General features: G+C 72.2%; 219 protein-coding genes, 1 tRNA gene and 3 pseudogenes (1 of these 223 only partly in view). 97 read left to right on the top strand and 126 right to left on the bottom strand.

Annotated features, from left to right (window positions below):
• Together ACWEOZ_RS05030 and ACWEOZ_RS05025 are read right to left on the bottom strand one after the other, a co-directional pair.
• Positions 1-816, bottom strand: partial view of an ankyrin repeat domain-containing protein gene (locus tag ACWEOZ_RS05030; RefSeq protein ID WP_451909464.1) — the 5' portion only. It extends 714 nt beyond the left edge of the window; the window shows 816 of its 1,530 coding nt (coding positions 1-816); its start codon is at positions 814-816; the stop codon falls past the left edge of the window.
• 37 nt (positions 817-853) lie between these two features.
• Positions 854-927, bottom strand: a tRNA-Cys gene (locus ACWEOZ_RS05025).
• Positions 928-1,176: 249 nt separating this feature from the next.
• Between ACWEOZ_RS05025 and ACWEOZ_RS05020 the strand changes: the two genes are divergently transcribed.
• Complete coding sequence (locus ACWEOZ_RS05020) at positions 1,177-1,398, top strand: hypothetical protein (protein ID WP_451909463.1); 222 nt, start codon at positions 1,177-1,179, stop codon at positions 1,396-1,398.
• On the opposite strand, the gene zwf is transcribed toward ACWEOZ_RS05020, so the two are convergent.
• Positions 1,387-2,781, bottom strand: coding sequence for a glucose-6-phosphate dehydrogenase (gene zwf, locus ACWEOZ_RS05015; protein WP_451909462.1), 1,395 nt, complete (start codon positions 2,779-2,781; stop codon positions 1,387-1,389). The genes ACWEOZ_RS05020 and zwf overlap by 12 nt on opposite strands.
• A 57-nt stretch (positions 2,782-2,838) precedes the next feature.
• On the opposite strand from zwf, the gene ACWEOZ_RS05010 reads away from it, so the two are divergent.
• Positions 2,839-3,759, top strand: coding sequence for a hypothetical protein (locus ACWEOZ_RS05010; protein ID WP_451909461.1), 921 nt, complete (start codon positions 2,839-2,841; stop codon positions 3,757-3,759).
• Between the two features lie 75 nt (positions 3,760-3,834).
• Here the strand turns inward: ACWEOZ_RS05010 and ACWEOZ_RS05005 are convergent, their stop codons facing one another.
• On the bottom strand, positions 3,835-3,966 hold the full coding sequence (locus tag ACWEOZ_RS05005; RefSeq protein WP_451909460.1) for a hypothetical protein: 132 nt from the start codon (positions 3,964-3,966) through the stop codon (positions 3,835-3,837).
• 145 nt (positions 3,967-4,111) lie between these two features.
• On the opposite strand from ACWEOZ_RS05005, the gene ACWEOZ_RS05000 reads away from it, so the two are divergent.
• The 6 genes from ACWEOZ_RS05000 to ACWEOZ_RS04975 all read left to right on the top strand — a co-directional run bounded on the left by ACWEOZ_RS05000 (position 4,112) and on the right by ACWEOZ_RS04975 (position 10,086).
• The gene (locus ACWEOZ_RS05000; protein ID WP_451909459.1) at positions 4,112-5,065 is read left to right on the top strand and encodes a GlxA family transcriptional regulator; all 954 of its coding nucleotides are present in this window, start codon (positions 4,112-4,114) and stop codon (positions 5,063-5,065) included.
• A gap of 78 nt (positions 5,066-5,143) precedes the next feature.
• Positions 5,144-5,449 carry a hypothetical protein gene (locus ACWEOZ_RS04995; protein WP_451909458.1) on the top strand — a complete coding sequence of 102 codons (306 nt, stop codon included), beginning with the start codon at positions 5,144-5,146 and terminating at the stop codon, positions 5,447-5,449.
• Positions 5,446-6,432: a phosphotransferase gene (locus ACWEOZ_RS04990; protein WP_451909457.1), complete on the top strand. Its 987-nt coding sequence runs from the start codon at positions 5,446-5,448 to the stop codon at positions 6,430-6,432. Before ACWEOZ_RS04995 ends, ACWEOZ_RS04990 begins: the two co-directional genes overlap by 4 nt.
• Positions 6,433-6,515: 83 nt before the next feature.
• Positions 6,516-7,196, top strand: a complete 681-nt coding sequence (locus tag ACWEOZ_RS04985) for an RNA polymerase sigma factor (RefSeq protein ID WP_451909456.1) — start codon at positions 6,516-6,518, stop codon at positions 7,194-7,196.
• Positions 7,193-9,265, top strand: a complete 2,073-nt coding sequence (locus ACWEOZ_RS04980; protein WP_451909455.1) for an EAL domain-containing protein — start codon at positions 7,193-7,195, stop codon at positions 9,263-9,265. The genes ACWEOZ_RS04985 and ACWEOZ_RS04980 overlap by 4 nt, the downstream gene beginning before the upstream one ends.
• Positions 9,266-9,294: 29 nt before the next feature.
• Positions 9,295-10,086, top strand: a complete 792-nt coding sequence (locus ACWEOZ_RS04975; RefSeq protein WP_451909454.1) for an SAM-dependent methyltransferase — start codon at positions 9,295-9,297, stop codon at positions 10,084-10,086.
• Positions 10,087-10,105: 19 nt separating this feature from the next.
• On the opposite strand, the gene ACWEOZ_RS04970 is transcribed toward ACWEOZ_RS04975, so the two are convergent.
• From ACWEOZ_RS04970 to ACWEOZ_RS04960, 3 genes are all read right to left on the bottom strand, one after another.
• Positions 10,106-11,143: an LLM class flavin-dependent oxidoreductase gene (locus tag ACWEOZ_RS04970; protein WP_451909453.1), complete on the bottom strand. Its 1,038-nt coding sequence runs from the start codon at positions 11,141-11,143 to the stop codon at positions 10,106-10,108.
• A gap of 46 nt (positions 11,144-11,189) precedes the next feature.
• The gene (locus tag ACWEOZ_RS04965; RefSeq protein WP_451909452.1) at positions 11,190-13,421 is read right to left on the bottom strand and encodes a putative bifunctional diguanylate cyclase/phosphodiesterase; all 2,232 of its coding nucleotides are present in this window, start codon (positions 13,419-13,421) and stop codon (positions 11,190-11,192) included.
• 272 nt (positions 13,422-13,693) lie between these two features.
• The gene (locus ACWEOZ_RS04960; RefSeq protein ID WP_451909451.1) at positions 13,694-15,808 is read right to left on the bottom strand and encodes an MMPL family transporter; all 2,115 of its coding nucleotides are present in this window, start codon (positions 15,806-15,808) and stop codon (positions 13,694-13,696) included.
• 294 nt (positions 15,809-16,102) lie between these two features.
• Here ACWEOZ_RS04960 and ACWEOZ_RS04955 point away from each other — a divergent pair, with 294 nt between their 5' ends.
• Complete coding sequence (locus tag ACWEOZ_RS04955) at positions 16,103-17,323, top strand: sensor histidine kinase (protein ID WP_451909450.1); 1,221 nt, start codon at positions 16,103-16,105, stop codon at positions 17,321-17,323.
• Positions 17,317-17,979, top strand: coding sequence for a response regulator (locus ACWEOZ_RS04950; protein ID WP_451909449.1), 663 nt, complete (start codon positions 17,317-17,319; stop codon positions 17,977-17,979). Before ACWEOZ_RS04955 ends, ACWEOZ_RS04950 begins: the two co-directional genes overlap by 7 nt.
• Positions 17,980-18,000: 21 nt before the next feature.
• Here ACWEOZ_RS04950 and ACWEOZ_RS04945 read toward each other — a convergent pair whose 3' ends face one another.
• Positions 18,001-18,678: a TetR/AcrR family transcriptional regulator gene (locus ACWEOZ_RS04945; RefSeq protein WP_451909448.1), complete on the bottom strand. Its 678-nt coding sequence runs from the start codon at positions 18,676-18,678 to the stop codon at positions 18,001-18,003.
• Between the two features lie 113 nt (positions 18,679-18,791).
• Here ACWEOZ_RS04945 and ACWEOZ_RS04940 point away from each other — a divergent pair, with 113 nt between their 5' ends.
• Both ACWEOZ_RS04940 and ACWEOZ_RS04935 read left to right on the top strand, forming a co-directional pair.
• A complete protein-coding gene (locus ACWEOZ_RS04940) occupies positions 18,792-19,784 on the top strand; it encodes an ATP-binding cassette domain-containing protein (RefSeq protein WP_451909447.1) in 993 nt (330 codons plus the stop codon).
• Entirely contained in the window at positions 19,781-20,623 is an 843-nt protein-coding gene (locus ACWEOZ_RS04935; protein WP_451909446.1) for an ABC transporter permease, read from the top strand. The genes ACWEOZ_RS04940 and ACWEOZ_RS04935 overlap by 4 nt, the downstream gene beginning before the upstream one ends.
• 57 nt (positions 20,624-20,680) lie before the next feature.
• Here ACWEOZ_RS04935 and ACWEOZ_RS04930 read toward each other — a convergent pair whose 3' ends face one another.
• The 10 genes from ACWEOZ_RS04930 to ACWEOZ_RS04885 form a co-directional block, all read right to left on the bottom strand.
• Positions 20,681-21,448, bottom strand: a complete 768-nt coding sequence (locus ACWEOZ_RS04930; RefSeq protein ID WP_451909445.1) for an SRPBCC family protein — start codon at positions 21,446-21,448, stop codon at positions 20,681-20,683.
• Positions 21,441-21,896: a PPOX class F420-dependent oxidoreductase gene (locus ACWEOZ_RS04925; protein ID WP_451909444.1), complete on the bottom strand. Its 456-nt coding sequence runs from the start codon at positions 21,894-21,896 to the stop codon at positions 21,441-21,443. Before ACWEOZ_RS04925 ends, ACWEOZ_RS04930 begins: the two co-directional genes overlap by 8 nt.
• Positions 21,893-22,921, bottom strand: coding sequence for an aldo/keto reductase family protein (locus tag ACWEOZ_RS04920; protein ID WP_451909443.1), 1,029 nt, complete (start codon positions 22,919-22,921; stop codon positions 21,893-21,895). Before ACWEOZ_RS04920 ends, ACWEOZ_RS04925 begins: the two co-directional genes overlap by 4 nt.
• Complete coding sequence (locus ACWEOZ_RS04915; RefSeq protein ID WP_451909442.1) at positions 22,918-23,982, bottom strand: methyltransferase family protein; 1,065 nt, start codon at positions 23,980-23,982, stop codon at positions 22,918-22,920. Before ACWEOZ_RS04915 ends, ACWEOZ_RS04920 begins: the two co-directional genes overlap by 4 nt.
• Positions 23,969-25,000, bottom strand: a complete 1,032-nt coding sequence (locus ACWEOZ_RS04910; RefSeq protein WP_451909441.1) for a methyltransferase — start codon at positions 24,998-25,000, stop codon at positions 23,969-23,971. The genes ACWEOZ_RS04915 and ACWEOZ_RS04910 overlap by 14 nt, the downstream gene beginning before the upstream one ends.
• Before the next feature lie 13 nt (positions 25,001-25,013).
• A complete protein-coding gene (locus ACWEOZ_RS04905; RefSeq protein WP_451909440.1) occupies positions 25,014-26,066 on the bottom strand; it encodes an acyltransferase domain-containing protein in 1,053 nt (350 codons plus the stop codon).
• Positions 26,063-27,046, bottom strand: coding sequence for a methyltransferase (locus tag ACWEOZ_RS04900; protein ID WP_451909439.1), 984 nt, complete (start codon positions 27,044-27,046; stop codon positions 26,063-26,065). The genes ACWEOZ_RS04905 and ACWEOZ_RS04900 overlap by 4 nt, the downstream gene beginning before the upstream one ends.
• 62 nt (positions 27,047-27,108) lie before the next feature.
• Positions 27,109-28,992, bottom strand: a complete 1,884-nt coding sequence (locus ACWEOZ_RS04895) for an AMP-binding protein (protein WP_451909438.1) — start codon at positions 28,990-28,992, stop codon at positions 27,109-27,111.
• Entirely contained in the window at positions 28,989-29,432 is a 444-nt protein-coding gene (locus ACWEOZ_RS04890) for a nuclear transport factor 2 family protein (protein WP_451909437.1), read from the bottom strand. Before ACWEOZ_RS04890 ends, ACWEOZ_RS04895 begins: the two co-directional genes overlap by 4 nt.
• 104 nt (positions 29,433-29,536) lie before the next feature.
• On the bottom strand, positions 29,537-30,322 hold the full coding sequence (locus ACWEOZ_RS04885; protein ID WP_451909436.1) for an AfsR/SARP family transcriptional regulator: 786 nt from the start codon (positions 30,320-30,322) through the stop codon (positions 29,537-29,539).
• Positions 30,323-30,909: 587 nt separating this feature from the next.
• Between ACWEOZ_RS04885 and ACWEOZ_RS04880 the strand changes: the two genes are divergently transcribed.
• From ACWEOZ_RS04880 to ACWEOZ_RS04870, 3 genes are read left to right on the top strand one after another with little or no spacing between them, the layout of a single operon-like run.
• Positions 30,910-31,989, top strand: coding sequence for a sensor histidine kinase (locus ACWEOZ_RS04880; RefSeq protein WP_451909435.1), 1,080 nt, complete (start codon positions 30,910-30,912; stop codon positions 31,987-31,989).
• 2 nt (positions 31,990-31,991) lie between these two features.
• Positions 31,992-32,675 carry a response regulator gene (locus ACWEOZ_RS04875; protein ID WP_451909434.1) on the top strand — a complete coding sequence of 228 codons (684 nt, stop codon included), beginning with the start codon at positions 31,992-31,994 and terminating at the stop codon, positions 32,673-32,675.
• Complete coding sequence (locus ACWEOZ_RS04870; RefSeq protein WP_451909433.1) at positions 32,672-33,634, top strand: UbiA family prenyltransferase; 963 nt, start codon at positions 32,672-32,674, stop codon at positions 33,632-33,634. The genes ACWEOZ_RS04875 and ACWEOZ_RS04870 overlap by 4 nt, the downstream gene beginning before the upstream one ends.
• Here ACWEOZ_RS04870 and ACWEOZ_RS04865 read toward each other — a convergent pair whose 3' ends face one another.
• The 9 genes from ACWEOZ_RS04865 to ACWEOZ_RS04825 form a co-directional block, all read right to left on the bottom strand.
• Positions 33,635-34,870 (bottom strand): FAD-dependent monooxygenase, encoded by a 1,236-nt coding sequence (locus ACWEOZ_RS04865; protein ID WP_451909432.1) that lies wholly within the window; start codon positions 34,868-34,870, stop codon positions 33,635-33,637. It abuts the gene before it with no gap.
• Between the two features lie 42 nt (positions 34,871-34,912).
• Positions 34,913-35,359 (bottom strand): PPOX class F420-dependent oxidoreductase, encoded by a 447-nt coding sequence (locus ACWEOZ_RS04860; RefSeq protein WP_451909431.1) that lies wholly within the window; start codon positions 35,357-35,359, stop codon positions 34,913-34,915.
• A 102-nt stretch (positions 35,360-35,461) separates the two neighbouring features.
• Positions 35,462-36,811, bottom strand: a complete 1,350-nt coding sequence (locus tag ACWEOZ_RS04855; protein WP_451909430.1) for an acetyl-CoA carboxylase biotin carboxylase subunit — start codon at positions 36,809-36,811, stop codon at positions 35,462-35,464.
• A 5-nt stretch (positions 36,812-36,816) separates the two neighbouring features.
• Positions 36,817-37,293 (bottom strand): acetyl-CoA carboxylase biotin carboxyl carrier protein, encoded by a 477-nt coding sequence (locus ACWEOZ_RS04850; RefSeq protein WP_451909429.1) that lies wholly within the window; start codon positions 37,291-37,293, stop codon positions 36,817-36,819.
• The gene (gene accA / locus ACWEOZ_RS04845) at positions 37,286-38,977 is read right to left on the bottom strand and encodes an acetyl-CoA carboxylase carboxyl transferase subunit alpha (RefSeq protein WP_451909428.1); all 1,692 of its coding nucleotides are present in this window, start codon (positions 38,975-38,977) and stop codon (positions 37,286-37,288) included. The genes ACWEOZ_RS04850 and accA overlap by 8 nt, the downstream gene beginning before the upstream one ends.
• Before the next feature lie 44 nt (positions 38,978-39,021).
• Entirely contained in the window at positions 39,022-40,872 is a 1,851-nt protein-coding gene (gene asnB, locus ACWEOZ_RS04840) for an asparagine synthase (glutamine-hydrolyzing) (RefSeq protein ID WP_451909427.1), read from the bottom strand.
• 30 nt (positions 40,873-40,902) lie between these two features.
• On the bottom strand, positions 40,903-41,160 hold the full coding sequence (locus ACWEOZ_RS04835; RefSeq protein ID WP_451909426.1) for an acyl carrier protein: 258 nt from the start codon (positions 41,158-41,160) through the stop codon (positions 40,903-40,905).
• A 34-nt stretch (positions 41,161-41,194) separates the two neighbouring features.
• Positions 41,195-42,430, bottom strand: a complete 1,236-nt coding sequence (locus tag ACWEOZ_RS04830) for a ketosynthase chain-length factor (protein WP_451909425.1) — start codon at positions 42,428-42,430, stop codon at positions 41,195-41,197.
• Positions 42,427-43,707, bottom strand: coding sequence for a beta-ketoacyl-[acyl-carrier-protein] synthase family protein (locus ACWEOZ_RS04825; protein WP_451909424.1), 1,281 nt, complete (start codon positions 43,705-43,707; stop codon positions 42,427-42,429). Before ACWEOZ_RS04825 ends, ACWEOZ_RS04830 begins: the two co-directional genes overlap by 4 nt.
• A 226-nt stretch (positions 43,708-43,933) precedes the next feature.
• Here ACWEOZ_RS04825 and ACWEOZ_RS04820 point away from each other — a divergent pair, with 226 nt between their 5' ends.
• Genes ACWEOZ_RS04820 through ACWEOZ_RS04785 form a run of 8 tightly spaced genes read left to right on the top strand, consistent with a single transcriptional unit; the run spans position 43,934 to position 52,981 of the window.
• Entirely contained in the window at positions 43,934-45,145 is a 1,212-nt protein-coding gene (locus tag ACWEOZ_RS04820) for a cytochrome P450 (protein ID WP_451909423.1), read from the top strand.
• Positions 45,145-45,723, top strand: a complete 579-nt coding sequence (locus ACWEOZ_RS04815; protein ID WP_451909422.1) for a flavin reductase family protein — start codon at positions 45,145-45,147, stop codon at positions 45,721-45,723. The genes ACWEOZ_RS04820 and ACWEOZ_RS04815 overlap by 1 nt, the downstream gene beginning before the upstream one ends.
• 22 nt (positions 45,724-45,745) lie before the next feature.
• On the top strand, positions 45,746-47,074 hold the full coding sequence (locus ACWEOZ_RS04810) for a cation:proton antiporter (RefSeq protein ID WP_451909421.1): 1,329 nt from the start codon (positions 45,746-45,748) through the stop codon (positions 47,072-47,074).
• A 58-nt stretch (positions 47,075-47,132) separates the two neighbouring features.
• Positions 47,133-48,782 (top strand): NAD(P)/FAD-dependent oxidoreductase, encoded by a 1,650-nt coding sequence (locus ACWEOZ_RS04805; protein ID WP_451909420.1) that lies wholly within the window; start codon positions 47,133-47,135, stop codon positions 48,780-48,782.
• Positions 48,779-49,564 carry an SDR family NAD(P)-dependent oxidoreductase gene (locus ACWEOZ_RS04800; protein WP_451909419.1) on the top strand — a complete coding sequence of 262 codons (786 nt, stop codon included), beginning with the start codon at positions 48,779-48,781 and terminating at the stop codon, positions 49,562-49,564. The genes ACWEOZ_RS04805 and ACWEOZ_RS04800 overlap by 4 nt, the downstream gene beginning before the upstream one ends.
• A 52-nt stretch (positions 49,565-49,616) precedes the next feature.
• Positions 49,617-50,567, top strand: coding sequence for an aromatase/cyclase (locus ACWEOZ_RS04795; RefSeq protein WP_451909418.1), 951 nt, complete (start codon positions 49,617-49,619; stop codon positions 50,565-50,567).
• Entirely contained in the window at positions 50,560-52,188 is a 1,629-nt protein-coding gene (locus ACWEOZ_RS04790; protein ID WP_451909417.1) for an FAD-dependent oxidoreductase, read from the top strand. The genes ACWEOZ_RS04795 and ACWEOZ_RS04790 overlap by 8 nt, the downstream gene beginning before the upstream one ends.
• Positions 52,189-52,207: 19 nt before the next feature.
• On the top strand, positions 52,208-52,981 hold the full coding sequence (locus ACWEOZ_RS04785; protein ID WP_451909416.1) for a cyclase family protein: 774 nt from the start codon (positions 52,208-52,210) through the stop codon (positions 52,979-52,981).
• A 53-nt stretch (positions 52,982-53,034) separates the two neighbouring features.
• On the opposite strand, the gene ACWEOZ_RS04780 is transcribed toward ACWEOZ_RS04785, so the two are convergent.
• From ACWEOZ_RS04780 to ACWEOZ_RS04760, 5 genes are read right to left on the bottom strand one after another with little or no spacing between them, the layout of a single operon-like run.
• The gene (locus ACWEOZ_RS04780) at positions 53,035-54,108 is read right to left on the bottom strand and encodes a glucose-1-phosphate thymidylyltransferase (protein WP_451909415.1); all 1,074 of its coding nucleotides are present in this window, start codon (positions 54,106-54,108) and stop codon (positions 53,035-53,037) included.
• Entirely contained in the window at positions 54,105-54,392 is a 288-nt protein-coding gene (locus ACWEOZ_RS04775) for a hypothetical protein (protein WP_451909414.1), read from the bottom strand. Before ACWEOZ_RS04775 ends, ACWEOZ_RS04780 begins: the two co-directional genes overlap by 4 nt.
• Positions 54,389-55,897 carry an amino acid adenylation domain-containing protein gene (locus tag ACWEOZ_RS04770; protein WP_451909413.1) on the bottom strand — a complete coding sequence of 503 codons (1,509 nt, stop codon included), beginning with the start codon at positions 55,895-55,897 and terminating at the stop codon, positions 54,389-54,391. The genes ACWEOZ_RS04775 and ACWEOZ_RS04770 overlap by 4 nt, the downstream gene beginning before the upstream one ends.
• The gene (locus tag ACWEOZ_RS04765; RefSeq protein ID WP_451909412.1) at positions 55,894-57,036 is read right to left on the bottom strand and encodes an acyl-CoA dehydrogenase family protein; all 1,143 of its coding nucleotides are present in this window, start codon (positions 57,034-57,036) and stop codon (positions 55,894-55,896) included. The genes ACWEOZ_RS04770 and ACWEOZ_RS04765 overlap by 4 nt, the downstream gene beginning before the upstream one ends.
• The gene (locus ACWEOZ_RS04760; protein ID WP_451909411.1) at positions 57,026-58,099 is read right to left on the bottom strand and encodes a ketoacyl-ACP synthase III family protein; all 1,074 of its coding nucleotides are present in this window, start codon (positions 58,097-58,099) and stop codon (positions 57,026-57,028) included. The genes ACWEOZ_RS04765 and ACWEOZ_RS04760 overlap by 11 nt, the downstream gene beginning before the upstream one ends.
• 205 nt (positions 58,100-58,304) lie before the next feature.
• On the opposite strand from ACWEOZ_RS04760, the gene ACWEOZ_RS04755 reads away from it, so the two are divergent.
• The 7 genes from ACWEOZ_RS04755 (at position 58,305) to ACWEOZ_RS04725 (ending at position 68,067) form a co-directional block, all read left to right on the top strand.
• The gene (locus tag ACWEOZ_RS04755) at positions 58,305-59,525 is read left to right on the top strand and encodes a nucleotide disphospho-sugar-binding domain-containing protein (RefSeq protein WP_451909410.1); all 1,221 of its coding nucleotides are present in this window, start codon (positions 58,305-58,307) and stop codon (positions 59,523-59,525) included.
• Positions 59,522-60,502, top strand: coding sequence for a dTDP-glucose 4,6-dehydratase (rfbB, locus tag ACWEOZ_RS04750; protein ID WP_451909409.1), 981 nt, complete (start codon positions 59,522-59,524; stop codon positions 60,500-60,502). Before ACWEOZ_RS04755 ends, rfbB begins: the two co-directional genes overlap by 4 nt.
• Positions 60,499-61,461: an NAD-dependent epimerase/dehydratase family protein gene (locus ACWEOZ_RS04745; protein WP_451909408.1), complete on the top strand. Its 963-nt coding sequence runs from the start codon at positions 60,499-60,501 to the stop codon at positions 61,459-61,461. The genes rfbB and ACWEOZ_RS04745 overlap by 4 nt, the downstream gene beginning before the upstream one ends.
• Positions 61,458-62,762, top strand: a complete 1,305-nt coding sequence (gene rfbH, locus ACWEOZ_RS04740; protein WP_451909407.1) for a lipopolysaccharide biosynthesis protein RfbH — start codon at positions 61,458-61,460, stop codon at positions 62,760-62,762. Before ACWEOZ_RS04745 ends, rfbH begins: the two co-directional genes overlap by 4 nt.
• Before the next feature lie 17 nt (positions 62,763-62,779).
• A complete protein-coding gene (locus ACWEOZ_RS04735; RefSeq protein WP_451909406.1) occupies positions 62,780-64,132 on the top strand; it encodes an NDP-hexose 2,3-dehydratase family protein in 1,353 nt (450 codons plus the stop codon).
• Positions 64,132-65,133 carry a Gfo/Idh/MocA family protein gene (locus ACWEOZ_RS04730; protein WP_451909405.1) on the top strand — a complete coding sequence of 334 codons (1,002 nt, stop codon included), beginning with the start codon at positions 64,132-64,134 and terminating at the stop codon, positions 65,131-65,133. The genes ACWEOZ_RS04735 and ACWEOZ_RS04730 overlap by 1 nt, the downstream gene beginning before the upstream one ends.
• 189 nt (positions 65,134-65,322) lie before the next feature.
• Positions 65,323-68,067 carry a hypothetical protein gene (locus ACWEOZ_RS04725; RefSeq protein WP_451909404.1) on the top strand — a complete coding sequence of 915 codons (2,745 nt, stop codon included), beginning with the start codon at positions 65,323-65,325 and terminating at the stop codon, positions 68,065-68,067.
• A gap of 14 nt (positions 68,068-68,081) precedes the next feature.
• Here ACWEOZ_RS04725 and ACWEOZ_RS04720 read toward each other — a convergent pair whose 3' ends face one another.
• The gene (locus tag ACWEOZ_RS04720) at positions 68,082-69,038 is read right to left on the bottom strand and encodes a SemiSWEET transporter (RefSeq protein ID WP_451909403.1); all 957 of its coding nucleotides are present in this window, start codon (positions 69,036-69,038) and stop codon (positions 68,082-68,084) included.
• A gap of 159 nt (positions 69,039-69,197) precedes the next feature.
• Between ACWEOZ_RS04720 and add the strand changes: the two genes are divergently transcribed.
• Both add and fliQ read left to right on the top strand, forming a co-directional pair.
• Positions 69,198-70,163 (top strand): adenosine deaminase, encoded by a 966-nt coding sequence (gene add / locus ACWEOZ_RS04715; RefSeq protein ID WP_451909402.1) that lies wholly within the window; start codon positions 69,198-69,200, stop codon positions 70,161-70,163.
• Positions 70,164-70,231: 68 nt separating this feature from the next.
• Complete coding sequence (fliQ, locus tag ACWEOZ_RS04710; RefSeq protein ID WP_212990639.1) at positions 70,232-70,501, top strand: flagellar biosynthesis protein FliQ; 270 nt, start codon at positions 70,232-70,234, stop codon at positions 70,499-70,501.
• Between the two features lie 55 nt (positions 70,502-70,556).
• On the opposite strand, the gene ACWEOZ_RS04705 is transcribed toward fliQ, so the two are convergent.
• From ACWEOZ_RS04705 to ACWEOZ_RS04695, 3 genes are read right to left on the bottom strand one after another with little or no spacing between them, the layout of a single operon-like run.
• The gene (locus ACWEOZ_RS04705) at positions 70,557-71,837 is read right to left on the bottom strand and encodes a hypothetical protein (RefSeq protein WP_451909401.1); all 1,281 of its coding nucleotides are present in this window, start codon (positions 71,835-71,837) and stop codon (positions 70,557-70,559) included.
• A gap of 37 nt (positions 71,838-71,874) precedes the next feature.
• Positions 71,875-72,552: a B3/B4 domain-containing protein gene (locus ACWEOZ_RS04700; RefSeq protein WP_451909400.1), complete on the bottom strand. Its 678-nt coding sequence runs from the start codon at positions 72,550-72,552 to the stop codon at positions 71,875-71,877.
• Entirely contained in the window at positions 72,549-73,484 is a 936-nt protein-coding gene (locus ACWEOZ_RS04695) for a DMT family transporter (RefSeq protein WP_451909399.1), read from the bottom strand. Before ACWEOZ_RS04695 ends, ACWEOZ_RS04700 begins: the two co-directional genes overlap by 4 nt.
• Before the next feature lie 50 nt (positions 73,485-73,534).
• Here ACWEOZ_RS04695 and pdxR point away from each other — a divergent pair, with 50 nt between their 5' ends.
• The gene (gene pdxR, locus ACWEOZ_RS04690) at positions 73,535-74,941 is read left to right on the top strand and encodes a MocR-like pyridoxine biosynthesis transcription factor PdxR (protein ID WP_451909398.1); all 1,407 of its coding nucleotides are present in this window, start codon (positions 73,535-73,537) and stop codon (positions 74,939-74,941) included.
• Here the strand turns inward: pdxR and ACWEOZ_RS04685 are convergent.
• From ACWEOZ_RS04685 to ACWEOZ_RS04670, 4 genes are read right to left on the bottom strand one after another with little or no spacing between them, the layout of a single operon-like run.
• Positions 74,926-75,309 carry a hypothetical protein gene (locus ACWEOZ_RS04685; protein ID WP_451909397.1) on the bottom strand — a complete coding sequence of 128 codons (384 nt, stop codon included), beginning with the start codon at positions 75,307-75,309 and terminating at the stop codon, positions 74,926-74,928. The genes pdxR and ACWEOZ_RS04685 overlap by 16 nt on opposite strands.
• Positions 75,310-75,320: 11 nt before the next feature.
• Complete coding sequence (locus tag ACWEOZ_RS04680; RefSeq protein WP_451909396.1) at positions 75,321-75,875, bottom strand: GerMN domain-containing protein; 555 nt, start codon at positions 75,873-75,875, stop codon at positions 75,321-75,323.
• On the bottom strand, positions 75,872-77,224 hold the full coding sequence (locus ACWEOZ_RS04675; RefSeq protein WP_451909395.1) for a sensor histidine kinase: 1,353 nt from the start codon (positions 77,222-77,224) through the stop codon (positions 75,872-75,874). Before ACWEOZ_RS04675 ends, ACWEOZ_RS04680 begins: the two co-directional genes overlap by 4 nt.
• A complete protein-coding gene (locus ACWEOZ_RS04670) occupies positions 77,221-77,898 on the bottom strand; it encodes a response regulator transcription factor (protein ID WP_451909394.1) in 678 nt (225 codons plus the stop codon). Before ACWEOZ_RS04670 ends, ACWEOZ_RS04675 begins: the two co-directional genes overlap by 4 nt.
• 123 nt (positions 77,899-78,021) lie before the next feature.
• Between ACWEOZ_RS04670 and ACWEOZ_RS04665 the strand changes: the two genes are divergently transcribed.
• From ACWEOZ_RS04665 to ACWEOZ_RS04650, 4 genes are all read left to right on the top strand, one after another.
• Positions 78,022-78,327 (top strand): STAS domain-containing protein, encoded by a 306-nt coding sequence (locus ACWEOZ_RS04665; protein ID WP_451909393.1) that lies wholly within the window; start codon positions 78,022-78,024, stop codon positions 78,325-78,327.
• On the top strand, positions 78,324-78,680 hold the full coding sequence (locus tag ACWEOZ_RS04660) for an STAS domain-containing protein (protein WP_451909392.1): 357 nt from the start codon (positions 78,324-78,326) through the stop codon (positions 78,678-78,680). The genes ACWEOZ_RS04665 and ACWEOZ_RS04660 overlap by 4 nt, the downstream gene beginning before the upstream one ends.
• Positions 78,681-78,845: 165 nt before the next feature.
• Entirely contained in the window at positions 78,846-79,331 is a 486-nt protein-coding gene (locus ACWEOZ_RS04655) for a nucleoside 2-deoxyribosyltransferase domain-containing protein (protein WP_451909391.1), read from the top strand.
• Between the two features lie 48 nt (positions 79,332-79,379).
• Complete coding sequence (locus tag ACWEOZ_RS04650) at positions 79,380-80,435, top strand: diguanylate cyclase domain-containing protein (protein ID WP_451909390.1); 1,056 nt, start codon at positions 79,380-79,382, stop codon at positions 80,433-80,435.
• Between the two features lie 6 nt (positions 80,436-80,441).
• Here ACWEOZ_RS04650 and ACWEOZ_RS04645 read toward each other — a convergent pair whose 3' ends face one another.
• Together ACWEOZ_RS04645 and ACWEOZ_RS04640 are read right to left on the bottom strand one after the other, a co-directional pair.
• Positions 80,442-81,644, bottom strand: coding sequence for a metallophosphoesterase (locus ACWEOZ_RS04645; RefSeq protein ID WP_451909389.1), 1,203 nt, complete (start codon positions 81,642-81,644; stop codon positions 80,442-80,444).
• A 291-nt stretch (positions 81,645-81,935) separates the two neighbouring features.
• On the bottom strand, positions 81,936-82,814 hold the full coding sequence (locus ACWEOZ_RS04640; protein WP_451909388.1) for a quinone oxidoreductase family protein: 879 nt from the start codon (positions 82,812-82,814) through the stop codon (positions 81,936-81,938).
• Positions 82,815-82,951: 137 nt separating this feature from the next.
• On the opposite strand from ACWEOZ_RS04640, the gene ACWEOZ_RS04635 reads away from it, so the two are divergent.
• Complete coding sequence (locus tag ACWEOZ_RS04635; RefSeq protein WP_451909387.1) at positions 82,952-83,407, top strand: MarR family winged helix-turn-helix transcriptional regulator; 456 nt, start codon at positions 82,952-82,954, stop codon at positions 83,405-83,407.
• Between the two features lie 104 nt (positions 83,408-83,511).
• Here ACWEOZ_RS04635 and ACWEOZ_RS04630 read toward each other — a convergent pair whose 3' ends face one another.
• From ACWEOZ_RS04630 to ACWEOZ_RS04590, 9 genes are read right to left on the bottom strand one after another with little or no spacing between them, the layout of a single operon-like run.
• On the bottom strand, positions 83,512-84,297 hold the full coding sequence (locus ACWEOZ_RS04630) for an IclR family transcriptional regulator domain-containing protein (protein ID WP_451909386.1): 786 nt from the start codon (positions 84,295-84,297) through the stop codon (positions 83,512-83,514).
• A 16-nt stretch (positions 84,298-84,313) separates the two neighbouring features.
• Complete coding sequence (gene pcaC / locus ACWEOZ_RS04625) at positions 84,314-84,694, bottom strand: 4-carboxymuconolactone decarboxylase (RefSeq protein WP_451909385.1); 381 nt, start codon at positions 84,692-84,694, stop codon at positions 84,314-84,316.
• Positions 84,687-85,454: a 3-oxoadipate enol-lactonase gene (gene pcaD, locus ACWEOZ_RS04620; protein WP_451909384.1), complete on the bottom strand. Its 768-nt coding sequence runs from the start codon at positions 85,452-85,454 to the stop codon at positions 84,687-84,689. The genes pcaC and pcaD overlap by 8 nt, the downstream gene beginning before the upstream one ends.
• The gene (locus tag ACWEOZ_RS04615; protein WP_451909383.1) at positions 85,451-86,887 is read right to left on the bottom strand and encodes a lyase family protein; all 1,437 of its coding nucleotides are present in this window, start codon (positions 86,885-86,887) and stop codon (positions 85,451-85,453) included. The genes pcaD and ACWEOZ_RS04615 overlap by 4 nt, the downstream gene beginning before the upstream one ends.
• Entirely contained in the window at positions 86,862-87,377 is a 516-nt protein-coding gene (gene pcaG / locus ACWEOZ_RS04610; RefSeq protein WP_451909382.1) for a protocatechuate 3,4-dioxygenase subunit alpha, read from the bottom strand. The genes ACWEOZ_RS04615 and pcaG overlap by 26 nt, the downstream gene beginning before the upstream one ends.
• Positions 87,374-88,045, bottom strand: coding sequence for a protocatechuate 3,4-dioxygenase subunit beta (gene pcaH, locus ACWEOZ_RS04605; protein ID WP_451909381.1), 672 nt, complete (start codon positions 88,043-88,045; stop codon positions 87,374-87,376). Before pcaH ends, pcaG begins: the two co-directional genes overlap by 4 nt.
• Positions 88,042-88,800: a CoA-transferase subunit beta gene (locus ACWEOZ_RS04600; RefSeq protein WP_451909380.1), complete on the bottom strand. Its 759-nt coding sequence runs from the start codon at positions 88,798-88,800 to the stop codon at positions 88,042-88,044. Before ACWEOZ_RS04600 ends, pcaH begins: the two co-directional genes overlap by 4 nt.
• Entirely contained in the window at positions 88,797-89,600 is an 804-nt protein-coding gene (locus ACWEOZ_RS04595) for a CoA transferase subunit A (RefSeq protein WP_451909379.1), read from the bottom strand. Before ACWEOZ_RS04595 ends, ACWEOZ_RS04600 begins: the two co-directional genes overlap by 4 nt.
• A complete protein-coding gene (locus ACWEOZ_RS04590; RefSeq protein WP_451909378.1) occupies positions 89,597-90,739 on the bottom strand; it encodes a 4-hydroxybenzoate 3-monooxygenase in 1,143 nt (380 codons plus the stop codon). The genes ACWEOZ_RS04595 and ACWEOZ_RS04590 overlap by 4 nt, the downstream gene beginning before the upstream one ends.
• 115 nt (positions 90,740-90,854) lie before the next feature.
• On the opposite strand from ACWEOZ_RS04590, the gene ACWEOZ_RS04585 reads away from it, so the two are divergent.
• Genes ACWEOZ_RS04585 through ACWEOZ_RS04570 form a run of 4 tightly spaced genes read left to right on the top strand, consistent with a single transcriptional unit; the run spans position 90,855 to position 94,193 of the window.
• Positions 90,855-91,820, top strand: coding sequence for an ABC transporter substrate-binding protein (locus ACWEOZ_RS04585; RefSeq protein ID WP_451909377.1), 966 nt, complete (start codon positions 90,855-90,857; stop codon positions 91,818-91,820).
• Entirely contained in the window at positions 91,817-92,623 is an 807-nt protein-coding gene (locus ACWEOZ_RS04580) for an ABC transporter permease (RefSeq protein ID WP_451909376.1), read from the top strand. Before ACWEOZ_RS04585 ends, ACWEOZ_RS04580 begins: the two co-directional genes overlap by 4 nt.
• On the top strand, positions 92,620-93,387 hold the full coding sequence (locus ACWEOZ_RS04575) for an ABC transporter permease (RefSeq protein WP_451909375.1): 768 nt from the start codon (positions 92,620-92,622) through the stop codon (positions 93,385-93,387). Before ACWEOZ_RS04580 ends, ACWEOZ_RS04575 begins: the two co-directional genes overlap by 4 nt.
• Before the next feature lie 14 nt (positions 93,388-93,401).
• Positions 93,402-94,193, top strand: a complete 792-nt coding sequence (locus ACWEOZ_RS04570) for an ABC transporter ATP-binding protein (protein WP_451909374.1) — start codon at positions 93,402-93,404, stop codon at positions 94,191-94,193.
• Here ACWEOZ_RS04570 and ACWEOZ_RS04565 read toward each other — a convergent pair.
• Positions 94,138-95,598 carry an aldehyde dehydrogenase family protein gene (locus tag ACWEOZ_RS04565; protein WP_451909373.1) on the bottom strand — a complete coding sequence of 487 codons (1,461 nt, stop codon included), beginning with the start codon at positions 95,596-95,598 and terminating at the stop codon, positions 94,138-94,140. The genes ACWEOZ_RS04570 and ACWEOZ_RS04565 overlap by 56 nt on opposite strands.
• Positions 95,599-95,705: 107 nt before the next feature.
• On the bottom strand, positions 95,706-95,921 hold the full coding sequence (locus ACWEOZ_RS04560) for a hypothetical protein (RefSeq protein WP_451909372.1): 216 nt from the start codon (positions 95,919-95,921) through the stop codon (positions 95,706-95,708).
• 156 nt (positions 95,922-96,077) lie between these two features.
• On the opposite strand from ACWEOZ_RS04560, the gene ACWEOZ_RS04555 reads away from it, so the two are divergent.
• Complete coding sequence (locus ACWEOZ_RS04555; RefSeq protein WP_451909371.1) at positions 96,078-97,259, top strand: hypothetical protein; 1,182 nt, start codon at positions 96,078-96,080, stop codon at positions 97,257-97,259.
• Positions 97,260-97,996: 737 nt separating this feature from the next.
• Here ACWEOZ_RS04555 and ACWEOZ_RS04550 read toward each other — a convergent pair.
• The 3 genes and pseudogenes from ACWEOZ_RS04550 to ACWEOZ_RS04540 all read right to left on the bottom strand — a co-directional run.
• A complete protein-coding gene (locus tag ACWEOZ_RS04550; RefSeq protein WP_451909370.1) occupies positions 97,997-98,551 on the bottom strand; it encodes a hypothetical protein in 555 nt (184 codons plus the stop codon).
• Positions 98,552-98,772: 221 nt separating this feature from the next.
• Positions 98,773-99,555 carry an Ltp family lipoprotein gene (locus ACWEOZ_RS04545; RefSeq protein WP_451909369.1) on the bottom strand — a complete coding sequence of 261 codons (783 nt, stop codon included), beginning with the start codon at positions 99,553-99,555 and terminating at the stop codon, positions 98,773-98,775.
• Positions 99,556-99,665: 110 nt separating this feature from the next.
• Positions 99,666-100,287 (bottom strand): annotated as a pseudogene (locus ACWEOZ_RS04540) (integrase core domain-containing protein); the annotation flags it as partial.
• A gap of 377 nt (positions 100,288-100,664) precedes the next feature.
• Between ACWEOZ_RS04540 and ACWEOZ_RS04535 the strand changes: the two are divergent.
• The 3 genes from ACWEOZ_RS04535 (at position 100,665) to ACWEOZ_RS04525 (ending at position 102,732) form a co-directional block, all read left to right on the top strand.
• Positions 100,665-101,096: a SigE family RNA polymerase sigma factor gene (locus ACWEOZ_RS04535; RefSeq protein ID WP_451909368.1), complete on the top strand. Its 432-nt coding sequence runs from the start codon at positions 100,665-100,667 to the stop codon at positions 101,094-101,096.
• Positions 101,093-102,025, top strand: coding sequence for a hypothetical protein (locus ACWEOZ_RS04530; protein WP_451909367.1), 933 nt, complete (start codon positions 101,093-101,095; stop codon positions 102,023-102,025). Before ACWEOZ_RS04535 ends, ACWEOZ_RS04530 begins: the two co-directional genes overlap by 4 nt.
• A 287-nt stretch (positions 102,026-102,312) precedes the next feature.
• Positions 102,313-102,732: an Ltp family lipoprotein gene (locus ACWEOZ_RS04525; protein WP_451909366.1), complete on the top strand. Its 420-nt coding sequence runs from the start codon at positions 102,313-102,315 to the stop codon at positions 102,730-102,732.
• Between the two features lie 299 nt (positions 102,733-103,031).
• Here ACWEOZ_RS04525 and ACWEOZ_RS04520 read toward each other — a convergent pair whose 3' ends face one another.
• Positions 103,032-103,787, bottom strand: a complete 756-nt coding sequence (locus ACWEOZ_RS04520; RefSeq protein WP_451909365.1) for a hypothetical protein — start codon at positions 103,785-103,787, stop codon at positions 103,032-103,034.
• An 831-nt stretch (positions 103,788-104,618) separates the two neighbouring features.
• Here ACWEOZ_RS04520 and ACWEOZ_RS04515 point away from each other — a divergent pair.
• Complete coding sequence (locus tag ACWEOZ_RS04515) at positions 104,619-105,005, top strand: response regulator (protein ID WP_451909364.1); 387 nt, start codon at positions 104,619-104,621, stop codon at positions 105,003-105,005.
• Between the two features lie 59 nt (positions 105,006-105,064).
• On the top strand, positions 105,065-105,511 hold the full coding sequence (locus tag ACWEOZ_RS04510; protein WP_451909363.1) for a DUF2716 domain-containing protein: 447 nt from the start codon (positions 105,065-105,067) through the stop codon (positions 105,509-105,511).
• A gap of 79 nt (positions 105,512-105,590) precedes the next feature.
• On the opposite strand, the gene ACWEOZ_RS04505 is transcribed toward ACWEOZ_RS04510, so the two are convergent.
• The 4 genes and pseudogenes from ACWEOZ_RS04505 to ACWEOZ_RS04490 form a co-directional block, all read right to left on the bottom strand.
• Positions 105,591-105,941: a hypothetical protein gene (locus tag ACWEOZ_RS04505; RefSeq protein WP_451909362.1), complete on the bottom strand. Its 351-nt coding sequence runs from the start codon at positions 105,939-105,941 to the stop codon at positions 105,591-105,593.
• A 48-nt stretch (positions 105,942-105,989) separates the two neighbouring features.
• On the bottom strand, positions 105,990-106,361 hold the full coding sequence (locus tag ACWEOZ_RS04500) for a DUF7586 domain-containing protein (protein ID WP_451909514.1): 372 nt from the start codon (positions 106,359-106,361) through the stop codon (positions 105,990-105,992).
• Positions 106,362-106,403: 42 nt separating this feature from the next.
• Positions 106,404-107,366, bottom strand: a pseudogene (locus tag ACWEOZ_RS04495) (serine hydrolase domain-containing protein); the annotation flags it as partial.
• A 130-nt stretch (positions 107,367-107,496) separates the two neighbouring features.
• Positions 107,497-107,970 (bottom strand): hypothetical protein, encoded by a 474-nt coding sequence (locus tag ACWEOZ_RS04490; RefSeq protein ID WP_451909361.1) that lies wholly within the window; start codon positions 107,968-107,970, stop codon positions 107,497-107,499.
• 96 nt (positions 107,971-108,066) lie between these two features.
• On the opposite strand from ACWEOZ_RS04490, the gene ACWEOZ_RS04485 reads away from it, so the two are divergent.
• Entirely contained in the window at positions 108,067-108,771 is a 705-nt protein-coding gene (locus tag ACWEOZ_RS04485) for an alpha/beta hydrolase (RefSeq protein ID WP_451909360.1), read from the top strand.
• Position 108,772: 1 nt separating this feature from the next.
• Here the strand turns inward: ACWEOZ_RS04485 and ACWEOZ_RS04480 are convergent, their stop codons facing one another.
• From ACWEOZ_RS04480 to ACWEOZ_RS04465, 4 genes are read right to left on the bottom strand one after another with little or no spacing between them, the layout of a single operon-like run.
• Entirely contained in the window at positions 108,773-109,630 is an 858-nt protein-coding gene (locus ACWEOZ_RS04480) for a carbohydrate ABC transporter permease (RefSeq protein WP_451909359.1), read from the bottom strand.
• Positions 109,627-110,490 carry a carbohydrate ABC transporter permease gene (locus tag ACWEOZ_RS04475; protein ID WP_451909358.1) on the bottom strand — a complete coding sequence of 288 codons (864 nt, stop codon included), beginning with the start codon at positions 110,488-110,490 and terminating at the stop codon, positions 109,627-109,629. Before ACWEOZ_RS04475 ends, ACWEOZ_RS04480 begins: the two co-directional genes overlap by 4 nt.
• 2 nt (positions 110,491-110,492) lie before the next feature.
• Positions 110,493-111,803: an ABC transporter substrate-binding protein gene (locus ACWEOZ_RS04470; RefSeq protein ID WP_451909357.1), complete on the bottom strand. Its 1,311-nt coding sequence runs from the start codon at positions 111,801-111,803 to the stop codon at positions 110,493-110,495.
• A 26-nt stretch (positions 111,804-111,829) separates the two neighbouring features.
• Positions 111,830-114,613, bottom strand: coding sequence for a family 78 glycoside hydrolase catalytic domain (locus tag ACWEOZ_RS04465; RefSeq protein ID WP_451909356.1), 2,784 nt, complete (start codon positions 114,611-114,613; stop codon positions 111,830-111,832).
• A 212-nt stretch (positions 114,614-114,825) separates the two neighbouring features.
• On the opposite strand from ACWEOZ_RS04465, the gene ACWEOZ_RS04460 reads away from it, so the two are divergent.
• The gene (locus ACWEOZ_RS04460) at positions 114,826-115,731 is read left to right on the top strand and encodes a helix-turn-helix domain-containing protein (protein WP_451909355.1); all 906 of its coding nucleotides are present in this window, start codon (positions 114,826-114,828) and stop codon (positions 115,729-115,731) included.
• 6 nt (positions 115,732-115,737) lie between these two features.
• Here the strand turns inward: ACWEOZ_RS04460 and ACWEOZ_RS04455 are convergent, their stop codons facing one another.
• Positions 115,738-116,109 (bottom strand): hypothetical protein, encoded by a 372-nt coding sequence (locus ACWEOZ_RS04455; RefSeq protein WP_451909354.1) that lies wholly within the window; start codon positions 116,107-116,109, stop codon positions 115,738-115,740.
• 180 nt (positions 116,110-116,289) lie between these two features.
• Between ACWEOZ_RS04455 and ACWEOZ_RS04450 the strand changes: the two genes are divergently transcribed.
• From ACWEOZ_RS04450 to ACWEOZ_RS04425, 6 genes are all read left to right on the top strand, one after another.
• Positions 116,290-116,808: an RNA polymerase sigma factor gene (locus ACWEOZ_RS04450; protein WP_451909353.1), complete on the top strand. Its 519-nt coding sequence runs from the start codon at positions 116,290-116,292 to the stop codon at positions 116,806-116,808.
• Positions 116,805-118,235, top strand: a complete 1,431-nt coding sequence (locus ACWEOZ_RS04445) for an extracellular solute-binding protein (protein WP_451909352.1) — start codon at positions 116,805-116,807, stop codon at positions 118,233-118,235. The genes ACWEOZ_RS04450 and ACWEOZ_RS04445 overlap by 4 nt, the downstream gene beginning before the upstream one ends.
• Before the next feature lie 40 nt (positions 118,236-118,275).
• Complete coding sequence (locus ACWEOZ_RS04440; protein WP_451909351.1) at positions 118,276-119,883, top strand: hypothetical protein; 1,608 nt, start codon at positions 118,276-118,278, stop codon at positions 119,881-119,883.
• A 172-nt stretch (positions 119,884-120,055) separates the two neighbouring features.
• On the top strand, positions 120,056-121,399 hold the full coding sequence (locus ACWEOZ_RS04435) for a hypothetical protein (protein ID WP_451909350.1): 1,344 nt from the start codon (positions 120,056-120,058) through the stop codon (positions 121,397-121,399).
• On the top strand, positions 121,396-121,716 hold the full coding sequence (locus ACWEOZ_RS04430; RefSeq protein ID WP_451909349.1) for a hypothetical protein: 321 nt from the start codon (positions 121,396-121,398) through the stop codon (positions 121,714-121,716). The genes ACWEOZ_RS04435 and ACWEOZ_RS04430 overlap by 4 nt, the downstream gene beginning before the upstream one ends.
• The gene (locus ACWEOZ_RS04425; protein ID WP_451909348.1) at positions 121,713-122,627 is read left to right on the top strand and encodes a 2-hydroxyacid dehydrogenase; all 915 of its coding nucleotides are present in this window, start codon (positions 121,713-121,715) and stop codon (positions 122,625-122,627) included. Before ACWEOZ_RS04430 ends, ACWEOZ_RS04425 begins: the two co-directional genes overlap by 4 nt.
• A gap of 48 nt (positions 122,628-122,675) precedes the next feature.
• Here the strand turns inward: ACWEOZ_RS04425 and ACWEOZ_RS04420 are convergent, their stop codons facing one another.
• Positions 122,676-124,472, bottom strand: coding sequence for a carbohydrate-binding module family 20 domain-containing protein (locus ACWEOZ_RS04420; protein ID WP_451909347.1), 1,797 nt, complete (start codon positions 124,470-124,472; stop codon positions 122,676-122,678).
• A 264-nt stretch (positions 124,473-124,736) separates the two neighbouring features.
• On the bottom strand, positions 124,737-125,789 hold the full coding sequence (locus tag ACWEOZ_RS04415; RefSeq protein WP_451909346.1) for a LacI family DNA-binding transcriptional regulator: 1,053 nt from the start codon (positions 125,787-125,789) through the stop codon (positions 124,737-124,739).
• Between the two features lie 214 nt (positions 125,790-126,003).
• On the opposite strand from ACWEOZ_RS04415, the gene ACWEOZ_RS04410 reads away from it, so the two are divergent.
• The 3 genes from ACWEOZ_RS04410 (at position 126,004) to ACWEOZ_RS04400 (ending at position 129,777) form a co-directional block, all read left to right on the top strand.
• Positions 126,004-127,260 carry a sugar ABC transporter substrate-binding protein gene (locus ACWEOZ_RS04410; RefSeq protein ID WP_451909345.1) on the top strand — a complete coding sequence of 419 codons (1,257 nt, stop codon included), beginning with the start codon at positions 126,004-126,006 and terminating at the stop codon, positions 127,258-127,260.
• A gap of 85 nt (positions 127,261-127,345) precedes the next feature.
• Positions 127,346-128,935 carry an ABC transporter permease subunit gene (locus tag ACWEOZ_RS04405; RefSeq protein WP_451909344.1) on the top strand — a complete coding sequence of 530 codons (1,590 nt, stop codon included), beginning with the start codon at positions 127,346-127,348 and terminating at the stop codon, positions 128,933-128,935.
• Entirely contained in the window at positions 128,932-129,777 is an 846-nt protein-coding gene (locus tag ACWEOZ_RS04400) for a sugar ABC transporter permease (protein WP_451909343.1), read from the top strand. The genes ACWEOZ_RS04405 and ACWEOZ_RS04400 overlap by 4 nt, the downstream gene beginning before the upstream one ends.
• Here the strand turns inward: ACWEOZ_RS04400 and ACWEOZ_RS04395 are convergent.
• Together ACWEOZ_RS04395 and ACWEOZ_RS04390 are read right to left on the bottom strand one after the other, a co-directional pair.
• The gene (locus tag ACWEOZ_RS04395; protein ID WP_451909342.1) at positions 129,767-130,195 is read right to left on the bottom strand and encodes a nuclear transport factor 2 family protein; all 429 of its coding nucleotides are present in this window, start codon (positions 130,193-130,195) and stop codon (positions 129,767-129,769) included. The genes ACWEOZ_RS04400 and ACWEOZ_RS04395 overlap by 11 nt on opposite strands.
• Positions 130,196-130,242: 47 nt before the next feature.
• Positions 130,243-131,697, bottom strand: coding sequence for a peptide MFS transporter (locus tag ACWEOZ_RS04390; protein WP_451909341.1), 1,455 nt, complete (start codon positions 131,695-131,697; stop codon positions 130,243-130,245).
• A gap of 110 nt (positions 131,698-131,807) precedes the next feature.
• Between ACWEOZ_RS04390 and nhaA the strand changes: the two genes are divergently transcribed.
• On the top strand, positions 131,808-133,697 hold the full coding sequence (nhaA, locus tag ACWEOZ_RS04385; RefSeq protein ID WP_451909513.1) for a Na+/H+ antiporter NhaA: 1,890 nt from the start codon (positions 131,808-131,810) through the stop codon (positions 133,695-133,697).
• A gap of 121 nt (positions 133,698-133,818) precedes the next feature.
• On the opposite strand, the gene ACWEOZ_RS04380 is transcribed toward nhaA, so the two are convergent.
• On the bottom strand, positions 133,819-134,379 hold the full coding sequence (locus tag ACWEOZ_RS04380) for a TetR/AcrR family transcriptional regulator (RefSeq protein WP_451909340.1): 561 nt from the start codon (positions 134,377-134,379) through the stop codon (positions 133,819-133,821).
• 83 nt (positions 134,380-134,462) lie between these two features.
• On the opposite strand from ACWEOZ_RS04380, the gene ACWEOZ_RS04375 reads away from it, so the two are divergent.
• The gene (locus tag ACWEOZ_RS04375) at positions 134,463-135,647 is read left to right on the top strand and encodes a thiolase family protein (protein ID WP_451909339.1); all 1,185 of its coding nucleotides are present in this window, start codon (positions 134,463-134,465) and stop codon (positions 135,645-135,647) included.
• A 6-nt stretch (positions 135,648-135,653) separates the two neighbouring features.
• Here the strand turns inward: ACWEOZ_RS04375 and ACWEOZ_RS04370 are convergent, their stop codons facing one another.
• The 6 genes from ACWEOZ_RS04370 to ACWEOZ_RS04345 form a co-directional block, all read right to left on the bottom strand.
• Positions 135,654-136,394: an energy-coupling factor ABC transporter ATP-binding protein gene (locus ACWEOZ_RS04370; RefSeq protein ID WP_451909338.1), complete on the bottom strand. Its 741-nt coding sequence runs from the start codon at positions 136,392-136,394 to the stop codon at positions 135,654-135,656.
• Entirely contained in the window at positions 136,391-137,152 is a 762-nt protein-coding gene (gene cbiQ, locus ACWEOZ_RS04365; RefSeq protein WP_451909337.1) for a cobalt ECF transporter T component CbiQ, read from the bottom strand. The genes ACWEOZ_RS04370 and cbiQ overlap by 4 nt, the downstream gene beginning before the upstream one ends.
• On the bottom strand, positions 137,152-137,499 hold the full coding sequence (locus ACWEOZ_RS04360; RefSeq protein WP_451909336.1) for a PDGLE domain-containing protein: 348 nt from the start codon (positions 137,497-137,499) through the stop codon (positions 137,152-137,154). The genes cbiQ and ACWEOZ_RS04360 overlap by 1 nt, the downstream gene beginning before the upstream one ends.
• Positions 137,496-138,227: an energy-coupling factor ABC transporter permease gene (locus tag ACWEOZ_RS04355; RefSeq protein WP_451909335.1), complete on the bottom strand. Its 732-nt coding sequence runs from the start codon at positions 138,225-138,227 to the stop codon at positions 137,496-137,498. Before ACWEOZ_RS04355 ends, ACWEOZ_RS04360 begins: the two co-directional genes overlap by 4 nt.
• Positions 138,228-138,325: 98 nt before the next feature.
• The gene (locus tag ACWEOZ_RS04350) at positions 138,326-139,180 is read right to left on the bottom strand and encodes an SCO6745 family protein (protein WP_451909334.1); all 855 of its coding nucleotides are present in this window, start codon (positions 139,178-139,180) and stop codon (positions 138,326-138,328) included.
• 23 nt (positions 139,181-139,203) lie between these two features.
• Positions 139,204-140,535: a hypothetical protein gene (locus tag ACWEOZ_RS04345; protein ID WP_451909333.1), complete on the bottom strand. Its 1,332-nt coding sequence runs from the start codon at positions 140,533-140,535 to the stop codon at positions 139,204-139,206.
• Positions 140,536-140,660: 125 nt separating this feature from the next.
• Between ACWEOZ_RS04345 and ACWEOZ_RS04340 the strand changes: the two genes are divergently transcribed.
• From ACWEOZ_RS04340 to ACWEOZ_RS04325, 4 genes are all read left to right on the top strand, one after another.
• On the top strand, positions 140,661-141,269 hold the full coding sequence (locus ACWEOZ_RS04340; RefSeq protein WP_451909332.1) for an acyl-CoA-like ligand-binding transcription factor: 609 nt from the start codon (positions 140,661-140,663) through the stop codon (positions 141,267-141,269).
• An 82-nt stretch (positions 141,270-141,351) separates the two neighbouring features.
• Positions 141,352-142,818, top strand: a complete 1,467-nt coding sequence (locus ACWEOZ_RS04335) for an FAD-dependent monooxygenase (protein WP_451909331.1) — start codon at positions 141,352-141,354, stop codon at positions 142,816-142,818.
• A gap of 43 nt (positions 142,819-142,861) precedes the next feature.
• Positions 142,862-143,362: a hypothetical protein gene (locus ACWEOZ_RS04330; protein WP_451909330.1), complete on the top strand. Its 501-nt coding sequence runs from the start codon at positions 142,862-142,864 to the stop codon at positions 143,360-143,362.
• A gap of 57 nt (positions 143,363-143,419) precedes the next feature.
• On the top strand, positions 143,420-143,731 hold the full coding sequence (locus ACWEOZ_RS04325; RefSeq protein ID WP_451909329.1) for a hypothetical protein: 312 nt from the start codon (positions 143,420-143,422) through the stop codon (positions 143,729-143,731).
• A 10-nt stretch (positions 143,732-143,741) separates the two neighbouring features.
• Here the strand turns inward: ACWEOZ_RS04325 and smpB are convergent.
• Together smpB and ACWEOZ_RS04315 are read right to left on the bottom strand one after the other, a co-directional pair.
• A pseudogene (smpB, locus tag ACWEOZ_RS04320) lies at positions 143,742-144,227 on the bottom strand (SsrA-binding protein SmpB); the annotation flags it as partial.
• Between the two features lie 88 nt (positions 144,228-144,315).
• Positions 144,316-144,756, bottom strand: a complete 441-nt coding sequence (locus ACWEOZ_RS04315) for a helix-turn-helix domain-containing protein (protein WP_451909328.1) — start codon at positions 144,754-144,756, stop codon at positions 144,316-144,318.
• Positions 144,757-144,957: 201 nt separating this feature from the next.
• Between ACWEOZ_RS04315 and ACWEOZ_RS04310 the strand changes: the two genes are divergently transcribed.
• Positions 144,958-145,287 carry a putative quinol monooxygenase gene (locus ACWEOZ_RS04310; protein WP_451909327.1) on the top strand — a complete coding sequence of 110 codons (330 nt, stop codon included), beginning with the start codon at positions 144,958-144,960 and terminating at the stop codon, positions 145,285-145,287.
• Positions 145,288-145,376: 89 nt separating this feature from the next.
• Here ACWEOZ_RS04310 and ACWEOZ_RS04305 read toward each other — a convergent pair whose 3' ends face one another.
• On the bottom strand, positions 145,377-146,492 hold the full coding sequence (locus ACWEOZ_RS04305) for a cellulose binding domain-containing protein (RefSeq protein WP_451909326.1): 1,116 nt from the start codon (positions 146,490-146,492) through the stop codon (positions 145,377-145,379).
• A gap of 5 nt (positions 146,493-146,497) precedes the next feature.
• Entirely contained in the window at positions 146,498-147,055 is a 558-nt protein-coding gene (locus ACWEOZ_RS04300; RefSeq protein ID WP_451909325.1) for a cellulose binding domain-containing protein, read from the bottom strand.
• Between the two features lie 197 nt (positions 147,056-147,252).
• On the opposite strand from ACWEOZ_RS04300, the gene ACWEOZ_RS04295 reads away from it, so the two are divergent.
• The gene (locus ACWEOZ_RS04295; RefSeq protein WP_451909324.1) at positions 147,253-149,478 is read left to right on the top strand and encodes a rhamnogalacturonan lyase family protein; all 2,226 of its coding nucleotides are present in this window, start codon (positions 147,253-147,255) and stop codon (positions 149,476-149,478) included.
• Positions 149,479-149,481: 3 nt separating this feature from the next.
• On the opposite strand, the gene ACWEOZ_RS04290 is transcribed toward ACWEOZ_RS04295, so the two are convergent.
• Positions 149,482-150,006 carry a hypothetical protein gene (locus tag ACWEOZ_RS04290; protein ID WP_451909323.1) on the bottom strand — a complete coding sequence of 175 codons (525 nt, stop codon included), beginning with the start codon at positions 150,004-150,006 and terminating at the stop codon, positions 149,482-149,484.
• Between the two features lie 67 nt (positions 150,007-150,073).
• On the opposite strand from ACWEOZ_RS04290, the gene ACWEOZ_RS04285 reads away from it, so the two are divergent.
• Positions 150,074-150,637, top strand: a complete 564-nt coding sequence (locus ACWEOZ_RS04285) for a TetR/AcrR family transcriptional regulator (RefSeq protein WP_451909322.1) — start codon at positions 150,074-150,076, stop codon at positions 150,635-150,637.
• Here the strand turns inward: ACWEOZ_RS04285 and ACWEOZ_RS04280 are convergent.
• From ACWEOZ_RS04280 to ACWEOZ_RS04270, 3 genes are read right to left on the bottom strand one after another with little or no spacing between them, the layout of a single operon-like run.
• Positions 150,613-151,989, bottom strand: a complete 1,377-nt coding sequence (locus ACWEOZ_RS04280; protein ID WP_451909321.1) for a (Fe-S)-binding protein — start codon at positions 151,987-151,989, stop codon at positions 150,613-150,615. The two genes, ACWEOZ_RS04285 and ACWEOZ_RS04280, sit on opposite strands and share 25 nt — an antisense overlap.
• Positions 151,989-153,128, bottom strand: a complete 1,140-nt coding sequence (locus ACWEOZ_RS04275) for an FAD-binding oxidoreductase (RefSeq protein ID WP_451909320.1) — start codon at positions 153,126-153,128, stop codon at positions 151,989-151,991. Before ACWEOZ_RS04275 ends, ACWEOZ_RS04280 begins: the two co-directional genes overlap by 1 nt.
• Positions 153,128-154,576 (bottom strand): FAD-linked oxidase C-terminal domain-containing protein, encoded by a 1,449-nt coding sequence (locus ACWEOZ_RS04270; protein ID WP_451909319.1) that lies wholly within the window; start codon positions 154,574-154,576, stop codon positions 153,128-153,130. The genes ACWEOZ_RS04275 and ACWEOZ_RS04270 overlap by 1 nt, the downstream gene beginning before the upstream one ends.
• Before the next feature lie 153 nt (positions 154,577-154,729).
• Here ACWEOZ_RS04270 and ACWEOZ_RS04265 point away from each other — a divergent pair, with 153 nt between their 5' ends.
• The gene (locus ACWEOZ_RS04265; protein WP_451909318.1) at positions 154,730-157,603 is read left to right on the top strand and encodes a M36 family metallopeptidase; all 2,874 of its coding nucleotides are present in this window, start codon (positions 154,730-154,732) and stop codon (positions 157,601-157,603) included.
• Between the two features lie 85 nt (positions 157,604-157,688).
• Entirely contained in the window at positions 157,689-158,147 is a 459-nt protein-coding gene (locus ACWEOZ_RS04260) for a hypothetical protein (RefSeq protein WP_451909317.1), read from the top strand.
• Positions 158,148-158,149: 2 nt separating this feature from the next.
• On the opposite strand, the gene ACWEOZ_RS04255 is transcribed toward ACWEOZ_RS04260, so the two are convergent.
• A complete protein-coding gene (locus tag ACWEOZ_RS04255; RefSeq protein WP_239130450.1) occupies positions 158,150-158,419 on the bottom strand; it encodes a hypothetical protein in 270 nt (89 codons plus the stop codon).
• A gap of 110 nt (positions 158,420-158,529) precedes the next feature.
• Here ACWEOZ_RS04255 and ACWEOZ_RS04250 point away from each other — a divergent pair, with 110 nt between their 5' ends.
• Positions 158,530-159,531: a 3-oxoacyl-ACP synthase III family protein gene (locus tag ACWEOZ_RS04250; RefSeq protein WP_451909316.1), complete on the top strand. Its 1,002-nt coding sequence runs from the start codon at positions 158,530-158,532 to the stop codon at positions 159,529-159,531.
• On the opposite strand, the gene ACWEOZ_RS04245 is transcribed toward ACWEOZ_RS04250, so the two are convergent.
• Entirely contained in the window at positions 159,528-160,670 is a 1,143-nt protein-coding gene (locus ACWEOZ_RS04245; RefSeq protein WP_451909315.1) for a hypothetical protein, read from the bottom strand. The two genes, ACWEOZ_RS04250 and ACWEOZ_RS04245, sit on opposite strands and share 4 nt — an antisense overlap.
• A gap of 123 nt (positions 160,671-160,793) precedes the next feature.
• Between ACWEOZ_RS04245 and ACWEOZ_RS04240 the strand changes: the two genes are divergently transcribed.
• A complete protein-coding gene (locus ACWEOZ_RS04240; protein ID WP_451909314.1) occupies positions 160,794-161,150 on the top strand; it encodes a YciI family protein in 357 nt (118 codons plus the stop codon).
• Between the two features lie 56 nt (positions 161,151-161,206).
• Positions 161,207-162,364, top strand: a complete 1,158-nt coding sequence (locus tag ACWEOZ_RS04235) for an RNA polymerase sigma factor (RefSeq protein WP_451909313.1) — start codon at positions 161,207-161,209, stop codon at positions 162,362-162,364.
• Here ACWEOZ_RS04235 and ACWEOZ_RS04230 read toward each other — a convergent pair.
• From ACWEOZ_RS04230 to ACWEOZ_RS04220, 3 genes are all read right to left on the bottom strand, one after another.
• Entirely contained in the window at positions 162,361-163,245 is an 885-nt protein-coding gene (locus tag ACWEOZ_RS04230; protein ID WP_451909312.1) for a glutathione S-transferase C-terminal domain-containing protein, read from the bottom strand. The genes ACWEOZ_RS04235 and ACWEOZ_RS04230 overlap by 4 nt on opposite strands.
• An 81-nt stretch (positions 163,246-163,326) precedes the next feature.
• Positions 163,327-164,556 carry an EAL and HDOD domain-containing protein gene (locus tag ACWEOZ_RS04225; protein ID WP_451909311.1) on the bottom strand — a complete coding sequence of 410 codons (1,230 nt, stop codon included), beginning with the start codon at positions 164,554-164,556 and terminating at the stop codon, positions 163,327-163,329.
• Between the two features lie 61 nt (positions 164,557-164,617).
• A complete protein-coding gene (locus tag ACWEOZ_RS04220; protein WP_451909310.1) occupies positions 164,618-164,980 on the bottom strand; it encodes a YybH family protein in 363 nt (120 codons plus the stop codon).
• A 66-nt stretch (positions 164,981-165,046) separates the two neighbouring features.
• Here ACWEOZ_RS04220 and ACWEOZ_RS04215 point away from each other — a divergent pair, with 66 nt between their 5' ends.
• Positions 165,047-165,910 (top strand): hypothetical protein, encoded by an 864-nt coding sequence (locus tag ACWEOZ_RS04215; RefSeq protein WP_451909309.1) that lies wholly within the window; start codon positions 165,047-165,049, stop codon positions 165,908-165,910.
• A 187-nt stretch (positions 165,911-166,097) separates the two neighbouring features.
• On the opposite strand, the gene ACWEOZ_RS04210 is transcribed toward ACWEOZ_RS04215, so the two are convergent.
• From ACWEOZ_RS04210 to ACWEOZ_RS04170, 9 genes are all read right to left on the bottom strand, one after another.
• A complete protein-coding gene (locus tag ACWEOZ_RS04210) occupies positions 166,098-166,955 on the bottom strand; it encodes an NAD-dependent epimerase/dehydratase family protein (RefSeq protein ID WP_451909308.1) in 858 nt (285 codons plus the stop codon).
• A gap of 75 nt (positions 166,956-167,030) precedes the next feature.
• Positions 167,031-168,869: a DNA helicase RecQ gene (gene recQ, locus ACWEOZ_RS04205; protein WP_451909307.1), complete on the bottom strand. Its 1,839-nt coding sequence runs from the start codon at positions 168,867-168,869 to the stop codon at positions 167,031-167,033.
• A gap of 62 nt (positions 168,870-168,931) precedes the next feature.
• Positions 168,932-169,594: a GTP cyclohydrolase II gene (locus tag ACWEOZ_RS04200; protein ID WP_451909306.1), complete on the bottom strand. Its 663-nt coding sequence runs from the start codon at positions 169,592-169,594 to the stop codon at positions 168,932-168,934.
• Positions 169,595-169,643: 49 nt separating this feature from the next.
• Entirely contained in the window at positions 169,644-170,333 is a 690-nt protein-coding gene (locus ACWEOZ_RS04195) for a RibD family protein (RefSeq protein WP_451909305.1), read from the bottom strand.
• A 73-nt stretch (positions 170,334-170,406) separates the two neighbouring features.
• Positions 170,407-171,447, bottom strand: coding sequence for a lysylphosphatidylglycerol synthase transmembrane domain-containing protein (locus tag ACWEOZ_RS04190; RefSeq protein ID WP_451909304.1), 1,041 nt, complete (start codon positions 171,445-171,447; stop codon positions 170,407-170,409).
• A 61-nt stretch (positions 171,448-171,508) separates the two neighbouring features.
• A complete protein-coding gene (locus ACWEOZ_RS04185) occupies positions 171,509-172,312 on the bottom strand; it encodes a methyltransferase domain-containing protein (RefSeq protein ID WP_451909303.1) in 804 nt (267 codons plus the stop codon).
• Positions 172,309-173,367 (bottom strand): glycosyltransferase family 4 protein, encoded by a 1,059-nt coding sequence (locus ACWEOZ_RS04180; protein WP_451909302.1) that lies wholly within the window; start codon positions 173,365-173,367, stop codon positions 172,309-172,311. Before ACWEOZ_RS04180 ends, ACWEOZ_RS04185 begins: the two co-directional genes overlap by 4 nt.
• Positions 173,364-173,762, bottom strand: a complete 399-nt coding sequence (locus ACWEOZ_RS04175; RefSeq protein ID WP_433717764.1) for a 6-carboxytetrahydropterin synthase — start codon at positions 173,760-173,762, stop codon at positions 173,364-173,366. Before ACWEOZ_RS04175 ends, ACWEOZ_RS04180 begins: the two co-directional genes overlap by 4 nt.
• Positions 173,763-174,746, bottom strand: a complete 984-nt coding sequence (locus ACWEOZ_RS04170; RefSeq protein ID WP_451909301.1) for a zinc-dependent alcohol dehydrogenase — start codon at positions 174,744-174,746, stop codon at positions 173,763-173,765.
• Between the two features lie 126 nt (positions 174,747-174,872).
• Here ACWEOZ_RS04170 and ACWEOZ_RS04165 point away from each other — a divergent pair, with 126 nt between their 5' ends.
• Positions 174,873-175,658, top strand: a complete 786-nt coding sequence (locus ACWEOZ_RS04165) for a CDP-alcohol phosphatidyltransferase family protein (protein ID WP_451909300.1) — start codon at positions 174,873-174,875, stop codon at positions 175,656-175,658.
• A 9-nt stretch (positions 175,659-175,667) separates the two neighbouring features.
• On the opposite strand, the gene ACWEOZ_RS04160 is transcribed toward ACWEOZ_RS04165, so the two are convergent.
• From ACWEOZ_RS04160 to ACWEOZ_RS04145, 4 genes are all read right to left on the bottom strand, one after another.
• Positions 175,668-176,426, bottom strand: a complete 759-nt coding sequence (locus tag ACWEOZ_RS04160; protein WP_451909299.1) for an ABC transporter substrate-binding protein — start codon at positions 176,424-176,426, stop codon at positions 175,668-175,670.
• 129 nt (positions 176,427-176,555) lie between these two features.
• Complete coding sequence (locus tag ACWEOZ_RS04155) at positions 176,556-177,380, bottom strand: alpha/beta fold hydrolase (RefSeq protein ID WP_451909298.1); 825 nt, start codon at positions 177,378-177,380, stop codon at positions 176,556-176,558.
• 86 nt (positions 177,381-177,466) lie between these two features.
• Positions 177,467-178,234, bottom strand: coding sequence for an alpha/beta hydrolase (locus tag ACWEOZ_RS04150; protein WP_451909297.1), 768 nt, complete (start codon positions 178,232-178,234; stop codon positions 177,467-177,469).
• Between the two features lie 51 nt (positions 178,235-178,285).
• A complete protein-coding gene (locus tag ACWEOZ_RS04145) occupies positions 178,286-179,281 on the bottom strand; it encodes an NAD(P)H-dependent flavin oxidoreductase (protein WP_451909296.1) in 996 nt (331 codons plus the stop codon).
• A gap of 87 nt (positions 179,282-179,368) precedes the next feature.
• Here ACWEOZ_RS04145 and ACWEOZ_RS04140 point away from each other — a divergent pair, with 87 nt between their 5' ends.
• Together ACWEOZ_RS04140 and ACWEOZ_RS04135 are read left to right on the top strand one after the other, a co-directional pair.
• Positions 179,369-179,722, top strand: coding sequence for a winged helix-turn-helix transcriptional regulator (locus ACWEOZ_RS04140; RefSeq protein WP_451909295.1), 354 nt, complete (start codon positions 179,369-179,371; stop codon positions 179,720-179,722).
• Complete coding sequence (locus ACWEOZ_RS04135) at positions 179,719-180,285, top strand: carboxymuconolactone decarboxylase family protein (RefSeq protein ID WP_451909294.1); 567 nt, start codon at positions 179,719-179,721, stop codon at positions 180,283-180,285. The genes ACWEOZ_RS04140 and ACWEOZ_RS04135 overlap by 4 nt, the downstream gene beginning before the upstream one ends.
• Positions 180,286-180,288: 3 nt before the next feature.
• Here ACWEOZ_RS04135 and ACWEOZ_RS04130 read toward each other — a convergent pair whose 3' ends face one another.
• Positions 180,289-181,407: an FAD-dependent oxidoreductase gene (locus ACWEOZ_RS04130; RefSeq protein WP_451909293.1), complete on the bottom strand. Its 1,119-nt coding sequence runs from the start codon at positions 181,405-181,407 to the stop codon at positions 180,289-180,291.
• A 45-nt stretch (positions 181,408-181,452) separates the two neighbouring features.
• On the opposite strand from ACWEOZ_RS04130, the gene ACWEOZ_RS04125 reads away from it, so the two are divergent.
• From ACWEOZ_RS04125 to ACWEOZ_RS04110, 4 genes are all read left to right on the top strand, one after another.
• A complete protein-coding gene (locus tag ACWEOZ_RS04125) occupies positions 181,453-182,067 on the top strand; it encodes a TetR/AcrR family transcriptional regulator (RefSeq protein WP_451909292.1) in 615 nt (204 codons plus the stop codon).
• Positions 182,068-182,305: 238 nt separating this feature from the next.
• Entirely contained in the window at positions 182,306-182,443 is a 138-nt protein-coding gene (locus tag ACWEOZ_RS04120) for a hypothetical protein (protein WP_451909291.1), read from the top strand.
• Between the two features lie 72 nt (positions 182,444-182,515).
• Positions 182,516-182,947 (top strand): ASCH domain-containing protein, encoded by a 432-nt coding sequence (locus tag ACWEOZ_RS04115; RefSeq protein WP_451909290.1) that lies wholly within the window; start codon positions 182,516-182,518, stop codon positions 182,945-182,947.
• Between the two features lie 136 nt (positions 182,948-183,083).
• A complete protein-coding gene (locus tag ACWEOZ_RS04110; protein ID WP_451909289.1) occupies positions 183,084-183,557 on the top strand; it encodes an excalibur calcium-binding domain-containing protein in 474 nt (157 codons plus the stop codon).
• On the opposite strand, the gene ACWEOZ_RS04105 is transcribed toward ACWEOZ_RS04110, so the two are convergent.
• Positions 183,558-184,904 carry a ferredoxin reductase family protein gene (locus tag ACWEOZ_RS04105; RefSeq protein ID WP_451909288.1) on the bottom strand — a complete coding sequence of 449 codons (1,347 nt, stop codon included), beginning with the start codon at positions 184,902-184,904 and terminating at the stop codon, positions 183,558-183,560. It abuts the gene before it with no gap.
• A gap of 116 nt (positions 184,905-185,020) precedes the next feature.
• On the opposite strand from ACWEOZ_RS04105, the gene htpG reads away from it, so the two are divergent.
• Complete coding sequence (htpG, locus tag ACWEOZ_RS04100) at positions 185,021-186,853, top strand: molecular chaperone HtpG (RefSeq protein WP_451909287.1); 1,833 nt, start codon at positions 185,021-185,023, stop codon at positions 186,851-186,853.
• 42 nt (positions 186,854-186,895) lie between these two features.
• Here htpG and ACWEOZ_RS04095 read toward each other — a convergent pair whose 3' ends face one another.
• Entirely contained in the window at positions 186,896-187,777 is an 882-nt protein-coding gene (locus ACWEOZ_RS04095) for an aminoglycoside phosphotransferase family protein (RefSeq protein WP_451909512.1), read from the bottom strand.
• Between the two features lie 30 nt (positions 187,778-187,807).
• Positions 187,808-188,332 carry a TetR/AcrR family transcriptional regulator gene (locus tag ACWEOZ_RS04090; protein WP_451909286.1) on the bottom strand — a complete coding sequence of 175 codons (525 nt, stop codon included), beginning with the start codon at positions 188,330-188,332 and terminating at the stop codon, positions 187,808-187,810.
• A 59-nt stretch (positions 188,333-188,391) separates the two neighbouring features.
• Between ACWEOZ_RS04090 and ACWEOZ_RS04085 the strand changes: the two genes are divergently transcribed.
• Positions 188,392-189,399, top strand: a complete 1,008-nt coding sequence (locus ACWEOZ_RS04085) for an NADP-dependent oxidoreductase (RefSeq protein WP_451909285.1) — start codon at positions 188,392-188,394, stop codon at positions 189,397-189,399.
• Between the two features lie 55 nt (positions 189,400-189,454).
• Here ACWEOZ_RS04085 and ACWEOZ_RS04080 read toward each other — a convergent pair whose 3' ends face one another.
• Together ACWEOZ_RS04080 and ACWEOZ_RS04075 are read right to left on the bottom strand one after the other, a co-directional pair.
• Entirely contained in the window at positions 189,455-190,369 is a 915-nt protein-coding gene (locus ACWEOZ_RS04080) for a poly(ethylene terephthalate) hydrolase family protein (protein WP_451909284.1), read from the bottom strand.
• Between the two features lie 184 nt (positions 190,370-190,553).
• Positions 190,554-190,790 carry a hypothetical protein gene (locus ACWEOZ_RS04075; RefSeq protein ID WP_451909283.1) on the bottom strand — a complete coding sequence of 79 codons (237 nt, stop codon included), beginning with the start codon at positions 190,788-190,790 and terminating at the stop codon, positions 190,554-190,556.
• Positions 190,791-190,894: 104 nt separating this feature from the next.
• Between ACWEOZ_RS04075 and ACWEOZ_RS04070 the strand changes: the two genes are divergently transcribed.
• The gene (locus tag ACWEOZ_RS04070; RefSeq protein ID WP_451909282.1) at positions 190,895-191,359 is read left to right on the top strand and encodes a MarR family winged helix-turn-helix transcriptional regulator; all 465 of its coding nucleotides are present in this window, start codon (positions 190,895-190,897) and stop codon (positions 191,357-191,359) included.
• Between the two features lie 165 nt (positions 191,360-191,524).
• On the opposite strand, the gene ACWEOZ_RS04065 is transcribed toward ACWEOZ_RS04070, so the two are convergent.
• From ACWEOZ_RS04065 to ACWEOZ_RS04035, 7 genes are all read right to left on the bottom strand, one after another.
• Positions 191,525-191,686 carry a hypothetical protein gene (locus ACWEOZ_RS04065; protein ID WP_451909281.1) on the bottom strand — a complete coding sequence of 54 codons (162 nt, stop codon included), beginning with the start codon at positions 191,684-191,686 and terminating at the stop codon, positions 191,525-191,527.
• 17 nt (positions 191,687-191,703) lie between these two features.
• The gene (locus tag ACWEOZ_RS04060) at positions 191,704-192,936 is read right to left on the bottom strand and encodes a glycosyltransferase family 2 protein (protein WP_451909280.1); all 1,233 of its coding nucleotides are present in this window, start codon (positions 192,934-192,936) and stop codon (positions 191,704-191,706) included.
• Between the two features lie 258 nt (positions 192,937-193,194).
• Positions 193,195-193,527, bottom strand: a complete 333-nt coding sequence (locus ACWEOZ_RS04055; RefSeq protein ID WP_451909279.1) for a hypothetical protein — start codon at positions 193,525-193,527, stop codon at positions 193,195-193,197.
• A 112-nt stretch (positions 193,528-193,639) separates the two neighbouring features.
• The gene (locus tag ACWEOZ_RS04050; RefSeq protein WP_451909278.1) at positions 193,640-193,897 is read right to left on the bottom strand and encodes a hypothetical protein; all 258 of its coding nucleotides are present in this window, start codon (positions 193,895-193,897) and stop codon (positions 193,640-193,642) included.
• Between the two features lie 50 nt (positions 193,898-193,947).
• Positions 193,948-195,198 carry a VWA domain-containing protein gene (locus ACWEOZ_RS04045; protein ID WP_451909277.1) on the bottom strand — a complete coding sequence of 417 codons (1,251 nt, stop codon included), beginning with the start codon at positions 195,196-195,198 and terminating at the stop codon, positions 193,948-193,950.
• Complete coding sequence (locus ACWEOZ_RS04040; protein WP_451909276.1) at positions 195,170-195,769, bottom strand: class F sortase; 600 nt, start codon at positions 195,767-195,769, stop codon at positions 195,170-195,172. Before ACWEOZ_RS04040 ends, ACWEOZ_RS04045 begins: the two co-directional genes overlap by 29 nt.
• A 22-nt stretch (positions 195,770-195,791) precedes the next feature.
• Positions 195,792-197,087 carry a hypothetical protein gene (locus ACWEOZ_RS04035; protein WP_451909275.1) on the bottom strand — a complete coding sequence of 432 codons (1,296 nt, stop codon included), beginning with the start codon at positions 197,085-197,087 and terminating at the stop codon, positions 195,792-195,794.
• A 311-nt stretch (positions 197,088-197,398) separates the two neighbouring features.
• On the opposite strand from ACWEOZ_RS04035, the gene ACWEOZ_RS04030 reads away from it, so the two are divergent.
• On the top strand, positions 197,399-198,799 hold the full coding sequence (locus tag ACWEOZ_RS04030; RefSeq protein ID WP_451909274.1) for a serine/threonine-protein kinase: 1,401 nt from the start codon (positions 197,399-197,401) through the stop codon (positions 198,797-198,799).
• Between the two features lie 4 nt (positions 198,800-198,803).
• Here the strand turns inward: ACWEOZ_RS04030 and ACWEOZ_RS04025 are convergent, their stop codons facing one another.
• The 3 genes from ACWEOZ_RS04025 to ACWEOZ_RS04015 all read right to left on the bottom strand — a co-directional run bounded on the left by ACWEOZ_RS04025 (position 198,804) and on the right by ACWEOZ_RS04015 (position 200,771).
• On the bottom strand, positions 198,804-199,649 hold the full coding sequence (locus ACWEOZ_RS04025) for a PfkB family carbohydrate kinase (RefSeq protein ID WP_451909273.1): 846 nt from the start codon (positions 199,647-199,649) through the stop codon (positions 198,804-198,806).
• A gap of 29 nt (positions 199,650-199,678) precedes the next feature.
• Positions 199,679-199,834, bottom strand: coding sequence for a hypothetical protein (locus tag ACWEOZ_RS04020; protein WP_451909272.1), 156 nt, complete (start codon positions 199,832-199,834; stop codon positions 199,679-199,681).
• Between the two features lie 67 nt (positions 199,835-199,901).
• Complete coding sequence (locus tag ACWEOZ_RS04015; RefSeq protein WP_451909271.1) at positions 199,902-200,771, bottom strand: amidohydrolase family protein; 870 nt, start codon at positions 200,769-200,771, stop codon at positions 199,902-199,904.
• A gap of 63 nt (positions 200,772-200,834) precedes the next feature.
• On the opposite strand from ACWEOZ_RS04015, the gene ACWEOZ_RS04010 reads away from it, so the two are divergent.
• Positions 200,835-202,379: a DHA2 family efflux MFS transporter permease subunit gene (locus tag ACWEOZ_RS04010; RefSeq protein ID WP_451909270.1), complete on the top strand. Its 1,545-nt coding sequence runs from the start codon at positions 200,835-200,837 to the stop codon at positions 202,377-202,379.
• Positions 202,376-202,987, top strand: coding sequence for an acyl-CoA-like ligand-binding transcription factor (locus ACWEOZ_RS04005; RefSeq protein ID WP_451909269.1), 612 nt, complete (start codon positions 202,376-202,378; stop codon positions 202,985-202,987). The genes ACWEOZ_RS04010 and ACWEOZ_RS04005 overlap by 4 nt, the downstream gene beginning before the upstream one ends.
• Here ACWEOZ_RS04005 and ACWEOZ_RS04000 read toward each other — a convergent pair.
• Complete coding sequence (locus ACWEOZ_RS04000) at positions 202,984-203,571, bottom strand: TetR/AcrR family transcriptional regulator (protein WP_451909268.1); 588 nt, start codon at positions 203,569-203,571, stop codon at positions 202,984-202,986. The genes ACWEOZ_RS04005 and ACWEOZ_RS04000 overlap by 4 nt on opposite strands.
• 104 nt (positions 203,572-203,675) lie before the next feature.
• Between ACWEOZ_RS04000 and ACWEOZ_RS03995 the strand changes: the two genes are divergently transcribed.
• The gene (locus ACWEOZ_RS03995; RefSeq protein WP_451909267.1) at positions 203,676-204,359 is read left to right on the top strand and encodes an SDR family oxidoreductase; all 684 of its coding nucleotides are present in this window, start codon (positions 203,676-203,678) and stop codon (positions 204,357-204,359) included.
• 46 nt (positions 204,360-204,405) lie between these two features.
• On the opposite strand, the gene ACWEOZ_RS03990 is transcribed toward ACWEOZ_RS03995, so the two are convergent.
• Positions 204,406-205,035: an FMN-dependent NADH-azoreductase gene (locus ACWEOZ_RS03990; RefSeq protein WP_451909266.1), complete on the bottom strand. Its 630-nt coding sequence runs from the start codon at positions 205,033-205,035 to the stop codon at positions 204,406-204,408.
• Positions 205,036-205,125: 90 nt separating this feature from the next.
• Between ACWEOZ_RS03990 and ACWEOZ_RS03985 the strand changes: the two genes are divergently transcribed.
• Entirely contained in the window at positions 205,126-205,566 is a 441-nt protein-coding gene (locus ACWEOZ_RS03985) for a MarR family winged helix-turn-helix transcriptional regulator (RefSeq protein ID WP_451909265.1), read from the top strand.
• Between the two features lie 42 nt (positions 205,567-205,608).
• Positions 205,609-207,102 carry a GntP family permease gene (locus ACWEOZ_RS03980; RefSeq protein ID WP_451909264.1) on the top strand — a complete coding sequence of 498 codons (1,494 nt, stop codon included), beginning with the start codon at positions 205,609-205,611 and terminating at the stop codon, positions 207,100-207,102.
• Between the two features lie 46 nt (positions 207,103-207,148).
• Here ACWEOZ_RS03980 and ACWEOZ_RS03975 read toward each other — a convergent pair whose 3' ends face one another.
• Complete coding sequence (locus ACWEOZ_RS03975) at positions 207,149-207,343, bottom strand: hypothetical protein (protein ID WP_451909263.1); 195 nt, start codon at positions 207,341-207,343, stop codon at positions 207,149-207,151.
• Between the two features lie 169 nt (positions 207,344-207,512).
• Here ACWEOZ_RS03975 and ACWEOZ_RS03970 point away from each other — a divergent pair, with 169 nt between their 5' ends.
• Both ACWEOZ_RS03970 and ACWEOZ_RS03965 read left to right on the top strand, forming a co-directional pair.
• Positions 207,513-208,757 (top strand): sensor histidine kinase, encoded by a 1,245-nt coding sequence (locus ACWEOZ_RS03970; RefSeq protein WP_451909262.1) that lies wholly within the window; start codon positions 207,513-207,515, stop codon positions 208,755-208,757.
• Complete coding sequence (locus tag ACWEOZ_RS03965; protein ID WP_451909261.1) at positions 208,745-209,404, top strand: response regulator; 660 nt, start codon at positions 208,745-208,747, stop codon at positions 209,402-209,404. Before ACWEOZ_RS03970 ends, ACWEOZ_RS03965 begins: the two co-directional genes overlap by 13 nt.
• Positions 209,405-209,440: 36 nt before the next feature.
• Here the strand turns inward: ACWEOZ_RS03965 and ACWEOZ_RS03960 are convergent, their stop codons facing one another.
• A complete protein-coding gene (locus tag ACWEOZ_RS03960; protein WP_451909260.1) occupies positions 209,441-210,223 on the bottom strand; it encodes an LLM class F420-dependent oxidoreductase in 783 nt (260 codons plus the stop codon).
• An 87-nt stretch (positions 210,224-210,310) separates the two neighbouring features.
• Between ACWEOZ_RS03960 and ACWEOZ_RS03955 the strand changes: the two genes are divergently transcribed.
• Both ACWEOZ_RS03955 and ACWEOZ_RS03950 read left to right on the top strand, forming a co-directional pair.
• Complete coding sequence (locus tag ACWEOZ_RS03955; RefSeq protein WP_451909259.1) at positions 210,311-211,342, top strand: alpha/beta hydrolase family protein; 1,032 nt, start codon at positions 210,311-210,313, stop codon at positions 211,340-211,342.
• Positions 211,343-211,361: 19 nt separating this feature from the next.
• The gene (locus tag ACWEOZ_RS03950; protein WP_451909258.1) at positions 211,362-213,521 is read left to right on the top strand and encodes a transglycosylase domain-containing protein; all 2,160 of its coding nucleotides are present in this window, start codon (positions 211,362-211,364) and stop codon (positions 213,519-213,521) included.
• Here the strand turns inward: ACWEOZ_RS03950 and ACWEOZ_RS03945 are convergent.
• From ACWEOZ_RS03945 to ACWEOZ_RS03935, 3 genes are read right to left on the bottom strand one after another with little or no spacing between them, the layout of a single operon-like run.
• Entirely contained in the window at positions 213,505-214,221 is a 717-nt protein-coding gene (locus ACWEOZ_RS03945) for a response regulator (protein WP_451909257.1), read from the bottom strand. The genes ACWEOZ_RS03950 and ACWEOZ_RS03945 overlap by 17 nt on opposite strands.
• Positions 214,218-215,168 carry a sensor histidine kinase gene (locus ACWEOZ_RS03940; RefSeq protein ID WP_451909256.1) on the bottom strand — a complete coding sequence of 317 codons (951 nt, stop codon included), beginning with the start codon at positions 215,166-215,168 and terminating at the stop codon, positions 214,218-214,220. The genes ACWEOZ_RS03945 and ACWEOZ_RS03940 overlap by 4 nt, the downstream gene beginning before the upstream one ends.
• 33 nt (positions 215,169-215,201) lie before the next feature.
• A complete protein-coding gene (locus tag ACWEOZ_RS03935; RefSeq protein WP_451909255.1) occupies positions 215,202-215,792 on the bottom strand; it encodes a hypothetical protein in 591 nt (196 codons plus the stop codon).
• Positions 215,793-215,901: 109 nt separating this feature from the next.
• Between ACWEOZ_RS03935 and ACWEOZ_RS03930 the strand changes: the two genes are divergently transcribed.
• The 3 genes from ACWEOZ_RS03930 to ACWEOZ_RS03920 all read left to right on the top strand — a co-directional run bounded on the left by ACWEOZ_RS03930 (position 215,902) and on the right by ACWEOZ_RS03920 (position 219,126).
• Positions 215,902-217,317 carry a cation:dicarboxylate symporter family transporter gene (locus ACWEOZ_RS03930; protein ID WP_451909254.1) on the top strand — a complete coding sequence of 472 codons (1,416 nt, stop codon included), beginning with the start codon at positions 215,902-215,904 and terminating at the stop codon, positions 217,315-217,317.
• A 284-nt stretch (positions 217,318-217,601) separates the two neighbouring features.
• Positions 217,602-218,642 (top strand): hypothetical protein, encoded by a 1,041-nt coding sequence (locus ACWEOZ_RS03925; protein ID WP_451909253.1) that lies wholly within the window; start codon positions 217,602-217,604, stop codon positions 218,640-218,642.
• 79 nt (positions 218,643-218,721) lie between these two features.
• Positions 218,722-219,126 (top strand): ester cyclase, encoded by a 405-nt coding sequence (locus tag ACWEOZ_RS03920; protein ID WP_451909252.1) that lies wholly within the window; start codon positions 218,722-218,724, stop codon positions 219,124-219,126.
• Positions 219,127-219,315 lie beyond the last annotated feature (189 nt).

Genomic DNA, 219,315 nt, shown 5'->3' with positions numbered 1-219,315 from the left:
GTCGACCAGGCCGTACTGCGCCCGGAAGTGCTCCTGCTCGTACCGGCGGGCGAGCCGGAGCAGCTCGGCGCGGGCCACCGGCAGGGCCCGGCCCATCCGGGCCAGCAGCTGGGGGAGTGCGGGGCCGTAGGGCCGGGCCGGGGCCCGGTCGACGTCGAAGCCCGCCACCTCGAAGGCCTCGACCGGTCGCCGGGCGGCCAGCGCCGCGGCGATCCGCTCGAGCTCACCGGTGCGGTCCGCCGCCTGCTCCGGGGGCGTCACGGTGCCCTGGGGGTACGGGGACCCGTCGGTGAAATGCCACGGCAGCCGGTCCGGGCCGGCGCCGTACACCCAGCGCCGGTCGGCCACGGCATCGGCGCGCCACGTCCATTCCGGCAGGTCGTGGAAGTGGGCGGGCAACTTGTGCACCACCCGCAGCGTGACGGCCTGCCGGACGACCTCCCAGCTGCGCGGATGGGTGGCGACCAGCACCGGGCCGTGCTTGCGGTTGCCTTCCCGGGCCCCGCGGCACGGCTCGTCGGAGCGGGACAGCACCACCGTGGCCCGGGGCACCAGCCGGCCCTCCGAGCGGGGCAGGAACCGGCGCAGCAGGTCGGGCGCGAAACCGGTCAGCTCGGCCTCGATCCGCTCGGCGTGCGCGGCGCCGTAGGACGACGCCACCGCCCGCAGGTCGAGATCCACCTCGACGAGCGCGGCCGCGCAGGCTCCCCGCCAGTCGCCGGCGAGCCGCCGCTCGGTGGCCGCGGCGATCATCGCGGGCGGCGCGCACAGGTTCAGCTCACGCCGGTACCGCAGGCGTTCCCGTCGCCGCTCCACCCCGACCCCTCCCGTCACCGGACACCCCCGCCGGAGGTGGCGGACCGGCCGGAATCGAACCGGCGTCCTCCGCATGTGCAGTGCGGCGCGACGACCTCTGCGCTACGGCCCGCCGCCGCAGGACTCTAGCGGCACCCCGGCCACACTGTCCGCCCGCATCTGATCACCTCCCGGGAAGCGGCGGCGCGAGGACGAGTACCGGCTCGCCGCCGAGCTGTTCGCCTCGCCCCTGCCGGTGTTGGTCTGCCCCGGCAACCATGACGTGCGCGACGCGTACCGCAAGGGTCTGCTGGGGATCGCCGAGGGCGGCACCGCCCCGATCAACAGCCGGCACGACGTGGCCGGAGCGGCCTTTCTGCTGTGCGACTGCAGCATTCCGGGCGGCCGACGAGGGCCGGCTCGACCACGATAGCCTGGCTCGCCGGGCAGCTCGCTACCTCGCCGCGGTGCTCGGCTTTCTCGCCGTGGTCGCTCCGATCAGCCCGCCTGCTGCGCACCGACCGGGACCGGCGGGTGATCAACCGGGTCGGCGGCGTGATCCTCGTGGCGCTCGGCATCCGCTCGGCGGCCTCACTGGCCTGACAGCCACCGGTACGGCGCCGCCAGCTTCTTGGCCGCCGCCGGGCCCCACGAGCCCTGCGGGTACTTCGCCAGCCGGGGTGGCGCGTCCAGGATCGGCTGCACCGCGCGCCACGCCGCCGACAGTCCGTCCGGGCGGGTGAACAGCGACCGGTCCCCGAGCAGCACGTCGTGGATCAGCCGCACGTACGGCGGCAGCGGCTCGGCGTCCGGCAGCTCGGCCAGCGGCAGCTTGATCGTCGCCGACTCGACCTGCAGCTCGACGCCCGGCTTCTTGGCCAGCAGCCGCAGCTCGATCTGCCCGTCGCCGGACAGCGAGAAGGTCAGCGCGTTCGCCTGGGCCGGCAGCCCCGCGAGCGGCCGGTCCGGGGTCCGCAGCACGATGGTGACGCGCTGCTCGCTGGCGGCCATCCGCTTGCCGGTGCGCAGCAGGAACGGCACGCCCTTCCAGCGTGCGTTGTCGATCCACAGCTTCGCGGCGACGAAGGTGTCCGTCTTCGACTTGGGGTCGATGCCCTTGACGGCGCGGTAGCCGTCGAACTGGCCCAGCACCACCTCTGCCGGGTCCAGCGGCCGGAACGAGCGGATCACCCGTTCCCGGGCGGACTGCAGGTCGGCCGGGCCGAGACTGGCCGGCGGCTCCATGGCAACCTCGGCGGCGACCTGGAACAGATGGGTGACGAGCATGTCGAGCACCGCGCCGGTCGCGTCGTAGAAGCCGGCCCGGTCGTCGATCCCGAGATCCTCGGGCACGTCGATCTGCACGCTCTCGATGTGCTCGCGGTTCCACATCGCCGCGAACAGCTCGTTGGCGAAGCGCAGCACGTGCAGGTTCTGCGTGGCTTCCTTGCCCAGGAAGTGATCGATCCGGTAGACCTGCGACTCGTCCAGCACGCTGTGCACGATCCGGTTGAGCGACCGGAAATTGCGGGGTGACGTGCCGAACGGCTTCTCGAAGACCACCCGCGCCCCCTTGGCCAGGCCGTGCCGGCCGAGCGCCCGGGTCAGCTCGGCAAAGGTCTGCGGCGGCACGGCCAGGTAGTGCACGAGCTCCGCCTGGGGGCCCAGCTTCTTGCGGGCGCCGTCGATCACGTCGAGCAGGCTGCCGGGGGAGTCGGTGCTGAAGCCGCCGCCGGCGAACAGCAGCCGCTGCTCGAACTCGCGCCACGGGCCCTTGTCCGGGTGCGGTCCGAACTCGGCCAGCACGTCGTGCACGTGCTTGCGGAAGTCCTCGTGGGCGACGTCGCCGCGCCCGTTGCCCACCAGCACCCAGTCGGCGGGCAGCAGACCCTCGATGGCCAGGGTGTAGAAGGCGGGCAGCACCATCCGCTTCGCCAGGTCACCGGTGGCCCCGAACAGTACGAACACGGTCTTCTTCGTCGCCATGCCCCCAGCATTCACCGTTCGCGGGGCCGGTTAACCGCGGATGGGCGTACCGCGGGTGTGACGCCGGACGCGCGCGCACGATGTGCCGAAAAAAGTCACCGATATTTTGAACCGGTTGAATTCGCCGAAGATCTGAACCCGATCGCTGTTCGGTCGCGTACTTGCTGCCGGAACGACATTGATGTCCGACGACGAGGAGTGGTGATGAGACTGCGACAGCGACGACGCATCGGGACCGGCCGGACCGGGGTCAACCGTAAGGCGATCGGCGGCGCGGTCATCGCTGGTGTGCTGGTGGTGGGCGGTGTCTCCGGTCTGCAGCTCGCCTCGGCGGGTGAGCAGGCGCAGGCGTCGGAGATCGTGGTGGTCGACGGCCAGAACTTCGACATCGCGGGCTGCGAGAAATTGGAAATCAACGCGGGCGCCGTTGTCTGTGACGGTGAACCATTGGCGCCGGAGCAGGAGATCGGTGCCGCCGAGGCGGCCGCCGCATCGGCGCAGGCGCTCGAGGCCGCATGCGATCAGTTCGCGATCGATCAGGCCGCCGCGGATTCCGAAGCCGCCGGCGCCGCCGAGGAAGGCGCGGAAGAGGGCGCCGCCGGTGACGAGGCCGCTCCCGCGAAGATGTCCAAGAAGGCCAAGAAGGCCGTGGCCAAGAAGTACGCCAAGCGCATGGGCGCCGACAAGGCCGCGGGCAAGAAGGCCGCGGGCAAGAAGAAGGGTGCCGCTGCCGAGGAAGGCGCCGCTGAAGAGGGCGCTGCCGGTGCCGAGGAGCTCGACGCCGCTGTCACGGACGCGCGCGCCGGCCTGCTGGTCGCCTGCCTGGACCTCTCCGCCGCCAAGGCCGCCGCGGGCGAGGCCGCCGGTGACGCCGGCGCCGGCGAGGAAGCCGGTGCCGGGGACGAGGCCGGTGCCGGGGACGAGGCCGCGGACGAGGCCGGCGCTGCCGACGAGCAGGGCGCAGTCAAGAAGAAGTAGTCGCCGAGCACCAGAACGGCACCGGCCTGTCCCGCACTCATCCGCGGGACGGGCCGGTGCCGTGCTCACCCGAGGTCAAAATCTGTCCGGCGTACGCACGCCGTCGGCGGTGGGCTTCCAGTCGCCGCTGTCCCGGCTGTCGAAGGTCAGCCCGGCACCCGAGGCGATGGCGATGGCGATGAAGAAGAGGAGGACGGCGATTCCCATGATGTTCACACCCTTATTCCGGCGGTTCGTCTGCCGGTGCGCACCGGGTTGCTTGTTACCAGCATGGACCGGCGCCGAAGCCCCGGACAGTGGCAGAGATGCCATACATCTTCAAAATCCTGCCAGTGCGCCGTAGGCTGTCCGCATGTTGCGCAGTGTCGCCGTGATCGCCCTTCCCGACGTGGCCGTCTTCGAGCTCGGCGTGCTCTGTGAGCTCTTCGGCTACGACCGCACCGCCGAGGGACTGCCGAGCTACGAGTTCGCCGTCTGCAGTGTCGACGGCGCTCCGGTCCGTACCCATGCCGGCTTCTCCATCTCGCCCGCCCACGACCTCGGCCCGACCGACCGGGCCGACCTGGTCGCGGTCGTGCCCGGCAACGGCGTCACGGAACCGCCGGCGGCCGTCCTAGACGCCCTGCGCCGCGCCCACGCCCGCGGCGCCTGGGTGATGAGCGTCTGCACCGGCGCGTTCGCGCTCGGTGCGGCCGGGCTGCTCGACGACCGCCGCTGCACCACCCACTGGCGCCACGCCGACGCCCTGGCCGCCCGCTTCCCGCGGGCCAAGGTCGACCCGGACGTGCTCTACGTGGCCGACGGCAACGTGATCACCAGCGCCGGCACGGCCTCGGCGGTCGACTGCGGACTGCACCTGATCCGCGAGGAGCAGGGCTCGGCGGTGGCCACCCAGCTCGCCCGCCGGATGGTCGTGCCGCCGCACCGCGACGGCGGCCAGGCCCAGTTCATCGAGACGCCGGTGCAGCCGATCGAGTGCGAGACGCTGCAGCCGCTGCTCACCCACGTGCTGGAGACCCTGGACCAACCGCACACGGTGGACACCCTGGCCGCGCTGGCGCACATGGCGCCGCGCACCTTCGCCCGCAAGTTCCGGGCCGAGACCGGCGCGACCCCCCACGACTGGCTCACCGGCCAGCGCGTGCTGCTGGCCCGCCGCCTGCTGGAGGAGTCCGACCTGGGCATCGACACGATCGCCGTGCGGGCCGGCTTCGGCAGCGCCGCGACGCTGCGGCACCACTTCGGACACCGGCTGGACACGACCCCGCAGGCCTACCGGTCGATGTTCCGCACCCGCACCCACTGACCCGCCGCCGGCGCCGGCCGTGGTGGCGGCCGGGACGATGATCGGCACTCGATACCATGAGCCCCGCATCGGAGGTGCATGGTGACGGACGCGACGCGGTCGCTGCGGTGGTACGGCGGGCTGGCCGTGCTCTTCTTCGGCATCGGGCCGGCGGTGATGCTCACGCTGCTCGTCGTGCAGGGCCGGACCCCCGGCTCGGTCGGCGTGCTGCTGATCTTCGGCATTCCGCTGGTGCTGCTCGCCCTGGTCATCGCCGGGCTCGGGCTGACCGGCGCCGACCCCGAGCTGACCAGCCGCCGGATGCACCTGGCCATGGCCCTGGTGGCCGGCGCCGACGTGCTCATGCTCGGGGGCAACGCGATCATCCGGATGATCGCCGAGTGATCTTCCGGCGGGCCCTGCCGCTCGGGCCCGCGCTGCGGGACCGGCTGGGCCGGCCGCGCCGGGTGCGGACCATCGCCAGCAGCCCGCGGTCGCGGGTCTGGCGCGCTGAGTTCGCCGGTACGCCCGCAGTGGTCAAGCAGATCGTCGGAGGCGCCGACGCGGCCCGCCGCTTCGACCGGGAGCTGACCGCCCTGCGCCTGGCCGGGGCCGCCCGCCCGGCCGTCGTGCCCGAGGTGCTCGCCGCCGACCCGCAGCGGCGGGTGCTGGTGCTCGAGCAGCTCACCGAAGTGCCCGACGGCGAGCCCTGGGCGATCCGGTACGCCACCGCACTGGCCCGCCTGCACGCCCTCAGCCCCGGTGAGCTGCCCGCCGACACCGGGCCCGCCCCGCGCGACGTCCGGGCGTTCCTCGACCTGGCCCGCGCGCTGGGCGTGACCGTCCCGGCGGGCGCCGACGACGAGCTGGATGCCCTGCTCGAGCGCCTGCGGGCGGCCGGAACCGCGGCGCTGCTGCACGGCGATCCCTGCCCCGGCAACGAGATCACGACCGCCGGCGGCATCCGCTTCATCGACCTCGAGGGCGCTGCCGCCGGAGCCGGGATCAACGAGCTCGCGTACCTGCGGATCGGCTTCCCGACCTGCTGGTGCGTGCGCTCCATACCGGCACCGCTGCTGCTGGCCGCCGAGCAGGCGTACCTGGAGACCTGGCGGTCGCTGTGCGGCGGTGACCCGCCCGGCGACCTCGCCGACGCCTGCCTGGGCTGGGTCGTGCAGGGTGACGCGCTGGTCGAACGGGCCGAGCGGCGCGGCACCGACCACTTCGCCCGGATGCTGCGCGCGGACTGGCGGTGGGGAACCATGACCGCGCGCGAACGGGTCACGTACCGGCTCGGGGTGGTGGCCGCCGCGGCCGACGGGCGGGCCGACCTGGCCGGCACCGTACGGCTCTGCCTCGCGATGCGGGAGGCCCTCGCCCGCCGCTGAAAAGAATCTTGATCGTCGATGTCACGCCGACCGGCTCCCACGGACCTAACTAGGTGGGAGTTCAACGGCGAACGGAGACATCGGTGCCCGACGCGCACGGCACGCACGACACACCCGACGTGGAGCGTGCGAAGGCGCCACCGCCTGTTCCCCATGCGCCACCCGCCGAGGAGATCGAGGAGTTCTTCCGGCGCTACTGGGCGGGCCTCGTGCGCAGCCTGCTGCGGGAGGGCGCTGACCGCTGGGAGGCCCAGGACGCCGTTGCCGAGGCGATCCGGGAGGCGCTGCGTCGCTGGTCGGAGCTGACCCACCCGGTCGCCTGGGTGCGCACCGCGGCCCGGTCACACTGGCTCCGACAGCGACGCAGCGCCGGGCGGGGCGACGTCGAGGTGCTGGTCGCCGACGTCGGCGAGCTGGGCACCGGCCGGGCCGACCCCGAGCTGGTGGCCTACGAGCTGCAGGAGTGGTTCGAGGGGGTGCTGGCCCAGCTGCCGCCGGCCCGGCGCGAGGCGTTGGAGCTGTCGGCCGAGGGGCTGACGCCGACCGAGATCGCCCGGCAGGTGGGCAAGACGCCGGAGGCGGTCCGCACGGCGCTGAAACTGGGTCGTAAGCAGGCGGTGGCCATGTGGCAGGCGGCACCATCGCAGCGCGGGCGGACGGCTGAGCCCGGCGCCGAGCCGCAGGCCGGCTCCTCGCCCGAGCCCGTGTCCGAGCCCGAGCCCGAGCCCGTGTCCAAGCCTGAGTCCGAGGGAGGCCGGTCATGACGCCGCACGACGATCCGTTCCCGCCGGACGAGGGTGGCCTGACCCACGCGATGATGATCGCCGCGCTCAACCAGATCCTCACCGAGTGCGGCTACGACCCGGTGCCCGAGGAGGACGAGCCCACCGCGGCTGACGCGCCCGCTGACCGGCTGATCGAGGACGCCCGCCACCGCGCCGACGGCATTGTCGCGGCCGCGCTCGAGACCGCGGTGCAGTACACGGATGCCGCCCTCGATCAGGCCGCGCGCACTGTGCTCAGCGCTCGCCGTACCCTCGCTCCGCTGCCGGCCGCCGCCGGACCGCTGGAGCCGGCGCGGCAGCCGGTCCCCGGCACCCGCGGCCAGAGCCTGGGCGACATGTGGTTCGCCGCGGCGGCGGCCGCGGGGGTCTACCTGCCGATCGCCGAGGACGCCGCGACGCGCACGCTCGAGGCGTACGCGGATTGTCTGCGGGCCGCCACCCAGGCGAGCCCGCCGGATCTCGACGCGGCCTACCAGGTCGGCGTGGAGGTCGTCGCCCTCGGGGTCAGCCGGCCCGAGGCGCTGCCGGCCAGCATGACCCTGCTGCTCGACCACCTCAGCGACGGCGACACCGTGCGGGCCCCGGCCCGCCAGGTCGCCGGTACGTTCGCCGCCGGATTCGCCGCCGCGCTGCAGGCCCGCACGCTGGCCCAGCAGGAGTCGCTGCACCGGGCCACCCAGCGCGCCGCCCGCGAGTTCCAGTCGGCCCTGCAGCACAGCGAGGCCCGCTACCACCGGCTCGCCTACTACGACCCGGTGACCGGCCTGGCCAACAAGGCGTGTCTCGTGCAGCGCCTGCGGCAGTCCGCCAACGGTGACGACCCCGACCGGCACGTCGGCCTCTGCCTCATCGACCTGGGCGGGCTGGCCGCGGTCGGCGAGCAGTTCGGGGCCGACGCCGGCGATCACGTGCTCACCGAGGTGGCCCGCCGCCTGCAGCGCGTCGCCCGGCACCCGGACTATCTACTGGCCCGGCACAGTGCGCACACGTTCGTGCTGCTGGTCCACGACAGCGGCGGCCTCGCCCATCTCGCCGAGCTGGCCGAGCGGCTGACCCGGGAGCTGGCCGGGCCGGCCTCGCTGCCCGGCACCGGGCTGACCGCCCCCCTGCACGCCGCGGTCGGGGTCGTCGACGTGCCGACCGCGGGGCTCGACGTCACCCGAGTCCTGGTCGACGCCGAGATCGCCCTGCGCCAGGCCCGGGCCGGCACCACCGGCTGGGCCGCGTACGACCCGCAGCCCGCCGGTCCGGGCCCGGCCCGCGCCGACACCGGGGTCTCCGGGCTCGTCACCGGGCCGCCGTCGTACCAGCCGATGGTGCAGCTGGGCAGCGGGCGCGTCGCCGGGCTGCACGCGCGGATGACCTGGCGGCACCCGCACCTGGGCATCCTCGATCTGACCCGGATCGGGCAGCTCACCGGCGACCGCGACACCACGACCCGGCTCGCCCGCAGCTTCCTCGCGCAGGCCTGCCGGCAGGCGATGAGCTGGGACGGGGGCCGCCAGGGCCCGTTCATCGGCCTGGAGCTGCCGGTGCACCAGATCGGCTACCCGGACATCGTTGACCTGGTGCGGGAGGCGCTGGCCGGCAGCGGCCTGCCACCCCGGCGGCTGCACCTGCACCTGTCGGGGCTCGACGCCGTACCGGCCGGCGAGCACAGCCACACCGTGCTGACCGCGCTGGCGGCGCTCGGTGTCCGGCTTCAGCTGGACGACTTCGGCACCGGGTCCAGCAGCCTGCCGTACCTGCGGGAGCTTCCGCTGCACGGCCTGCGGTCGCCGGCGAGCGTGCTGCGGTCCCCGGCCACCGGCCCCGACGCCGACCGTGACCTGCTGTCCGGGATGGCCCGGGTCGCGCACGCGCTCGGTCTCACCCTGACCGTGTACGGCGTGGACGACGAGGGCGTCCAGGCCCGCCTGGCCGGGACAGGTGTGGACGGCGCCCAGGGGCTGCGTTTCGGCCCGCCCACGACCCCGCACCAGGTGCCCGCACTGCTGCGCGGGCCCGCCCGGCTGGTGACCGTCGCGGACCGGCGCGTGGCCTCGTGACCGACCACAGTGGAGTAGGGTTCCTCGGCATGGGGAACGCGGACGCGGACTATTCCAGCCGGCCCAGCAGCGCCCGGATCTACGACGCCCTGCTCGGCGGCAGCCACAACTTCGCCGCCGACCGTGAGGCGGCCAAGCGGCTGCTGGCGATGATCCCCGCGGCGGGCGAGATGGCCCGGGCCAACCGCGCGTTCCTCAACCGGGCCGTGCAGTTCATGCTCGACGCCGGCGTGCGGCAGTTCCTCGACATCGGCAGCGGCATCCCGACGGTCGGCAACGTGCACGAGATCGCCCAGCGCCGCGTCGAGGACGCCCGGGTGGTCTACATCGACATCGACCCGGTCGCGGTCGCGCACGCGGGCGAGATCCTGCGCGACAACCGGTTCGCCGCCGCGGTGCAGGCCGACATGCGGTTCCCCGAGGCGATCCTCGACCACCCGAGCGTGCGCCGGCTGCTCGACCTGGAGCAGCCGATCGGGCTGCTGCTGGTCGCCATGCTGCACTTCGTGCCGGACGACGACGCTTATCCGGCGGTCGAGCGGCTGCTCGCCGGCCTGCCACCGGGGTCGTACGTGGCCATCTCGCACGGAGTCTCGGAGACCCCGGCCGACGCGGCAGTGGACGGGGTCGCCGACCTGTACCGCCGGACGGACGTGTCGACGGCGACGGGCCGCAGCCGGTCGCAGATCATGCGGTTCTTCGGTGACACGGAGCTGGTGCCGCCCGGACTGGTCTGGGTGCACGAATGGCCGGCCGGGCCGCAGGGCGACGGCGACCCGGGCGACATGGCGGTGGTCGCCGCGATCGGCCGGAAGCCCTGAACGGACCCGGGCACCCCGGTCAGACCTCGTTCTCCAGCAGCTCCCGCACCCGGGGAATGACCTCGGTCCCGTAGAGGTGGATCGCCGTCATCATGTCCTCGTGCGGCAGCGTCCCGGCCGAGTACTTCAGGTCGAACCGCTGCACCTCCAGCACACCCACCGTCCGGGCGATCTTGCGCGCCACGGTCTCCGGTGAGCCGACGTGCCAGGCCCCCTCGGCGATGTCCGCCTCGAAGCGTTCCCGGGTCAGCGGCGGCCACCCCCGCTCGGCCCCGATCCGGGTGATCGACGCCCGGGCGTGCGGCCACAGCGTCTCGACCGCCTCCTCGTCGGTGGCCGCGATGAAGCCCGGCGCGTGCACGGCGATCGGCAGCGGCTCGCGTTCGTACTGGTCGAGCGCCCGGTGGTACAGCTCGACGTACGGTGCGAAGCGGGCCGGGTCGCCGCCGATGATGGCCAGGACCAGCGGGAAGCCGTACCGGGCGGCGCGGACCACCGATTCCGGGCTGCCGCCGACGCCGACCCAGGTGGGGATCCGCCCGGCTGCTGTCTTCGGGTAGACCTGCTGGCCGTCCAGCGGCGGGCGGACCGTGCCGGCCCAGGTCACCGGTTCCTCGCGGAGCAGTTCGGCCATCAGGCCGGCCTTCTCGGCGAAGAGCCGGTCGTAGTCGTTCAGGTCGTAGCCGAACAGCGGGAACGACTCGGTGAACGAGCCGCGGCCCAGGGTGATCTCGGCCCGGCCGTTCGACACCGCGTCGAGGGTGGCGAACCGTTCGTAGACACGGACCGGGTCGTCGGAGCTGAGCACCGTGACCGCGGTGCCGAGGCGGATGCGCCGGGTGCGGGCGGCGATGGCCGCCAGCACGATCTCCGGGGCCGACACCGCGAAGTCGTCACGGTGGTGTTCGCCGAGCCCGAACGCGTCCACCCCGACCTCGTCGGCCAGCACCGCCTGCTCGACGACGTTGCGGATGACCTGCGCATACGGCAGCGGTTCGCCGTCCGGGCCGACGGTGACGTCGCCGAACGTGTCCAGTCCGAACTCCACGGGCAGCATGTGTCGATCATGCCTCACCGCTGCCGGCGGGCAGCGTGACCCTCGGCTACGCCGCCTCGAGACTGAGCGCGCGGGGCCGGACCAGCATGGCGTGCATGTCGTCCGGGGTGAGCGGCCGGCTGAAGTAGTAGCCCTGGATCGCCGGGCAGTCGGCCGTGCGCAGCGCGTCCCAGTCCGCGAGGTCCTCCACGCCCTCGGCGACCACGGACATGCCCAGCGACCGGGCCAGCCACAGCACGGCCGAGATGATCGACGCCTTGCGCGGGTCGCCGGCCAGTCCGGCCACGAATGAGCGGTCCAGCTTGACGATGTCCGCCGGCACGGACTGCAGCCAGGTCAGTGAGCTGTAGCCGGTGCCGAAGTCGTCCAGGGCGATCCGTACGCCCAGCGCCTTGAGCGCGTGCAGCCGGTCCTGCAGGTCCACGGAGTTGGACAGCAGGGCCGTCTCGGTGATCTCCAGTACCAGCCGCGCCGGGTCGTCCAGGCCGCTCGCGGCGAGCAGGCCGGCCAGCATCGGCACGAAGCCGGGCTCGGACAGCTGCCGCGGGCTCACGTTGACCGACACGTAGCCCAGGTCGTCGCCCCACCGGTGCAGGTGGCGCAGGGCCTGGGCCAGCACGTGCTCGCCGAGCGGGATGACCAGTCCGGTCTCCTCGGCGGCGGCGATGAAGTGCCCGGGGGCGAGCAGCTCACCCTCGGTGGTCCACATCCGCACCAGCGCCTCGGCGCCGACGATCAGCCCGGTGGAGGGCGACACGATCGGCTGGAACCACACCGGTAGAGTCGCCTCGCGCCGGCCGTCCAGAGCCTGCCGCAGGCGGGACTCGGCGGTGATGCGCTGCTGCACCGCCACCCGCATGTCGTCGTTGAACAGCTCGAGGCGGTTGCCGCCGGCCCGCTTGGCCGCGTACATCGCGGTGTCGGCGGCCAGCTCGGCCTGCTCGGCCTGGCGCGGCCCGTGCGCGACGGCCAGGCCGATGCTCAGCGCGATCTGCAGCCGGGCGCCGGCGACCGGGAGCGGCTCGGCCAGTGCGGCCAGTACGGCCCGGCCCACGCGTACGCCGGTCTCCTGCGGACCGGGCAGCGCCACCACGAACTCGTCACCGCCCAGCCGGGCCACCAGGGAGCCGGCCGGCACCGTCCGCGTCACCCGGTCGGCCAGGGCGCGCAGCACGTCGTCGCCGGCCGAGTGCCCGGACCCGTCGTTGATCGTCTTGAAGCGGTCCACGTCGAGGTAGAGCACCGAGGCGGGGGCGGCGTCGGCGCTGAGCATGGCCAGCAGGTCGACCTCGAAGGCGGCCCGGGACAGCAGCCCGGTCAGGGAGTCCTGGCGTACCTGGCGGCGCAGCGCGGCCTCGTGCTCCTGCTGCCGGGTGACGTCCATGCAGTGCACGAAGATCAGCCGGAGCTTGCCGTGGCGGTCGCGCAGCCCGTTGCTGTGCACCTCCACGTGCATGACGGAACCGTCGTCGTGCCGCCGGTACGCCGTCGTGAACGTCACGGGATCCGTCGCCCGCACCAGCGCCTCGAAGACCCCGGCCTCGGCGGGATCCACCGCGGTCATCGGCAGATCCGCCACCCCGAAGCCCGGCGGCAGCTCCGCCGGCAGCCCCAGCCAGGACCGGTACGCCGAGTTGGTGCGCAGCAGCCGCCCGTCGGGCGCGAGCATCGCCATCGGTACCGGCGTCTCGTCGAAGGCGACGCTGAGCTGTGCCCGGCTCTCGGCCAGGTTGTCCTCGGCCCGCCGCTCCTCGGCCTCGGTCAGGCCCCAGGCGACCACCTGGAACGCCGCCGCCAGCAGCACCGCGAGCCCGTGCAGCAGCGCCCAGGCGAACGGGTGCAACTCGGCGCTGCGGTGGTCGTACGTGTGCTCGCTGACAATCGTGCCGAAGACGGCGTGGTGCAGGGTGGTGCCGACCAAAAAGGCGCCGAACGGCGCCCAGTCGCGGTACAACGCCAGCGCGGCCACGGCGATGAAGAAGCTGAAGTGCGACTCGGTGAGCCCGTCGGACATGGCGACGAAACCGGCGCAGGCGACGGTGAAGCCGGTCGCGACCGAGATCGAGGGCAGCCGGCGCGCGGGCAGCAGGACCGCGCCGACGACGCACGGCAGGATCAGCAGGACGGACACCAGCCAGTCCGCGTCCAGCCCGCCCCGGGCCGCGCCGAACACGGTCAGGCCGGGCACGGTCGAGGCGAGCAGCATGGTCAACAGCCGGTGGCGACGAGCCCAGTCCTCGTCGCGCAAGCCGCCGCCGGTCGGCAGCCAACCGCGCATGGTCGAACTCCTGTCTCGTCAACCGTCCGGGTCCTGATCGGCGGTCTGCGAGCGGGCATGAGTGATCGGCCGTGCGGGCGGCGTATCCGGTGAACGCGGAGGCGATCATGATCGGCGCGGGAGTCGCCCTTCCGGCGGTATCAGGACGAAACCGGGGCATCGTGTGCTTCCCGCCCCGGCCATCAGCGGCGCGAGGCGGACGGGGCCGCCCCGCTCTGTCGTCGGGGGAGGACAAAGCGGGGCGGGGCATCACCGGCGCGACAGGAGTTTGTTCACACCTGTCTTTCCCGGGCCAGTTCCGGTGGCGGGGCCGGCGAGCGGCGGTCGTCGCCGTCCTCCGGGAGAGCCGGCCCTCGGGGCTTGACTCCTCGTGGCCACCAGGCGGCTCGGCCGGCGAGCGCTGTGATGGCCGGGGTGAAGAACATGGCCATCACGAAGGCGGACAGGAACATGCCGAATGCCAGCGCGAATCCGATGCCCGCCAGGATGTCGTTGCCGGCCAGCATGAGCACCGCGAACGAGCCGCCCAGGATGATGCCGGCAGCCGCGATGGTGGGCCCGCTGCGGCGTAGTGCCTCGGCTGCCGCCGCCCGGGGGGAGAGGCCGTTTTCGGTCTCCTCCCGAAGCCGGGAGATCATCAGGATGTTGTAGTCCGTGCCGACGGCCACGACGAACATGTACATGATCATGGGCACGATGAAGAACAACCCCTGGTCGCTGCGTACCTGCTGGAAGACCAGGACGGTGGCACCCAGCGTCGCGCCGAATCCCAGCGCCACCGACACCATCAGGAACCAGGGGGCCACCAGGCTGCGCAGGAGCAGTCCCAGGATGAGCATGATGATCAGCGCCGCGACGGGGAAGACGATGCGGTAATCCCGTTTCATCGCCGTGTCGAGGTCGGCGTAGATCGCGGTGGCCCCGCCGACCAGGACCTCCGTGCCCGGTGGCGCGGCCGCGTGCACGGCCCGGCGCAGCGGACCCTGGACCGCCTCGACCGCCTTCTGGGACGACGGATCCCAGCCGAGGGTGACCGAGAAGTGGGCCGCGGACTTGTCGGCGTTGAGCTCCGCCGGCTCCACCTCGCCGACGCCGTCGATGCTCGCGAGCTTCTCCTGGAAGCCGGTGAGCTGGGCCTCGGTCAGCGGGGTGCCGGAACCGCTGTGCACGTAGACGTCGGTGGGGCTGGTCGCACCTGGTGGCAGATCGCTCTCCAGGCGTTCGAGTCCCTGCCTCGACTCGGTGTCGGCGGGCAGCGAACCGGTTGCCAGGTCGAACGCCGGCCGGTAATTGACCGCGGGGATGGCCAGAGCGACCAGTGCCAGCCCGGCGACGGCAGCGAACACTGCGGGACGCCGGCCCAGGGCCGCACCGAGGCGGCTGAAGGTGCGTCCCTTCGGCTCGTGCTGCCAGGCCCGGCTCGGCCAGAAGATCTTGGTACCCAGAAGGCCGATGATCGCCGGCACCAGAGTCAGGCTGGCCAGGAGCGTGACTGTGACCGCGATGGCGAGCGACGGCCCCATGGCCCGGAACAGGGTGAGGGAGGACAGGGAGAGCGCGAGGAGGGCGAACAACACCACGGCAGCGGCGGAGGCCACGGCTTCGCCTGCCCGGCCGACCGCATGGATCGCGGCCTCTCGGGGATCGAGGCCGTTGCGCAACCCCTCGCGATGCCGGAACAACAGGAACAGGATGTAGTCGGTACCGATGCCGAACAGCACGATGATGCGTAACTGACTCAACGTCGGGTCGGTGGTCAGGTCCAGGGCGCGTACTGCCCAGTTGATCAGACCGTCGGCCACCGTCGAGACGAGCAGAATGAGGACGACGGGGAGGAACGCGACGATCGGGCTCCGGAAGACGAGCAGCAGGAAGATCAGGATCAGGCCGATGGTGGTCAGCGTGACGATCGCGTCCGCCGTGCTCGACGAGTCCTCCTGATCGGAGGCGGACGGGATCGACCCGGTGAACCGGACGTCGAGCCCCGCCGGTCGCAGCAGGTCCCGCGTCTGGGTTCGGAGCTTCTTGTACGCGTCGTTCAGCGCATCTGTGTTGGACCCGTTGTCGTCGGGCATCTGCACCAGGATGGTCTGCACCCGTTGATGAGGCGACGGCGGCGCTCCGACGACCTGCTCGACCTGCGGCAGCTTCAACTGTTGCAACCGGGTCGCCACCCCGGAGACTGCGGTCGAATCGGCCTCGGTGAGCGGCGCGCCGTCGGAGCGCTGCACCACCGCGATCGCCGACGGGTTGAAGACGTCGGGAAACGCCCGGTCCTGCAGCTCGATCGCCTTGACGGATTCGTAGTGGCGCGGCAGGAAGTCGGCGTTGCTGCTGGTGGTCGTCAGTTTCGGGGCCCATGCGACGATCGCGATGGTCGCGAGCACCCAGCAGATCATCACGCGCCACGGATGGTGGACGACCATCCGACCGATTCGGGTGAACATCGCAGATCTCGCTTTCCGGGTTCGGTACCGGGGGAGGTTCCGCACGGGAGTGCTGGAGTCATCCCACCGGAGCGCGCCGGGGCGTCGACAGCCGAGAAAGTGGTCAGCGGAGCCTACGAAAGTAGGTACCTCGCCGTGGCCGGGGCGACTTTCGTCGTGGTTCCGGGTCGGCGGCCCCGCCGGCGCCCCGGACGGCTGGTCGCCCTGCGGCGGAGCCCCTAGGGTGGAGCTGTGATGGACGCGATCGGTGCGTCGCGGCGGAAGACGATCTCCGATGTGCTGAGTGTGCTGGCGTCGATCGTCATCGGGTCGGTGATGATGTCCCTTCCCGAGCCGATCCTGCGGCCGTACGGCGGGCTGACCGTCGTGATGCTCTCGGCGCTCTCCCTCTCCCTGCTGCTGCGCCGACGTGTACCGGTGGCGCTGGCCTGGCTCAACGTCGCGGTGGTCGCGGCGGTGCTCGTCGCGGAGCTGGTCTCGCCGGGCGTGCTCATCCCGCCGAACCTCAGCCCGAGCTTCCTGCCGTGGGTGCCGCCGTTCACCCCGTTCGTCGTGTACGCGCTGGTGGTCTACGCCGGGCGCCGGATGGCAGCCTGGCCGCCCGCGATCCTCCTGCTTCTCCTCGCGACCCGGCCGTGGGCGGGGCCGTCCGAGCACATCACCCAGGGCCTGGTGCTGATCGCCGGGCCGGCGTTGCTGGGTATGTACGTCAGTGCCCGGCGGCGGCTCATCCAGAGTTTGGTCGAGCGGGCCGAACGCGTGGAGCGCGAGCAGGTGCTGCGCGAGCGGCAGGCCCGCGCCGACGAGCGCACCCGGTTGGCGGCCGAGATGCACAACGTGGTCACACACCGGGTCAGCCTGATGGTTCTGCAAGCCGGGACGCTGAGTCTCACGGCGCGGGAGGAACACGTGCGCGCCGGGGCGGAGGATCTGCGGGAGACCGGTTGCCTGGCGCTGGCCGAGTTGCGGGATCTCGTCGGCCTCCTGCGCATGGCGTCGCCGTCCGCGGGCGAGCCGGTCGCCGCACAACCCGAGCAGGCGCCCGCGCCGCCGTTGGAGCCGCTGCTCGCCGAGTCCGAATCGGTGGGTGTGCCGATCGAGCTCATCCAGGAGGGGGATCCGACGCGGGCGTCCCCGGTCGTGGGGCGGGCTGTCTACCGTGTGGTGCAGGAGGCGCTGACCAATGTCCGCAAACACGCGCCCGGTGCCCCGGTTCAGGTCCGACTGTCCTACACCACCCAGGATGTGCACGTGAGCGTGTCCAATGCCGAGCCGAGCCATTCCTGCGACAGCGCCCTGGTCGAGGCGGGTTCGGGCACCGGGCTGCTGGGTCTGCGCCAGCGCGTCGAGCTGCTCGGCGGCACGTTCAGCGCGGGCCCGAGGGACCGCGGTTTCCACGTGGATGCGCTGCTCCCGGCCCATCTGCTGACCGGTGAGACCGCACCGACGTGGTGAGCCGGCAGTCCACCCGCGTCCTCGTGGTCGACGACGACCCGATGGTCTGTGCCCACCTTCGCATGCTTCTCGAGGCGCAGGACGACATCGAGGTGGTGGATCAGGTCTACGACGGCGCCGCGGCGGTCGAGGCGGTGATCCGCCACCGGCCGGACATCGTGCTGATGGACCTGCGCATGCCCGGCATGGACGGGCTCGCCGCGATCGAGCGGATCAGTGCCATGCGCGAGCCGCCGGTGGTCGTCGTCCTCACGACGTTCGACGCCGACCACTATGTGATCCAGGCGTTGCGTGCCGGTGCGGCCGGCTTCCTGCTGAAGACGACACCACCGCAGGACCTGGTCCACCTGGTCAGGATCGCGGTGCGCGGTCACACCGTGCTGTCGCCGGTGGCGACCCAGGGCCTGCTGTCCTCGGCGCAGGCCCGGCAGACGGCCGACGCCGACCGGACGGCCCTGGTCCGCGGGCTGACCGAGCGGGAGGAGCAGGTGCTGACTCTGCTGGGCGACGGGTTGCCGAATGCCGCCATCGCCGCGCGGTTGTTCCTCACCGAGGCGACGGTGAAGGGCTATGTCTCCCGGATCCTGGTCAAGCTGGGCTGTGACAATCGCGCCCAGGCCGCGATCGTGGCCAGGGACGCCGGGATGGGCTCCTAGAACGCACCCGGCGGTGCCGGCCTAGCCGGCGAGGGGCGCTTCGGACCGTGGGCGCACCGGCCGGTGCGCCCGCACGATCAGGTCGGCTGCTTCGTGTGCGATGGTCTTGCACTCCGCGGCCGACAGCGTGCGCGTCCCGTGCAGGGAGCGCACCCGCCCCTCGGTGGCGACCAGGTGGACGAACTGGCGGGCGGCGCGCTCGGGGGAGGGCACGACCAGCTCCTGCCGGCGGTCCAGATCGGCCAGGAAGGCCGCGATGGTGGCGACGGTCTCCTGGGAGCCCTCACCGTCGCGCCATCCCTGTTGCAGCTCGGGGTGGTGGGCGATCTCGGCGATCGTCAGGCGGTGCAGCGCCGCGACGTTGGGCTCCAGGACCGCACGCAGCAGGTGCTCGGCGACCGTGGTGAGGGCGCTGAGCGCGTCCTGGTCGGCGCTGACGAGGTCGGGACGGTCGGCCGCCGGTTGGGGCCGGCCGGAGCGGCGGGCAGCCTCGACCGCCTGGAGGAAGAGCTGTTCCTTGTTGCCGAAGTGACCGTAGACGGTCTGCTTCCCGACGCCTGCCGCGGCGGCGATCGTGTCCACACTGGTCCGCGAGTAGCCGTCGCGCAGGAACACGGCGATCGCCGCCGAGAGGATCGCCTGGTGTTTCGCCGGCGAGCGGCGTGAGGCTGTGTCCGTGCTGGGGTCTTTCCCGTCCATGGGTTCACGATACCCAGTCGGGCGGGTTGCTAGACGGAACTGGTCGGTCTAGTCTAGGGCGAGACTAGACGGACTAGTTCCGGTGCGAACGGCCGGCGGCAGAAGGAGCAACGATGGATCTCCGAGCCGACGATCCGATGATCGTCGCCGAGGGACTGCACAAGTGGTACGGGGAGACCCATGCCCTCAGCGGCCTGGATCTGACCATCCCCGCCGGCTCCGTGTACGGGCTGCTCGGCCCGAACGGCGCCGGCAAGACCACTCTCGTGCGCATCCTCACGACACTGGCGAAGCCCGACCGCGGTCACGCCCGGGTCGCGGGTCTCGACGTGGCCACCGAAGCCGCCCAGGTGCGCTACAAGATCGGCCTGGCCGGCCAGTACGCGGCGCTCGACGAGCGCCTGACCGGCCGGGACAACCTGCGGATGTTCGGCCGGCTCTACCACCTGAGCGCCAAGGCGGCCCGGGCGCGCGCCGACGACCTGCTCGAACGCTACGAACTCCAGCACGCCGCCAATCGTCTGGTGGCGACGTACTCCGGTGGTATGCGCCGCCGGCTGGACCTGATCACCAGCCTCATCGTGGTCCCTCCGGTGCTCTTCCTCGACGAGCCCACCACCGGCCTCGACCCGCGCAGCCGGGCCGACATCTGGCAGGCGGTGCGGGAGGTGGCCGGTCTGGGGGCGACCGTCCTGCTCACCACGCAGTACCTGGAGGAGGCGGATCGGCTGGCCGCCCGCATCGCCGTGGTGGACACCGGAAGGGTGATCGCCTCCGGGACACCCACCGAGCTCAAGGCGCTGATCGGCAACCGGCTCGACGTCGTCGTCACCGACCCGGCCGCGCTGAGCCGGACGGCGAGTCTGCTGTCCGCCATGATCGGCACCGAGGCGGCCATCGACGAGGCCGCTCGCAAGGTCACCCTGCCGATCGGCTCGGGAACGCTGACGCTGACGGAGATCGTGCGCGCGCTGGACCAGGCCGACGTGGAGGCCGAGGACGTCTCGCTCGGCCGCCCGAGCCTGGATGACGTCTTCCTGCGCCTCACCGACCGTTCCGCCCAGGCCGGTCCGGCCGACGCCCGTGACATGGAGGTAGTCCCATGACCATGACCATGACCGTGACGCCACCGGCGCCGCCGACCACCCGGCTGGGCAAGGCCCGCTGGGCCCTGGCGGACGGCTTCACGGTGGTCGGCCGGCACCTCATGCGGCTGTGGCGTACGCCGAGCGAGCTCATCGGTGAGCTGATCTTCCCGGCGGCGATGGTGCTGCTGTTCGGGTACGTCTTCGGCAGCGCCATCTCCGTGCCCGGCAGCGACTACCGCGAGTTCCTCATGCCGGGCCTGTACGTGATGACCACCCTGGCGGGCGTCATGACCACGTCCGTGGCCGTCGCCGGGGACGCCGCCAAGGGGGTCACCGACAGGTTCCGGTCGATGCCGATGGCGCGCCTCGCCGTGCCGTTCGGCCAGACCGGCGCGGACATCTTCACCGGCCTGATCACGATGAGCATGATGGTCCTGTGCGGGCTCGCCGTCGGCTGGCGGTCGCACCTGGGCCTCACACGCACCCTGGCCGCCTTCGGGCTGCTGGTGTTCCTGCGCTACGCGATCAGCTGGGGCGGTGTCCTGCTCGGCCTGTCGGTGCGCGAGGAGACGGCCGACAAGCTGGTGCCGCTGATGTTCCCCATCACGATGATCTCGAACGCGTTCGTGCCCACCGAGCGGATGACACCGTGGCTGCGGGCGGTCGCCGAGTGGAACCCGGTCAGCGCCGCCGTGACCGCCTCCCGGCATCTGTTCGGCAACGCGCAGGATCCGGTGCACGGCGAGCTCTCCTGGCCGATCGCGCACCCCATCACCGCCACGCTGTTGTGGTCGGTGCTCCTGCTGATCGTCTTCGTCCCGCTCGCGGTACGCCGGTACGGCACCATCAAGCGTTGACGCGAACGCGACGGCCCGGTGCCGGAAGTCGGCACCGGGCCGTGCGGCCGTACGGTGTCAGTCCTCGAGCTCGGCCAGCGCGGAGGTGAGCTCCGACGCCAGGCGGACGGCGGAATACGGCTCGGCGCCAGGTGCGGTTGTCACCGTCTGCCGGGCCGTGACCCGCACGCCGTCAGCGGTCTCGGAGATGACGAAGTCCCCGGTCAGCGAATGGACGCCGGGCATGGTGCCCAGCCGCTTGAAGACCACCTTGCGGGGCGGCACCAGGGCGCGCGCCCATGCGCCGGCATCGTTCGTCTCGCCCGCGAGGACCCGGCGGTAGACGTCATCCCGGCTGCCGCGCACCAGGGCCGTCCGGGTGTCGGTGACGGTCCGTTCACGCAGCTCGCCGAGACTCTGGCCCAGCCGGCTCAGATCCGCGAGCTGATGCGGGATCTTCCGGTCGAGGCCCTCGGCCATGCGCTTGGCGTCGGCCGGATCGCCGGAGACCAGCTCGAAGGAATGGCTCACCCGCATCAGGGTCGCGTCGCCCTGCGGCAGAAAGGTCCAGTCGCCCCGCATCCGGCTCAATGGCGGCCTGGGCTCATGGTGTTCGAAGACGATACGCAGCGGGCCGTCGCCGCGCTGCCGCCAGAACTGCCAGCTGCGTACCTTGCCGTCGTCGATCACCCAGCGCTCGACCAGGTCACGTTCCCCGTCGGTGTCGAGGATCTCGGCGTGCAGGTGGGTGGGGAAGTACCGCGGCGCGGACTCGACATCACCCACCAGATCGAAGAGGACCCGGGCACCCACCGGTGCGGTGATCTCGTGGATCAGTTCAGCCATCATTCTCGTCCTTTCCGTGTGCGGTCGCGCCGACGTGCGCCGTCACGTCGCGCGCGTGGAAACCGGCCGACCAGTGGTCCTCGATGCCCCACGAGATGATCCGGAGCGGAGACACCCTGATCAGCTCGTCCCCGGGGAAGTGCAGCCGCCGACCACCTCCGCACACCGACGCGCGCCCGCGGATCTCGATGCCGCGGGCCTCCCACGGATCGGTCGACACGACGTCGTCCACCACGAACGACACCCGCTCGTTGACCAGGACGTCCCGGTACTTGCGGCTGGCGGGCAGGTTCATGCCACCGATGTCGATGGTGTCCAGCTCGGCGTTGTAGTGCACCCCGACCGGTACGTTGTGCGGTTGCCCGTGCGCCCCGACCGTCGCCAGCCGCCCGATCGGCTGGGTCGTGAGGTAGGCGATCTCCCGTACGGTGAAGGCGGTGGCCGTCACGGCCGAGGCCCCGCGCCGAGCCGCTGGGCCGGACCGAGCGGATCGGCGGTCAGTGCCGGGTCGTCGCGCACCACCGGGGCCACCACCTCGTCGACCCGCTTCCGCAGTTCCGGATCGAGGGTGATGTCGACGGCGGCCAGGTTCTCGGCGAGCTGCGCGGGCCGGGACGCACCCAGTACCGCGGCGCCGACGGACGGATTGTCGAGAACCCAGGCCAGTGCGAGCTGGGCCAGGGTCAGCCCCGCCTCCTCGGCCAGCGGCAGCAGCCCGGCGACAGCGGTGAGCACCGCGTCATCGAGGTAGAGCCACCGGCCGATGGACCGGGCACCGGATCCGGTCGCCGCCCGGCTGTCCGGCGGCACCGGGACGCCGGGCCGGTACTTGCCGGTCAGCACCCCACCGGCCAGCGGCGACCAGACGATCTGACCGATGCCCAGGTCGTCACACGCCGGGACGACCTCCGCCTCGATGACGCGCCAGAGCAACGAGTACTGCGGCTGATTGGCGATCAGCGGCAGGCGCAGCTCGGCGGCCAGGGCGGCGGCCTGCCGGATCTGCGGGGCCGACCACTCCGACACTCCCAGGTAGCGGATCTTCCCCGCCCGGATGAGGTCGGCGAAGGAGGTCATGGTCTCTTCGAGCGGGGTGGCCTCGTCCCAGCGGTGTGCCTGGTACAGGTCGACGTAGTCGGTGCCGAGGCGGCGCAGCGACCCGTCGATGGAGTCCATGATGTGTTTGCGGGACAGGCGCCCGGCGTTCGGATCCGGCCGTTTCGACCGGCCCACCTTGGTGCAGATCACCACCTCGTCGCGGCGGTGCGCGGCCAGGAAACCTCCGAGCAGTTCCTCGGCGTGCCCGTCCGCGTACAGGTCGGCGGTGTCGAAGGTGGTGATCCCGTGATCGAGGGCGAGCTCCACACACGCCCGGGCGCTGTCGTCATCGACCTGTTCGCCGTGGGTGAGTGCGTTGCCGAAAGCCACTCGGCTGACCATGAGCCCGCTTCTGCCGACGGCAGCGTATTTCACTGGTCGTCTCCTTTGCGATGGTGAGCGGAGATGAGGACGTGCAGGGGTAGTGCGCCGACGGGGTGCACTTCAGGGGGCCCGAATCCGGCCGCGGTGAGCATCTCCCGGTACGTGTGCACCGCGTGGGTCTCGCCGCCCGCGGTCCACGCGAGCATCAGCAGGGACAACATGTGCGCGCCGTGCTCCTCGGCCGGTTGCCGGTCGCCCACGGTGAACCCGACGACGGCCAGGCGACCCTCCGGCCGCAGGAGGGGTGCCAGCCGGCGCAGCAGCTCGACGCCACGAGCCGCGGAGAACAACGGGAGCAGGTTTGCCAGCAGCACGATGTCGTACGGCCCGTGCCGGGCGAGGTCGCCGGCGGGCGTGGTGAAGGCGTCACCGGCGAGGTAGTGGACCCGGCCGGCGACGCCCAGCCGGTCGGCGTTCGCGCGGGCGTGAGCCAGCACCGGCGGGCTGTCGAGCAGACAGACCTCGGCACCCGGCAGGGTCTGCGCCAGCAGCAGGCTGGGCAGCGCGTGTCCGCAACCGACGTCGAGGATCCGCAGGTCGGTCCGCGCACCCGCCCACGGCTTGACGGCGGCGATGAACGTCTGCGCCGCCGCCCGGGCCACGAACGTGGTCTCCTGGGCGAAGTCGGTCCAGTAGGGGAACGCCGGTACGTCCGCGCCGTCCGCAAGCAGCGTGCCGTCGTGCCGCACGATGCTCGCCAGGTCGCGCATGGTGTCCCATTCCAGGTCGCCGGCGAGCAGCCGGACCGCGCCGCCACGGTACTGGTCGCTGGTGCTGACCAGGAGGCGTTCCGCGCCGGCCGGGAGCACGAACTTCACTCCGTCGGAGTCCAGCAGACCCGTGGCGGCCAGCGCACCGAGCAGGATCCTGGTGGCGCGCTGCGGGGTTCCGAGTTCCGTCGCCAGCTGCTCGGCACTGCGTGGTCCGCCGGCCAGCGCGTCGAAGAGCTTGAGCTCGATCGCCGCCTTCAGCAGGCTGGTGCGCTTGTACGCCTGAAGCGTCTCCAGCAGTTCCTGGGCGGTGATCCCGCTGCCTGCCTCAGCCATCGTCATCGCCGCCCTCCCGCCGGGCGACCAGAACGGTGTCGTTGCCGTGCGGCAGCTTGGTGACCTGCGTCGTCCGCAGGCCCGCCTTCTCCGCCCAGGCCCGGCAGTCCGCCGCGGTGTACTCGGATCCGCCCGGGGTCATCAGGGCGACGTTGAGGCTGCCGAGCAGGCTCGCGAGGTCGGGCACCTCGTCGTCGAGCATCTGGTCGTAGACGACCACCGCGCCGCCGGGCCGCAACGCGTCGTAGGCGCGGCGCAGCAGCTCCTGCCGTTCCTCGACGGCCCAGTCGTGCAGGACATGGCCGAAGATCAGCACGTCGGTCGCCGGCAATGGATCGGCGAAGAAATCACCGGCGTGGAACGTGACCGTGCCGGTGGTGCCGAGCTCCGCCATCAGCTCGTCGAAGAGTGGCTCGACCTGCGGCAGCTCGAAGACCCCGGCCCGCAGATGCGGGTGGGCCCCGGCCAGCTGCGCCGCCACGTTGCCCCGGGCTCCGCCCACGTCGATGAAGCTCGTGTACCCGGACCAGTCCACGTACTCGGCGAGTTGCGGAGCGACCAGTGCGTTGTTCGCGTCCATGTGGGCCAGGAACCCGCGCGCCCGGTCCCGGTCGGCGTACAAGCGCGCGAAGACCCCGTCTGGTTTGCCGAGCCCGCCGTCGCGGAGCGCCTGGGTGAGGCCGCCCCAGGCCGCGTAGTGCCGGGCACTGTTCGTCCGCACCCGGTCGCCGAGGTACAACGCGCCGCCGGGCACGAGGAACTCGCTCGCGGCGGCCGAGTTGCCGTACCGCTCGCCGTCGCGTTCCAGCAGTCCCGACGCCACCAGCGCGTTGAGGAAATCGGTGCTCATCCGGTCGTGCAGCCCCAGCCGTCCGCGGATCTCCACCAGGTCCGCCGGGGCCTGCTCGAGCAGCTCGAAAACACCCAGTTCGACCGCGCTGTGCAACACCTTCGCCCGCGCGTAGGCGGTGCTCAGCCGCCTGATCGTGGCGGCGTCGGATACCTTGTCGTCGGCTACGTCCATCTCGCCTTCCCCTCTACTGGTCCGGTCTGCGGCATGCTCCGCCGGTCGGCTCGAGACGCGTCGGAAGAACACCGGTGCCCGGCGGCCCGGTCGCCGGCCCGGGACCGGTCAGCCGGTCGAGGGCGGCCCGCCAAGTGCTCCGGTCGTCGCCCGCGCGGGCCGGCAGTGACGGCACGACCTCGCTCAGGCCCCGGCGTACGGCGGGGTGGCGCCGCGCGAGGGTGGACAGGGTCTGGCCGGGACCAGCCTCCACGACGGTGAACTCGCCGTCGCGCAGGAGGCGGTCCAGGGCCGGCCAGAAGAGCACCGGATGATCCAGCTGCCGGCCCCAGAACGACGGGTCGGTGGCCTCGCGTGGGCTCACCGGCATCGCCGTCCTGGTCGAGAGGATCGGCGTGGCCGGCGGCTTGAGTCGCACGCCGGCGAAACCAGCGGTGAAGAGTTCGGCCGCCGGCGTGACCGCGGGGCAGTGGTAGGGCTGCAACGCCGGCACCGGGCGGTGCGCGATGCCGGCGCCGCGCAGGGCGTCCACGGTACGCGCCAGCGCCGGGGCCGGGCCGGCCAGCACGGTGTTGCGGGGCGCGTTCACTGCGGCGACCGCGACGTCACCGCCCACATAGGGCGCCAGTTCCTCCGGGGTGGCGCCCACGGCGATCATCCCGCCGGGTGGCGCTTCGGCCAGGGCGCGGGTGCGGGCCGTCATGATCTGGGCCGCATCGGCCAGGTCGAAGACGCCGGCCAGAGCCGCCGCCGCGAGCTCGCCGACGCTGTGCCCCAGCAGCACCACAGGTTGAGCGCCGTGGGCGGTCAGGGCCCGGCCCAGGGCGTATCCGAGCGCGAACAAAAGCGGCTGCGCGCGGGATGCGTCATCGATCGGAACCCGCGGTGAGCCGGCCAGCCAGTCGTCGCGCAGCAGCCCGCCCTCGGTCCCCAGGTGATCGAAGAACTCGTCCACGGCCGCGGTGAACGTCCGATCGGCGTGGTACAGGCCGACGCCCATGCCGCGGTGCTGCGCGCCCTGACCGGGCAGCAGCACCGCGACAGGGCGCCGTCGGCTGAGGTTCACACCGTGCTCTCGATGAGATGCAGGTAGGAGTTGACCGGACGGACGTCGCGGACCGTGAGGCCGGCCCGTTCGACCAGTCCCACCAGCCCGTCCCTCGTGTGTTTGCGCCCGCCCACGTTGAGCATGAGGAGCAGGTCCATCGCGGTCGTGAACGGCAGCTCAGGGCTGGCGTCCACCAGGTTCTCCACGATCAGGACCCGAGCGCCGGGCGCCGCGGCCGCGACCACGTTGCGCAAGGTGCTGAGCGTGCTCTCGTCGTCCCATTCGAGGATGTTCTTGAGCAGGTACACGTCCGCCCGGACCCCGATGTCCACGCGGCAGTCGCCGGGCAGCAGCCGGGCCCGGCCGGCCAGCGAGCCACCCTCGCGCAGGCGGCTGTCGGCGTCGGCGACCACCTCCGGAAGGTCGAACAGGACCCCCCGCAACGCTGGATGACGTTCCAGCAGCGTGGCCAGGACGAGCCCCTGGCCACCGGCGATGTCGATCACCGTGGCGGCGCCGCCGAGATCGATCTCGTTGGCGAGCGACCCGGCCGAGAGCCGGCTCGACTGGGTCATCGCCCGGTCGAAGACCTCGGCGGACTCGGGCGCTTCGGCGTGCAGGTACGCGAAGAAGTCCTTCCCGTGCGTCTCGGCGAAGACGTTGCGCCCGGTCCGCACGGCCTCGTCAAGCTTCGGCCAGAGCTCCCAGGTCCACGGCTCGGTACTCCACAGCACGTTGTATTTGATGGTTCGCGGGGCGTCCGTCCGGAGCAGCCGGGAGGTCGCGGTGTGCCCGTAGCGTCCGTGCTCGTCCACGGTGAAGACGCCGTTCGCGGCGAGCGCGCGGAGCAGCCGCTCGAGGGCGTCCTGGTCGACCCGCAGGGTGCCGGCAAGCCGGCCGACGTCGACGGGGACGTCGCCGATCGCGTCGGCGATGTCAAGTTTGGCGGCAGCACGCACGGCCGCGGCGAAGGCGGCGCTGAGCATGATTCTCCTCATGCTCACCACAGCCTCGGGTACGGACAGATCGGCGATTGTCATTGGCACAGCCCTCGATTCGCCTACTTGGCGTGCTCGGACACCAGCGTGAACGGGCCGGGTTCGGCGTTGGCGATCTTCATGACCTGCTTGACCGGTCCCTGGAAGCCCTCGCCGCCGATGGCCTTGCGCTGCGCGTCCGCGTCGTCCCATTCGGCCGTCTCGACGTAGACCTTCGGGTCCACGCCGGAGCGGTAGAGCCGGTGGGACCGGAAGCCGGGCTGCTCGACCATGTAGTTGGTGATCGTGCCCAGCAGGCTCTCGAACTCCTCGGTGTCGCCGTTGACGGTGAAGCGGTTGATGAAGGTGTGCACGGTGGTCTCCTGTCGCTCGGATCTCTCGGATGGATGGCCGGCATGTCGGGCGACGGCCTGCTCCCGCAAGTGGCGGCGCTGCACCTTGCCGTTCGGCAGGCGGGGAATTCGCTCGACGACGTCGATGACGTGCAGGTGCTCGTAATAGGGCAGTTGATCCGCGAGGTACCGGTCGATCGCGGCCACATCCGCGTCCGCCCGCGCCGGCACCACCAGGGCGGCTGCGACGGCGCCGCGGATCTCGTCGGGGTAGTCGAAGACCACGCAGTCCTCGACGTCGGGATGGCGCAGCAGCACCCGTTCGATCTGGGTCGGCGACACCAGCCAGTTGTCACACTTGAAGACGTCCTTGATCCGGTCGACCACGAAGAGGTAGCCGTCGTCGTCCTGGTAGCCCACGTCCCCGGTGGAGAACCAGCCCTGCTCGTCCACCCCTTCGAGCGGGTTCCGGCCCAGGTAGCCCTTCATCAGCTGCGGGCCGCGTACCTGGATCTCGCCCTTGGCGCCCGGGCCGAGCACCGCCCGCGTGTCCACGTGCACGATCCGGCATTCGGTTCCCGGGACGGGCGGTCCGGACGACCCGGCCTTCGGCCGGTCGAGGTCGTCGAAGTGCGTCGACGGTGACGTCTCCTGCAGTCCGTAGCCCTGCAGGACCGGGACCCCGAACTGCTCGGCGAGCGCCAGCCGCGTCGATTGCGGCAGGGTCGATCCGCCGGAGAGGAACAGCCGCAGCGCCGGCAGCCGCGCCGCGCCTCGGTCCCGGGAGCCGGCGATCCGGGACAGCCGCACCGGCAGGCTGTAGAAATGCGTGGCGTGGTGACGCCGGGCCGCCTGCAGGGCCGGGCCCACCGCCTCGTCCGGCCACAGCACGTGGGTGGCACCGGCCGCCAAGCCGACGGTCAGGTGCATCAGGTGGAAGGTCGGCAGGTTGTTGAACATCACCGACGTCGCGGACACCCGGTGGGTGAACGCGCTCTGCGCCGCGTTCACCGTGAGGTTCCGATGGGTCAGCAGAACAGCCTTGGGCGGACCGGTACTGCCGCTGGTGAACTGGATGCAGGCGATGTCGGCCGGGTCGGCGCCGACCGGCCCGGGGTCGCCGGTAACGGGCGGCGCCAGCAGGTCCGCCGGCGCGAGGACGTGCCGGAGGTCCGGCAGCCCGCCACGATCGAGGCGCAGGCGTACGGCCGGCGGCAGGATCGCGGCGACCGCCCGCGACGTGCGGAGCACGTGGCCGAGGCCTTCCTCGCGCAGCAGGGGATTGACCAGCACGGGGACGTTCCCGGAGCGCGAGACGGCGAAGAAGGCGACGGCGAACCACGGTGCCAGCTCGGCGGCGAGCGCCACCGGCGTGGCGGGCCCGGCCACTGCCTGCCGGATGGTGGACGCGCACCGGTCGGCCTGCGCGTCGAGCTCGGCGAACGTGAGGCGGTCCGTGGCCGTGCACAGGGCAAGTTGTTCCGGCGCCCGCTCAGCCGCCCGCCGCAGCAGATCGCCGACGTGCGGGCCACCGACCAGGTCACCGAGGACGGCCAGGGGAGCGCCGGCCACCACACCGGACGCGGCGGGCTCACGGTCGCGGCCCGTCGTCATGCGGCCGGGAGATCGTCGCGGCGTACCTGGCGGTGCCGGACCTTCAGTTCGTCGTCCACGCGCACCAGCGTGTCGTCACAGGTGCAGCTGAGCCGCAGCTCGGACGATCCGCCGCGGGTGGTCTCGACGACCAGCGCGTAGGTGTGCGCCAGCAGGGAACCGTCCGGCCGCTCACCGACCGACAACATCCCCAGCCAATGCCGGCGCTGCACCCCGCGCTCGGCCATCTGCCGGGCGGCAGCCGCGGCTCCCTCCTTGATGGCGGCGCGTCCCTGCTGTGGATGCGGGTGCGCGTTGGCCGTGAAGACGCCGTCCTCGGTGAACGTACCCGCCCACCGGTCGACCTCGCCCTCGTCGAGCAGCCGCATCTGCCGCGCGTAGAACTGCTGTACTTCCTGATACACCAGGGGGTCCGCCGAGACCTGCGGCGACGTCGTCATGCCGTGCCTCCTCCATGGAGTGTGCTGACAGGTCGTCACGCTGACAGGCCGCGCTCGCATCCGGCTCGAGATCGGCTGATCGGCCGGAATGAGCGCGCCGGTGTTCAGGCGGCGGCCATCGGGTGGGGCAGGTACAGCTGCCGGTTCTGCAGCAGGTCGTCCTGCATGCGCTGCAGCTCAGGGCCGGGCAGCAGTCCGAGCTCGTCGGCGAGCACCCGACGGGTACGGGCGTAGGCGGACAGAGCATCGTTGCGCCGCCCGATCTGCGCGAGGGCGAAGACCAGCAACCCGTGGTACCACTCGTTGTACGGATGCTGGACGGCCAGCCTCTGCAGCTCCGGGATCAGCTCGTGCAACCGGCCCAGTCGCAGGTCCGCCTCGATGCGGACGTTGAGGGCATGGATTCGTTCCTCCTCCATCGCGGCCACGTATCCGTCGAGCGCCGGCCCGTTCCGCACGTTGGCCAGCGGGGAACCGGTCCACATGGCCAGCGCGCGCCGCAGCGTCGCGGCGGCCTGGTCGAAGCGTCCGGCGGTGAACTGCTCCTGGCCCTCGGCCGTGAGGCGCCGGAACCGCCAGAGGTCGATGTTGTCCGGATCGACTCGCAACACGTACCCCGGTGCCTTGGTCAGCAGAACCTGCTTGCTGTTGTCCCGGCCGTCCTCATCGATCATCCGGCGCAACTGGTAGATGTACGTCTGCGCGGTGGTGGACGCCGACCGGGGCGGCTCGGCACCCCACAGTTCCTCGATGATCGACGACATGGGCACGACGTAGTTCGCCCGCACCACCAGCAGGGCCAGGGTGCTCAGCGTGCGTGGCGCGGTCGGCCCGCAGATCCGGTGTCCGTCGGTGACCTCGAGCGATCCCAGAATCTTGACTGTCAGCACTTCAATGCCTCCCCCGATTTGTTTCACCGCGGCGACAGTAGGCGGCCCGTCGCCTTCCGTGTTCGTTCCGGCACGAAGAGATCGCGTGGCGGTCAATGAGGGGCGGTTGTCATGGGTGGGGCGAGTCCGCCGCGTGCCTCCTTCGGGGTATTGAGATACCGGGGAGTAGGCCCGTCGCCGCCGATCCGGCCGCCGCGGCGGCACGCCGGCCCGGTGTGCGGGCCGCCACGGGCCGCACATGTTCCGGTTCTGTCATCGTCCTCCGGGCGAGGGAAACCCGTAGGTCAGCACCGACATGTCCCGGTTGGTGCCGTGGCCGCGTCCCGGCGGGTCGACCACAGTGGAGTGTCGGCGGCGCTGGGAGCCATCGATGGCTTGAGCAGGGCCGACGCCGCGAGTGCCGGGGCTGCGGACGGGGCCCGGCACTCGCCGGGAAATCGGCACGCCCGTGCAAAGCGCCCACTTACGGGCAAAGCCCGTCGTCTATTACCTGTGAAGTCGGAAACCCGCTTCGAAGACTGCTGGGTCTTGTTCTGAAGGGCCGCCCCGAGGACACTGGATCAGACGCACGGGGAGGGTGTCGACACATGTCCGAAAATGACATGCGGTTGCGCAGGCGGATCTCGAAATGCATCGAAGCACGAAGATCCGAAATCATCGAGACGTATCGGCGGCAGCTGGTCGACATCGATAGTGCTCTCGTCGCCGAGGAGAAAATTCTTGATCAGGTGTTGGGCCAGGCCCAGGCGGTAATCACCGATGTGGTCGGCAGCGTCTCGGAGAATCAGCCCTGGGTCAACAACACGGCGAAGGAGGTTGCCTCGCGAATAGGTTGGTCGCGCGCCGCCTACGGGGTGAGCCCGGCCGAATCGCTGCGTGCCGCCGGTGCCTTGTTCGAGATCGTCGCGGGGGCGATCGCGAGGGCGAGATCCGACGATCCGGCCGACGGGCGTGTTGTCCGCGACGCCATGGTGACCCTGAACCGCAGCATCATGGCCAGAATAGAGTGGGCGTCCGAGGGGTATCTCAGCTTCCTGCTCACCGAGGTGGGGGACGCCTCGCTCGCCGACCGCCGCCGGACGGCACGGGACCTGCACGACCGGGTCGGCAGCCAGGCCAGCCTGGCATTGCGGGCGCTGGATCTCGTGGCCTCGTACCAGCAGTCCGATCCGGTGGCCTCCGGCCGGCATCTGGAACAGGCGCGCACCGCCGTCATCCAGACGATCGACGCGGTGCGGGAAGTGGCGGGCGGGCTGCAGGACAACGTCCGCATCGAAAGCCTCAGCAAGGCCCTGACCGCCTTCACCAGCGCCATGTCCGATTCCGAGGTGATAGTCAGCACCGAGGTGAACGGAGACGAGAGCTGGGTGCCGGTAGCCATTCTGGAAGAGCTTTTCTATGTGCTTCAGGAAGCTCTGCGCAATTCCTTTCAGCATGCCCGTGCCGGTGCCGTGATATGCGTGGTGGACATCACGCCGTCCGGCGTCAGTGGTGTTGTCGTCGACGACGGCGCTGGATTCGACACCAGGTCGGCCGACCGCGCCGGCATCGGTCTCACCTCGATGCGCGAACGCGTGAAACTGATCGGCGGATATCTGACGATAACCAGCGGCCCGGGGAGCGGCACACGGGTGCGGGTCTCCATTCCCCTGAAAAGCCGGGAATAGCCATGGCGGTGGTGGAGACAGCCGAGGTGACGAAGATCCTGCTGATCGACGACCACGCGTTGTTCCGCGCCGGGGTGCGGCAGATCCTCGACCTGGCGGTCGACCTGCGCGTCGTGGGGGAGGCGGCCAACTGCAGCGAGGCGCTGGCCCTGGTGCGTGAGACGAAGCCGGACGTGGTCGTGCTCGACGTCGGAATTCCCGGTGACCGGGCGACCACCACCACACGACGGATCCTCGCGCAGGCCCCCGGAACCCGGATCGTGATCGTGTCCATGTTCGACGACGCGGGGACCGTCCGTGACCTGCTCGACGCGGGCGCGTCGGCCTATCTGCTCAAGAGCGTGACCCAGGAGGAGCTGATCTCCACCCTGCGCGGTGTCCGGATCGACGGCCGCCTGGTGCTCGCCATCTCCCGCCGCAGTTTCGACCAGGTCAGCGGCGCGCGGGCCCAGCCGCTGTCCAAGCGGGAGGTCGAGGTTCTGGAGCTCGTCGCGCAGGCGTTCAGCAACGTGCAGATCGCGCACCGCCTGAACATCGCCGAGGGCACCGTCAAGCGGCATCTCCGCACCATCTTCGGCAAGCTCGACGCGACGTCACGTCTCGACGCGGTCAACAAGGCGATGGCGACGGATCTCATCGCTCCGTATCGGCTCAGTCGTCAGCACCAAGAACCGTGGAGCCCATGAGGATCCCGGCGAGAACCCGGCTCCCGTCGCCGGCGGAGCGCCGATCGGTGGTCGGGGTTCCCCGGCCGGCCGGGGCCCGGTGCCCGTGGCGCGCCGCGGCCACCACGTTCGCCCTGTGCTGGCGCGAATCCCGTCCCGTGGTGCAGATCATCTTCGCTCTGCGGTTCCTCACCGGCTTCGTCCTGGCCGGCGCGGCCGGGGGAGCGGCCCCGCTGCGGAGCCTCGTGGCGCTGCCGTTGTGGACGAGCGCGACGATGGCGATCTACGTGGTGAACGGCTGCAGCGATGTCATCGAGGATCGCATCAACGGATCGCGGCGCCCGGTCGCCCGTGGGCTGCTGCCGGTCCGCCATGCGTTGATCACGGCCGGGGCGCTGGCGACGACGGCCGTTGTCGGCACCTGTCTGCTGTCTCCGACGCTGGCTCTGCTGTGCGTCGCGCTGCTGATCCTCGGCGTCGTCTACTCCGTGCCGCCGATCGCCGCGAAGCGATGGACCCCCGCAGCAGTGGTCGTCATCGCACTCGCCGGCTTCTGCACGTACCTCGGAGGCGGTGTCACGGCCGGCCGGCCCGGTCCGGCCGTCCCGGTCGCCATCCTGCTCACGACGTGGATGGCGGTGATCGGCGGGCTCGTCAAGGACCTGTCCGACGCACCGGGCGACACGGCGGCGGGCCGGCACACGGTCGTCGGCCGGCGCGGGGAGCGATCGGCGCGCCGGGTCGCGGCGGTCGCCGCGGCGGGCATCGGTGCGTCGGCGACGCTGGCCGCGGCGCTGGGCCCCCGCACGCTGCTGCCACCGGCTGTCGTCATCGCCGTGGGCTCCGTCGTGGTGTCGCTGCTGGCTCTCTCCGGTGACGCCGGGAGCTCGCGGTCCGCCCGCCGTCGGCCGTACCGCGGCTTCATGGTCGTGCAGTACCTCGCGCACGCGGCCGTGCTGGTGTTCGCCGTCCCGTGGTGATCACTCGAGGTGCGGCACGGCGCGCCGGGCGTCGGTCCCGATCCGGATGTCGTCGTTGCCGAAGGCGATCTCTCGGAACACCTTCCGGTACAACGGGGTGCGCGACACCACCCGCGCGACCCGGGGCCGGACGAAGGAGGCCACCCGGCCGGTCGACAGCATGGCCTTGCTCTGCATGACCTGGATGCGCATCATCCGATCGATGTCGCGGCCGCGCCGGGACGCGAACTCGGCGAGACGCGCCCGGCCGGCGTCGTTGTCGTGCCAGGACCCGATCAGGACCGGGTGCAGCGCCACGGCGTCCTGGATCGCCAGGTTGATTCCCTGGGCGCCGATCGGGCTCTGCGTGTGTGCGCTGTCACCGATGAGTACCAGCCCGTCGCGTACCCACTCCTCCGCCCTCGCGGCGAAGACATCAAGAAGGGTCAGGTCGCGCAAGCTCCTGATTCCCGCGGCGACGCGGTCGGCATACGGCGGCGCAGCCAGTTTGATCTGGTCCTTGACGTACTCGATGCCCCGGTCGGCGATGGCCCGGTAGGCCCGGTGCGGAAGCGTCCAGCCGAGCTGGATGGCGTCCGGTACGCACGCGTAGGTCAGCACCGGGTTCCCGCCGGCGCGGAAGATGCGCACCGACCGCGTCTGCTCGCCGTCGGCCGGCACCCGGAGCCAGAGCACGTCGTGCGCGAAGACGTCGAGGCGCCGATTGCGGATGCCGGCGAGCTGGCGGGTCTTGGAGTACCGGCCGTCGGCGGCCACGACGCAGTGGGCCCGAATCGCGAGACTGCCGCCGTCCCCGCGGACGACCGCGCCCGTGACGCGGTCGTCGTCGCGGATGAGGTCGACGATCTTCGTACCCGGTAGGTAACTGAACCCCGGGTACCGGCGGCACTGCGCCAGCAGCTCTTCCAGGACGTGCTGTTGCGGGATGCTGAGCAGGAAGTTGAAGGGGCCGGGCAGACCGCGGTAGTCGCCGTCGACGATCACCCGGTCGCGGTCGACGAGCTGGAAACGATCGTGCTCGTGGCTGCCCCGCTCGCGGGCCGGCCCCAGCACGCCGAGGTCGTCGAGCAGCCTCATCCCGCCCGGTTGCAGGATCTCACCCCGGTACGCCCGGACCAGCGAGCGGGACTTCTCGACCAGTGTGACCCGGCAACCGGACCTGAGCAGCAACAGGCTCAGCGTGCAGCCCGCCGGCCCGGCGCCCACGATGCAGAAGTCCGTCTCCGTGTCCGTCATGCCTCGTCCCCCCGTCCTGTCGGTGTGGCGTGGACGGCGCGGTCAGAAGGAGGGCATGGCGAACCCGTACGAGCGGGCGACGTGCAACCGGACGACCATGCGGCGGTCCGCGACCTTCGTCCTGCGGAACTCCTCCCAGTCCGGGTGCTCGCCCTGGGTGGCGCGGTACATCTGCACCAGCTCGTCGACGGTCGCGTCATCCGGGTCCGCGGCGACCGGCGAGAGCTCCGCGGTGCACTCGCAGACGATGTACGTACCGAGGTCCTCCGTGCTCACGTAGAAGTTGGCCCGCGGATCCCGAGCCAGATTGCGGGTCTTCGCGCGTTCCTCGGTGACCGCGATCCGGATGATGCCGGCATCCTCGTCGTAGCTGTATCCGACGTTGGACATCTGCGGCCGGCCGTCGCGCTTGATGGTGACCAGGACGCCACGGCTACCGCTGCGAGCGCGCAGCAAGTCGATCAGGGGGTTCTTCTCTTCCGTCTGCATGACGAGATCCGTCCGTTCAGCGTGGTGTTCGGCGCGATCGCCGGACAATGGTCAGGAGCTGTGCTGTGCGGCGCGGGCGGGCCGCCGGGCCCGTCCCGCGCCTCAGGGCCCGGTCATGCGCGCCACCAGGCCGGTGTTGTGCCGGGCCGCGCGGAAATCCGGGTGATCGAGGACGTCGTGCAAGAACGACCGGGTCGTCGCGATGCCGGAGCCGGCGATCCGGAACTCCTCCAGTGCCCGGTGCATCCGGGCGATGGCGAGGTCCCGGTCGGCGCCCCAGGTGCAGACCTTCGCGATCATGGAGTCGTAGAACGGCGAGATGGCCAGCCCGGGCCGGCCGTGGGTGTCGACCCGGACGAATGGCCCGGCCGGTGGCCAGAACTCGGTCAGCGTCCCGGGCGCCGGCGCGAAGTCGCGGTCCGGGTTCTCGGCGTTGACCCGGCACTCGATCACGGCGCCACGGGGGACGATGTCCTGCTGGGTGTAGCCGAGCCGGCCACCGGCCGCGGTGAGCAGTTGCTCGCGGACCAGGTCGATGCCGGTGGCCAGCTCGGTCACCGGATGTTCCACCTGGATGCGGCAGTTGACCTCCATGAAGTAGAAGTGCTCGTGCTCATCCACGAGGAACTCGAACGTCCCCGCGCCCGCGTAGCCGGCAGCGAGGGCCCCCCGGACGGCGGCGGACCGGATCCGGTCGAGCAGTGCCTCGCTCAGACCCGGTGCCGGCGTCTCCTCGATCATCTTCTGATATCGCCGCTGGACGGTGCAGTCGCGCTCACCGAGATGCACGCCGTGGCCGTAGACGTCGCACAGCACCTGCACCTCGACGTGCCGCGCCCGATCCAGGAACCGCTCGAGGTAGACCCGGTTGTCGCCGAAGAACGCCTGCGCGGTGACCCGGCCCTGGTTGTACGCCTCGGCCAGTTCGTTCTCCCCGCGGGCCACCTGCATGCCGCGCCCGCCGCCACCGGCCACCGCCTTCACGATGACCGGGTAGCCGATCTCCTTCGCTTCCCGAACCGCTTGTTCGTAATCGGAAACCGGTTCCAGAGTGCCGGGCAGGACGGGCAGTCCGGCGTCCGTCATCAGCCGGCGGGCGATGGACTTGTCGCCCAGCCGCGCCAGCACGTCGGCGGGTGGGCCGATGAAGCACAGGCCCTCCTTCTCGCAGGCCTCGGCGAAGTCGGGATCCTCGGACAGGAAGCCGTACCCGGGGTGAACGGCATCCGCCCCGCTCTGCCGCGCCGCCTCCAGGATCGCCGACATGTTGAGGTAGCTCTGCTTGGCCGGGCCCGGTCCGATCTGGATGCTCTGGTCGGCGAGGTCGCCCACCGCCGAGCCGCGGTCGTCGCTGGAATGGACCGCGACGACGGCGATACCCATCTCCCGGCAGGTCCGGGCCACGCGCAGCGCGATCTCGCCACGATTGGCGATCAGCACCCTGCGGAACATGCCGCTCACGACGCCGTGATCGCGAGCAGGGGAGTGCCGTACTCGACACCGTCGCCGTCCGGCACGAGGACTGCCTCGACCCGCCCGGGCCGGTCCGCCTCGACCGGGGTCATCAGCTTCATCGCCTCGATGATGGCCACCTGCTGACCCGCCTGCACCAGGTCGCCCTCGCGGACGAACGGCGCGGATCCGGGCTGGGGACCGTGATAGAACGTGCCCACCATGGGAGAGGCGAGCACATGGGTCGCCTGCTGGCCGGCGGCGGCCGGCTCTGGTTCCGCCGGCCGTGCGGTTGCCGGTCCGGGGTGCCCGTCGGGGCCCGCCGGCGACCATTGCAGCTCCACGGCGACGGTGCCGATGCGTACCGAGACGTGTTGCAGGGACTGCGGTGCGGTGGCCATCAGCTCCAACGCATTGCGGCAGGCCGCGCCGAGCAGATGGACGTCGGGCGCAATCGCCGCTTCCTCGGGCGCGTCACTCACCTTCGTAGCCTTTCGATGCTCTGACCGGGAACGCGCGGAAGCGCCGGCGCCGCTCGTCGACGAGCCGGGCCCCGTCGCGGGGGGCCAGCTCCCGCAGGGCCGCGACGATGGCGGCGCGCAGTGACCGGGCGGCGACGGCGGGGGCCGCGCCGGTACCGTCCGCGGGTTCAGGGATGACCGCGTCGACGATCCCGTGCCGCAGCAGGTCGCGCGCACCGACGCGCAGAGCCCGGGCGGCCCGGGGTGCCTCGGCCGCGTCCTTCCAGAGGATCGACGCACAGCCCTCCGGGCTGATCACCGAGTAGACCGCGTTGCTGAAGGCGAGCACCTGGTTGGCCACGGCCAGGGCGAGGGCGCCCCCGCTGCCGCCCTCGCCGATGACGACCGAGACGATCGGCGTCGGCAGGCTGCCCATCAGCCGCAGGTTCTCGGCGATGGCATTGGCCTGCCCGCTCTCCTCCGCCTGGCGTCCCGGGTGAGCACCGGGCGTGTCCACCAGGGTGACGACGGGCAGGCCGAGCTTGGCGGCCATCCGCATCAGCCGGGCCGACTTGCGGTAGCCCGCCGGGCTGGCCATGCCGAAGTTGCGGGCGATGAGATCCGCGACGGCGTGACCCTTCTGGTGGCCGATGACCATCACCGGCATCTCACCGATGCGCGCCATCCCGCCGACGATGGCGGGGCAGTCGCCCTGCAACCGGTCACCGTGCAGTTCGACGAACTCGTCGAGGATGGTCGCGCAGTAGTCCAGGGTGGTCGGCCGCCGGAGGTCACGCGCCCGTTGCACCGACTCCCAGGCGTCCTGATCCGGCACCAGGGCGGGCTCGGAGATCCGCGGGTCGGCCACCGGAGCGGCCCGGCCGGGCACCGTGCGGCGAGCCCCGATCGACAGCAACCGGGCGAGCGTCGCGCGCAGGCCGGCCCGCGGCACCACCAGATCCAGCATGCCGTGGTCGCGGAGGAACTCGACGGTCTGGAACTCGTCCGGCAGGCGTTCGTGGGTGGTCTGCTCGATCACCCGGCGCCCGGCGAAACCCAGCCGGGCGCCGGGCTCGGCGATGATCACGTCACACACCGTGGCGTACGAGGCGGCGACCCCGCCGAAGGTCGGATCCGTCACCAGCGCGACGGTCAGGATGCCGGCCTCGTCCAGCCGGCCCAGCGCCTGGCAGGTCTTGGCCATCTGCATCAGGGCGATGGCGCCCTCCTGCATGCGCGCGCCGCCGGAGGCGGTGACGAGCAGCAGCGGGGTGCGCTCCGCCAGCGCGATCTCCGCGGCCTGAGTGATCATCTCGCCGACCGCGGCGCCCAGGCTCCCGCCGAGGAAGCGGAAGTCCATCACCGCGACGATCACGGCGTTGCCGTGGATCGCCCCGCGACAGCAGACGACCGCCTCCGCCAGCCCCGTCGCGGCCCGGGCCTCACGCAACCGCTGCGGGTACGGCTTGGCGTCGACGAAGCCGAGCGGGTCGCCGTCGGTCACCTCGAGGTCCAGCGACCGGACGCTGCCGGCGTCCAGCAGCAGATCCAGCCGCTGCCCGGCGGTGAGCCGCTGATGCTGCCCGCATTCCGGGCACACCCGCAGATTGCGCAGCAGGCGGCGTTCGTAGACGATCCGTCGGCAGGCCGTGCAGAGAACCCAGTCGGCGGCGTCCACCGCCGGGCGTTGCAGCGTTTCTGTCATCTCAGTCCTTTCCTTGCTGGCAACCGTGAACGGCAGTCCCCGGCTCAGACCTCCACGGTGACGTCGTACGCACTCAGCCAGCTGTTCAGCCAGATCGCCATCTCCAGGCCGCCGCGGTCGTACGGGAAACTGACCGCGCCGACCGGCCGCCGCACCAACCGGCGGGCCTTGTCGACGTCGAGCAGGGGCAGCACCGGCGCGTCGGGATCGGCCAGGATCGCGACGAGGTCCGCGCGCAGAGCCCGTTCGTAGGCCGGGTCCTGGGTCGCCGGGTACGGCGTCTTGGCCCGCTGCGCGACGGACGCCGGGATCAGGTCGCCCGCGGCCGCCCGGAGCAGACTCTTCTCCCGCCCGTCGAACGACTTCATCGACCACGGCGTGTTGAACACGTACTCGACCAGCCGGTGGTCGCAGAAGGGGACCCGCACCTCCAGTCCCACCGCCATGCTCATCCGGTCCTTGCGGTCGAGCAGGGTCTGCACGAAGCGAGTGAGGTTGAGATAGGTCATCTCGCGCATCCGCCGCTCGCGCGGGTCGTCGCCGGCCAGCTTCGGCACCTCGGTCAGCGCCTCGTGGTAGCGGGCGAGGCGGTATCCCGGAATGTCGAGCTTCTCCTTGAAGCCGGCCTCCAGCAGGCTGAGCCCGCCGAAGTAGCGCGCCGAGCCCGAGGTGAGCCAGGGGAACGTGTCGCCGTGCACGGCGCGCGGGTTGTGGAACCACCGGTAGCCGCCGAACAACTCGTCCGCCGACTCGCCGGAGAGCGCCACCGTGGAGTGCCGGCGGATGGCCCGGGCGAGCAGGTACAACGACTGCCACATGTCGCCCCAGTACGCCGGCGGGACGTCGGTCGCCCGCAGCACCGCGGCGCGGACCGCCGGGTCGTTCAGGTCGCCGCTGTCCAGCAGCACCTCGGTGTGCCGGGCGCCGACGTGCGCCACCAGATCCCGGACGAACGGCGCGTCCGGCGACCCGCGTACGGCGTCCACCGCGAAGTTCTCGCCGGCGTCGCGGAAGTCGACCGAGAACGAATTGATCGGGCCCTTGCCCTGCCCGCGCAGAGTCCGGGCGGCGAGCGAGGTGATCACCGATGAGTCCAGGCCACCGGAGAGCAATGTGCAGACCGGCACGTCGGCGATCAGTTGCCGGGCGACAGTGTCCTCCAGCAGCCCCCGGACCGTGCGGATGGTCGTCGGCAGGTCGTCGGCGTGTTCGCGGGCCGTCAGGCTCCAGTACCGCCGGTGCCGCAGACCCGTCCGCCGGACCGAGACGGTGTGCCCGGGCCGTACCTCGTGCATACCGCGGAAGGCGGCGCTACCGGGAGTCTTGACCATGTCGAGGATCTCGCGCAGGCAGTCCGCGTCGGCCCGGCGTGGCACCGACGGGTGCGCGAGAATCGCCTTGGGCTCAGAACCGAACAACACGCCGTCCGGCGTCGGGAAGTAGAAGAGCGGTTTCACTCCCATCCGGTCGCGTACCAGCAGCAGCTCCTGTGCCCGCTCGTCCCAGACGGCCAGCGCGAACATGCCGTTCAGTCGTTCGGCGAAGCCGTCCCGCCACTGCAGATACGCGCGCAGCACGACCTCGGTGTCGCTGTCGGTGCGAAACCGGTGGCCGTACGACTGCAACTCCCTGCGCAGCTCTCGGTAGTTGTAGATCTCGCCGCAGAAGGTGAGCACCACCGGCTGCCCGCCCGGGTCCTCGGCGATCATGGGTTGCGCGCCCCCGTCGAGGTCGATGATCGCGAGCCGCCGGTGGCCGAGGGCCGCGGGGCCGGCCAGCCACGATCCCTCGGCGTCGGGCCCCCGGCAGGCCATCGTCGCGGTCATCCTGTCGACGATCGCTCGTTGGTCGGCGAGGTCACGGGTGAAGTTCACCCAGCCGGTGATTCCGCACATGTCGCCTCCTTTCCGCCGTCGCCGGGGCTGTCAGACGGTCTGCGCGAGAGCTTGGTTGACCTTGGCGAGCAACTCGCGGGGCGACTTGGCCTCGGCCACCGTGTCGTCGGCGAGCTTGATCGAGAAGTCGCGCTCGATCCGGCTCACGGTGTTGAACAGAGCCAGCGAGTCGTAGCCCAGGTCGTCGAAATGCGCGTCGGTGATGTCGCCTTCAAGGTCGACTGCCTCGTCCTCGCCCGCGCACTCGCGCAGCAGCTGGACCAGAACGTCGAGAGTGAGCTCGGCCATTGTCGGTTCCTTCCGGTTGTTCGGGCAGGTGATGTCATCGAGGCGAGGGTCCGGTGACGACCATCGCCGAGTTGTGTCCGCCGTAGCCGCGGGCCACGACGAGAGCGGTCGACAGGGGCGCCGAGCGGGGCCGGCCCAGGACCAGGTCGAGGTCGTCCCCGGCCGGCCGGTCGACGTTGACGGTGGGCGGTATGACACCGTCTCGGATGGCGAGCAGGGCGGTCGCCAGATCGAGCGCGGACCCACCGCCCAGCAATCGGCCGGTCATGGTCTTCGGCGCCGTCACCGGCACCGCTCCCGGGCCGAAGACCCCGGCGAGCGTCCGCGCCTCCGCCCGGTCGAGGTCAGGCACCCCGCTCGCGTCGGCGAACACCACGTCCACGTCGCGCGGGCGGATCCCCGCGTCGTCGAGGGCCAGTTCGATGGCGCGCCGCAGACCGGGCGGCCGGGCCGACCCGGGAGGCGGGTCGAAGGTCGCGGCATAACCGGCGATCTCCCCGTAGCGTCGTCCGCCGGCCGCCGCCGGGTGCTGGAGGATCAGGTAGGCGCCGCCCTCGCCCGGCGCGTGGCCGGCCGCGGCGACATCGAAGGGCAGGTACGCGCGCCGTGGATCGCCGTCCGTGCTGAGGTGACCCGACCGCATGCGGCACAGCCACGACCACGGCGACAACGAGCCGTCCACGCCTCCGGTCACCATGAGCTCGGTACCGGAGCGGACATGGCGGCGGGCCTTCGCGACACAGTCCAGGCCGCCGGCCTGCTCGGTCACCAGCGTCCCGCCGGGACCGCGGATGTCGTGGCGAATGGAGATCTGGCCCGTGTTGACCGGGTAGAACCAGGCGAAGGACTGGTAGGCGCTCACGTAGGCGCTGCCCTGGCTCCACAGGGCCTGCAGCTCGCGTTGACCGAACTCGAAGCCGCCACCCGAGGCAGCGGTCACCACCCCGGCCGAGAAGTCGGGCATGGACCCGGGCTCGGCACCCGCATCGGCGAGCGCCTCCTCGGCGGCGATCAGGGCGAGCCGGGTCATGTGGTCCGTTTGGGGCAGCAGCCGGCTCGGCAGGTACGCCGCGGCGTCGATGGTGACCTCACCCGCGATCCGGGCGGAGTAGCGCGTGGCGTCGAACCGGCTGACCGGGGCCAGGCCGCTGACGCCCCGCAGCGTCGCCGCCCAGTACCCCTCGACCCCGACCCCGTTGGGTGCGATCACGCCCAGGCCGGTGACCACGGGCCGTACGCCGGCCGGGCCGGCCGCCGCTGCCGGGCTCACTGTCCGTCCCGGTCAGCTTTGGCGAGCACCATGGCGCTCTGGAATCCCCCGAAGCCGCTGGCCACGCTGAGCGCGACGCCGACGGGCTGGGCCCGCGCCACCAGCGGCACGTAGTCCAGGTCGCATTCGGGATCCGGGGTGTGCAGGTTCGCGGTCGGCGGGATCACCGCATGCTCGATGGCGAGAACGCAGGCGGCGACCTCGAGGGCACAGATCGCACCCAGGGAGTGGCCGATCATGGACTTGATCGAGCTGACCGGGGTCGAGTACGCATGGTGGCCCAGGCTCGCCTTGATCGCCGCCGTCTCGTGCCGGTCGTTCTGCTTGGTCGCCGAACCGTGCGCGTTCACGTAGTCGATACCGGCCGGGTCGATCCGGGATCGGACCAGCGCGGCCCGGATGGCGTCGGCCATCTCCCGGCCGTCCGACCGCAGGCCGGTCATGCTGTACGCGTTGCACCGCGACGCGTGCCCGGTGATCTCCGCGTAGATGTGCGCGCCGCGCCGCCGGGCGTGACCGAGCTCCTCGAGGACCAGCACAGCCGCCCCCTCGCCCAGGACGAAACCGTTGCGGGTGAGATCGAACGGCCGCGACGCGGTGGCCGGGTCGTCGTTGCGCGGCGAGGTCGCCTTGATCGCGTCGAAGCAGGCCACCGTGATCGGCGAGATCGCCGCGTCGGAGGCCCCGGCCACCATGACGTCGGCCTCGGCGTCCTCGATCAGGTCGACAGCGTGGCCGAGGACATCGATACCCGAGGTGCACCCGGTGGACACGATGCCGACAGGCCCCTCCGCCTCGACCAGCCAGGCGACCTCGGCCGCCATCGAGGAGGGCAGGAAGTAGTCGTACAGGTAGGGCAGGCCGTGCGCCTCGTCCACCAGCCAGCTCCGGCCCTGATCGCTCACCACGGCGTACTCGCGGTCCAGGCTCATGGTCATCCCGCAGGCCGTGCCCATCATGACGCCGGTCCGGGTCGGATCCACCTCGCCGAGCACGCCGCTGTCGCCCAGCGCCTCCCGGGCCGCCACCACGGCGAACTGGGTGGTCCGGTCCCAGCGGCGGATCTGGCGCTGGGTCAGGCCGGCGGCACTGGCGTCGAAGTCACACTCCGCGGCGATGCGGGACCGGAACTGGGTCGCATCGAACGTCGAGATCGCCCGCGTGGCGGTCCGGCCGGCGGTCAGCAGGTCCCAGAACTGCTTGGTGCCGACACCTCCCGGCGCCACGACGCCGATCCCGGTCACCACGACGCGACGGCGGTCCCCGACTGCACGCATGCTGTCCCCCTTCTGGCACCGTCCGGTGGCGGCCGCTTGCGGCCGTCGAGGTCCGACAGTTGCCTTCCCCGCTCGAGAGAGCGTCGAGGTCCGTTGGTCGTGCGCGTTCTCCGCCGATCCTCGAGCCACCCTCCGGACGCCGTTGTGATGCTCGGCCGGTCCACCCCGCGGACGGCCGGGCCGCCGCGCAACGCCGGGCAGCACTCGGCCGAGGAGCGAATCGCAGATGAGTGAAGAGCACGGGGGAACACCGACCTTCCCCATGCGGCGTGAGTCGTTGATCGGGCCACCCGCCGCATACGAACGCCTGCGGGCCAGGTGTCCCGTCGCCAAGGTGCGGCTCACCAACGGTCAGGAGGTCTGGGCGGTGACCGGGCACGCCGAGGCGCGCGCCGCGCTGACCGACCCCCGGGTCAGCTCGCAGACGGAGAGCGAGGGCTCGCCGTTCATCGACGACGGCGGTCCGAAGATGAACCGGCCGGCCGGCTTCTTCGTCGACATGGACGCCCCGGAGCACACCCGGTTCCGCCGGCTGCTGGCCGGGGAGTTCACGGCGGAGCGGGTGGAACGGCTCCGGCCGGCGATCCAGGCGGCGGTGGACGGCCTCATCGACGACATGCTGCGCGGCCGGCCCCCGATCGATCTGGTCGAGGCGTACGCGCTGCCGGTGCCGTCCATCGTGATCTGCCGGATTCTCGGCGTCCCGTACGAGGACCACGAGTTCTTCCAGTCCCGCACGCGGGTGGCGGTCTCGCAGTCGCGTGATCCCCAGGAACGTGGCGCCGCGGTCCAGGACGTCCGGAACTACCTGGACAAGCTGATCTCCGAGAAGCGGCGGCAGCCGACCGACGACCTGATCGGCCGGTTGGCCCACGGCCGTGGCGGCCAGGCCGCCGAGCTGACGCACGACGAACTGCTCGGCGTCTCCTACCTACTGCTGGTCGCGGGGCACGAGACGACCGCCAACATGATCTCCCTCGGCGTCGCCACCCTGCTGTCGCATCCCGCGCAACTCGCCGCCCTGCGCGCGGACCCGTCGCTGCTGGGCAACACCGTCGAAGAACTCCTGCGGCTGCATTCCATCGCGGACGCCGCCACCGCCGCCCGGGTGGCCAAGGCCGACCTGGAGCTCGCCGGCACGACGATCCGCGCAGGCGACGGCCTGCTGGTGCTCGGCGCGGCGGCCGACCACGACCCGGCGGCCTATCCCGAGCCGGGAACGTTCGACATCCGGCGCCCGACCGCCCGGCACCTCGGCTTCGGCGCCGGTCCGCACCAGTGTCTCGGCAAGAACCTCGCCCGGGCAGAACTGGAGATCGCGTACCGGACGCTGCTGGCCCGCGTACCGGACCTGCGGCTCGCGGTCGCCGCGGAGGACCTCCCGATCAAGGCCGACGCCTCCGTGTACGGCCTGGACGCGCTGCCGGTGACGTGGTGATGACCGCGCGCACCCGGATCCTTCTCGACACCGCAACGGCGGCCGACTGCGTGGACGACGTCACCTTCCGCACCATCATGGGGGCTCTGCCCTCAGGTGTCGCGGTCGTCACCACGCTGGACGACGACGGTCAGCCGCTGGGCGTGACCTGCAGCGCCACATGCAGCGTCTCCCAGACGCCGGCATTGCTGCTGGTCTGCCTCAACAACCGCAGCCGGGTGCTGAAGGCCCTGCTGGAGCGCGGGGCGTTCATCGTCAACGTGCTGCAGGCCCATCGCGAGACCACCTCCTCGCTGTTCGCGTCCCCGATCACCGACCGTTTCACCTCGGTCGTCTGGCAGCCGAGCCGCCGCGGTGCCCTGCCCTGGCTGCCGTTCGACACCGTGGCCTTCGCCGAGTGCCGGGTGGTGGAGTCGATCGAGGCGGGTGATCACCACGTGGTCATCGGGGCCATCGTCGACGGCGGTCACACCGCCGAGGACCGTGGGGCGCTCATGTACTGGCGCCGGCAGTACGGCCACTGGCCGGTCGACGACGAACCGGGACTGGCGGCCATGACGGTCGCCGCCGAAGGCTGACCCGACCTCCTCCGGAGCGACCATGCCCATCATTGCGCCCATTCCCGCCCACTCCCTGCTCCTGCTGCTGTTGCAGGTGGGCCTGCTCCTGCTGCTCGCCGTGGTGCTCGGCCGCCTGGCGATGCGGCTGCGGATGCCGGCCCTCGTCGGTGAACTGACGGCCGGCCTGCTCATCGGTCCCACTGTGCTGGGCAACTCCGCGCCGGACCTGTCCCGGTGGCTGTTCCCGGCCGGCGGGGAGCAGTTCCACCTGCTCGATTCCGTCGGCTCGTTCGGCGTGCTGCTGCTGGTCGGGGTCACCGGCATCGAGCTCGACCTCGGGATGGTGCGCCGGCAGGGCCTGACGGCCGCCCGGATCAGCGCGTTCGGACTGGTCATCCCGCTCTCCCTCGGCATCGCCACCGGATTCCTGGTGCCCCGCTCCCTGCTGTCCGGCGGGACGCAGCCGACGGTCTTCGCGCTGTTCCTCGGCACGGCGATGTGCGTCAGCGCCATCCCGGTGATCGCGAAGACGCTCGCGGACATGAACCTGGTGCACCGCAACGTCGGCCAGCTGACCCTCGCCGCCGGCATGGCCGACGACGCGGTCGGCTGGGTCCTGCTGTCGGTGGTGTCGGCGATGGCCACGACCGGGCTGCGCACCCAGGACTGGCTGTCGTCGGTCGGCTACCTGGCTCTCGTCGGCGTGATGGCCCTGGTCATCGGCCGCCCAGTCGTGGGTCGGGTGATGGGCTGGGCCGGCCGCACCGGGGAACCCGGGCCACCGATCGCCCTCGCGACGATCGTGATCGTGCTCAGCGGGGCGGCCACCCAGGCGATGGGCCTCGAGGCGGTGTTCGGCGCCTTCATCGGCGGCATCCTCGTCGGTACGAACCGCGACCTGGACCGCGGGCGGCTCATGCCGCTGCGCACCGTCGTGATGGCGGTCCTGGCCCCGATCTTCTTCGCCACCGCGGGGCTCCGGGTCGATCTCGGGGCGCTCGGCACCTGGGGCGTGCTGCTCACCGCCGTGGTCGTGCTGCTGGTGGCGATCGTCGGCAAGTTCGTCGGTGCGTTCGCCGGGGCGCTGCTGAGCGGCCTCAACCGGTGGGAGGCCCTGGCCCTGGGCGCGGGCATGAACGCCCGCGGCGTCGTCGAGATCGTGGTGGCCATGGTGGGCCTGCGGCTCGGGGTCCTGACTCCCACGACGTACACGATCATCGTGCTGGTCGCGGTGGTCACCTCGCTGATGGCGCCGCCGTTGCTGCGCGTCGCGGTCCGCAACATCGAGCAGACCGCCGAGGAGGACCTGCGGCAGACGGCGAACGCGGGCCTGATCGGAGCGAGCGGCAGCAGGCTCCACTCCCAGTAGCGCCCGCCGGGGCGCGACGCCCCGGCCCGGCGCCCGACAAAGAGAAAGGCACGGTGTCATGCAGCGCGACGACAACAAGCCGTACGACGTAGTGATCATCGGGACAGGTCTGTCCGGAACGATGCTGGGCGCCATCCTGGCTCGCCACAAGTTCCGGGTCCTGCTTCTGGACGGCACGCAACACCCCCGCTTCGCGGTCGGTGAGTCGACCATCGGGCAGACGCTGTTCCTGCTCAAGCTGATCGCCGACCGGTACGGCGTACCCGAGATCGGCCACCTGGGCAGTTTCGCCGACGTGATGAAGAACGTCGGCGGCTCGCACGGCAAGAAGAGCAACTTCGGCTTCATGATCCATCGCGACGGCGAGGAGCCCGACCCGCGCGAGACCAACATGTTCCAACTGCTCGAGGTCACCGGCAACGCCGCGCACTTCTTCCGCCAGGACACCGACGCGTACATGTTCCACACGGCGGTCAAGTACGGCTGCGACGCCCGGCAGAACTACCGGGTCGACTCCATCGACCTGCAGCCGGACGCGGTGACCGTGGTGGGTGCGGACGGAACGTCCTACACCGCCCGCTATCTGGTCGACGCCAGCGGCTTCCGCTCACCCCTGGCCCGCCAGCTCGATCTGCGCGAGAACCCCAGCCGGCTCAAGCACCACGCCCGGTCGATATTCACGCACATGGTCGGTGTGGACCCGATCGACGACCACCTCCGGCACGGGCCGGCGGACCGCCCGCCGGTGCCCTGGAACGAGGGCACCATGCACCACATGTTCGAGCGGGGCTGGATGTGGATCATCCCGTTCAACAACCACCCCGGCGCGACCAACCCGCTGTGCAGCGTCGGGCTCCAGCTCGACCCCCGCCGGTATCCGATGGAGAAGGGGCTCAGCCCTGAGGAGGAGTTCTTCAAACACGCCAACCGGTTCCCCGCGGTCAAGCGGCAACTCGCCAACGCCCGCAGCGTCCGCGAATGGATCAGCACCGACCGGATGCAGTACTCGTCGCGGCAGACCATCGGGCACCGCTGGTGCCTGATGTCGCACGCGGCGGGGTTCATCGACCCGCTCTTCTCCCGCGGCCTCTCCAACACCTGCGAGATCATCAACACCCTCTCCTGGCGGCTCATCGACGCTCTGCGCGCCGACGACTTCTCCCACGAGCGGTTCGCCTACGTCGAGGAGCTGGAGCAGGGACTGCTCGACTACAACGACAAGCTCGTCGACTGCTCGTTCATCTCGTTCGCCAACTACGACCTCTGGAACGCGGTCTTCCGCACCTGGGTCGCGGCCAGTGCCATCGGGGGCAAGCGTTTCGTGAACGCCCTCGGGATGACGAAGAAGACCGGTGACGACTCCTACTGCCGCCGGCTGGACGACACCAAGTACCCGGGACTGTGGTGGCCGACCGACTTCTACGCCGGGTTGTTCACCGAGCTCGACAACTACTGCCAGGCGGTCCACGAGGGCGACCTGGACGCGCAGGCGGCCGCTGACACGCTCCTGGAGCAGATCCGGTCCTCGGACTGGATGTTCCCGCAGCTGGACCTCGACCGGCCGGAGGTGCGGTTCATCAGCCCCACCGAGGCCAAGATGAAGCAGGTCGCGGCCTGGGCCGCCGCGCATCCCCGGCCGGAGATCCGGGAACTGCTCGCCGCGACTCCCGCCCAGGTCAAGGCCACGCTCACCGAAGAGCCCCGATGAACGCCGGCCCGGCCCCGACCGCCCTGGTCACCGGGGCGACCAGCGGCATCGGCCTGGAGGTGACCAGACGGCTGGCCGCCCGCGGCATGCGCGTCTTCCTCTGCGCCCGGACTGCCGAGAACGTCACCGCGACCGTCAAGGAACTGCGGGCGCAAGGCCTGGAGGTGGACGGGAGCCCGGCCGACGTGCGCTCCCGCGAGTCCGTCGAGCGCCTCGTCCGGACGGCCGTCGACCGGTACGGCCCGATCAGCGTGCTGGTCAACAACGCCGGCCGCAACGGCGGCGGGGTGACCGCGCAGATCACCGACGAGCTCTGGTACGACGTCATCGACACCAACCTCAACAGCGTCTTCCTGGTGACCCGGGCTGTGCTCACCGACGGGAAGATGGGCACGGCACCCACCGGACGGGTCATCAACATCGCCTCGACCGGTGGCAAGCAGGGCGTACCGCTGGGCGCCCCCTACTCGGCCGCCAAGAGTGGCGTCATCGGTTTCACCAAGGCGCTGGCCAAGGAGCTGGCCAAGACCGGCATCACGGTCAACGCCGTGTGCCCGGGTTACGTGGAGACCCCGATGGCGGTGCGGGTCCGGCAGGCTTACGCGACCACGTGGAACACCACCGAGGAGGACGTGCTCGGCCGGTTCAACGACAAGATCCCGCTGGGCCGCTACTCCACCCCCGACGAGGTGGCCGGTCTCGTCGATTACCTGGCCACCGACACCGCCGCGTCGATCACCGCCCAGGCACTCAACGTCTGCGGGGGCCTGAGCAGCTACTGATCAGCGCGGCGCCGGCGGGCGAGCGCTCACGAGGAGAGAAGGGCGACCAGCAGTGACCCGACCCGAACGACACCACACGAGCCACGTGACCGAGATCGACGCACCCCCGGACGTGGTCTACCGGATCATCGCCGAGGCCACCGACTGGCCGCTGCACTTCACCCCGTCGATCCACGTGGAGCGCACGGCGATCGACGACACCAGCGAGCGGCTGCGGATCTGGGCCACCGCGGGCGGGGAGGTGAAGACCTGGACGTCGCGGCGCGACCTCGATCCGCGGCGGCACCGCATCGCGTTCCGCCAGGAGGTCTCCACCCCGCCGGTGGCGGCGATGAGCGGGGAATGGGTGCTGGACCCGCATGCGGACAACCGCACCCGGGTGACCTTCCACCACCACTTCGACGCGGTCGACGACGATCCCGCCGGGGTGGAGTGGATCAACGGGGTGATCGACAAGAATTCCACCGTGGAGCTCGCGGATATCAAGGCCCTGGCCGAGAACCGCGACCGGCAGGACGAACTCACTCTCTCCTTCACGGATTCGGTACGGATCCAGGCTCCCTCCGCAGCCGTGTACGACTTCCTCTATCAGGCGAAGAAGTGGCCGGACCGGCTCGGACACGTCGTGGAGATGGACCTGCGCGAGGACGTGCCCGGCATCCAGTCCATGCGGATGCGCACCAGGGCCCGGGACGGCTCGGTGCACACCACCGAATCGGTGCGGATCTGCTTCCCGGAGCAGGGGCGGATCGTCTACAAGCAGGTCGTCACGCCACCCCTGATGACCGTGCACGTCGGCGAGTGGACGATACGCGAGACGGTCGACGGCCTGGTGGTCAGCTCCCGGCACGACGTGGTCCTCAACGAGGCTGCCTTCGGCGCGGTGCTCGGCGAGGGCGCCGGGGCCGGCGCCGCCCGGACAACGGTGCGCAACGCCCTCGGTGGGAACAGCGTGATGACGCTCAATCTGGCCAAACGATTCGCCGAGGCCCACGATGCGTGAGGCCGACGTGCTCGTGGTCGGCGCGGGCCCGGTCGGGCTCACCGCCGCCCACGAGCTGGCCCGCCGCGGGATCCGGGTGCGGCTGGTCGACGCGGCTGAGGCCCCCGCGACCACCAGCCGGGCCCTGGCCGTGCACGCCCGGACCCTGGAGCTGTGGCACCAGATGGCGGTGTTGCCGGACCTGCTTCCGCGAGGCCGGCGGGTGGAGCACTTCACGCTGCACCGCGACGGCCGGACACTGGTCCGGTTCGACACCAACTACACGGCCATGCCTACCCGCTTTCCCTTCAGCCTCATGCTCGACCAGGTGGTCACCGAGGAAGGCATGCGGGCGGCCGTACGCCGGCACGGGGTGGACATCGAGTACGGCGTCCGCCTCACGTCCCTGCAGCAGGACGGCGATCGGGTGACCGTGCAGCTGAGCAAGCCCGGTGGTGAGGACGAAGAGTTCACGGTGCCGTGGCTCGTCGGCGCCGACGGGGCCCACAGCGTGGTGCGTAAGCAACTCGGGCTGCGCCTCATCGGCGATGCCAGCGAGACCTGGCTCAACGCCGACATGGTCCTCGACGTCGACCTTCCGCCGGACAGCAACCACCTGCTGCAGACCCGGCACGGCGGCATCCTGCTGGTGCCGTTCCCCGAAGCCGGGAAGTGGCGGATCATCGACACCGCCGACGCTCACGGCGAGCAGGACTGGGAATCGGTCCGGGTGCGCCTGACCGGAAAGCTCCGGGCCGCCCTGCGCCGCCCGGTGCACGCCGAGGCGCCGACCTGGGTCTCGGTCTTCGCCGTGCAGCAGCGGATGGTGGAGCGGATGCACTCCGGGCGCTGCTTCGTGGCCGGCGACGCCGCCCACGTGCACAGCCCGGCCTCGGGCCAGGGCATGAACACCGGCATACAGGATGCGTACAACCTGGGCTGGAAGCTGGCCGCCGTGGTGCGCGGGCAGGCGACGGAGGAAGTGCTGGACTCCTACGACGCGGAGCGGATGCCGGTCGGTGCCGCCCTGCTGCACTCCACCCGGACCGCTACCGCTCTGGTGGCGCTGCGCAACGTGCTTGCTCCGGTGCTCGTACCGGCGGGCCTGGCCGTGGTGCGCCGCATCACCCCGCTCAAGCGGCGCATCGAGGGCAAGATGATCCGCGGGTTCTGCGGGCTCACCCTGCACTACGGCGACGGCCCGCTCAGCCTGGCCGGGTCGGCCGGGCGGATTGCGGCCGGGCACCGTGTCGAGTGCGACGGGGGCACGGCCCGGGACAGCGCCGGCTGGCGTTCCCTGTGCGAAGAGCTGACCGACCCACGCTGGACGCTGCTCGGCGTACCGGCGGAAGGCCCGGGGGAGGGCCCGTTGACGGACGTCGACACCACCTGGAGCGACGCCGTCTCCGTGCGGGCAGTGACCGAGCACGGCGACCGCGGCCCGCATCCGCTCGCGGATCCCGGTGGGCGGCTCCGCGCGGATCTCGGACTTGCGGCCGCCCGGTACGCGCTGATCCGGCCGGACGGGTATCTGGCCGGCGTCGGCCCGCTCGCCGAGCTCGGCACGGCGCTCAGCGCGATGTCCTTCGCGACCCGCACCTCCGAGGTCCCCGCCGGTTCGGGGACGGGGGAGACCCGATGATCCAGCCTGGAGGAGTGACATGCGCATAGTGGATCTGTCGTCGCCGATCGACGCGTCCGGCTGGGAACCGAACACCGTGACGCACGAGATCATGTCCGCGGCCGACGGTGCCGCCCACATGGCCCAGCGGATGCGCGAGAACTGGAACGTGGAGTTCGACCCGGCGGAGCTGCCGGACGGCGAGCTGCTGACCCTCGATACGCTGACCTTGACGACACACACGGGCACGCACGTCGACGCGCCCTCGCACTACGGCTCCACGGCGGCGTACGGGACTCCCCGGCACATCGACGAGATGCCGCTCGACTGGTTCCTGCGGCCCGGCGTGCTGCTCGACCTGAGCGCCGAGCCGGTGGGCACGGTCGGTGCCGAACGGCTCACCGCGGCCTTCGAGGAGATCGGCTACACCCCGCAGCCGCTGGACATCGTGCTGCTGCGCACCGGCGCCGACCGCCTGGCCGGCACGCCGAAGTACTTCACCGACTTCCTCGGCCTCGACGGCGCGGCGACCAACCTCCTGCTCGACCTCGGGGTCCGGGTCATCGGCACCGACGCCTTCAGCCTGGACGCGCCGTTCGGCTACATGATCGAGAAGTTCCGCGCCGGCCGGGACCGGTCGGTGTTGTGGCCCGCCCACTTCGCCGGCCGGGAACGCGAGTTCTGCCAGATCGAGCGGCTCAGCAACCTGGCCGCTCTGCCGCGGGCGACGGGCTTCACCGTCTCCTGCCTGCCCGTGAAGATCACCGGCGCGGGAGCGGGATGGACCCGGGCGGTGGCACTGCTCGGCAACTGACCGCACGCCGACGTCCTGGCTCCGGGAAACCGGGGCCAGGACGTCGGCTTCTGTCAGGGGAGTTCCGGCGACGCGGCGACCGAGACGGCGCTGTGGTCGCCGACGACCAGGCGGTGGGTGCCGGTCGGGGAACCGTCCACCCGGGCGCGGCGCCCGATGAGCGAGCCGCTGACCTCCCGGACGCCGCGCATCGAGGCTCCCTCGAGCACGATCGAGTCGCGTACGCCGGTGTTCTCCAGCAGGCAGTCGGCCCCCACACACGTGTACGGGCCGAGATGACTGTCCACGACCACGGTGTCCGGGCCGATGACCGCGGGCCCGTCGACAACCGAGCGGACGAGCTGAGCGCCGGTGGCGAGCACCACGCTGCCGCGCAGCCGGCTCTCGTCGTCGACCTTGCCGTGGATCGCCGTCTCGAGCGTGTCCAGCACACTGCGGTTGCAGGCCAGCAGGTCGTCGACCTGGCCGGTGTCGCGCCAGAACCCCTCGACCCGCGCGGCGCGGACGGTGTGGCCCCGGTCGATCATCCACTGGACCGCATCCGCGATGTCCAGTTCGCCGCGGCGGCCGGGCTGGATCGCCCGGACCGCCTCGTGGACCTCCCGGCTGAAGAGGTAGACCCCGACCAGGGCCAGATTGCCGGCCGGCTCCAGCGGCTTCTCGACGACGCGGATCACCCTCCCCGCGTCGTCGACTTCCGCGATGCCGTACTCCTGCGGGCGGTCCACGGACCCGACCAGTAACAACGTCGCCGGGCGGGTGGCCTCGAACTCGCGCACCATCGCCGTGACGCCGGACTGGACCACGTTGTCGCCCAGGTACATGAGGAAGTCGTCGTCGCCGAGGAAGCCGGCCGCGATCCGGACCGTGTGCGCCAGCCCCAGCGGCTGTTCCTGACGCAGGTAGCGCACCCGCAGGCCGAACTCCGCTCCGTCGCCGACCGCTTCCTCGATGTCGTGTCCGGAGCGGACGACGACGGCCACGTCGGTGATGCCCGCGTCGCGGATGGCCTCCAGGCCGTAGAACAGCACCGGTTTGTTGGCGATCGGCACGAGCTGCTTGGCCATCGTGTGACTGATCGGGCGCAGCCGGGTGCCGTACCCGCCGGCCAGCACGAGGGCCTTCACGTCCCGTCCTGCCGGGCCGGGGCGGGTGAGCTGTGGATCATCGCGGCGACGCTGCGCACGTCCTTGAGATTGCGGGCGCTGACCTGGGCCGCCGGAACGACGACGTCGAACTGCGTACGGATGAAGTTCAGCAGCACGGCCGTCTTCAGCGAGTCCAGCACGCCCCATTGCAGCAACGGCGTGGTCTCGCTGAGCTCCCGGCCGAGGTCGCCGTCGAGGAACCGGTCCCGGATGAAATCGAGCAACTGCTCGGTGATCTCCGCTGCGGTGCGGTCGTCGGTCATGACACGTTCTCCTTAATGGCTACCTGTTCGAGCAGGGCGCCGCGATCGACCTTCCCGTTCCGGGTCCGCGGCAGGTCACCGACCAGGTGCAGGGCGTCGGCGATCATGTATCGCGGGAGACGTTCCGCGCTGTGTCGTTTGAGAGCGAGCAGCCCGGGCGCGCGCCCGGCCACCGGCACCACGTACGCCTCGAGACGAGCGGTCGCACCCTCGCCGACGACGATGACGGCGGCCTCCTCCACGTCGGGATGAGACGCCAGCACGGACTCCACCTCACCGAGTTCGACGCGGTGGCCGCGAATCTTCACCATGTGGTCGCGGCGTCCGATGTAGTCGTACGCCAGGTCGGGCCGCATTTCGACGATGTCGCCGGTAGGGTACGGCCCGTGCTGCGGCGGGCCTCCCCAGTAGCCCAGCATGACCGTCGGCCCGTCGACCACCAGTTCGCCCTGCTCACCCGGCGCGGCCCGGGTGCCGTCCGGCCGGCGCGCCCACACTTTGTCGCCACTGCACGCCGTGCCGATCGGCACCGGACGGTCCCGGCGCAGATCCGCCGGGCGTACCTCGTGGAACGTGCAGACATTGGTCTCCGTGGGCCCGTACAGGTTCAACAGCCGTGCGCCGGTCCAAGCGGCCAGTCGACGCACCTGCGCGATGGGGAACGGCTCGCCGGCGAAGAGCACCGCCCGCAACGACGGCGGGGCGGGCCGGTCGAACAGCCCCTCGCGGGCCATCAACGTCAGCGCGGACGGGACCGAGTACCAGACGCTGATCCGCCGCTCGTACAGGAAGTCCACCAGCTGTCGCGGTGCGTACGCGAGCTCGGCCGGCACCAGGTCCACGGCCGCTCCCACGGCGAAGGACACGTACAGGTCCAGCACCGACAGGTCGAAGGTCAGCGGTGCGTGGTTGGCGAACCGGTCGTCCGGCGCGGCGCCGAGCTCGGCGACCGCCCAGTCGACGAACGCCCGGGCGTTGCGGTGGCTGATGCAGACGCCCTTGGGTGTACCGGTCGAACCGGAGGTGTACAGGATGTAGGCCAGGTCGTCGCCGGCAACCTCCGCGTCGACCGGGGGACGGCTCCCGGCCCGCATCGTCTCGCCGGGCGCCGGAAGGGCCAGGCAGGGCACCGCGGCATCAAGCTCCGCCCTCAGCGGTTCCAGGCTCTGCGGGTCGGCGAAGGCCGCCGCCGCGGTGCAGTCGCGGGCGATGAAGGCGACCCGGCCCACCGGAGCGGTGCCGTCCGCCGGGACGTACGCGGCACCCAGCCGCAGCACCGCTTGCATGGCGGCGACCACGGCCACGGACTTGTCCCCCCAGATCAGGACCCGGTCTCCCGGCTCCACGCCCGCCGCGGCGAGCTGTCCGGCGAGCGCGTCGGCCAGCCGGTTCACCTGCTCGTACGTGGCGTGACCGGTCTGGTCCGCGACGGCGTCCCGGCCGGGGTGCCGGCGAGCGGAATCGAGCAGCAGCCGGTGCAGGCCGATCCCGGGCAGCGGTCTCACAGCATGACCTCCGTGGCGATCAGCTCTCGCTGGATCTCCGTGGTGCCGGAGAAGATCGTGCTCGGGACGGAGTCGCGCAGCTGCTGTTCGATCCCGGTCGGCACCAGGTAGCCGGCGCCGCCGAAGAGCTGGATCGCGTCCAGGCTGTTGGCCACCGCGGCCTCCGACACGGCGACCTTCGCCATGGCGGTCGCCGCGACGTCGGCGCGACCCTGATCGATCGCCCAGCAGGCGCGGTACAGCAGCAGGCGGGCCCCGGCCAGCCGCTGGGCCATCGCCGCGATCCGGTGGGACACCGCCTGGAAACTGCCGATCTTCTGGTTGAACTGCCGGCGGTCACGCGTGCGCTGAACGCACCGGTCGAGCTGGCGCTGCATCTGGCCCAGGTAGATGGCGAAGAGGCAGGCCCGCTCCCAGAGCATCGAGTGGTGGAAGACAGCCGTGCCCTGGCCGGGCTCACCCAGGCAGTGGCCGGCCGGTATCCGGCAGCCGTCGAACCGCACCCGCGATGCCGGACAGCCGTGCAGGCCCATCTTCTCCATCGGCGGACCGACCTCGACGCCGGGAAGGTCCCGGGGGACGACGAAGCCGCTGAGACCGAGGAAACCGGCGGCCGGGTCGGTGACCGCGTACGCGACGAAGACATCGGCGAGCGGGCCGTTGCTGACGAACGACTTCTCCCCGGTGAGCACGTACCCGTTGCCGTCCGGAACCGCCGTCGTCGTCAGCGAGACGATGTCCGAGCCGGCTTCGTCCTCGGTCATCGCGTTCGCGGCGATCACCGAGCCGGCGGCCAGACCCGCCAGCAGATCACCCCGGATCCGGGGGTCCGCGAAGTCGCGGATCGGGACGGCACAGGCGAGCAGGTGGGCCGCCACCGCGAAGGGCAGTCCCAGCTCCGTGCAGCCCTCGCCGAACGCCTCCAGGCTCAGTGCGGTGTCCAGTGCGCCGAGGCCACCGCCGCCGTACTCGACGGGCAGGCAGGAACCGGTCAGCCCGGCCCGGGCGACCGCGGACCAGTCGGCCCGCTCGAAATGCGCACCGGGATTGCGGCCCGCTCGCAGCCTGTCGAGCTCCCGCGCGCTCTCCCGGATCTCGGTGCCGCGCTTGCGCTGCTCGGGGCTCAGATCAAACTCCATCGGCCCGGTCCTCCGGCCGGACGGCCGTGGCCCACTGCGGAATCTCCAGGATGGTGATGATGACCGCGCTGACGCAGTACCCGGCCGAGCCGCCGATGAGCATGACGTGGTCACCCACCGCGAGCTGACCGGTGGTCAGCAGGTGGTCCAGCGACAGGAACTGGTCGCAGGCGCCGACGTGCCCGATGGTGCGGCCGTAGTCCCAGGTCGCCCGGGACAGCGGCAGACCGAGGGGATTCATCACCAGGGTCTCGATCATGCCGGGTTCCACGTTGGTGAACGCGATCCGGGACAGCTGGTCGGCTTCCAGGCCGGCCTCGGACATCGTCTCCTGCATGACCGTACTGACGATCTTGGACAGGCTCGCCCCGATCTCCGGCAGGCCCCGTTCCGAGCCGGCCAGGAACTCCTGCATCCGGCTGAGGACGTCGAACTGCGGCCGTACCGGTTCCGCCGGTTCGTGCAACGAGCGGTCGCCCCGGTGGATCCCCTCCAGCTCGGGATCCATCAGCGAGTTGACCGCCTCCACCCGGGCGAAGCCCCGCCCGGTGTCGAGCAGAACCGCCGCGCCACCGTCGCCCAGCACGATCCCGGGCCCGGCGCTGCGCCACCGGTCGATGCACGGCGACGTGGCGTTCAGCGAGGTCGTGAGCAGCGCCGTGCCGCCGCGGGGGCGCAGGGCCAGCAGGCCGGCGGCGACGTAGATGGAGGACAGCAGGCCGTTGCAGCCCTGCTGGATCTCCAGCCCGTCGGTGTAACCCGCGCCGAGTTGCCGGAGCAGGTAGCCGACGACGGAGAACTCCTCGGAACCCTGCCACAGCAGGGCCGAGTGGATCAGCAGGTCGATCTCGGCCGGTCGCCGCCCGGCCCGGGTGAAGGCCTGGCGCGCGGCATCCAGGGCCAGGTCGATCGGTGCGGCTCCCTCGGCGATCCCGATGCCGCTCACGCTCCGCTCCGGCGACTCGTCGCCGTACCAGTCCCGATCGGTGATGTCCCCGGGGCTCAGTCGGTTCGGGGGCAGATAGGTGCCCACGGCCTGCAGGTAGAGGCTGGACGGTCTCACGCCTACTCCTTCCGGTCCCGCGACCCGCGACCGCGGTCACGTCGGGCGCAAGGATCTCCCCGTCCGGTCGAGGATGCGCCGAGGGTCGCTCGTGGCACCGCGGCTCGAGCGATCCTGGAAGGTCGCCGCCGATGATGGGCGCGCCACGCATCCGGCGTCGGCCGCTTTCCATCTGCCGTCACGGCGACACGTCGAGGAGATGCTGATGAGATTCCTGTTCGTTCCGCTGTCGTGGCCGAGCCACTACCTGCCGCTCGTGCCGCTGGCGTGGGCGTGCCGGTCCGCGGGACACGACGTGCGGGTGGCCGGCCAGCCCGCCGTCCTCGGCGCCGTCCACGAATCCGGTCTCACCGGTGTCGACCTCGGCCCGGGTTTCGACTTCCAGGACGGGATCGCCCAGTTCCGTGACTTCGCCGTGCGCGAGTTCGGCCGGGTGCCGACCACCGACCAGATCCGCGCCCTCGCGCCGGAGGACGCCCGGCGCTTCAAGGCGGGTTCGTTCGACATGCACCTCAAGGTGGCCGCGGCCATGGCGGACGGCCTGGTCTCGCTGGCCCGCGCCTGGCGCCCGGAGGTGGTGGTCGCCGACCCGCTGGTGTTCGCGGCCCCGCTGGCCGCGGCCGCCGCCGGTGCGCCGCTGGTCCGCCACTTGTGGGGGCCGGACGTGTCCCGGCAGTTCGGCCATCCCGGCTCGGGCGTGCGCCCCGGCACCGACGTCCGCGCGAGCTGGCCGGCCGGGCTCACCGAGCTCTTCCAGCGGCACGGCGTCGAGCCGGCCGCCGACTTCGCCGATGGCATCGTCGACCCGTGCCCGGACGCCATGCAGCTCCCGGACCTGCCGAACCGGATACCCGTGCGCCACGTGCCCTACAACGGCCCCGGGCCGGTGCCGGCCTGGCTGCTCGAACCGCCGGCCCGCCCCCGGGTCTGTGTGACCTGGAGCGCCGCGACGACCTTGTTCATGGGTCCGGAGAGTTTCCTGGTGCCGCGGATCCTGGAGGCGCTCGAGGCCCTCGACATCGAAGTCTTCGTCGCGCTCGGCGACGAGGACCGCCGCCTGCTCGGTACGCCGCCGGCGGGCGTACGCGTGGTCCAGGTGCCCCTGAACCTGCTGCTGCCGACGTGCGCAGCGATCGTGCACACCGCGAGCGCCGGAACCCTCCTCACGGCGCTCGTCGCCGGCGTGCCGCAAGTGGTCATCGCTCAGGGCGTCGCCGACCAGACCCTCAACGCCGTTCAGCTTGCCCGGGCCGGTGCGGGGGTCAGCCTCTCCCCGCAGGAGGCCGACGTGCCGGCGATCCGCGCCGCGGTCGTCGAGGCGCTGACCGGCCAGGGGACGCGTGCGGGAGCCCGGAAGCTGCGCGACGAGATGCTCTCACGGCCCGCCCCGGCGGAGATCGTGCCCACCCTGGCGGGGCTCGCATGAGGCTGCTGGTGACCGGGGGCGCCGGGTTCATCGGGTCGCACTACGTGCGGACTCTCGTGGCCGGCGGCTATGAGGACCACGAGCAGGCCGCGGTGACCGTGCTCGACAAGCTCACGTACGCCGGGAACCGCGCCAGCATCCCGCTCGGCACCGGCCGGCTGGAGCTCGTCGAGGGCGACATCTGTGACCTGCCGCTGCTGCTGGAGCTGCTGCCCGGCCACGACGCGGTGGTGCACTTCGCCGCGGAGTCGCACGTCGACCGCTCCATCGAGTCCGCGGCCAACTTCTACCGGACCAATGTGCTCGGCACCCAGACGCTGCTGGACGCGTGCCTGCGGACCGGCATCGAACGGGTGGTCCACGTCTCCACCGACGAGGTGTACGGCACCATCGACTCCGGCTCGTGGGACGAACACTGTCCGATCCGGCCGAACTCGCCGTACGCGGCCTCGAAGGCCTCGGCCGATCTCGTCGCCCGCTCCTACTGGCACACGCACGGACTCGATCTGTCGATCACCCGCTGCTCCAACAACTACGGGCCCTACCAGTACCCGGAGAAACTGATCCCGCTGTTCGTGACCAACCTGCTGGAGGGCCGGCCGCTCCCGCTCTACGGTGACGGCGGCAACCGGCGCGAGTGGCTGCACGTCGACGACCACTGCCGGGCCATTCAGCTCGTGCTCCGCCGGGGCAGCGCCGGTGAGGTCTACAACGTCGGCGGAGGCAACGAGTACTCGAACCGGGAGATCACCGACCACCTGCTGCGCCTCTGCGGGGCGGACTGGTCGGCGGTCCGGTGGGTCGCCGACCGCAAAGGGCACGACCTGCGCTACTCCATCGACGACACGAAGATCCGTGAGGAGCTGGGGTACGCCCCACGGACGCCGTTCGGGGTGGGCCTGGCCGAGACGGTCGCCTGGTACCGCGACAACCCGGACTGGTGGAAGCAGGCGAAGGACCGGGCGGCGCAGCAATGACCTCCGGCCCCGCGATGGTCCTCGGCGCCGGCGGATTCCTCGGGCGGCACATATGTGCGGCCTTCGCATCGGCGGGAGTGACCGTCGTCCGGGTGTCGCGCCGGCCGTCGGCGGAGCCCGGCGGCACGTGGGCCGCCCTCGACCTCGCCGGGGCCGGGTCACGACAGTTAAGCCGGCTCCTGGCGACCTACCGGCCGGCGATCGTCGTCAACGCCGCCGGAGTGGTGTGGCAGGACGACGAGCGCCGGATGGAGGAACTCAACGGCACCTTCGTACGGCGGCTGGCCGGAGTCCTGGGGTCGTCGGAACCGCCGGCCCGGCTCGTCCACCTGGGCAGCGTGCACGAGTACGGGCCGGTGCCGCCCGGAACCGGGATCGTGGAGAGCCGCGAGCCGCGACCCGCCGGCGCCTACGGGCGGACGAAGCTCGAAGGCACCCGCGGCGTGCTCGACGCCGCGGCCGGCGGGCTCGACGCGGTCGTGCTGCGGGTGGCCAACGCCTGCGGCCCGGGCACGCCGCCACAGAGCCTGCTCGGAGCCGTCGCGGCCCATCTGGCGAGACAGGCGGGGGCTGCCGGACCACCCGAGCCCTTACGGCTGGCGCCCCTGCGGGCTCGCCGGGACTTTGTCGACGTGCGGGACGTCGCCGAGGCCGTCCTGGCCGCGGCGCGGGCGCCCCGGCCCGACGTCGCCTCCCGGGTCGTCAACGTGGCCCGCGGAGAAGCGGTGGCGGTCCGGTATCTCGTCGACCGGCTGGTGCGGCTCAGCCACCTGCCGGTCCGGATCGAGGAGCTCGATCCGCCGGCGGCGGTGCGCTCCGCCATCGAATGGCAACAGGCGGACATCACCCTGGCCCGGACCCTGCTGGGCTGGAAGCCACGGCGTGGGCTGGACGAATCGCTGCGGGACACCCTCGTGACCGCGGGCATCCGACCGAACGACAGTGAGGTGTGGCAATGAGCGTGCACAAGCAACTGCTGCTGGACGAGGTCCGCAAGTTCCATCAGGACACTCAGGACACCAAGGGTTTCGTTCCCGGGGTCACCGAGATCTGGCCGTCCGGGGCGGTCCTGGACGAGAACGACCGGGTCGCCCTGGTCGAGGCGGCACTGGAGATGCGGATCGCGGCCGGGGCCAGCTCACGCCGTTTCGAGTCGGCCTTCGCCCGCAAGATGCAGCGGCGCAAGGCGCATCTGACCAACTCCGGCTCCTCGGCGAACCTGCTGGCCGTCACCGCGCTCACCTCACACCTGCTGGAGGAACGGCGGCTGCGCCCGGGCGACGAGGTGATCACCGTCGCCGCGGGCTTCCCGACCACGGTCAACCCGATCCTGCAGAACGGCCTGGTGCCGGTGTTCGTCGACATCGAGCTCGGGACGTACAACACGACTGTGGAGCGGATCGCGCGGGCCGTCGGCCCGCGTACCCGGGCGATCATCCTGGCGCACACGCTCGGCAACCCGTTCCCGGCCGCCGAGCTGGCCCAGCTCGCCCAGGAGCACGACCTGTTCCTCATCGAGGACAACTGCGACGCGGTCGGCTCCACCTACGACGGCAGGCTCACCGGCACCTTCGGCGACCTGAGCACCGTCAGCTTCTATCCCGCGCACCACCTGACCATGGGGGAGGGCGGTTGCGTCCTGACAGCGGACCTCGCGCTGGCCCGCATCGTCGAATCGCTGCGGGACTGGGGCCGCGACTGCTGGTGCGAGCCCGGGGAGAGCAACAAGTGCCTCAAGCGATTCGACTACCGGCTCGGCGGCTTGCCGGCCGGCTACGACCACAAGTACATCTTCTCCCACGTGGGCTACAACCTGAAGGCGACCGACCTCCAGGCCGCCCTGGGACTCAGCCAGCTCGCCCGGATCGACGACTTCTGCGCCGCCCGCCGGCGCAACTGGCAACGCCTGCGGGAGGGCCTGGCGGGCGTACCCCATCTGGTGTTGCCGGAGGCGACGCCGCGCAGCGACCCGAGCTGGTTCGGCTTCGTCATCACGGTGGAGCCCGGCGCGCCGTTCACCCGGTCCGCGCTCATCAACTTCCTCGAGAACCGCCGGATCGGCACGAGGCTGCTGTTCGCCGGCAACCTCACCCGCCAGCCGGCGTACGCGGGCCAGGCCTACCGGGTCGCCGGCGACCTCACCAACAGCGACATCGTCACCGGGCAGACGTTCTGGGTCGGGGTCTACCCCGGGCTCACCGACGAGATGCTCGACTACGTGATCTCCTCGGTGCGCGCCTTCGTCCGCGAGCACGGCTGACGACGGGAGAGCGGCCGATGAGCACGAGCACCGCCGGCGGGCCGGCCGAGCGGCTCCACGCTTCCGTCCGCCGGACGTCGGGCGCGCACCTCACGACCGCCGACGTCGCCGGCTGGCTCGGCGAGCGCCGGCACGCCCACCGGTTCCGGGTCGACCGGATCCCGCTCAGCGACCTGCGCGACTGGTCTTTCAGCCCGGCCGACGGCAACCTGCGGCACCGCAGCGGCCGGTTCTTCACGGTCGAGGGATTGGAGGTCACCGTCGACGAGGACCCGGCGCAGCACTGGCATCAGCCGGTCATCGTGCAGCCGGAGGTCGGGATCCTCGGCCTGCTCGCCAAGGAGTTCGACGGCGTCCTGCATCTGCTGATGCAGGCGAAGATGGAGCCGGGCAACCGCAATCTCCTTCAGCTTTCCCCGACCGTGCAGGCCACCCGCAGCAACTACACGAAGGCGCACCGGGGCGGCGCGGTCCGGTACCTGGAGTACTTCACCGATCCGGCGTACGGGCGCCCGCTGATCGACGTCCTCCAGTCGGAACACGGTTCGTGGTTCTTCCGCAAGGCGAACCGCAACATGCTCGTCGAGGTGACCGGCGACGTCCCGCTCCACGACGACTTCTGCTGGCTCACCCTCGGCCAGATCGGCGAGCTGCTCCGCCAGGACAACGTCATCAACATGGACGCGCGCACCATCCTCGGCTGCCTGCCCGAACCGCCGGACGGGACCGGGGCAGCCCACTCGGACGCCGACCTGTTCTGGATCACCGCCGAGCGCAGCCGGCGCAGCCTGCGGGCCGAGCGGATCGCGCTGCGGGACTTGACCGGCTGGGAGCGTACGCGAGACACGATCGAACGTCCCGACGGCCGCTTCTTCCGGGTCGTGGCGGCGTCGGTGCAGGCGGGCAACCGCGAGGTGGCGAGCTGGGACCAGCCACTGTTCGAGCCGGTCGGCACCGGGGTGTGCGCGTTCCTCACCCGGCGGTCCGGCGGCGTCCCGTACCTACTGGTGAACGCCCGGGTGGAGGGCGGCTTCCTCAACACTGTCGAGCTCGGGCCGACCGTACAGTGTGTGCCGGCCAACCATCCCGCCGGCCGGTGGCCGCGGTTCCTCGACCTCGTCCTCGGAGCCGGGCCGGACCGGATCCGCTACGAGGCGGTGCACTCCGAGGAAGGCGGCCGTTTCCTGAACGCGGAGAGCCGCTATTTGTTCGTCGAGGCCGACGAGCGGACTGCCCGGGCCGATCCGCCGCCCGGCTTCCGCTGGGTCACGCCCGCCCGGCTCGCCGGGCTCCTGCGCCACGGCCACTACGTCAACGTCCAAGCGAGAACGCTGTTGTCCTGTCTGACCACCGGCGCGGTGGTCCTCTGATGGGTCCGCTGCGCATCGGCGTGCTGGGCACCGCGGACATCGCCCGGCGGCGCCTGCTGCCCGCCATGGCGGCCTCGGCCGACGTCGATCCGGTCGCGGTGGCGAGCCGCGACCTCGGGAGAGCGCGGGAGACCGCCCGTCCCTTCGGGTGCCGGGCGATCGCCGGCTACCGGAGACTCATCGCGGATCCGGAGGTCCAGGCGGTCTACGTGCCGGTCCCGCCCGCGCTGCACGCCGAATGGGTGGAGGCAGCCCTGCACGCCGGCAAGCACGTCCTGGCGGAGAAGCCGCTGACCACCGACCGCACCCGCACCGAGGGCCTCCTCGCCCTCGCCCGCGAGCGTGGCCTGGTGTTGATGGAGAACGTCATGTTCGTGCACCATCCGCAGCACGTGGAGGTGCTCGGGCTGATCGCCCGGGGAGCGATCGGCGAGCTTCGTGCGCTGCGGACCGAATTCACGATCCCCCGCCGTCCGGCGCGGGACATCCGCCACCGGGCGGAGCTGGGCGGGGGCGCGCTCTGGGACACCGGGGTCTATCCGGTACGGGCGGGACTGCACCTGCTGGGCCCCCGGCTCGAAATCGTGGCTGCCGCGTTGACGTCCAGCGACGGCGACCACGTCGACACCTCCGGGGCGGCACTGGCCCGTACCCCCGACGGCGTTCTCGTGCAGCTGGCCTTCGGGCTCGACCACGGCTACCGCTCGGGATACGAGGTGTGCGGCAGCGAGGGCCGGATCGTGGTGGACCGGGCATTCACGCCGCCGGCGGCGCACCGCCCGGTCATCCGCGTCGAGCAGGGCACCACGGTCCGCGAGGTCGTGCTCCCGGCTGCGGATCAGGTGGCACTGACCCTGACGGCCTTCGCGAGGGCCGTGGCCGGGGCGGGCGACGAGCAGGCGGGCATGACGCTGCGCCAGGCCGCCTTGCTCGACGACATCCGCCGATCGTCGGCGGCGGGCACGCGTGGTCAGGTCCCGCCGGCCGATCCCGGTCGATGAGGCGGTTCCGGCGGCGACGTGCCCGGTCCTCGTCGCGCAAGCCGCCGCCGGTCGGCAGCCAACCGCGCATGGTCGAACTCCTGTCTCGTCAACCGTCCGGGTCCTGATCGGCGGCCCGCGGGCGGGCATGAGCGATCGGCCGGAGACCGGCGGGCGTATTCCGGTGGACGCGGGGGTCATCATGATCGGGTGGGAGTCATCCTCTCGGGCGGTATCAGGCCGAAACCCGGGCATCGCGTGCTCGTGGCCGGCCCGGCCCGCGAGCCGGCCCGGCTCGCACCCGGTACGCCGGTCGCGGTGGGTCCCGCGGCGAGCGCCGACGTCTCGGCCGAGGTCCTGGCCCGGCTCGGGGAGCTGGTCGCCGCGGGCGGTGCGGTCGCGGCCGGGGCGGACGTCGACCTGGGGGCCGGACACCGGTCGGCGCGGATCGACGGCGGTGCCGGGGATCGCCGGGACGCGGTGCTGGCCGCGCTGGCCGTACCCGGCTTCACCGGCCGGCTGGGCCCACCGCCGGCGCTGCTGGTCGCGCTCTTCGGCCCGGACGCGACCAGACCGCTGGCCGCAGCGGCCCTCGACGCGATCACTGCCGGCCGGTGGCCGGTGCTGCGCTACGCCGTGGCCGCCGCCGACCTGCTCGGCCCCGAGCAGCTCGTCCGGCTGCTCGCGCTGCGGGCGCCGCGGGGAATCGACCCGTTCCCGTCCGGCTTGCCATCGGTCGTCGGCTCGCACCTGGGCCGTGTCCTCGGCCCGTTGTCCGGGCCGCGCCGGCTCCGGCTGCTGAGCGACCTGTGGGAGCAGGTCTGCGCGACCGGGCTGGCCCGGCAGCGCCGAGACCGGCTGCTCGCCGGCCAGCGTCGCCCGGCGGGCCACGAGGATCTGCGGGCCCGGGCCGAGCGGTTCGAGCACGACGAGATCCTGCGGCGGCTGCGCCGTCGGTTCGGCGCCGAGCCGACCCTGGTCCAGGCCGCGCTGTGGGAGCCCCCGTCCGACGTATGGTCGGCCCGCGCGGCGCGGCTGCTCAGTGACGCCCTGGCCGCGACCGTGCTCGTCCGGCTGGCGACGTCGGCGGTCGACGTCGGCTGCGCGGAGGCGCTGCGACGGCACAGCGACGAGATCACGGCCGCGATCGCCACCCTCACCAAGCGGGAGGCCACCGACGCGGGCCGGGCGGTGCCCGGCCTGTGCGAATACCCGTCGCGGCCGGTCCGCTACCTGCGGGACCTGCGGCGAATTCCGGTGGGCGGGCCGCTGAGCCCGAAACAGACCCGGTACGTGTGTGACCGGCTCGCCCTGGCCCGCGACTACGGCATGCTGGCCCTGACGAACGCCCGGGCCGATGTCGTCGACAGCCGGTTCCACGACGACGAGAGAGCCCGCCCGGCCCGTCAGGCCTGGGCCGCCACCGGGCTCGGCCCGTGGCGTGAGCAGGTCGGCTACTTCTCACCGGAACGCCTGCCCGGCTGGGAACACGCCACCGGCGAACTGACGGCGGAAACGGAGACGGTCGGCGACCTCTTCTGGTACGCCGAACTGGCCGACTCCCTGGCCCGGCTGCGCGGCAACCCGGCCGCCGAGCTGGTCATCGACGAGTTCGGCCCGTACGCGGATCCGGAAGCCGACCCGCCCGAGGACCCGCTGATGCCCCGCCTCGACGCCGTCGCAGCGGCCACGGCCGGCACCGCCCAGCTCGCCGAACTCGGCGGAACCGTGGCCCCGCGCCCGCGCACGTGGGCGGAACTCGTCGGAGGCCTGCTCGCCGGGGTCACCGCCGCGGAGGCCCAGCCGGGCCGGTTCGCCGTCCCGGCCCCGGCCGAGACCGCCGACGGCACCCTGCTGCCGGGCACCGACCTCCGGATCGAGGTGGCGCGGACCGGGCGGCAGCTCGCGCGCTGGGCCGGCTACATGGGCAACTGCATCGCCGGACCCGAGTACGCGGACGGCGCCGCGCTGGGCCGGCAGGTGCTGGTGGCCCTGCGCGGGGCCGACGAGCGGATCGTCGCCGACGTCGAGCTCCGGCTCACCGGCCGCGGCTGGCGGATCGGTGAGATGAAGGCGCGGTTCAACGAGGAACCCGATGAGGACCTGCGGCGGCGGACTCTGGACTGGCTCGCGTCGCTGCCGCTGCCCGCCGGTGAGGAGCCGGACGCGGGGGTCGAGCCGCTGCCGGCCGTACCGGTGCGGCGGGCGCAGCGACCGGCCCCGGCCGCCCGGTTGACCGCCGAGGTGGGAGACCGCCTCGGGGAGCTGGCCGAGGCCGCCCCGCCGCCGTCGCCGCTGCTCGCCGCCCTGATCGGCGCCGAGCCGGGCCCGGCGGCGCTGGTGGCCCTGCGGCGCAGCAGTCCGGCGACCCTGATCCGTGGCTGCCGGCGCCTGCTCTCCGAGGTGCCGATCGCGGAACTGTGGGAGGCGAGCGGGCGCCGGCCGCTGTCGGAGGTGGTGGCGGGCATGCCCGCGGCGGTGCGGGACAAGCTCGCGCCGCTGGGTGCGGACGTGCCGATCCCGCGGACCCTGCGTCAGGTGGCCCGGCTGCCACGGGTCGCACCGGCCCGCAACGCGGAGCTGGTGGCGATCCGCCTGCGTGCGGCGCTCGGGCACCTGCTGCGCGAGGACGCACCCGAGCTGGCCCAGGCGATGGCGGGACGGCCGCCCCGGCAGTTGCTGCGCGCGGGCGTGCTCGCTGTGACGTCGTGGGGCGGCCTGGGCGCGGCGGGGCCGGTTACCGCGGTGACCGGCCGGCGGCGGGTCCGGCTACCGGGCTATCCGCAGTCGTCGCTCAAGGACGAGCGCTGGCAGGCTGCCTGGCCGGACGCCGTCGAGCTGGGCGCCGAGCCGGAGGGATTCCGGGAGCGGATCGCCGCGCACGGCGCGCTGGTGCCGTCGTCCTGGCTCGGCGGCGGGGACTGGCCCGCGCTGTGGGGACGGGCCACCCGCTGACAGTCCCGCCGGTGTCAGGCCGGGGCGAGCTCCCGAACCATGACCATCGTCGCGGCCTCGGACGGGTGGGGCACGGTGGCCACGCCGCGCGCCGCCCGGGGCCGCGTCGCTCGTGCGGCGCCGTAGACCGGGCGGGCTGCGGCGGAGGCGGGATGGACGACGCGAGCGGCAGCCATCGGAGCGGCCGCCCTGGTCGGGCAGAGGGCCGGCGCGGCCGCACGGGCCGGGCGGACAACGCGGGCGGAGCTGCGCGCGGTCCGGACGGCGACGGCGGCGACGCCTGCCGGGACGGCGACGCCTGCCGGGACGGCGACGGTGGCGGGGACGGTGGCAGGGACGGCGACTGCCGGGACAGCGGCGCGGGAGCGACGGTCGGTGAGCAGGACCCAGCACACGATCAGGGCGCTGGCCAGGCCCGTCAGGGCGGACAGCCAGACGGCGGGCTGGCCGGTCGCCAGGCCGTACGTGCACCACGAGCCGCACGCGAACGCCGCCAGCCACCAGCGCAGCGGGGACAGCCCGGCCAGGTCCTGGTTGCGGTCGCGCAGCAGTGACAGCGGCTGGGGGATCGCGCCCAGGATGGCCGCGCCGGCCAGCACCGCACCCAGGAACGCGGCGGCGTGGGGGCCGCCGACGACGGCGCAGCCCGCCGCCGCCGTGAGGACTCCGGCCGCGCCGGCCGCGCTGATCAGCAGCTTGCGGCCGGTGCGCAGTTCGCTCTGCTTCAGCAGCACCGTCACCAGCACCGCGAGCCCGGCCACACCGGTCACGGTGTTGGTCACGACCTGCACCGTCTCCCCGGTCAGCAGGCCGTAGGTGATCCAGCCGACCGGCATCGCCGTGCCCTGCCAGCAGGCGGTCGCGGAGAGTCCCTTGGTGCGGCCGCGGGCGAGGGTACGCCAGACCTGGGGCCAGGGGAGAGCGATGGACAGAGCGGCGCCGAACCAGCCGAGCAGAGCGATGGAGTACATGATCCAAATCCGGTCGTCGGGACAGAGGCGGCCGGAGCGTCCCGGCCACCTGTGCCCCATCGGCGTCGCCGCCGGACCAGCTGACAAGATCCATCCGTGAGAGGTGACACGGCAGGAAACCACCGTTTCGCACCCAAGTTCCTTCAGGGACCGAGCGATATGGCGACGCGCCCACTGATCGACCTGCACCGGCACCTGGAGGGCTCGATCCGGTCGAGCACGTTCCTGGACGTGGCCCGGCGTGACGGCCATCCGCTGGCGGCGCAACCCCGGCCCCGGGACCTGCTCGTCGCCGATGGGCCGCTGGGTGGGCTGCTGCCGTACCTGGCCAAGGTCGACGACCAGATCGGGGTGTTCCGCACCCTCGACGACTGGCGGCGGGCCGGACGGGAGGCGGTCGAGGACGCCTTCGACGACGGCCTCGACTACGTGGAGCTGCGCTTCAGCCCGTACTTCATCCAGCAGCAGACCGGCCTCGCGCCGCCCGCGGTGATCGACGCGGTCGCCGACGGCGTTTCGGCCGGCAGCCGCGGCACCGGGCTGCGGGCCGGGCTGATCGCGACGATCCTGCGCGACCTCGGGCCGGAACGTGCCCTGGAGCAGGTCGCCACGTTCCTCACCCGGCGGGACGTGTGGTGCGGGGTCGACCTGGCCGGCAACGAGGCCGGGTACGCGGCCGCGCTGTTCGCCCCGGCGTTCGCCCGGGTCCGCGACGCGGGACTGCCCATCACCGTGCACGCGGGGGAGGCGGCGGGACCGGGGAGCGTCCGGGCGGCGGTCGAAGACCTCGGTGCCGAGCGGATCGGCCATGGGGTACGCGCCGCCGAGGATCCGCGCCTGCTGGAGGAGCTGGCCCGGGCCGGGGTGACGCTGGAGGTGGCGCTGACCAGCAACACCCAGACCGGGGCGGCGCCGGGCTACCGCGACCACCAGATCCACACGCTGCTGGCGGCGGGTGTGGCGGTCACTCTCAACACCGACAACCCCCGCGTCAGTGACGTGACCCTGTCCCAGGAGCACGCTCTGGCCCGTTACGCCACCGGCCTCACCGACGAGCAGCTGAGCCGGGTCGCCCGGCAGTCCGCCACGGCCGCTTTCGCCGACTTGAGCTTTCCGGAGGCCTGAACCGAACGGCAACCGTGGCGCCCCCGTTCTGCGCTCCCCGGCTCCGGCGGGAGCCCGAAGGGGATGGCATGACGGACACGCAGATCGTTGAGCTGGGGCTGCAGGCCATGACCATCGCCGCGAAGATGTGCGCGCCGGTCCTTCTGACCGCGCTGCTGATCGGTTTCGCGATCTCGTTGTTCCAGTCGGTCACGCAGATCCAGGAGGCGACGCTGTCGTTCGTCCCCAAGGCCGTGGGCGTCGGCGCGGCAATCCTGTTCTCCGGCAACTGGATGTTGCACGAGATGGTCACCTTCACCACGCAGCTGTTCGAGAAGATCCCGACGCTGGTCGGCTGACCTCCCGAGCAACGAAAAGGGCCGCCCATCGGGCGGCCCTTTTCGTTTGTCCCGGTCACACGGCCGAGGCCGCCGCCTTCACCAGCTCCACGGTCTGGTCGACGGTCGCCGCGCGGTCGGTGGCGAAGGCCTCGTCGATGAGCACCAGCGGATCGGCCGGGTAGACCAGCGCCGAGATGTGCAGGTGCCCGCCCGGGACGTCGGTCGCGCCCAGCGCCAGCCGCAGGCGGTTGGACCTGTACATGCTTTCGTTCGACAGATAGTTGCCGCCACCACCGGACTGCGCCTGCGACCCGGGGGCCGGCCCGTTGGTGTGACACCGCACCGCGGCCGGGTCCGGCCGGGTGCCCGCCGGCCACTCGCACAGCCGGGGGTTCAGGGCCGTGGGCCACGGGCCGGTCCCGGCCGCGACCATCGCCGCCCACGGCAGCGTCGTCTCGATGAACTCGGGCTGGGGCTGCGGCTGCGGCCAGCGGGGCGCCGGGGGCACCGGCTCGGCGACGCCCTCGTTGTTGTTGTCCGGCGAGCCGCCCCGCCAGGCGCCGGCCCACTGCTCGATGTTCATCACGCCGCGGTTGCCCTGGCTGATCGTCATGATGAGATCGGCGCGCTGCCGGGACCGGGCGGTCAGGTGCGGCCCGAACGTGTCCTCGACGATGCCGGCGTCGAAGCCGCTCCAGGTCACCGGCAGCGCTACGGCCTGCACCTGCACGCGGTGGCCGGCCGCGGTGAAGCGCAGGCCGTCGAGCTGCAGCGCCGACGCCCCGGACGGGTTGGACCGGCGGATCTCCCCGTTCAGCTGGTACGGGTCGAACCCGCTGACCAGCACCCGCCGCACCCCGCGCGCGAAGCCGGTGGATGAGATCCCGCGGGCCGCGTATTCGTAGGTCCGCAGCAGGCCCGCGCGCTGGGCGTCGGTGAGCGGGAACGGGGGCTGCCACTGCCGCAGGTCACGCGTGCCCATCAGCCGCGTCCAGTACAGCGGGCGGTCGTCGTAGCGCTCGATGGTGCCCATCCGCACCTTGCCCTGCGCCCGCAGCACGGCCGTGCGCCACAGCCGGTCACCTTCGCGCCGCAGCACCCGCTGTGCGTCGGTGACCGACCGCGTCCGGCACAGCGACCCCGTCAGAGCCCGCGCGTACGGCGTGAAGCCACCCGCTTCGACCAGCTCGTACGGCACCCGCGTCCCGCCGGGCAGCGCCGGGGTCTCGATCCGGCCCTCCTCGTAGGTGACGGGGGCGGTGCGGTCGTAACACTCCGCAGGGACGGCGGCCGTGGCGGCCTGGGGAACGGCCAGGAGTGCCGCGCTGACAGCGATCACGGTGACCAGACGCATCGGACCTGCCTTCACGAGAGGGCATCGACGTGGGTGACTATATCGTGAATCCGGGCGCGTCCCGGGTGAGAACGGACACCCGTTCCGCCCCTAGAGCGCCGGCCAGTGCGTCGGTCAGCCGGGCGATCTCGGCGGCCGCTCCCTCGTGAAGGGCCTCGGCCACGATGAGCGCGGTCGTGGTGTCCGCGGTGACGGCGGAGAGCCCGCTCTGCCGGTTGGTCCACCGCCGGGCGTGGGCGTTGCCGGCGGAGTCGGCGAACGTCACCTCGCCGGGCACCGGGTGCTCCTTCTCGCCGCCGAACGTCAGGTAGTTCTCCTCCCCGGCGGCGTGACGCACCTCGAGGTCGCCGTCGATCCGGGCGACGTCCAGCGCGGCGACCGGGATCGCGAAGGCCGCGGACATCGCGTTGCACACGTCGACCAGCGGATGCACGGTGGGCAGCTCGCCGTCACGCCGCAGCCGGCGCAGCAGCGACTCGGAGGCACAGCGGTACTGGGTGGCCCTGACGCCCATGGCAGTGAACGCGCGCCGCCACGCCTGGATCTCCGGGAACTGACCCTCGGGACCGGCCGCCAGCCGTGAGCGCGCGACCACGAGCTGGTGCGTGACCACCTCGGCGGCGTGTGCGGGGGTGGGTGCGGCCGTCACCAGCAGAGCGCCCGCGGCAAGAGCCGGGAACTCCCTCCAGATGTCGTCGTGATGCTGGAACCTCATACGATCTCCCCGGTGAGCGCGGGCACCGGACGGCGACCCGTGAGCGGCTGGTCGAAACGTTTCCCGGCGGTGGTGCGCAAGCCGATGGCCAGGCCCGAGGCCACGACGGCGATGCCGGCCCAGACCAGCGGGCGGGGCGCCGGTCCGCCCAGGGCCATCCCGGCCAGAGCGGCGGCGATCGGTGCGATGCCGGTGAGCAGCCCGGCCCGTCCGGCGCCGAGGCGCGACACGCAGGCGTACCAGAGCACGAACGCCACCGCTGTCACCGCGACCGCCAGGTACGCCCCGGCGGCCAGGTCGCTCCCGGTCAGCCGGAGCGCCGCCGCCGGGCCCTCGTGCAGCACGCCCAGCACTGCCAGCATCACGGCGGCCAGCCACGTGGCGTGCACGGACACCCCGACCGGGCCGTGCCGGCCCAGGACCGGCACCGCGAGCAGGGTGAACGCGGCCTCGCAGGCGAAGGCGACCACCGCCCAGAGCAGCCCGATCCCGTCGGTGCGACCCATGCCCTGCACAAGTCCGGCGCCGACGGTCACCACGACCGCGCCGGCCAGGACCGCCGGCGCCGGGCCGCGTCCTTCCAGCACCGGGCCGATGGCGGCGAGCAGCACCGGTACGCAGGCGACCGCGACGCCCAGCACCGCGGGTTCGGCGTGCCGGGCGCCCTGCACCAGCGCCACGTTGAAGATGACCAGGCCGGTCGCGGCTATACCGGCCAGCCACAACCACTCGGAGCCGCGCGGGCGGACCGGCTGCTGGCGGCTCAACGCGGCGAAGCCGAGCAGCAGCAGGCAGGCCAGCGCGTACCGCAGGGCCTGGATGGTGAACAGCGGGGCGTCGGCGATCTCGGCGGAGACAGCGACGCTGCCGCCGACGCAGGACATGGCCGCGGACCCGGCGGCGAGGGGCAGGAAACGGGACACACGAACCATGCTCGACGCGAGTATGGTCCAGCAGGAAGGACCAATCTTCGGTTCGAGGAGTGGACCAAATCGACTTCCTGGAGCTGCACAGCGGCGCGGCGCCGGCCAAGGGCGTCACCGCCTGGCTGGTCGACGCGCTGCGCGCCGCCATCGGGGACGGCCGGCTGGCCGCCGGGGCCCGGCTGCCGGCCACCCGGGCGCTCGCCGGTGATCTCGGGCTGTCCCGCGGGGTGGTCGTGGAGGCGTACCAGCGGCTGACCGACGAGGGGCTTCTCAGCGGGCGCACCGGGGCCGGGACCGTGGTGACGGGACTGGCGGCCCAGCCCCAGACGCAGAGCCGGCCCCGGGAGCCGTCCGCGATGCGGCTGCCGCTGCCGCCCTCACCCGGCGTCGACCTGGACCTGTCCCCGGGCGTACCGGATCTGTCGGCCTTTCCCCGGGCGGCCTGGCTGCGCGCCGAGCGGGCCGTGCTCGCGACCGCGACCAACGCCGACCTCGGCTACGGCGACCCGCGCGGCAACCCGCGGCTGCGCGGCGAGCTGGCCGGCTGGCTGGCCCGGACCCGCGGCGTGCAGACCGGCCCCGACGACCTCATCGTCGTCAGCGGCGTCGCCCAGGCGCTGGCACTGCTCGCGCAGACCCTGCGCGCCCGCGGCGGCACCGAGGTGGCGGTCGAGGATCCCGGCTCCCGGGGCACCCGCGACGAGCTGACCCACTGGGGGCTGCGACCGGTGCCCGTCCCGGTCGACGACGAGGGTTTGCGCGTCGACCGGCTCACCGCCACCGGGCTGGAGACCGTGCTGCTCACCCCGGCCCACCAGTTCCCGACCGGAGTGGTGCTGAGCCCGGCCCGGCGCCGGGCCCTGCTGGCCCGGCCCGGCCTGATCATCGAGGACGACTACGACGCCGAGCACCGCTACGACCGGGCCCCGGTCGCCGCGCTGCAGGCCTCGGCGCCCGACCGGGTCGCCTACACCGGCAGCGTCTCCAAGTCCCTGGCCCCGGGCATGCGCCTGGGCTGGCTGATCGCCCCGCGGGCGCGGCACGCCGACCTGGTCACCGCCAAGCACGCCAGCGACCTGGGCAACCCGGCGCTGCCCCAGCTGATCTTCGCCCACCTGCTGGCCGGCGGCGACTACGAACGCCACCTGCGCACGGTCCGCCGCCGGCAGGTCCGCCGCCGCGACGCCCTGCTGCACGGCCTGCGCGAACACGTGCCCCACGCCCGCGTCGAGGGCGTCGCCGCCGGGCTGCACCTGCTCATCACCCTGCCCGGGCCGGCCGACGACACCGAGCTGGCGCGCCGGCTCGAGCAGGACGGCGTCCGCGTCCACCCGCTCTCCTGGCACCGGCTGCTCGACGGGCCGCCGGGCCTGGTGCTCGGCTACGCCGCCCTGCCCCCGGACCGCCTGCTGGAGGCGGCCCGCCGGATGGGACGCGTGCTGGGCGCTCAGCGCGCCCGATAACGGGTACGGCTGCCGAAGGTCCGGTCCTCCAGCTCGACCCAGGCCAGCTGCGGCACCACCACCCCCGCCAGCTCGCCGAAGATGTGCCGGGCGACCAGCTCGAACGTGGGCCGGAAGGCGAAGCGCGCCGTCCACACCCCGTCCCCGAGCACCTGCGCCCAGCCGTCGAGCCGTTCGGCCAGCTCGTCGGTGTCGAAGAACCAGCCGCGCCCGGTGAGCTGGGCGTCGTCGAAGGCCACGGCGACCCGGAGCACCACCTCGATGTCGGCGCCCGGGTCGAGCGGGGACAGCCCGCGGCGTTGCCGTACCGGTGACGGGAGACCCTGCCGGGCGCGGAACGCCCGCTCGACCTCGACCTCGTACGCCATCGTCGCCGCCGTCAGTCGAGCAGGCTGCTGTAGTCGGCGATGGTCAGCGGGGTGTCGGCCAGCGAACCGTCCGAGCGCGGCACCCACAGCGGCGCGCCGTCCGCCACGAAGGACACCGTGCCCACGTCCGGCAGGCTGGTCAGCGTGCAGACGATCTGCCCGAACGCGAGCACCTCGTCGCTGCGTACCCCCGGACCGGCGCGGTCGCCCAGGGTGACGGTCGCGCGCCGGCCGGCCAGGTCGATCCTCGTCACCGTCGTCGTGGTCAGCGCGCTGGACAGCCCGTCCTCGCTCTCCTCCGCGGTCGGCCCGGCCAGCAGGGCGTCGAGCTGCTGGGCCGCGGTCAGCGGCGCGGGGACCCGGCGCGGCACCCGCACGAGCCGGCCGTCGCGGACCAGGTAGAGCCGCAGCACCGTCGAGCCGGCCACCTGGGCCGCCGGGCTGCCGGACCGGCCCACCTCACCAGCGGCGCCCAGACTGCGCGGCTGGGCGTCCAGCGGCACCCCGCACCCGGCCGCGGCCAGCACGACCAGCGTCAGCACCGCCACGGTCCGCGGCGTCCTCATGGCCGGCACCCCGGCAGGTCGACCCGGAAGCGGGCGCCTCCGCCGGGCCGGTCCAGCACCGCGGCCGTCCCGCCGTGCGCGGCCGCGTGCTGGGCGACCAGGGCCAGCCCCAGCCCCGCGCCACCCGAGTCGGCCCGGGCGCCCGCGGACCGGCCCCGGACGAACCGGTCGAAGATCAGCGGTTTGTCCTCCGGGCTGACCCCCGGACCCTCGTCGTCGACGTCGATCCGGCCCACGTCACCGTCCAGGCGCAGGCTCACCGCAACCGGGCCACCGCCGTACGCGCGGGCGTTGTCCAGCAGGTTGCCGAGCAGCTGCCCGACCCGGCGCCGGTCCACGCTCCACCGGGACTCGCCGTCGGCCGCCACGATCGTCGCCGGCAACCGGCGTTCCCGGCACACCTGCCGGGCCAGATCGGCCACGTCCGTGGTGGTGCGGGTGGCCGGCCGGTCGCTGCGGGACAGCTCCAGCAGGTCGTTGACCAGCTGCTGGAAGTGCGCGATCTCCTGGGTGACCAGGCCCGCGGCGGTGGCGGTGCGCTCGTCGAGGTGCTCGCGGCGGCGCTCCAGCACGCTTGCCGCCGCGGCGAGGGTCTGCAGCGGGGACCGCAGCTCGTGGCTGACGTCGGCGGCGAACCGGCGGTCGCGTTCCAGCCGGGCCGACAACTCGTCGACCATGTGGTTGAACGACGTGGTGAGCCGGGCCAGGTCGGGCTCGGCCGCCGGGTCCAGCCGGTACTTCGAGGCGCCACCGGCGATCTCCTGGGCGGCGTCGGCCACCCGGCGCAGCGGGCGCAGCACGTATCGGCTCGCGTACCAGCCGAGACCGGCGCCCAGCACCGCCGTACCCACCGCGACCAGGGTCAGCACGACCGTCAGCACGCTCAGGGTGTGCTCCAGCTCGCGCAGCGAGTCGACCTCGTAGAAGACGTCGCCGGGGGACAGCGGCACCGCCACCACGATGCTGGCGTGCCCGCCGGTGCGGATCCGCTGCACCGAGGCGGTGCCCGCGGCCGCCTGCCGCTGCAGGGCCACCGGGATCGCGCCGGTGCTGCCCTCGTCGGCCTTGAGGGCGTACCAGTTGCCCTGGCGCTGCAGCAGCGCGCGGCGGCTCTCGCCGGTGTCCAGGACGCGGAGCACGGCGGCGACGTCCGGGCGGGTGGTGGCGCCCAGGCCGGCCCGGACCGCGGCGGCGTCGTTGTACGCGGCCCGCACGGCGGTGCGCTCGCGCTCGTTGATCAGCGCCTGCCGGGCCACCTGGTACGACGCCAGCGCCATCGTCGCCGACAGGGCCAGCGCGCCCGCGGCGAAACCGGCGACCACCCGTACCCGCAGCCCGGCGCGCCTCATCGCTGCAGCTTGTAACCCAGGCCGCGGACGGTCACCAGGTGCCGCGGAGCACCCTCGCCGTCCTCGATCTTCTGCCGCAGCCGGCCGACGTGCACGTCCACCAGCCGTTCGTCGCCGCCGTCGTAGCCCCAGACCCGCTGGAGCAGCTGGTGGCGCGACAGCACCCGGCCCGGATGCTCAGCCAGCTCGCACAGCAGCTGGAACTCCGTACGGGTGACGGCGACCGGGGTGCCGGCCAGCCGGACCTCGCCGGCCTCGGGGGAGATCTCCAGGTCGCCGAAGCGCAGCACCGGGACCTCGTCGCCGGCCCCGGCCCGGGCCCGGCGGCGCAGCGCCCGCAGCCGGGCCGTCAGCTCCTTCACCGCGACCGGTTTGACCAGGTAGTCGTCGGCGCCGGCCTCCAGCGCGGCCACGATGTCGTGGGTGTCGTCGCGGGCACTGATCACCACGATCGGCACGTCGTGGGCGCGGCGGAGGGTCCGGATGCACTCGAAGCCGTCGATGCCCGGCAGCATGAGGTCGACCAGCACGGTGTCGGCCGGCCGGCGGCGTTGCGCGGCGATGCCCTCCTCGGCGGTCGGAGCGCCGGTGGCCTCGTAGCCCTCGTCCTCCAGCGCCAGCACCAGCGACAGCCGGATCCGGTCGTCGTCCTCGATCACCAGCACTGCTGACATGCCATGCATCATCCCCGTCCGGCCGCGTGCCGCCAAAGAGCGGGGGCGGGCGCGACCGGACTGTCACGCAACCGTCATACGGCTGCGGACCACCCGCCACACACCGGGTCGAACCTTGCAGCTGTGAGCGGTGAGCACGCGATGCAGGAGACGACCGTGGTCGTCACCGAAGCGCTGGCCGGCGCGACGGTCGACCGGTGGCAGTCCCGGTTCCGCGACGCGGTGGCCGGGCGCCCGGCCCGGCTGATCGTCGACCTGCGGCACAGCCCGCGGATAGACGCGGCTGCCATCGTGGTGCTGCTGCAGGTGCACCGGGAGCTGATCCGCGCCGACGCCCGGCTGACCCTGCGCGCCCCGGGCGCGCGGGTCCGCCGGATGCTGGGTCTGGCCCGGGTGGACCACGTGCTCGAGGTCGAGGAGGCCCGATGACCGCACCCGAGGTGGAGCTGGACGTACGGCTGGACGCCGTGGTCGTGCACGTGCGAGCCGGGATGGACGCCACGGTGGCGCCGACGCTGCGGGAGAGCCTGACCGATGCTGTCGACCGGCATCCGCACGTGGTCGTGGACCTGACGGCGGTGCCGACGCTGGACGACGTCGGGCTCGGTCTGCTGGTCCGGGCGCACCGGCGGGCCCGGCGCCGGGACGGGGTCGTGGTCCTGGCCGGTCCGTCGCGGTTCGTCGTCACCGTGCTGCACACGATGCACGTGGACGGGCTGTTCCCGATCTTCGACGACTGCCCGGCCGCCCTGCAGTGGCTGCGGGCCGAATTCCCCGGCTGACCGCGGCGAGCCGGTAGGGGATGCCGCGGCCGCGGGCGCCGCCACTCGCGGGGGCACACGAGCGGCGCGGCCACGCGACCGCGTCATCCGGGCCCATGATCAGGTACGCACATGGCGGTCCGCCCGCGGCCACATGACGGTTGTGTGACGGCTACCGTGGCAATCGTGCGATACGTGCAGGCGCCGCAGCGGTACGACGGGCCCGGGCCGGTGCTGTTCCTGGCTGGCGGCATCACGGACTGCCCCGACTGGCAGTCGCAGGCCGTGGCCATGCTGCGCGACACGCCCGGGCTGACCGTCGTCGATCCCCGCCGCGCCACCTTCGACCTCGCCGACCCGGCCGCCGCCACCGAACAGATCACCTGGGAGCACACCCACCTGCACCGCGCCGACGTGGTGCTGTTCTGGTTCGCCCCGGGCGGCAGCGTCCAGCCGATCACCCTGTACGAGCTGGGCGTGCACGTCACCCGTGGGGTTTCGCTCGCGGTCGGGGCCGACCCGGGGTATCCGCGCCGGCACGACGTCGAGGTGCAGGTCGCCCTGGCCCGCCCCGGCCTGCGGGTGCACGACACGCTGGCCGCCACGGTGCGGGCGGCCGAAGTCCTCAGCTCAGCGGGCCGGTCGTCGATGAGCAGGGTCCACGAGGCGTAGGCGGATGCACTACGGTCGGTTGATCACGGTGTGGCGAAGGGAGCGCGGGTGACGGCCTCCGATCCGCAGCTGCAGGCCCTCCGGGCCCTGCACGCGGTGACCAAGCGTGTGCACGGCAGCTTGGATCTCACCCAGACCCTGGACGCCGTCGCGAGCGGGGTCGTCGAGGCGTCCGGCTTCGGCCTGGCCGCCGTCAACCTGGCCGAGGAGAACGGCGACTACACCACCGTGGCCGTGGCCGGCAGCGACGACCTGCGCCGGGAGCTGCTCGGCACCCGCGGCTCGGCGGAGAACTGGCGGGAGCTGTTCCGCCGGGCCGAACGCTGGGGCTCGCTCTACTTCGTCGACCACCGCAACGGCGTGCCCGAGTCGCTCTACGTCTGGGTCCCGGACATCGAGGCGACCGACGACCCGGAGCTGTGGCACCCGCTGGACTGCCTGTTCGCGCCGCTGATGGCGCCGTCCGGCGAGTGGGTGGGTGTGCTCAGCGTCGACCTGCCCGACGACGGGCGCCGCCCGGACGCCCAGCAGCAGGAGATCCTGGCCTTCTTCGCCGAGCACGCCGCCATCGCCATCCAGCACGCCCGGCTGCACTCGCAGCTCGAGCGCAGCCAGGCCGAGGCGGAGTACGCGGCGACCCACGACAGCCTCACCGGCCTGGCCAACCGTGCCCTGCTCAAGACCAGCATCGACACCCTGCCGGCCCGGGGCGCGCCCCAGGTCGGGGTGCTGGTGGTGGACCTGGACGGCTTCAAGAAGGTCAACGACGACGCCGGGCACGAGGCCGGCGACGAGGTGCTGCGGATCGTCGCCCAGCGCCTGCAGCACCACCTGCGCCCCGACGACGTGCTGGCCCGCACCGGCGGCGACGAGTTCGTCGCGGTGCTGACCGGTGACGACCTGACCCGGGCCCTGCCGGAGGCCGCCCAGCGGCTGCGCGAGGCGATCCGCGAGCCGATCTGCGGCAGCACCGGCGTGCACCGCATCGGCGCCAGCGTCGGCTACGCGATCGGCCGGGCCGGCGAGGACTTCTCCCGGCTGGTGGCGACCGCGGACGCGGAGATGTACAGGGAGAAGCGCCGGGCCAGCGCTCACGTCGCGTAGGCAGAACTACGTCGAGGCCAACTCTATGACGGTGATGTCGGACGGAGCGTCGACCCGTACCGGCGGTCCCCAGGCTCCGGCGCCGCGGCTGACGTACAGCTGGGTGTCGCCGTAGCGTTCCAGCCCGGCCACGGTGGGCACGACCAGCTCGGCGACGTACGGGCCGGGCCACAGCTGCCCGCCGTGGGTGTGGCCGGACAGTTGCAGGTCCACGCCGTGGGCAACGGCGTCGTCGATCACCACGGGCTGGTGCGCCAGCAGGACAGCGGTCCGGGCGCGGTCCCGGTCGCCCAGCGCGCGGGCGAAGTCCGGGCCTTGCCCCTGACCCGCCCCGGCCACGTCGTTGACGCCGGCCAGGTCGAAGCCGGGCAGCTCCACCCGGCTGTTCTCCAACGGGTGCACGCCGAGGTCACGGACCGCGCTGATCCACTGCTGGGCGTCGAAGAGGTATTCGTGATTGCCGGTCACGAAGAAGGCGCCGTGCCGGGCGCGTAACCGGGCCAGCGGAGCCACGGCCGGACGCAGATCCGCGACGCTGCCGTCGACCAGGTCACCCACGACCGTGATGAGGTCGGGCTGGGTGCTGTTGATCGTGTCGACCACGCGCCGGGCGAAGTCGCGGCCGAGCAACGGGCCGAGGTGCATGTCGCTGACGACCGCGATGCGAAAGCCGTCGGCGCTGCGGGGCAGCTTGGCCATGGGCACGGTGATCCGCTTGACCCGAGGGCCGCGCAGAAGCCCGAAGGTCCCGTAGCTCACGGTGGTCAGCGCCAAGGCTGCGGCGCTCCCGCCTACGACGCGGGAGACGAAGACACGCCGGGACAGTGGCGGCGAGGCCGGGCTGACGACGGGTTGAGTCGTGGGGTGCTCGCTCTGCGCGGTCCGACGTCGGCTCACCCTCCGGTGGAGGAGCGGACGCACGACCTCTCCCGCAGCCAGAGCGAGGAAGAGGTAGAGGAACAGGGCGAGCCACATGAAGCCCGGCCAGTCGATGATGGCTTCGGCCCGGAACGGAACACCGGGCAGGTCGTGCGGCAGAGCGAGTAGTAGCAGCAAGGGCCCGGCCACGAACAGGGCGGTGCCGGCCCGGCGGATCGGGGAGCCCGGTGTGGTCGTGTCGTGGATGAGGCGCCGCCACACGTACCAGTGCAGGGCGAAGAATGCTGTCGGCAGGAGTAGTACCAGGGGGAGAACGACAAAGACGATCATGTAATGCGGTTCTCCTGCGATGTGGTCAGCGAGTGACGGGCTGACATTACGCAGTTGAACCGGACAACTCTCGCACCGTGCGGTCCGACCACACGCGGTTGGTGAAATAACGCGCGTCGGCCCGGAGCGAAGATCAGTGCGGCCCAGCCAACCACCGTGCTCGTTTCGAGGGACGGCAAGAAAACGGCACCTTCCCGCGTAGAGGCGTCAGGAGGAGAGGTGCCGTTGTACTTACAGACCCCGTTTCGATGCTTTCAGGAATGTCCTGACCGGCCTTCCCGAATGGCTGGTTCAGGGTATGAGGACTACTTTTCCGCAGTTGGCCCGGGCCTCGATGATCGAGTGCGCTTCGGCGGCGTCAGACAACGGAACTTCGGCGTGGATGGCGACGTGCAGTTGTCCTGCGCGGTGTAGGCGCCAGAGTTGCTTGTGATGGATGTCGTAGAGGTCGCGCTGTGTGGCGGCGAATCGCGCCATGGTCATGCCGGTGATGGTCTTGGAGCCGGCCAGGAGGTCGAACGCCGGGACGGTTCCGCCCCCGGAGCCGCAGAAGATGAGCCGTCCACCGGGGCGTAACGAAGCTATGGCTTTCGGCAACAGCTCACCGCCCACGGCGTCGATGACGACGTCGAACGGCTCGCCCCACTGCTCGTCCTGATAGGTCACGACCGCGTCGGCGCCGAGTCCGGACAGGAAGTCGGCCTTCGCGGTGCTGCTGACTGCCGCAGTGACTCGTCCGGCCCGCTGCAGTTTCGCCAGCTGGACAGCGAGGTGCCCGACACCACTGGCGGCACCGGTGATGCAGACCGACTCGCCTCCGGTCAGGCCGGCGGTTGCCAGCGCCGCCGATGCGACGTGTCCGCTCCGCACCAGGCCGACTGCTTGCGTGCCGGCCGCGTCGTCCGGGATGAGGCTGGTGGTGAGTGTCGGCATGGCCACGACGTCGGCGTAGGCGCCGGTGAAGGCGAGACCAGTGACCCGGTCGCCGACCTCGTACCGGGTGACCTGCGGGCCGACGGCGATCACCCGGCCCGCGACCTCGCCGCCCGGCGTGCCCGGTAGGGGGCTGCGGTCGCCCTCGCCGCGGACCTTGCGGACGCCTGGCAGCGTCACGCCGATGGCCTCCGTGCGCACCAGCAGGTCGCCAGGCCCGGGCTCGGGCTCGGGCACCTGGTCGAGATGCAGAACCTCCGGGCCTCCGTGCCGGTGGTAACGCACGCTTCGCACTGCCGCCTCCTTTATCGTTGGGAGATCCCCACTATAAGTCAGCTCGTTGGGGTATCCCAACGGATTAAAAGGCGGTTGGCATGTCGGACGGTCCCTACGCGCCCGCTCAGATTCGCGTGCTGCCGAGCTGGTTGCTCGGCCGGGCCGCGGCCCGTGGTCACCAGCTGGTGGCGCAAGCACTGGCCGCTGAGGACATCCGGATGATGCACCATGCGGCCCTCGCGACGGTGGCCGAACAAGAGCCGGTGTCCCAGGCTGAACTGGGCCGGATCCTGAAAGTGCACCCGAAAGACATGTCCGCGATCGTCAACGACCTGCATCAACGCGGCCTGATCGTTCGTCACCGCGATCGCGCCGATCGGCGCAAGAATGCCATTTCCCTGTCACCAGAGGGCACCCAGCTGCTTCACCGGACCGCAAGGCTGGGCGAGCAAGCCAACGCCGAACTGATCGCAGCACTGACACAAGACGAACGAGAACAACTCATCACCCTGCTGACCCGTATCGTGTCGCCTGTCGACCAAGCCACGGGGTAGCACCGGAACACACCGGATGACCTTCGCCCAAGAACACACTTCTGATGGCGCGCGGCGGGCTGGTTCGCGGCGACGCCGGTTCGGCCCGGAGGTTGAACGACAAGCTAACGCCCCGGTCTCGTCACCCGCAGATCGGCCGTGATGCGCTCCGCGGTGGCCAGCAACGCCGGTAGCAATTCCGCCCGCATCGCTGCCACCGAAGTCCGGCTCGCATGCACCGACACATTGACCGCGGCGGTCACAGCCCCGGAACGGTCGGCGACGGGCGCGGCCATCGAGCGCAGCCCTTCCTCCAGCTCCTGGTCCACGATCGCGTAACCCTGCTCGCGGACTTGCGCCAGCTCGTCCCGCAGCTCCGCGACCGACCCGACAGTCCGCGCCGTGAGCCGCTCCAACCGCACCCGCCCCAGATACGCCTCGACCTGCTCGGCGGGCAGATGCGCGATCAGCACCCGGCCCATCGACGTGGCGTACGCCGGGAACCGGGTCCCCACGTTGATCGCCACGGTCATGATCCGCCGGGTCGGCACCCGGGCCACGTACACCACGTCGTCGCCGTCCAGCACCGAGACCGACGACGACTCGTGGACTTCAGCCGACAGCTGCTCCAGGTGCGGCTCGGCCACCTCCGGCAGCGACAGGCTGGACAGGAACGCGTAGCCCAGCTCCAGCACCCGCGGCGTCAGCGAGAACAGCCGTCCGTCGGTGCGGACGTAGCCGAGGTCGGTCAGGGTGAGCAGGAAGCGCCGGGCCGCGGCCCGGGTGAGGTCGCAGATCCGGGCCACCTCGCTGAGGGTGAGCTCCCGGTGATGGGCGTCGAACGCCCGGATGACGGCGAGCCCGCGTTCCAGGGACTGCACGAAGTGCGGCTCGCGCGCGTCTTCACCCATCGCTGCGACCATCGGGTCACGCCCCGGATCCGTCGTCGGCCAGCACAGCCTCGGCGATCTTGAAGGCGGCGTTGGCGGCGGGCACGCCCGCGTACACGGCGGTGTGCAGCAGGACCTCCGCTATCTCGTCGGGACTGAGCCCGTTGCGGCGGGCGGCCCGTACGTGCATCGCCAGCTCGTCGTGACACTGCAGGGCGGTGAGCAGCGCGAGCGTCACGCAGGACCGGGTACGCCGGTCCAGGCCGTCCCGGGTCCACACCTGCCCCCAGGCGGTCCGGGTGATGTACTCCTGGAACGGCGCGGTGAAGCCGGTGGTGGCCGCGACCGCCCGGTCCACGTGCGCGTCGCCGAGCACCTCGCGCCGCACGGCCATGCCGTCGGTGTAGTCGTCAGCCATCGAGCGCCTCCAGAATCAGTCGGTTCGCGGTCGCCGCCTGCTCGAAACTGGCCAGATGCGCCGCGTCGGCGACGACCTCGAGCCGGGCACCGGGGATCGCCGCGGCGATGGCGGCCCCGTGGGCGGGCGGCGTGGCCGGATCGTCGGCCCCGGCGACCACCAGCGTGGGGGCGGTGACACCGGGCAGGTCCGGCCGCAGATCCATCTCCTCGATCGCCGCGCACGCACCGGCGTACCCGATCGCCGGGGTCGCCGCGACCATGTCCCGCAGCCGCCGCACCTCGCCCGGGTGGGCCGCCGCGTAGCCCGGGGTGACCCAGCGGGCGACGACCGCGTCGGCGACGGCGGCGGTGCCCCCGGCCCGGACCGTCGCGGCCCGCTCGGCCCAGGCAGCCGGCGGCCCCAGCCGGGCCGACGTGCAGAACAGCACCAGCCGGTCGACCCGCTCGGGCGCGTGCGCGGCCAGCCACATGGCGGTCATCCCGCCGAGCGACAGGCCGACGACATCGGCCCGCGCGATCCCGAGCCGGTCCAGCAGCGCGAGCGCGTCACGCCCGAGATCGGCCAGGCCATACCGACCCGGGGGTACGGGTGAGCGACCGTGGCCGCGCGCGTCGTACCGGATGACCCGGAACCGTGAGCTGAGCGCGGGCAGCTGCGGCTCCCACATGCTCAGATCCGCACCCAGCGAATTGATCATGAGCAGCGGGGGAGCGCCGGCCGGCCCGTCCACGCGGTGATGCACCGCGACCGCGCTCATCGCCGGGCCGCGTTCAGGGCGCGATCGATCAGGGCGTCGGCGCTGCCCAGGTACGTCCCGGGCGCGAGCAGGCCGGCCAGGTCGGCCGGGTCCAGGTGGGCGGTGATCGCCGGGTCGGTGCTCAGGTCGCCGCGGGCGAGGGCCGCGCGGACCACCGCGTGGGCCTCGGTGCCCAGGGCCGGGCGCAACGCCCCGGCGACCCGTTCGGCCAGCAGGGCGCCGTGGGTCAGGTCGAGGTTGGCGCGCATCCGGGCGGCGTCCACCCGCAGGTCCGTCAGGGCCCGGCGCAGCTGATGAGCGGCCGACCCGGTCGAGGTGAGCAGCGCCCGCAGCGGCTGCCACTCGGCGTGCCAGTCGCCCGCGGCCCGCTGGTGCTCGTGCGCCATGGCGGCGAGCAGGGTGGCGACCAGCCCGGGTGCCTGGGCGGCCGCGGCGGCGGCGCTGATCGCGGCGATGGCGTTGTGCTTGTGCGGCAGCGTCGATGAGCCGCCGCCGTCGCCGGCCTCGGCCACCTCACCCACCTCGGTCTGGGCCAGGAGGACCAGGTCCCGGGCGACCTTGGCGATCGCCCCGGCCGCGGCGCCGAGCGCCCCCGCGAGGTCGGCGACGCGGGTCCGCTCGGTGTGCCACGGCAGGTCCGGCTCCGCCAGCCCGACCTCGGCACTGAACGCGCCCAACATCCGGACGCCGACATCACCCACCGCGACCCCGGCCGGGCCTGTCCCGGATCCGGCGTCGTGCGTCGCGGGCCCGGCATCGCCTGCCGCAGCCCGGGTCTCAGCGCCGGCTCCGGCCCCCGACTTGCCGGGCTGGAACGCCGCGAGAGTGCCGGCTGCCCCGCCCAGCTGGGCGGCGAGCCGCTGCTCGCCGACCTCGATCAGCCGACGCCGCGCACTGTCGAGGCCGGTCAGCCACCCGGCCGCGACCAGACCGAAGGTCGTCGGCAGCGCCTGTTGCAGCAGCGTCCGCCCGGCCATCACCGTCCCCCGGTGCCGGTCGGCCAGGGCCGCGGTCAGCTCGGTCACCGCGGCCAGGTCGGCCAGCAGCGGCACGAGCGCCCGCTGCGCGACCAGCATCGCCGCCGTGTCCACGATGTCCTGGCTCGTCACGCCCCGGTGCACCAGCGACGCCACGTGCTCCGGCACCGCCGCCCGTAGCCGTTTGATCAGCGGCACGACCGGGTTGCCCGTACCGGTCGCCTCGGCGCCCAGCTCGCCCGGATCCACCTCCAGACTCGCGCAGGCCTCAGCGACAACCGCGGCGTCCTCGGCCGCGGCGATCCCGCACCGGGCGGCCGCCCGGGCCAGCGCAGCCTCGGCGTCCAGCATCGCGCGCACCCACTCCGCGTCGGCCACCGCCGCCCGCACGTCCCCGGCGGCCAGCACGCCGTCGAACAGCCCGGGGGCGTCAGACGGTGAAGAAGACGGTCTCATCGGTCCCCTGCAGGGTGATGTCGAAGCGGTAGCCGTCCGAGGACTTCTCCGCGATCAAGGTGCCCCGCCGCTCGGCCGGGACGCGGGCCAGGACCGGATCCGCCTCGTTCGCGGCCGGCTCGTCGGCGAAGTAGACGCGGGTGACCACCCGGTGCAGCAGGCCGCGGGCGAACACCGACATGTCCAGGTGCGGGGCCTGGTCCTGCACCACGCCCGGCTTGACCGTGCGGATCGCGTACCGGCCGTCGTCGTCGGTGGCGCAGCGGCCCAGGCCGCGGAAGCCGGGGGTGTGGAAGCGGCCCGAAGGGTCGCTCTGCCAGGTCTCCACCAGGGCATCTTTCACCACGTCGCCGCTACCGTCGCGGATCTCACCGCGCAACCACACGGCCCCGGGCGCGTCGGCCGCGACCACGTGCGGGCCCTCGTCCCAGGTGAGCCCGATCGACAGGTACGGCCCCACGGTCTGCGACGGCGTCGCGTTCGTGCTCATCGGGTCTCCATCGGCGTCGCCGCCGCCCCGCTGAGCACGATGTCGAAGCGGAAGCCCAGCGCCCACGACTCGACCGTGGCGCCCAGGTCGAAGCCGGCGACCAGCCGGTCGCGGGCGAACTCCGGCACCGAGTGGTAGATCGGGTCGTAGGCGAACAGCGGGTCGTCCGGGAAGTACATCTGGGTGACCAGGCGCTGGGTGAACGCCCGGCCGAACAGCGAGAAGTGGATGTGGGCGGGCCGCCAGGCGTTCGGGTGGTTGCCCCACGGGTACGCGCCCGGCTTGACCGTCACGAAGCGGTAGTTGCCCTGCGCGTCGGTCATCGTGCGGCCCACGCCGGTGAAGTGCGGGTCGAGCGGCGCGTCGTGCCGGTCCCACTTGTGCAGGTAGCGGCCGGCCGCGTTGGCCTGCCACACCTCGACCAGGGTGTCCGGCACCGGCCGGCCGTCGGTGTCGCGGACCTGGCCGTGCACCACGATGCGCTGGCCCTGCGCCTCGCCGGTGCCGTCCACGGTCAGGTCGGCGTCCGCGGCGGCCACCGGGCCCTCGCCCAGCACCGGCCCGGTCAGCTCGGTCAGCGTGTGCGGCAGCAGGATCGGCGCCTGGTGCGGGGCCCGCAGGATCGTCGACTTGTAGCCGGGGGACAGCAGCGGCGGGTGCACGGTCATGGGTTCTCCTTCGCTCCGGTCAGTGCGCGCAGGGCGGTCAGCTCGTGCTCGCTCGGCGGGTCGGTGCCGGTCAGGGGGTCGGCGACGCGCAGTTCCCAGCCGGTGGCCGTGACGGCCTGCTCGACCGTGACCCCGGGGTGCAGCCGCGTCAGGGTCAGCTCCCGGGTCCCCGGGTCCGGCTCCAGCACGCCCAGGTCGGTGATGACCAGGACCGGGCCGCGTCCGCGCAGGCCCAGCCGGGCCCGGTCGCCGGGCCCGCGGCCGTGACCGACGGACGTCACGAAATCGACCCGGTCGACGAACGTCCGCGGGCTCTGCCGGACCACCACGATGACCTCACGGCAGGACGCCGCGATCTCCGGGGCCCCGCCGGCGCCGGGCAGCCGTACCCCGGGGTCGGCGTAGTCGGCGCCGATGACCGTGGTGTTGATGTTGCCGTACCGGTCGATCTGGGCCGCACCGAGGAAACCGACGCCGATCCGGCCGGGCTGCAGCCAGTAGTTGAACATCTCCGGGACGCTGACGACCGCGTCGGCGGTCGCGGCGAGCACGCCGTCGCCGATGGACAGCGGCAGCCGGTCCGGCTTGGCGCCGATCGTGCCGGACTCGTAGACCAGGACCAGGTCCGGGGCATGGGTACGGCGGGCCAGGTTGGCCGCCGTGCTGGGCAGGCCGATGCCGACGAAGCACCGGGTGTCGCCGCGCAGGGCCCGGGCCGCCGCGACGGTCATCATCTCGTCCGCGGTCCAGGTCATGCCGTCACTCCCGTCAGCCACCGCGTGAACGCCTCCCGGTCCCGGCTGATCTTGTCCCAGGCCTGGTAGTAGTCGTTGTCGCGGTCGCTGTAGCCCATCGCGTACGAGGGATGGGCGCCGCCCGGCACGTGCGCGACCCGGGTGACCGCCCAGCCGGGCAGCACCACCGCGCCGGGCACCGGCGTCAGCTCGTCCACGAGCTCCTCGACCGTGACCAGCGACCGGGCCGAGGCCAGTACGACCTCCTTGTGCACCCCGGTGATGCCCCAGAACTGCACGTTGCCGGCCCGGTCGGCCCGCTGGGCGTGCACGATGCCGACGTCCGGGTTCAGGGCCGGCACCGCGGTGAGCGTCTCCCCGGTGAACGGGCAGGTGATCGGAGCGATGGTGGCGGTGTGCTCCGGCAGGTCGGTGCCGAGGTAGCCGCGCAGCACGGCGAAGGGCAGGCCAGACGCGCCGGCGACGTACCGGTTGGCCATGCCCGCGTGGCTGTGCTCCTCGATCTCCAGCGGCGCCGGCCAGCCGTGCTGGACGGCGTCGCGGAAGCGGTGCAGCGACCCGACGCCGGGGTTGCCGGCCCAGGAGAACACCAGCTTGGCCGCGCAGCCGGCCCCGATGAGCTGGTCGTAGACGATGTCCGGGGTCATCCGGACCAGGGTCAGCCCCCGCCGCCCCTGCCGGATGATCTCGTGGCCGGCCGCCACCGGGATCAGGTGGGTGAAGCCCTCCAGCGCGACGGTGTCGCCGTCGTGCACCAGCTCGGCGATCGCGTCGGCGAGCGGGACGATCCGGGCGTTCACCGGGGGAGTCCCACGTAGTTCTCGGCCAGGGTGGTCGCCGCCGCGGTGGAACCGGTCACGTACTCCAGCTCGGCGAGCTGGACGCGGTGGCCGAAGTCGTCGTCACCCTCGTGGCGGTGCAGCATCGTGGTCATCCAGTGGGAGAAGCGCTGCACCAGCCAGACCCGCTTCAGGCAGGTCCGTGAGTAGCCGTCCAGCAGTTCGTCCGTCCGTTCCCGGTAGTGCGCGGTGAGCGCCTCGGCCAGCACCCGCACGTCGGCGATGGCCAGGTTCATGCCCTTGGCCCCGGTCGGCGGGACGATGTGGGCCGCGTCGCCGGCCAGGAAGAGCCGGTCGTGGCGCATCGGCTCGACCGCGAAGCTGCGCATCCCGGTGATGCCGCGTTCCAGGATCTCGCCCTCCTGGAGCGGCAGGTCGAGCCGGGCGCGCAGTTCGTCCCAGATCCGGGCGTCGGGCCAGGCGGCCAGGTCGGTGTCGCGCGGCACCTGCAGGTAGAGCCGGATGATGTCCGGGGTGCGCATGCTGTGCAGGGCGAAACCGCGTTCGTGGTAGGCGTAGACCAGCTCGTCGGCGGCGGCGGGGGAGCGGGCCAGGATGCCGAGCCACGCGTACGGGTGCACGCGCTCGGCCGTCCGCAGCGCGCCGTCGGGCACGGCCAGGCGGGCCACCCCGTGCGAGCCGTCGCAGCCGGCCACGAAGTCGCACTCGAGGCGGTGCCGGACGCCGTTCTGCTCGTACTCCAGCACGGTGCCGTCGACGGCGGTGACCTCGGCCTCGAAGTGCAGCGGGAGGTCGTCGGCCAGCCGTGCGGCGATCAGATCCTTGACCACCTCCTGCTGGCCGTACACCGTGATGGTCTTACCGGTGAGCGCCTCCAGGTCGATCCGGTGGCTCTCGCCGCCGAAGCGCAGCACGATGCCGCGGTGCACCATGCCCTCCCGGCGCATCCGCTGTCCCACGCCGAGCTCGTCGAGCAGTTGCGCGGTCCCGTGTTCGAGCACCCCCGCGCGAACCCGGCTCTCCACATAGGATCGCGAGCGGCGTTCCAGGATCACCGCGTCGATCCCGGCCCGCTGCAGCAGCCGGGCGAGGACGAGCCCCGCCGGACCCGCCCCGACTATGCCGACCTGCGTGCGCACGCGACCTCCCATTAATCGATGGTGATCGTTGACGTGAGGCAGACCACACCATACGTTCTTCATAAGAACGTACGTGCGGTGTGCGCACAAGGACAACCCACTGGAGGTCTGAAGAATGCGTCGGTTCATCACGGGGATGGCCGTGCTCGCCCTCGTCGGAGCCGGGGCGGGCTGCGGATCCTCCGGCGGCTCGGGTCCGGCCACCACCGACGGCGGGGTCGCGCAGGTCAAGGTCGGGATCATCCCGATCGTCGACGTCGCGCCCATCTACCTGGGGCAGAAACAGGGATTATTCAAGAATCGGAAGATCGAGCTGACCATGGAGAGCGGGCAGGGCGGCGCGGCGATCGTGCCCGGCGTGGTCAGCGGCCAGTTCCAGTTCGGCTTCAGCAACATCACCTCGCTGCTCATCGCCCAGACCAAGAACGTGCCGGTCAAGGTGGTCGCCAACGGCGTGGCCTCCACCGGTACGGCGGGCAAGGACTTCGGCGGCGTCGCAGTACGCAAGAACAGCCCGATCACCAAGCCCGCCGACCTGGCCGGCAAGAAGATCGCGGTCAACACGCTGAAGAACATCGGTGACACCACCGTGCGCGAGTCGGTGCGCAAGGCCGGCGGCGACCCCAGCGGGATCAGCTTCGTCGAGATGCCGTTCGCCAACATGCCGGCCGCGGTGGAGAACGGCCAGGTCGACGCGGCCTGGGTGGTGGAGCCGTCGCTGTCGGCCGTCACCGCCGCCGGTGGCCGGGTGGTCGCGTGGAACTACGTCGACGCGGCGCCGAATCTGACCGTGGCGGCGTACTTCGCCTCCAGCAAGCTCATCGCCGACGACCCGGACCTGGTCAAGCGGTTCACCGAGGCGATGAACGAGTCGCTGGCCTACGCCGACGCGCACCCGGACGAGGTCCGCGAGATCCTCGGCTCGTACACCAAGATCGACCCGAAGGCCCGCGAGGCGCTGACCCTGCCGAAGTGGCCCACCGAGATCAACAAGCCGTCGGTCGAGACGCTGAGCAAGCTCGGCGCCCAGGACGGCATCTTCGGTGGCGCGACGCCCGACCTGGCCAAGATTCTCCCGTGACGGCGGTGGGGGCGGCGGCGCCGCGGACGGTGCCGGGAGGCCGGGCGCTGCTCGGCGTCTCCGGTCTGGCCGGGCTGCTCGTGCTGGTTGAGCTGCTGCCCCGCGCCGGGATCGTGTCGGCCGGCTACCTGCCACCGACCAGCCGGATCCTGGCCGCGCTGGCCGACGAGGCGGTCACCGGCGCGTTCTGGGTGGCCGTCCGGGACACCCTCACCGCGTGGGCGATCGGCCTGGCCATCGCGGTCGTGGCCGGAGTGGCCGCGGGCGTGCTGATCGGTGCGGTGCCCGTGCTGCGCGCGGTCACGGCCTCGACGGTGGAGTTCCTGCGGCCCATCCCGTCGGTCGCGCTGATCCCCCTCGCGGTCCTGCTCTACGGCGCGGACCTGGGCTCGACCCTGCTCCTGGTGGTCTACGCGGCCTTCTGGCAGGTGCTGGTCCAGGTCCTGTACGGCGTCGCCGACGTCGACCCGGTCGCCGACGAGACCGCCCGCAGCTTCCGCTTCGGCCCCTGGGCCCGGATCCGCTACGTGCTCTGGCCGACCGCGCTGCCGTACGTCTTCACCGGCATCCGCCTCGCCGCCTCGGTCGCGCTGGTGCTGGCGGTCACCACCGAACTGGTCATCGGCGCCCCCGGCCTCGGCGCGGTCATCGCGGTGGCCCAGACCTCGAACGCGATCCCCACCATGTACGCCCTCATCGTCGTCACCGGCCTGCTCGGCGTGGCCATCAACCTGGCCGCCCGTTACGCCGAACGTCACTTCCTCGCCTGGCACCAGTCCGTCCGCGGGGAGACCCCCTCATGATCAGACGCCTGCTGCTGGTGCTCGGCCTGCCGGTCGTGCTCTTCCTGACCTGGTACGCGGCCAGCGCGAACAGCGAGAACTTCTACGCGCCCCCGCTGAGCCGGATCCTCGCCGCGTTCGCCGACACCTGGACCCCCGAGCGGCTGCGCGCCGACGTGCTGCCCAGCCTGGCCCGCCTCGGCGCCGGTTACCTGCTGGCCGCGCTGATCGGGATCGCGGCCGGTGTCGCGATCGGCGCCAACCCACGGCTGCGCGCGGCCGCCGAGCCGGTGCTCGAGTTCTTCCGGGCCGTGCCGCCGCCGGTGCTGGTCCCGGTCATCATGCTGTTCGCCGGCATCGGCACCGGCATGAAGGTCATCGTGATCGTCTCCGGGTGCGTCTGGCCGGTGCTGCTCAACACCGTCGAGGGCGTCCGCGCCACCGACGGCGTGCTGTCCGACACCAGCCGCGCGTACGGGATCACCGGCGCGGCCCGGCTGCGTCACCTGCTGCTGCCTGCCGCGTCCCCGCAGATCGTCGCCGGCCTGCGGCAGGCGCTGTCCATCGCGATCATCCTCATGGTGATCAGCGAGATGTTCGCGGCCAGCAACGGCCTGGGCTTCACCATCGTGCAGTTCCAGCGCAGCTTCGCCATCCCGGAGATGTGGAGCGGCATCATCCTGCTCGGGCTGCTCGGCTTCGGCCTGTCCGAGCTGTTCCGCCTGGCCGAGCGCCGCGCGCTGGCCTGGTACCACGGCCTGCGCGACGCCCAGCGGCGCTCGTGACGAAGGAGACGACGATGCTCGAGGTCAAGGGCCTGCGCAAGGTCTACCGGTCCGGCAGCCGCGAGGTGGAGGCGCTGCGCGACCTGACGTTCACCGTCGCCGCCGGCGAGCTGGTCTGCCTGGTCGGCCCGTCCGGCTGCGGCAAGACCACGCTGCTGCGCTGCATCGCCGGGCTGCTCGACCCGACCTCCGGGGAGGTCACGGTGGGCGACCGGAGCGGCCTGGCGATCGTCTTCCAGGAGTACGGCCGCAGCCTGTTCCCGTGGATGACGGTGCGCGACAACGTCGACCTGCCCCTGCGGCAGAAGAAGGTCCCCAAGGCCCGCCGCCGGCAACTGGTCGCCGAGGCCCTGACCGCGGTCGGCCTGGACGGTACCGAGTCCGCGTACCCGTGGCAGTTGTCCGGCGGGATGCAGCAGCGGGTCGCGATCGCCCGGGCCGTGGCCTACGAACCGTCGATCCTGCTGATGGACGAGCCGTTCGCCGCGGTCGACGCGCAGACCCGGGCCGATCTGGAGGACCTCGTCCGCTCGCTGTGGCAGCGGCTCGGCATGACGATCCTGTTCGTCACGCACGACATCGACGAGGCGGTCTACCTGGGTCAGCGCGTGCTGATGCTGTCGGCGTCCCCGACGGTCGTGCAGGACGAGCTGACCGTCGACCTGCCCGCCGAACGCGACCAGCTGCACACCCGGGCCGATCCGCGTTTCGTCACCCTGCGGACCCGCGTCTACTCCCAGATCCAGGCGGCTAAAACGGGTACTGCTTCGGGCGCTGCTGGAGAGTTATCCAACGCAGATCGGTGAACGCCTCGGCGCCGGCCCGGCCGCCGAAGCGCCCGTAGCCGGAGTCACCCATCCCGCCGAACGGCGCGGTCGGGTCGTCGTCCACGGACTGGTCGTTGACGTGGGCGATGCCGGTGCGCAGCCGCCGGGCGACGGCGAAACCGCGGTTGACGTCCTGGGTCAGCACCCCGGCGGTGAGCCCGTACGGGCTGTCGTTGGCGACCGCGATCGCCTGCTCCTCGTCGGCCACGGTCAGCACGGTCGCCACCGGCCCGAAGATCTCCTCGGTGTGGATGCGCATGTCGGGCGTCACGCCCGCGAGGACCGTCGCCGGGTAGTGCGCGCCGTCCGGCGTACCGCCGCCGCTGAGCACCCGGGCGCCGCCGGCGACCGCCTGATCGACCAGGCCGGCGACCCGCTCGGCCGCGCCCGCGTTGATCAGCGGACCGATCACCGTGTGCGGGTCGGTGGGGTCCCCGGCGGGCAGGCCCTTGGCCTTCTCGGCCAGCCGGGCGGCGAACTCGTCGGCCAGGGACCGGTGCACGATCACCCGGTCCGCGGACATGCAGATCTGCCCGGAGTTCAGGTACGCCCCGAACGCGACGGCGTTCACCGCGTACTCCAGGTCGGCGTCGTCGAGCACCAGCACCGAGTTCTTGCCGCCCAGCTCGAGCACCGCCGGGGTGAGATGCCGCGCGGCGAGCTCACCGATGCGCCGGCCGACGCCGGTGGAACCGGTGAAGTTGACCCGGCGCACCCGCCGGTCCCCGATGAGCGTCTCGGCGACGACCGCCGCGTCGGCCCGGTCGTTGGTCAGCACGTTGAGCGCACCCGCCGGCAGCCCGGCGTCCCGCAGGATGTCGGCCAGGAACAGCGCGCAGGCCAGCGGCGCGTCCTCACTGGCCTTGACCACGACGGTGTTCCCGACGGCCAGCGGCGCGGCGACGGCGCGGGCCCCCAGGATCAGCGGGGCGTTCCACGGCGCGAACGCGGCGACCACCCCGGCCGGTTGCCGGATGGCCAGCGACAGCGCCGTCGGGTCCGCGCCGGCCAGCACCTCACCGACCGGCAGGGTGGTCAGGGCGCCGGCCTCGCGGAACATGCTCGCGGCCAGCCCGACGTTGAACAACGACCAGCCCAGCGTGCCGCCGGTCTCGGTGGCCATCAGCGCGGCGGCCTCGGTGGCGCGTTCCTCCAGCAGGTCACCGGCGCGGGTGAGAATCCGCCGCCGCTCGGTGGGGGCGGTGGTGGACCAGCCGGCGAAGGCGGCATCGGCGGCGTCGACGGCCCGGGTGACGTCGGCCGGCCCGGCCGCGGCGATCCGGGCGACGATGCCGCCGGTGTGCGGGTTGAGATCCTCGGTGGTACGCCCGTCCGCCGCGGCGACCTCGTCGCCACCGATGAGCAGGCTTCTGGTCTGGGTCACGGGCCACCTCCGCGGGAGTGTTCGGCATGCGAACAGATGTTCGCCGGCGAAACGTGCTCGAAACGCTAGTGCGGCCGGGTGGGCTGGTCAACCGCTGGGAGGGGCTGTCACGGGCGCAGGGTCGTCACCCGGGCCAGGGCCTCCTGCTCGGACTCGCCGTCGCGCAGGTCCAGGTCCTCGGTCACGGCACCGTCGGTCAGGCGCATGATGCGGTGCGTGCCGCACTCGGCGCGCAGCCGGACGAGAAGGTCGATGATCTGCCGGCCGGTCCGGGAGTCCAGGTTGCCGGTCGGCTCGTCGGCCGGTAGCAGCCGCGGCTCCACCGTAAGTAGCCGCCGATCATGCGCGCAGGCAGATGCTGCACCAGCGACAATGGCTTCTCCGGGCCGGTTCCGGTAACTCCCTGTTCGCTCAGGAGAGCCGACTTGCGGTAGGCGACGCGTCGTGACGCGCGACCTCGATGCGGTGGAGGAGGCGCTGTGCCGACGCTGCGACACGTCTGGCTCTGGCCGGCGATGGGTTACCCTGACCGCCCGTGGCTGGACCATCCCGACGAGGACGCCTTCGCCCGCAGCTCCAACAGCGTCTTCGAGCTGTACAGCGAGGCGGTACGCGAGGCGCGGATCCCGACGCGCCATTCCGAACTTCGGCTGTTCTGCCATCACGACAACAGCCGTGACGACGTCCTGGTCATGGTGCACCCGGAGACGACCGAGGGCTTCGAAGGTGCGACGGTGTCCTTGCCCCCCGGGATCGCCACGTTGACACCGCCGGCCCGGGCCCTGCTCGCCCTGAACGTGATCCACGCCGCCGCGATGCGGCTGGGACAGGCGCGGGGCTGGGACGAGGCCGCGCTGACGGCGGCCCGCGCCCACGCGCTGGCCGCCGGGCTGCGATATCGGTGGAACGGACCACCGAAGACAAGTCCCGATCGCCGGTACGTCGCCCAGCCACGGTATGTGCTCGGCGACGACGGTTACGGTCGCGTCATCGTGCACGTCCACCGCCGTGACAACGGTGCACCGGTGTGCGCCTCACCGGTCGTAGCGACGTGGGGATACCACTCGGCTCTCGTCAGGCATGCCCGCACAGTGCGGTGGCGCAGTAAGACACGTGTGCAGTTCCTTCCCGACGACGGCGTGTCCATCGGAGCGACAGGAACGGTCAGCGGTAGTGACCACCAACCGATCACCGTCGACCTGACCGATCCCACATCCTTCGGTGCGGCCATGGAACCACCCGCACCGACGTACGCCGACGTGGCGGCGGCGAGCGACACACCGGCTGTCACGGTACGGACGCCGGCCGACCTCGGACCCCGCATCGAAGTCCTCGGCGGTGGCCCGATGAATGAGATACCGCAGGTGTACGCCCAGACCCTGCACACGCTGCTGGAGCAGTTGGCCGGGCCATCGTGGCAGAGCTGGTGGTCGGCCGCGGACCGCACGGTCCTGCAGATCAGCTATGACTTCGCCGCCATCAACACCGGCATCGACGTACGCCGGAGCAAAGACACATTACGAGCCACGATCCGGCGACCGGCATCGACCTTCGCCATGATCCACGACCACGCGGCAACAGCTCGCCACGACATCGAAACCTTGTTGGCCGCCGTGCGCCGCCACACCGGCCTGGAAGAGCATCCCCATCTGCTCGCCTGACAGGCGGATCCCTGAGTTCATCCCGTGCGCCGACACGAGGGCACTGCCTTCGAGTACGAACCCCGCCGAACGGGTATACCTAGGCGACTGTCGATTGTCTGAGGGCACGCATTTAGCGCTGATGTCGAGTGGGTGGCGAGCATTCGGTTGTCTTCGGGGAGGTCGATTGCAGGGCGGTTCTCCATGCTGGGCGGGACGCTGGCTCTGACTGATGAGGCGGTAACGTTCACGCCGTTAGCCGGTTCGGGCGCACCCGGCGGTTTGCTCTCAGTGACATCCGGAGCTCGGAGGCTGTCGCTGATCGGCCATCCCAGCTGCGATTGATCACCATGCAGGGTCGGTCATTCGTTTTGACGGTGTTCTCCCATCGGAACACGGCGGTGTGGTCGCGTGACAGCGCGGCACTGGCCGGTTACCACCAGCGCGCTCTCATGCCGCCGACAGTGTTTTTCTCCCTTCCGCGGTCGGACCGGCCTGCGGCTAGAACGTTCACCTGAGCCAAGCCTCGGCCTCGATGTCGGTAGATTGTCCGCAGCCGGAAACCCCCTCCGACTTTCGTGAGGCGATCGGGTCTCCGGCGCATCGCTGCGAGGCCCGCACAGGCGGTTATCATGCCCAACCAGGGACCATGGGCGCCGGGTCAGTCGTGACCAGGCCGTCTACGTGGTTTCGTCGAGGCTGTCCGGGATCTTGAAGTCCCCAGAGCGCGAGAACGGCGCTGCGCTCCTGTGGATCGGTCAACCATCGACCAGAGTCCCCTTCGTCCGGTGGCAGGTCCTTGCCCAGGTGAGCGAGGCTTTGCCGACAGCGGCGTTTGTAACGCGAGGCAGTTGGTGGTCGCGGCGGTATAGGGCCATGAAGCGACGATTACGGTTGCCGGGGACGGCGCGAATGCTTCTGAAGTCCGCCAACCGTGCGTCGCGGAGACCCAGCATAATCACTCTGTCGCCCGTCGAGAGCCGGCCGTCGTCAGCCGGATCCTCGACCATGCCGATCGGCGTGTACCGGGCGCTGGGCCGGAACGCCACGGGCACCTCAGAAACTGCCTCTTCGTAGGCCGCCGTGTCAGGGGCAGTCCAGTCTTCCATGAGGTTGTACCAGCCGAGCCACAGCCGGAACGGCTGGAGCTCGCCCGAGTTCTTCTCAGACCATGCTGGAGTGACGCGTTGCTTGGGGACCAGCTTCTTGGCCTCAGCGATCCATTCGGGATCGCCGTCCTGCCCACGACGATCACTTTTGCATGCAGGCGTTCGTGGTTGACCCCGTAGCGCTGGCCGTGCGTGGCACGACATCGCCGCCCCATCTCGCCCGTGCCAGTTTCACCCGAACGTGTCCCTGTCGGCGCCGCGTCCGCGCCGTCGAGAGTCCACCCGTGATGGGTGACGGATCACGACCGCGACGCGGAAAGGACATCCAAGACCGGCACGTCCGGCTCATTCACCTGATGCTCTCTCGCGAGGAGGAGGGAAGCACCCGCGTTTCCTCTGTCCGGCGCCGCCGCCGAGCGGTCGGGTCAGAGCCCTGCCTTCTCGACCCCGTAGACGGCCTGCGAATGTGTGAAACCCTCGCCGGCATCCGACTCGAGCTGCTCGATCAGACCCTTCCTCGAGAACCCCGACATCTTCAGGTAGCTTTTGGCGCTCTTGTAGGCCTGCTCTTTCCAGTTGACGTGCAACGAGTCCACCGCGCGGGTCGCTGTCTTCAGCGGGTACCCCTCACCGGCATCCGAGGACAGCTGCTCGATGAGTCCCTTGCGGGAGAACGCGCTGAACCGCAGGTAGCTCTGGGCCGACCGGATGGCGTTGTCTTCCTCCAGCGACACCCTTCGGGTGGGAGCGGCCTTGGTGGAGGTGGGTGCCTTGGTCGGCGCCTTGGTGGGCGGCTTGACGGTCGGCGGCGTTCTGGTGGTGGCCGCCACGGTCGGGGTCGTCGTGGTCGGCCCCGCGATGGCTTCGAGGGTCGGCTCCGTGGCAGTGGCCGTGGTCGCGGACACGGAAACTGCAGCGTCCGCGTGGTTCTCGCTTGCGAAACCCGCAGCTGCCAGCACGATGACGTTCACAATGAGGGCGACGACCCCGAGCATCAGCCCGAGGATTGGCTTGATCTTGTTGACCGGCTTGGCCAGCGTGAACGCGCTGAGAACGATGGCCGCCAGTCCTAGAAGCAGACCGAGAAGCGGCACCCAGGACAGCAGGAGCGCGGCGATGCCGAGGCTGAGCGACCAAAGGGGGAGTCGGCTCGTGGCCGGCTGCGGAGCAAACGGCGGGTATGGAGCATGAAGCGAGGGCTGAGACATGTAGGGAGAACCTCTCGGCGCTGGGATTCGCCGTTTGGATCGGTCGGACCGGCCCCCACCTGAGTAATGGCAAGGCGCGAGGCGCGCCGGAGGGCGCTCAGCACTGACGACTAGGTGTACTGACCCGGGAGGTTGGGGACGCGGCTGGCGGGTGGCAGGCCGTTGAGTGCGGTGTGTCCGCGGTGGTGATTGTAGGAGTGGATCCAGCCGGGCAGGGCTTGGCGGCGTTCGGTCTCGGTGCGGTAGACGCCGGCGTAGGGCCATTCCTCGAGCATGGTCCGGTTGAAGCGTTCGACCTTGCCGTTGGTTGGCGGGCCGTAGGGCCGGGTCCGTTTTTGGGTGATCCCGGCCTGGGCGAGGGTGTCGCGCCACAGATGTGAGCGGTAGCAGGCGCCGTTGTCGGTCAGCACGCACCGGACGGTGATGCCGGCGGTGGGGAAGAAGGCGTGGGCGCGTCGCCAGAACGCAGCGGCGCTTTCGCGGGTCTCGTCGGGCAGGATTTCGGTGTAGGCCAGCCGGGAGTGGTCGTCCACGGCGTTGTGCAGGTATTGGTATCCCAGGTTGGGCCGGTTGATCAGGGCGCGGGGCCGGGCGGGGTCGCGGTGTGCTGAGCGGCGGCGTTGCCCGGCGGCGTTGCCCGACGGCGCGGCCCAGCATCTTGTGGCCGCCGCCGTCGGGGATGTTGCCGAGTTTCTTGATGTCGACGTGAATCAGATCGCCAGGCTGGTCGTGGCTTTGACCAGCTGAAAGCTCGCAGCCGACTTGTGTGTTGCCAACACGTCGTCGGACATGCTTCTACTCGCTGTGAGGATCGATCGCGGCCTGTATGCGGCGCGACGTCCGGGCGCCGCGGCGCTGCGCACTCGTACGCGCGCAAGGTCGTCCGAGTCGCAGGGAACCCGGTATCGGTGAGCGGCACAACGGCCACCTCGGTCGGCGCGAGGCTATCGCACGGCGGACTTCCCCGATTGGCAACCGTCTTGCCCCTCCAAGTGGTGTTGTCATTGGCGGAGGTGGCTCCGCGGGGTGGAACCGGGAGGTGGCGTGGACGAAGCACCGACCTTCGGGCAGTACCTGGCGGCACGGCAGGCGCGGCTGCTGCAGACCGCGTGGCTGCTGACCGGGACTGGCACCTGGCGGAGGACCTCGTGCAGACGGCCATGGTGAAGGCGTGGCCGCGATGGGACCGGGTCTGCGCCGGCGGCGACCCGGATGCGTACGTGCGCCGGACGCTGTTCACGACCTACGCCTCCTGGTGGCGTCGGCGCTGGCGGGCCGAGGTACCCACCGAGGTGCTCCCGGACGGGCAGCCGGCCCCCGACGCGTACGCGGATGCCGACCTCCGGCAGGCACTGGCTCAGCTGCTCCCGGCCCGGCAGCGGGCGATTCTGGTCCTGCGCTACTACGAGGACCTCACCGAGACCCAGGTGGCCGAGGCGCTCGGCGTCTCGGTGGGCACGGTCAATAGCCAGGCGTCTAAGGCGCTGGCCCGCCTCCGCTCAGCAACCGATCTACTGGTCAGGATGGAGGACGGACGATGAGCGTCGAGGATTTCGAGAGCCAGGTCGCTGCCGCGTTCAAGGAGATCGCCCCGGCGGCGCGCCTCGATCCCGCCTTTGCGTACGAGATCGAACGCGTCGCCCGCCGGCGCAACAACCGCAGGCTCGCCGCCGGGGCTGCGGGCCTTACCGTGCTGGCCCTCGCGGGCATCAGCTTCGCCCTGCCGTGGAACCGGAACGCCAGACCGGACATGGTGCCGCCATCAGTCGACCGCGACGCCGTCCACCTGATCGTGACGCCGGCCGTCGTGCCGCCCGCCGGCGGAGAGGTCGCGCTGATCGCTGCCAACCCGACGCCCACCCAGGCCATGTACGGGGTGAACGGGACCGTCGACCGCTGGGACGGACACACCTGGCAGTTCTATGGCGGGTTCGCTTCCAGCCTCGACTTCTGGGGCGGCAGCGGCGCCATTCTCCCCGGAGATCCGAATCCGCCCACCCGTACCATCGGCCTGACGGCGCGGGGCGGCGGCTACGGGCCGCTGGAGTGGCTCACAATCAGCAACCTACCGGCAGGGTGGTACCGGATCGGGCACGGCACGATGTACGGCCTGCTGGAAGTGCGACCGGATGCCGACAAGCCGCCCCAGGTACGGCCCACGGTCCCGGCGTTCCTCGTGACGTCGCCGACGGTCCGGTCCGGGCAGCTCACGGACCTGCGTGCCCACGCCACTGTGCGCGGCGGCAAGGATGCCCCGCCGAGCACGCGGGGAAGGGTACCGGTCGAAAAGCTCGTCGGCTCGCGGTGGGTCACGCTGGCGACTGTCGCCACCGACGACCGACCGGACGAGATCGTCGGCAACACCGGCGAGTTCGTCGTTCTCCTGCCAGCGCTGGACACGGGCGTCCATCGCATCACACGGGACAGTACCGCCGGGACACTGAGCGGCGTGTTCTGGGTTCTTCCCTAGACCCGTCGTATGCGCGGATCGCCGGGTGGTTCACCCGGTTCAGGGCCGCCACGCGTGCCTGTTCCACCGATCGACCAACCGATTCAGTATCCACGCCATCGGTCAGCCCCCCTGCCCCCGAGCACATCATTGGCAGAGGCATTGGTAATGACCGTCTCCGGCCACACCGCGTAGATGCGATCGCCGCCTGTTTCAGGGATAACCCCTTCGGCAAAGCTCAACTCAGTGCAACGGCCTCCGATAGGGCACGGCAGTGCACACTGCCCGAAGTCCTTGAGGAGTCTGATATGAGGAAGATCTTCGTCTCCATCTCGACGGCATTCGTCGCCTTGGGGCTCATCGGCGCCGCATCGCCGGCGCAGGCGCAGCCCGTCGCCGCTCACGCTGTCGCCACAGCCTCGTACTCCGCGGCCAAAGAGTCGGTCGCACAGCAGAACGCCCGTCGCATGGCGGCGTCCTACCTAAAGCATATGTCGTTTTCGCGCACAGGCCTCATCGACCAACTGGAGTACGAGGGTTTTAGCACCAAGATCGCCACCTACGGCGTGGACAAGCAGCGTGCCAACTGGAATGGCCAGGCCGCCAAGATGGCCAAGCAGTACCTGAAGACCATGCCGTTCTCCCGCCAGGGCCTCATCGACCAGCTGGAATATGAGGGCTTTACTGCGGCGCAGGCTAGGTACGGCGTGAAGAAAGCCGGTCTCTGAGATTCGTGTCTAGCCTTGGGATGGGCTTCAAGTCCTCAGTACGGGGTCTGCCAGAAATATCCGTTCCGGGCAGACCCCGGGCGCAGTGAGGCTCAGGCAACGTTATGGCTCCACCAGGACGGGCCGCCCATCTTGGTCGAGTCAGGCATCGTGTTACCGGTGTCCTCATCTGCCGCCGAGCATGCGCGCGCCGGCTACCGAGAGCGGTCACGCGGCGTGGTCGGCGCCGGCCTGGCTTGGGCGCACGTTCGTGCCGATGAGAGCGCACGTGGAATTCCTTTTTGCCTGCCTAACCTTTGTCAGAGTGGGAGCAGATCTTCGGCGAGGTCTCGTTTGATGCGCCATTCATGTGGCGATCCTGTCGGGCACGGGAAGCCGCCGTGGCCGAAGACGTGGTTCAGGTATGACACGAATGTCATCGCCGTCTCTGCCACGAAGAGGCCATCAACGCAACCATCGGGTAGGACAAAACCGTAGGGTGCTCCACCACTGACGTTCTCCTTATGTAACCGGTCCGGCGCGACCGGAAGCACGAACACGCCGGCATCGTCGCCTTCTGATGCCGACTCACGCCAGGCATCCCACTCATCATCGAAGTACCCACGAATTGACGGCGCCTCTGGATACCGTGAGCCCTCCAGCTCGATCACGAACGGATCGCCGGAGGCGGACGCCGCCCACTCGGGGTGCGTGCCGACCAGCCAGACATCCCCAACGAGTCGTACCCAGGAAAGTACGGTCATCGGGACCTCCCCGAAGCGATCGTGAAGCCAGTCCGCATGCTTGATCGCACTCGCAGGAGGCGCGGCATGAGCCACGACCAGCGCCTGTTTGTCGTCGTTGGAGTGGAAGCGGTAACCCTCGCTCACCAACCGCGCAACGATGACCTCGATGTTCTGCCGGGCACGACGGGCCATCTCGTCGCAGACCTGCTGGGCCTCGAACGCCAGGTCAGGCTCCTGGCGGACCGTCCGCCCTCGTTGGCGCAGCTCATGCCAGACGTGCTCCCGCTGTCCGGCACGGTAACGGCTGAGCCATTGCGGCGACGATGTCATGCCGGCAATCTTGCCGAACCCAGTTCCAGACCCTTGGAGGGGAGTGCCGTACGTATGGCACCTACTGAGCGCGGATGGCCGATGTCCGGGGTGATTGATCCCTCGACACGGTCGCGGCGACCAATGTGGAGGCGGTGCAGCGTGTCTGCGTCCCGCCGCACGCCAACGCAGGAACGGCTGGGCCGGCCGGCATGCCGGGGGAGAATGTGATCAGCGCGGCCCGGACGCTCTCAACCCGGCCGAGACCCGCTGCACATCGCCGCGATTCGCGGCCCTGACGCCAATCGCGCTCTTCGCTACGCCAGGACCATCTGGCCGCAGCAGAACGCTGTACCTCCGCTGAAAAAGTGTCGGGGCCTCGTTCAACTGCAAAGACAGGACACGGATGATCTTGCAGAGTCGGTTGGTCCGATGATCAGCGCGGGTGACCCGAAGCGCCTGTCGGACGCTGCCTCTCACTTCGTCTGGCTGGACCGCGCTCGTCTGCCGCGAGGTGCCCGGCCCTGTCGCGCTCAGTTCTGGTGGCGACCGAGGCCTTCAGCGATACGAACGGATTGAGCGATGATCATCATCAGTACGGTTGCAGTGGATGTCTCGGCATCCCAGCCGTACCCACACTATGATCCGGTGTGACGGCATCCGGGCCTGGATGCACTTCCACCTGGGCAAACACTCGCCGAGGACCCCTGGTCATCACACCGGGATCGTAGAGGAGACGCGCCGAGGAGGGGTGGAGGTGTGCAAGACGGCGCTCCGGCGGCACCGTAGTAGTGGATGGTCAACAACCGGCGCAACCGAAATGCCGGCGGATCCGTATCCCGGGAGTTTTGCATGCTGGCGCTGATCATTGACGATTCGGCAGTCATCCGTTCCATCCTGAGGGGGTATCTGCTTCCGTTTGGCTTCAACGTCTACGAAGCCGTGGACGGCGTGGACGCCCTTGACCTGCTCGCTCAGATTCCGACCGTTCCGGACCTCGCCCTGATCGACTGGCACATGCCGCGGATGAACGGCCTCGAGTTCCTCCGGTCCATCCGGCGTCGACAGGATCTGACCGCGATGGTGCGCATGATGGTGACCAGCGAAAGCGAACCAGGCAGCATCGTCCGAGCCCTAGCCGCCGGAGCGCACGAGTACCTGCTGAAGCCTTGCACCGCCGACGATCTAGGCGAAAAGCTGGCCTACCTGGGGATGGTGGCGCCCGTGACAGCGCCCTGAGCTGCGAGAATCTCGACTCGGCCGAGTCAAACGTGGCTCTGTGCCACCGAACGGAGGCCATGCAGCGCCGTACCTGGCCGGCCATCAAGGAACCAGCCGCCTCCATCACGTGGAGCCTCGCAGCCTTGGACGACGATCCGGGCTATCTGAAGCTGGATGCCATGGTCGACGTGCTCAACGGCGGGTTATGGGCGTGCACGCGGCCTGAGCAGAATCTTCTCATCCTTGACTGGCATCACGACTGCTATCGAGTCAGGCCCCACGCCATCACCGCCGAGCATGCGCCGAGCTGGCCGGCCAGCATGATGCCGGACGGTGACTACAACATTCACTTGGCCGAAGACTTGAGCTACGGCACGTTCGGGCATCCCTGGGAGTACACGATCTGTGTCATGGGCGTGCCTTTGCTCCAGCGGGTCACAGATGATCTCGACGGCATCCTGCTGCGAAGAGTCCGCGAAGGTGGTAGACCAAGCGACCGGCGCAACTTCCATGCGGAGGGGTAGGCGCTCAGCGGCTGCATAACATCTCCCGGCTTGGCAGTACGTGAGGGCGCGCTGAACCGCGGCGAATTGGTTGCCGTGCTCAGGGCAGAAGCGTTCGGAGGAGCTCGCCTTTGACGTCGTACCGCTCGATCTCATAGTCGACGTCGAATGAGCGGAGCGTGTCAGCCAGCTCATCGGCGCGGGTGGGCTCCACCACGCCGGCGAACGTCGGCATCCCGCCGGAGTTGAAGAGGTTCAGTTGGCACCACGAACAGGTGATCTCATACTCGCCGAGCTTACGGAGCCTGGATCTGGCAGATCTCATCCGCGTGCGGCGGCGTGTTGTTCTGCCGCTGACGAGGCGTGATGCCGACTTCTCCGAGCGCCACCGCGTGGCTACAGGTACCCGCCCCAGATCGTGGCGGGCCATGGCCGGGTACCGAGCGTCCATCCGTGACAACGCACCGCGGTCTGGGCGTCGCTGGAGTCTCGGCCATAGTCAGCCGGCCCGCCAACCGGCCGGGTCGACACCGCCGGGCACTGGCCCCTCGGGGTGGTAGGGCTGCCGGGTGAAGATGAAGGTGCCCAGATCGATGTGGCTGACTGCCCCCGAAGGATCGCGGTGCACCCGTAGCCGCTCGCCGGCGAAGTAGCCGCTGAGCCCCTCCCAGCTGCCGTCGCCGGTGGGGCGCAGCCGGGTGCCGCGTCCGCCTCCTGACAGTGGGCCCAGCTCCAGGAAGCCGTCGGCCAGCGGGCGCAGCACGTGGGGGGCCGGTCCCCAGTACCACGGGCCGGCGATCTCCAGGAGCTGCGGCTCGACCGACGGCAGGGGACGCCACGGCGCCGGAATCCGTGGCTCCCGCTCGGCCACCGTGTGCAGCAGGTCGGCGGTGAGAGAACCGACGGCCAGGCCAGAGGTCACGTTGCCCAGCACGACCGCGCCCAGGGACTCTTCGGGGCTGACCCACACGGTGGCGACGAAGCCCGGCATCGAGCCCGTGTGCCCGGCCAGTAGCCGGCCTTCGCGGCGCAGCAGCTGCATGCCGAGCCCGTACCCGTGGTCCCAGTCCGTCGCCTCCGGCGGACTCGCCGGGGCGCGCATCTGCGCGACGGTGTCCGGATGCAGCACCCGCTCGTCGCCGTCGATGAGGAACGCGGCGAACCGGGCCAGGTCCGTCGCGGTCGACCACAGCTGCCCGGCGGGCGCCATCAGGCCGGTGTCCACGGCGGGCTCCGCCTGCAGCACATCAGCCCAGGGGTGCACCGCCTAGCCCGTGGCGTGCGGCTCGACCGGCAGCAGCGTGGTGCGGGTCATCCCGAGCGGTTCCAGCACCTCACGCCGCAGGACCTCGCCCCATGCCTGACCGCGAAGACGCTCTACCAGCGCACCGAGCAGGGCGTAGCCGGGGTTGGAGTAGTGATGGCGCTGTCCGGCCGGATGCACCTGCGGATCGTTGCCCAGCACGTCGGGCAGCTCAGGGCGCAGCGTCCCCGGGGTTCGTTCCCACCACGGACCAGGCGCCTCGGCAACCAGGCCGGCGGTGTGGGCCAGCAAGGCACCGACGGTGGCCTCGCCCGCCACTGTGCCGGGCAGGTATTCGGTCAGCGGGTCGGTCAGCGCGAGCCGGCCCTCGTCGCGCAGGCGCAGCACCAGCACCGCCACGAACGTCTTGGTGATCGAACCGATCCGGTACTGGATGTCACCGTCCGGCACCCGGCCGTCCACCGTTCCCCAGCCGTCCACCCACACCGGTCGGCCGTCACGCACCACGGCGGCGACGACTGAAGGCGCCCGCCCCTGCACCTGACCGGTGGCCAGCCGATGGACCAGCGCACGACGAGTATCCGGCAACAGCTCCGTCGGGATCGATGACATTCAGCCAACCTATCGGCGGCCCGCACAGCCGCAACAGCGCCGCCGCCTACCATGAGCGCCTGCACGGTGTCCGGCACCGGCTCATGCGATGAGCCGGCGCCGGATCACCGTGCGATGTCCTGCAATTGCTTCACCGAATGACAGCGGTCGCCCCGCCCGTCCGCGTGCGGCTGTTCTTCTTGCCACGCGACCCCCTGCCCCGGCTTTCGCTCACCTCGAGAGAGGCCGGGACCTCGTCGCTGCCGGGCAGATCCGTCTGCGCGAAGAGCAACTTCTTCGTCGTGGGCAGCTCCTCCGCGACGGACGCCAGCTTCTTCGCTGTGGACCGGTCCACGGTGGCCGCCCGCAACTTCTTCGTCGTGGCGACGGGGGTCGATCGGCGTGACTTCGTCGCGGTGGTCTCGAGCTTGATGAGCTTCTTGACCAGTTCGGGTTTTTTCAGGTCGGCGGTGTCCTTGATGCCGCGGTTCTGCAGTTCGCGGCGTAGTTCGCCGACCTTCATGCGGGCGATTGCGCTCTCGCTCACGTCGGGGGTGTTGGGGGTGTCGTTGCCGCTCGTCGGACTCTTGGCGCTCTTCGTAGCAGCCACGCCGATCCACCTCACATTCCCTCGTTGTTCAGCTACCTCATCGGCCTTACCCAGCGATTCCGCAGATCACACGGATCACCCGAGCAGGCGGCTCTCTGCGAAGGTGGACCGGTGGATCCCGCGTACCTCCTCGTGCACAGCCTGCTGCTGGGCCCGCGGACCTGGTCGCCGGTGGCGGCCGACCTGGCCGCCTCCGGCGCGGCGACCGCAGTCCCCTCCCTGATCGATGTGACCGACCCTGACGACCCTCCGTTCTGGCCGCAAGTCGCGGACGCGGTCAACGACGCCGTGGATCGACTGCCCGCGAACCTGCCGTTCGTGGTGGTCGCGCACAGCAACGCCGGGCTGCTCGTTCCGGTCATCGTGCAGGCCGCCCGGCGCCCGGTCGCCGGGTGCCTGTTCGTCGACGCGAGACTGCCCGCCCGCACCGGACCCTCGCCCGCCGCGACCCCCGAGCGCCTGGCACACCTGCGCGACCGGGTCGCGACCGATGGCCGGTTACCGCCATGGACGACCTGGTGGGACGAGGACGACGTGGCCCGCCTGTTCCCCGACCGGGAGACGAGGGTGGCGGTCTCGGCCGAGCAGCCCCGGCTTCCCTTGAGCTACTACGAGCAGCGGATCCCCGTGCCCGCCGGGTGGGACGACCGGCCGTGCGGCTACCTGCTGTTCGGGCCGCCCTACGACCTCATGGCGCGAGACGCGCGGGAACGCGGCTGGGCGGTCGACGAGCTTCCCGGCGGCCACCTGCACCAGCTGGTCGATCCCGGCGCGGTGGCCGCCCGCCTCGTCGCCATGACGCGGACATGGCGCTGAGTCAGCCTTTCACCGCACCGGCCGTCATGCCGGCCACGATCTGGCGGTTGAAGGCCAGAAACATGATCAACGGCGGGATCGTGATCAGCAGGATGTCCATGAACAGCAAGTTGTACTGGGTGTTGAACTGGCTGTTGAAGTTGTACAGCGTCAGCTGGACCGTGGCGTTCTGCTCGCCCGGCAGGAAGTACAACGGGTTCACGAAGTCGTTGTAGACGAAGACCGACTGCACCAGCACCACCGTCACGATCACCGGGCGCAGCAGCGGGAAGATGACCCGGAAGAACAACCGGACCGGCCCCGCGCCGTCGATCACCGCCGCCTCGTCCAGTTCCCGGGGGATCGTCGCGATGAACGCCTGGAACAGCAGCACGCAGAAGGCCAGCCCGAAGGCCACCTCGACCAGGATCAGGCCGGGCATCGTGCGGAACAGCCCGAGGCGCTGCAGCACCCAGATCGTCGGCACCACCGCCGGGGGGATGATCAGGCCGGACAGGACCAGGAAGTTGACGAAGCCGTTCCACCGGCTGCGCCGGCGTTGCAGCACGTAGGCGACCATCGCCGAGGTGACCGCCATGATGGTCACGCTGGCCACCGTGAGGATGGTGCTGTTGATGTAGGCGATGATCAGCAGGTAGTCGCGGGCCTGGACCACGTCGGCGAGGTTCTGCACCAGCTGGAACTGCTGGGGCCAGGAGAAGTCGAACTCCGCCGCCTGCCGCCGGTCCTTCACCGCGGTCAGCACGATGAAGACGAACGGCACCACGAAGACCACCAGCGAGGCCAGGATCGCGACCGCGCTGAGCAGATAGTTCGGGCGTGGCTTACGGCGCGGTACGGAAGCCGGCGCGGCGCTCACAGGTCGACCTCCTTGCGGTTGAGCAGCCGGGACAGCGGGAACACGATCGCCGTCACGACCAGGAACAGCACGACGTTGCCCGCGGTGGACAGGCCGTAGAAGCCGGCCTGGTACTGCTTGTAGATCACCGAGGCGATGACGTCGGAGGTGAAGCCGGGGCCGCCGCGGGTCATGGCCCAGATCAGGTCGAACGAGCGCAGCCCGCCGATCAGCGACAGCAGGATGACCGTGACGGTGGCCGGGCGGGCCAGCGGCAGGATGATGCGGCGGAAGTTGTCCCAGGCGCCCGCGCCGTCGACCTTGGCCGCCTCGAAGTACTCGCCGGGGATGCTCACGATGCCCGCGATGTAGATGACCGTGGCCAGCCCGACGCCCTTCCACACGTCGACCAGGGCCACCGACAGCAGCGCGTGGCTCGGATCGGTCAGCCAGGCCGGCCCGTCGATGCCGACCACCGCCAGCGCGTCGTTGATCAGGCCCTGGTCCGGGTTCATCAGCACGGTGAAGGTCAGCCCCACCCCGATCGTGCTGACCAGCACCGGGAAGAACACCACCGAGCGCAGGAAGCCGCGCCCGACGATCCGGGAGGTGAGCAGCAGCGCCAGCAGCATGCCCAGCACCACCTTGGCGGCGGAGGTGACCACCGCGTAGATCAGCGTGTGGGTCAGGCCGGAGACCAGGGCCGGTTCGCGGAAGAACGTGACGTAGTTGTCCAGGCCGATGAACTGCGAGTCGAAGATGGTCCAGCGGGTCAGGCTGAAGTAGAACGCGGTGAGGGTCGGGACGATGAACAGCAGGCCGTAGATCACGGCCGCGGGCAGGTAGAACCAGTACGGGTACGGGCTGCGCGCCCTCGTCATGGTCACCAGCCCTCGAGCCCGAGCTGCTGGGCCTGCTTCTGCACGTCCTTGTCGTAGAGCGCCGCGCCGTCGGCCGCCTTGCGGATCCCCGAGCCCACCTCCACGGTGATCTGCTCCAGCGCCGGGCCCTTGATCGGGGAGAGGAACTCCAGCGCCAGGCTGGAGCCGCCGTCGCGGTCCAGGTACGGCTGGGTGTCCTTGGCGACCTGGGTGACGTCGGCCGGCAGCGCGCAGCCCTTGACCGCGTACGGGCCGACCGGGGTGCTCGCGGTGCCGGCCGACGTGCACCCGGCCGGGCTGGCGATGAAGGCGAGGAACTTCTTGGCCGCGCCCAGGGCGGCGCCCTCAGTCGAGGTGGGGATGTAGACGCCGGCCGGGGACCAGACCGTCAGGCCGTTGCGGGCGGCGTCGTCGCTCGGGATGGCGAACAGGCCGACGTCCTTGGCCTGCTCCGGGTAGTTGGCCACGATGGTGCTGATCGCCGAGGACAGCATCGGGTAGTGCGCGCCCTCGCCCTTGGCCAGCTTCTTGAGCCCGTCGTCGAACTTGGCCGACGCGAAGTCCTTGTTGAGGTAGCCGGCGTCGTGCACCTCCTGCAGGTGCTGGAAGCCCTTGACCGCGGCCGGCGAGGTGGCGTACTTGGCCTGGTTCTTCGTGTACTTGTCGGCGAAGTCCGGCTCGGCCGCCGTGACGTTGTGGAAGTCGCCCAGCACGAACAGCTGGGAGGTCCAGGTGTCCTGGTAGGTCTGGATCACCGGGGCGATCCCGGCTGCCTTGATCGTGGCGTTGTTGGCCATGAACTCGGCCCAGGTCTTCGGGACCTGGAGGTGGAGCTTGGCGTAGACGGCCCGGTTGTACATGACGGCACCGGCGATGAACCCGCCCCACGGTGCGCCGTAGGTCTTGCCGCCGGTCGACACGGTGGTCCTGAAATTGTCGTCCAACTGGGCGGCCCACGGCTGGTCGTCCAGCGCCACCAGGTTCTTCTGCGGGGCGAGGGCCTGGAACAGCGACCCGGAGTTGTACTGGAACACGTCGGTCATGTCGCCGGTGGACAGCCGCGTCTTGACCAGGTTGTCGCCCTCGGTGCCTTGCGGGCGGGTCTCGACCTTGACGGTGATGTCCGGGTTGGCCGCGGTGAAGTCCTTGGCCAGCTGCTCGCCGATCCGCACGCTGTCTTCGGAATTGTCGACCAGGAAGGCCAGGGCAACTTTGCCGCCGCCTTCGTCGTCGCTGGAGCCGAGGCTGCCGGCACTGCAGGCGGAGAGGGCCAGCGTCGTGGCGGCGAGCAGGATCAAGGGTCGGAATCTCATCAGGGGGCCTCCAGGAGAAGTAGGTGTCAGAGGAAGGACAGCCCGGCCAGCCGGGCCTGCAGTTCGACAGCGCCGGGGACGAAACCTCCGGCGGTGAGGGCGTCGACCATCGCGGTCGCCGGGGCGTCCAGGTAGGGCCGCAGCCGCCGGGCCACCTGCGCCTCGTCGCCGGCGCCGGCCGCCGCGGCCGCGGCCACCACCTGCGCCCAGGCCGGTTGGTGGTCCATGACCTCGCGGATGGTCGGCTCGGCGGCCAGGACGGGCGCTTCGGCGTACGGGTCGGGCACGGTCCAATCGTGGGTGCCGTGCCGCACCTCGACCGCCGCCGCCACGCCCGGCACGTGCACTTCCGCCTCGGCACCCACCGGAACGGTGACGCTGAGCCGCAGCTGCCCGTCCGCCCGCCGCCACGAGACGGCGGCCTCCCCGTACGGGGTCAGATGCCGCGCCGAGGCCGACGTGAGCGCGTGGGTGGGCACCGGCCGGACCAGCAGCCGGCGGTAGCCCGGCGCGGCCGGGGCGAGTCCGGCGACCCGCCGGTGCAGCCAGTCGGCCACCGCGCCGAGCGCGTAGTGGTTGAACGAGGTCATCTCGCCCGGGTTGATGCTGCCGTCGGGCAGCATGCTGTCCCAGCGTTCCCAGACCGTGGTCGCGCCCATCGTCACCGAGTAGAGCCAGGACGGGCAGCCGGTCTGCAGCAGCAGCCGGTAGGCCAGGTCCTCCTCCCCGGCGTCGGTCAGCGCGTCGGTCATCAGCGGCGTGCCGACGAAGCCGGTGCCGATCCGGAATCCGGCGGTGCGGACGAGGTCGGCCAGCCGCCGCCCGGCGTGCTGCCGCTGGGCCTCCGCGGGCAGCAGGGACCACTGCAGGGCCAGGGCGTAGGTCGTGGCCGCGTCGCCGAGGACGCGGCCGGAGCTGGTCACGTACTCCCGGGCGAACGCGGCCCGGACCTGCGCCGCCAGCAGGTCGTAGTGCCGGGCGCCGGCGGCGTCGCCGAGCAGCTCGGCCGCCCGCGCCACGATCTCGGCCGACCGGGCCAGGTGCGCGGTGGCGATCACGTCGGGATCGGCCTGCGCCTGGAAGGGCGAGTCCGGCGGCGCGGTCGGGTCGAGCCAGTCACCGAACTGGAAGCCGCCGGACCACAACCGGTCCGGACCGGCCAGCTCGGCCGTCCGGTCTACCCAGGCGCGCATGCTGGGCAGCTGCCGGGCCAGCAGACCGAGATCACCGGTACGCCGGTAGAGCACCCACGGCACGATGGTGGCCGCGTCGCCCCACGCCGCGGTGGCGGGACCCGGTTGCCGGATCACGTCCGGGATCACGAACGGCACCGAGCCGTCCTTCTGCTGTTCGGCGGCGAGGTCGGCGAGCCAGCTGCCGAGGAAGCCGGCGCTGTCGAACAGGAAGCTCGCGGTGGGGGAGAAGACCTGGATGTCGCCGGTCCAGCCGAGCCGCTCGTCGCGCTGCGGGCAGTCCGTGGGTACGTCCACGAAGTTGCCGCGCATGCCCCAGACGACGTTGTCGTGGAACCGGTTCAGCAGCGCGTGCGAGGACTCGAACCAGCCCGTACGGCGCAGGTCCGAGCCGATCACCACGGCCTCGATGTCGTCCGGGCGCAGGCCGGGCACCCCGGTCACCTCGGCGTACCGGAAGCCGTGGAAGGTCAGCGTGGACTCGCACATCGCCTCGTCCGGCCCGGCCAGCAGGTAGGAGTCGGTGGCCCGGGCCGTACGCAGGGGGCGGACGCCGAGCTCCTCGTGCTCCAGCACCTCGGCGTGCCGGACCACCACCTCGTGACCGGCGCCGAGGCCGCGGACGCGCAGCCGGACCCGGCCGACGAGGTTCTGGCCGAAGTCCACCAGCGTGTGACCGGCCGGTGAGGTCCACACCCGCTGCGCCGCCAGCACCTCGGTGACGCGTACCGGCGGGCCGTCCGGCGCGACCAGCCGGCCCAGGTCCGCGTCGATCACCTCGACGGTGTCCGTACGCCGCCCGCCCGCCCGCAGGTCGGTGCGCTGGCCGTCGTAGAGGTCGTCGGCGAGCACTCCGCTGTCGGCGGCGCGCCACGACTCGTCGGTCACAAGCCGGTGCACGGTGCCGTCGGTGGTGGTCACCTCCAGCTGGGCCAGCAGCGCCAGCCGGTCGCCGTACAGGCCGCGCCGGCCCTGGAAGCCGAGCCGGCCGCGGTACCAGCCGTTGCCCAGCAGCACGTCGAGGCGGTTCTCGCCCGGCCGGACCAGCCCGGTCACGTCGTAGCTCTGGTACCGCAGCCGGTGCTGGTAGCTGGTCCAGCCCGGGGCCAGCTCGTGGTCACCGACCCGGGCGCCGTTGAGCTCGGCGGTGTAGAGGCCGTGGGCGGTGGCGTGCAGCCGGGCGCTGACGATGCCGTCGGGCAGGACCACGGTGCCGGTCAGCACGGGAGCCGGCTCGTCCGCGCCGCCGAGGGTCGCCGGGCTGATGAAGCGGGCGGCCCAGTCGTCGATGCCGCGTTCGACGACCGCCGGGGCGCTCCAGCCGCTCCACTCGTCGTCCGCGCCGCAGACCCGGACCCGGACCTGCGCCGACTCTCGCGCGGCCAGCGGCGCGGCCGGCCACGGCACCAGGACCTGCGCGGCCGAGGGCACCGTGGTCAGCTCGACCGGTCCGCGGGCCCGGCTGATCTCGACCTGGTACGCGCTCTGCCGGAAGTCGTCCGGGGCGGTGGGCACGTACCAGGAGAGCCGGGGCGCGGGGGTGCCGATGCCGAGGACGGGCCGGTCCGCGGTGTGGTGCTCGAAGCGGATCCCGGCGGGGGCGGCGGCAGGGGACATGGGCACTCCAGGGGGAGTCGGTCACCGGGCTGAAACGATTCAAGAACAGCGCTGCGGAACGCCGTCAGAGTTGTTTCGGCTGGGTGGCGGGAACGTTTCGTCCGCCCCCTGATCCTGCGCCCGGCGCCGGGTGTGACATAGGCCGCAGTGCACCGGTGGTAGCACGAAATTCACCTGGCGCCGGTCGCGGCCCGGTGTCGTATGGTCGGCGGATGGCCGAGCCACCGGTGGAGAACTCGCACGCCATGCTGTATTTCTCCGACGGCTCTCTGGCCTACGCCGGGCACTACCTGCACGAGGGCATGCACCCCGTGCACACCCACAGCTTCGTCGAGGTCGCGGTGATGACCGGCGGCGCGGGCGTGCACCACAGCCTGGCGGGCCGCCAGCAGCTGCAGGTCGGCGACGTGATCCTGCTGCGCCCCGGCGTGTGGCACGGCTACGACGACTGCCGTCACCTGGATCTGTACAACTGCTGCTTCTCCACCGAGCTGCTGCAACGCGAGCTCGCCTGGACCAGGGCCGACCCGCTGCTCGGCTACCTGCTGTGGACCGGGCCGTATTCCGACCAGCGGCGCGGCATCCTGACCGCCCGGCTCGGCCCGGAGCTGCTCGCCGAGTGCGTGGCCCACCTGGACGCGCTCGACCAGCTCCGCTTCCGGCCGGTGAGCCGGCACCGCGGCGACATCATCGGACGGCTCTCGCTGTTCCTCAGCTGCCTCGCCCGGGCCGTGGTCGACGGCGTCGACGCCGGGACGGGGCACACCCATCCGGCCGTGGTCGACGCCATGCGGATGATGGAGGCCCGCCCGGCCCACCAGTGGACGCTCACCGAGCTCGCCGAGGCGTCGCACCTGGCCCCCGGCTACCTGGTCCGGCTGTTCAAGTCGGCGACCGGGCTGCCCCCGATGGCGTACCTGTCCCGGCACCGCGTGGAGCTGGCGGCGGCCCGGCTGCTGCACACCGACGACGCCATCAGCCGGATCGGTGAGTCGGTCGGCTGGCCGGACCAGAACTACTTCGCCCGGCGGTTCCGCGCCCACTACGGCTTGAGCGCGTCGGCGTACCGGTCCCGCTTCACCCACAACTCGGTCGGCCTGGGCTCCTGGTCCTCGTGAGCGGCCCTAGATGTTGAGCAGGTTCTCGATGCGGCGCAGGTGGTGGCGGGCCATGGCGAGGTTGGCCCGCGAGCGGTCCAGCGACAGGTAGAGGAACAGCCCGTGCCCGGAGCGCGCGGTCAGCGGGCGGATCAGGTGGTACTGGCTCTCCAGCGTGATCAGGATGTCCTCGATCTGCTCCGAGATGCCCAGCAGCTCCATCGCGCGCAGCTTGGCCCGGACGACGTCGGTGTTGCCGGCCGCGGCCACGTTGAGGTCGAAGTCGCGGGTGCCGCCCGCGATACCCAGCGCCATGCCGCTGGTGTGGTCGACCAGCGCGACGCCGATGGCGCCGTCGATGGTCATGGCGTCCTTGAGGGCAATGTCCATCTCGGCCATGTCTTCGTCCTCCAGGGGTCGGGTGGGCGGAGTGCGAAGCTACCCACGCGTTCCATCGTGATCGGCAACGACTGATCTCGATCGGACAGGGTGTGCGGCGCCGGCAACTGTCGGCCACCCGACACCCGGTGATGCAGCACATCGACCACGGTGAGCGTCTGCCCGGCGAGGAGGTGGCTGATGAGCGCCGAAGCGGACGACGCCGACGAGTTCGCGCGTACCCGGCTGGACTCGCTGCGCCGGTTCGCGTACCTCGTCTGCGGCAGCGCGGCCGAGGCCGACGACCTGGCCCAGGTCGCCGTCGTGGAGGTGTGGCGGCGCTGGGCCACGGTCCGCACCGACCCCGAGGCGTACGCCCGGCGCGTCATCGTCACCCGCAACGTCAGCCGCTGGCGGCGCTGGCGACGCGAGGTGCCGTCCACCATCGCCGACCGCGACGGCGAGGATCCGGCCCACCGCCGGGTGACCGACCCGGCGCTGTGGGACGCGCTGCACGCGCTGGGCAAGCCGGAACGGACCGTGGTCGTGCTGCACGTGCTGTTCCGGTACACGTTCGACGAGATCGCCGCGATGGCCGGCGAGCCGCGCGGCACGGTGTCCAGCCGCTACACCCGGGCGCTGCGCGCGCTGCGGCAGCATCTGCGCGCGCAGACCGACGCGGAGCCCGGCCCCGACCGGATGCTGAGGACGATGCCATGAACACCGACGACGACATGCTCGCCCGGCGGCTCGCCGTCACGCTGGCCCAGGCCGCGACCGCGCTGCCCGGCGCCCCGGCCGACGCGGTCGGCACGGTCCGGCGACGCTTCGCCCGCCGCCGGCGCCGCGTACGGATGGTCACCGGCGCGGCGGCCGCCCTCGTCGCGCTGGCCACGGTGGTGGCGGTGGCCGGCCCGCACCTCGGCCTGCGCACCACCCCGGCCACGCCGCGCACCGGCATCATCCACCTCTGGACCCTCGGCACCGCCGACCGCAATCCCGGCCTGCGCGACCGCATCGGCGCCTTCAACGACCGCTCGGACGTGAGCGTGCAACTGTCCACCTTCGGCAACGACGCCTACAAGCGCGTGATGGCCGGGCCGTGGCCGGACCCGGCGCCGGACGTGTACGAGAACTGGGGCGGCGCGAGCCTCACCGAGCCGGTACGGGCCGGCCACGCCGCCGACCTCGCCGACGCGGTGGCCGCCCGGCCCGAGGTGGCCGACGCGCTGCTGCCGTGCGTGCTCGCCGGGGCCCGGGTCGACAACCGGCTGTACGGCCTGCCGATGACCGGAGTCCAGCCCGTGGTGCTCTTCTACAACAAGAAAGTGTTCGCCGACGCCGGCCTCGACCCGCCGCGGACCTACGCCGAGCTGCTCACCGCGGTGGACACCTTCCGGGACAAGGACATCACGCCGATCGCCCTGGGCGGCCGCGACCGATGGCCCGCCCTGATGTACCTCGCCTACCTCACCGACCGGATCGGCGGCGCGGGCGTCTTCGCCGACATCGCCGCCGGACGACCGGGCGCCTGGCGGGACCCGGCGCTGAAGCAGGCCGCCACGCTGGTGCGGGAGCTGGTGAACCACGGTGCGTTCGGACCGGCCGCCGACGTGCTGGGCTACGAGTCCGGGGCCGCGTCCGAGGCGCTCGCCGCCGGGCAGGCCGCCATGCAGGTCATGGGCAGCTGGGAGTACGGCAATCAGCTGCGCGCCGACTCCGCCTTCGCGACCCGTGACCTGGGCTGGGTGCCGTTCCCCACCGTGGCCGGAGGTGCCGGCGATCCCGCTGCCCTCGTGGGCGTACCGGCGAACTACCTCACTGTCGACGCGCAGAGCCCGTACCGGACGGAGGCGGTGGACTTTCTGCTGCGGACCGTGACGTCGGACGCGTACCTGAACGGCCTGCTCGAGGCCGGCGAGGTGCCCGCGGTCCGTGACCTGGAACCGCGGCTGGCCGCCCATCCGCACGCCGGGTTCGCCCGTTTCACCCACCGGCTGGCCGCCGACGCGCCCACCTTCACCCTCGTCTGGGACCAGGCCCTGCCCGCGGGCGTCGCCGGCGAACTCCTGGACCAGACCGAACGGCTCTTCCGGCTCGAGATCACCCCCGACCAGTTCGTGGCCGCCATGGCCGCGACCCGCTGACCACCACCACCGACACCAGCACCGTTCACGGGAGGCACCTGTGCTGATTCCGCATGCCCGGACCGCCGCGACGACCGGCGCCCTGCTCGCCCTGTCCCTGGCTCTGTCCCTGCCCGCCCCGGCGTACGGGTCACCGCCGGACGAGAACGCCACCGCGCCGCCGCCCGACTGCACGGCGCAGGTCGGCTACCCGCACAACACGGCGATGCCGGGCTACGCCGTGCCGGACCGCCGGCTGGGACGCGTCTGCGTGCCGTTCAGCCAGCTCACGCCCGCACCCGCCGGCTACTCCGGTGACTACCGGGTGCGCGAGTTCTCCTTCGCGGCGGCGCAGCGCCGGCTCGACGAGTGCCGTGCCACACCACCCTGCTCCGCGCTGTCCGACGTGGCCGGCTACGAGCCCGGGCAGTTCCGGTCCACCGGCCTGATCGATCCCACCGGCGCCATCGATCCGTTCGCGGCCCGGGTCGACCTGGCCGACATCCGCCGGCCCGCGTACTTCAGCCGCGCGCCGTACGCCGAGGGCATCGCCGCCGCGGAGAAGAGCACCTCCACCGTCGAGTTCACGGTGCCCGCCGAACCGTACGAGGTGATCAACCGCGGCACCGACGAGCCGGTCCGGCTGCGCGGCTGGTATCTGCGCGGGACCGGCGTGAGTGCTCCCGGTGGCCGGCGGGTCCGGGCGCTGGCCGTCCTGCTCGGCGGCCGCACCATCGAGACGACGGCCGTGCAGGACCCCGCCGACCCGCCTTACGCCAAGGACGCCACGGGGGCGTACCTGGGCGTGAGCTACCCGTCGCGGGGCACGGAGAAGTGGGGTGCCCGGCAGTGGCGCGAGTACCTGCTCGCGCTGCACCGGGCCGGCTTCGACGTGCTGACCGTCGACAAGCGCGGGCACGGCATCTCCGGCGGCCTCAGCGCGGACAACACCCTGCAACAGGGCCTGGACATGCTGCGCATGGTCGACGCCCTGCAGGACGGCACCGGCCTGCGGGCGCTCGGCCCGGACGGCACCACCCGTACGGGCACCGACGCGGCCCGCCGGATGCTCGGCCCGAGCCACCTGGCCCGGACCATGCCGATCCTGCTGGGCGGGGCCAGCCAGGGCGCGTACGCGACCCAGTGGGCGATGAACGCCAACCTGCACCGCTGGTGCGCGCTCGACACGCCGGGGCAGCCGTGCTCCGAGCCGTGGGGCCACCGCAACATCCGCGGCGCGCTGCTGCTCTCCGCCCAGTGGGGCTTCCCGTTCTTCGACCCGGGCGACCTCATCTACGCGGCCGCGCAGGCCGAGGTGAACCACTTCATCTACGCACCCACCAGCGAGCCCCTGGCCGGCCTGGCCGACTGGCCGGCGACATTCATCGCCCAGGGCGCCTGGGACGAGTACCAGGGCCCGCCGGCGTCGTTCAGCGCGTACCGGCGGGCCGGCGGCCGGGCGGAACTGGTGCTGGTCCGCGGTCCGCACTCGGAGAACGAGCAGGGCCCGGCCAACGTGGCGTACGTCCGCGAGCGGCTGGTCCGCTTCGCGGTGGCGACGGTGACCGGGGCGCCGGCGTCCGGGTCCCGGTACGCCACGCTCCGCGACGCGATCGCGGCGAGCCCGCCGACGTGGGAGCCGTCGACGGTGCCCACCGCGGTCCGGTAGGGGGTGAGGCGGGAGGGCCGGCAGCTGCTGCCGGCCCTCCCGTACCGTCCGGTCACGACGCGCCGAGCTGCGGAAGTCCTTGATCGGACCGCCGGAGTTGCCCGGTTTCGTGGCATGCTTTTCTGGCGCCGGAGGATGCGGGCGCACGAGGTGTGGGCGGGAGGTTCCGATGATGTTCCAGCAACAGCCCAGGCCCCGGCCGGTCCAGCCCGGGGTCGCGCACCCGGTGCGTCCGGCCGGCGGCGACGCCTCCGAGCCGATCGTCGAGTGGACCCCTCACGGTCCGGTGCTGCGTCGCTCGCCCGGGCACGAGTTCGCCGTTCCCGAGGGGTCGCCGGCCCCGCCCGCGCCCGCGAAGATCAAGAAGGTCAGGGAACGGCCCGCGGCCACGGCCTGGGTAGGCGCGGCCGAGGCCGTCGACCGGATCCGGGAGTACGCCACGGCCGAGCGGCTCGACCGGGCCCTGGAAGCCGCGCTCCGCCTGCGCGACCGGCTGGCGGAATCGCGGGCGGAGGCCGGGGACGGCGCGCCGCGGCCGGCCCGGCTGGTCCGCACCCTGATCGCCGCCCGGGATCTGGCTCGTGAGCTCGATGTCGCCGAGTCCCTGGGCGTGCTGCCCTCGGAGCGGCGCGACCGGCTCGACCAGCAGCTCGCTCGCCTGGCCGGCTGCCTGGGCACTGAGTTCGAGCAGGTCGCCGCGCCCACCCGCGAGCCGAAATGGCTGGATGTGGCCTCCCCGGCGCACGACCAGGTCAACGTCGCGGGGGCGCGCACCTTCTTCCGTCCCGGGCACGTGACGGCCACCGACGCCGCGGCCGTGGTGGTGGCGAACGACTGCAAGCTCGAATCCGTCGACCACTACCACCTGCGCCGGGTGTCGCTCGACTGCGCGAGCCTCTACCGGGACGCGGCCGCGCTCGATGCCTTCGCCGCCATGGTGGCCGAGCCGACCGAGGCGAGCATCCAGGACTTCCGGGACCAGCTGCGCCGGATCGCCGAGCCGGTGCCCGAGTCCGGCCCGCGGTCCTACCGTGAGCGGGTGGCGGCTCGGGTCAACACTCATCTCGACCATCCGGACGTGGCCGTGCTGGGCGACGAATCGCAGGTGCGCTCGGCGACGCGGTATCACGTTCACGAGACCGTCGTCCCCCTCGTCGATCTGCTGCACCAGGACGAGGACCTGGTCCGGGCGCTGGCCGCGGGCCCGGACGGCCCGGACCGGGGACAGCCGATCATGGACGTCCTGGGCCGGGTCGACGACTCCGCGCTGCTGCGGTACGCCATGAGCGGCGAGGGGGAAGGGGTCACCGTGCGGCGCTCGCCGGGCGCCCGGCGGGTCGATCTCGCCGCGGCCGTGATGGTCGGGGCCGGCAACACGCTGACGCACCGCAGCGAGGTCGAGGCCGGACCGGCCGGTGCGGGCAACCTGGCCACGTTCGACCGGCTGGTCGGCGCACGCCGGGAGCAGGTCCGCCGGGCGGCTGAGCGCTCCGCGGGAAGGAAGCCGCGACCATGAGATGGGCCGCCCCGATCGCGTTGGCCGTGCTGTTGGCCGGCGCCGGCGTGTTCTTCGCCGTCCAGGATCTCGGCCGCGCCGACCAGTACGCGAGTGTCGGCAGCTTCCTGCTCGCGCTGGCCGTGGCCGGCGGCAGCGTGGTTCTGCATCTGAGGCGCCGGGGTGATGACCCGGCGCCGCCCGCCGAGCAGGCGCCGGCCACCGCGGACCCGTCGTCGCGCAACACCATCGTGGACGCCGGCGTGGTCTTCACCGGCCCCGGCGCTCGGGCCGACATCACGTTCACGGCCGACGGCCGCCGACGGCGGAAGAAGTGACCGGGTCCGGCACGGGACTGCGGATCAGCCTGCCCGGCGAGGAGCTCGCCGGCGCGCTCGGCGACGTGCCGCCCGGAGTCGAGGTGCTGCGCTGGGACATGACAGGTCCCGCGCCCGTGGCGGACATCGACCTGGTCGTGGTGCCGTACGTGCCGGGTAACGAGCACCTGCGCCGGCTGGCCGGGGTGCGGACCCGGCTGGTCCAGGCGCAGTATCTGGGCTACGACGGCGTTGCCGAGGCGTTGCCGCCGGGCCATGTCTATGCCAACGCCCGCGGGGTGCACGAGACCTCCACCGCCGAGCTTGCTCTCGCGCTGCTGCTCGCCACGCAGCGGGGGATTCCGGATTATGTCCGGGCCGCCGGGCCGGTCGCGCCCGACTGGTATCCGAGCCTGGCCGACCGGCGGGTGCTCGTGCTCGGCCAGGGCGGGGTCGGGCAGGCGGTCGAGGCCCGGCTGGCGCCGTTCGAGGTCGATCTCGTACGGGTCGCGCGTACCGCCCGCGAGGGTGTGCACGGCATCGCGGAACTGCCGGAGCTCTTGCCCACCTGCGAGGTTGTCGTCATCGGGGTGCCGCTGACCGAGGAGACCGTGCATCTCGTGGACGCCGCGTTCCTCGCCGCGCTGCCCGACGGGGCGATCGTCGTCAACGTCGCGCGCGGGCGGGTGGCGGACACGGCCGCGATCCTGCGGGAGGCCCGGTCCGGACGGCTGCGGTTCGCCCTCGACGTCACCGATCCGGAGCCGCTGCCGGCCGGTCATGAGCTGTTCCGGCTGCCGAACGTGCTGATCAGCCCGCACGCCGGGGGCATGTCCAGCGCCATGCTGCCGCGGGCGGCCCGGCTGGTCCGCCGGCAGCTCGATCTGTTGCTGGCCGGGGCCGAGCCGGTCAATGTGGTGCTGCGGTCCTGAGGCCGGCCGCCGCCACCCGCCCGGAGGCTGATGACGGCGGCCGGGTCGTCAGCGCCAGGTGTCGGTCCAGGTCGCCGTGCACGGTGCCGCGGCTGCGGTGGTCCGCGTACGGTTCGGATCGCTCTCCCAGACCACGGCCGACCCTTCCTTCTTGATGTACTTGTACTCCACCGCGGTGCCGCCCGGCAGCGATACCGTGGCCCGCCAGACCGGGTACGTCGCCGAGGACAGCGCCACCGCGTCGGCCGGGTTCCAGTTGCCCAGCGCCGCCGTGTTGCCGGTGACGAAGACGTTCTGGCCGAACGTGGTGCTGACGGTCGCCGCGAAGGTCGTCGCCGCCGTCGTGCAGCCCGCCGGCGGCGTGGTCGGCGTGCCGGTCCCGCTGGTCCGGGCGTTGGTGTGCAGGGCGAGCGCCGCGTTGGCGGCCACGGTCGCGGTGACCTGGCCGCTGCTGGTCACCGTGTACGCCGGCCCGGTGCACGAGCCGCCGGACAGGTCCCCGGCCATCACGTCGCAGTAGGTCCCGGCCGGCAGAGAGGTCTGGAAGGTGCGGGTCAGCGCCGAGCCGGAGCGGTTGAACGCCACGTAACCGGTGCTGCCGCGGCCGAACGCGATCTGGTTCGAGCCGTTGCTCCACCAGTTGGTGACGCCGGCGCCGGCCGCCGTGTTGCGCAGCGCGACCATGTTGGCGGTGGTGCGCCAGCGGTGCTCGCACTCCCAGCCGTTGCCGCAGCTCACCTGGTTGGTGGTGCCGTTGCTCGCGGCGGGCGGCCCGGCGTCCGGCCCGGAGAAGGAGAAGCTGGACATGACCTGCGGGACCCCGTACGGCCAGGCGATCATGAAAGCCTCGGCCAGCGCGTACGCGGAGCCGTTCTTGTAGGTCAGTTTGGCCCGGCCGTTGCGCTGGGTGTCGTGGTTGTCCACGAAGGCCACCGCGTCACCGGAACTGAGCCGCATCGAGCTCGCCAGGTTGTTCAGGCCGGCCAGGTTGCCGTTCTGGAACGCGCCGCCCACCACGTCCCCGTAGCGGAACTCGGTGACATCGCCGAAGCCGGCGTACTCCTCGGGCGCGGGCTCACCGGCGCCGCCCTCGATCACCTCGGAGAAGACGTACGGGTCGCCGGTGACCGGCGCGATGAACGCCGACATGTCGCCGGCCGGCATGTGCTTGGCCGCGTCCACCCGGAAACCGTCGACGCCCAGCCCGACCAGGTCGTTGAGGTACGCGGTGAGCTTGCCGCGCACGTACGAGGACTCGGTCTTGAGGTCGGACAGGTCGACCAGCTCGCAGTTCTGCACTTCCCATTTGTCGCCGTAGTTGGCGATGTCGTCGTTGCCGTTGCGCCCGCAGTGGTGGAAGTCGTCGGTGCCGTAGGGCACCGCCGGGTAGGCGTAGTGGCTGTAGCCGTTGCCGCCGCTGCCGGTGCCGGTGGACGCGCCGCCGGCCATGTGGTTGACGACCGCGTCGACGTAGATCTTGACGCCCGCGGCGTGGCAGGTCCGCACCATGCTCGCGAAGGCGGTGCGGTCGCCGCGGCGGGTGGTGAGCTGATAGCTGACCGGCTGATAGTCCTGCCACCACGGATAGCCGCTGCCCGGCAGCACCACGTGCTCCTGCGGTGGCGAGACCTGCACGCCGCCGAAGCCCTTGGGGCCCAGCGTGGTCGTGCACTCGTTCGCGACCGAGGCCCACGGCCATTCGAAGAGGTGCACGATGACGTCCTTGGCGCCGGGCGAGACGGTGGACGCCTCGGCGTTCCCGGCGTCGCGGACGACGCCGACGGCCAGCAGGGCCGTGGCCAGGACGGCGGTCGTCGCGGCGGCGACAACCTGACGGGTACGCATGGAGACCTCCAGGGGACGCGAGGAGCGGGACGGCGGGGGACGGCACCGTGAAACTTCTTGCGCAAGTGCCGGAAAGTTATCAGAGTGTTTCCCACTGGTAAAGCGACCGCTCTCGATGCAAGCGCCTGGATTGCCGGATTCCGGGGTGTTCTCCTTGCAGTAAAGACAGTTGATCAAGGTGGCGGCGCGGAAAAAGAGCAGGCCAGCAGCGTTCTCGCAGGTCGTTGCACCGGCAAGAACTTTCAAAGATCAACTTAACAAGCGTTACGCGGCGGGGACGTCAACGCTCTCGGCGGCCCGGCCGGCCTTGTGGATGGCGGTCGAGCCACGCACCACCAGCTCGGGGGAGAAGACGTACTCCGAGCGCGGCGCGCCGTGGCCGTTGATCTCGTCGACCAGCTGGCGGATCGCCGCGTTGCCCATCGCCGCCACCGGCTGGCGCAGCGTGGTCAGCGGCGGGTCGGTGAACGCGATCAGCGGCGAGTCGTCGAAGCCGACCACCGAGACGTCGCGGGGCACACTCAGGCCGCGCCGGCGGGCGGCCCGGATGGCACCCAGGGCCATCAGGTCCGAACCGCACACGATGCCGGTCGCCCCCCGGCTGAGCAGCTGGCCCGCCGCCACCTCGCCGCCCTCGACGCCGAACAGGGTCAGGGCCACCAGCTCCTCCAGCTCGCGGTCGCCGGCGCCCAGCTCGCGACGCATGGCAGCGCGGTAGCCGGCCAGCTTGCGCTGCACGTTGAGGAAGCGGTCCGGGCCGGAGACGAAGCCGATCCGGGTGTGCCCGAGCGCGACCAGGTGGGAGACCGCCAGCTCACCGGCCAGCCGGTCGTCGCAGGAGATGAACGGGGCGTCCAGGCCCTCGGCGTACCCGTTGATCAGCACGATCGGCAGCGGCCGCTGCACCAGGCGGCGGTAGCGCTCGTGGTCGGCGGTGGTGTCGGCGTGCAGGCCGGAGACGAAGACGATGCCGGACACCTGGCGGTCGAGCAGCATCTCCACGTACTCGTCCTCGGTGACCCCGCCCGGCGTCTGGGTGCACAGCACCGGCGTGAAGCCGCTCTGCGACAGCGCCGACTCGATGGTCTGCGCGAAGGCCGGGAAGATCGGGTTCTCCAGCTCCGGCACGATCAGGCCGACCAGCCCGGCGCTGCGCTTGCGCAACCGCTCGGGCCGCTCGTAGCCCAGCACATCGAGGGCGGTCAGCACCGCCTGGCGGGTTTCGGTGGAGACGCCGGGCCGGTCGTTGAGGACCCGCGACACCGTCGCCTCGCTGACCTCGGCCTGGCGCGCGATGTCGGACAAACGTGCGCGCATGGGCGTCACTATAGAGCCGTCCGCGATGCGGGATCGGCGACGAACCGCGTCTGGAACTTCTTGCGGAAGCATTGCAAGGTCTTCCATTGCCAGTAATCCCTTGCTAACGTCCCCGCAACAGCCGAGCTGGGCCTATGGGGGCCTTGCTTCCGGTTCCCCCTTTATGTCCGTGCCACCTCTTCGGGCGCTGTGCTGTGCCCGATAGGAGAAGATCATGCGCATCCGTACCGCGGGTGTCGTCACCGCTCTCGCCCTGGCGCTCGCCGCCACGGGCTGCAGCAGCAGCGGCGACGACCCCGAAACCCCTTCCTCCGCCGCACCCGCCGGGGCCGGCGGCAAACTGGTCATCTGGGGCGACGACAAGCGCGCCGCCGCTCTCAAGCCCTTCGCCGACAAGTTCGGCCAGGAGAACGGCGTCACCGTCGAGGTGCAGGCCATCTCCAAGGACCAGCAGACCACCTTCGTCACCGCCTCGCAGCAGGGCAGCGGGCCCGACGTGATGGTCGGCGCGCACGACTGGATCGGCAACCTCGTGCAGAACGGCGCGATCGACCCGGTGCAGCTGACCGCCGACCAGCAGCAGGGCCTGGCGCCGAACGCGGTCAAGGCGGTCACCTTCAACGGCCAGGTCTACGGCGTGCCGTACGCGACCGAGAACCTGGCGCTGATCCGCAACACCGAGCTCGCGCCCGAGGCCCCGGCCACCATGGAGGATCTGGTCGCTCAGGCCAAGAAGCTGCGGGCCGGCAAGAAGGCGAGCGAGCTGCTCTGCCTCCAGGTGGGACAGAACGGCGACGCCTACCACGCGTACCCGCTGTTCAGCTCGGCCGGCGGCTACCTGTTCGGCACCGGGGCCAACGGCGACTACGACAAGAACGACCTCGGCATCGCCAAGCCCGAGTCGATCGCCGCCTTCCAGAAGATCCGGGCGCTCGGCGAGAAGGGCGACGGCGCCCTGAAGCGGTCGATCACCGTGGAGAACTCCATCGCCACCTTCACCGCGGGCAAGTGCGCGTACCTGGTCTCCGGGCCGTGGGCGGTCACCGACGTGAAGAAGGCCAAGATCGCGTACGACATCTCGGCGGTTCCCGGCTTCGCCGGCGCGAAGCCGGCCCAGCCGTTCCTGGGTGTGCAGTCGTTCTACGTCGCGGCCAAGGGCAAGAACAAGGCGCTGGCGCAGGAGTTCGTCACCAACTACGTCACCACGCCGGAGCTGGCCGTGGCGCTCTACCAGGCCGAGCCCCGCCCGCCGGTTCTCACCGCGGCCTACGACCAGGTCAAGGGGGCCGACCCGGACCTGGCCAAGTTCGTCGAGGCCGGCAAGAACGCGGTGCCGCTGCCGGCGATCCCGGAGATGGCCTCGGTCTGGGACCCGTTCAGCAAGGCGGAGTCCGCAGTGGTCGGCGGCGCCGACCCCAAGACAGCGCTGACCGCCGCGGCCAAGACGATCACGGGCCAGATCAAGTCATGACCGACTGCACCGAAACTCGCCCGGCGGGAGTTGCCGACGGCCGTGACGGTGAGGGCCGGGAGGGCATGACGAAGGTGGCTCAGCAATGACTGCTCTTCTGGAGCGGGAGACCGTCCCGGCCGAGGCCCCGCGCCCCGGCCGGGACGGCCTCGCCGGCCCCCTCGTCAAGATCGCCCTGCTCGGGCTGGTCGCCGGGCTCGCCGTCTGGGCGGCGTTCCCGCTGATCGCCGAGCGGGCCTGGATCGGCCTGGCCGTGCTGCTGGCCGCCACCGCCGGACTGCTCTACCTGTACACCGGCCGCCGGCGGGTGCCCGCCAAGTACCTCGTGCCCGGCACCCTGTTCCTCATCGTCTTCCAGCTGTTCCCGGTGGCGTACACGGCGGCGACCGCGTTCACCAACTTCAGCGACGGGCACCGCGGCGACAAGCGCGAGGCCGTCGTGGCCATCCAGACCGCGTCGGTCACCCGGGTGCCCGGCTCGACCGAGTACGCGCTGACGGTCGCCACCACCGGCGATCCCGCGACCGGGCCGCTGACGTTCCTCGTGACCGACCCGGCGACCAAGGTTGTCTCGGCCGGGACCGGTGAGGGGCTCAAGGCGCTCCCGGCCGGTGACGTCACCGTGACCGCGACCGGCCGGGTCACCGCCGCCGCGGGTTACACGCTGCTCAACGGCGGTCAGGCCAGCGCCCGCAGCCAGGAGATCACCGACCTGGCCGTGCCGACCGCGGGCGGGGCGATCCGCTCGCAGGGACTGTCGCGGGCGTACGAGGGCAAGGCCGGGCGGGCGTACGACGCCGGCTGCGACTGTGTGCGGGACACCACCACCGGCCGGACCTGGACCGCGGACGAGAAGGCCGGCGCGTTCGTGGCGGCCGACGGTGAGCGGCTGGCCCAGGGCTGGCGGGTCGGTGTCGGGCTGAGCAACTTCACCCGGCTGGTCACCGACGCGGCGATCGCCGGCCCGTTCGCCCGTACCCTGATCTGGAACTTGATCTTCGCCCTGGCCTCCACCGGCGGGACCTTCGTGCTCGGCCTGGGCTGTGCGCTGGCCCTGCACTCGCCACGGGTCCGCGGCCGGGGCCTCTACCGCACCCTGCTGGTGCTGCCGTACGCGATGCCGTCGTTTGCGATGCTGCTGGTCTGGCGGGACATGTTCAACACCGACTTCGGGCTGATCAACAACCTGTTCGGGCTGGACGTGGACTGGTTCGGCGGGGCCACGTCCGCCCGGATCGCGGTGATCCTGGTGCAGTTGTGGCTCGGTTACCCGTACATGTTCCTGGTCGCGACCGGGGCGCTGCAGGCGATCCCGCCGGAGCTGTCCGAGGCCTCCCGGATCGACGGGGCCTCGCCGTGGCAGTCGCTCAAGCGGGTCACCCTGCCGCTGCTGCTGGTGGCGCTGACGCCGCTGCTGATCTCGTCGTTCGCGTTCAACTTCAACAATTTCAACGCGATCTACCTGACCACCGACGGCGCGCCGTTCCCGGCCGACAACCCGGCCAACGGCGCCACCGACCTGCTGATCACCTACACCTACCGGCTGGCCTTCGGTGGCTCCGGCGCCCAGTACGGCTTCGCCGCGGCGGTGTCCATCTTCATCTTCGTGATCGTCGCGGTGATCTCCACGGTCAGCTTCCGCCGGACCCGCCGCCAGGAAGAGGTCTACTCATGAGCAAGTGGCTGACCCGGGTCGGCTGGCGGCACGGGGTCGCCGTGCTGGCCCTGATCTTCTCGCTGTTCCCGATCGTGTTCGTGGTGTCGGCGGCGCTCAACCCGCTGGGCACGCTGTCGTCGACCGCGGCCGTGCCGACCGGGGCGTCGCTGGGCAACGTCGGCAACCTGCTGGCCGACACGGACTTCGCCCGCTGGTTCGGCAACTCCGTGCTGATCGCCGGCGTGTCGGCACTGGCGTCGGTGTTCCTGTCGGCGCTGGCCGCGTACGCCTTCAGCCGGATGCGTTTCCGCGGCCGGCGGACCGGCCTGCTGGCCCTGCTGCTGATCCAGATGTTCCCGCAGTTCCTGGCCATCGTGGCGATCTTCCTGATGTTCTCCACCATCACCGACCTGTGGCCGGCCATCGGCTTCAACCAGGCCTGGGGCCTGATCCTGCTCTACCTGGGCGGGGCGCTGGGGGTGAACACCTGGCTGATGAAGGGCTTCTTCGACACGGTGCCCAGGGAGCTGGACGAGTCGGCCACGATGGACGGCGCCTCGCACGCCCAGACGTTCTTCCGGATCCTGCTGCCGCTGGTCGCACCGATCCTGGCGGTGACCGGCCTGCTGGCCTTCATCGGCACGATCAACGAGTTCCTGATCGCCAACGTCTTCCTGACCGACACCGGCGCCAAGACCCTGTCGGTCGGCATGTACGGCCTGGTGGCGGGGGAGCGCAACAACAACTTCGGGATGTTCTGCGCGGGCACCCTGCTCACGGCGGTCCCGACCGTGCTGGTCTTCCAGTTCTTGCAGCGTTACATCGTCAACGGGCTCACCGCCGGGGCGGTCAAGGGCTGACCGGGCGGGTCACCTCGTCCCGGTCAGCGTCCAGGCCCGCTGCGGCCAGCGCTCCGGCGACCCCGTCGTCGAAGCGTTCGTAGCGGGCCACCCGGCCGTCCTCGACCCGGAACAGCGAACCGATCCGGAAGCTGTCCTGCGGCTCACCGGTGGCCGGGTCGTGCCAGGTGGCGTCCTGCTCGACCACGACCAGGCCGTCGCCGCCGCAGAACCAGCGCACCGGCTGCGACGAGAAGCCGGAACGGCCCAGCCACTCGCGCAGCACCGCGCGGGGAGCGCTGCCGCGCCCGCGCGGTCCCACGATGTCGACCTGCTCCTGGCTCAGGGACTCCACGCGACCGCCGTCGCGAGCGTTGACGGCGGTCAGCCACTGCTCGACGACGCCGAGCGCGCCGCGGGTCCGGGTCGCATTCGTCATGCCGCCAGGTTAGTCCGTCCTGCCGACAGGACAGGAGCCGTGCCCGGTCAGCGCACACCGCTCATCAGCCGGCTGATCGGCCGGGCGGCCAGGGCCAGGGCGGCCCCGATGGCGATCGCGACCAGGCCCAGGATGCCGAAGTACGCGGTCTCGTGGTCCTCGCTGTAGTACTTCGCGAGGGTGCCCGAGGCCGCCGTGCCCAGCGCCACCGACAGGAAGAACAGCGCCACCATCTGGGTGTGGAACACCGCCGGGGCGAGCTTGGTCGACAGCGACAGCCCGACCGGGGACAGCAGCAGCTCGGCGACGGTGAAGACCAGCAGGATGCCGGCCAGGGCGAGCAGCGGGGCGCTGTTCGGGCCGCCGCCGGCCAGGGGCAGGAACAGCAGGAACGCCACACCCATGATCGCGGTGCCGGCGGCGAACTTGATCGGCGTTCCCGGCTGGCGCGGGCCGAGCCGGGTCCACAGAGCGGCGAAGACCCCGGACAGCACGATGATGAAGACCGGGTTGATCGACTGCACCCAGGACACCGGCATCTCCCAGCCGAACAGGTTCCGGTCGAGGCGCTGGTCGGAGTAGATCGTCACGACGGTGAATTGCTGCTGGTACAGCGACCAGAACACCGCACTGGCCACGAACAGCGGGATGAACGCGTACACCCGGCGGCGTTCCACGTCGGTGATCCGCCGGCTGCGCAGGATGACCACGAAGTAGGCGACCGCCGCGACGGCGCTCAGCACGATGACCACGTTCGACAGCGCCGAGGCCCGCAGCACACCGGTCAGGGCCAGCACCACGATCGCCACCACCGCCGCGGCGACGAGCAGCGCCACCGGCAGGCGGCGCTGCGGCGGCAGCGGATTGGGCACGACCCGGGCGTCGCCGGTGAGCCGCTTGCGGCCCAGCGTGTACTGGATCAGGCCGATCGCCATGCCGACCGCGGCCAGCGCGAATCCGGCGTGGAAGCCCCAGTTCTTCTGCAGCAGCCCGGTCAGCAGCGGGCCGACCAGGGCGCCGAGGTTGATGCCCAGGTAGAACAGGGAGAAGCCGGCGTCGCGGCGTTCGTCGTGCTCGTCGTACAGGCCGCCCACCAGCGACGTGGCGGTGGCCTTGACCCCGCCGCTGCCGATCGCGATGAGGATCAGCCCCACGGTGACCCCGGTCAGCCCGGGCAGGGCGGCGAGACTGATGTGCCCGGCCATCACCAGGACCGCGCTGGCGAACAGCACCCGTTCCGGCCCGAGCAGCCGGTCGGCCACCCAGGCGCCGATGATCGTGGCCAGATAGACCGAACCGCCGTACGCGCCCACGATGCTCGCGGCGGTCTGCTCGGACAGGCCCAGCCCGCCGTCGGCCGCGGAGTAGTAGAGGTAGATCAGCAGAATGCCCTGCATGCCGTAGAACGAGAACCGTTCCCACAGCTCGACTCCGAACAGGTTGGCCAGCACGGGTGGCTGACCGAAGAACGTACGCTCGCGCGGTGCCGTCTCCTGCGTCATGACCCTGTCGCATACCGCAACCGGCCCGGTCGTAAACGACCGCGCCGGACCCGGATCTTGCCCCGGGGCGCGCCGATGACCAGGCTGGTGCCGTGACTACGTCGGGTGGGATGCGGGGACGCACGCAGTGGACGCGGGGGCTCGGGGCGCCGCTGCGGGCGTTCCTGCGTACCGAATCGGGCAGTGCCGGGGTGCTCGTCGCGGCCATCGCCGCCGCGCTGGTCTGGGCCAACGTCGACACCGCGTCGTACGACGCGGTGTGGCGCACCGATTTCTCGGTGCGGTTCGGTGCCATGGGGATCACCGAGGACCTGCGGACCTGGATCAACAGCGGGCTCATGACGCTGTTCTTCCTGGTGGTGGGTCTGGAGGCGCGGCGCGAGTTCGACCTCGGCGACCTGCGTGACCGGCGGCGTTTCCTGCTGCCCAGCGCCGCCGGGCTGGTCGGGATGCTGATCCCGGTGCTGATCTATCTGGCCGTCACCCACGGCGGCCCGGGCGCGCACGGCTGGGGCATCGCCATGTCCACCGACACGGCGCTGGCGCTGGGCCTGCTCGCCCTGGTCGGCCGGGGTGTGCCCGACTCGACCCGGGTCTTCCTGCTCACCGTCTTCGTGGTCGACGACCTGGTCGCCCTGCTGGTCATCGCGGTGGTCTACAGCGAGGACATCGCCATGATGCCGCTGCTGATCGCCGGCGCGGCCTTCGGCGTGTGGCTGCTGCTGCGCACGTTCGGCGTCCGCAGCGCCTTCAGCTACGCGGTCGTGGGGCTGGTGCTCTGGGCGGCCATGCTGGCCAGCGGCGTCGACCCGGTGGTGGCCGGCCTGGCGATGGGCCTCACGGCGGTGGCCTACACCCCGGTACGGGAGAACCTCGAAGCCGCCACCGGGCTCTTCAAGCTGTTCCGCGAGCAACCGACGCCGGAGCTGGCCCGTACCGCCGCGCGCGGGCTGACCGAGACACTCTCGCCCAACGACCGCCTCCAGCGCGTCTACCACCCGTGGTCGAGCTACGTGATCGTGCCTCTGTTCGGCCTGGCCAACGCGGGCATCGCGATCGACGGCAGCTTCCTCAGCCGGGCGTTCACCTCCCCGGTGACCTGGGGCGTCATCCTGGGCTACCTGATCGGCAAGCCGGTCGCGGTGGTCGGGGTGTCCGCACTGCTCACGGGGGCGACCGGTGGCCGGGTACGCCCGACGGTCGGCTGGGCGGCGGTGCTCGGCAGCGGCACGATCGCCGGCATCGGCTTCACCGTGTCGTTGCTGATCGCGGCGCTGGCGTTCGAGGGGCCCGAGCTGGCCGAGGCGAAGATCGGTGTGCTGACCGCGGCGGCCGGCGCGTCCCTGATCACCTGGGCGGTCTTCCGCGCGACCCGGATGCTGGCCCCGCAACGCCGGGCCCGGGCCATGCTCGGCGACACCGAGGAACTGATCGACCTGATCCCGGCCGTCGACCCCGAGCGCGATCACGTGCGCGGGCCGCAGGACGCCTCGGTCACGGTCGTCGAGTACGGCGACTTCCAATGCCCGTACTGCGGCCAGGCCGAACCGGCGGTCCGCGACCTGATCACCGACACGGATCTGCGCTACGTCTGGCGGCACCTGCCGCTCCCGGACGTCCACCCGCAGGCGCGGCTGGCCGCCGAAGCCGCGGAGACGGCGGCCGGTCAGGGCAAGTTCTGGGAGTTCCACGACCTGCTGCTGGCCCACCAGGACCATCTCAAGATCATGGACCTGCTCCGGTACGCCGACCAGCTCGGCCTGGACACGGACCGCTTCCACGACGAGCTCATGGACCACCGGCACGCGCAACGGGTCACCGACGACGTGGACTCGGCCGACCTGAGCGGCGTCTCCGGCACGCCGACGTTCTTCATCAACGGGAGCCGGCACTACGGGGCTTACGACATCGTGACGCTCCAGCAGGCGGTGAAGACAGCCCGGATCAGGGCGGGACTGGCCCGGATTCCCCAGCCTGTCCAGGAGGACGGAACCGCCTGACGGCTCCAGCAAATCGCTCGGTGTCAGCCGCATGGTCTTCTTTCAACCCAGTACCTAGGATGCTTTACGGGGTGAGTGGATCAGCACGGTGCGCCCGGCGCCCAATGGCCGGAACGGCGTTCTAGGCAGCTGTGACGAGGTCCTTGACCATGGCGACCGCCACCTCGGCCTGCTGGGCGGCGTCCGGCCGGCCCGCCACCGCGTACAGGCCCTCGATGACCAGCCAGACCCGATCGGCCAGCACCGGCGACCCGCCCGCGGCCCGTACGAGCTCATCGACCCGGGCCCGCGACGACGCCAGATACTCCCGAGCTATCCGCCCCGGCTCGTCGTCCTCCGCCGGGAACTCGGTCAGGTAATTACGCATGGCGCACCCCCGGAAGTCCGGCTCCCGTACCCGGTCGGCGATCTCGGCGACCAGAGCGACCACCGCCGCCCGCCCGTCGCCGGCTGCCGCGAGCGCCCGCTCGGTCGACCGCTCCCGCTCCGCCCTCACCGCCGACAGGTACGCCGCCACCAGCTCGTTCTTGCCCGGGAAGTGCGAGTACAGCAGGTTCTTGCCGCAGCCCGCCGCGGCGACGATCTGTGCCATGCCGACCGCGCGGACGCCCTGGCTGTAGAAGAGCGGGGCCACCGTCGAGACGATGCGGGCGCGGGTGCCGGGTGCTGCCGTACGGGCCATGTGGCCAATGTAACGGACCGATCGGTCCGCATAGCCCTTAGGATCGGACCGATCGGTCCGTCACTCGATGGGGAGGGCACGACATGCGCGATGCGGTCATCGTCGAAGCGGTACGCACACCCGTGGCCAAGGGCAAGCCCGGCGGCGCCTACGCGGAGATCCACCCGGTCGACCTGCACGCCCACGTCCTGCGGGCCGTCACCGCCCGGCTCGACGGGCTCGACCCGGCCGAGATCGACGACGTCATCGGCGGCACGGTCGGTCAGGTCGGCGAGCAGAGCACCAACAACACCCGGCTGGCCGTGCTCGCCGCCGGCTTCCCCGAGTCCGTGCCCGGCACCACCGTCGACCGGCAGTGCGGCAGCAGCCAGCAGGCGTTGAGCTTCGCCGCCCAGGGGGTCGTCGCGGGCGCCTACGACATCGTGGTGGCCTCCGGGGTCGAGTCGATGAGTCGCGTACCCATCGGCAGCTCCGCCCTGGTCGACGGCGCGCGGGCGTTCGTCGGCGGGCCCGCGGTCGCGGAGCGTTATCCCGGCGGGCTGATCCCGCAGGGGATCAGCGCCGAGCTGATCGCCCGCCGCTGGGGTCTGTCGCGCCGGCAGCTCGACGAGTTCGCCGGGACCAGCCATCAGCGGGCGGCCGAGGCGTGGAAGCAGGGCTGGTTCGCCGGCCAGGTCGCGCCACTGGCCGGGCTCGAGGTCGACGAGACGATCCGGCCCGGCACCACGGTCGAGACGCTGGCCGGGCTGCGGCCGGCCTTCGCCGACGAACGGTGGGCGCAGCGCTTCGGCGACCAGGAGTGGAAGGTCACCGCCGGCAACTCCAGTCCCGTCAACGACGGCGCCGCCGCGCTGCTGGTCACCACCAGCGAGATCGCCCGGCAGCGGGGCTGGCGACCGCGGGCCCGGGTGGACACCGCGACGGCCGTCGGTGACGATCCGATCATGATGCTGACCGGCATCATCCCGGCGACCGCCAAGGTGCTGGCCCGGGCCGGCCTGGCCCTGGCCGACATCGACGCGTTCGAGGTCAACGAGGCGTTCTCCTCGGTGGTGCTGGCCTGGCTGGCCGAGACCGGCGCCGACCCGGCGAAGGTCAACGTCGACGGCGGCGCGATCGCCATCGGTCACCCGCTGGGCGCCAGCGGCGCCCGGCTGACGACCACCCTGCTGGGCGTGCTGGAACGCACCGGGGGACGCTACGGGCTGCAGACCATGTGCGAGGCCGGCGGTACGGCCAACGCCACCGTCGTCGAGCGCCTGGGCTGAGCCGGGTCAGGGGCGCACCGGGTGGAAGCCGAACGGCAGCTCCAGCCGGTGCGCCCGGAGCAGCTCGTCGTCGGCCAGCAGCTCGGCGGTCGGCGCGTCGGCCACGATCCGGCCGTCGTCGAGGATCACCGAGCGCGGGCACAGCTGCAGCGCGTACGGCAGGTCGTGCGTCACCATCAGCACCGTCACCGGCAGCCGTTCGATGATCTCGGCCAGTTCCCGGCGGCTCGCCGGGTCCAGATTGGACGAGGGCTCGTCCAGCACCAGCAGCTCGGGCCGCATCGCCAGCACGGTGGCCACCGCCACCCGGCGGCGCTGGCCGAACGACAGGTGCAGCGGCACCTGGTCGCGGTGCGCGGCCATGTCCACGGCTTCCAGCGCCTCGTCGACGCGGGCCCGCAGCTCGGCGCCGCGCAGCCCGAGGTTGGCCGGCCCGAAGGCGACGTCCTCGGCGACGGTCGGCATGAAGAGCTGGTCGTCGGGGTCCTGGAAGACGATGCCGACCCGGCGGCGGATCTCGGCCAGCCGGGCCCGGTCGCGCGCGTCCACCCGCAGCCCGCCGACGTCGACCGTGCCGGCGCCGCCGTGCAGGATGCCGTTGAGGTGCAGGACCAGGGTCGTCTTGCCGGCGCCGTTGGGCCCGAGCAGCGCGACCCGGTCCCCGGCGCCGACGCTGAGGTCGACACCGCGCAGCGCGACGCTGCCGTCCGGGTAGGCGTAGGTGAGGCCGGCGATCTCGAGGCTCACGCCAGCACCGCCGTGAGGGCGATGGCGGCGGCCGCGGCGGGCAGCACGGCCGAGGTCGCCCAGTCGGCCGTCGTCGCGGCGCCCCCCTCGGGACGGGGGAGCCGTCCGTCGTAGCCGCGGGAGACCATGGCCAGATACACCCGCTCGCCGCGTTCGTACGCCCGCAGGAACAGCGCCCCGACGCCGACCGCGAAGGCCTTGACCTGCCACAGGAACCGCGGATCGTAGCCGCGCGAGAGCCGGGCGATGCGCATCCGCCGTGCGTCGTCGGCCAGGATGTCCAGGTAGCGCAGCATGAACGTGGCGATCTGGGTGAAGACCCGCGGGCAGTGCAGCCGGTCCAGGCCCAGGATCAGGTCACGCATGGTGGTGGTGGCCGCCAGCAGCAGCGAGGCGACCACGCCCAGGGTGCCCTTGGCGACGATGTTCCACGCGCCGTGGAGCCCGTCGACGGACAGCGACATGCCGAGCCAGGTGATCCGCTCGCCGTGCCCGGCGAACGGCAGCGCAACGGCGAGCACGACGAACGGCAGCTCGATGGTGGCGCGTTTGGCCAGCCACGGCAGCGGCACCCGGGCCGCTACCGCCACCGCCGCGAGCAGCAGGGCGTAACCGCCGAAGGCGGCGAACTCGGTGCGCGGGGTGGCCACCACGACGATGGTGAACAGCAGCGTCGCGAGGATTTTCACCTCGGGGGCCAGGGCGTGCACCGGGCTCGGACGGTCCAGGTGCAGCGGATGGGCGTGGCCCGCGCCCATCAGACCTTCTCGGTGCTGCGCCGGCGGACGAGCCAGAAGACGCCGCCGCCGATGGCGAACGTCACCAGCACGCCCAGCACCCCGGCCAGCCCGGTCGACAGGTACGGGTTGTCGATGCCGCGGATGCCGTAGCCGGCCAGCGGGCTGTCGGCGAGCTGGTGGTCCTGCTCCCGCTGAAGCATGCAGGTGCCGCCGGTGATCTCGCCGTGGGAGTCGAAGGTGCAACCCTCGCGGGCCGTCGCGTCCAGACCGTCCGGGCTGCTGGAGGCGAAGCTGCTGACCACGCCGGCCAGCAGCAGGGCGACGAGCAGGCCGCCGGCCAGGAACCAGCCGAGTCGCCGGGTCATGCCTGGCCTCCCGAGACAGTGGCGGGCGCCTCGGCCGGGGTGGCCGCGACCGGCGCCGGTGGAGTGCGGAAGCGGCGCAGTGCGTAGACCAGGTCCGGCCGGACCTTGGCCACGGTGGCCACGGTGGTCGCCGCGATCAGGCCCTCGCCGATGCCGATCAGCACGTGGGTGCCGGCCATCGTGCCGGAGACCCAGGGCAGGGAGAGCTGGGTGGTGCCGCCGAGCCAGTACTCGAACACGAAGCCCTGCGAGGCGGCCACCACGCCGGCGATCGAGGCGATCAGCGCGGTCGCGCCGAGCCCGGACGGGGTCTTGGGCAGCACCCGCAGCAGGCCGGCGACCAGCAGGTAACCGGCGGCGGTGCCGATGATCGCCATGTTGGTGATGTTGAGCCCGAGGGCGGTCAGGCCGCCGTCGGCGAACAGCAGGCACTGGATGATCAGCACGGTGGACACGCACAGGGCGCCGACCCACGGTCCGACCAGGACCACGGCCAGGGTGCCGCCGAGCAGGTGGCCGGAGACGCCGGGCAGCACCTGGAAGTTGAGCATCTGCACGGCGAAGATGAACGCCGCGACCAGGCCGGCCATGGGGGCCAGCCGGTCGTCGAGGTCGGCCCGGGCCCGCCACGCGCAGAACGCCAGGGCGAGGGCGGCGAACGCGGCGAAGATCGCCGACACCGGGCCGTTCACGATCCCGTTGGCGATGTGCATCGTCTGGACGTCCATGGATCCCCCTCCGGCCGCGGGCACGCCTCGATCAGCATATGGGTCACCGTGGCAGTTGCAAACTATTGGCAACAGCGTCCGGCCGGCTGCGACCGGGATCACTTCCGGGGCGGGGCCGCCGCGCTCAGAAAGCCCGCTTTGACCAGAGTCCGGCTGAGCGGCCGCGCCAGCTCCGCGAGCCGCGCCGCGCCGTCGGCCCCGAGCACCTGGTACGCCGGAGCGGCCAGCCGATCGGTGTCCGCCTCGAGACCGTCCCGCAACGACCGGCCCTCGTCACTGAGCTCCTCACCGGCGAGCAGGCCCCGTTCCCGCAGCGCGTTCTCCTCGTCGGCCCACTCCTGCCGGCTCCAGCCCCGGCTGGCCCGCAGGAACGTGCCGTTGGCCTGGCCCGAAGCCGCGTGCAGGATGATCGACTGCAACCCGCTCACCCCGGCCACCAGCAGCGCCGCCACGTGCGCGTCACCGCGGAACTCACGCAGCAGCGTCTGGGCATGCCACAGCACCAGGTGCGGTGCCTGCGGCCACTCGAGACCCGCGTGCGCGGCGAACAGGGGCCGTCCCGCCGCGTACGCGATCGCCGACTCCGCCGCCCGCCGGGCCAGCTCCGCGGCCTCGGCCACCTCCGGGCTCTTCACGACGTCGCCCAGTCCCCGGACCAGCGCCGCGTCGGCGGCGTCGAGCCGGGCCGCGACCGCCGCCGCGGGCGACACGATCTCCCAGGCCGCGGGCAGGGCCCGCGCCACCAGGCCGGGGTGGAAGTTGTAGAACGTGGCCACCACGGGCCCGGGACCGACCGGGCCGAAGGCGGCACCCCGGGAGGCGAAGTACTCGACGCCGGCGGGCACGCCGAGCGCCGCGAAGCGCTCCCGCATCTCCGGGGCGAAATAGATCATCGCGTGCAGCGGCTCGGCGAGCCGCCAGGCCTCACGGGCGAGGGCGGGCGTCACATCCATGCCCGCCATCCTGTCATTACCGGCTAGTAGGGTGCGACGGTCAGGGCCGACATCCCGGCTGCCGCGTCGACGTCGACCCGGTCGACCGCGGCGGCCCAGCTCGCCGGCGTGAACGTCCGCCCGGCGGCCACCCCGGCGTGCCGCTGCCCGTCGAGGGTGACCTGCCCGGCGCCCCGCCCGACCCGTACGCGGACCGGCGTCCGCTCGGCGGTGCGCACGTCGAACAGGCTCACCCCGCCGGACATCCGGACGCTCAGCGTGCCGTCCGGCCGCGGCAGCCTCAGGGCGATCCGGCTCGCGCCGCCGGCCAGGTCCACCCCGCCGACCCGCCCGGCGCTGAGGTCGATGGTGGACAGCTGGGCGCCGCCGGCGATCCGCAGGTCCCAGCGCACGGCTGCGTTGAGGGTGATGTCCACGGACCCGGCGTCGCCGTCGAGGCGCAGCCGGACCCGGCCGCCCTGCTCATCGGTGCGTGGCACCACGGCGCCGGCGTCCGGCGTGGTGATCCGGTAGAGCGTGTCGCCGAGGTCGGCGGCCCGCAACGTGACCCGCTCGGCGCCGTCGATGAGGTCGAAACCGGCACTGGTACGCCCGTCCCGGGCAGCGGTCGCCAGGTGCGGGGCGGCCGGGGCGGCGGCCACCGGCGGGCCCCAGCCGGAGGGGGTGGGGCCCGGGTCGCCGTCGCGGCTCAGGGCCACCACGGCGGCGCCGGTCAGCAGGAGGGCGGCGGCGGCGATTCCGGCACCGACCAGCCAGCCCCGACCGGGCTGCGCCGGACCCATCTCAGGTTGCCCATCGCCCGGCGCTGGCTCGTTCTCGCCGGCATCGCCATCAAGCCGGCCCCCGTCGGCCGGCGGCGTGAAGTAAGTCGGTCCGGCGGGATCGCTCGCCCCGGCGCGGCCGAGTGGATGGTCGGGGCCGGTCGATCGGGTGGGGTCCGGGGCGCCCGCTGCGTTGGTCGGTCCGGCGGGGCCGAGTGGGCGGAAGAGGTCAGTGGCGCCTGCTGCGTGGGCCGGTTCGCCCGCATGGGCCGGGCCGGCCGGGGGTGGCCCGGTCAGGAGGTCGTCCAAGCTGGCGTGTCTTGTTGCCGCCGGCCGGGGCGCTGGGCGGGGACCGCGCCGCTCCAGCGCCGGGGTGCGCCGGGCCCGCGAAGGCTTGTTCAGCGCGAGCGACAGCGCGGCGCCGGCCAGGGTGGGGGACGAGGTCGGAGCGGCCGCGGCGAGCATGGCCTCGGTGATGACCGGCAGCTCGACCGTCGGTTCCTCGCCGGCCAGCGGGGTACCGGGCTCGGGCCAGTCCGGCGGCGGCCGATGCGGTGATCTGTCGATGGAGCCGGCGTCGGGGATTCCGTGCATGGTGATACCTCCATGTCGGTGCCGTCCACCGGTACGGAATCCGGCGGTCCCCGGATCGGTCCCACCCGGAAACTTGCGTGCTCCGCATCTTTGCGTGGACCGCAAGTTCAGCTACGGTGGTGGGCATGGGACTTCGCGAGCGCAAGAAGGCCGAGACCCGGGCCGCGCTCAGCTGGGCCGCCATCCGGCTCTCCGTCGAGCGGGGCTTCGACAACGTCAAGGTGGAGGACATCGCCGCCGCGGCCGGGGTGTCCCCGCGCACCTTCAACAACTATTTCGCCGGCAAGGGCGATGCCATCGTGTCGCGTCACCTGGACCGGCTGCGGCGCGCCGCCGACGAGCTGCGGGCCCGCCCGGCCGACGAACCGCTGTGGACGGCCATCACCGCGGTGGCCCTGGCCCAGCTGGAGCCCGGTCCGGAGCTCGCCGCGCATCCGGTGGCCGATCAGGAGGCCTGGGCCGCCGGGGTGCGCACGATGATCGCCGAGCCGGCCCTGCAGGGTGACCTGCTGCGGGCCGGGGCGCTGGCCGAGGCCGAGGTCGCCGCGGCCGTCGCCGAGCGCACCGGCACCGACCTGAGCAAGGACATGTATCCGCACCTGGTGGCCTCCGTCGTGATGGCCGCGAACAACGTCGCCCAGGCCCACTTCCTGCGGGCCGGCCCGCACGTGTCGATGGCGGAGCTGCTCACCGAGGCACTCGCCCGGATCGCCGCGGGACTGCCGCTGCCCTGAGCGGCCCCCACCCCGACATTCCCCGCGTCAGCCCGCCGTTCCCCGGCGGGCCGGTGCCCCGTACCCGGAAGAGGGTTTCACCATGATCGACGTCGTCATCGCCGGCGCCGGGCCGAACGGCCTCATGCTCGCGTGCGAGCTGGCCCTGGCCGGGGTCCGGCCGCTGGTCCTGGAACGGCTGACCGAGCCCACCACCGAGCAGCGCGCCAACGGCCTGGTCGGGCAGATCATCCGCATGCTCGACCGGCGCGGCCTGTACGAGCGGCTCGCCGGCAGCCCCGGCCCGCCCCGCCCCACGCCGCGGTTCACGTTCGCCGCCTTCCCGCTGGACCTGCACGACCTGCCGGACAACCCGCTCTACACGATGCTGGTGCCGCAGCGGCGGATCGAGCAGATGCTGACCGAGCGGGCGACCGAGCTGGGCGTGACGATCCACCGTGGTCACGAGGTCCTCGGCCTGAGCCAGGACGGACGCTCGGTGACGGTCGAGGTCGCCGGCCTGGCCCCGATCGAGGCGGCCTACCTGGTCGGCGCTGACGGCGGGCACAGCGTGGTCCGCAAGCTCGCCGGCATCGCGTTCCCGGGGGTGACCAGGGACGACACGGTGTCGCGGACGGCGCATGTCAGCGTGCCGGCGAGCATGGTGGACGCCCACGGGGCGCTGCACGTGCCGGGATTCGGGGTGCTGCCGCCGTTCCTGCACACCCGTACCGAGCAGGGCGTGATCGCGTGGGCGCCGATGCCCGGCCGTGCGCCGCTGGTCAGCGTGGGGGAGCGCCACCGGCCCGGCGACGACGTGGGTGACGGTGAGACCAGCATCGCCGAGCTGCGCGCCGCCGCGGGCCGGGTGCTCGGGGCCGACCTGCCGCTCGACGCCCCGGACGGCCCCGGTCCGCACCTGCGGCGGCGCGCGGTCGGCGGCAACACCCGGCTGGCGTCGGCGTACCGGGCCGGGCGGGTGCTGCTGGTCGGTGACGCGGCGCACGTGCACTCCGCCCTCGGCGGCCCCGGCCTCAACCTCGGCCTGCAGGATGCGATCAACCTGGGCTGGAAGCTCGCCGCGGAGGTGCTCGGCCACGCCCCGCCCGGGCTGCTGGACACGTACGAGTCGGAGCGGCGGCCCGTCGGCCGGCGGGTGACCATGCACACCCGGGCGCAGTCCGTGCTGATCGGCCCCGGCGGCGAGGTGACCGCGCTGCGCGAGCTGGTCGGCGAGCTGCTGGCACTGCCGCAGGGCCGCCGGCACATAGCCGAGCTGATCTCCGGGGCCGACATCCGCTACGAGACCCCGGGAGCCGACGGCCCGCACGCCGGACGCTGGGCGCCGGACGTGCCGGGCCTGAGGGAGCTGACCCGGTCCGCGCGCCCGCTGCTGCTCGACCCCACCGGCCGCCTGGACGTGGGCCCGTGGGCCGACCGGGTCGACGTCGCCGCCGCCCCGGGCCTGCCGGCCGCGCTGCTGCTGCGCCCGGACTGCTACGTCGCCTGGGAAGGCACCACCGGCGACGGGCTGCCCGAGGCCCTGGCGACGTGGTTCGGCCGGCCCTGACCGGCCCGGACGGACTGTCGGTGGGTGCCGCTAATCTGCCCTGATGGACGACCTGGCACAGCGGCTCGCGGAGTTGACGTTCGCGGGCCTCACCCAGGACGAGGTCACCGGCCGGATCATCGACGAGGTGGCGGCCTGGGGCCTGGCCCAGGGCTGGCGCGTCTACCGGCGCGCACCCAGCGTGGTCCGGCTGCCGCCGCCGATGGACAAGCAGCACTCGGTGCTCGACGTGGCCCTGGCCCGCCCGGCCGCGCCACCGATCGTCGTCGAGGTGGACCACACCGACCGCAAGCGCACGGTGGAGAAGCTGCTCGCCGAGGCCGCGGAGGGCCGCGTCGCGGTGTGGGTGCGCTGGGGGCCGGGCCGGTTCGCCGAGCCGCCGTCACCGATCCGGCTGGTCACGCTGCCGGTGACCCGCAGCCGGGGCCGGTATTCGCGCACGACCGCGCCGGACCGGCCGGCACCGAGCCATTCGACGGCCCCGGCCGTCCCGGGCGAGGCGGCTGAGCTTCCCCTGCCGAGGTCGGGTGAGCGGCCGTTGTGACCGGTGGCGGGGCGGCGTACCGTCCGAGGTGGAGCCCATCACCCGGAGGTGGTCGGCATGCGCTCTGCCGTACTCGGTTTGGTGACCCTGCTGTTGCCCGTTCCCGGCCCGCGCTTCGCCCATCCACGCGGAAGGCTGGCGGTCTGCGGTGAGGAGGTCTGTCAGTGGCGCAACTTCGTGCACGACCTGACGCCCACCACGACCTGCCGCCGCCATCCCGGCCGCACCGACTACGTGCCGGACGGCACCAAGCTGCGGGTCCGCTGTTTCCATGAGGGCTGCCTGCAGAGCTCGGTGCCGGTGACGTACTGGCACGACATGCACACCGCGCAGAACTTCTGCTGCCCGACCCACCTCGTCCGGGTCTGAGCGCGCCCGCTCAGCGGGCCCGGGCGGTGCGGCCCTTGAGGTGGCGGCCCATCGCGCGGGCGATCTCCCGATTGGCGTCGCGTTCGGCCAGGGTCTGGCGCTTGTCGTACTCGCGTTTGCCGCGGGCCAGGGCCAGCTCGACCTTGGCCCAGCCCTCGTTGAAGTACAGCGACAGCGGCACCAGCGTGTTGCCCGGCTCGCGCAGCTTGTCGAGGATCCGGTCGATCTCGATGCGGTGCAGCAGCAGCTTGCGGGTACGGCGCGGCGCATGGTTGGTCCAGGAGCCGAAGCCGTACTCGGCGATGTGCAGGTTGTAGAGCATGAGCTCGCCCTCGTGCTCCTGGGCGAACGCGTCGACGATCGACGCGTACCCGGCGCGCAGCGATTTCACCTCGGTGCCGGCCAGCACCAGGCCGGCCTCGTACGTCTTGAGGACCGCGTAGTCATGGCGCGCCTTCTTGTTCGTCGCGATGACCTTGCGTCCGGTCTCCCTGGCCGTGGCCGCCCCCTCGCTGTCGCCGGACCGCTGCTCCGGCTGTCATCCTCGCAAACGCCCGGGCCCGCCACCGCCCCGGCCGGGCAGCTCAGCTCAGCCGGTCGCCGTCGACCAGCTCGACACCGCGCGGCAGCACCAGCCCGGCGGCGGCCAGCTCCCGCAGCAGCCGGCTGAGCGTGGCGGGTCGCAGCCCGGCCCGGCCCGGGGCGTCCGGTGCCGGGACGTCGAGCGCGCGGGCCGCCTCCAGAGCGCTGTCCGTGATGGCGGCCTCGAGCGCCTTGAGGCGCCGCGCTCGCAGCGCCACGTCAGGGGAGTGCAGCAGCGCGTCGTGCTGGTGCAGAAGGCGGTGCAGGTTCGCCACGACCTGTTCGATCGGCGGGGCCAGCGGGCCCGGATCCGGCTCCGGGTGCACCCGGTGCCACACTGCGCGCGCTGCCCGGGGCAGGTAGATGACCGCGCCGAAGATCAGTGTCGGCGACAGCAGAATCAGCACGATCTGCGTGACCTGCCCGGCCCGCCCGATGTCCATGCTCAGTGTCCCGTGGCTGTGGCGAAGTCAGATCCGTAGCTTCCGCGCGCCCGCGTCGCACTGTCAAGAGCCGGGTCCGGCGCAGCGCGACCCCTTGTCACCATCTGCACGTGCCTGTCGCCGCGGTCCCCGCGGGCCGCGCGGAGTTAGATGGACCGGGTACGTGGTGGCACGGCGAGCACGCACGAGAGGCAGGCACCGATGATCTTCATTACCGCGAAGTTCCTGATCAAGCCGGAGGACGCCGACAACTGGCCGGAGATCGCGGCCGCGTTCACCGCCGCGACCCGCGCCGAGCCCGGCTGCCTGTGGTTCGACTGGTCCCGCAGCCTCGACAACCCCGCTGAGTACGTGCTGGTGGAGGCCTTCCGCGACGGCGAGGCGGGGGCGGCGCACGTGGGGTCGGCCCACTTCAAGCAGGCCCAGCACGACCTGCCGCCGCACCTGGCCGCGACCCCGAAGATCGTCAGCCAGACGGTCGAGCAGGACGACTGGTCGGAGCTGGGCGAGATGGCCGTGCCCGGCGAGTGACCGCCGAGCGGCCCCGGACCTCCGCCCGGTCCGGGGCCGCCGCTTCGGGGCCCGGCCCCGGTGGCGGGCCGGGCCACATCTCGGGCCGGCTACGAGATGGCCGCCAGCAGGGCCGGGTACCAGCGGTCGGCGATCTTGCGGTTGCCGCTGTCGTTTGGGTGCACGCCGTCCGGGGTGTCGGTCGCCGTGTTGAAGCCGGTCCACTGGTCGACCACCGTGACCGGCGAGGCCGCCGTGCTGGTCGCTGCTGCCCAGGCCGGGATCGCCGCGTTGAAGTCGATCACCCGCTGGGTGCACTCGGCGCAGTTGCTGGGCGTCATCGGCAGGATCTGCGCCACCAGGATCTTCATCGCCGGGTTGGACGCGCGCATCTGGCCGACCAGCTTGGTGAACGCCGCGAGGATCGTGGCGGGGGAGCGGTTGCTCCACACGTCGTTGGTCCCGAAGTGCATCATCACGACGTCCGGGTCGGTGGCCGACAGCCAGCCCGGCAGCTGGTTCTGGTCGGCGACGTTGGTGGCGAGGAAGCCGCCGTGGCCCTCGTTCTCACCGTCGTAGGCGAAGCCGCAGCCCTGCCCCGGCAGGGTCCCGACGAAGTCCACCGAGGAGGCCCGCCCGGCCTGCTGCAACCGCTGCCACAGCAGCGCCCGCCAGCAGCCCGGCGACCCGGTGATCGAGTCGCCCAGCGCCATCACCTTGACCACACCACCCGCCGGGGGCGGGGTCGTGGGCGGCGGGGTCGTGGGCGGCGGAGTGGTGGACGGCGGCGGGGTCGACGGGGCCGGCGTGGTGGGCGGGGTGGTGACTCCACCGGTGCAGGCGACCCCGTTGAGCGTGAAGCCGGCCGGCACCGCGTTGCTGCCGGTCCAGGAGCCGTTGAAGCCGAACGACGTGGACGCGCCGGTGGCCAGGGAGCCGTTGTAGCCGGCGTTGCGGACGGTCACCGCGGCCCCGGACTGGCTGACCTCGCCGTTCCACAGCTGGGTGACGGTCTGGCCGGATGGGAAGCTCCAGCCCAGCGTCCACCCGGTCACCGGGTCGCCCAGATTCTTCACGGCCACGGATGCGCCGAAGCCGCCCTGCCACTGGCTGGTCACCGCGTAGGTGACCTGGCAGCCCGCGGCAGCGGAGGCCGGCGCGGCCAGCAGCCCGATCGGTACGGCGGCCGCCGCGACCAGTGCGACCAGGAGTTTTCTCGTCGACATCACATTCACCTCAGGTTGGGGACTTCGTCGCGGGTGACGACGTACGGGCTGGCGTACCGGGCCCGGAAGGCCGGCACGGGGTTGATCGCGGTGAGCTGCGAGCCGGCGTGCCGGTCCGGCGCGCCGATGTGGTGGCCGACGATCGGGGTGGCGGCCGGGCGGGAATCGGAAGTGGACGGTGGCGTGCCCACTCCACCGGTGCGGGCGACGCCGTTCGGTGGCAATGCCGATGGCGAGGTGTCGCCACCGGTCAGTGCGCCATTGAAACCGATTGAAACCGATGCCCCGGTCGCGATGCCCGCGTTGTATCCGGCGTCGCACACGCAGACCGCGGCGCCGGATCGGCTGACCACGCCGCTCCACAACGGGGTGCCGGTCCGGCCGGACCGGAAGCTCCGGCCCGGGCCGGTGACGGGCGCGCCGAAGCCGCCCGGCCAGGTGTTCGTGCCTGTGTGGGCGCTGCGGCGACCGGCTGCCGCAGCGGCCGGTCGGGCGGTGAGCACGGCTGTCGCCGCGAGCCGTCCCGGCACCGTGGCCGGCACCGTCAGGCGGGTTCCGCTCATCATTCCTCCCGGGGAGAGGCGCGGAGGCTGAACCGCGTAAGGAATACCCGGCATTCTGACATGGGAGCGCTCCCAGCAATAGGGCACAGATTTACGAAAGTTAATTTCAAATAAATTTCCAGGGCTTGACGGGAGCATTTCCCGACGGCAAGGTTGGGAGCGCTCCCAATCGACGGGCGTCACTGCGAGGGGATCACATGCGCACCATCACCAAGTTCGCCGGCCTGGGGGTCGTGGCGCTCGGCGCCGCGTTGCTCACGGCCGTCAACGCCTCGGCGGCGGCCGGCTGCCAGGTCACCTACGCGGTGACCAACACCTGGCAGGGCGGCTTCGGCGCCGCCGTCGAGGTGACCAACCTGGGCGACCCGGTGACCGGGTGGACGCTGGGCTGGAGCTTCCCGTCCGGCCAGACGGTCACCCAGCTGTGGGGCGGCACCGTCACCCAGTCCGGGGCCGCGGTCAGCGTGCGCGACGCGGGCTACAACGCGGCCATCGCCACCGGCGCGAGCGCCTCGTTCGGCTTCAACGGTGCCTTCACCGGCGCCAACACGAACCCGGCGGCGTTCACCCTCAACGGCGTCGCGTGCACCGGCGGCACCACCACGACCCCGCCGACGACGCCGGCCGGCACGCCTCCGGCGAGCACGCCCCCGCCCGCCTCGCCCCCGCCGACCTCACCGCCGCCGGCCAACGCCGGCGGGCGGCAGATGGAGCGCCTGGACCGCGGACTGATCAGCGTCCGCTCCGGCAGCGGCAACCTGGTCAGCTGGCGGTGGCTCGCCGCGGACCCGGCCGACGTGGGCTTCAACGTCTACCGGGGCACCACCAAGGTCAACGCCACCCCGATCACCGCCTCGACCAACTACCTCGACGCGGGCGCCGCGGCCGGGGCGGCGTACACCGTGCGGGCCGTGGTCGGTGGAGTCGAGCAGGCCGCCTCGGGTGCCGCGCTCAACTTCGCCAACGGTTACCTCGACGTGCCCATCCAGAACCCGAACGGCTCCGCGTACGCGGCCAACGACGCCAGTGTCGGCGACCTCGACGGTGACGGCCAGCTCGAGATCGTGCTCAAGTGGGACCCGCTGAACGCCAAGGACAACTCGCAGTCCGGCGTCACCGACCCGGTCTACGTCGACGCGTACCGGCTCAACGGGACCCGGCTGTGGCGCATCAACCTGGGCCGCAACATCCGGGCGGGCGCGCACTACACCCAGTTCCAGGTCTACGACTACGACGGTGACGGCGACGCCGAGGTGGCCATGAAGACCGCCGACGCCACCGTCTCCGGCACCGGTCAGGTGATCGGCAACGCCTCGGCGGACCACCGCAACTCCAGCGGCTACGTGCTGGCCGGGCCGGAGTTCCTGACCATGTTCGACGGCCGCACCGGGGCCGCGCTGTCCACGGTCGACTACGTGCCGCCCCGCGGCACGGTCTCCTCCTGGGGCGACTCGTACGGCAACCGCGTCGACCGGTTCCTGGCCGGCACGGCGTACCTCGACGGCCAGCGGCCCAGCCTGATCATGGCCCGCGGGTACTACACCCGGACCGTGGTGGTGGCCTGGGACTTCCGCAACGGCACGCTGACCCGGCGCTGGACCTTCGACAGCAACAGCTCCACCAACGCGGGCACCGCCGGGCAGGGCAACCACCAGCTGGCGGTGGCCGACGTGGACGCCGACGGCCGCGACGAGATCGTCTACGGCTCGCTGGCCATCGACGACAACGGGGCCAAGCTGTGGAACACCGGCCACGGTCACGGCGACGCGCTGCACGTCGGTGACCTGAACCCGGCGCGGGCCGGCCTCGAGGTGTTCAAGGTCGACGAGGACGCCAGCAAGCCGTCGTCGTGGATGGCCGACGCCCGTACCGGTCAGGTGTTGTGGTCCACCCCGGCCAACGGCGACAACGGCCGCGGCGTCTCCGCCGACATCTGGTCCGGCAGTGCCGGGGCGGAGTCCTGGTCGTCGGCCGCCGACGGCGTCCGCGGCCCGACCGGATCGGTCGTGACCACCCGCAAGCCGGGCTCGACGAACTTCCTGGCCTGGTGGGACGGCGACCCGGTCCGGGAGCTGCTGGACGGCACGCACATCGACAAGTACGGCACCTCGGGCGACACCCGGCTGCTGACGGCGGCGAACGTGCACTCCAACAACGGCACCAAGTCGACACCGTCGCTCTCCGGCGACCTGTTCGGTGACTGGCGGGAGGAGGTGATCTGGCCGACCGCGGACAACACCGCGCTGCGGATCTACGCCACCCCCACGGCCACGGACCGCCGGATCACCACCCTGCTCCAGGACGCGCAGTACCGGTTGGCGCTCGCCTGGCAGAACACCGCCTACAACCAGCCCCCGCACCCCAGCTTCTTCATCGGGGCGAACATGGCGACTCCGCCCCGGCCGACCATCACCCAGCCATGACGCTCAGGAACGGGGCGACAGGGTGTAGCTGAAGGCCACGATGAAGTCGATGACCAGAGCCACGGACCAGGGCGCCATGACGGCCCACAGGGGAACGGTCCGGCTCAGGTCACCGACGAGGAGGGTGAGGACAGCGAGCACGGTGGCGGCGACGGCGAAGGCCAGCAAGTGCCGCAGCCACTGCCGGCGCTCGCGGGCGGCGTGGGCCCGCCCGGTACGCGGTGGGCGTACCGGTGCGGGCCCACCCGCGAACCGGTGGGCGAACCGCTGGTCGGCCCAGCTGGTGAGCTGGTGGCCGAAGGCCAGCGAGACGCCGATGTAGACGGCGGCGAGGCCGTGCTCGAAGCCGGCCTCGGCGCCGCGCCGCAGATCGACGGCGGTGGCCGCGAGCAGCACCACGTCGACCAGCGGTACGGCGACCAGCAGGGCGGTGCTCAGCCGGCGGGCGCGCAGCAGATACCGGGCGGCCAGCCCGGCCCCGAGCAGCACCCAGAACCCGATCTCGCACGCGACGATCAGCGCGATCATGACGTCCTCCCCGTTGTCACACGACTGTGTTGCTTCCTTGATAACACACTCGTGCGATAATGATCGAGTGCCGAAAGTCGTGGATCACACCGAACGCCGCCGCGAGCTCGCCGAGGCGGTGTGGCGGGTCATCGCCCGTGACGGCGTCGCCGAGGTCTCCATCCGCACGGTGGCGGCCGAGTCGGGCTGGTCCTCGGGCGCGCTGCGGCACTACTTCGCCACCCGGGACGAGCTGCTCGCGTTCGCCTGCGAGCTGGTCATCGCCCGGGCGAGCGACCGCATCCGCCGGCTCGACCCGCCGGGCACCCGGCGTGAGCAGGTCGGTGCCGTGCTGGCCCAGACCATGCCGCTGGACGCCGAACGGCACACCGAGGCGTCGATCATGTTCGCGTTCCTGACCCTGGGCCTGGGCGACCCGGCCCTGGCCGAGGTCCAGCGCCTGCACTTCACCGCGATGTACGAGCTGTGCCTGCACCTGATGAGGCAACTGGTCCCCACCGGGGCCGAGTCGGCCGCCCGCCGGCTGCACGCCGTGGTCGACGGCCTGACGGTGCACGTCCTGGCCGGGCACCTGAGCCCGCCGGCGGCGGCGGCCGAGCTGGACGCCTACCTGGACGAGCTGGCCGGCTGAAGCAGCGCCGACACCGGCAGGCCGCGGATCGAGGCGTCCAGGACCCGGGCGGTGTGGGCCAGTGCGATCTGGCCGCCGAGACGCTGCACCGACGCCGCGACCTGCATCAGACACCCCGGGTTGGCCGTGACCAGCAACGACGCTCCGGTGGCGAGCACGTCGCGGGCCTTGCGGTCGCCCAGCTCGGCCGCCGGGCCCGGGTTGAGCACGTTCCAGATCCCGGCCGAGCCGCAGCAGATCTCCGGGTCGGCGATCTCCCGGACCTCGAGCCCGGGAATGCCGTCGAGCAGCGCCCGGGGCTGCGCCCGGACGCCCTGGGCGTGGGCGAGGTGGCAGGCGTCGTGGTAGGCGACGGTCACCGGCAGCGGATGCCGGTGGGCCACCGGGCCCAGCTCCACCAGCATCTCCGACAGGTCCCGGACCTTCGCCGCGAACGTCGCTGCCCGTTCGGCGTACCGGGGGTCGTCGCGCAGCAGGTCGGCGTACTCCTTCATCGACGAGCCGCAGCCGGCCGCGTTCACCACCACCCGCTCGACGCCGGCCCGCTCGAAGCGGTCGATGAGCCGGCGCGCGAAGCCCTGCGCCTGCTCGTCGCGCCCGTTGTGCACGCTCAGCGCCCCGCAACAACCCTGTGCCGGGGGCACGACCACGTCGCAGCCCTCGGCGGCCAGCACCCGGATCGTCGCCGCGTTCACGTCCGGGAAGAACGCGCCCTGCACGCAGCCGGTCAGCACACCGACCACCGCGCGGCGCGGGCCGCGGGCCCGGATCCGGCGGGGTGGCCGGGGCACCCGGGTCAGCGGCGGCGCCAGCGACTCCAGGGTGGCCAGCGTGGGCGCCAGCCGTGGCAGCAGGCCGCTGCGGGCGACCAGCCGCTGCAGGCCGGTGGCCTGGTACGCCCGCAACGGCACCCGCAACAACCGCAACCGCCGCGGGTACGGGAACAGCGCGAAGATCGCCTCCCGCAGCAACCGTTGCCGCGGCGGCCGGTGGTGCCGCCGTTCCACCTGCGCCCGGGTGTCCTCGATCAGCCGGTCGTAGCGCACGCCGGACGGGCACGCCGTCACGCACGCCATGCAGCCCAGGCAGGCGTCCACGTGCTGGATCATGGCGTCGCTCATCGGCTCGCCGTCCAGGCCCTGCTTCATCAGGTAGATCCGTCCGCGCGGCGAGTCCATCTCCTCGCCCCACAGCACGTACGTCGGGCAGGTGGTCAGGCAGAAGCCGCAGTGCACGCAGTCGTCCACCAGCTCCCGCCGGGGCGGCCGGTGCTCGTCGAAGGCCGGTTCGCCGGCGACCGGGCCGAGCACGTCGCGTGGTGCTTCTCCGGTGCCCCAGGTCGCGTCGACCATCAGATGCCTCCCACGAAGCGTCCCGGTGCGAACCGGTGCCCCGGGTCGAACCGGTCCTTGACCCGGCGCATCAGGGCCAGGCCGGCCACCGGTCCCCACATGTCCACCAGCTCCCGGACGGGCTGCGGCGCGGTGAGCACCACGGCGTGCCCGCCCGCGCGGACAGCGGTCGCGCGCAGCCGCTCGACCACGGTCGGCGCCGACTCCACCGGCACGTCGGCGTAGAGCACGCCGGTGCCGGCCGAGCCGCGGACCGCCACCCCGGCGGAGAGCAGGTCCGGTACGTGCGACAGCGGCACGGTGAGCTTCATCCCGGCCTGGTCCCACGGATAGCGTCCCCACCAGGACGGCAACTCGTCGGTGGCCTGACCGCCGAGCACCTTCTCCAGCCGGGCGGCACGGTCGCGGACGCCGGCAGCGGTGCCTTCCACCAGCACAGCCAGGGTGAGCGGGCCGGCGGCCGGCGCGTCGATCTCCACGGCCGAGGGGACCACCTGCGCGGCCCGGACGGCGGCGAGCAGCGCACCGACCTCCTCCGCCGGGGCCGTCCGCAGCACCAGCGCCGAGACGGGAGGTCGCGGGTGCAGCCGGAACGCGCACTCGGTGATCAGGCCGAGGGTGCCGTACGAGCCGGTGAGCAGCTTGCCCAGGTCGTACCCCGCGACGTTCTTGACGACCTTGCCGCCCGCGTGCGCGACCCGGCCGTCGGGCCGGACCACCGTCATGCCGATCAGCAGGTCGCGGGCCGTGCCGTAGAGCAGGCGCCGGGGGCCGCTGGTGGCGGTCGCGACAGCGCCGCCGACGGTGGCGCCGGGCACCGGGGAGTCCAGGGCCAGCTGCTGGCCGGCCAGGTCCAGCCCGTCGAGCGGGGTTCCGGCCCGCAGCACCACGATCAGGTCGCCGGCGGCGTGCTCGACCACCCCGGTCAGCCGCCGGGTGTCGACGATCAGGTCGAGCCGGCGCGGCGGCATGCCCCAGTCCAGCTTCGTGCCGCCGCCGCGCACGACCACCGCCAGGTCGTCGCGCGCGGCCTCGTGCAGGACGGCGGCGGCCTCCTCGGTGCTGGCCGGGGCGGCGACGAACCGAGCCGGCACACCGGCCACCGTGTCCGTGTCCGTCGCGTCGCTCCAGAGCGCCATCAGAACAGCTCCGCCGGGGTCGGCTCGCCGGCCCGGTGCCGCCGGGGCACCTCGCCGCAGAGCCGGGGCGTCGGGAAGATCTTGCCGGGGTTGGCCAGCCCGGCCGGGTCGAACGCGCACCGCAGCAGGTGCATGGTCTCCAGGTCGTCGTCGGTGAACATCCGCGGCATGTACTTGGCCTTGTCCATGCCGACGCCGTGCTCGCCGGTGATCGAGCCGCCGTACTCGATGCACAGGTCGATGATCGCGCCGGAGACCTCCTCGGCCCGGTCGGCCTCGCCCGGCACGGCGTCGTCGAAGAGCACGAGCGGGTGCAGGTTGCCGTCGCCGGCGTGGAAGACGTTGGCGACCCGTACGCCGTGCTCGTGCGCCACCTCGCCGATGCGGTGCAGCACCTCGGGCAGCGCGGTCCGCGGGATCACCCCGTCCTGCACGATGTAGTCCGGGCTGATCCGGCCGACCGCGGCGAACGCCGACTTGCGGCCCTTCCAGAACAGCGCGCGCTCGGCCGGGTCGGCGGCGATCCGCAGCTCGAAGGCACCGTTCGCCTCGCACAGCGCGGTGACCTGGTCGAACTGCGCGTCGACCTCGGCGGCGGGGCCGTCCAGCTCGACGATCAGCACCGCGCCCGCGCCGGCCGGGTAGCCGCAGGCGACGGCCGCCTCGGCGGCCTCGATGGCCAGCGCGTCCATCATCTCGACCGCCGCCGGGACCACCCCGGCGGCGATGATCGCCGAGGTCGCGGCGCCGGCCTGGTCGGTGGAGGGAAAAGCGGCGAGCAGGGTACGCACGGACTCGGGCAGCCGGGTCAGCCGGACGGTGACCCGGGTGGCGATGCCCAGCGTCCCCTCCGAGCCGACGAACGCGCCGAGCAGGTCGTAGCCCGGGGTGTCCGGCGCGCGCCCGCCGAGCTCGACCAGCTCGCCGTCGGGGGTGACCACCTGGGCGCCGGTGACGTGGTTGGTGGTGAAGCCGTACTTGAGGCAGTGCGCGCCGCCCGAGTTTTCCGCCACGTTGCCGCCGATCGAGCAGATCTGCTGGCTGGACGGGTCCGGGGCGTAGTAGTAGCCGTGCGGGGTGGCTGCCTTGGTGACGTGCAGGTTGATCACGCCGGGCTCGACCACCGCGCGTTCGTCGTCCGGGGCGACCTCGACGATCGCGCGCATCTTGGACGTCACGATCAGCACGCCCTCGGCGTGCGGCAGGGCGCCGCCGGAGAGCCCGGTGCCGGAGCCGCGAGCCACGAACGGCACCCCCGCCTCGACGCAGGCCCGGACCGTACGGGCGCACTCGGCGGCGTCGCGGGGCAGCACCACCAGGCCGGGGATGACCTTGTAGTGGGCCAGCCCGTCGCACTCGTAGGTCCGCAGCTGCTGCCGGTCGTTCACGATCCGGTCCGCGCCCAGCTCGGCGCGCAGCCGGGCGGCGAGTACGTCAAGCGTGGTCATCGGCGACCCCCCGGGACAACGTAACCTTCCCCCGGCGTGGCAGTCGAGAGCCGACGTCATGGTTGAAACAATTCGTTCATCTATCGACGTCTATGCACGCGTAGTGTCTCGATCGTCTGGAGAGATCCTCCAGGCCGATCCCAGGAGGCATGCGTGCGTTTACGCAGACGGTCCGCCGTCGCCGGAATCCTCGCCGCGACCACGATCATCGCCGCCGCGCCCATCGGCGCCACCGCGGCACCCGCCGACCCGCAGCCGGCCGCGGCCACGCCGCTGACCGGCGAGCACCCCGACCACGACTACGACTTCGTCGACAACCGCGGCGGCACCGCCGCGCCCACCGCGGGCCAGCGCTCCCTGGTCCGCGACGACAACCTCGTCACCCGCTGGAACAAGCTCGGCACGCCGGCCTCGGTCACCCCGGCCAAGGGCAAGCTCGCCGGTGGGCTCAAGGGTGACGCCGAGGCGGTCGCGCGGGCCTTCCTGAAGAACAGCGTGGGGCTGTTCTCGTTGCGCAGCGCCGCCGTCGACGACCTGGACACCCTCGCCCAGACCAAGGTCGGCGAGGGCACGGTCGTGCTGATGCGCCAGCGCTACGGCAAGCTGGCCGCCGCCCACGACGGCCTGGTGGCCGTGGCGGTCAAGGGTGGCGACGTCCTGCGGGTCACCTCGTCGCTGAGCCCGCAGACCGCCGAGCCGGCCGCCGCGACGCTCAAGCCCGACGCCGCGCTGGCCGCCGCGCTGGCCGACGCCGGGATCGCCCGCGACGAGCTCGCCGACTCCCGGGTCCGCCAGGTCGCGGTGCCGATGCCCGGCGCCGCCCCGCGCACGGCGTACGAGGTGGTCGTGCTGAGCAAGGACGCCGACCACCCGCTGGGCTACACGACCTACATCGACGCCCGCGATGGCAAGGTGCTGCTCCGGGAGAACCTGGTCAACTTCGCCGAGGACGACGCGCATTGGAAGGTCTTCCCGGCCACGCCGACCGCGGCCGGCACCGACACCCGGCAGACGTGGTGCGCGACGACCGCGCCCGGCTGCGCCCGTCAGGTGCTCGACCCGGCCACCGGCAAGCCCTGGGACGTCGACCCGGCCACCGGCACGCCCACCTTCACCAGCAGCGGCAACTCCGCCGAATCGGTGCGGCTGTGGGGCAACGGGGCGCCGGCGGTGCCCGCCGCCACCCGGCCCGACCGCGAGTACGTCTACCCGTTCACCAACCAGTGGAACACCAGCAAGTGCGACCCGAACGCGCTGACCTCGCCGGAGCAGGCCGACGCCGACGCGGCCACCGCCAACCTGTTCGCCATGCACAACCGGATGCACGACTGGTCGTACCGGCTCGGCTTCACCGAGGCCACCTGGAACCTGCAGAAGACCAACGTGCTGCCGTACGGCAAGGGCGCCGACGCCGAACGTGGCAACGCCCAGCAGGGTGCGGCCACGGCGACCACGCGCAACAACGCCAACCAGGCGACCCCGCCGGACGGTATGCAACCGACCACGAACATGTACATGTGGCAGCCGTTCGCGGGCAGCGCGTACCCGCCCTGTGTCGACGGTGACTTCGACATGACGGTGATCGGGCACGAGTACACCCACGCCATCAGCAACCGGATGATCGCCGGGCCGGACAGCGGCATCAGCTCCAGCCAGGGCGGGGCGATGGGCGAGAGCTGGTCCGACCTGCTGGCGATGGAGTACCTGTTCGAGAGCGGCTACACCCCGCGGGGGAACACGCCGTACGTCACCGGCGCGTACGTGACCGGGGACGTGAGCACGGGCATCCGCAACTACGACATGAGCAACAGCCCGCTCAACTACTCGAACTACGGCTACGACCGCGGCGCGGCCGTGCACGCCGACGGCGAGATCTGGAGCGCCACGAACTTCGACGTGCGGCGCGCCTTCGTCGCCCGGTACGGCTCGGGCACCCGCGCCCTGCAGGAGAGCTGCGCGTCCGGGGCGACGCCGGCGACCGAGTGCCCGGGCAACCGGCGCTGGGCGCAGCTGGTGTTCGACTCGTACCTGCTCGCGGCGACCGGCGCGATCAGCATGCTCGACATGCGCGACAACATGATCACCGCCGACGCGCTGCGCTTCGACGGGGCGAACGCCGACCTGCTGTGGAACGCGTTCTCCGCCCGGGGCCTGGGCGCCGGCGCGTCCAGCGGCCCGTCGGACACCGATCCGGTGCCCAGCTTCGCGTCGCCGTACGCCGACAACGTCGAGGTGACGTTCAAGGCACTGGGCGAGGCGGCGGGCAAGCCGGTCCGGCTCTACGTCGGCGACCACGAGTTCGGCACGACGCCGATCGCCGACACCGACCCGGCCACCGAGCTGCCGGCCACGGTCACGCTGGCCCCGGGCACGTACAAGTTCCTCGCCATCGGGGCGGGCTTCGGCCACAAGCGGTTCACCCAGACCGTCTACCCGGGTGTCACCGCGACGGTCGGCGTGGTCATGCCGGCCAACCTGGCCTCGGCCACGTCCGGCGCGACGATCACCGGCGACGGCACTAATCTGGGCCGGCTCACCGACGACGCCGAGGGCGCCGCCTGGTCCGCCACCGGTGGGGCGGCGGGCCGTCAGGTCACCGTCGATCTGCCGGCCGACGCGGCCAAGCTGGTCTCCCGGGTGCAGCTGAGCACCTTCCCGGGACCGGGCGCCACGACCGCGTCGATGTACAGCACGGTGCGCCAGTTCGAGATCCTCACCTGCAACGCGACCGCGGGTGCGGACTGTGCCACCGACGCCGGCTACAAGGTGGCGTACACCAGCCCGGCCAACGCCTTCGACACCGGCTCGTTCCGGCCGAAGGTGCCGAACCTGCTCATCAAGTCGTTCCCGGTCCGCCCGACGCTCGCGACCCACGTGAAGCTGCGGGTCCTGACCAACCAGTGCACGGGCAACCCGCTGTACGCCGGCGAGCAGGAGAACGACCCGCGCAGCGCCAGCGACTGCGCGACCGCCGCACCCGCCGCCGCCAACGTGGTGGCCGCGGAGTTCGAGGTGTTCAGCAGCTGACCCGCCCGGCCGAGGGAGGTACGCGGTGGCGGCCGCGTACCTCCGGGCGCCGGAAGTGTCGTACCGGTGTGGTCAGCTTCCGGGCATGGGCGTTCTGTGTGACTACTTCCGCGCCGCCGACGACGCGGCGGCGATCGGCGTGATGGAGCAGACCGACGGCGGTCCCGCCGCGGTGGCCGGCGGCGGCCCGGTCGACGCGATCGACCTGAAGGGCATCGAGCCCCACGTCATCCTCGGGCAGCTCGTGGCCCTCGCCGCCGGTGTCCCGTGGAGCGCCGGGCTGGTCGGCACCGAGCTGATCTGGAGCGGCGGCGACGAGGGACCCTGGCTGATGTCCATCCAGGACACGGTCCGGGACACGCTCGCCGCGGTCACGACGGCGCAGATGCCGGAGCTGTCGGCGCAGTGGGGGCGCATCGAGGAGCTGGCCTCGCCGGGCCCGTTGCCGCCCGGGCAACTGGTGCCCGTGATCGAGGAGATCGCCGGCCTGGCCCGGCGCGCCCGCGACACCGGCCAGCACCTCTACTGCTGGTGCAGCCTGTAGGCCTACGGGATCGGGCGCCGCATCGAGTAGGTGACCCCGTGCAGCCGGTGCGGCTCGTTGATCACGTGGATGGCGGCCCGGTCGTACGCCTGCCAGCCCGCCGCCCCGGCCCGGTTGAGGTGACGCAGGTCGTCGAAACGCTCGTCGGTGCCCCAGCGCAGCGTCCCACCCGGGTGGTGGAAGGTGGCCGTCCAGTCCATGAACTTGTCGGCCCCGAAGGTGCCGGCCGCCCGGTACTCGAGTCGTGCGTACTCCCAATTCGTCACAGTCATGATTATCACTGGTGATCGCCGGACCGCGCGCCCCGGCGGGGCCGCCCCCGGCTCAGAAAACCGCCCGGCCGATCCTCAACCGGGTCGCCGCCGCGCCGATAAGCGGGGACATGCAACCGGTAGCGCGAATCGGCATCCTGGGCACGGGTTCCTACCTGCCCGAGCACGAGGTCACCAACGAGGCTCTGATGGAGCGGGTGGCCGACACCACACCGGAGTGGATCTCCCACCGCACCCTGATCGAGGCCCGCCGCTTCGCCGGCCCCGACGAGGCGACCTCCGACCTGGCCACCAAGGCCGCGCTCGCGGCGCTCACCCGGGCCGGCATCGCCGCCGACCGGATCGACTACCTGATCGTCTCCACGTCGACCGGTGACTCGCCGCAGCCGCCCACCGCCTCGCTCGTGCAGCACGCCATCGGCGCGCACCGGGCGGCCGCTTTCGACATCAATGTCGTCTGCGCCGGTTTCGTCTTCGGCCTGGCTCTGGCCGACAGCCTCGTCGCCACCCGGCCCGAGGCGGTCGTCCTGGTGGTCGCGGCCGACATCTACTCCCGGATTCTCGACTTCGGCGACCGGCGCACCGCCATCCTGTTCGGCGACGGTGCGGGGGCCGCCGTGGTCGGTGCCGTGCCGGCGCCGTACGGCATGGTCGACGTCGAGCTGATCACCCGTGGCGACGCGCACGAGCTCATCCACGTCAAGGCCGGGGGCAGCCGGCTGCCCGCGTCCGCCGAGACCGTGGCCGACGGCGACCACTACTTCCGGATGAACGGCCGCGGGGTGCGCGACTTCGTGCTGGCCGGGGTGCCGCCGGTGCTGGCCGACCTGCTCAAGCGGGCCGGTGTCACGCCCGGCGACGTCGACCACTTCGTGCCGCACCAGGCCAACGGCATGATGATCGGCGAGCTCGTCGAGGCGGCCGGGCTGGGCGACGCCCGTACCCATCTGGTCCTGGACCGCTACGGCAACACCGGCAGCGCGTCCGCGGCGATCGCGCTCGACACCGCCGCCCGGGCGGGCGAGCTGCACGACGGCGAGCTGGTCCTGCTGGCCGGCTTCGGCGGCGGCATGTCGGTGGGCGCGGCGCTGCTGCGCTGGTACGGCAACTAGCGGCTCAGTTTCGCGCCGAGGAAGAAGATTCCCGGCTGCCCGCTGGTCTCGAAGCCCGCACTGCGGTTGCCGCGCAGGGCCGAGCCGGTGAGCGTGAGGGTGCCGGTGCGGTCGTTGCTGACGAAGAAGATCGCACCGCCACCCTCGTTGGCGTGGTTGTCGCGGATCACGGTGTCCCGGACGGTGACGGCGAACGCGTTGCCGTCGGTGTAGATCGCCCCGCCCGAGCCACCGCCCGGGGTGCCGCCGCGGGCCGGGTTGGCGCCCCGGCCGATCGCCTTGTTGCCGGTGAACACGCTGTTCAGCACGGTCCACGAGACGCCGATGCTGCTCAGCGCGCCACCGTTGGAGCAGCGGCCGCCGGTGAAGGTGCTGTGCACGACGTACACCGGCTGCGACTGGGAGAGCACGCGGATCGCCGCGCCGCCCAGGTCCTGGCCCGTACCGTCGCAGCGGTTGGCCGTGAAGCGGGAGTTGACCACCTTCAGCCGGCCGCCGCGGACGAAGATCGCGCCCCCGCCGCCGCCCTCGGCGGTCTCGCCGGTGGCGTCACCGCCGGAGAAGGTCAGGTTCTGCACGGTGAGCCGGGGTGTGGCCTGGTCCTGGCAGTGCGAGGTGGTGAAGCGCTGGGCCTCGTCGCAGGTGTGCTGGTAGAGGATGCGCCGCTTGCCGCCACCGCTGAGCGTCACCCGGCCACCGCCGTCGAGGACGACGGCCGGGCCGTGGTCGTTGCGGACCTTGGCGGTGGCCTTCATGGTGATCGTCACCGGCGCCGGCCCGCAGTCGAAGGTGATCACGCCGCCGGCCGCGACGGCCGCGACCACGGCGGCCGACGTGCAGCTCGCGGGCGTGCCCCGGCCGACGACCCGGTCGGGCTTGCGGGTGTCCTCCGCCCTCGCCGCGGCCGGCACCGCGGCGTCTCCCTCAGGATTGCCCGGGCTGGGCAATGGCCGTGGTGGCTTCCGGGTCGGCGCGGCGGATGAGGGTGTCGGAGCAGCGGTGGCTGCCGGGGCAGCCGAAGGTGACGCCGGCGCGGAAGCCGCCACGGGAGCCGGCGGTGCGGGCGGAGTGTCGCCCGTGCAGCCGGCCAGAGTGAAGGCGCAGGTCACGATCAGGGCGAGGGCAAGCGGGAAGCGCACCGCACGATGCTAAGTGGCAGCATGACTGCGGAACAGCCGGGCCGGGTTGTCGATTCGCGGCCGGCTGAAACGTCGCAGTGGTGACCGGGCCCGCACAGGGTCCCGCGCGAACGGATGACCGACATGGCGAAGTACCTGGTGCTGATCTACGGCGACGAGCAGGAATGGGCGAACACCGGGCCGCAGGAACGGGCCCGGATCGAGGCCGGCCACCAGCGGTTCGCGGCCGCCGCCGGGGCCGCGGTGCTCGGCGGGCAGGAGCTGATGCCGCCCGGCACGGCGACCAGCCTGCGGCAGGGGGCGGCGGAGCGGCCGACGGTCACCGACGGGCCGTTCCTGGAGAGCAAGGAGGTGCTCGGCGGCTTCTACGTGCTCGAGGCGGCCGACCTCGACGCGGCGATCGCCCTGGCCGGCCTGCTGCCGGAGGTGTCCGCGAGCCACAGCGGGGTGGAGATCCGGCCGATCCGGGAGCACAACTGATCCCCGAGGGCGTCCGCGAGGCCGTCGCGGACGCGCACCGTCGCGAGTGGGCCCGGGTGCTCGCCGCGACGGTGCGTGTCACCCGCGACCTGGACCTCGCCGAGGAATGCACCCAGGACGCCTACACCCACGCCCTGAGCAGCTGGGCCGCCCAGGGGATCCCCGAGCGGCCCGGAGCCTGGCTCACCACCGTCGCCCGCAACCGGGCGCTGGACGCGTTGCGGCGTGCGTCCGTGCTGCGCCGGACCCTGCCGTTGCTGGTGATGGAGGAACCGGTGGCCGGCCCGGCCGAGGACGACCTCCTGCGGCTCATCTTCACCTGCTGCCATCCGGCGCTGGCGAGCGACGCCCAGGTGGCGCTGACTCTGCGCTTGCTGTGCGGGCTGTCCACCGCCGAGGTGGCGCGGGCGTTCCTGGTGCAGCACGCGACCATGGCGGCCCGGATCACCCGGGCCAAGAAGAAGATCGCCGCGGCCCGGATCCCGTACCGGGTGCCGGGGCCGGACGAGCTGGGCGAACGGCTCGACGCCGTGCTGGCGGTGCTGCACCTGGTCTTCACCACCGGCCACACCGCGCCGATCGGGGTGGTGCTGGCCCGCCGCGACCTCGTGCACGCCGCCCTGGACCTGACCCGGACCCTGCACCGGCTGCTGCCCGGGCGCGCCGACGTCGCCGGCCTGCTGGCGCTGGAACTGCTCACCGACGCCCGGCGCGACACCCGGGTCTCGGCCGACGGGCGGCTGGTCCTGCTGGCCGATCAGGACCGCAGCCGGTGGGACCGGGCCCAGATCGCCGAGGGTGCGGCCCTGCTGGGCGAGGCGCTGCGGGTCGGGCCGCCGACCCGGTACGCGGTGCAGGCCGCCATCGCCGCCGTCCACAGCGAGGCCCCGACCTGGGCGGACACGGACTTCACGGAGATCGTCGGGCTCTACGACGTGTTGCGCGAGCTGTGGCCCTCGCCGGTGGTCGACCTGAACCGGGCGGTCGCGCTCGGGCAGCGCGACGGTCCGCAGGCCGGCCTGGACGCGCTGGCGCCGCTGCTGGCGGAGCCCGCCCTGGCCACCTACGGCTATCTGAGCGCGACCCGGGCCGATTTCCTGCGCCGGCTGGGCCGCCGGGCCGAGGCCGCCGGGGCGTACGAGGAGGCGCTGGCCCTGACCGACAACGACGTCGAGCGCGCGTTCCTCACCGCCCGGCTCAGCGAGGTGCGCTAGCGGTCGACCGGCGCGTCCCAGTCGGGCAGGGGCGCGCCGGTACGGGCGAACGCCGCGAAGTCGGTGGTGTCGCGGAACGCGGGGATCCGGTAGAGCGCGCGGGCGTACGACCACAGGTGCGGATACACGTGCAGGCCCGGGTTGATCGCGCGGAAGGCGTTGGCGCCCACGTCGTAGCGCACCAGCGTCACCCAGAGCCGGATGTCGGCCTCGGTCAGGTCGTCGCCGAGCAGGTAGCGCGACCGGGCCAGCCGCCCGTCGAGCTGCTCGAACGCCTCCAGCAACGCCTCGCGGGCCGGCCCGGGCTGCCCGGCCGCGCCGACGCCGTGGTTGACCGCGGGGCCGAGCCAGCGGTCCAGCTCCTCGATGCGCTCCCGCAGCCGCGGCGGGTACGTCTCCACCAGCGGGTCGGCCAGGTGCCGGAACCGGGTCGCCAGGTCGATGCCGATGCCGTGCGTGTCGTTGCTGACCAGCCGGGACCGGGCCCGGTCCCACAGCGCGGGGACGCTGACGTGGCCGTCGAAACCTTCCTCGGTGGCCTCGTAGGCCTGACGCAGCAGGGTGAAGCCGTTGACCGGGTCGGGGCCGTACTGCTCGCGGAACGCCCAGCCGCGCCCGTCGCGGGCGCCGTCGACGAAGGACATGGTGACGATGTCCTCGAGGCCGGCCAGGGCGCGGGTGATCGCGACCCGGTGGGACCACGGACAGAACCAGCCGCCGTACACGTGATAGCGGAAGGGGCGGGCGGTGAACTCGCCGTCGGCCGTGATCCGGCCGGTGAAGCGCAGCAGCGGCCCGGGGGTGTCGGGTATCCGGTACTCGCCGAAGGTCGCGGTGTCGACCGGACCGGCCAGGCGGGTGGCAGGCGACAACTTCGGCATGACCCTCTCCTTCACACGGGCGAGACGGCGCCAAAAGCCTAGCTTCGCGATAGGAAATGGGCAATGCCCCCGGCCGGGGACCTACGCGGCGGTCTGGGTGGCCTGGACGGCCATCCGCGACCAGCGCATCGCGTCCATCACGGTGCCGGTCAGGTCGTCGCCGACGTACGTCACGGCCACCTCGGCCAGGTCCCCGCGCTCGTAGGCGTTCACCACCCGCAGCACCTGACCCAGCGGCCCGGCCCCCCGTTCCAGGGCGGACGCGATGTCGGCGCTCAGCGGCAGCTGGTGGGCCATGGCGGCGGAGGACAGGCCGAGCATGGCCGCCACGGAGGTGATCAGGCCGGCCATGAACGCGGCGTCCGAGGCGGCCCCGAAGGCACCGGCCACGTTCTCGCAGAGCCGGGCCCGGGTCAGCGCCTCGGCCATCTGCACCTCGGTCGCCTCGGCCACATCGTCGACCACCATGAGCATGGCCCACTGCCGGATGTGCGCGACCCCGAGCATGACCACGGCCTGCCGTACCGAAGAGATCTTGGTGGTGGCCCCGACCGCGGCGGAGTTGCTGGCCCGCAGCACCCGGATGGTCAGCGCCGGGTCGCCCGCGATGATCGACAGGATGCGCTCGAGGTCGGTGTCGGCCGCGGTGAGCGCGCCGAGCAGTTCCAGCCGGCGCAGCCGCGACGGGGTCAGCGAGGTGGCGGTGAGGACCTGCGGGCGGCTCAGCACGTACCCCTGGCGCAGCTCGAAGCCGTAGCGGTTGCTCAGCGCGAGGTGCTCGGTCGTCTCCAGGCCCTCGGCGACGATCTGGATGCCCGGGTACGCCCGGCAGGCCGCCACGATCACGTCGAGGTGGGTGAGGTCGCCCTGCAGCAGATCGAGCTTGACGTACGAGGCCAGCGGCAGCAGCCGCTCGTGCCCGGAGCCGTAGACGAAGTCGTCGAGGGCGATCCGGTAGCCCTGGGTGACCAGGTTGGCGACCCCGGCGATGACCTCGTCGTCCACCGTGACGGTCTCCAGCACCTCCAGCACCACGTGTTCCGGGCCGAAGGGCAGCACCAGCTCACCGGTGAGGAACTCGCGGGTCAGGTTGATGAAGCAGGTCCGGTCGCCGACGACCTCGTCGATGCCGAACTCGGTGAACGTGTTGACGATGACCTGGCTGGTGGCGTACGTGTCGCGGCGGCCGGCCTCGACGGCGTCCATGCTGCCGCGGAACAGCAACTCGTAGGCGACGACGTCGCCGGTCTTGTCGAAGATCGGCTGCCGGCCGACGTGCACGAGCTGAGTGCCCGGCAGGGGGAGCGGCACCGTGGGTTTCACGGCCTGACTGATCGGCCGGCAGGGCGGCGGCTTGAGGTTTCCGCCACGGTCATCGCAGCGTGTTCTGGTCGTGCACCAGCAGCCACCGGTCGCCGTCCCGGGCGAACACCAGGGTGAGCAGGTAGCTCAGCTCGTACGGCTGGCCCTTGCCGTCCAGGTCGTGGTAGTCGGCCGCGAAGATCGCGATGCCGGTGTCGCCGGCGACCACCGTGCGCCGCAGGTCCAGCTCCCAGCTCCAGTCCGGGTCACCGAACCAGTCCCGGTGGAAGGCGGCCAGCTCGTCGTGGCCGCTGAGCAGGGTGCCGTTCGGCATGATCAGGCTGACGTCCGGATGCACGGTCGCGAGATAGCCGTCGAGGTCCCGGCGGGCGATGGCGGCCAGGTGATGATTCACAGCAGCGGGGAAGTCCATGGCGCGCATCATGGCACCGCGCGACGGGACAGCGGCACGAATTTCGGTGTGGCAGGATCTCGGCCCGTGCCGCTTCGCCGGATCCTGATGCTGGTCTTCGCCGTCACGACCGCGGTGGCGGTGCTGAGCGCCCTCACCGGCTTCTCCGGCTGGTTGCCGGCCGCGTCCGGCATGCTGGCGCTACTGACGGTCGCCCTGTATTCCGTCCGGTCCGTCGCGAAGCCGGTGCCCCGCTGGGCCCTGACCGCGGGCGCCGCGGTGCTGGCGGCCGCGTCGGCCGTGACCTGGCTGCACACCGACCCGGTTCCGGCCGGCTTCTCGGAGATCCCCACGTTCTACGAGCAGGTGGCCGACGGCGAGTACGCCGCGGCGGTGCTGCTGGCGATCGCCGTGGCCGCCCTGACCGTGGGAGTGGTCGCGCTGCCGCAGTTCCGGCGGCCGGTCTGGCTGACCGCTGTCGCGTGCGTGGTCGCGCTCGTGCCGGTCGCCGTCGTGGCGGCGGACGCCGCGGACAAGCGCGACCTTGCCCCGGCCGTTGATCAGGGCGCGCTGGTGCGGCACCTGGCGCCGGGGATGCTGGCGACCGTCCTGGCCGGGCTGCTGCTGGTGCTCATCGTGTCCCGCGCGGACCGGTGGTTCCTGGCGCCGGCGGGTGCGCTGCTCGTCGAGCTGGCGGCCGCGCACGCGGCGTGGAGCATGTCCGGGTCCTGGTACCTCACGGAGTGGCTGCGCGACGTCGAGACGAGCTCGGCGTTCCTGGAACCCGGCCTCCGGACGGATGTGTCCGTCACGGCCACGGCGAGTGCGACCGTCGATCTGGAGGTCGGCGCGGCGCTGGCGCTGGCGGCGTTGCTGCTCGGCCCGGCGCTGATCGCGGCCGGGGCGGCCCGCACCGCGGACGACCGGGCCACCGTCGACGGCCCGGCCTGACCGGCGCCTTGGCGGGCGGGTTGGCCTGACCCGCCGCTTTGCCGGGCGGTCCGGCCTGACCCGGCGCCTTGCCGGTGCGGCGCTTCAAGGACGGTGCGGCGCTTGATCATGGCCGGCGCGGGCCTGACCCGAGCCGGCGCGACACCGCCGGACCGGCCGGCCGCGAACAGCGCCGCACCGCAACGGCTCAGGAGGCGTAGCTGCCGGTGCGCAGGTCGTCGAGCAGCGACGGCCCCTTCGGCGTCCACCCCAGCTCCCGCGCCTTGGCCCCGCCCGCCTGCTGGTCGAGCAGCAGCGCATCAGCGAACAACGCCCCCAGCCGCTCCCGCGACGCCTCGGCACTCTCCGGTGCCACACCGGCGTCGCCGGCCAGAGCCTCGCCCAGCTGGCGCACGGTCGGGCTCTCACCCGAGGCGCCGACCAGGTAGCCGAGGCCTTCGCCGCGTTCGAGGACCGTGCGGTAGAGGGTCGCGATGTCGTCGACGTGCACGCTCGTCCAGTGCTGGCTGCCGTCGCCGACCAGGCGGACGCGGCCCTGGTCGTCGCGGCTCAGGACGCCGGCGGGGATGCCGCTGCCGTGGCCGTACACGATCGCCGGGGCGACGATCGTCGCGGTCAGGCCGGACTCGAGGACGGACTGCTCGACCGGCAGGCGCCACGCGGTCAGGGCCGGCGGGTTCAGCGGGGCCTGCTCGGTGATGTCGGTGCTGTCGCCCCAGATCCAGATGCCGCTGGTGTGCACGTACGGCTTGGTCGTCCCGCCGAGGGCCGTGGTCGCTGCCGCAACGACGCCGCGGTCGAGGTCCTGCGTGGTGGCGTCGCCGGTCGCGGCGAGGTGGGCGACTGCCTCCGCCGCGGCGAACTGCTCCGTGAGCCATCCGGTGTCGAACAGGTCACCGACGGCGGCCCGCGCACCCAGCGCGGTGGCCTTGGCGCCGCCCGCCTCGTTGCGCACCAGCGCGGTGACGCTGTGCCCGGCGCCGACCAGCTCCGCGATCAGCACCGACCCGATGTAACCCGTTCCACCTGTCACTACGATCGTCATGGCCTCGACGCTAGACCCGGCCGGGCGGCCACGGTACGTGACGATCGCCGCGCCCGGACCGGGAACAAAACAGCCTCAGGCCTCCTGCAGCGCGGCCAGGACCTGCTCGCCGAACTTGTCCAGCTTGCTCTGGCCCACACCGTTCACGGTGGACAGTTCGGCCAGGCTGCCCGGGCGCTGGGTGGCGATCTGCCGCAGCGTGGCGTCGTGGAACACCACGTACGCCGGGACGCCCGCCTCCTTGGCCGCCGCGGCCCGCCAGGCCCGCAGCCGCTCGAACACCGGCGCGGCCTCGGCCGGCAGATCGGCCGCCGGGGCCGCCGCCTTGCCCGTGCGGGCGCGGGGGGCCCGGGCGGTGCGTTCCGGCTCGCGCCGCAGCATGACCTGGCGTTCCTTGCGCAGCACGCTGCCGCTCTCGTCGGTCAGCACCAGCGTGCCGTAGTCGCCCTCGACCGCCAGCAGGCCCTGGGCGAGCAGCTGGCGGACCACGCCGCGCCACTCCGCCTCGCGCAGCTCGGTGCCGATGCCGAACACGCTCAGCTCGTGGTGACGGAACTGGGTGACCTTCTCCGTGGTCTTGCCGAGCAGGATGTCGATGGACTGGCCGGCGCCGAACTTCTGGCCGCGCTCGCGTTGCAGGCGCAGCACCGTGGAGAGCAGCTTCTGGGCCGGCACCGTGCCGTCCCAGGACTCCGGGGGATTGAGGCAGGTGTCGCAGTTGCCGCAGGACTCCGCGCCGGTCTGGCCGAAGTAGGCGAGCAGCTGGCCGCGCCGGCACTGCACGGTCTCGCAGAGCGCGAGCATGGCGTCCAGGTGGGCCGCGAGGTTGCGCCGGTGGGCGAAGTCGCCCTCCGACGTCTCGATCATCTTGCGCTGCTGGACCACGTCCTGCAGCCCGTACGCCAGCCAGGCCGTGGACGGCAGGCCGTCGCGCCCGGCCCGGCCGGTCTCCTGGTAGTAGCCCTCGACGGACTTGGGCAGGTCGAGGTGGACGACGAAGCGTACGTCGGGCTTGTCGATGCCCATGCCGAACGCGATGGTGGCCACCATGACCAGGCCGTCCTCGCGCAGGAAGCGGGACTGGTTGGCCGCGCGGACGCGTGCGTCGAGACCGGCGTGATAGGGCAGCGCGGCGATGCCGTTCTGCACCAGAAACTCGGCCGTCTTCTCCACCGAGGCCCGGGACAGGCAGTAGACGATGCCGGCGTCGCCGGGGTGCTCGGTGCGCAGCAGGTCGAGCAGCTGGCGGCGGGGCTCGTTCTTGGCGACGATGCGGTACTGGATGTTGGGGCGGTCGAAGCTGGCGGTGAAGTGCCGGGCGCCGGTCAGGTCGAGCCGCTCGGCGATCTCACCGTGGGTGGCCGCGGTGGCGGTGGCGGTCAGCGCGATGCGCGGCACGTCGGGCCAGCGCTCGTGCAGCATCGACAGGTTGAGATAGTCGGGGCGGAAGTCGTGGCCCCACTGCGACACGCAGTGCGCCTCGTCGATGGCGAACAGCGAGATCCGGCCGCGGTCCAGCAGCCGCTGGGTGGCCGGGACGCCGAGGCCCTCCGGCGCCACGTAGAGCAGGTCGAGCTCGCCGGCGACGAAGGCCTGCTCCACCCGCCGGCGCTCGGTCAGATCCTGGGTCGAGTTGAGGAAGCCGGCCCGCACCCCGAGCGTGCGCAGCGCGTCGACCTGATCCTGCATGAGGGCGATGAGCGGGGAGATCACCACGGCGACGCCGTCGCGCACCAGTGCGGGGATCTGGTAGCACAGCGACTTGCCGCCGCCGGTGGGCATCAGCACGAGGGCGTCGCCGCCGGCGATGACGTGCTCGATGATCTCGCGCTGCTCACCACGGAAGGCGGCGTAGCCGAAGACCCGGTTGAGCACGTCGACGGCGGACCGGGGGATCTCGGGGGCGGAAGTCACCCCCGAGATAGTAGTGACTCCCCCCGGACCGGGCCCGGACCCTGTGGACAACGTGCGGAGTCCTACAGGCCCGGCAGATCCAGCGTGTGGGCGGTGTGGGTGGCCTTGGTCGCCAGGTAGCGCAGGTTCGCCGCCGACAGGTGCACCCCGGTCGGGATGCGCTCGGTGACCTCGATCCCGCGCGCCTGCAGCTGGGCCGCCTTGTCCGGGTTGTTGCTCAGCAGCCGGATCCGCCCGGCGCCCAGGGCCAGCAGCATCTGCGCCGCCGCCGTGTAGTCGCGCTCGTCCTCGCCCCGGCCCAGCGCCACGTTCGCCTCGTACGTGTCCAGCCCGGCGTCCTGCAGCGCGTACGCGTCCAGCTTCGCGTACAGGCCGATGCCGCGGCCCTCCTGGCGCAGGTAGAGCAGCAGACCGCCCGGCTCGGCGATGCGTTCGACGGCCTCGCGCAGCTGCGGGCCGCAGTCGCAACGCTGGCTGCCGAACACGTCACCCGTGAGGCATTCGCTGTGCGGGCGGACCAGTGGCGTCGCCTGCACAGCGCGTTCCCAGTCGCCCAGGCCCAGCGCCAGGTGCTCACGGCCGTCGACCAGGCCGTCGAAGGTCAGGACCCGCGCGGTGGTCGAATACCCGTCCGCGAAGCGCAGCGGGACCGTGACGCGCGTCCGTACCGTGGCTGGCGGGATCGTCCCGACGTCGAGCGTTCCCCAGCCGGCCGTCTCGGACATCGGCCCCCCATTTCGATCGGACAGTTCAGGTAACCAGATCACGGCTTGCTCAGTCCCGGTAGCGCTCGGAAAGGGCGTAGCGCAGCAGCACCACGTCGCCGATCTGCCGGACCCCGGTCAGGTCGGCCCGCCGGTGCGGGCCCCACGGGAAGCTGCCGTCGCCGACGAAGCGCGGCGCCCGGGAGTCGCCGACGAAGAACGGCGCCACCACCAGCTGCAGCTCGTCGGCCAGGCCGGCGGTGAGGAAGCCGGTGTGGATCGTGCCGCCGCCCTCGACCATCAGCCGGCCGACGCCGCGGGCGGCCAGGTCGCCGACCACCCGGCCCAGGTCGACCGGGTCGCCACCGTCGATCACGGTCGCGACCTTACCGATGCGCTCCTCGGCGCCCGGCAGGGCCGGGGTGGCGCAGTAGACCAGCTTGTCGGCGTCGCCGAGGGTGAAGAAGCGGGCCCCCGGGTCGAGGTCGCAGCCGTTGGTGACGGTGACCTTCATCGGGTCCGGCGGGAGTCCGCGGGCGAGCCGGGCGCGGCGGCGGTTCTCGTCGCGGATCAGCAGCCGCGGGTTGTCGACCCGGACCGTGGTGGCGCCGACCAGGATCGCGTCACAACCCGCCCGTACCTCATCGACCCGGTCGAAATCGGCGTCGTTGGAGAGCAGCAGCCGCTCATCGCCGGGGCTGTCGACGTAGCCGTCGATCGACATCCCACAGCTGAGCAACACGTACGGTCGGTCGAGCACGGACGCTCCTCCTCGGGAGCGACCATCGTCACTCCGGCGTCCACCATAAGTCGAACGGCCGGTGGAGGCGTCCTCAAGCACCGGTGCTGACCAACTCCCGCACCGGCAGCATGCGCTTCTGCGGCGGCACGACCACCGGCTCGGCCGCCGTGACCACGGCGGCGGCCCGGATCCGCGCCTTCGCCCGGGCGCCGGCCAGGGCCCGCGTGACAATGACCACCAGGCCGGGCAGCGCGGCCACGAAGGCGAACAGGCCGTACACCACGGCGATGGTCAGGCCCTGGGTGGCGCTGAGACCGGCTGCGCCGAACGCCCACGCGGTCACGCCCTCGCGGGGTCCCCAGCCGCCGACGTTCACCGGCAGTGCCATCGAGAGCAGGGCGAGCAGCATCAGCGGGGCCAGGCGCAGCAGCGAGGCGTCGGAGCCGGCCGCCCGGGCCGCGACGACGAAGGTCGCCAGGTGGCCGGCCAGCACGATGGTCGAGGCGAGCACGATGCCCGGCCAGTTGCGCCGGGCCAGCAGCCCGGCGCGGATCTCGGTGACGCCGGTCCGCGCGGCGCCGGCCCACCGGGAGGCGCCGCTGCGCAGCCGCCCGACGAAGAAGACCAGCACGGCCGCGAGGCCGACGGTGGTCGCGGCCGCAATGGCGAGCCCGCGGCCGTTGGCCTGCAGGTGCGACAGAACCGGCGACGGTACGGTCAGCAGCACCGTCAGGCCGACCGAGACGAGCACCACCTGACCGGCGGTCCGTTCGAGCACCACAGCCCGTACGCCGCGGCCCACGTCGCCCTCTTCCCGGCCGTGCTGCACCGCCCGGTCCACGTCGCCGAGCACGCCGCCCGGCAGCGCCGCGTTGATGAACAGCGCCTTGTAGTAGTCGGCGACGGCGCCGCGCAGCGAGAGCTTCATGCCCAGGCCGCGGGCCACCAGGCACCACCGCCAGGCCGAGAACACCGTGGTCGTGACGCCGATCGTGAACGCCAGGGCCAGCGCCGGGCCGTCGATCACCCGCAGGCCGTCGAGGAAGGCGCCGGTGCCCAGGCGCCAGAGCAGCACGGCGAGGATCCCCACCCCGCCGAGTACCCGTACCCACGCCCAGATCGATCGGTTCATGCGACTGCCCCCTCAGGTTCACCCTTACTGGGACTAGTACGTCCCGGCGGCGGCAGGTGGTTCAGTCTTTCTGCGCGAGAAGATCTTGATGCCCTACCGTTACCCGTAGCCGGCCCGCCTCGGCGGCCGCCGTCCGGGCCGCCAGGTAGGCGTCCAGCTCCAGGTCCGGGCGTTGTTCGGCTGCCGCGGCGACCCAGCCGCGGAGCCATTCCGCGGCCAGCGCGCCCTGCTCGGGCCCCAGCTGCCACGGGCTCGGCCGTGTGCTCACCGACACCCCGGCCTTCGCGAAAGCCTCCGCCGCCGCCCCGACCGCCTCGGGCCCGAGCAGCCGCCGGTCGCCGACCGAGCGCCGCTGGTGGGCGTTGAACGCCGCGGTGACCTGGGCGTCGAGCGGATCGGCGGGCTCCATGGTCACCTCCCCGACGACGGACAGCGTGAACAGCGCCGGGGTGTCCGACGCCACACACACCTCGGCCAGCGCGGCCACCTCGTCGGTGGTGAACAGGTCGAGCAGCGCCGAGCAGGTGACCAGCGACGTGTCGGCCAGGTCGGCCACCGTCAGATCGGTGACATCGCCCTCGGCGGTCTCGACGGTCACCGCGGTGCCGTCGGCGGCGGCCGCCGGCAGGTGGGCCGCGGCGTGAGCGAGCAGCGCGGGGTCGCGGTCCTGCAACACCCAGCGCTGCGGGCCGGGCAGCTGTGGGGCGAGCCACCGGCCCATCGACCCGGTGCCGCAGCCGAGGTCACGGATGACCAGCTCGCCGCCGGCCGGCAGGCGCAGCGTCGCGATCAGGTCCCGGGCCCGGGCGGCCGCGTCGGCGGGCTCGCGCAAGGTGAGCCAGGTCGAGCTGAACTCTCCGGTCATGGGTGCAGTACCTCGCTCAATCGTCGTGTCGTGAAGTCCCAGCCACGCAGGCCGGCCCGGCGGGCGAGGGCCGCGGCCCGCCGGTCGTGGCGCAGCTCCGGTTCGCTGAGCCAGCGGCGCAGCTCAGCGGCCAGCGCCCGCGGGTCACCCGGGGGCACGAGCGCCCCGGGCAGGCTGCCGTCCGGGGCGGTGCCCAGCGCCTCCGGCACCCCGGCGACCCGGGTGCCGAGCACGGGTACGCCGCGCGCCAGCGCCTCGGTCACCACCATGCCGTACGTCTCGGCCAGCGACGGCAGCACCAGCAGGTCCGCCTGCGCGTACGTGCGGGCCAGTGCCTCCCCGGTGCGGGTCCCGGCGAACTCGATCCGGCCGGGAGTGGCCGCCGCCAGCTCGCGTACCCGGGCCACGAAGGCCGGGGCCCGGTCCAGGGCGCCGACCAGCGTGCAGGTCCAGGGCCGGTCGGCGACCAGCTGCAACGCCTCGACCAGCACATCCTGGGCCTTGCGCGGGGTCACCGCCGCGACGCAGAGCAGCCGCTCGCCGCCGGCGCTGGGCTCGGTGAGCGGCGCCGGGTCGACGCCCGGCGCGGCGACGTGCACGCTGCCGGCCGGCAGGTCGTGCAGCGCCTCCAGCCGACGGGCGGCGCCGGCACTGGTCGCCACCACCGCGGCGGCGGCGTGCAGAGATCGGCGTTCGCGGGCGGTCAGCTCGGCGGCCTCGGTGGGGGACAGCCCTGTCTCGTCACCGAGCGGCAGGTGCACCAGCATCACCAGCCGCAGCCGGTCGGCCAGCGGCTCCAGCAGCTCCGGCACCGCGCAACCGACCAGGCCGTCCAGCAGCACCGTCGAGCCGGGCGGCACCTGCTCCAGTGCCCGCGCCAGCGCCGAGCGGGCCGCCTCCGCCGGGTATGGCCAGGCCGCCGCGACCGCGATCTCGTGCACGTCGCGGGTCTCGGCCAGCCCGGTCAGCACCCGGCGGTCGTACGTGTTGCCACCGCTCGGGGCGGCCGGGTCGTCGATGCCTCCCGGCAGCACCACCTGCAGGGCAGCGGTCACAGGTTCCGCTCGTAGCTCGCCCATGCGATGTGCGACTCGTGCAGGGTGACCGCGATGCCGGTCAGGCCGCGCGCCCCCGCCCCGAGCTCGCCCGACTCCGCCTTGCCGGCCAGCCGGTCGGCGATGACCTTGGCCAGGAACTCCGTCGACGTGTTGACGCCGGCGAACTCCGCCTCGTCGTCGAGATTGCGATAGCTGAGCGCGCCGCAGATGGCGTGCAGCTCCTCGCTCGCCCGGCCGATGTCGACGACGATGTTGTCCGCGTCCAGCTCGGGACGCTTGAACGTGGCGTCGACCACGAAGGTCGCGCCGTGCAGCTTCTGGGCCGGTCCGAAGACCTCCCCCGAGAAACTGTGGGCGATCATGATGTGGTCACGGACGGTGACGCTGAACATTCACTCTCCTGTCGGGTAGCTGATCAGGTGGCACAGCGCGGGCAGCTCCCCGCTGGTCAGTCGCGGCATGACCGCCGGCAGCTCGGCGAAGGCCGACTCCCCGGTGAGCAGGGCGTCGAAGATCGGGTCGGCCAGCAGGTCGAGGGCGATCGCCAGCCGGTCGGCGTAACTGCGGCGCCCGCGCCGGGCCGGGGCGATCCCGCCCACCTGGCTGCTCTTGACCACCAGGCGGCGGGAGTGGAAGAACTCGCCGAGCGGGACGCTGACCTCGCGGTCGCCGTACCAGCTGAGCTCGATGACCGTAGCCTCCGCGGCCAGCAGCTCGAGCGCCCGGGTCAGGCCGGCCGAGGTGGCGCTGGCGTGGACGACCAGGTCACAGTCGCCGGTGGCGTCCGCGGGCAGCGCGAAACCGACCCCGAGCGCGGCGGCCAGCGTGGCGCGTTCCGGGTTGGCGTCGACCAGCTGCACCCTGGCGCCGGGGAAGCGGGCCAGCACGGCGGCGACGCTCGCGCCGACCATGCCCGCGCCGACCACGGCGATCCGGTCACCGACCAGCGGTGCGGCGTCCCAGAGGGCGTTGACGGCGGTCTCGACGGTGCCGGCCAGCACGGCGCGGCTCGCCGGCACGCCGTCGGGCACCACGGTCACCGCGTCGGCCGGCACCACGTAGTGGGTCTGGTGCGGGTACAGCGCGAAGACCGTGCGGCCCAGCAGTTCGGGCGGGCCCTGCTCGACGACGCCGACGTTGAGGTAGCCGTACTTCACCGGGGCCGGGAATTCGCCCTCCTGGAAGGGGGCGCGCATCGCCGCGTGCTGGCTCTCCGGCACGCCGCCGCGGAACACCAGCGTCTCGGTGCCGCGGCTCACCCCCGAGTGCAGAGTGCGGACGAGCACCTCGCCGGGGCCGGGGTCGCCGACGCTGACCGGCCGGATCTCACCCCGGCCGGGCTCGGCGAGCCAGAAGGCGCGGGCCTCACCCGTCATCGGTAATTCTCCTCCGTGCGCTGAACCGAACGCGCGGATCAAGCGTGTTCAGTGACGACAGCGGCAACCATACGCGGCAACGGATCTTGCCCACCCGGAGGCACGGTGACTATCAGTATCGCCACGATGACGGCTCGCGAGAGCCGGGGACCGATCGTCGGGCTGGCCGCCCATCTGATCCTGGTGACGGCGCTCGCCGCCACCGTCGGGGTCAGCCCGGCCGGCTGGCTGGCCGGTACGGCGTACGCCGTGGTCCTGGCCGTGGTCCTCGGCGCGGGTCTGCGCCGCAGCGGGATGCGTGCCCTGGGCCCCGCGAACGCCGTGACCCTGGGCCGCGCGACACTGGTCGGCGGCGTGACCGCCCTGGTGGTGACCTCGTTCACGGCGCCGGTGCCGTTGCCGCTGCTGGTCACTCTGATCGGGGTGGCGCTGGCCCTGGACGGCGTGGATGGCCAGGTGGCCCGGCGCACCAACTCCACCACGGCGCTGGGCGCGCGCTTCGACATGGAGGTCGACTCGTTCCTGGTCCTGGTGCTGAGCATCGCGGTGGCCGGCACCTTCGGCTGGTGGACGATCGCGATGGGCGCCTTCCGGTACGTCTTCGTCGCCGCCTCGTGGGCGTGGCCGTGGCTCAGCGCCCCGCTGCTGCCGAGGTTCTCCCGCAAGGTCGTCGCGGCGGTGCAGGGAGTGGCGCTGGTGGTCGCCACGGCGAGCCTGCTGCCCGAGGCTGTCGCGTTCGTCGTGCTGGCCGCCGCCCTGGCCTCGCTGACCTGGTCCTTCGGCCTCGACGTGCGGTGGCTGTGGCACGAGGAGAGCCGCCGCCGGCTGAACGTCGCCCGGGCCCGCGTGGCCCAGCGCCACGTGGTCCTGCTGCCGGAACCGCGTCGCCGGCCCGCCTCGGTCAACGCCTGAGGACCTCGGTCAGGCGACCCGGACGATGGCGCACGGCGGGGGAGCGGGCACCGCGTCCGGGTGCAGGATCGCCGCGATGGCCTCGACGCCGTCGACCAGGCGGGGGCCGGGCCGCACCACCAGCGCGTCACCGTCGATCGCCCACACCTGAGCTCCCGGGAAGTGCGCCGGGATCCCCGCGGCCTGGGCGGCGGCCCCGTCCAGGTGGAAGCCGCACGGGGTGACCAGCACGATCTCCGGCTCCCCGGCGGCCAGCTCGGCCCACGTCGTCTGCACCGACCGGGCCCCCGGCCGGGCCGCGACCGGGTCGCCGCCCGCCGCCGTGACCAGGTCGGGCACCCAGTGCCCGGCGGTGAACGGCGGCTCCACCCACTCCACGATCGCCACCCGGGGCCGCCGCCGGCCGGCCACCGCGGACGCGACCGCCGCCAGCCGCCCCCGCAGACCTGCGACCAGTTCCTCGGCGCGTGGCCGCACACCCGCCCGGTCACCCACGGCGAGGAACGTGTCGAGCACCTCGTCCAGCGAGTACGGGTCCAGCGACAGCACGTCGGCCCGGCAGCCCAGATGGTCCAGCGCGTCCGACACGTGGCCGGACGGCAGCGCGCACACCCGGCACAGGTCCTGGGTGAGGATCAGGTCCGGCGCGAGCTCCGCCAGCGCGTCGGCGTGCAACGTGTACAGGTCACCGCCGGCGGCCAGCTGCTCCTTCACGTACGCGTCGATCTCGCCCGGGTCCATGCCGCGGGTGTCGCGGCCGCCGACCACGACGGTCTTGTCCCCGCCGGGCGGCCGGTGGTTCGTCGCACTCGAACGTGACGCCGACGAGGTCGTCGCCGAGGCCGAGGGCGTACACGATCTCAGTGGCGGACGGGAGCAGCGAGACCAGGCGCATGGTCAAGCAGTGTGCCGCAGGATCTCCTCGATCACGACACCCCACACGGCTCGCGGCGGGAACTCGTGGCCCACGCCGGGCAGCGGCACGAGCCGGGCGTCCGGGATCTCCCGGGTCAGCGCCGCCGGGTGCGCCATCGAGAGCAGCGGGTCCACGGTGCCGTGCATGACCAGCGTCGGGACGCCGACCGTGCCGAGGCGGTCGCGGACCGGCGGGCCGCAGGCGGCCAGCCAGTGATTGCGGTACGCCGCGGCCGGATCGGTGGTGCGGTCGAAGACCCGCTCGGCGAGCTGCCGCAGGTGAGCCGCGTCCGCGGTGAACGGCCCGCCCACCGCCGTCACGCACGCGACCAGCTCGTCCACTGCCGCCGCCCGGTCCGACCAGTCGGTCCGCGGTGGCCGCGGTCGCACCGTCCCGGCCGGCGTCTCGTCGACCAGACCGGGCGTGGTCGAGATCAGCGTCAGGGTGCGCAGCCGGGGCGGGTCGTCGACGGCCAGCCGCTGAGCCAGCCCGCCGCCCAGCGACAGCCCCACGATGTGCGCGCGGGCCACCCCCAGCGCGTCGAGCACCCCGAGCGCGTCCTCGGCCATGTCCACCTGCGAGTACGGCGGCGCCCCGGCCGGGAACGACGTCGACCGCCCGGTGTCGCGGTGGTCGTAGCGGATCACGAAGCGGCCACCGTCGGCCAGCCGGCGGCAGAACCCGTCCTCCCACCAGTCCATCGACCGGGCGCCGCCGGCGATCAGCAGCACCGCGGGATCGTCGCGCCGGCCGAACGCCTCGAGGCACAGATCCACCCCGTTCGCCGGCACCATCGTCTCTCCCATGGCCGGAGTATCGCCGCGCAGCCTGACAGTTTCCTGCGCCGCGCTGTCCCCCGAAGGCCCACGTCCCGGCGCTGCCATCTCCGCGGTCAGCGCAATGCCCGCGAGACGAGGTCACAGGCGGCCGGCAGGCACGTGCTCCAGTAACCGAAGTTGTGCCGGCCGCCGGTGTACGAGCCGGCCGCCTTGGGCTGCGGCAGGGCCCGTTCCAGCGCCCGTACGTCGCTGAGCAGGCCGTCGTCGGTGCCGCACCAGAGCCCGACCGGCACCCCGCGCAACGCGGCCGTGCCGGCGAAGACGTCGTCACCGGGGGAGACCGCCGGCGAGAACGCGGCCACGGCCCGGACGAAGCCGGGAAAGGTCTGCGCCAGCAGCAGGGCGCCGTACCCGCCCATGGACCAGCCGCACACCGCCAGCCGGTCGGTGGCGAAACCACGGTCGGCGCACCACGCCGGAATCTCCTCGTGCACCATCCGCTGCGGGTCGTCGGCTCCGGAGGGCCGCCAGGAGAGCCGGCCCCCGGTCGCGCCGGCCAGCACGAACGGCGCGTTGCCCCGCCGGACCGAGTCGGAGGCGAACCGGCCCAGCCCGAGCGCGGGGAAATCGGCGGCGGTCTTCGACGCGCCGTGCAGGACCAGCAGCACCGGCAGGCCGCGGCCGTCGCCGTACCCGGCCGGCACGGCGGTGTAGAAGTCGACCGTCCGGCCGCGGGCGGCCGATCGCCGCTGCTCCAGCCGCTCGTCCCCGAGCGGGGCCCCGGGGATCACCGGTACGGCGGCGCGCCGCTGAAACCAGCCACCGACCGCCGCGACACCTGTGGCAGCGCCGGCTCCGGCCAGCAGGGTCCGCCTTCTCACCCGATCTCCATTGCCCCTTCAACGGCGTCGCCGCACCGAGGTGACGGCGGTTCAGGCAGCGCCGTGCCGGACCGCGATGGCCTGGGCCGCGATGCGCCGGATCAGGTCGCCCGCCGGCTCGACGTCGCGGACGAGCGCCACCGACTGACCGGCGTACAGGGCCAGGTCCGCGAGCTCACCGGTCATGCCGGGCAGGGGCATCAGGTCCTCGTACCGGTGGTGGGCGTGGCCGGTGCTGTCGACGGCGACGACATCACCCTCGCCGGGGCGGCCCGGGCCGGCGGGTGACCCGGCCTGCTCCCAGCGGCTCAGGGTCGCGTTCTGCAGCGCGCGGTGCGGCGCACCGGGCCAGCCGCCGTCGAAGCAGTGGGTGTGGACGGTGTCCTCGGCCCCGGCGTCGACGAGGTGGCGGCGGTAGACCTGGTGGCTGCGGGCCTCGGCGGAGGCCAGAAAGCGGGTGCCCAGCCAGGCGCCCTGCGCGCCCAGGGCGAGGGCGGCGGCGAGACCCCGTCCGTCGCTGATCCCGCCCGCGGCCAGGACCGGGACCGGGCCGACCGCGTCCACGACGGCCGGTACCAGGACCAGGGTGGTGGTCGTGCCCCGGACGTGACCGCCGGCCTCCCAGCCCTGCGCCACGACGACGTCGACGCCGCAGCCGGCGGCGTGCACGGCCTCCGCGACACTGCCCACGGTGTGCATGTGCAACGCCCCGGACGCGCGGATCGGCCCGCTGACCGGCCCGGGATCACCCCAGAAGGTGGAGATCACCGGTACGCCCTCGGCCAGACAGATGTCCAGCGTGTCGGCCACCGGGAAGTCGAGCACCAGATTCGCCCCGAACGGGCGGGACGTCAGCCGGCGGACCCGGCGGATGTCGTCGCGGGCCTGCTCGGCCTCTCGCCAGGTCAGCGCCAGCATGCCGAGCCCGCCCGCAGCCGCCACCGCCGCAGCCAGTTCCGGTCCGGCCGCGGAGCCGATCGGCGCCTGCACGATCGGCACGTCGATGCCCAGCCGTTCGCACAGCGGTGTGTGCAACCCACCCGTCATGGCCTGACCCCCGCTTCGGATTCCGAATCACCCGGCTACACGCTACCGTATCGGAAACAGAAGCACTCAGGGAGGGGTGGGAATGCGATGACGGTGCCGAGACCGGGACAGCCGGTACGCGGGTCGAGCACCGGGCGTCCGCTGATGGCGGCGCTCGACCTGTTCGGCCGGCGCTGGAGCCTGCGGATCGTCTGGGAGCTGCGGCACGGTGCGCTCGGCTTCCGGGCCCTGCAGCAGCGCTGCGACGACATGTCCTCCAGCGTGCTGCGGCAACGGCTGTCCGAACTGGTCGAGGCCCGTGTCGTCGCCCAGGACGCGGACACCGCGTACGCGCTCACCGAGCTCGGCCTGGCCGCTCACAAAGCCCTGCGACCGCTGGTCCGATGGGCGGACGACTGGGCGGCGGCCCTCGGGGACGACGCGGCGGGGGGCACCTCGTGACCCGGATCGCCCCGCTGGAGCCCCCGTACGCGCCGGACGTGGCGGCCCGGCTGGAGTCGCTGATGCCGCCCGGGGTGCCGCCGATCGGGCTGTTCCGCACCCTCGCGCGCAACCTGCCGATGACGGCTGCGATGAGCGGGTGGGGCCGTTACGAGCTGGGCCCGGGACTGTCGCTGTCCATGCGCGAACGGGAGATCGTCATCGTGCGCACCTGTGCCCGGTGCCGCTGCGAGTACGAATGGGGTGTGCACCTCCAGTTCTTCGCCGGGCGCGTCGGGCTGACCGGGGACCAGATCCGCTCCCTGACGGCCGGGTCCGCGGGCGACCCGTGCTGGACGGTGGCCGGTGAACGGGCGCTGATCCGCGTCGTCGACGCGCTCTGCGACACCGGCGACGTCGACGACGAGCGGTGGGCGGCGGCGCGGGAGGTGCTGACCGAGCCCCAGCTGCTCGACCTGCTGATGCTCTGCGGCTGGTACCACGCGATCAGCTTCACCGCCCGGGCCGTCCGGGTCGCCCCGGAACCGGGCGCTCCCCGCTTCGCGGATGTCGCCGTGCCCTGACGCTCACGGGTGCCAGTCGGCGTACCGGGCCATCGACCGCAGCGCCAGGCGCGGCGGCGTCCAGCGGATCGCGGTGTTGCGCGCGGCGACCAGCAGCGGCTGGGTGAGCTGCTGGCCGAAGCGCCCGATCCGGTACGAGGCCCGGGCGACCGACTGCGACCGGGGCCGCCGCCGCGCGTCGTAGTCGGCCAGTCCCTCGGCGAGCGGCCGGCCCGGCGGGCACGAGGCGCCGAGGACCACCGCGTCCTCGATGGCCTGGGCGGCACCCTGGCCGAGGTTCGGGGTCATGGCGTGGGCGGCGTCACCGAGCAGGGCGACGGTGCCGCGCACGTAGGTGGGCAGCGGGGCCGGCAGATGCCGCAGATCGTGGTGCAGGATGGTCGTCGTCGCGTCGAGCAGCGCCGGCACCGGGTCGTGCCACCCGCCGACGATGTCCCGGACTGCAGCCTTCTCGTCGTCGCTCCGGGTGCCCGGCGGGGCGTTGGTGGCCGCGAACCAGTAGACCCGGCCGTCGCCGAGCGGCACGATGCCGAACTCGGTGCCCGGACCCCAGGTGATGGCCACCGTGAGCTCGCCCGTCCACGGTTCGTCAGTGACGCCGCGCCAGGCTGTCGTCCCGACGTATCGGGGCGGGGCGGCGTCCGGCCAGAGCCGGCGGCGTACGGCGCTGTCGATGCCGTCGGCGCCGATGATCAGGTCGGCCTCCCAGCGGCCGGCCGGCGAGAGCACCGCGCCCGGCTCGACGCTGGTCACCGCCGCGTCGGTGACCAGCGCGGCCGCGGGCAGGGCGGCCAGCAGGATGCGGTGCAGGGTGGCGCGGTGGATGCCGAGCGCACCCGTGCCGAGGGCCGACTCCAGGTCGGCGGCGTCGATGCGGGCCAGCCAGCGGCCGTCCGGCGTACGGGTGCCGCCCGGCGCGTCGACCCGGCCCTGGGCGCGTATCCGGTCGCCCACGCCCAGGGCGTCGAGCCCGGCCAGCGCGTTGGCCATCAGCGTGATGCCGGCGCCGACGGCGCCGATCCGCGGCGCGCGTTCCAGCACGGTCACTTCCCACCCGGTCCGCCGCAACGCCAGGGCCGCGCACAGACCCCCGATCCCGCCACCGACGATGACAGCCCTCATGTCGCGCCACCTTTCTACATCTGTAGAAAGCCATACTACGCAGTCGTGGCCACCACCTCACCCGCGCGCTTCGCCGCTCTCACCGACGCGGCGATCGAACTGATCGCCGAGCTCGGCATGCGAGGCCTGACCCATCGCGCCGTGGACGCCCGCGCCGGGCTGCCGGCCGGGACCGCCTCGGCCTATCTGCGTACGCGTAAAGCGCTGGTCGAAGCGGTGGTGCAACGCATCGCCGATCTGGACACCGCTGACCTGGCCGCCCGGGCGGTGCCCACCGGGGCCGTCGAGGCGGCTCCGGATCTCGACGCGCTCGCCGCGAGCATCGCCGCACTGCTTGACGACTGGCTGACCACCGGCCGTACGCGCACCCTGGCCCGGTACGCCTGCCTGCTGGAGGCCACCCACCACCCCGAGCTGCGGCCGATCCTGGCGTACGGGGTGGCCATGCGCGCCCAGGCGCAGGCGCTGCTGACCGCGGCCGAGGCGCCCGACGCCGAGCAGCGCGGCAGTCACCTGGTGGCCGCCGTCGACGGGCTGCTGTTCGACCGGCTGGCCGGCGCGGGCTCGCTCGCGGCGCCCGCCCCCGGCACGCCGCGGAGCCGCGCGGATCTGACGATGGCCGTCCGCAACCTGCTGCGCGCAGTCGTCACAGTGAGTTGACCATCCGGCCAGTCGCGGCGACTGGAAGGGCCAAGTGACTACGGCATGTAATATCGCCTAGAGTGGTCCGGTCGGCAGCTGCTGACGTACTGAGCAGGAGATAACCGTGCATTTGAGCGAAGTCGCCATGGCTGCGGCTATCACCGTGAGTATCGCTGGCGTTTCTTACGCTGCGTTGAACGCTGATCGGATCCGCAGCACCGCTGAGACCGTGGCGGGTCAGGCTTCGTGCCGGACCGTGGACGAGGCCATCCTCGGCTACCTGGCTCAGCACGGCACCACGCCCACCACGATCAGGCAGATCCAGCCGTGGGTGGAGGGCGACATCTCGGCGTACCGGATCGTCAAGGGCCGGGCCGCCGGACCCGGCTGCTGAATCGCTCCTCCGTCGGCGCGCCGGCAGCGTAATCGAGCGGCACGGCCGCGGTGGGCTCCGTAGGCTGCCGGCATGGACCTCGACGCCGCACCGGCGTACTTCGCCTTTCCTGGCCCGCTGCGCGACAAATTGGTCGGCGCGATCCTGGCCGGCGCCAAGACCTCCACCTCCAGCCTGGTCGCCGACTACGAGCACCACCACGATCCGCTGCCACAGGTCGGCGAACGGTCGGTGGTGATGGACTCGCAGGACCGGCCGGTCGCGGTCATCGAGACGACCGAGGTCCGGGTGGTCCGGCTCGGCGACGTCGACCTGCAGCACGCGATCGACGAGGGTGAGGGCTTCGAGTCGGTGGCCGCCTGGCGCGCGGACCACGAGGCCTTCTGGCACAGTGCCGAGGCCCGCGCGGACCTGGATGACCCGGCCTTCACCGTGGACGACGACACGCTGATGGTCGCCAAGCGCTTCCGCGTGGTCGAGATCCTCCCGCCACCGGCCGCCTGAGCGGACCCTCCGGCACCGGCCGGCTTGCGGACCGGACAGAAACGTCGACCGAACGGTTCTTACGGGCCGACTGTCCGGGGTGGATCCTTCATGGACACCGGCGTCGTCCCGCCGGACCGTTCCCGCTGGAGGAACCATGAGCAGACTCACCAAGGGTGACAAGCAGGTGATCACCGGCCTCGGCGCGCTGCTGGCCGTCAGCCTCTGCGCGGGTGTCCTCGGACTCGGCGCCGCCGCCGAGGACACCGGCTCACCCGCCTCGACCCGCACCACGGACACGGCCGCCGAGCAGGCCCGGATCCTGGGCCAGGCCGGGCAGCCGGCCACCGGCACCCCCGGGCCCGCACCGACGACGTCGAGCGCGTCGCCCACGCTTATCCCGGCGGAGCCACAAGCCAAGCCGAAGCCGAAGTTGAAGCCCAAGCCCAAGCCGAAGCCAAAACCCAAGCCGAAGCCCAAGCCGAAGAGGACCACCAGGCCCGCACCGGCCGCGGTCTATTACGCCAACTGCACGGCGGTGCGGGCGGCCGGCGCGGACCCGATCCACCGGGGCGACCCGGGCTACAGCCGCAAGCTGGACCGTGACGGCGACGGGGTGGGGTGCGAGTAGTCAGCTCGCCAGGCTGAAGCGTTCCGAGTGCACCTGCGCGGCCGGCACCTTCAGGGCGCGCAGGCTGCGCAGCACCGCGTCGGTCATCGCCGCCGGGCCGCAGACGTAGACGTCCCGGCCGGTGATGTCCGGGACCAGCGCCAGCAGGTTCTCCGGGGCGAACGGGGTGTTCGGCGGGGTTCCCGCACCCGTGCGGCCGGTCAGGACGTGCAGCTGGGCACCCCGCGACCGGGCCAGATTCTGCAGTTCGCCGAGCAGGACCGCCTGCTCGGTCGTGGCCGCGCGGTACAGCACCGTCGTTGGGCCGGTCGCCTCCTCGAGCAGGGCCCGGATCGGCGTGATGCCGACGCCACCGGCGATCAGCAGGGTGGCCGGTCTGGTGCGGCTGAGGGCGGTGAAGGCGCCGTACGGGCCCTCGGCGAAGACCCGGGAGCCGACCGGGACCGTCCGCAGGCGCGCGCTCGCCGACCCCACCGCCTTGGCCGTCAGGCGCAGCGTGCGGCCGTCCGGGGCGGCCGACAGGGAGAACGGGTTGGCCTCCCACCAGCGGCCGTGGCCCAGGAACCGCCAGATCATGAACTGGCCCGCGCGGGCCGGCAGTTTGTCCAGGTGCTTGCCGGTCACGTAGACCGAGACGACGTCGTCGGACTCGGGGACCACGGCCGCGACCCGGAACTGGTGGCGTGCGTTGCGGACCAGGGGCAGCACGACCCGGCCGGCGGCCAGGGAGCCCAACGCGAAGACCCACAGCGCCCACCAGTACGCCTCGGCCAGCGGTGACGAGGTGAACGTCGAGACCTCGGAGAGCTGGTGGATCAGGGCGAGGACGATGGCCACGTACAGCAGCAGGTGCACCGCGTGCCAGGCCTCGTACGACAGGCGGCGCCGCGCCGCGCGTACCGAAAGGCCGGCCGCGACCAGCACGATGCCGGCGGCGAGGATGCCCAGCAGGATCGGCTGCTGGGCGCTCAGTCTGCTGAACTGCGACAGGAACGTGCTTTTGTACTGGCTCGCGTAGCCGAGCAGCACGAAGAGCGGGTGCAGCAGGACCAGCCAGAAAAGGGCGAAGCCGGTCCACCGGTGCCAGGAGGTGAGCCGGTCCATGCCGATCCGCCGATCCAGCCACGGCAGGCGGGCCACCAGCACGAGCTGCACGACCATCACCAGGGCCAGGTGCAGCCCGAGCCACTTGCCGACGGCGATGAGGGCGTTCGGGGCCTGGCCGGCGGTGAGGAACACCGTCTCGACGATCACCACGTTCAGCGCGACGGCCGACCACAGGACCAGGCGCCCGGTCAGCGCGGGCGACGTCCCGGCGGGAGCGGTGGTACGGGGCGCTGCGGTCATGGTGTCTCCCTGTCCGGCTGGCCGTCAGTTCAGCACGACGGGGCGATCCGGGGGAAGGCCGGTCACTGTCGGGTCATACGATCGCTGCGGAACGACAAACCGGCACGGAGGGTGTTATGAGTTCGGAGACGCTGGAATTCCAGGCCGAGGCGCGGCAGCTGCTGCAGCTCATGGTCCATTCGATCTACTCGAACAAGGACATCTTCCTGCGGGAGCTGATCTCCAACGCCTCCGACGCGCTGGACAAGCTGCGGCTCGCGGTGCTGACCAGCGAGCTGGAGGCCGACACCGGCGATCTGCACATCGCGCTGGAGGTCGACGCGGAGGCGCGCACGCTGACCGTGCGGGACAACGGGATCGGCATGTCGCGGGACGAGGTCGTCGCGCTGATCGGCACCATCGCCAAGTCCGGCACCGCCGAGATGCTCAGCCGGCTCAAGGATGCCAAGGAGTCGGCCGAGCTGATCGGCCAGTTCGGCGTGGGTTTCTACTCCACGTTCATGGTCGCCGACAAGGTCACCCTGGTGACCCGCAAGGCGGGCGAGAGCGAGGGTACGCGCTGGGAGTCGGCCGGCGAGGGCACCTACACGATCGAGTCCGTGGCCGACGCCCCGCAGGGCACCGCGGTGACCGTCCACCTGCGTCCCAAGGACGAGGAGGACGCGCTCTACGACTACACCGACGATCCGAAGATCAAGGAGATCGTCAAGCGGTACTCCGACTTCATCGCGTTCCCGATCCGGATGGGGGACCAGACCCTCAACTCGATGAAGGCGCTGTGGGCGCGGCCCCGCTCGGAGGTCAAGGACGAGGAGTACACCGAGTTCTACCGGCACATCAGCCACGACTGGACCGACCCGCTCGAGACCATCCAGATGAAGGCCGAGGGCACCTTCGAGTACGAGGCCCTGCTGTTCATCCCGTCGCGGGCCCCGCACGACCTGTTCCAGCGCGACGGCCGCCGCGGCATCCAGCTCTACGTCAAGCGCGTCTTCATCATGGACGACAGCCGAGAGTTGATGCCCGACTACCTGCGCTTCGTCAAGGGCGTGGTGGACGCGGCCGACCTGTCGCTGAACATCTCCCGCGAGATCCTGCAGCAGGACCGGCACATCCAGCTGATCCGCCGCCGGCTCGCCAAGAAGGTCCTCAGCACCATCAAGGACCTGCAGACCAAGGAGCCGGAGAAGTACGCGACCCTGTGGCGCGAGTTCGGCCGCGCGATCAAGGAGGGCCTGCTCGGCGACGCCGACGACCAGAAGGCCATCCTCGACGTCGCGTCGTTCGCCTCCACCGCCGGCAGCGAGCCGACCACCCTGGCCGCCTACGTCGAGCGGATGCCCGAGGGCCAGGACGAGATCTACTTCATGACCGGCGAGACCCGGGCGCAGGTGGAGAACTCGCCGCACATGGAGGCCTTCAAGGCCAAGGGGTACGAGGTGCTGCTGCTCACCGACCCGGTGGACGAGATCTGGGTCGACGCCGTCCCCGAGTACGACGGCAAGAAGCTCCAGTCCATCGCCCGCGGCTCGGTGGACCTGGCCTCGGAGCCGGCCTCGGAGGAGAAGTCGGGCGAGTTCGCGCCGCTGCTGACCTGGCTCGGGGAGACGCTGACCGACGAGGTCAAGGAGGTCCGGCTGTCCACCCGGCTGACGACCTCCCCGGCCTGCCTGGTCAGCGACGCCGACGACATCACCCCGACGCTGGAGAAGATGTACCGGGCGATGGGCCAGCAGGTGCCGCCGGTGAAGCGGATCCTCGAGCTCAACCCGGACCACCCGCTGGTCAGCGGCCTGCGCGCGGCTCACGAGCAGCGCGCCGACGACCCCAACCTGCCGGAGACCGCCGAGCTGCTGTACGGCACGGCGCTGCTGGCCGAGGGCGGCGACCTGGCCGACCCGGCCCGCTTCGCCAAGCTGCTGGCCGACCGGCTGGCCCGTACCGTCTGACCGCCTCGACGCTCGCCCGCCTGCGCTGCCGCAGGCGGGCGATCAGTCGAGGATCGCGGTGAGGGTGTCGCGGGCCGTCGCGGCCATCACCGGATTGGTGTCGACGTAGTACGGCAGGGCGACGATGGCCTGCACGATCGCCCAGCCTGTCCCGCGCGCCCAGGCCGCGTCGTCGACGCTCAGCGCCTGCCGGTAGACGTCACGGGCATCGGCGGGCAGCAGGTTCCACGCCGGCATGAGGTCGACGGCCGGGTCGCCGACGCAGACCGTCTCCAGGTCGATGACCGCCGCCAGGCGGCCGTCGCGCACGAGCAGGTTGCCCGGCATGAGATCGGCGTGGATCCAGACGTCGGCCGGGGCCGGGTCGGCGTCACGGCACCGCGCCCAGATCCGGGCCAGCCGGGCGGTGTCGATCAGGTGCGTGCTCTGCGCCAGCGCTCGTTGGACGTCGTCGTCCTTGGCGGCCAGCGGGCCGCCGCGGCTGACGCCGTTCCAGGTACGGCCACCCGTGTTCACGGCGTGCAGGGCGGTGACGAAGCCGGCCAGCTCCCGGGCGAAGGCGGCGGGGTCACCGATGGTGTGGCGACTCGCGGTCTCGCCGGGGATCCACCGGTCCACCGTCCACCAGCCGGGGTAGCCGGCATCCGGCGCTCCCAGAGCGACCGGTTCGGGCACCGCGAGGGGCACCTGGGCGGCCAGCCGCCGGGCCCGCTCCTGCGTGCCGGTGAGCTCGTCGCGGCGGTCGGCCGCGGCGCTGGGTCGCAGGGGGAGGCGGGCGACCAGGTCGTCGCCGAGGCGGAACAGAGCGTGGACGGTGCCGTGCGAGGTGACCAGCCGCACGGCCTGGTCACGCCACTGCGGGAACTGGGCGGCCACCAGCTCGGCGACCTGCCCGGGGCTGAGCTCGACCTGGTCCGCGTGCATCTTCACGAGTCGATCACAGGGCATCGGCGCTCACGTGTCGAGCCGTTTCCCGGCCGGAGCCGCGGGAGCCAGGGCGGCCGTCACCGTCGTCCGCACCAGCTGGGCCGGGTCGGCACAGGTCAGCTTGCCGTCGAGAAGCAGGACGGCCAGCCCGTGCACCATCGCCCAGGCGCCGATCTGCAGGGCCGGGGCGGCGAGCCGGCTGGCCAGGATCTCCGCCGTGCGGGCGGAGGCGGCGTTGGCGGTCGGCCGGCCGTACATCAACCGGAACAGGCCGGGATGGGCGAGGGCGAAGGCCACGTACTGCTCGGCCATGTCGGTCAGTTCGGCGGCGGCTTCGAGGCGGTCCGCGAGCTGGGCGAAGCCGTACGTCGCCAGCGCGGCGAGCAGGGCCTCCTTGTCCGCGTAGTGCCGGTACGGGGCGTTGGGCGAGACGCCCGCCCGCCGCGCCACCGCGCGCAGCGAGAACGTCTCGTCCTCCTCCAGCAGCTCCAGCGCGGCGTCGAGCAGTGCGGCCCGCAGATCGCCGTGGTGATAGGGACGCGAAGTTGACACTGCACACACCGCCTTCCTAATGTGCGCAGTGTATACATTCGCGATCTCCGGGAGGGCCAGTGTCCGTCCACTCCACCGAGGTACGCCTGGCGGCCCGCCCGCACGGCTGGCCCACCGCCGAGACCTTCGAGTTCACCCGCGTCGAGGTCGCCGACCCGGCGCCCGGTCAGCTGCTGGTGCGCAACGTGCTGATGAGCGTCGACCCGTACATGCGGGGCCGGATGGACGACCGCAAGTCCTACGTGGCGCCGTTCACGGTCGGCGAGGCGCTGGAGGGCGGCGCGCTCGGTGAGGTCGCCGAGTCGGCGGTCGACGGGTTCAAGCCCGGGGACATGGTGCTGCACGGGCTCGGCTGGCGGGAGTACGCCCTGGTGGACGCCCGCTCCGCCGCGAAGGTCGACCCGTCGCGGGCGCCGCTGGGGGCGTACCTCGGGGTGCTGGGCATGACCGGGCTGACCGCGTACGCGGGTCTGCTGCGCACCGCCGAGTTCAAGCCCGGCGATGTCGTCTTCGTCTCCAGCGCCGCCGGCGCGGTCGGCCAGGTCGTCGGGCAGCTGGCCCGGCACCGGGGCGCCGCCAAGGTCATCGGCAGCGCCGGATCGGCGGCCAAGGTCGCCTTCCTCACCGGCGAGCTGGGCTTCGACGAGGCCTTCGACTACCACGACGGCCCGATCCGCGAGCAGCTCAAGCGGGCCGCGCCGGACGGCATCGACGTGTACTTCGACAATGTCGGCGGCGACCATCTCGAGGCCGCCATCTCCGCGCTGAACGTGCACGGCCGGATCACCGTCTGCGGCATGATCAGCGTCTACAACGCCACCGAGCCGACTCCGGCGCCGCGCAACCTGGCCATGCTCATCGGCAAGCGGCTCACCATGCGCGGCATGCTGGTCCGCGATCACGGTGACCTGCGGGGCGCCTTCATCGAGGAGATGGCGCCGCTGGTCGCCGACGGCACCATCCGGCACCACGAGACCGTGTTCGAGGGGCTCGACCAGGCCCCGGAGGCCTTCCTGGCCATGCTGCGCGGCGACGGCCTGGGCAAGGTGCTGGTCAAGATCGCCTGATCCGCGACGAGGCGGCTCGCCACCGGTGCCCCGGTGGCGAGCCGCTGTCATGAGGTCAGGAGTGCGGGCAGGTGTCGCGGTACTCACTGATCGCCGGGCCGCTCGGGGCCGGGCAGAGGAACTGCTCGTAGCGGGTGTCGTTGTCGATGAACCGCTTGAGCCACGAGATGCTGTACTTCGCGATGGTCACGTTGGCCGAGGTCGGCGCCGAGTGCGAGGCGTTGTTGAGCTCCAGGTACGCCTTGTCCGCGCTGCTCGGCAGGCTGGTGTAGAACGGCTCGGCGTGCGACGCCACCGGCGCCACCGTGTCGTTCTCGGCCCCGATGATCAGGGTCGGCACGGTGTCGGCGGACCAGTTCTTGGTGGAGTGGTACGGCGTCAGCGGAATGGCCGCCTGCAGCTGCGGACGGGTCCGCGAGGCGGAGAGGCTGCCACCGCCACCCATCGAGTGGCCCATGACCCCGAGCCGGCTCGCGTCGATCCGGGTGCGTACGGAGCTGGTCCGGGTCAGGTAGTCGAGGGCGGCCAGCAGCTGGGTGCCGCGGCTGGCCGGCTGGTCGTAGACGCTGAGCGTGTCGATGGTGATCACCACGAAGCCCTGCGAGGCGAGGCGGGGGCCGTACCAGGCGACGCTGGACTGCGAGGCGGTGAAGCCGGGCGAGACCGCGACCGCGCCGAAGGTGCCGGCGCTGGTGCTGGTCGGGTAGTAGATGGTCCCGCCGCCGAAGCCGGAGACGCTGGACCGGGCCACGGCGACCTGGGCGATGGCGAACGAGCCGCGGCTGGCCTCGATGCCGGCCACGGTGGGTGCGGGTCCCCGCTCGTACGGGTTGGCTGCGAGGGCGGCCCGGGCGCTGAGCGGACGCGCGGTGTCGGCTGGCCCGGCGGCGAGGACCGGGCCGGCCGGAGCAGTGACGAGGGCGGCGGTGAGGGTGGCGGCGGCGAGCAGGTGCTTGGCGGGATTGCGCATGTGCGGAGCTCCCTAGGGTGGGGGAGGAACTCGCCGACGTCGTCCGGCACCGCGGGGGTGGCCCGTGGGGACGGACGGTCCGGCGGCCTCGCCATCGAGGCAGATCAATGCTCCGTCACCATGGTTACTCGCTGGTAATCCCACTGTCATCATGTTTCGCCGATATGACGAACTCTCGACGGGCTCAGAGGCCGCGTCCCGCCGCGCGGGCCTGGCGCTTGCGTTCGCGCTGCTCCTGGGTGTGGCGCTTGCGGGCCTCGAGGTCGAGCTTCCACTGCTCGCGGGCGAACGCCTCGGCGCCGTGCACGGCATTGCGGGTCTGCGCCGGCCCGATCATGGAACGGAAGAACCAGTCGTGGAACGTCTCGCGGAACCACCGCGTCAGCCGGTTGCCGCCTCGTCCGTTCGCGTCCTTCGGCATGCCTTGCGCCCTCCCGGCCTAGCGGCTCCGACCGATCATTTGCCGCACCAATGTTTTGTACACCAACTATTGGTAGTCTAACCATGAAGCTGAGGAGAACGCGCATGAGTGACCCGGTCGACACCGAGGACCCGCTGGCCCTGGAGCAGCAGGTCTGTTTCGCGCTGTCGGTCGCCGCCCGCGGCGTCGTGGCCGTCTACCGGCCGCTGCTGGAGCCGATGGGCCTGACCCACCCGCAGTACCTGGTGATGCTGGCGTTGTGGCAGCACGCCCCGCTGTCCGTCCGCGAGCTCAGCGGTCTGCTGCAGCTCGACCCGGGCACGCTGTCACCGCTGCTGAAGCGGCTGGAGGCGATCGGCTACCTGCGCCGCGAGCGGGACCCGGCCGACGAACGCAGCCTGGCGGTGACGCTCACCCCCGCCGGGCAGGCCCTGCGCAGCCGCGCCGAGCAGATCCCGCCGGCCGTGGTGCAGAGCCTCGGCATGCCCATCGAGGAGCTGCGGAGCCTGCACGCGGCCCTCACCCGGGTCATCGCCGCCGCCCGCCCGATCGAGCCCGGCCGGTCCTGACCCGGGCCCGGCCGCATCGCGTCCGCTCGCGCCGGGCCGCGCGTCGCCTGACCCCACCCCCGGCCGCGGCTGGGTGGCTTGCCTGGACCGCCCGCTCGCGGGTCCGGGCATGGCCGTGGCCCCCGTCCCGGGCGGAGGCAGGGGCCGCGGACAATCAGGCGACGATCAGCCGCGCACCCGGCGACGCTTCGGGACCAGGCGCATGACCGCCAGGCCCGCCACCATCAGCGTGACGCCGGCGACCACCGTCCATACCGTGTTGAAGCCGGTCAGGGCGAGCGCCCCGCCACCGACTGTGGCGCTGCCTCCGGCAACTTGTCCGTACATGATGTCCTCCCCAGGAATCAGACGTTGATCCATTCGCGGCGGGAGCCGCGCAAGGTCTTCCAGACCGCCAGCCAGTACACCCCCGACCGCCACTGCTCGTAGGCCCATTCGGGCAGCAGGACCGCCGCCAGCAGCAGGTCCGACGGGCGGTTCCGGCGCACTGTCCACACCCGTTCCGCGACGAACACGAGGGTGAGGGGCGCCCACTTCCAGGAGAACGGCACAGAGCCGTACCCCAGCATCGTGACCAGCAGGAACAGCAGGTAGGCGGGCGCCATCAGGGAGCCCGCGTAGATGGCCAGCTGCCGGCCCAGGTCCGCGGCGGTGGCCCGGGTGAGGCCGTAGATGCGCAGGCTGTCGAGCATGCCGCGCTGCCAGCGCAACCGCTGGTCCCTCAGGGCCCGCCAGGTCGGCATGGTGTCGGTGACCGCGCGGGCGGAGGCCGGCGCCATCGGCCGGTAGCCCAGCGCCCGGAAGGCGAAGGTCAGCTCGATGTCCTCGGTGGCGGTGTCGCGGTGGTAGAACTCGCCGGGATGGCCGGGCAGCGCCTGGCCGCGGGCGGCGATCACCGCCCGGACCGCCGCGACGTCGAACAGGGTGGCCACCCCGGACAGCACCAGGGCGTTGTCGCCGCCGCGGCCGATCTGGCGGGCGAAGCGCTCGTACTCGTTGCGTTGCAGGCGTGCCAGCAGGCTCGTCGGTCCCAGCTCGGTGCGGAAGCAGGCGCACACCGCGCCCACCTCGGGCCGCCGCCGCCGTGACCGGCGGTGCCCGTTGAGCTGGGGGCGCAGCAGGGCCCGGCGGGCGTGCTGGGTGAAATCCGGGTCCAGCATGCTGTCGGCGTCGGTGACCAGGATCTGGTCCTCGTCCCGCAGTCGCGGCAGCAGCCTGGTGATCGCCCAGTTCAGCGCGCCGGCTTTCTTGTGGACGTTGACGCCGGGGAACTCCAGCACCGTGGCGCCCGCGGCCCGGGCGAGCCGGGCAGTGTCGTCGGTGCAGTTGTTCGGCACGACGATGATCTCGTCGAGGCGCGGCGCCCACTGCTCGCGCAGGGCCCGTACGGTGGCCGCGATGGAGGCGGCCTCGTTGTAGGCCGGGACGACGGCGATGACGAGCGGCGTACGGACCGGCAACGGCACCCGACGGGTCTGCTCGCCCGGGCTGCGCGGCGGGCTGACCCGGGTCCGCACCGCGCCGGGCTCACGGCCCTGGCGGGCGTAGTCGCTGCTCCGAGCCCTGTCGGTGATCATCGAGAAAGAACGTAACCGTGATGATCTCTGTCGCGCATCAGGCGTAGGGGGTCGGGATCCACCGGGTCGGCTGAGGGGCCCGGGGCCGCAGTGATGAGTGGCCCGATCGACATGCGCCGGTACGGTCCGATATGCCCGGTCGGCGGACACGACGAGGCCCCGCTGGACCGCCGCACGGTCGGGGGGAGCTGCGGCGGTCCGGCGGGGCCGGCTCTGTGTCGATCAGGCCCGTGGGGTGTCGGTCCGGGCCCGCGGCGGTTACCGGGTACGCGGGTCGGCGTCGCGGCTGCGGGTCCCGGACTTGGCCAGACCCCGGCTGACCAGGTAACCGATGGTCAGCAGGGTGACGTACCACCAGGCCTTGTCGGCGGCGAAGTAGTCACTGCCGTCGTTGACCCCGCGGTCGCCGACGAGCTGCGAGGCGAGCAGGACACCGGCGACCGCCGCGAGATAGACGAACAGCTCGGTGGTCTTCCAGGACGGCTTGGTCTCGTCGCCCGTCGCCGGACGGGCGTGGTGCCGGGTGTCACGGTCGGTGTCGGCCAGCAGCCCGGTGGTGCCGTGGCTACCGGTGATGGGGGAGGTCGTCATCGTGGTCTCCTCTGAGGCGTTCGTCCACTTCGGTGACGACGGGATCCCCGCCATCGCCGGGACAAAAACGCAGAGATCATCCAAACAGCGGCGATTCACCCGTACGGGTTGATCAGCGGTCCCAGCCGTCGCAGCAGTCGTCCGGCTCCGCCGCCAGCAGGTCGAGCAGGTCCGTACCGGTCTGCTCATCGGTGCGCAGCCGCGGTACCGCCACGATCAGTCCCAGCTTGAGCGCGCAGTCCTCGCCGAAACCGTGGATCATCCGGTCCACCCGGGTGGGATGCCCGCACCGGGCGCACGGCTTCTTGGCCGGCCGCCCCGATCCCGGTAGCTCCGGCTCCGGCGGCCCGGACTCCGCGAACAGATCCACGACCCGATCTTGCCGGGTTTTCGGGGCCGGCGCAGGGCCATGGTGATCTGTCACCGCTGGTCCCGCTCATCCGCCCGGCAACTCGGCGGCACCTCGGCCCGGCCCCGGGCCACCGCGCCCGGCACCCTGGCCCGTCCCTGGACCACCGCGGGCGACGGCGCAGGTAGGTGTTCGACAGTCGCCGGTTCCCCGGCCGGCGGTCCATCAAGGCCGGTCTTGCGGGCGGGCCCGGGCGGTGCCGCCGGGCGTCGTGAGCCGGCCCGGGGTCGGCTGGTGACCGTGGGCGGCGCTGCGACGTGCTTCTCCAGCGGCGGCCGGGATCGACGACGCCACCACCAGACCATTGCCACGATCGCGGCCGTCAGGGCGGCGGCGACCAGGCCCAGCACCACCACGGTCCACGGGCGATCCGCCGGGGGCGGACCGGCCGCCGGCGCCGGCACCACCGCGTCACCGGCAAGTTCGAGGTCGCCGGTGACGACGCGGACGGACACCGTCGCGGGCAGCGACGGTGGGGTGGGGAAGCGGATCAGGTGCCGGCCCCGGAGTGTGGTCGTCACCTGGTCCAGCGCGGGGATGACCACCGGATCGCCCGCCGGCGCGAAGAAGCCACCGGTCCCCGCCGCCGCGGTCGCCCAGTACGGGCCCCCGGCGGCCGTGCCCACCACGACCAGGATCGTGCCGGCCGCCCGGAACCGGCCGGCCAGTACCTCCGCCCGCTCGCCGCCCGCGTCGGCCGCGGTCGTGTAGAGCACCACCACCCGCCGCCCGGTCTCGGCCGTCGGGAACTGCCGTACCGCGAGGTCCAGCGCCGCCGTGGTGTCGCGTTCGCCGTGGGGCCGCATGGACGTGAGAGCCCGGATCACCCCGGCCCGCCCGCGCTCGCCACCCGCGGTGACCGAGGCGGGCGCCGAGTCGGCGACCACGGCCGACCGGGTGGTGGCCGGGGCTTCGAGGATGAACCGGGCGGCTGCGCTCAGCCACGCCGGGAGAGCGGCGGCGCCGGTCGCTGACGTGTCGACGACCAGGGTGACCGCGAGGCCGTCCGCCACGACGGGCTCCACGGTCGCCTGCTGGCGTCTGCCGTCGTGCGTCAGCGAGACGGCCGCCGGCCGGGTGCTCGCGCTCAGGTCGACCACCAGCGAGGTCTGCGCGCCGTCGACCAGGACGGCGGTGACCGGCAGCGGGACCGGCGCTGCCGCTGCCGCCGGGCTCACCCCCAGCAGCGTGCCCACCGCCAGCAGCAGGGCGGCGGCTCGGGTGCGGCGGCGGTCAGGCCAGGTCCGCGTACACGATGACATTGTCCCGGTAGCTTCCTCGAGAGCGGTCGAAGCTTCCGCCGCAGGTGACCAGCCGCAACGTGGGATCCAGGCTGGGGGCGTACACCAGGTCGGTGGGGAAGCGGGTCTTGGCCGTCTGCGCCACCTTGCGCACCCGGAACGTCACGGTGCTGCCGTCCGCGCGGTCGACCCGGATCTCCGTGCCGCGCTCGAGTCCGCGGAGTCCGACGAAGACGCCCGGGCCGGTGCGGGAGTCGACGTGGCCGAGGATCACCGCGGGGCCGGGCTGACCGGGCCGGGGGCCGTCCGCGTACCAGCCGGCGACGTCGGCGCGCTCCGGGACGGCGACCGTTCCGTCGTCCTGCCGGCCGAGGTGCTGCAGGGTGCTGTCGACGTACAGCGCCCGGATCCGCAGCCGGACCGGTTCCGCGACGGTGGGATAGGTGCGGGCCGAGCGGAAGGTGTCCGCCCGCGCCCGTGTCGGCACGGCGGCGGACGGCGTGGCGCCGGCCGGGGCCGGTCGCGCGGTCGCCTCCGGCTGGGCCCCGGTCAGGACCGCGACCGCGGCCAGCGCCAGACTCGCGAGCGACACGGTACGGGCGTACCCGTGCATGTCAGCGATGCCCTCGGGCGAGCCCGCCGAGCCCGGTCGCCGGTCCGCCACGCGGCAGGCGCGCCGCCACCTGGGCCCCGAAGCCGTCGGCGAGCCGGCGGGCGAGCTCGAACATGTGCTCGTAGGTCTGCCCGGCCACCTCGTGGGCGCCCTGGTAGTCCTTGGCGGCGTACAGGTCGGCGTGGCGCAGCAGCATCTCGTCGTGCTGCACCAGCGCCGCGGTCAGCGCGGCCGTGGTCATCCGGCCGCCGGTGGCCGGGGCGAGGAGGGCGGCCAGGCCCCGCTCGAAGTCGTGCAACTTCTCGCGGGCCCGCTGCTTGCGGTCGTTCTGCCCGGCGGCGGTGGCGCCCGCGTACGCCACGAGCTGCTCGACGTGGGACGCCCACTGGGCCTGGAACCGCCGGGCGACCGGCGCGCCGAACAGAGTGTCGACCGCGGCCGCCACGTCGCGGGTGTTGCCGTTGATCATCTCCGCGGCGGCGTCGAAGTCGGGGGTGCCGGTGACCGCCGCCCGGCTCACGTCCTCGACCAGGGCGGCGTGCTCGGCCAGCAGCTTGCCGAGCTGGGACCGCAGCCGCCAGATCGGTTCCCGCAGGGTGGCCCGGTCAGCCGCCGGCAGCAGCGCCTCGGCCAGGGTCAGACCCAGGTCGTAGGTGTGCTGGAAGCTCTGCCGGTACAGCCGGTCGGCGGTGACGTGGTCGCCCGCGGCGTACGCGTCCGCCTGCTTGGTCAGGTGGTCGACGTGCATGAGGACCGCGTCGCGGGCGGCGGCCCGGGGCAGCCGGCCGTGGGAGGCGCCGGCGAAGAAGTCGGCGAGTTCCTGCTCGGAGCCGGTCAGCTGCGCGCGGGCGCGGGCCAGCGCGCCGGCGTCCTGGTCGGCGACGCCCGCGGCGTAGGCCACCAGGTCGACGACGTGGTCGGACCACATCGGCCCGAACTGGGTGGCCGCCGCGGCGCCGAAGAGCTGTCCGACCAGTCCGGTCATGGCGTCGGTGTTCTGGCCGAGCGCGGCGTCGGCCGCCTGGACGAAGCTGTCGTCACCGCGGATCCGGCTGCGCATCAGGTCGGCGGCCAGGATCGAGTGCTGCCCGAGCAGGGCCTGCAACCGGATGGCCTGGTCGGCGGCGGAGACGCGGGCCAGCCGGTGCACGTGCGCGGTCCCGACGGGCGCCGCCACCGGCGCGACCGGTCTGCCCGGGGCGACGGCGGCCGGGCCCGTCGCGAGGGTCGCGGTCAGCCCCAGGCAGAGCATCGGCAGCAGTCGTCGGGTCGAACGGTGTTCCCGCATAAGCCTCATCGCCCAGCATCTCGTCGCCCGGCCGGGCCACACGCGGACCGCCACCGCACCGGGAGGCGGCCGGGAGTGCCGGCGGGCCGGTTACCAAGGACAACCGGGACGGTTGCCGATGGTGATGTCGCAGCCACGATACGCGCGCATCGATGACGTTCAAGTCCTCCGAGTGGCGCGACCGGGCGCCTGTGTGGACAGCCCCGGCTCCTCCGAACTCCGCGCTCGGAGGGCCGACATCCGCGGCGCCGTCCAGTATCGTCGAAGGGGCTGCTGACCTTCGCAAACGTCCGGGGTGGGGCATGGCGCAGGGACACCCGGTGGAAGCGAAGCTGGTGGGCGGCCGCTACCGGCTGCTGCGGGCCCTCGCCGCCGGAGGCATGAGCGAGGTCTGGCTGGCCGACGACGAGCGGCGCTCCCGTCCGGTGGCCATCAAGAAATGCGTGCCGCCCGAGGGTCTCACCCCGGCGCAGCGCGACCTCGTCCGAGATCTGACACTGCGCGAGACGCGGGCGCTGACCCGGGTCCGGCATCCGCACGTGATCCGCATCCTCGACGTGCTGTCCGACGACGAGGACCCCTGGATCGTCATGGAGTACGTCGCGTCCCGCTCACTGCTCGAGGTCCTCCAGGAATCGGGGCCCCTCCCGCCGGCCCGGGCCGCCGCCATCGGGCTGGCCGTCCTGGACGCCCTGAACGCGGCCGGCCGGGCCGGGGTGCTGCACCTCGACGTGAAGCCGGCGAACGTGCTCATCGGCGACGACGGGCGGATCGTGCTGGCCGACTTCGGCCCGGCCGGCACCGAGGCCGGCGTCCGGGCACTGACCAGCGCGGGGGTCGTGCTCGGCTCCCCGAAGTACGTCGCGCCGGAGCGGCTGCTCAGCCAGGTGTCGACCGCGAAGGCCGATCTGTGGTCGCTGGGCGCGACGCTCTACCACGCCGTGGAGGGCCGGCCCCCGTTCGCGGGGGAGACCACCGAGGACACGTTGCGGGCGCTGACCACCGGCGTTCCCGACCCACCGGTGCAGGCCGGCCCGCTCACCGGCCTGCTGGAGGGTCTGCTGCGGCGCGACCCCGCGGAGCGGCTCACGGCGTCCGAGGTGGAGGACCAGCTCCGTCGGGTCGCCGCGGTGCCGCGCCGGGTGGAGCGGCGGAGGGTGGCCGTCGCGGTGGCCTTCGTCCTGCTGGCCGCGCTCGGCGGGACGGCTGCGGCCGTACGGCAGGACGGCGGGCCCGGCGACCGGCCCGCGAGCGCCGCCTCCCCGGTCTCTCGGGCCCGGTTCGTGCTGCCGGAGGACTTCCGCTGGTGGACCGAGACCGGGCAGTTCCGGGTGGCCGTGCCGGCGGGCTGGCGCAGCAGTCGCAACGCGGCCGGTGACCTCGTTTTCCGGGCCGCGCAGGGCGAGCTGAGCCTGCGGATCGGCCGGTGGGAACCGCCGCCGCGCAACGTCGTCGCGGGGCTGATCGCCGAGGAGAGCGCCACCCGGCTGGCCTCGTACCGGCGGGTGCGGATCGAGGCGCTGGCGCAGCCACCGGACGCGGTCTGGGAGTACACGTTCCGGGACGCGGACGCCGGGCTGATGCACGGGTTGCGCCGGGTGCTCAGCGTGGACGGCGCCACGTACGTGGTGGAGTGGCGGGCCCCGGGCACCGCGTGGGCCGGGGAGCTGCAGCGACTGGCCGTGGTGCTGGACAGCTTCGGGCCGGCGCCGGGCGCATAGCCGGTCAGGTCAGCTGCGCGGGTCCGTCCGGCAGGGACCGTAGCCAGGAACGTGGCCCGGTGTGCCGGACCCGGATGCCGGCGATGCCCACCGCGTACCGCAATGCCGGCAGCAGGTCCTCGCCACGGCCGAGGGCGACCGCGAGCGCGCCGTGGAAGGCGTCGCCGGCGCCGGCCGTGTCGACCGCCGGGACGGCCGGCACGGTGAGCTCGCCCGACTCGTCGCCGTTCCACCAGCTGACCGGCTGCGGCCCCCGGGTGATCGCGCCGCGCCGCACCCCGGCGGACCGCAGAGCCTCGCGGACCGGTGCGGCGCCGGGTGGACGGAACGCGGCCGAGCACGCCACGACGTCGGCCAGGGGCAGCAGGTCGGCGAAGACCGGACGCCAGCTGCCCGCGTCCAGCAGCAACGGCCTGCCGCTACGGGCGGCACCCAGAGCCAGCCGGGGATGGTGCCCGTCCACCAGCACCACGTCAGCGCCGGCCAGCACCTCGGCGAAGCCCGGGGGCGACGGAGCCTCGGCGCCGACGGCGTTGCGGCTGACGATCGTGCGTTCGCCGGTGGCGTCCAGCACGGTGACGGCCGAGACCGGCGGTGACGTACGCGCCAGCGGTGTCGCGTCGAGCAGCGTCACCCCGTACGCCTCGGTGTCGGCCCGGATCAGCCCGCCCAGCGGATGCGCGCCGACCGCCGTGACCAGGGTGACCCGGGCGCCCAGTGCGGCCGCGGTGATCGCGGCGTTGGTGGCCGGCCCGCCCGCGGCCACCTCGGCGGTGAGCGCCTCGGCCTTGGCGTCCACGCCGGGCAGCCGGTCGACGCGCTGCACCAGGTCCACGGTGGCCAGGCCCACGCAGACGATGTGCACGGCGGGCCCGGGGCTCAGTTCGCCAGTTCGGAGAAGAACGTGCCGACGTTGCGGAAGACCTCGGCGATGCCGTCACCGAGGCCCCGGGCGATGTCCGCCGCCGGGCCCGGGTTGGTGCCGATGTAGAAGATGACCAGGATCAGCACGATCCAGCCGACGGCCTTCTTCATGGCACACCTCGTCCCGGGGGTCTTGATCGATGTGATCGTGGCACAGCCGCGCACCCCGGACGTGGATCTACGCGCTGTCGATACCGAAAAGCCGCGCCGCGTTGTGCCAGCAGACCGCGCGCAGCCAGTCGTCGCCGAGTTCCAGCCGGCGCAGGGCCTCGAGCTGGTGGGCGTACGGGTAGGGGATGTTGGGGAAGTCGCTGCCCAGCAGCACCTTGCCCGCCAGGCCGAGCTCGCGCAGCCGGGGCAGCAACGCCGGCGGGAACGGGGCCAGCTCCTCGAAGAAGTCGGTGAACGCCATGGTGGTGTCCAGCCCGACCCGTTCGTGGCGCTCGGCCAGCTCGAGGAAGCCCTCGTACTCGGGGGCGCCGAGGTGGGCGGTGAGCACGGCCAGGCGCGGGTGGCGGGCGAGCACCTCGCCGATCGGGCCGGGACCGGTGAAGCCGTGCGGGACCGGGCCGGAGCCGGCGTGCACGACGACCGGGGTGCCGGACCCGGCGAGCAGACCCCAGGCCTCGTCGAGCAGCTCGTCGCGGGGGTCGAAGCCGCCCACCTGCAGGTGCAGCTTGAAGATCCGGGCGCCCCGGTCGAGCGCCGCGCGGACATCGGTGGCCGCGCCCGGCTCGGGGAAGAAGGTCGCGCTGGGCAGGCAGCCGGGGGTACGCGCGGCGAAGTCCAGCGTCCAGGTGTTGAGGTCGGCGGCCATCCCGGGGCGGTGGGCGTACGCCAGCGCCGAGAAGACCCGTACGTCCAACGCGCCCAGCTCGGCCACCCGTTCGGCCTCGGTGCCGCGGTAGCGGATCGGCCATTCCCGGCCGATCAGCGGTCCGGCCCGGTCGAAGTGCGCCCAGACCCGGCGCTGCATCCGCTCGGGCAGGAAGTGGGTGTGCACGTCGGCCAGGGCGGGCAGGCCGAGCTCGCGGAGGAAGTCGTTCATCACCCGATCATCGCCCACATCACATTTTGACAGCCACTAGCTTTTGAGTGTTACTGTCATTTCATGGCTACTTCCACTTCACGATGGTGGGCGCTCGGCGCGCTCGCCCTCTGCACTCTCGCCATCGGCCTCGACAGCACGGTGCTCAGCGTCGCGCTGCCGACCCTGGCCGGCGATCTGCACGCCGCCACCGGTGACCTGCAATGGATCACCACGTCGTACCTGCTGGTGCTGGCGGCCGCGCTGCTGCCGGCCGGCATGCTGGGGGACCGGTTCGGCCGCAAGCGGATGCTGGTCGGCGCGCTGGTGCTCTTCGGTGCCGCGTCGGTCGCCTGCGCGTACGCGGTCTCCACCGGCCAGCTCATCGCCGCCCGCGCCGCCCTCGGTCTCGGCGCCGCGGTCCTCATGCCGCTGAGCTCGGCCGTCCTGACCGTGATCTTCGACCCCGCGGAACGGCCCAGGGCCCTGACGATCTGGGTGACGGCCAGCGCGCTCGGCATCCCGCTCGGGCCGGTCGTCGGCGGCTGGCTGCTGGACAACTTCTGGTGGGGCTCGGTCTTCCTGATCAACGTGCCGATGGTGCTGGCCGGGCTGATCGCGGTGCTGCTCTGGGTGCCGGAGTCGCACGGTGACCGGGCACGGCGCTTCGACCCGCTCGGTATCGTGCTGTCGGCGGCCGGGCTGGTCGCACTCACGTACGGGGTCATCGAGGCCGGCGAACGCGGCTGGACCGACCCCCGGTCCCTGCTCACCGCCGTGGGCGGGATCGCCGTCCTGGCGCTCTTCCTGGCGTGGCAGCGGCGGGCCCGGGCGCCCCTGGTGGACCTCGCACTGTTCCGGTCCCGGGCCTTCACCTGGGGATCGCTGCTGGCCACGGTGGCCAGCTTCGGCATGTTCGGGATGCTCTTCGCGCTGCCGCAGTTCTTCCAGGCCGTCGGCGGCAACGACGCGCTCGGCACCGGGCTGCGTCTGCTGCCGGTGATCGGCGGTCTGCTGGTGGGTGCGCGCGTCGCGGGCCGGCTGGAGCCGCGCCTGGGGGCGAAGACCGTCGTGACGGCCGGGCTCCTGCTGATGGCGGCGGGGCTGTTCACCGGCGCCACCACCGGCCCGGGCACCGGGTACGGCTTCGTCGCGGCCTGGATCGCCGTCGCGGGCGTCGGGCTGGGCTTCACCATGCCGCCCGCCATGAACGCCGCCCTGGGTGCGCTCTCGCCCGAGCGCAGCGGCGTGGGGTCGGGGCTGATCCAGGCGCTGCGCCAGGTCGGTGCGGCCATCGGGGTCACGGTGCTGGGCACGGTGCTCAACGGCGCGTACCGCGACGGGGTGGACGTGACCGGGCTGAGCGCCACGGCGGCCGACGCTGTCCGGGACAGTGCCACCGCCGGGGTCGCCGTCGCCGGTGGGCTCGGTGATCCGGCCCTGCTGGGCTCGGTGCAGGCCGCCTTCACGTCCGGCATGGACCTGGCGCTGGTCGTGGCCGGCGGAGTCGCGGTCGCCGGCGCCGTACTCTCGCTGCTCTTCCTGCCCGCCCGCCCGGCGGCGCCGGAGCCGGCGACCGCCCCCCTGTCACCCACGACGCTGCCGGCACCGGCAGAATCGGTGGTATGACGTCGACCCCGCCGGCCGGCCTGCGTGAGCGCAAGAAGGCCAGGACCAAGGCCGCGATCCGCGAGCACGCGATGCGGCTCTTCCAGGAGCAGGGGTACGCCGCCACGACGGTCGACCAGATCGCCGAGGCGGCGGACGTCTCCCCGAGCACGTTCTTCCGGTACTTCCCGACCAAGGAGGACGTGGTCCTCACCGACGACTACGACCCGCTGATGGTCGCGGCGCTGCGGGCCCAGCCGGCCGAGCTGGCCCCGATCGAGGCGATCCGGCGCAGCGTCCGGGAGCTGTTCCGGCAGCTCACCGACGCGCAGTGGGAGCAGGAGCAGCGCCGCCAGCAGCTCATCGCCAGCGTGCCCGAGCTGCGGATGCGCACCCAGCAGCAGTACGCCGACTCGATCACCCTGCTGGCCGAGGTGGTCGCCGAGCGGGCCGGGCTGCCCAGCGACGACTTCTCCTGCCGGGTGGTCGCGGGCGCGGTCATGGGGGCGGCGCTGGCCGCCAACCGCGCGGGGAAGACCATGGCCGACGGGGCCGCGTACTTCGAGGACTTCGACCGGGCGCTGGCCCTGCTGCAGGCCGGCCTCCCGGTCGGGCCCTCGGCGGGTTAGCCGGGGTCCTTGCCCTGCTCCCGGCCGCGGTCGTCCAGTGATCGGCGGGCGGCGGTGAGGATGCGGTCGGAGAGCTCGGTGCCGGCCGTCGCCCGCGACAGCATCAGGGCGCCCGCCATCGTGGCGATGGCCACCAGGTCCTCGTCGTCGCCGTCGGCCATCCAGCGGGCGAAGTCGCGCACCCCGTCGGCGTAAGGCTCCCGGGCCGGGCTGTCCGGCGCCTCCCGGGCCATGTCGCCGCCGAAGGCAGTGGTCGGGCAGCCCTGACCGGCGTGGTCGCGGTGCTCGGGGGAGAAGTAGTAGTCGAGCAGGTCCCGCCGGGCGGCCGCGTGGTCACCGGGATGCTGCTCGTCCAGGTCGGCCAGCCGCTCGCCCAGCTCGCCGAAGGCCCGGCCGGTCGCCTCCGCGACCAGCGCCTCCTTGGACGCGAACTGCTTGTAGAAGCCGCCGTGGGTGAGCCCGGCCGCGGCCATCAGGTCGGTGACGCTCACCCCCTGGACGCCGCGCTCGCGGAACAGGCGCGCCGCCTCGGCGATCACCCGTTCCCTGTTCTGCTGTGCCTGTGCCTGGGTCACCCGTGCCATCGCGCACCTCCGGCCGCCATCTTATATGACGATCGTCATCTAACCTTGTGGGTGATAGATGATGCCCATAATCTAAAGCCATCGGACCAACGGAAGGAACCACCATGCAGCTCGAGAACTCCGTCGCCCTGGTCACCGGGGCCAACCGCGGCCTCGGCCGGCACCTCGCCGCCCAGCTGGTGCAGCGCGGCGCCAAGGTGTACGCGGCGGCCCGGCGCCCCGAGACCATCGACCTGCCCGGGGTGATTCGGGTGCAGCTCGACATCACCGACCCGGAGTCGGTGGCCCAGGCGGCCAAGATCGCCGACGACGCCACCGTGGTGGTCAACAACGCCGGCACCAGTCTCGGTGTGAACCTGCTGGAGGGTGACCTCGACGCGATCCGGCTGGAGATGGAGACGCACTACTTCGGCACGCTCGCCGTCACCCGCGCCTTCGCGCCGGTGCTGGAGCGCAACGGCGGTGGCGCAGTGCTCAACGTGCTGTCCGTGCTGTCCTGGCTGCACCCGGGCCCGGCCGGGGCGTACAGCGCGGCCAAGGCGGCCGAGTGGGCGCAGAGCAACGCCCTGCGCGAGCTGCTGGCGCCCAAGGGCATCACGGTGTCCGCGCTGCACGTGGGCTACATGGACACCGACATGGCGGCGGCCGTCCCCGCGGACCAGAAGATCGACCCGGCTGTCGTGGCGACGCTCGCCCTGGACGGCGTCGAGGCAGGCAGGCCGGAGATCGTGGCCGACGAGCTGAGCCGTACGGTCAAGGCCGGGCTGTCGACCGCCCTGCAGGACTGACCCGCGGAGCCGTCCCGGCCGGGCCCGGGACGGCCGCCGATCGGGCTCAGGCGAAGCGCTTGGCCAGGTCGCGGGCCTGCTCGTGGGCGAGCCGGCGGGCGGTGGCCGCGTCGGCGGTGGCCAGGTTGGGCCGGAAGTGCACCTCACCGACGTCGGCGACGCCGGCCCAGCGCAGCCAGTCGGCGAAGAACGGCGCCTGGAAGTCGGCGCCGAACGCCGGTCCGCGGCCGGGGCCGTAGACCGCGCTGGTGTAGACCACCGCGGCGCGCTTGCCGGTCAGCAGGCCGGTGTAACCCCGCTCGGGATCGAAGCCGAAGACCAGGCCGGGCTGGCTCACCACGTCGATGAACTGCTTGAGCACGTACGGCACCCCGGCGTTCCACATCGGGACGCTGAACAGGTAACGGTCGGCGGCGTCGAAGCGGTGGAAGGTGTCGACGGCGGACTGCCACGCCTCGGCCGCCGCGCCCCGGGGCTCCTCGCCGGCGAAGATCGCCATCTTGGCCGCGGCGGCGTCCGGGCCGAAGGCCGGCAGGGTGCCGTCCCACAGGTCGTACGTCTCGACGGCGACGTCCGGGTGCTCGGCCCGGAAGGTGTCCAGGAAGGACGCGGCGATCGCCAGCGACTCGGACTGCTCGCCGCGCGGCGAGGCGGAGATGTGCAGAAGCTTGGTCATGGTGGCACTCCTCGGCTCAACTTGAATGCGTGCGCACGCACATTCTTACGCCGATGCGTGCGCACGCACAAGAATCGCTAGGCTGTGGTGATGAGCGACACCGGAGTTGCGGCCTGGGGCGCCCTGCTGCGCGTGCACGCCGCCCTCGTCCCGCAGCTCGACCGGGAGCTGCAGGCGGCCTGCGGACTTCCGCTGACCTGGTACGACGTCCTGCTGGAACTCAACGCGGCACCGGGCCGGCGGCTCAGCATGGGCGAACTGGGGGCCGTGGCCGTGGTCAGCCGGTCCCGGGTGAGCCGCGTCGTCGACCAGCTCGCCGCCGACGGGCTCGTCACGCGCGAGGCCAATCCCGACGACCGCCGGTCCGCGTACGCGACGATCACCGAGGCCGGCCGGGCCCGGCTGCGCGCCGCCGCGCCGGTCTATCTCGGCGGCATCGAACGCCACTTCACCGCCCATCTCGCCGCCGCGGAGGCCCGCACCGTGGCGGCCGCGCTGGGAAAGGTCATCGCCGCGCTGGACCGGTCCTGAACGAACGATTGGAAAACGCCGGCATCGGGTAGGGCACGGCCCATGACCTCGCTCTCTGCCCCGGTGTTGGCCGCGGAAGCGATCACCTCCGCCGGAACCGGCCAACTCGTCCTGGCCGCGGTGCTCGGCATCGCGGTCGTCGTCCTGCTCATCGCCTGGGCCAAGTGGCATCCCTTCCTCGCCCTGATCCTGGGCGCGGCCGTCCTCGGGGTCGTGGCCGGCGCCGCGCCCGGCGACACCATCACCTCCTTCACCACGGGAGTCGGCAGCACGGTCGGCAGCGTCGGACTGCTGATCGCGCTCGGCTCCATGATCGGGGCGCTGCTGGCCGAGTCCGGCGGCGCCGACGGCATCGTCTCCACGATCGTCCGCAGGTTCTCCGGATCGGCGCTGCCGTGGGCCATGGCGGGCGTCGCCGCGCTCATCGGCCTGCCGCTGTTCTTCGAGGTCGGCGTCGTGCTGCTGGTGCCGATCGTGCTGCTGGTGGCCCAGCGCACCGACGTACCGCTACTCAAGATCGGCATCCCGGCGCTGGCCGGCCTGTCGGTGCTGCACGGTCTGGTCCCGCCGCACCCCGGCCCGCTGGTCGCGGTCTCGAGCCTCGGTGCGGACCTCGGGCTCACCCTCGCGTTCGGGCTCATCTGCGCGATCCCCACGGTGATCATCGCGGGCCCGGTCTTCGGCAACTTCATCGCCAAGCGGGTGCCGCTGGCGGTGCCGGCCCAGCTGGTGCCCGCGGGCAGCGGTGGCCGGTCCGCCGGTTCGGGCCCGGCCGGCGGTCAGGACTTCGTCGACCGCGACGACCTGGCCAACGCCGGTTCCACCGAGCCGGACAAGCCGGTCGACAGCGACCTGCCGGGCCGGCGGCGCAACCCGGGCGTGGTCCCGGCGGTGCTCACCATCCTGCTGCCGATCGTGCTGATGCTGCTGCGGGCGATCGGTGAGCTCACCCTCGACAAGGAGAACGGCCTGCGCAAGGCGCTCGACATCGCCGGCACCCCGGTGGTGGCGCTGCTGGCCGGCGTGCTGCTGGCCATGTGGACGCTGGGCAAGCGGGCCGGCTTCGACCGGGCGCAGACCTCGGCGGTCATCGGCGGCTCGCTGCCGCCGATCGCCGGCATCCTGCTCATCGTGGCCGCCGGTGGCGGCTTCAAGCAGGTACTGGTCGACGCCGGGGTCGGCACCGTGGTCGCGGACGCGGCCAAGGACGCCAACATCTCCGCGCTGCTGCTCGGTTTCCTGGTCGCAGTGGGCATCCGGGTGGCCACCGGTTCGGCCACCGTGGCCACGATCACCGCCGCCGGCATCGTGGCCCCGCTCGCCGCGACCCTGGACAAGCCCGAGGTGTCGCTGCTCGCGCTGGCCATCGGCTGTGGCTCGCTGTTCTTCTCGCACGTCAACGACGCGGGCTTCTGGCTGGTCAAGGAGTACTTCGGGATGACGGTCGGGCAGACCATCAAGACCTGGTCGGTGATGGAGACGATCATCTCGGTGGTCGGCTTCGCCTGCGTGCTGATCCTCGACATCTTCGTCTGACCCGGGCCCGCGCTTCCGGTGACCGCGCCCGCTCCGGCGGGCGCGGTCACCGCTTGGTGCGGAGGTACGGCACGACCAGCGCGGCGATGCACAGCAGAGTGACCACGCCCAGGCCGAGGTGCACGACCAGCGGCCCGCCGTAGATCGACAGCGCCAGGTTGCCGACCGTGCAGAGCAGCAGCAGGGTCCAGACCAGGGCCCGGGTGGCGGAGGATGTGCTGGAACGGTCGATGTCGGTCACGGCTGGCTCCTCAGTGGGGACGGGACGCGGTGTGCGTCCGTTGTCATCGACGCTAGGCAGCCGGCCGGGCGGTGCCGATCCCGTCATCTGCCCTGCCGGGGTACAGCAGGCTGTACTTTCGGGCCCCGGCCCTGCCGCCGGTGGCGGCTTGGCCCTAGGGTCAGCGGCCATGGAGGCGAGGAAGATCCGGCAGCTGGCCGGCGAGGCACGCCGGTCGACCCTGCGGGCGCTGCGCGACCTGCTCGTCGGTCTGGGCACCGCCACCCTGGCCCTGGGCGCGCTGTCCTGGCTGCTCGTGGTGGCGGCCACGAGCCTGATCGGCATCGGACTGCTGTTGCTGCCCGGGGCCCTGCGCCTCCTGCACGCCGTGGCCGACATCGAGCGCGCCCGGCTCTCGCGCCGCGGCGAGGAGGTGCTCAGCCCCGGCCCGCCACCGGCCCGATGGCAGGCGGCGCTGGCCGACCCGGGCACGCGGCGGGAGGTGGCCTGGGCAGCCCGGCACGCCACCGTGGGCCTGGTGCTCGGCGCGCTGGGCATCCAGCTGCCGGTCTGGGCCGTACGGGACGGCACGTTCGCGCTCTGGTGGCAGCTGCTGCCGGAGGGCGAGCGGACGCCGGGACTCGGCCTGTGGACCGTGCACGACTGGGCGGGCGTCGTCACCGTCACGCTGCTGGGACTGTGCTGGGCCGTGGTGACGGTCGGCCTGACCCCGGCGATGGCCCGTCTGCAGGGGGCGTACGGGCGGCGGCTGCTCGCGCCCGGCCCGGAGGTCGACCTCTCGCTGCGCGTCGCCGAGCTCACCGCGACCCGCGCCGCCGCCCTCGACGCGCACGCCATCGAGCTGCGCCGGATCGAACGGTCCCTGCACGACGGCACCCAGAACCGGCTCGTTGCCACCACCGTGCTGCTCGGCGCCGCCCGCCGCATGCTCACCCGCAACCCGGCCGAGGCCGAGGCGCTGCTGGAACGCGCGCAGAGTTCGGCCGAGCTGGCCCTGGCCGAGCTGCGCGCGGTGGCCCGGGGCATCCTGCCGCCGGTGCTGGCCGACCGCGGCCTGGCCGGCGCGCTGAACGGGCTCGCCACCGACAGCGCCGTGCCGTGCCGGATGGAGGTCGACGTGCCGGACCGCTGTGCCGCCTCGGTCGAGTCCACCGCCTACTTCGTGGTGGCCGAGGCGCTGACCAACATCGCCAAGCACAGCGGGGCCACGCAGGCCACGGTCGGAGTGCGTAGCAGTGGCGGCCGGCTCCGGCTGCGCATCATCGACAACGGCCGGGGCGGTGCCGACGAGACCGGCGGCTCGGGCCTGATCGGCATCCGGCGCCGCGTCGAGGCCCTCGACGGCGCCCTGACCATGACCAGCCCGCCCGGCGGGCCGACGACCCTGGAGGTGGAGCTGCCGTGCGGATTGTGATCGCCGAGGACGATGCCCTGTTGCGGGAGGGACTGGCGTTGCTGCTGCGCGCCGAGTCGCTGGACGTGGTCGCCACCGCGGGCACCCCGGAAGCCTTCCTGGCGGCCGTCGACGAGCACGCTCCGGACGTGGCCATCGTCGACGTGCGGATGCCGCCGACCCACTCCGACGAGGGGATCGTGGCGGCGGTCGAGGCCCGCCGGCGCCGGCCCGGCCTGGCGGTGCTGGTGCTGTCGGCCTACGTCGAGCAGATGTTCGCCACCGAGCTGCTGGCCGGCGGGGCCCGGGGCCTGGGTTACCTGCTCAAGGAGCGGGTGGGCCGGGTCGAGGAGTTCCTGGAGGCGCTGCACCGGGTGGCCGGCGGCGGCACGGCCGTGGACCCGGAGGTGGTGGCCCAGCTGTTCGCCCGGACCCGCCCCGACTCGCGGCTGGACCGGCTCAGCCCGCGCGAGCGCGACGTGCTGGCGCTGATGGCCGAAGGGCTGGGCAACCTGGCCATCGCCGAGCGGCTCTTCGTCAGCGAGGGGGCCGTGCACAAGCACATCCGCAGCATCTTCAACAAGCTCGACATGGCGCCCGACGACCGCTCGGACCGCCGGGTCGCCGCCGTGCTGCGTTACCTGGACGGCCGCGAGCGGGCTTCCTGAACGGGACGGCCGGGCCCGCGGGCCCGGCCGCCGTGCTCACCCCTTCTGCTCGTCGCGCCAGGCCAGCCACTGCTTGAGCGGGCCAAGGTCGGGCTTCGGCCCGCCGACGCCGATGGTGAAGAGCGAGACGCCCTTCTCGCGCAGCTCGGGACCGCCCGCCTCGGGCTCGCCCTTCGGCGCGCCGGCCGACACCTCGATCTCCGCGGGGTCGCGGCCCACGTCGGCGCAGTGCGCGCGCAGCACCCCGAGCTTGTGCTCGATGGTCGCGGCGTCGCCGAAGCTGTGCCAGATGTCGGCGTGCCGGGCCACCAGCTTGAGGGTCTTCTTCTCGCCGCCGCCCCCGATCAGCACCGGGATCTTGCGGGTCGGCGGCGGGTTGAGCTTGCCCCAGCGGGACTCGATCCGCGGCAGCGCGCCTGCGAGGTCGTCGAGCCGGCCACCGGCGGTGCCGAACTCGTAGCCGTACTCCTGGTAGTCCCGCTCGAACCAGCCCGAGCCGATGCCGAGGATGAGCCGGCCGGCACTGATGTGGTCGACGGTGCGGGCCATGTCGGCCAGCAGCTCCGGGTTGCGGTAGCTGTTGCAGGTGACCAGCGCGCCGATCTCGACGCGGGAGGTCGCCTCGGCCCAGGCGGCGAGCATCGTCCAGCACTCGAAGTGCAGACCGTCGGGCTCGCCGTAGAGCGGATAGAAGTGGTCCCAGTTGAACAGCACGTCGACGCCGAGCTCCTCGGCCTCGGCCGCCGTGCGGCGAATGGAGGCGTAGTCCATGTGCTGGGGCTGGAGCTGCAGCCCGATCCTTACCGGCCTGGAGGTCATGATCGCAGCCTAATCCCGTACGGAGTGTGATCTTCCGCTCGGGCGATTCTCAAGGTCAGCACAGGTTCGTATCGCAAGATGGTGACCATGCGTAGACGGACCATGCTGGCCGGACTGGCCGCCACCGCCGGCGCCGGCGCCCTGACGGCGTGCACGTCGCCGAGCGCCACCGGCGGATCGGGTACGGCCTCCGCCAGTGCTACCGCCCTGCCCTCGGCGTCGGCCTCAGCCTCCGTCTCGGCGGCTCCCATCCTCGCCTCCACGACTGCGTCGTCGCTGGCGCCGCAGAACGTCACGGCGCCGTACGTCCCGGTGCCGGGGACCGCCCCGGCCGGTGCCTTCGCAGTCGGCCGGCGGGTGCTGGAGTTCTCCCGCGGCGCGGACCGGCCGCTGCCGACCACGGTCTGGTATCCGGCCACCGGCGAGGTGCAGCCCAGCCCCGACCCGGTCGACGACGCGCCGGCCGCCCCGGGCCGTTTCCCGCTGGTGCTGTTCAGCCACGGTCTGACCGCCCAGCCCGGCGACTACGCCCCGATGCTCACCCGCTGGGCCCAGGCCGGGTTCGTCGTGGCCGGCCCGACCTACCCGCGCACCTCGTACGGCGCGGCCGACTTCTACCCGCCGGACATCGTCAACCAGCCGCAGGACGCGTCGGCGGTGCTGGACTCGCTGCTCGCGCTGACCGACCCGCTGGGTGCGATCATCGATCCGGAACGGCTGGGCGCCGCCGGTCACTCCGGCGGGGGAATCACCACGGTCGGGTTGTTCAGCGCGCATCGTGACGAACGTCTCAAAGCAGGCGTCGTCCTGGCCGGCACCGACTTCCAGGGAACGCCCTTCACCGGCCCCTCCGCCGCGATGCTCTTCGTGCACGGCCGCAAGGACAACACCGTCACCTACCGGGCCGGACACGCCGTGTTCGCGGCCGTTCCCTGGTCACGCGCGATGCTGTCGATCACCGACGGCGGGCACGTCACCCGGGCCGGCGATTTCGAGGCGACCACCGTCACCTCGACGGAGTTCCTGCGCTGGGCCCTGCACGGCGACACCGCGGCCAGGACCCGCATCCCGGGGGCCGCCCGGACCGGTGACGTGGCCACTCTCGAGACCGACCTCTGAGAGGCAGCCTTGGATCTTCATGACTAACCTGGTTCGAGTGACTTCCCCTACGCCTCCCCGCGACCGCAACAAGTTCGCCAGCGCCGGATCACTGCTGATCTGCGGGTTGCTGGCGGGCGTGGTGGTCGCCGCAGCCTCGTTCCCGGCCGTCGCCATGTCAGGGCTGGCGGCCAAGGCCGGGTCGGAGACGTTCGCGCAGTTGCCCAGCCAGCTCGAGCGGCAGACGGCCCCGCAGGTGACGCGGGTCTTCGCGGCCGACAACAAGACCCAGCTCGCGGTCATGTTCGACGAGTTCCGCAGTGACGTCCCGCTCAAGGACATCTCGGTCAACATGCAGAACGCGATCGTGGCCGCGGAGGACCACCAGTTCTACAAGCACAACGGCGTCGACCTCAAGGGCGTCGCCCGGGCCTTCGTCAACAACAAGCAGGGCGGCGACAAGCAGGGCGCCTCGACGCTGACGATGCAGCTCGTCCGGATGACCCTGGCGTATTCGGCGAAGACCCCGCAGGAGGCCGTCGACGCCACCAAGGACACCCCCGAACGCAAGCTCTCCGAGATGAAGTACGCCCTGCAGCTCGAGAAGGAGCTCACCAAGCAGGAGATCCTCGAGCGCTATCTGAACATCGCCCCGTTCGGCAACGGCGCGTACGGGGTCTACGCCGGCAGCCAGGTGTACTTCCGCAAGAAGCCAAAGGACCTCACGGTCGCCGAGGCGGCCCTGCTGGCCGGCATGGTCAAGGCGCCGACCTCGTTCGACCCGACCACGGCGAGCGGCTACCCGCAGGCGCTGGACCGGCGCAACTACATCATCGACAACATGCGGGACCTGGGCTACCTGAAGCCGGAGGAGGCCACCAAGGCCAAGACCGTCAAACTGGGCAAGACTACCAACCGGCCGGGCAACGGCTGCGTGTCGGTCGCGAAGAACAACTGGGGCTTCTTCTGCGACTACTTCTACCGCTGGTGGCTGAGCCAGGAGGCGTTCGGCAAGACCACGTACGACCGGGAGCGCCAGCTCAAGACCGGCGGCTACCGGATCGTCACCTCGCTCGACGTCAAGGCGCAGAGCGCGGCCCGCAAGGAGATCACCGGGCTGATCAAGGACACCAACCGCAACGCGCTGCTGCTGGCCGGCGTGGAGCCGGGCTCCGGCCGGGTGCGCACGCTGGCGGCGAACCGTAAGTACAAGCTGGACAACGCCGCCGACCCGGAGAACAAGATCTCCTCCGACCCGGCGAAGGCGGCCGGGGGCATCCGCGGCACCTATCCGAACACGACCAATCCGATCATCACCGGCGGCGGGGACATCACCGGCTACCAGGCCGGCTCGGTGTTCAAGATGTTCACCATGGTCGCGGCGCTGGAGAGCGGGCTCGAGCCGAGCTTCACGATCAACGCCCAGGAGCGCTACAAGTCCGGCTACATCATCGACCCGAGCTCCGACGCGGCCTGCCCGGGCACGCACTTCTACTGCCCCGGCAACTCCTCCAAGAGCGAGGTCGGCCCGTTCAACATGTGGACCGGTTTCGGCCGCTCGGTGAACACGTACTTCGTGCCGCTGCAGGAGAAGGTCGGCGCGGAGAACGTGGTCGACGTGGCCAAGCGGTTCGGGGTCAAGTTCCGGGCGCAGAAGGACGCGGAGATGGCCGACAACGAGGAGGCCGCGAACCAGTGGGGCGCGTTCACCCTGGGCGTCTCGGCCTCGACCCCGCTGGACATCGCGAACGCGTACGCGACGCTCGCCGGTGACGGCATGTACTGCGCGCCCACCCCGATCCAGCAGATCTACACCCAGAACGGCAAGAAGAGCGACATCGGCCAGCCCAAGTGCAACCGGGCGACCAGCAAGGACGTCGCCCGCAAGGCGCTGGACGCGGCCCGCTGCCCGGTCGGGGACCGCGCGCAGCTGGGCAACTGCGGCGGCGCCACCGAGGCGAACGCCCGCCGCGTCGTCGGTCACCCGATCTTCGGCAAGACCGGCACGACCGACGACGACAAGACCGCCGCGCTGGTGGTCGGCACCCAGCAGCTCGTGGTGGCCGGTTACCTGGTCAACCCGGACTGGGCCGGGCACACCGACCGGATGTCGCACGGCATCGTCAACCCGGCGGTCTACCGGACCGTGGCCGACTACATGGACGGCAAGCCGGAAGAGGAGTTCAAGAAGCCCGGCTGATCTCGACCCGGCGGCTCAGGCGGGCCGGTATTCGACCTCCGGCCGGCCGGGGCCGCCGTAGCGGGAGCTGCGGACGACCCGGCCGGCCTCGGCCAGGTGCTCCAGGTAGCGGCGCGCGGTGACCCGCGACGCCCCGATGCTGCCGGCGACCTCGGCGGCGGAGAGCCCCGGCGGGACCGGTCACCGCCCGCAGCGCACCCAGGACCAGATCGAGGGTACGGGCGTCCAGGCCCTTGGGCAGCGAGTCCTGCGGGGCGCCGCGCAGGGTGGCCAGCACCCGGTCGATCTCGTGCTGGGCGGCGACCTCCCCGGTGTCGCGCAGCTGGCTGCGGTAGCGCGCGTAGCCGTCGAGCTTGTCGCGGAACGCCGCGAAGGTGAACGGCTTGAGCAGGTAGTGCGTCACGCCGAGGGCCACGGCGGCGCGGACCATCGCGATGTCCCGGGCCGAGGTCACGGCCAGCACGTCCGTGCCGCTACCGGCCGTCCGCAACGCCCGGGCGACCTCCAGGCCGTGCTTGTCCGGCAGGTTGAGATCCAGCAGCACCAGGTCGACCGGGCCGGCCCGCAGCGCGGCCATCGCGTCGCGGGCGGAATGCGCCACGGCGACGACCTCGAAACCCTCGATCCGCTCCGTGTACGCCCGGTGCGCGTCGGCGATCAACGGCTCGTCGTCGACGACGAGCACCCGGATGGCGGTCATGCCGGTACGGGCAGCCGGACGGTCAGCACCGCGCCGCCGCCGGTTGCCGGGGTGACGTCGTAGCTGCCGCCGTACCGCTCGGCGACCTGGCGGACCAGGGCGAGCCCGACCCCGTGGCCCGGCCCGTCCTTGGTGGTCCAGCCGCGGCGGAACGCCGCCGCGGCCTGGTCGGCCGACAGGCCCGGACCGGTGTCGCTGACCCGGACCAGCACCGCGGCGTCCTGCTCACGGACCAGCACCCGCACCCGGCGTGGCGGCGGCGCGGCCGCGACCGCCTCCAGGGCGTTGTCCACCAGATTGCCCACGACCGTGAGCAGGTCGCGGCTCGGCAGCGGCGTCCCCTCCAGCCGCGACGACTCGTCCACGGTCAGCTCCACGCCACGCTCGCCGGCCTGCGCCGACTTGCCCAGCAGCAGTGCCGCCAGGGCCGGCTCGGTGAGCGCGCCGACCACCCGGTCGGTGAGCTGCTGGGCCAGCGCCAGCTCGTCGGTGGCCAGCCGGATCGCCTCGTCGGGGCGGCCGAGCTCGACCAGCGTCAGCACGGTGTGCAGGCGGTTGGCCGCCTCGTGCGCCTGCGACTGCAACGCCTCGGTGAGCCCGCGTACGGAGTCCAGCTCCCCGGTCAGCGCCCGCAGCTCGGTGTGGTCGCGCAGGGTCAGCACCGTGCCCAGGCCGCGGCCCTCGAACCGGGTCTCGCGCTGGCTGGCCACCAGCACCCGGTCACCGGCCAGCAGCGGCTCGTCGACTGTGGTGCGGCGGGACGTCAGCAGGGCCGCGGCCTCGGCGGGCAGCTCCAGCTCGTCGACGCGGCGGTCGGTGCGCACGTCCTCGCCGAGGCCGAGCAGCCGCCGGCCCTCGTCGTTGATCAGGGCCACCCGGCCGTCCCGGTCGACCACCACCAGACCCTCCCGTACGGCGTGCAGCACCGCGTCGTAGTACTCGTACATCCTGGTCATCTCGGCCGGGCCCAGCCCGTGCGTCTACCGGCGCAGCCGCCGGCTGAGCAGCCAGGCCCCGGCCGCGGCCAGCAGCAGCGCGGCCATCGTGGCCGGTGCGACCGTGGACGCCTGGCCCAGCAGCTTACGGTTGATCTCCTTGGTGGTGATACCGACCGAGACCAGGCCTATGACGGTGCCGTCGGCCGCGCGCACCGGCACCACGGTGCGCACCGACTCCCCGAGACTGCCCTTGTACTGCTCCACCACCGTGCCGCCGGCCAGGGCGCCGGCCACCGTGCCGGCGAACTTCTGCCCGATCAGGTCGGGGTTGCGGTGGGTGTACCGGGTGCGGTCGGTGGCCATCACCACGACGAAGTCGGTCCCGGTGGCGATCCGGGTGGCTTCCGCGTACGGCTGCAGCACGGCACTGGGCCGCGGCGAGCGCAACGCGTCGGCCACCATGGGGGACAGGGCGATGGCCTCCGCGACGGCGCCGACCTCCTCGACCGCGGCGTCGTGCGCGTCGTCGCGGGCCAGCAGCACGGCGCCGGTGGTGCCGCCGGCCACGAGCAGGCTGACGACCAGCACCTGCAACGCGAACAGCTGCCCGGCGATGCTCCAGCGTTGTCTCATCGCGTCGTCTCCTCGGCGTGTTTCCGGTCGTCGTCGTCGCGTTTCGCCGCGGTGAACAGAATGAACGCAATGGTGCCCCGGGGGTGAGACCCAGGACACAGTCTGCGGCATGGAGAGTCAGAGCCCCGCCCCGCCCGCCCCGACCCCGGGGGCGAAGCGGGACCGCACCCACTACCTGTATCTGGCGGTGATCGTCGCCGTCATCCTCGGCATCGCCGTCGGCTTCCTCGTGCCGGACTTCGCGGTCGAACTGCGCCCGATCGGCACCGGCTTCGTCAACCTCATCAAGATGATGATCAGTCCGGTCATCTTCTGCACCATCGTGCTGGGTGTCGGTTCCGTCCGTCAGGCCGCCAAGGTCGGCAAGGTCGGAGGGTTCGCGCTCGGCTACTTCCTGATCATGTCGACCGTCGCCCTGGCCATCGGCCTGGTCGTCGGCAACCTGATCCACCCCGGGTCCGGCCTCAACCTGGACGCCTCGGTCGCCGAGGCCGGGCAGAAGGCGGTCGGTGACTCGGCGAGCGAGGGCACCGCCGACTTCATCCTCGGCATCATCCCGACCTCGTTGTTCTCGGCGCTGACCGAGGGCCAGGTGTTGCAGACGCTGCTGGTGGCCCTGCTGGTCGGCTTCGCCCTGCAGTCGATGGGCTCGCGCGGCGAGCCGGTGCTGCGTGCGGTCACCGTGCTGCAGCGGCTGGTCTTCAAGATCCTCGCGATGATCATGTGGCTCGCCCCGATCGGTGCGTTCGGCGCGATGGCGGCGGTGGTCGGTGCGACCGGCGTCGACGCCCTCACGAGCCTGGCCCAGATCATGCTGGGCTTCTACGCCACCTGCGCGATCTTCGTCTTCGGGATCTTCGGCGCGCTGCTGTGGCTGGTGGCCCGGATCAACCTGTTCAAGCTGCTGCGCTACCTGGGCCGGGAGTTCCTGCTGATCGTCTCCACCTCATCGTCGGAGTCGGCGCTGCCCCGGCTGATCGCCAAGATGGAGCACGTCGGCGTCAGCAAGCCGGTCGTCGGCATCACCGTGCCGACCGGGTACTCGTTCAACCTGGACGGCACGGCCATCTACCTCACCATGGCCTCGCTGTTCGTCGCCCAGGCGGTCGGCGACCCCCTGTCGGTCAGCGAGCAGATCTCGCTGCTGGTCTTCATGATCATCGCTTCCAAGGGGGCGGCCGGCGTCACCGGCGCGGGCCTGGCCACGCTGGCCGGCGGCCTGCAGAGCCACCGCCCGGAACTGCTCGACGGCGTCGGCCTGATCGTCGGCATCGACCGGTTCATGTCCGAGGCGAGGGCCCTGACCAACTTCGCCGGCAACGCGGTCGCCACCGTGCTGATCGGCACCTGGACCAGCGAGTTCGACCGGGACCGGGCCCAGCGCGTGCTGGCCGGGCAGGACCCGTTCGACGAGGCGACGATGCTCGACGAGCACGACGACGCGCCCGCCGCGGACACCCCGCCGCCTGCCGGGTCGCCGCCCGCCTCCCCGCCGCCGGCTGTTCCCGCGGGCACGACTGCCTGAATCCGCGGCACCTGATCCGCCACTCCGTCGCGCCCATTCGGATTGCCCCGGGCGCGGCGGGGTGGCGCCGTGCCGGCTGCCCCGGGCGCGGCGGATTCGGCGCCGTGCCGGCTGCCCCGGGCGCGGCGGGTTCGGCGCCGTATTGACTGCTTCGGGCGCGGCGGGTTCGGTGCCGTGCCGACTCTTCGGTCCGCGGCCATCCGGGCGTTGCGGCTCGGCCACGCATCCACCACCGTGGAGCCCATACATTGCCCGTGGTCTATCCATTCGGTGAAGGTGGGCACATGGTCGGTAAGGGCAGAATCGCGGCCGCGCTGTCGGTAGCGCTGGCATCCATCGGAATCGCGGCACCGGCACCCGCCGGTGCCGCGATCAGCCGGGCGGACCTGGCTTTGCGCTGGGCGCCCATCCATTACCAGGACGTCGACGCCACCGGCAGCCATGCGCTGGGCGGCAGGGCGGACTACCTGACCAGAGTGAACTTCGACGGCGACTGGAACGGCCGCAACAACTGGGACCGCGCGGCCGAGTCCGGCGCGTCGTTCTCGGCGGCGGCGTACTACTCGGTGGCGGAGACCAGCACGCACTGGTACGTCACCTACTTCTTCTTCCACCCCCGGGACTGGGTCGACCACCCGTTCTTCGAGACCGAGCACGAGAACGACGGCGAGGGCGTCCTGCTGGCGATCCAGAAGGACGGCTCCACGTACGGGGTGCTGCGTTCCGCGGTCACCGTGGCCCACACGAGCTTCTACTCGTACACGCCCAGCGGCAGCACCTGGACCACCGGCCGCGAAACGGTCGACGGCACGCTGCAGATGCAGTCGTCACCGCACGACTCGTTCCAGCACCCCGTCACCGCGCAGGAGGTCCAGGGCCACGGCCTCAAGGCGTACCCGCAGTACGCCATCAACGGCGACGGACTCGTCTACTACCCGTCGACCGAAGGTGAGACGCCGAGCAGCACCAACGACCGCGACGTCCGCTACGAGCTGATCGACATCTTCGCGGCGGGCGGCCTGTGGGCCCAGCGGGACAACACCGACCTGTACGCCAACCTGGGCACCTTCGCCGGCGACACCTCGGGTGGCTGCGGCGTGGGCACGTACTCGTGCGGCACCAACTCGGCCAACGCGCCGTGGGGCTGGGACGACGGCGACGACCTGCCGGGCCGCGGGGAGATCGCCACGGATCCGGCGAAGCTGTCGGCCGAGTACTTCACTGTGCCGGGGGAGCTGGCGCGGGGTTACGCGTACAACCCGTACATGGTGGAGAAGGCCGACCTGCGCGAGGCCGCGCGGACCGCGCCGGCCGTCACGGACTGACGGCGCAGCCGGCGGCCGGGGATCTCCCGGCCGCCGGTTTGCAGTGCGCCGAAGGTCGGCATGGCATAGAAATTGATGCATGGATGCGACGGAGATCGCGCGCGCGTGGTTCGCCATGTGCCGCACGGGGGACGAAGAACGGCTGACCGACCTGGTCACCGAGGACTTCGTGGCGCACGGGCCGGGCGGCAGCGGCGACCTGGCCGCCTTCACGACGTGGCTGCACTGGTACCCGGCGGCTTTCGCCGACCAGGAACCGGTGCTGGAGGACGTGATCGTCAGCGGGGACCGGCTGGTGGTGCGCTACACGATCCGGTCGACGTACCGGGGTGGCTATCTGGACCTGCCGCCGGGCGACCAGCGGGTGCGGGAGACCGGGATCATCATCTTCCGGCTGGCCGGGGGGAAGGTGGCCGAGAGCTGGTTCGAGGGCAACGACCTCGAGGTGGCGCAACAGATCGGCGGCCGGATCACCCCGGCCTGAGCGCTTCCTCCACCGGTGGCAGGTCGCGGCGCCTGGCTCGGCCCGGTATCGCCGTCGATGGACACACGCTCATGGCTCCTCTCTGTGTCAAGATGCTGGCGCGAGTGACGTTCTAAGCTTGTTGTCGGCGGGTTCGGGAAGTGACTTCTCCGAAGAGTCGGTGTGGGGATGCAAGCCGGTCACGCTGGA

This window comes from Actinoplanes sp. NPDC004185, from assembly GCF_053603475.1.
Note: the sequence above shows the minus strand (reverse complement) of the source record. Positions and strands in the feature narration are given on the sequence as shown.

Bases quoted from the DNA above. Each gene is read 5' to 3' on its own strand.
- ACWEOZ_RS04865 (WP_451909432.1), bottom strand. From the start codon at position 34,870: ATGACGGACACGGAGACGGACTTCTGCATCGTGGGCGCCGGGCCGGCG.
- ACWEOZ_RS04295 (WP_451909324.1), top strand. From the start codon at position 147,253: ATGCGCACCATCACCAAGTTCGCCGGCCTGGGGGTCGTGGCGCTCGGC.
- ACWEOZ_RS04995 (WP_451909458.1), top strand. From the start codon at position 5,144: ATGGTGACGGACGCGACGCGGTCGCTGCGGTGGTACGGCGGGCTGGCC.
- ACWEOZ_RS04110 (WP_451909289.1), top strand. From the start codon at position 183,084: ATGAGCAGACTCACCAAGGGTGACAAGCAGGTGATCACCGGCCTCGGC.
- ACWEOZ_RS04575 (WP_451909375.1), top strand. From the start codon at position 92,620: ATGATCAGACGCCTGCTGCTGGTGCTCGGCCTGCCGGTCGTGCTCTTC.
- ACWEOZ_RS03950 (WP_451909258.1), top strand. From the start codon at position 211,362: ATGACTAACCTGGTTCGAGTGACTTCCCCTACGCCTCCCCGCGACCGC.
- ACWEOZ_RS04520 (WP_451909365.1), bottom strand. From the start codon at position 103,787: ATGACATCGTCGCCGCAATGGCTCAGCCGTTACCGTGCCGGACAGCGG.
- ACWEOZ_RS04730 (WP_451909405.1), top strand. From the start codon at position 64,132: ATGGGTCCGCTGCGCATCGGCGTGCTGGGCACCGCGGACATCGCCCGG.
- ACWEOZ_RS04615 (WP_451909383.1), bottom strand. From the start codon at position 86,887: ATGAGACCGTCTTCTTCACCGTCTGACGCCCCCGGGCTGTTCGACGGC.
- ACWEOZ_RS04530 (WP_451909367.1), top strand. From the start codon at position 101,093: ATGAGCGTCGAGGATTTCGAGAGCCAGGTCGCTGCCGCGTTCAAGGAG.
- ACWEOZ_RS04405 (WP_451909344.1), top strand. From the start codon at position 127,346: ATGACTGCTCTTCTGGAGCGGGAGACCGTCCCGGCCGAGGCCCCGCGC.
- ACWEOZ_RS04755 (WP_451909410.1), top strand. From the start codon at position 58,305: ATGAGATTCCTGTTCGTTCCGCTGTCGTGGCCGAGCCACTACCTGCCG.
- ACWEOZ_RS04475 (WP_451909358.1), bottom strand. From the start codon at position 110,490: ATGACGAGGGCGCGCAGCCCGTACCCGTACTGGTTCTACCTGCCCGCG.
- ACWEOZ_RS04360 (WP_451909336.1), bottom strand. From the start codon at position 137,499: ATGACCCGGCGACTCGGCTGGTTCCTGGCCGGCGGCCTGCTCGTCGCC.
- ACWEOZ_RS04420 (WP_451909347.1), bottom strand. From the start codon at position 124,472: ATGCGTACCCGTCAGGTTGTCGCCGCCGCGACGACCGCCGTCCTGGCC.
- ACWEOZ_RS04010 (WP_451909270.1), top strand. From the start codon at position 200,835: ATGGCTACTTCCACTTCACGATGGTGGGCGCTCGGCGCGCTCGCCCTC.
- ACWEOZ_RS04330 (WP_451909330.1), top strand. From the start codon at position 142,862: ATGGACGACCTGGCACAGCGGCTCGCGGAGTTGACGTTCGCGGGCCTC.
- ACWEOZ_RS04080 (WP_451909284.1), bottom strand. From the start codon at position 190,369: ATGCGCAATCCCGCCAAGCACCTGCTCGCCGCCGCCACCCTCACCGCC.
- ACWEOZ_RS04870 (WP_451909433.1), top strand. From the start codon at position 32,672: ATGAGGATCCCGGCGAGAACCCGGCTCCCGTCGCCGGCGGAGCGCCGA.
- ACWEOZ_RS03920 (WP_451909252.1), top strand. From the start codon at position 218,722: ATGGATGCGACGGAGATCGCGCGCGCGTGGTTCGCCATGTGCCGCACG.
- ACWEOZ_RS04550 (WP_451909370.1), bottom strand. From the start codon at position 98,551: ATGTCGTGCCACGCACGGCCAGCGCTACGGGGTCAACCACGAACGCCT.
- ACWEOZ_RS04645 (WP_451909389.1), bottom strand. From the start codon at position 81,644: ATGATCGTCTTTGTCGTTCTCCCCCTGGTACTACTCCTGCCGACAGCA.
- ACWEOZ_RS04300 (WP_451909325.1), bottom strand. From the start codon at position 147,055: ATGAGCGGAACCCGCCTGACGGTGCCGGCCACGGTGCCGGGACGGCTC.
- ACWEOZ_RS04065 (WP_451909281.1), bottom strand. From the start codon at position 191,686: ATGTACGGACAAGTTGCCGGAGGCAGCGCCACAGTCGGTGGCGGGGCG.
- pcaG (WP_451909382.1), bottom strand. From the start codon at position 87,377: ATGAGCACGAACGCGACGCCGTCGCAGACCGTGGGGCCGTACCTGTCG.
- ACWEOZ_RS04860 (WP_451909431.1), bottom strand. From the start codon at position 35,359: ATGCAGACGGAAGAGAAGAACCCCCTGATCGACTTGCTGCGCGCTCGC.
- ACWEOZ_RS04970 (WP_451909453.1), bottom strand. From the start codon at position 11,143: ATGCTGCCCGTGGAGTTCGGACTGGACACGTTCGGCGACGTCACCGTC.
- ACWEOZ_RS04685 (WP_451909397.1), bottom strand. From the start codon at position 75,309: ATGGCGTACGAGGTCGAGGTCGAGCGGGCGTTCCGCGCCCGGCAGGGT.
- ACWEOZ_RS04185 (WP_451909303.1), bottom strand. From the start codon at position 172,312: ATGACCGGAGAGTTCAGCTCGACCTGGCTCACCTTGCGCGAGCCCGCC.
- ACWEOZ_RS04095 (WP_451909512.1), bottom strand. From the start codon at position 187,777: ATGCACGCGGACCAGGTCGAGCTCAGCCCCGGGCAGGTCGCCGAGCTG.
- ACWEOZ_RS04820 (WP_451909423.1), top strand. From the start codon at position 43,934: ATGAGTGAAGAGCACGGGGGAACACCGACCTTCCCCATGCGGCGTGAG.
- ACWEOZ_RS04005 (WP_451909269.1), top strand. From the start codon at position 202,376: ATGACGTCGACCCCGCCGGCCGGCCTGCGTGAGCGCAAGAAGGCCAGG.
- cbiQ (WP_451909337.1), bottom strand. From the start codon at position 137,152: ATGGGCGCGGGCCACGCCCATCCGCTGCACCTGGACCGTCCGAGCCCG.
- ACWEOZ_RS04410 (WP_451909345.1), top strand. From the start codon at position 126,004: ATGCGCATCCGTACCGCGGGTGTCGTCACCGCTCTCGCCCTGGCGCTC.
- ACWEOZ_RS04240 (WP_451909314.1), top strand. From the start codon at position 160,794: ATGGCGAAGTACCTGGTGCTGATCTACGGCGACGAGCAGGAATGGGCG.
- ACWEOZ_RS04945 (WP_451909448.1), bottom strand. From the start codon at position 18,678: ATGGACGGGAAAGACCCCAGCACGGACACAGCCTCACGCCGCTCGCCG.
- ACWEOZ_RS04435 (WP_451909350.1), top strand. From the start codon at position 120,056: ATGTTCCAGCAACAGCCCAGGCCCCGGCCGGTCCAGCCCGGGGTCGCG.
- ACWEOZ_RS04455 (WP_451909354.1), bottom strand. From the start codon at position 116,109: ATGGCCGAGATGGACATTGCCCTCAAGGACGCCATGACCATCGACGGC.
- ACWEOZ_RS04250 (WP_451909316.1), top strand. From the start codon at position 158,530: ATGCAACCGGTAGCGCGAATCGGCATCCTGGGCACGGGTTCCTACCTG.
- ACWEOZ_RS03985 (WP_451909265.1), top strand. From the start codon at position 205,126: ATGAGCGACACCGGAGTTGCGGCCTGGGGCGCCCTGCTGCGCGTGCAC.
- ACWEOZ_RS04450 (WP_451909353.1), top strand. From the start codon at position 116,290: ATGAGCGCCGAAGCGGACGACGCCGACGAGTTCGCGCGTACCCGGCTG.
- ACWEOZ_RS04675 (WP_451909395.1), bottom strand. From the start codon at position 77,224: ATGAGGCGCGCCGGGCTGCGGGTACGGGTGGTCGCCGGTTTCGCCGCG.
- ACWEOZ_RS04190 (WP_451909304.1), bottom strand. From the start codon at position 171,447: ATGAACCGATCGATCTGGGCGTGGGTACGGGTACTCGGCGGGGTGGGG.
- ACWEOZ_RS04825 (WP_451909424.1), bottom strand. From the start codon at position 43,707: ATGCGTGCAGTCGGGGACCGCCGTCGCGTCGTGGTGACCGGGATCGGC.
- ACWEOZ_RS04355 (WP_451909335.1), bottom strand. From the start codon at position 138,227: ATGGACGTCCAGACGATGCACATCGCCAACGGGATCGTGAACGGCCCG.
- ACWEOZ_RS04310 (WP_451909327.1), top strand. From the start codon at position 144,958: ATGATCTTCATTACCGCGAAGTTCCTGATCAAGCCGGAGGACGCCGAC.
- ACWEOZ_RS04445 (WP_451909352.1), top strand. From the start codon at position 116,805: ATGAACACCGACGACGACATGCTCGCCCGGCGGCTCGCCGTCACGCTG.
- ACWEOZ_RS03945 (WP_451909257.1), bottom strand. From the start codon at position 214,221: ATGACCGCCATCCGGGTGCTCGTCGTCGACGACGAGCCGTTGATCGCC.
- htpG (WP_451909287.1), top strand. From the start codon at position 185,021: ATGAGTTCGGAGACGCTGGAATTCCAGGCCGAGGCGCGGCAGCTGCTG.
- ACWEOZ_RS05000 (WP_451909459.1), top strand. From the start codon at position 4,112: ATGTTGCGCAGTGTCGCCGTGATCGCCCTTCCCGACGTGGCCGTCTTC.
- ACWEOZ_RS04680 (WP_451909396.1), bottom strand. From the start codon at position 75,875: ATGAGGACGCCGCGGACCGTGGCGGTGCTGACGCTGGTCGTGCTGGCC.
- add (WP_451909402.1), top strand. From the start codon at position 69,198: ATGGCGACGCGCCCACTGATCGACCTGCACCGGCACCTGGAGGGCTCG.
- ACWEOZ_RS04390 (WP_451909341.1), bottom strand. From the start codon at position 131,697: ATGACGCAGGAGACGGCACCGCGCGAGCGTACGTTCTTCGGTCAGCCA.
- ACWEOZ_RS04070 (WP_451909282.1), top strand. From the start codon at position 190,895: ATGAGTGACCCGGTCGACACCGAGGACCCGCTGGCCCTGGAGCAGCAG.
- ACWEOZ_RS04965 (WP_451909452.1), bottom strand. From the start codon at position 13,421: ATGCGCGGTTGGCTGCCGACCGGCGGCGGCTTGCGCGACGAGGACTGG.
- ACWEOZ_RS04930 (WP_451909445.1), bottom strand. From the start codon at position 21,448: ATGGCTGAACTGATCCACGAGATCACCGCACCGGTGGGTGCCCGGGTC.
- ACWEOZ_RS04170 (WP_451909301.1), bottom strand. From the start codon at position 174,746: ATGACGGGTGAGGCCCGCGCCTTCTGGCTCGCCGAGCCCGGCCGGGGT.
- ACWEOZ_RS04045 (WP_451909277.1), bottom strand. From the start codon at position 195,198: ATGTCATCGTGTACGCGGACCTGGCCTGACCGCCGCCGCACCCGAGCC.
- ACWEOZ_RS04430 (WP_451909349.1), top strand. From the start codon at position 121,396: ATGAGATGGGCCGCCCCGATCGCGTTGGCCGTGCTGTTGGCCGGCGCC.
- pcaH (WP_451909381.1), bottom strand. From the start codon at position 88,045: ATGACCGTGCACCCGCCGCTGCTGTCCCCCGGCTACAAGTCGACGATC.
- ACWEOZ_RS04935 (WP_451909446.1), top strand. From the start codon at position 19,781: ATGACCATGACCATGACCGTGACGCCACCGGCGCCGCCGACCACCCGG.
- ACWEOZ_RS04670 (WP_451909394.1), bottom strand. From the start codon at position 77,898: ATGTCAGCAGTGCTGGTGATCGAGGACGACGACCGGATCCGGCTGTCG.
- ACWEOZ_RS03960 (WP_451909260.1), bottom strand. From the start codon at position 210,223: ATGACCTCCAGGCCGGTAAGGATCGGGCTGCAGCTCCAGCCCCAGCAC.
- pcaD (WP_451909384.1), bottom strand. From the start codon at position 85,454: ATGAGCGCGGTCGCGGTGCATCACCGCGTGGACGGGCCGGCCGGCGCT.
- ACWEOZ_RS04315 (WP_451909328.1), bottom strand. From the start codon at position 144,756: ATGGACATCGGGCGGGCCGGGCAGGTCACGCAGATCGTGCTGATTCTG.
- ACWEOZ_RS04510 (WP_451909363.1), top strand. From the start codon at position 105,065: ATGCAGCGCCGTACCTGGCCGGCCATCAAGGAACCAGCCGCCTCCATC.
- ACWEOZ_RS04280 (WP_451909321.1), bottom strand. From the start codon at position 151,989: ATGGTCGACGCGACCTGGGGCACCGGAGAAGCACCACGCGACGTGCTC.
- ACWEOZ_RS04140 (WP_451909295.1), top strand. From the start codon at position 179,369: ATGACGGTGCCGAGACCGGGACAGCCGGTACGCGGGTCGAGCACCGGG.
- ACWEOZ_RS04035 (WP_451909275.1), bottom strand. From the start codon at position 197,087: ATGAGGCTTATGCGGGAACACCGTTCGACCCGACGACTGCTGCCGATG.
- ACWEOZ_RS04630 (WP_451909386.1), bottom strand. From the start codon at position 84,297: ATGGGTGAAGACGCGCGCGAGCCGCACTTCGTGCAGTCCCTGGAACGC.
- ACWEOZ_RS04255 (WP_239130450.1), bottom strand. From the start codon at position 158,419: ATGACTGTGACGAATTGGGAGTACGCACGACTCGAGTACCGGGCGGCC.
- ACWEOZ_RS03930 (WP_451909254.1), top strand. From the start codon at position 215,902: ATGGAGAGTCAGAGCCCCGCCCCGCCCGCCCCGACCCCGGGGGCGAAG.
- ACWEOZ_RS04380 (WP_451909340.1), bottom strand. From the start codon at position 134,379: ATGGCCCGTACGGCAGCACCCGGCACCCGCGCCCGCATCGTCTCGACG.
- ACWEOZ_RS04465 (WP_451909356.1), bottom strand. From the start codon at position 114,613: ATGTCCCCTGCCGCCGCCCCCGCCGGGATCCGCTTCGAGCACCACACC.
- ACWEOZ_RS04785 (WP_451909416.1), top strand. From the start codon at position 52,208: ATGCGCATAGTGGATCTGTCGTCGCCGATCGACGCGTCCGGCTGGGAA.
- ACWEOZ_RS04910 (WP_451909441.1), bottom strand. From the start codon at position 25,000: ATGGACGTAGCCGACGACAAGGTATCCGACGCCGCCACGATCAGGCGG.
- ACWEOZ_RS04325 (WP_451909329.1), top strand. From the start codon at position 143,420: ATGCGCTCTGCCGTACTCGGTTTGGTGACCCTGCTGTTGCCCGTTCCC.
- nhaA (WP_451909513.1), top strand. From the start codon at position 131,808: ATGCGGGGACGCACGCAGTGGACGCGGGGGCTCGGGGCGCCGCTGCGG.
- ACWEOZ_RS04230 (WP_451909312.1), bottom strand. From the start codon at position 163,245: ATGCCGAAGTTGTCGCCTGCCACCCGCCTGGCCGGTCCGGTCGACACC.
- ACWEOZ_RS04570 (WP_451909374.1), top strand. From the start codon at position 93,402: ATGCTCGAGGTCAAGGGCCTGCGCAAGGTCTACCGGTCCGGCAGCCGC.
- ACWEOZ_RS03990 (WP_451909266.1), bottom strand. From the start codon at position 205,035: ATGACCAAGCTTCTGCACATCTCCGCCTCGCCGCGCGGCGAGCAGTCC.
- ACWEOZ_RS04525 (WP_451909366.1), top strand. From the start codon at position 102,313: ATGAGGAAGATCTTCGTCTCCATCTCGACGGCATTCGTCGCCTTGGGG.
- ACWEOZ_RS04545 (WP_451909369.1), bottom strand. From the start codon at position 99,555: ATGTCTCAGCCCTCGCTTCATGCTCCATACCCGCCGTTTGCTCCGCAG.
- ACWEOZ_RS04105 (WP_451909288.1), bottom strand. From the start codon at position 184,904: ATGACCGCAGCGCCCCGTACCACCGCTCCCGCCGGGACGTCGCCCGCG.
- ACWEOZ_RS05005 (WP_451909460.1), bottom strand. From the start codon at position 3,966: ATGGGAATCGCCGTCCTCCTCTTCTTCATCGCCATCGCCATCGCCTCG.
- ACWEOZ_RS04745 (WP_451909408.1), top strand. From the start codon at position 60,499: ATGACCTCCGGCCCCGCGATGGTCCTCGGCGCCGGCGGATTCCTCGGG.
- ACWEOZ_RS04585 (WP_451909377.1), top strand. From the start codon at position 90,855: ATGCGTCGGTTCATCACGGGGATGGCCGTGCTCGCCCTCGTCGGAGCC.
- ACWEOZ_RS04210 (WP_451909308.1), bottom strand. From the start codon at position 166,955: ATGACGATCGTAGTGACAGGTGGAACGGGTTACATCGGGTCGGTGCTG.
- ACWEOZ_RS04350 (WP_451909334.1), bottom strand. From the start codon at position 139,180: ATGGATGTGACGCCCGCCCTCGCCCGTGAGGCCTGGCGGCTCGCCGAG.
- pcaC (WP_451909385.1), bottom strand. From the start codon at position 84,694: ATGGCTGACGACTACACCGACGGCATGGCCGTGCGGCGCGAGGTGCTC.
- rfbH (WP_451909407.1), top strand. From the start codon at position 61,458: ATGAGCGTGCACAAGCAACTGCTGCTGGACGAGGTCCGCAAGTTCCAT.
- ACWEOZ_RS04980 (WP_451909455.1), top strand. From the start codon at position 7,193: ATGACGCCGCACGACGATCCGTTCCCGCCGGACGAGGGTGGCCTGACC.
- ACWEOZ_RS04765 (WP_451909412.1), bottom strand. From the start codon at position 57,036: ATGGAGTTTGATCTGAGCCCCGAGCAGCGCAAGCGCGGCACCGAGATC.
- ACWEOZ_RS04460 (WP_451909355.1), top strand. From the start codon at position 114,826: ATGGCCGAGCCACCGGTGGAGAACTCGCACGCCATGCTGTATTTCTCC.
- ACWEOZ_RS04275 (WP_451909320.1), bottom strand. From the start codon at position 153,128: ATGGCGCTCTGGAGCGACGCGACGGACACGGACACGGTGGCCGGTGTG.
- ACWEOZ_RS04200 (WP_451909306.1), bottom strand. From the start codon at position 169,594: ATGTCCGAGACGGCCGGCTGGGGAACGCTCGACGTCGGGACGATCCCG.
- ACWEOZ_RS04115 (WP_451909290.1), top strand. From the start codon at position 182,516: ATGGACCTCGACGCCGCACCGGCGTACTTCGCCTTTCCTGGCCCGCTG.
- ACWEOZ_RS04055 (WP_451909279.1), bottom strand. From the start codon at position 193,527: ATGACGACCTCCCCCATCACCGGTAGCCACGGCACCACCGGGCTGCTG.
- ACWEOZ_RS04470 (WP_451909357.1), bottom strand. From the start codon at position 111,803: ATGAGATTCCGACCCTTGATCCTGCTCGCCGCCACGACGCTGGCCCTC.
- ACWEOZ_RS04415 (WP_451909346.1), bottom strand. From the start codon at position 125,789: ATGCGCGCACGTTTGTCCGACATCGCGCGCCAGGCCGAGGTCAGCGAG.
- ACWEOZ_RS04875 (WP_451909434.1), top strand. From the start codon at position 31,992: ATGGCGGTGGTGGAGACAGCCGAGGTGACGAAGATCCTGCTGATCGAC.
- rfbB (WP_451909409.1), top strand. From the start codon at position 59,522: ATGAGGCTGCTGGTGACCGGGGGCGCCGGGTTCATCGGGTCGCACTAC.
- ACWEOZ_RS04340 (WP_451909332.1), top strand. From the start codon at position 140,661: ATGGGACTTCGCGAGCGCAAGAAGGCCGAGACCCGGGCCGCGCTCAGC.
- ACWEOZ_RS04060 (WP_451909280.1), bottom strand. From the start codon at position 192,936: ATGATCACCGACAGGGCTCGGAGCAGCGACTACGCCCGCCAGGGCCGT.
- asnB (WP_451909427.1), bottom strand. From the start codon at position 40,872: ATGTGCGGAATCACCGGCTGGGTGAACTTCACCCGTGACCTCGCCGAC.
- fliQ (WP_212990639.1), top strand. From the start codon at position 70,232: ATGACGGACACGCAGATCGTTGAGCTGGGGCTGCAGGCCATGACCATC.
- ACWEOZ_RS04635 (WP_451909387.1), top strand. From the start codon at position 82,952: ATGTCGGACGGTCCCTACGCGCCCGCTCAGATTCGCGTGCTGCCGAGC.
- ACWEOZ_RS04505 (WP_451909362.1), bottom strand. From the start codon at position 105,941: ATGGACGCTCGGTACCCGGCCATGGCCCGCCACGATCTGGGGCGGGTA.
- ACWEOZ_RS04165 (WP_451909300.1), top strand. From the start codon at position 174,873: ATGACGGCTCGCGAGAGCCGGGGACCGATCGTCGGGCTGGCCGCCCAT.
- ACWEOZ_RS04345 (WP_451909333.1), bottom strand. From the start codon at position 140,535: ATGCACGGAATCCCCGACGCCGGCTCCATCGACAGATCACCGCATCGG.
- ACWEOZ_RS04400 (WP_451909343.1), top strand. From the start codon at position 128,932: ATGAGCAAGTGGCTGACCCGGGTCGGCTGGCGGCACGGGGTCGCCGTG.
- ACWEOZ_RS04815 (WP_451909422.1), top strand. From the start codon at position 45,145: ATGACCGCGCGCACCCGGATCCTTCTCGACACCGCAACGGCGGCCGAC.
- ACWEOZ_RS04290 (WP_451909323.1), bottom strand. From the start codon at position 150,006: ATGATCGCGCTGATCGTCGCGTGCGAGATCGGGTTCTGGGTGCTGCTC.
- ACWEOZ_RS04700 (WP_451909400.1), bottom strand. From the start codon at position 72,552: ATGAGGTTCCAGCATCACGACGACATCTGGAGGGAGTTCCCGGCTCTT.
- ACWEOZ_RS04130 (WP_451909293.1), bottom strand. From the start codon at position 181,407: ATGAGGGCTGTCATCGTCGGTGGCGGGATCGGGGGTCTGTGCGCGGCC.
- ACWEOZ_RS04175 (WP_433717764.1), bottom strand. From the start codon at position 173,762: ATGTTCAGCGTCACCGTCCGTGACCACATCATGATCGCCCACAGTTTC.
- ACWEOZ_RS04880 (WP_451909435.1), top strand. From the start codon at position 30,910: ATGTCCGAAAATGACATGCGGTTGCGCAGGCGGATCTCGAAATGCATC.
- ACWEOZ_RS03940 (WP_451909256.1), bottom strand. From the start codon at position 215,168: ATGTACGAGTACTACGACGCGGTGCTGCACGCCGTACGGGAGGGTCTG.
- ACWEOZ_RS04515 (WP_451909364.1), top strand. From the start codon at position 104,619: ATGCTGGCGCTGATCATTGACGATTCGGCAGTCATCCGTTCCATCCTG.
- ACWEOZ_RS04720 (WP_451909403.1), bottom strand. From the start codon at position 69,038: ATGTACTCCATCGCTCTGCTCGGCTGGTTCGGCGCCGCTCTGTCCATC.
- ACWEOZ_RS04805 (WP_451909420.1), top strand. From the start codon at position 47,133: ATGCAGCGCGACGACAACAAGCCGTACGACGTAGTGATCATCGGGACA.
- ACWEOZ_RS04835 (WP_451909426.1), bottom strand. From the start codon at position 41,160: ATGGCCGAGCTCACTCTCGACGTTCTGGTCCAGCTGCTGCGCGAGTGC.
- ACWEOZ_RS04260 (WP_451909317.1), top strand. From the start codon at position 157,689: ATGGGCGTTCTGTGTGACTACTTCCGCGCCGCCGACGACGCGGCGGCG.
- ACWEOZ_RS03995 (WP_451909267.1), top strand. From the start codon at position 203,676: ATGCAGCTCGAGAACTCCGTCGCCCTGGTCACCGGGGCCAACCGCGGC.
- ACWEOZ_RS03970 (WP_451909262.1), top strand. From the start codon at position 207,513: ATGGAGGCGAGGAAGATCCGGCAGCTGGCCGGCGAGGCACGCCGGTCG.
- ACWEOZ_RS04305 (WP_451909326.1), bottom strand. From the start codon at position 146,492: ATGTCGACGAGAAAACTCCTGGTCGCACTGGTCGCGGCGGCCGCCGTA.
- ACWEOZ_RS04705 (WP_451909401.1), bottom strand. From the start codon at position 71,837: ATGCGTCTGGTCACCGTGATCGCTGTCAGCGCGGCACTCCTGGCCGTT.
- ACWEOZ_RS04145 (WP_451909296.1), bottom strand. From the start codon at position 179,281: ATGACGGGTGGGTTGCACACACCGCTGTGCGAACGGCTGGGCATCGAC.
- ACWEOZ_RS04015 (WP_451909271.1), bottom strand. From the start codon at position 200,771: ATGAACGACTTCCTCCGCGAGCTCGGCCTGCCCGCCCTGGCCGACGTG.
- ACWEOZ_RS04155 (WP_451909298.1), bottom strand. From the start codon at position 177,380: ATGGGAGAGACGATGGTGCCGGCGAACGGGGTGGATCTGTGCCTCGAG.
- ACWEOZ_RS04940 (WP_451909447.1), top strand. From the start codon at position 18,792: ATGGATCTCCGAGCCGACGATCCGATGATCGTCGCCGAGGGACTGCAC.
- ACWEOZ_RS04895 (WP_451909438.1), bottom strand. From the start codon at position 28,992: ATGACGACGGGCCGCGACCGTGAGCCCGCCGCGTCCGGTGTGGTGGCC.
- ACWEOZ_RS04790 (WP_451909417.1), top strand. From the start codon at position 50,560: ATGCGTGAGGCCGACGTGCTCGTGGTCGGCGCGGGCCCGGTCGGGCTC.
- ACWEOZ_RS04775 (WP_451909414.1), bottom strand. From the start codon at position 54,392: ATGACCGACGACCGCACCGCAGCGGAGATCACCGAGCAGTTGCTCGAT.
- ACWEOZ_RS04735 (WP_451909406.1), top strand. From the start codon at position 62,780: ATGAGCACGAGCACCGCCGGCGGGCCGGCCGAGCGGCTCCACGCTTCC.
- ACWEOZ_RS04975 (WP_451909454.1), top strand. From the start codon at position 9,295: ATGGGGAACGCGGACGCGGACTATTCCAGCCGGCCCAGCAGCGCCCGG.
- ACWEOZ_RS03925 (WP_451909253.1), top strand. From the start codon at position 217,602: ATGGTCGGTAAGGGCAGAATCGCGGCCGCGCTGTCGGTAGCGCTGGCA.
- ACWEOZ_RS04660 (WP_451909392.1), top strand. From the start codon at position 78,324: ATGACCGCACCCGAGGTGGAGCTGGACGTACGGCTGGACGCCGTGGTC.
- ACWEOZ_RS04855 (WP_451909430.1), bottom strand. From the start codon at position 36,811: ATGTTCCGCAGGGTGCTGATCGCCAATCGTGGCGAGATCGCGCTGCGC.
- ACWEOZ_RS04810 (WP_451909421.1), top strand. From the start codon at position 45,746: ATGCCCATCATTGCGCCCATTCCCGCCCACTCCCTGCTCCTGCTGCTG.
- ACWEOZ_RS04335 (WP_451909331.1), top strand. From the start codon at position 141,352: ATGATCGACGTCGTCATCGCCGGCGCCGGGCCGAACGGCCTCATGCTC.
- ACWEOZ_RS04900 (WP_451909439.1), bottom strand. From the start codon at position 27,046: ATGAGGAGAATCATGCTCAGCGCCGCCTTCGCCGCGGCCGTGCGTGCT.
- ACWEOZ_RS04695 (WP_451909399.1), bottom strand. From the start codon at position 73,484: ATGGTTCGTGTGTCCCGTTTCCTGCCCCTCGCCGCCGGGTCCGCGGCC.
- ACWEOZ_RS04890 (WP_451909437.1), bottom strand. From the start codon at position 29,432: ATGACGACGTCGCCGCAGGTCTCGGCGGACCCCCTGGTGTATCAGGAA.
- ACWEOZ_RS04075 (WP_451909283.1), bottom strand. From the start codon at position 190,790: ATGCCGAAGGACGCGAACGGACGAGGCGGCAACCGGCTGACGCGGTGG.
- ACWEOZ_RS04000 (WP_451909268.1), bottom strand. From the start codon at position 203,571: ATGGCACGGGTGACCCAGGCACAGGCACAGCAGAACAGGGAACGGGTG.
- ACWEOZ_RS04375 (WP_451909339.1), top strand. From the start codon at position 134,463: ATGCGCGATGCGGTCATCGTCGAAGCGGTACGCACACCCGTGGCCAAG.
- accA (WP_451909428.1), bottom strand. From the start codon at position 38,977: ATGACAGAAACGCTGCAACGCCCGGCGGTGGACGCCGCCGACTGGGTT.
- ACWEOZ_RS04020 (WP_451909272.1), bottom strand. From the start codon at position 199,834: ATGAAGAAGGCCGTCGGCTGGATCGTGCTGATCCTGGTCATCTTCTAC.
- ACWEOZ_RS04915 (WP_451909442.1), bottom strand. From the start codon at position 23,982: ATGACGATGGCTGAGGCAGGCAGCGGGATCACCGCCCAGGAACTGCTG.
- ACWEOZ_RS04600 (WP_451909380.1), bottom strand. From the start codon at position 88,800: ATGACCTGGACCGCGGACGAGATGATGACCGTCGCGGCGGCCCGGGCC.
- zwf (WP_451909462.1), bottom strand. From the start codon at position 2,781: ATGGCGACGAAGAAGACCGTGTTCGTACTGTTCGGGGCCACCGGTGAC.
- ACWEOZ_RS04800 (WP_451909419.1), top strand. From the start codon at position 48,779: ATGAACGCCGGCCCGGCCCCGACCGCCCTGGTCACCGGGGCGACCAGC.
- ACWEOZ_RS04955 (WP_451909450.1), top strand. From the start codon at position 16,103: ATGGACGCGATCGGTGCGTCGCGGCGGAAGACGATCTCCGATGTGCTG.
- ACWEOZ_RS04395 (WP_451909342.1), bottom strand. From the start codon at position 130,195: ATGACGAATGCGACCCGGACCCGCGGCGCGCTCGGCGTCGTCGAGCAG.
- ACWEOZ_RS04270 (WP_451909319.1), bottom strand. From the start codon at position 154,576: ATGACCACGCTTGACGTACTCGCCGCCCGGCTGCGCGCCGAGCTGGGC.
- ACWEOZ_RS03955 (WP_451909259.1), top strand. From the start codon at position 210,311: ATGCGTAGACGGACCATGCTGGCCGGACTGGCCGCCACCGCCGGCGCC.
- ACWEOZ_RS03935 (WP_451909255.1), bottom strand. From the start codon at position 215,792: ATGAGACAACGCTGGAGCATCGCCGGGCAGCTGTTCGCGTTGCAGGTG.
- ACWEOZ_RS04220 (WP_451909310.1), bottom strand. From the start codon at position 164,980: ATGGACTTCCCCGCTGCTGTGAATCATCACCTGGCCGCCATCGCCCGC.
- ACWEOZ_RS03980 (WP_451909264.1), top strand. From the start codon at position 205,609: ATGACCTCGCTCTCTGCCCCGGTGTTGGCCGCGGAAGCGATCACCTCC.